The 224,748-nt window shown below is 71.1% G+C and carries 212 protein-coding genes, 1 tRNA gene and 7 pseudogenes (1 of these 220 only partly in view); 102 read left to right on the top strand and 118 right to left on the bottom strand.

What is annotated here, in order from left to right:
* Nucleotides 1–980, top strand: partial view of an ABC transporter permease gene (locus IF78_RS0109890; RefSeq protein ID WP_031482769.1) — the 3' portion only. It extends 637 nt beyond the left edge of the window; only the last 980 of its 1,617 coding nucleotides appear in the window; its start codon lies beyond the left edge, outside the window; it ends in the stop codon at nucleotides 978–980.
* A gap of 6 nt (nucleotides 981–986) precedes the next feature.
* Here the strand turns inward: IF78_RS0109890 and IF78_RS0109885 are convergent, their stop codons facing one another.
* The 10 genes from IF78_RS0109885 to IF78_RS0109840 all read right to left on the bottom strand — a co-directional run bounded on the left by IF78_RS0109885 (nucleotide 987) and on the right by IF78_RS0109840 (nucleotide 11,099).
* Nucleotides 987–1,589, bottom strand: coding sequence for a Uma2 family endonuclease (locus tag IF78_RS0109885; RefSeq protein ID WP_031482771.1), 603 nt, complete (start codon nucleotides 1,587–1,589; stop codon nucleotides 987–989).
* A gap of 87 nt (nucleotides 1,590–1,676) precedes the next feature.
* Nucleotides 1,677–2,897 (bottom strand): cytochrome P450, encoded by a 1,221-nt coding sequence (locus IF78_RS0109880; RefSeq protein WP_031482774.1) that lies wholly within the window; start codon nucleotides 2,895–2,897, stop codon nucleotides 1,677–1,679.
* Nucleotides 2,898–2,950: 53 nt separating this feature from the next.
* The gene (locus IF78_RS0109875; protein ID WP_031482776.1) at nucleotides 2,951–3,385 is read right to left on the bottom strand and encodes a VOC family protein; all 435 of its coding nucleotides are present in this window, start codon (nucleotides 3,383–3,385) and stop codon (nucleotides 2,951–2,953) included.
* Nucleotides 3,386–3,412: 27 nt separating this feature from the next.
* The gene (locus tag IF78_RS0109870) at nucleotides 3,413–4,078 is read right to left on the bottom strand and encodes a response regulator (RefSeq protein ID WP_031482778.1); all 666 of its coding nucleotides are present in this window, start codon (nucleotides 4,076–4,078) and stop codon (nucleotides 3,413–3,415) included.
* Entirely contained in the window at nucleotides 4,075–5,412 is a 1,338-nt protein-coding gene (locus IF78_RS0109865) for a sensor histidine kinase (protein ID WP_031482780.1), read from the bottom strand. The genes IF78_RS0109870 and IF78_RS0109865 overlap by 4 nt, the downstream gene beginning before the upstream one ends.
* 138 nt (nucleotides 5,413–5,550) lie before the next feature.
* Nucleotides 5,551–6,225, bottom strand: a complete 675-nt coding sequence (locus IF78_RS0109860) for a response regulator (RefSeq protein ID WP_031482782.1) — start codon at nucleotides 6,223–6,225, stop codon at nucleotides 5,551–5,553.
* Nucleotides 6,226–6,241: 16 nt separating this feature from the next.
* Nucleotides 6,242–7,585, bottom strand: coding sequence for a sensor histidine kinase (locus tag IF78_RS0109855; RefSeq protein WP_051827632.1), 1,344 nt, complete (start codon nucleotides 7,583–7,585; stop codon nucleotides 6,242–6,244).
* A gap of 31 nt (nucleotides 7,586–7,616) precedes the next feature.
* Complete coding sequence (locus tag IF78_RS0109850; RefSeq protein WP_078662368.1) at nucleotides 7,617–8,879, bottom strand: acyltransferase family protein; 1,263 nt, start codon at nucleotides 8,877–8,879, stop codon at nucleotides 7,617–7,619.
* Nucleotides 8,872–9,945: an alpha/beta hydrolase gene (locus IF78_RS0109845; RefSeq protein WP_078662367.1), complete on the bottom strand. Its 1,074-nt coding sequence runs from the start codon at nucleotides 9,943–9,945 to the stop codon at nucleotides 8,872–8,874. Before IF78_RS0109845 ends, IF78_RS0109850 begins: the two co-directional genes overlap by 8 nt.
* A 182-nt stretch (nucleotides 9,946–10,127) precedes the next feature.
* The gene (locus IF78_RS0109840; RefSeq protein ID WP_031482789.1) at nucleotides 10,128–11,099 is read right to left on the bottom strand and encodes an alpha/beta hydrolase; all 972 of its coding nucleotides are present in this window, start codon (nucleotides 11,097–11,099) and stop codon (nucleotides 10,128–10,130) included.
* A 211-nt stretch (nucleotides 11,100–11,310) separates the two neighbouring features.
* Between IF78_RS0109840 and IF78_RS0109835 the strand changes: the two genes are divergently transcribed.
* Nucleotides 11,311–11,913 carry a TetR/AcrR family transcriptional regulator gene (locus tag IF78_RS0109835; RefSeq protein ID WP_031482790.1) on the top strand — a complete coding sequence of 201 codons (603 nt, stop codon included), beginning with the start codon at nucleotides 11,311–11,313 and terminating at the stop codon, nucleotides 11,911–11,913.
* Between the two features lie 15 nt (nucleotides 11,914–11,928).
* On the opposite strand, the gene kynU is transcribed toward IF78_RS0109835, so the two are convergent.
* The 10 genes from kynU to IF78_RS0109785 all read right to left on the bottom strand — a co-directional run bounded on the left by kynU (nucleotide 11,929) and on the right by IF78_RS0109785 (nucleotide 22,311).
* Nucleotides 11,929–13,113 (bottom strand): kynureninase, encoded by a 1,185-nt coding sequence (kynU, locus tag IF78_RS0109830; protein ID WP_031482791.1) that lies wholly within the window; start codon nucleotides 13,111–13,113, stop codon nucleotides 11,929–11,931.
* Nucleotides 13,106–13,966 carry a tryptophan 2,3-dioxygenase family protein gene (locus IF78_RS0109825; RefSeq protein ID WP_031482792.1) on the bottom strand — a complete coding sequence of 287 codons (861 nt, stop codon included), beginning with the start codon at nucleotides 13,964–13,966 and terminating at the stop codon, nucleotides 13,106–13,108. Before IF78_RS0109825 ends, kynU begins: the two co-directional genes overlap by 8 nt.
* A gap of 158 nt (nucleotides 13,967–14,124) precedes the next feature.
* Nucleotides 14,125–14,538, bottom strand: coding sequence for a DUF3151 domain-containing protein (locus IF78_RS0109820; protein WP_031482793.1), 414 nt, complete (start codon nucleotides 14,536–14,538; stop codon nucleotides 14,125–14,127).
* A 242-nt stretch (nucleotides 14,539–14,780) separates the two neighbouring features.
* The gene (locus IF78_RS0109815; protein WP_031482794.1) at nucleotides 14,781–16,244 is read right to left on the bottom strand and encodes an MFS transporter; all 1,464 of its coding nucleotides are present in this window, start codon (nucleotides 16,242–16,244) and stop codon (nucleotides 14,781–14,783) included.
* Between the two features lie 59 nt (nucleotides 16,245–16,303).
* Entirely contained in the window at nucleotides 16,304–17,326 is a 1,023-nt protein-coding gene (gene fbaA / locus IF78_RS0109810; protein ID WP_031482797.1) for a class II fructose-bisphosphate aldolase, read from the bottom strand.
* Between the two features lie 136 nt (nucleotides 17,327–17,462).
* Nucleotides 17,463–18,011 carry an orotate phosphoribosyltransferase gene (gene pyrE / locus IF78_RS0109805; protein ID WP_031482799.1) on the bottom strand — a complete coding sequence of 183 codons (549 nt, stop codon included), beginning with the start codon at nucleotides 18,009–18,011 and terminating at the stop codon, nucleotides 17,463–17,465.
* 22 nt (nucleotides 18,012–18,033) lie between these two features.
* Complete coding sequence (locus tag IF78_RS0109800; RefSeq protein WP_031482801.1) at nucleotides 18,034–18,831, bottom strand: aldose epimerase family protein; 798 nt, start codon at nucleotides 18,829–18,831, stop codon at nucleotides 18,034–18,036.
* 105 nt (nucleotides 18,832–18,936) lie between these two features.
* Nucleotides 18,937–19,902: an SRPBCC domain-containing protein gene (locus tag IF78_RS0109795; RefSeq protein ID WP_031482802.1), complete on the bottom strand. Its 966-nt coding sequence runs from the start codon at nucleotides 19,900–19,902 to the stop codon at nucleotides 18,937–18,939.
* A gap of 135 nt (nucleotides 19,903–20,037) precedes the next feature.
* Complete coding sequence (locus IF78_RS0109790) at nucleotides 20,038–21,681, bottom strand: polyamine aminopropyltransferase (RefSeq protein ID WP_031482804.1); 1,644 nt, start codon at nucleotides 21,679–21,681, stop codon at nucleotides 20,038–20,040.
* Nucleotides 21,682–21,762: 81 nt separating this feature from the next.
* Nucleotides 21,763–22,311, bottom strand: a complete 549-nt coding sequence (locus IF78_RS0109785; RefSeq protein ID WP_031482806.1) for a DUF2617 family protein — start codon at nucleotides 22,309–22,311, stop codon at nucleotides 21,763–21,765.
* 772 nt (nucleotides 22,312–23,083) lie between these two features.
* Here IF78_RS0109785 and IF78_RS0109775 point away from each other — a divergent pair.
* From IF78_RS0109775 to IF78_RS0109765, 3 genes are all read left to right on the top strand, one after another.
* On the top strand, nucleotides 23,084–24,289 hold the full coding sequence (locus IF78_RS0109775) for a pyridoxal phosphate-dependent aminotransferase (RefSeq protein WP_031482810.1): 1,206 nt from the start codon (nucleotides 23,084–23,086) through the stop codon (nucleotides 24,287–24,289).
* A gap of 119 nt (nucleotides 24,290–24,408) precedes the next feature.
* Nucleotides 24,409–25,566: a glycosyltransferase family 39 protein gene (locus IF78_RS0109770; protein WP_234439835.1), complete on the top strand. Its 1,158-nt coding sequence runs from the start codon at nucleotides 24,409–24,411 to the stop codon at nucleotides 25,564–25,566.
* 128 nt (nucleotides 25,567–25,694) lie between these two features.
* On the top strand, nucleotides 25,695–26,843 hold the full coding sequence (locus IF78_RS0109765) for a hypothetical protein (RefSeq protein WP_425314607.1): 1,149 nt from the start codon (nucleotides 25,695–25,697) through the stop codon (nucleotides 26,841–26,843).
* Nucleotides 26,844–26,855: 12 nt separating this feature from the next.
* Here the strand turns inward: IF78_RS0109765 and IF78_RS0109760 are convergent, their stop codons facing one another.
* Nucleotides 26,856–27,383 (bottom strand): YbjN domain-containing protein, encoded by a 528-nt coding sequence (locus tag IF78_RS0109760; protein WP_031482816.1) that lies wholly within the window; start codon nucleotides 27,381–27,383, stop codon nucleotides 26,856–26,858.
* Between the two features lie 138 nt (nucleotides 27,384–27,521).
* On the opposite strand from IF78_RS0109760, the gene IF78_RS0109755 reads away from it, so the two are divergent.
* Nucleotides 27,522–28,019, top strand: coding sequence for a hypothetical protein (locus IF78_RS0109755; protein WP_031482818.1), 498 nt, complete (start codon nucleotides 27,522–27,524; stop codon nucleotides 28,017–28,019).
* Nucleotides 28,020–28,050: 31 nt separating this feature from the next.
* Here IF78_RS0109755 and clpB read toward each other — a convergent pair whose 3' ends face one another.
* Complete coding sequence (gene clpB / locus IF78_RS0109750; protein WP_031482820.1) at nucleotides 28,051–30,648, bottom strand: ATP-dependent chaperone ClpB; 2,598 nt, start codon at nucleotides 30,646–30,648, stop codon at nucleotides 28,051–28,053.
* A 119-nt stretch (nucleotides 30,649–30,767) separates the two neighbouring features.
* On the opposite strand from clpB, the gene IF78_RS0109745 reads away from it, so the two are divergent.
* Nucleotides 30,768–31,181, top strand: coding sequence for a pyridoxamine 5'-phosphate oxidase family protein (locus IF78_RS0109745; protein ID WP_031482822.1), 414 nt, complete (start codon nucleotides 30,768–30,770; stop codon nucleotides 31,179–31,181).
* A gap of 175 nt (nucleotides 31,182–31,356) precedes the next feature.
* Here the strand turns inward: IF78_RS0109745 and IF78_RS0109740 are convergent, their stop codons facing one another.
* Nucleotides 31,357–31,692, bottom strand: a complete 336-nt coding sequence (locus tag IF78_RS0109740) for a Rieske (2Fe-2S) protein (RefSeq protein ID WP_031482824.1) — start codon at nucleotides 31,690–31,692, stop codon at nucleotides 31,357–31,359.
* Between the two features lie 325 nt (nucleotides 31,693–32,017).
* Here IF78_RS0109740 and IF78_RS0109730 point away from each other — a divergent pair, with 325 nt between their 5' ends.
* Together IF78_RS0109730 and IF78_RS43465 are read left to right on the top strand one after the other, a co-directional pair.
* Nucleotides 32,018–33,025 (top strand): helix-turn-helix domain-containing protein, encoded by a 1,008-nt coding sequence (locus IF78_RS0109730; protein ID WP_078662365.1) that lies wholly within the window; start codon nucleotides 32,018–32,020, stop codon nucleotides 33,023–33,025.
* Nucleotides 33,022–34,064: pseudogene (locus tag IF78_RS43465) on the top strand (helix-turn-helix transcriptional regulator). Before IF78_RS0109730 ends, IF78_RS43465 begins: the two are co-directional and overlap by 4 nt.
* Here IF78_RS43465 and IF78_RS0109720 read toward each other — a convergent pair.
* Nucleotides 33,964–35,070, bottom strand: a complete 1,107-nt coding sequence (locus tag IF78_RS0109720; protein WP_031482830.1) for a helix-turn-helix transcriptional regulator — start codon at nucleotides 35,068–35,070, stop codon at nucleotides 33,964–33,966. The pseudogene IF78_RS43465 and the gene IF78_RS0109720 sit on opposite strands and share 101 nt — an antisense overlap.
* A 435-nt stretch (nucleotides 35,071–35,505) precedes the next feature.
* Between IF78_RS0109720 and IF78_RS0109715 the strand changes: the two genes are divergently transcribed.
* From IF78_RS0109715 to IF78_RS0109705, 3 genes are read left to right on the top strand one after another with little or no spacing between them, the layout of a single operon-like run.
* Complete coding sequence (locus tag IF78_RS0109715; protein WP_031482832.1) at nucleotides 35,506–37,050, top strand: circularly permuted type 2 ATP-grasp protein; 1,545 nt, start codon at nucleotides 35,506–35,508, stop codon at nucleotides 37,048–37,050.
* Nucleotides 37,047–37,979 (top strand): alpha-E domain-containing protein, encoded by a 933-nt coding sequence (locus IF78_RS0109710; RefSeq protein WP_031482834.1) that lies wholly within the window; start codon nucleotides 37,047–37,049, stop codon nucleotides 37,977–37,979. Before IF78_RS0109715 ends, IF78_RS0109710 begins: the two co-directional genes overlap by 4 nt.
* 1 nt (nucleotide 37,980) lies before the next feature.
* The gene (locus IF78_RS0109705) at nucleotides 37,981–38,835 is read left to right on the top strand and encodes a transglutaminase family protein (protein WP_031482836.1); all 855 of its coding nucleotides are present in this window, start codon (nucleotides 37,981–37,983) and stop codon (nucleotides 38,833–38,835) included.
* Nucleotides 38,836–38,926: 91 nt separating this feature from the next.
* On the opposite strand, the gene IF78_RS0109700 is transcribed toward IF78_RS0109705, so the two are convergent.
* Entirely contained in the window at nucleotides 38,927–40,054 is a 1,128-nt protein-coding gene (locus IF78_RS0109700) for a sugar ABC transporter substrate-binding protein (protein WP_199921409.1), read from the bottom strand.
* Nucleotides 40,055–40,349: 295 nt separating this feature from the next.
* Between IF78_RS0109700 and IF78_RS0109695 the strand changes: the two genes are divergently transcribed.
* Nucleotides 40,350–42,017 (top strand): fibronectin type III domain-containing protein, encoded by a 1,668-nt coding sequence (locus tag IF78_RS0109695; RefSeq protein WP_051827629.1) that lies wholly within the window; start codon nucleotides 40,350–40,352, stop codon nucleotides 42,015–42,017.
* Between the two features lie 129 nt (nucleotides 42,018–42,146).
* Entirely contained in the window at nucleotides 42,147–44,138 is a 1,992-nt protein-coding gene (locus tag IF78_RS47565) for a fibronectin type III domain-containing protein (protein WP_031498140.1), read from the top strand.
* A gap of 67 nt (nucleotides 44,139–44,205) precedes the next feature.
* On the opposite strand, the gene IF78_RS0109685 is transcribed toward IF78_RS47565, so the two are convergent.
* From IF78_RS0109685 to IF78_RS0109665, 5 genes are all read right to left on the bottom strand, one after another.
* Nucleotides 44,206–44,649 (bottom strand): heat shock protein transcriptional repressor HspR, encoded by a 444-nt coding sequence (locus IF78_RS0109685; protein WP_031482845.1) that lies wholly within the window; start codon nucleotides 44,647–44,649, stop codon nucleotides 44,206–44,208.
* Nucleotides 44,650–44,654: 5 nt separating this feature from the next.
* The gene (dnaJ, locus tag IF78_RS0109680; protein WP_031482847.1) at nucleotides 44,655–45,833 is read right to left on the bottom strand and encodes a molecular chaperone DnaJ; all 1,179 of its coding nucleotides are present in this window, start codon (nucleotides 45,831–45,833) and stop codon (nucleotides 44,655–44,657) included.
* Nucleotides 45,834–45,869: 36 nt separating this feature from the next.
* Nucleotides 45,870–46,520 carry a nucleotide exchange factor GrpE gene (grpE, locus tag IF78_RS0109675; protein ID WP_031482849.1) on the bottom strand — a complete coding sequence of 217 codons (651 nt, stop codon included), beginning with the start codon at nucleotides 46,518–46,520 and terminating at the stop codon, nucleotides 45,870–45,872.
* A complete protein-coding gene (gene dnaK / locus IF78_RS0109670) occupies nucleotides 46,517–48,364 on the bottom strand; it encodes a molecular chaperone DnaK (RefSeq protein WP_031482851.1) in 1,848 nt (615 codons plus the stop codon). The genes grpE and dnaK overlap by 4 nt, the downstream gene beginning before the upstream one ends.
* A 94-nt stretch (nucleotides 48,365–48,458) precedes the next feature.
* Nucleotides 48,459–49,523 (bottom strand): MraY family glycosyltransferase, encoded by a 1,065-nt coding sequence (locus IF78_RS0109665; protein WP_031482853.1) that lies wholly within the window; start codon nucleotides 49,521–49,523, stop codon nucleotides 48,459–48,461.
* Nucleotides 49,524–49,740: 217 nt separating this feature from the next.
* Here IF78_RS0109665 and IF78_RS0109660 point away from each other — a divergent pair, with 217 nt between their 5' ends.
* A complete protein-coding gene (locus IF78_RS0109660) occupies nucleotides 49,741–52,023 on the top strand; it encodes a (Fe-S)-binding protein (RefSeq protein ID WP_031482855.1) in 2,283 nt (760 codons plus the stop codon).
* A gap of 57 nt (nucleotides 52,024–52,080) precedes the next feature.
* On the opposite strand, the gene IF78_RS48330 is transcribed toward IF78_RS0109660, so the two are convergent.
* Nucleotides 52,081–52,233 carry a hypothetical protein gene (locus IF78_RS48330; protein ID WP_158751323.1) on the bottom strand — a complete coding sequence of 51 codons (153 nt, stop codon included), beginning with the start codon at nucleotides 52,231–52,233 and terminating at the stop codon, nucleotides 52,081–52,083.
* A gap of 837 nt (nucleotides 52,234–53,070) precedes the next feature.
* Between IF78_RS48330 and IF78_RS0109645 the strand changes: the two genes are divergently transcribed.
* The gene (locus tag IF78_RS0109645) at nucleotides 53,071–53,361 is read left to right on the top strand and encodes a zinc-ribbon domain-containing protein (RefSeq protein ID WP_031482857.1); all 291 of its coding nucleotides are present in this window, start codon (nucleotides 53,071–53,073) and stop codon (nucleotides 53,359–53,361) included.
* Nucleotides 53,362–53,377: 16 nt separating this feature from the next.
* Here IF78_RS0109645 and IF78_RS0109640 read toward each other — a convergent pair whose 3' ends face one another.
* On the bottom strand, nucleotides 53,378–54,142 hold the full coding sequence (locus IF78_RS0109640) for a DUF2637 domain-containing protein (protein WP_031482859.1): 765 nt from the start codon (nucleotides 54,140–54,142) through the stop codon (nucleotides 53,378–53,380).
* 380 nt (nucleotides 54,143–54,522) lie between these two features.
* Between IF78_RS0109640 and IF78_RS0109635 the strand changes: the two genes are divergently transcribed.
* On the top strand, nucleotides 54,523–54,966 hold the full coding sequence (locus IF78_RS0109635) for a GNAT family N-acetyltransferase (protein WP_031482861.1): 444 nt from the start codon (nucleotides 54,523–54,525) through the stop codon (nucleotides 54,964–54,966).
* A gap of 13 nt (nucleotides 54,967–54,979) precedes the next feature.
* Here the strand turns inward: IF78_RS0109635 and IF78_RS0109630 are convergent, their stop codons facing one another.
* Entirely contained in the window at nucleotides 54,980–55,774 is a 795-nt protein-coding gene (locus IF78_RS0109630; protein ID WP_031482863.1) for an SAM-dependent methyltransferase, read from the bottom strand.
* 173 nt (nucleotides 55,775–55,947) lie between these two features.
* Here IF78_RS0109630 and IF78_RS0109625 point away from each other — a divergent pair, with 173 nt between their 5' ends.
* From IF78_RS0109625 to IF78_RS0109610, 3 genes are all read left to right on the top strand, one after another.
* Nucleotides 55,948–57,219 (top strand): FG-GAP repeat domain-containing protein, encoded by a 1,272-nt coding sequence (locus tag IF78_RS0109625; protein ID WP_051827627.1) that lies wholly within the window; start codon nucleotides 55,948–55,950, stop codon nucleotides 57,217–57,219.
* A gap of 128 nt (nucleotides 57,220–57,347) precedes the next feature.
* Complete coding sequence (locus tag IF78_RS48840) at nucleotides 57,348–58,418, top strand: hypothetical protein (protein ID WP_031482866.1); 1,071 nt, start codon at nucleotides 57,348–57,350, stop codon at nucleotides 58,416–58,418.
* A 551-nt stretch (nucleotides 58,419–58,969) separates the two neighbouring features.
* Nucleotides 58,970–60,319 (top strand): FG-GAP and VCBS repeat-containing protein, encoded by a 1,350-nt coding sequence (locus IF78_RS0109610; RefSeq protein ID WP_031482869.1) that lies wholly within the window; start codon nucleotides 58,970–58,972, stop codon nucleotides 60,317–60,319.
* On the opposite strand, the gene IF78_RS0109605 is transcribed toward IF78_RS0109610, so the two are convergent.
* Both IF78_RS0109605 and IF78_RS0109600 read right to left on the bottom strand, forming a co-directional pair.
* Complete coding sequence (locus IF78_RS0109605; RefSeq protein WP_031482870.1) at nucleotides 60,309–60,488, bottom strand: DUF397 domain-containing protein; 180 nt, start codon at nucleotides 60,486–60,488, stop codon at nucleotides 60,309–60,311. The two genes, IF78_RS0109610 and IF78_RS0109605, sit on opposite strands and share 11 nt — an antisense overlap.
* Before the next feature lie 9 nt (nucleotides 60,489–60,497).
* Complete coding sequence (locus IF78_RS0109600) at nucleotides 60,498–61,340, bottom strand: helix-turn-helix domain-containing protein (RefSeq protein ID WP_031482872.1); 843 nt, start codon at nucleotides 61,338–61,340, stop codon at nucleotides 60,498–60,500.
* 197 nt (nucleotides 61,341–61,537) lie between these two features.
* Here IF78_RS0109600 and IF78_RS0109595 point away from each other — a divergent pair, with 197 nt between their 5' ends.
* From IF78_RS0109595 to IF78_RS0109580, 4 genes are all read left to right on the top strand, one after another.
* Nucleotides 61,538–61,942: an ATP-binding protein gene (locus tag IF78_RS0109595; RefSeq protein ID WP_031482875.1), complete on the top strand. Its 405-nt coding sequence runs from the start codon at nucleotides 61,538–61,540 to the stop codon at nucleotides 61,940–61,942.
* A 179-nt stretch (nucleotides 61,943–62,121) separates the two neighbouring features.
* Complete coding sequence (locus IF78_RS0109590) at nucleotides 62,122–63,606, top strand: FG-GAP and VCBS repeat-containing protein (protein ID WP_031482877.1); 1,485 nt, start codon at nucleotides 62,122–62,124, stop codon at nucleotides 63,604–63,606.
* Nucleotides 63,607–63,749: 143 nt separating this feature from the next.
* Nucleotides 63,750–65,183 (top strand): FG-GAP-like repeat-containing protein, encoded by a 1,434-nt coding sequence (locus tag IF78_RS50400; RefSeq protein WP_031482879.1) that lies wholly within the window; start codon nucleotides 63,750–63,752, stop codon nucleotides 65,181–65,183.
* A 48-nt stretch (nucleotides 65,184–65,231) separates the two neighbouring features.
* On the top strand, nucleotides 65,232–66,269 hold the full coding sequence (locus IF78_RS0109580; RefSeq protein ID WP_078662364.1) for a Yip1 family protein: 1,038 nt from the start codon (nucleotides 65,232–65,234) through the stop codon (nucleotides 66,267–66,269).
* A 75-nt stretch (nucleotides 66,270–66,344) separates the two neighbouring features.
* Here the strand turns inward: IF78_RS0109580 and IF78_RS0109575 are convergent, their stop codons facing one another.
* The 3 genes from IF78_RS0109575 to dcd all read right to left on the bottom strand — a co-directional run bounded on the left by IF78_RS0109575 (nucleotide 66,345) and on the right by dcd (nucleotide 68,068).
* Nucleotides 66,345–66,860: a hypothetical protein gene (locus tag IF78_RS0109575; RefSeq protein WP_037640065.1), complete on the bottom strand. Its 516-nt coding sequence runs from the start codon at nucleotides 66,858–66,860 to the stop codon at nucleotides 66,345–66,347.
* Between the two features lie 102 nt (nucleotides 66,861–66,962).
* Complete coding sequence (locus IF78_RS0109570) at nucleotides 66,963–67,484, bottom strand: phosphoribosyltransferase (RefSeq protein ID WP_031482885.1); 522 nt, start codon at nucleotides 67,482–67,484, stop codon at nucleotides 66,963–66,965.
* Nucleotides 67,485–67,492: 8 nt separating this feature from the next.
* On the bottom strand, nucleotides 67,493–68,068 hold the full coding sequence (gene dcd, locus IF78_RS0109565) for a dCTP deaminase (RefSeq protein WP_031482888.1): 576 nt from the start codon (nucleotides 68,066–68,068) through the stop codon (nucleotides 67,493–67,495).
* Nucleotides 68,069–68,597: 529 nt separating this feature from the next.
* Here dcd and IF78_RS0109555 point away from each other — a divergent pair.
* Nucleotides 68,598–68,671, top strand: a tRNA-Gly gene (locus IF78_RS0109555).
* A 15-nt stretch (nucleotides 68,672–68,686) separates the two neighbouring features.
* Here the strand turns inward: IF78_RS0109555 and IF78_RS0109550 are convergent.
* The 6 genes from IF78_RS0109550 to IF78_RS0109530 all read right to left on the bottom strand — a co-directional run bounded on the left by IF78_RS0109550 (nucleotide 68,687) and on the right by IF78_RS0109530 (nucleotide 74,608).
* A complete protein-coding gene (locus IF78_RS0109550; RefSeq protein WP_031482890.1) occupies nucleotides 68,687–69,556 on the bottom strand; it encodes an alpha/beta hydrolase in 870 nt (289 codons plus the stop codon).
* Nucleotides 69,557–69,609: 53 nt separating this feature from the next.
* Nucleotides 69,610–70,320 (bottom strand): ABC transporter ATP-binding protein, encoded by a 711-nt coding sequence (locus tag IF78_RS0109545; RefSeq protein ID WP_031482892.1) that lies wholly within the window; start codon nucleotides 70,318–70,320, stop codon nucleotides 69,610–69,612.
* The gene (locus IF78_RS0109540; protein WP_031482894.1) at nucleotides 70,317–71,153 is read right to left on the bottom strand and encodes an ABC transporter ATP-binding protein; all 837 of its coding nucleotides are present in this window, start codon (nucleotides 71,151–71,153) and stop codon (nucleotides 70,317–70,319) included. The genes IF78_RS0109545 and IF78_RS0109540 overlap by 4 nt, the downstream gene beginning before the upstream one ends.
* Nucleotides 71,150–72,829 carry an ABC transporter permease subunit gene (locus tag IF78_RS43460; protein WP_234439836.1) on the bottom strand — a complete coding sequence of 560 codons (1,680 nt, stop codon included), beginning with the start codon at nucleotides 72,827–72,829 and terminating at the stop codon, nucleotides 71,150–71,152. Before IF78_RS43460 ends, IF78_RS0109540 begins: the two co-directional genes overlap by 4 nt.
* Complete coding sequence (locus IF78_RS49550; RefSeq protein WP_234439837.1) at nucleotides 72,724–73,164, bottom strand: hypothetical protein; 441 nt, start codon at nucleotides 73,162–73,164, stop codon at nucleotides 72,724–72,726. Before IF78_RS49550 ends, IF78_RS43460 begins: the two co-directional genes overlap by 106 nt.
* 130 nt (nucleotides 73,165–73,294) lie before the next feature.
* On the bottom strand, nucleotides 73,295–74,608 hold the full coding sequence (locus IF78_RS0109530) for an ABC transporter substrate-binding protein (protein WP_031482896.1): 1,314 nt from the start codon (nucleotides 74,606–74,608) through the stop codon (nucleotides 73,295–73,297).
* Between the two features lie 342 nt (nucleotides 74,609–74,950).
* Between IF78_RS0109530 and IF78_RS0109525 the strand changes: the two genes are divergently transcribed.
* Nucleotides 74,951–75,655, top strand: a complete 705-nt coding sequence (locus IF78_RS0109525) for a hypothetical protein (RefSeq protein ID WP_031482898.1) — start codon at nucleotides 74,951–74,953, stop codon at nucleotides 75,653–75,655.
* 162 nt (nucleotides 75,656–75,817) lie between these two features.
* On the opposite strand, the pseudogene IF78_RS49545 reads toward IF78_RS0109525, so the two are convergent.
* Nucleotides 75,818–75,996 (bottom strand): annotated as a pseudogene (locus IF78_RS49545) (flavoprotein); the annotation flags it as partial.
* A 360-nt stretch (nucleotides 75,997–76,356) separates the two neighbouring features.
* Here IF78_RS49545 and IF78_RS0109520 point away from each other — a divergent pair.
* A complete protein-coding gene (locus IF78_RS0109520) occupies nucleotides 76,357–78,054 on the top strand; it encodes an RICIN domain-containing protein (RefSeq protein ID WP_031482900.1) in 1,698 nt (565 codons plus the stop codon).
* Between the two features lie 67 nt (nucleotides 78,055–78,121).
* Here the strand turns inward: IF78_RS0109520 and IF78_RS0109515 are convergent, their stop codons facing one another.
* The 5 genes from IF78_RS0109515 to IF78_RS0109495 form a co-directional block, all read right to left on the bottom strand.
* The gene (locus tag IF78_RS0109515; protein ID WP_244889795.1) at nucleotides 78,122–80,470 is read right to left on the bottom strand and encodes a non-reducing end alpha-L-arabinofuranosidase family hydrolase; all 2,349 of its coding nucleotides are present in this window, start codon (nucleotides 80,468–80,470) and stop codon (nucleotides 78,122–78,124) included.
* Between the two features lie 170 nt (nucleotides 80,471–80,640).
* Nucleotides 80,641–81,426, bottom strand: coding sequence for a superantigen-like protein SSL4 (locus tag IF78_RS0109510; RefSeq protein ID WP_031482905.1), 786 nt, complete (start codon nucleotides 81,424–81,426; stop codon nucleotides 80,641–80,643).
* Nucleotides 81,423–81,956: a SigE family RNA polymerase sigma factor gene (locus tag IF78_RS0109505; RefSeq protein ID WP_031482907.1), complete on the bottom strand. Its 534-nt coding sequence runs from the start codon at nucleotides 81,954–81,956 to the stop codon at nucleotides 81,423–81,425. Before IF78_RS0109505 ends, IF78_RS0109510 begins: the two co-directional genes overlap by 4 nt.
* 146 nt (nucleotides 81,957–82,102) lie before the next feature.
* Nucleotides 82,103–82,387 carry a hypothetical protein gene (locus IF78_RS48325; protein WP_158751320.1) on the bottom strand — a complete coding sequence of 95 codons (285 nt, stop codon included), beginning with the start codon at nucleotides 82,385–82,387 and terminating at the stop codon, nucleotides 82,103–82,105.
* 407 nt (nucleotides 82,388–82,794) lie between these two features.
* The gene (locus IF78_RS0109495) at nucleotides 82,795–83,712 is read right to left on the bottom strand and encodes a helix-turn-helix transcriptional regulator (RefSeq protein WP_031482909.1); all 918 of its coding nucleotides are present in this window, start codon (nucleotides 83,710–83,712) and stop codon (nucleotides 82,795–82,797) included.
* 135 nt (nucleotides 83,713–83,847) lie between these two features.
* Between IF78_RS0109495 and IF78_RS43455 the strand changes: the two genes are divergently transcribed.
* The 8 genes from IF78_RS43455 (at nucleotide 83,848) to IF78_RS0109460 (ending at nucleotide 91,851) form a co-directional block, all read left to right on the top strand.
* Nucleotides 83,848–85,023, top strand: coding sequence for an MFS transporter (locus IF78_RS43455; protein WP_234439838.1), 1,176 nt, complete (start codon nucleotides 83,848–83,850; stop codon nucleotides 85,021–85,023).
* Nucleotides 84,996–85,127: a hypothetical protein gene (locus tag IF78_RS50395; protein ID WP_267882957.1), complete on the top strand. Its 132-nt coding sequence runs from the start codon at nucleotides 84,996–84,998 to the stop codon at nucleotides 85,125–85,127. The genes IF78_RS43455 and IF78_RS50395 overlap by 28 nt, the downstream gene beginning before the upstream one ends.
* Before the next feature lie 73 nt (nucleotides 85,128–85,200).
* Nucleotides 85,201–86,244 (top strand): zinc-dependent alcohol dehydrogenase family protein, encoded by a 1,044-nt coding sequence (locus IF78_RS0109485; protein WP_031482911.1) that lies wholly within the window; start codon nucleotides 85,201–85,203, stop codon nucleotides 86,242–86,244.
* Nucleotides 86,245–86,343: 99 nt separating this feature from the next.
* The gene (locus tag IF78_RS49540; protein ID WP_107049915.1) at nucleotides 86,344–86,751 is read left to right on the top strand and encodes a dienelactone hydrolase family protein; all 408 of its coding nucleotides are present in this window, start codon (nucleotides 86,344–86,346) and stop codon (nucleotides 86,749–86,751) included.
* A 200-nt stretch (nucleotides 86,752–86,951) separates the two neighbouring features.
* The gene (locus tag IF78_RS0109475) at nucleotides 86,952–88,079 is read left to right on the top strand and encodes an alpha/beta hydrolase (RefSeq protein ID WP_107049914.1); all 1,128 of its coding nucleotides are present in this window, start codon (nucleotides 86,952–86,954) and stop codon (nucleotides 88,077–88,079) included.
* Between the two features lie 667 nt (nucleotides 88,080–88,746).
* Complete coding sequence (locus tag IF78_RS0109470) at nucleotides 88,747–88,950, top strand: cold-shock protein (RefSeq protein WP_028799214.1); 204 nt, start codon at nucleotides 88,747–88,749, stop codon at nucleotides 88,948–88,950.
* 178 nt (nucleotides 88,951–89,128) lie between these two features.
* Complete coding sequence (locus tag IF78_RS0109465) at nucleotides 89,129–90,628, top strand: DEAD/DEAH box helicase (protein WP_031482920.1); 1,500 nt, start codon at nucleotides 89,129–89,131, stop codon at nucleotides 90,626–90,628.
* A gap of 872 nt (nucleotides 90,629–91,500) precedes the next feature.
* The gene (locus IF78_RS0109460; RefSeq protein WP_031482922.1) at nucleotides 91,501–91,851 is read left to right on the top strand and encodes a helix-turn-helix domain-containing protein; all 351 of its coding nucleotides are present in this window, start codon (nucleotides 91,501–91,503) and stop codon (nucleotides 91,849–91,851) included.
* Nucleotides 91,852–91,909: 58 nt separating this feature from the next.
* On the opposite strand, the gene IF78_RS0109455 is transcribed toward IF78_RS0109460, so the two are convergent.
* The 6 genes from IF78_RS0109455 to IF78_RS0109430 all read right to left on the bottom strand — a co-directional run bounded on the left by IF78_RS0109455 (nucleotide 91,910) and on the right by IF78_RS0109430 (nucleotide 96,534).
* Nucleotides 91,910–92,038, bottom strand: a complete 129-nt coding sequence (locus IF78_RS0109455; protein WP_425314606.1) for a PIN domain-containing protein — start codon at nucleotides 92,036–92,038, stop codon at nucleotides 91,910–91,912.
* 220 nt (nucleotides 92,039–92,258) lie between these two features.
* Nucleotides 92,259–92,495: a helix-turn-helix domain-containing protein gene (locus IF78_RS0109450; protein ID WP_031482926.1), complete on the bottom strand. Its 237-nt coding sequence runs from the start codon at nucleotides 92,493–92,495 to the stop codon at nucleotides 92,259–92,261.
* Nucleotides 92,495–93,079 carry a DUF2975 domain-containing protein gene (locus tag IF78_RS0109445; RefSeq protein WP_031482928.1) on the bottom strand — a complete coding sequence of 195 codons (585 nt, stop codon included), beginning with the start codon at nucleotides 93,077–93,079 and terminating at the stop codon, nucleotides 92,495–92,497. Before IF78_RS0109445 ends, IF78_RS0109450 begins: the two co-directional genes overlap by 1 nt.
* A 109-nt stretch (nucleotides 93,080–93,188) precedes the next feature.
* Nucleotides 93,189–94,514 carry a M1 family metallopeptidase gene (locus IF78_RS0109440; RefSeq protein ID WP_425314605.1) on the bottom strand — a complete coding sequence of 442 codons (1,326 nt, stop codon included), beginning with the start codon at nucleotides 94,512–94,514 and terminating at the stop codon, nucleotides 93,189–93,191.
* Between the two features lie 161 nt (nucleotides 94,515–94,675).
* A complete protein-coding gene (locus IF78_RS0109435) occupies nucleotides 94,676–95,323 on the bottom strand; it encodes a response regulator (RefSeq protein WP_031482933.1) in 648 nt (215 codons plus the stop codon).
* On the bottom strand, nucleotides 95,314–96,534 hold the full coding sequence (locus IF78_RS0109430; protein WP_031482934.1) for a sensor histidine kinase: 1,221 nt from the start codon (nucleotides 96,532–96,534) through the stop codon (nucleotides 95,314–95,316). The genes IF78_RS0109435 and IF78_RS0109430 overlap by 10 nt, the downstream gene beginning before the upstream one ends.
* A gap of 109 nt (nucleotides 96,535–96,643) precedes the next feature.
* On the opposite strand from IF78_RS0109430, the gene IF78_RS0109425 reads away from it, so the two are divergent.
* On the top strand, nucleotides 96,644–98,227 hold the full coding sequence (locus tag IF78_RS0109425; protein WP_078662363.1) for a serine hydrolase domain-containing protein: 1,584 nt from the start codon (nucleotides 96,644–96,646) through the stop codon (nucleotides 98,225–98,227).
* A gap of 256 nt (nucleotides 98,228–98,483) precedes the next feature.
* Here IF78_RS0109425 and IF78_RS45885 read toward each other — a convergent pair whose 3' ends face one another.
* Complete coding sequence (locus IF78_RS45885) at nucleotides 98,484–98,996, bottom strand: hypothetical protein (protein ID WP_078662362.1); 513 nt, start codon at nucleotides 98,994–98,996, stop codon at nucleotides 98,484–98,486.
* A 381-nt stretch (nucleotides 98,997–99,377) separates the two neighbouring features.
* Nucleotides 99,378–99,974: a TetR/AcrR family transcriptional regulator gene (locus IF78_RS0109420; protein ID WP_031482938.1), complete on the bottom strand. Its 597-nt coding sequence runs from the start codon at nucleotides 99,972–99,974 to the stop codon at nucleotides 99,378–99,380.
* A 113-nt stretch (nucleotides 99,975–100,087) separates the two neighbouring features.
* On the opposite strand from IF78_RS0109420, the gene IF78_RS0109415 reads away from it, so the two are divergent.
* Nucleotides 100,088–100,945, top strand: a complete 858-nt coding sequence (locus tag IF78_RS0109415; protein ID WP_031482940.1) for an alpha/beta fold hydrolase — start codon at nucleotides 100,088–100,090, stop codon at nucleotides 100,943–100,945.
* 74 nt (nucleotides 100,946–101,019) lie between these two features.
* On the opposite strand, the pseudogene IF78_RS0109410 reads toward IF78_RS0109415, so the two are convergent.
* Together IF78_RS0109410 and IF78_RS0109405 are read right to left on the bottom strand one after the other, a co-directional pair.
* Nucleotides 101,020–101,172 (bottom strand): annotated as a pseudogene (locus tag IF78_RS0109410) (helix-turn-helix domain-containing protein); the annotation flags it as partial.
* A 153-nt stretch (nucleotides 101,173–101,325) separates the two neighbouring features.
* The gene (locus IF78_RS0109405) at nucleotides 101,326–102,606 is read right to left on the bottom strand and encodes a hypothetical protein (protein ID WP_031482944.1); all 1,281 of its coding nucleotides are present in this window, start codon (nucleotides 102,604–102,606) and stop codon (nucleotides 101,326–101,328) included.
* A gap of 364 nt (nucleotides 102,607–102,970) precedes the next feature.
* On the opposite strand from IF78_RS0109405, the gene IF78_RS0109400 reads away from it, so the two are divergent.
* From IF78_RS0109400 to IF78_RS0109370, 7 genes are all read left to right on the top strand, one after another.
* A complete protein-coding gene (locus IF78_RS0109400) occupies nucleotides 102,971–104,443 on the top strand; it encodes an alkaline phosphatase PhoX (protein ID WP_031482946.1) in 1,473 nt (490 codons plus the stop codon).
* Nucleotides 104,444–104,583: 140 nt separating this feature from the next.
* Nucleotides 104,584–105,162: a carbonic anhydrase gene (locus tag IF78_RS0109395; RefSeq protein WP_031482948.1), complete on the top strand. Its 579-nt coding sequence runs from the start codon at nucleotides 104,584–104,586 to the stop codon at nucleotides 105,160–105,162.
* Between the two features lie 8 nt (nucleotides 105,163–105,170).
* Nucleotides 105,171–106,625: a SulP family inorganic anion transporter gene (locus tag IF78_RS0109390; RefSeq protein WP_031482950.1), complete on the top strand. Its 1,455-nt coding sequence runs from the start codon at nucleotides 105,171–105,173 to the stop codon at nucleotides 106,623–106,625.
* A 203-nt stretch (nucleotides 106,626–106,828) separates the two neighbouring features.
* Complete coding sequence (locus IF78_RS0109385; protein WP_031482952.1) at nucleotides 106,829–107,302, top strand: hypothetical protein; 474 nt, start codon at nucleotides 106,829–106,831, stop codon at nucleotides 107,300–107,302.
* On the top strand, nucleotides 107,289–108,776 hold the full coding sequence (locus IF78_RS0109380; RefSeq protein ID WP_158751318.1) for a sensor histidine kinase: 1,488 nt from the start codon (nucleotides 107,289–107,291) through the stop codon (nucleotides 108,774–108,776). The genes IF78_RS0109385 and IF78_RS0109380 overlap by 14 nt, the downstream gene beginning before the upstream one ends.
* Entirely contained in the window at nucleotides 108,773–109,462 is a 690-nt protein-coding gene (locus tag IF78_RS0109375; RefSeq protein ID WP_031482956.1) for a response regulator transcription factor, read from the top strand. Before IF78_RS0109380 ends, IF78_RS0109375 begins: the two co-directional genes overlap by 4 nt.
* Nucleotides 109,463–109,671: 209 nt before the next feature.
* Nucleotides 109,672–109,893, top strand: coding sequence for a hypothetical protein (locus IF78_RS0109370; protein ID WP_031482958.1), 222 nt, complete (start codon nucleotides 109,672–109,674; stop codon nucleotides 109,891–109,893).
* 294 nt (nucleotides 109,894–110,187) lie between these two features.
* On the opposite strand, the gene IF78_RS0109365 is transcribed toward IF78_RS0109370, so the two are convergent.
* The gene (locus tag IF78_RS0109365) at nucleotides 110,188–110,844 is read right to left on the bottom strand and encodes a hypothetical protein (protein ID WP_051827622.1); all 657 of its coding nucleotides are present in this window, start codon (nucleotides 110,842–110,844) and stop codon (nucleotides 110,188–110,190) included.
* A gap of 190 nt (nucleotides 110,845–111,034) precedes the next feature.
* Between IF78_RS0109365 and IF78_RS0109360 the strand changes: the two genes are divergently transcribed.
* The 12 genes from IF78_RS0109360 (at nucleotide 111,035) to IF78_RS44915 (ending at nucleotide 120,565) form a co-directional block, all read left to right on the top strand.
* Entirely contained in the window at nucleotides 111,035–111,355 is a 321-nt protein-coding gene (locus IF78_RS0109360) for a hypothetical protein (protein WP_031482963.1), read from the top strand.
* A gap of 108 nt (nucleotides 111,356–111,463) precedes the next feature.
* The gene (locus tag IF78_RS0109355; protein ID WP_031498129.1) at nucleotides 111,464–111,973 is read left to right on the top strand and encodes a DUF5994 family protein; all 510 of its coding nucleotides are present in this window, start codon (nucleotides 111,464–111,466) and stop codon (nucleotides 111,971–111,973) included.
* Entirely contained in the window at nucleotides 111,970–112,326 is a 357-nt protein-coding gene (locus IF78_RS0109350; RefSeq protein ID WP_031482967.1) for a PRC-barrel domain-containing protein, read from the top strand. Before IF78_RS0109355 ends, IF78_RS0109350 begins: the two co-directional genes overlap by 4 nt.
* A gap of 21 nt (nucleotides 112,327–112,347) precedes the next feature.
* Nucleotides 112,348–112,518, top strand: a complete 171-nt coding sequence (locus tag IF78_RS48835) for a hypothetical protein (protein WP_167348308.1) — start codon at nucleotides 112,348–112,350, stop codon at nucleotides 112,516–112,518.
* 168 nt (nucleotides 112,519–112,686) lie between these two features.
* Entirely contained in the window at nucleotides 112,687–113,025 is a 339-nt protein-coding gene (locus IF78_RS0109340; protein ID WP_031482969.1) for a MerR family transcriptional regulator, read from the top strand.
* Between the two features lie 232 nt (nucleotides 113,026–113,257).
* Complete coding sequence (locus IF78_RS0109335; protein ID WP_031482971.1) at nucleotides 113,258–113,461, top strand: cold-shock protein; 204 nt, start codon at nucleotides 113,258–113,260, stop codon at nucleotides 113,459–113,461.
* Between the two features lie 149 nt (nucleotides 113,462–113,610).
* Nucleotides 113,611–115,077: a DEAD/DEAH box helicase gene (locus tag IF78_RS0109330; protein ID WP_031482973.1), complete on the top strand. Its 1,467-nt coding sequence runs from the start codon at nucleotides 113,611–113,613 to the stop codon at nucleotides 115,075–115,077.
* Between the two features lie 86 nt (nucleotides 115,078–115,163).
* Entirely contained in the window at nucleotides 115,164–115,571 is a 408-nt protein-coding gene (locus IF78_RS0109325) for a CBS domain-containing protein (protein WP_031482975.1), read from the top strand.
* A 65-nt stretch (nucleotides 115,572–115,636) separates the two neighbouring features.
* The gene (locus tag IF78_RS0109320) at nucleotides 115,637–115,924 is read left to right on the top strand and encodes an SCO5918 family protein (RefSeq protein ID WP_031482977.1); all 288 of its coding nucleotides are present in this window, start codon (nucleotides 115,637–115,639) and stop codon (nucleotides 115,922–115,924) included.
* A 54-nt stretch (nucleotides 115,925–115,978) separates the two neighbouring features.
* Nucleotides 115,979–116,359 carry a hypothetical protein gene (locus IF78_RS0109315; RefSeq protein ID WP_031482979.1) on the top strand — a complete coding sequence of 127 codons (381 nt, stop codon included), beginning with the start codon at nucleotides 115,979–115,981 and terminating at the stop codon, nucleotides 116,357–116,359.
* A gap of 135 nt (nucleotides 116,360–116,494) precedes the next feature.
* Nucleotides 116,495–116,971: a DUF5994 family protein gene (locus tag IF78_RS0109310; protein WP_324617275.1), complete on the top strand. Its 477-nt coding sequence runs from the start codon at nucleotides 116,495–116,497 to the stop codon at nucleotides 116,969–116,971.
* A gap of 435 nt (nucleotides 116,972–117,406) precedes the next feature.
* Nucleotides 117,407–120,565: an FG-GAP-like repeat-containing protein gene (locus tag IF78_RS44915; protein ID WP_051827620.1), complete on the top strand. Its 3,159-nt coding sequence runs from the start codon at nucleotides 117,407–117,409 to the stop codon at nucleotides 120,563–120,565.
* Nucleotides 120,566–120,621: 56 nt separating this feature from the next.
* Here the strand turns inward: IF78_RS44915 and IF78_RS0109300 are convergent, their stop codons facing one another.
* The 5 genes from IF78_RS0109300 to IF78_RS0109280 are packed head-to-tail and all read right to left on the bottom strand — an operon-like array spanning nucleotide 120,622 to nucleotide 126,257.
* Complete coding sequence (locus IF78_RS0109300) at nucleotides 120,622–121,257, bottom strand: hypothetical protein (RefSeq protein WP_051827618.1); 636 nt, start codon at nucleotides 121,255–121,257, stop codon at nucleotides 120,622–120,624.
* On the bottom strand, nucleotides 121,254–122,750 hold the full coding sequence (locus IF78_RS0109295) for a sensor histidine kinase (RefSeq protein WP_031498127.1): 1,497 nt from the start codon (nucleotides 122,748–122,750) through the stop codon (nucleotides 121,254–121,256). The genes IF78_RS0109300 and IF78_RS0109295 overlap by 4 nt, the downstream gene beginning before the upstream one ends.
* Nucleotides 122,747–123,430, bottom strand: coding sequence for a response regulator transcription factor (locus IF78_RS0109290; protein ID WP_031482989.1), 684 nt, complete (start codon nucleotides 123,428–123,430; stop codon nucleotides 122,747–122,749). The genes IF78_RS0109295 and IF78_RS0109290 overlap by 4 nt, the downstream gene beginning before the upstream one ends.
* 23 nt (nucleotides 123,431–123,453) lie before the next feature.
* On the bottom strand, nucleotides 123,454–125,064 hold the full coding sequence (gene murJ / locus IF78_RS0109285; RefSeq protein ID WP_031482990.1) for a murein biosynthesis integral membrane protein MurJ: 1,611 nt from the start codon (nucleotides 125,062–125,064) through the stop codon (nucleotides 123,454–123,456).
* A gap of 5 nt (nucleotides 125,065–125,069) precedes the next feature.
* Nucleotides 125,070–126,257 carry a lipid II:glycine glycyltransferase FemX gene (locus IF78_RS0109280; RefSeq protein ID WP_031482992.1) on the bottom strand — a complete coding sequence of 396 codons (1,188 nt, stop codon included), beginning with the start codon at nucleotides 126,255–126,257 and terminating at the stop codon, nucleotides 125,070–125,072.
* A 207-nt stretch (nucleotides 126,258–126,464) separates the two neighbouring features.
* On the opposite strand from IF78_RS0109280, the gene IF78_RS0109275 reads away from it, so the two are divergent.
* A complete protein-coding gene (locus IF78_RS0109275) occupies nucleotides 126,465–127,664 on the top strand; it encodes a L,D-transpeptidase (protein ID WP_031482994.1) in 1,200 nt (399 codons plus the stop codon).
* Between the two features lie 96 nt (nucleotides 127,665–127,760).
* Here IF78_RS0109275 and IF78_RS0109270 read toward each other — a convergent pair whose 3' ends face one another.
* Entirely contained in the window at nucleotides 127,761–128,513 is a 753-nt protein-coding gene (locus IF78_RS0109270) for a hypothetical protein (RefSeq protein WP_158751316.1), read from the bottom strand.
* Between the two features lie 148 nt (nucleotides 128,514–128,661).
* On the opposite strand from IF78_RS0109270, the gene IF78_RS0109265 reads away from it, so the two are divergent.
* Nucleotides 128,662–129,411, top strand: a complete 750-nt coding sequence (locus IF78_RS0109265) for a hypothetical protein (RefSeq protein ID WP_031482998.1) — start codon at nucleotides 128,662–128,664, stop codon at nucleotides 129,409–129,411.
* 3 nt (nucleotides 129,412–129,414) lie between these two features.
* Here IF78_RS0109265 and IF78_RS0109260 read toward each other — a convergent pair whose 3' ends face one another.
* A complete protein-coding gene (locus IF78_RS0109260; RefSeq protein ID WP_031483000.1) occupies nucleotides 129,415–130,167 on the bottom strand; it encodes a DUF4232 domain-containing protein in 753 nt (250 codons plus the stop codon).
* A gap of 226 nt (nucleotides 130,168–130,393) precedes the next feature.
* Here IF78_RS0109260 and IF78_RS0109255 point away from each other — a divergent pair, with 226 nt between their 5' ends.
* Nucleotides 130,394–131,716: a helix-turn-helix domain-containing protein gene (locus tag IF78_RS0109255; RefSeq protein WP_037640056.1), complete on the top strand. Its 1,323-nt coding sequence runs from the start codon at nucleotides 130,394–130,396 to the stop codon at nucleotides 131,714–131,716.
* Between the two features lie 44 nt (nucleotides 131,717–131,760).
* Here IF78_RS0109255 and IF78_RS0109250 read toward each other — a convergent pair whose 3' ends face one another.
* From IF78_RS0109250 to IF78_RS0109235, 4 genes are all read right to left on the bottom strand, one after another.
* The gene (locus tag IF78_RS0109250; protein ID WP_031483004.1) at nucleotides 131,761–134,256 is read right to left on the bottom strand and encodes an Hsp70 family protein; all 2,496 of its coding nucleotides are present in this window, start codon (nucleotides 134,254–134,256) and stop codon (nucleotides 131,761–131,763) included.
* Entirely contained in the window at nucleotides 134,253–134,681 is a 429-nt protein-coding gene (locus IF78_RS0109245; RefSeq protein ID WP_031483005.1) for a hypothetical protein, read from the bottom strand. Before IF78_RS0109245 ends, IF78_RS0109250 begins: the two co-directional genes overlap by 4 nt.
* A gap of 4 nt (nucleotides 134,682–134,685) precedes the next feature.
* Nucleotides 134,686–136,659, bottom strand: coding sequence for a hypothetical protein (locus IF78_RS0109240; protein WP_031483007.1), 1,974 nt, complete (start codon nucleotides 136,657–136,659; stop codon nucleotides 134,686–134,688).
* 94 nt (nucleotides 136,660–136,753) lie between these two features.
* Nucleotides 136,754–137,539 carry an endonuclease/exonuclease/phosphatase family protein gene (locus tag IF78_RS0109235; RefSeq protein WP_051827651.1) on the bottom strand — a complete coding sequence of 262 codons (786 nt, stop codon included), beginning with the start codon at nucleotides 137,537–137,539 and terminating at the stop codon, nucleotides 136,754–136,756.
* Between the two features lie 245 nt (nucleotides 137,540–137,784).
* Here IF78_RS0109235 and IF78_RS0109230 point away from each other — a divergent pair, with 245 nt between their 5' ends.
* The 5 genes from IF78_RS0109230 to IF78_RS0109210 all read left to right on the top strand — a co-directional run bounded on the left by IF78_RS0109230 (nucleotide 137,785) and on the right by IF78_RS0109210 (nucleotide 147,491).
* Nucleotides 137,785–140,025, top strand: coding sequence for a YncE family protein (locus IF78_RS0109230; RefSeq protein WP_031483011.1), 2,241 nt, complete (start codon nucleotides 137,785–137,787; stop codon nucleotides 140,023–140,025).
* The gene (locus tag IF78_RS0109225; RefSeq protein ID WP_234439839.1) at nucleotides 140,022–140,966 is read left to right on the top strand and encodes an AAA family ATPase; all 945 of its coding nucleotides are present in this window, start codon (nucleotides 140,022–140,024) and stop codon (nucleotides 140,964–140,966) included. Before IF78_RS0109230 ends, IF78_RS0109225 begins: the two co-directional genes overlap by 4 nt.
* The gene (locus tag IF78_RS0109220; protein ID WP_031498117.1) at nucleotides 140,966–142,123 is read left to right on the top strand and encodes a DUF58 domain-containing protein; all 1,158 of its coding nucleotides are present in this window, start codon (nucleotides 140,966–140,968) and stop codon (nucleotides 142,121–142,123) included. The genes IF78_RS0109225 and IF78_RS0109220 overlap by 1 nt, the downstream gene beginning before the upstream one ends.
* Complete coding sequence (locus IF78_RS0109215; RefSeq protein WP_051827615.1) at nucleotides 142,120–144,351, top strand: transglutaminase TgpA family protein; 2,232 nt, start codon at nucleotides 142,120–142,122, stop codon at nucleotides 144,349–144,351. The genes IF78_RS0109220 and IF78_RS0109215 overlap by 4 nt, the downstream gene beginning before the upstream one ends.
* Before the next feature lie 119 nt (nucleotides 144,352–144,470).
* Nucleotides 144,471–147,491 (top strand): AfsR/SARP family transcriptional regulator, encoded by a 3,021-nt coding sequence (locus IF78_RS0109210; RefSeq protein ID WP_031498115.1) that lies wholly within the window; start codon nucleotides 144,471–144,473, stop codon nucleotides 147,489–147,491.
* Between the two features lie 71 nt (nucleotides 147,492–147,562).
* Here the strand turns inward: IF78_RS0109210 and IF78_RS0109205 are convergent, their stop codons facing one another.
* The gene (locus tag IF78_RS0109205; RefSeq protein WP_031483021.1) at nucleotides 147,563–148,366 is read right to left on the bottom strand and encodes a cutinase family protein; all 804 of its coding nucleotides are present in this window, start codon (nucleotides 148,364–148,366) and stop codon (nucleotides 147,563–147,565) included.
* 132 nt (nucleotides 148,367–148,498) lie between these two features.
* Nucleotides 148,499–149,275 (bottom strand): Fpg/Nei family DNA glycosylase, encoded by a 777-nt coding sequence (locus IF78_RS0109200; protein ID WP_031483023.1) that lies wholly within the window; start codon nucleotides 149,273–149,275, stop codon nucleotides 148,499–148,501.
* A 201-nt stretch (nucleotides 149,276–149,476) separates the two neighbouring features.
* Here IF78_RS0109200 and IF78_RS0109195 point away from each other — a divergent pair, with 201 nt between their 5' ends.
* Together IF78_RS0109195 and IF78_RS0109185 are read left to right on the top strand one after the other, a co-directional pair.
* Entirely contained in the window at nucleotides 149,477–149,887 is a 411-nt protein-coding gene (locus tag IF78_RS0109195; protein ID WP_031483025.1) for a hypothetical protein, read from the top strand.
* An 83-nt stretch (nucleotides 149,888–149,970) separates the two neighbouring features.
* The gene (locus IF78_RS0109185) at nucleotides 149,971–150,690 is read left to right on the top strand and encodes a DUF6766 family protein (RefSeq protein ID WP_051827607.1); all 720 of its coding nucleotides are present in this window, start codon (nucleotides 149,971–149,973) and stop codon (nucleotides 150,688–150,690) included.
* 149 nt (nucleotides 150,691–150,839) lie between these two features.
* Here IF78_RS0109185 and IF78_RS0109180 read toward each other — a convergent pair whose 3' ends face one another.
* The 3 genes from IF78_RS0109180 to IF78_RS0109165 form a co-directional block, all read right to left on the bottom strand.
* Nucleotides 150,840–152,036 carry an NAD(P)/FAD-dependent oxidoreductase gene (locus IF78_RS0109180; RefSeq protein WP_031483029.1) on the bottom strand — a complete coding sequence of 399 codons (1,197 nt, stop codon included), beginning with the start codon at nucleotides 152,034–152,036 and terminating at the stop codon, nucleotides 150,840–150,842.
* A 115-nt stretch (nucleotides 152,037–152,151) separates the two neighbouring features.
* Nucleotides 152,152–153,099 carry an RNA polymerase sigma-70 factor gene (locus tag IF78_RS0109175; RefSeq protein ID WP_031483031.1) on the bottom strand — a complete coding sequence of 316 codons (948 nt, stop codon included), beginning with the start codon at nucleotides 153,097–153,099 and terminating at the stop codon, nucleotides 152,152–152,154.
* A 230-nt stretch (nucleotides 153,100–153,329) separates the two neighbouring features.
* A complete protein-coding gene (locus tag IF78_RS0109165; RefSeq protein WP_031483033.1) occupies nucleotides 153,330–153,806 on the bottom strand; it encodes an SRPBCC family protein in 477 nt (158 codons plus the stop codon).
* Nucleotides 153,807–153,963: 157 nt separating this feature from the next.
* Between IF78_RS0109165 and IF78_RS0109160 the strand changes: the two genes are divergently transcribed.
* From IF78_RS0109160 to IF78_RS0109100, 13 genes are all read left to right on the top strand, one after another.
* Complete coding sequence (locus IF78_RS0109160; protein WP_031483035.1) at nucleotides 153,964–155,490, top strand: FAD-dependent oxidoreductase; 1,527 nt, start codon at nucleotides 153,964–153,966, stop codon at nucleotides 155,488–155,490.
* A 157-nt stretch (nucleotides 155,491–155,647) separates the two neighbouring features.
* Complete coding sequence (locus tag IF78_RS0109155; RefSeq protein ID WP_031483037.1) at nucleotides 155,648–155,827, top strand: hypothetical protein; 180 nt, start codon at nucleotides 155,648–155,650, stop codon at nucleotides 155,825–155,827.
* A 50-nt stretch (nucleotides 155,828–155,877) separates the two neighbouring features.
* On the top strand, nucleotides 155,878–156,555 hold the full coding sequence (locus IF78_RS0109150; protein WP_031483039.1) for a HemK2/MTQ2 family protein methyltransferase: 678 nt from the start codon (nucleotides 155,878–155,880) through the stop codon (nucleotides 156,553–156,555).
* Nucleotides 156,539–156,760, top strand: coding sequence for a CDGSH iron-sulfur domain-containing protein (locus tag IF78_RS0109145; RefSeq protein WP_031483041.1), 222 nt, complete (start codon nucleotides 156,539–156,541; stop codon nucleotides 156,758–156,760). The genes IF78_RS0109150 and IF78_RS0109145 overlap by 17 nt, the downstream gene beginning before the upstream one ends.
* Entirely contained in the window at nucleotides 156,757–157,818 is a 1,062-nt protein-coding gene (locus IF78_RS0109140) for an iron-containing redox enzyme family protein (protein WP_031483044.1), read from the top strand. The genes IF78_RS0109145 and IF78_RS0109140 overlap by 4 nt, the downstream gene beginning before the upstream one ends.
* Entirely contained in the window at nucleotides 157,815–158,843 is a 1,029-nt protein-coding gene (locus IF78_RS0109135) for a Ppx/GppA family phosphatase (protein ID WP_031483045.1), read from the top strand. The genes IF78_RS0109140 and IF78_RS0109135 overlap by 4 nt, the downstream gene beginning before the upstream one ends.
* Nucleotides 158,844–159,104: 261 nt before the next feature.
* A complete protein-coding gene (locus IF78_RS0109130) occupies nucleotides 159,105–160,577 on the top strand; it encodes an aminotransferase class I/II-fold pyridoxal phosphate-dependent enzyme (protein WP_031483047.1) in 1,473 nt (490 codons plus the stop codon).
* A 187-nt stretch (nucleotides 160,578–160,764) separates the two neighbouring features.
* Nucleotides 160,765–161,721 carry a TIGR03557 family F420-dependent LLM class oxidoreductase gene (locus IF78_RS0109125; protein ID WP_031483049.1) on the top strand — a complete coding sequence of 319 codons (957 nt, stop codon included), beginning with the start codon at nucleotides 160,765–160,767 and terminating at the stop codon, nucleotides 161,719–161,721.
* 25 nt (nucleotides 161,722–161,746) lie between these two features.
* Nucleotides 161,747–162,340 carry a cysteine hydrolase family protein gene (locus IF78_RS0109120; RefSeq protein ID WP_031483051.1) on the top strand — a complete coding sequence of 198 codons (594 nt, stop codon included), beginning with the start codon at nucleotides 161,747–161,749 and terminating at the stop codon, nucleotides 162,338–162,340.
* A 260-nt stretch (nucleotides 162,341–162,600) separates the two neighbouring features.
* Complete coding sequence (locus IF78_RS0109115) at nucleotides 162,601–163,170, top strand: DinB family protein (RefSeq protein ID WP_031483054.1); 570 nt, start codon at nucleotides 162,601–162,603, stop codon at nucleotides 163,168–163,170.
* Nucleotides 163,171–163,305: 135 nt separating this feature from the next.
* Nucleotides 163,306–163,626, top strand: coding sequence for a GYD domain-containing protein (locus tag IF78_RS0109110; RefSeq protein WP_031483055.1), 321 nt, complete (start codon nucleotides 163,306–163,308; stop codon nucleotides 163,624–163,626).
* Nucleotides 163,627–163,848: 222 nt separating this feature from the next.
* Complete coding sequence (locus IF78_RS0109105; RefSeq protein ID WP_324617276.1) at nucleotides 163,849–164,325, top strand: signal peptide protein; 477 nt, start codon at nucleotides 163,849–163,851, stop codon at nucleotides 164,323–164,325.
* Between the two features lie 111 nt (nucleotides 164,326–164,436).
* Nucleotides 164,437–165,003: a tellurite resistance TerB family protein gene (locus IF78_RS0109100; RefSeq protein WP_031483059.1), complete on the top strand. Its 567-nt coding sequence runs from the start codon at nucleotides 164,437–164,439 to the stop codon at nucleotides 165,001–165,003.
* Between the two features lie 10 nt (nucleotides 165,004–165,013).
* On the opposite strand, the gene IF78_RS0109095 is transcribed toward IF78_RS0109100, so the two are convergent.
* The 7 genes from IF78_RS0109095 to IF78_RS50660 form a co-directional block, all read right to left on the bottom strand.
* A complete protein-coding gene (locus IF78_RS0109095; protein ID WP_031483061.1) occupies nucleotides 165,014–166,249 on the bottom strand; it encodes a sensor histidine kinase in 1,236 nt (411 codons plus the stop codon).
* A 115-nt stretch (nucleotides 166,250–166,364) separates the two neighbouring features.
* Complete coding sequence (locus IF78_RS0109090; RefSeq protein WP_037640047.1) at nucleotides 166,365–168,584, bottom strand: MMPL family transporter; 2,220 nt, start codon at nucleotides 168,582–168,584, stop codon at nucleotides 166,365–166,367.
* 177 nt (nucleotides 168,585–168,761) lie between these two features.
* Nucleotides 168,762–170,045 carry a vWA domain-containing protein gene (locus IF78_RS0109085; protein WP_031483065.1) on the bottom strand — a complete coding sequence of 428 codons (1,284 nt, stop codon included), beginning with the start codon at nucleotides 170,043–170,045 and terminating at the stop codon, nucleotides 168,762–168,764.
* Complete coding sequence (locus IF78_RS0109080) at nucleotides 170,042–171,286, bottom strand: AAA family ATPase (RefSeq protein ID WP_031483068.1); 1,245 nt, start codon at nucleotides 171,284–171,286, stop codon at nucleotides 170,042–170,044. Before IF78_RS0109080 ends, IF78_RS0109085 begins: the two co-directional genes overlap by 4 nt.
* A gap of 165 nt (nucleotides 171,287–171,451) precedes the next feature.
* Complete coding sequence (locus IF78_RS0109075) at nucleotides 171,452–172,951, bottom strand: hypothetical protein (RefSeq protein WP_051827605.1); 1,500 nt, start codon at nucleotides 172,949–172,951, stop codon at nucleotides 171,452–171,454.
* 123 nt (nucleotides 172,952–173,074) lie between these two features.
* A complete protein-coding gene (locus IF78_RS0109070; protein ID WP_031483072.1) occupies nucleotides 173,075–174,643 on the bottom strand; it encodes a glycosyl hydrolase family 28 protein in 1,569 nt (522 codons plus the stop codon).
* A 564-nt stretch (nucleotides 174,644–175,207) separates the two neighbouring features.
* Complete coding sequence (locus IF78_RS50660) at nucleotides 175,208–175,330, bottom strand: hypothetical protein (protein ID WP_324617277.1); 123 nt, start codon at nucleotides 175,328–175,330, stop codon at nucleotides 175,208–175,210.
* A gap of 85 nt (nucleotides 175,331–175,415) precedes the next feature.
* Between IF78_RS50660 and IF78_RS50655 the strand changes: the two genes are divergently transcribed.
* On the top strand, nucleotides 175,416–176,033 hold the full coding sequence (locus IF78_RS50655) for an expansin EXLX1 family cellulose-binding protein (protein WP_324617278.1): 618 nt from the start codon (nucleotides 175,416–175,418) through the stop codon (nucleotides 176,031–176,033).
* Nucleotides 176,034–176,203: 170 nt separating this feature from the next.
* Here the strand turns inward: IF78_RS50655 and IF78_RS0109055 are convergent, their stop codons facing one another.
* The gene (locus tag IF78_RS0109055) at nucleotides 176,204–176,455 is read right to left on the bottom strand and encodes a hypothetical protein (protein ID WP_031483075.1); all 252 of its coding nucleotides are present in this window, start codon (nucleotides 176,453–176,455) and stop codon (nucleotides 176,204–176,206) included.
* Between the two features lie 720 nt (nucleotides 176,456–177,175).
* Here IF78_RS0109055 and IF78_RS0109050 point away from each other — a divergent pair.
* From IF78_RS0109050 to IF78_RS45875, 4 genes and pseudogenes are all read left to right on the top strand, one after another.
* Nucleotides 177,176–177,895 (top strand): annotated as a pseudogene (locus IF78_RS0109050) (GntR family transcriptional regulator); the annotation flags it as partial.
* A 426-nt stretch (nucleotides 177,896–178,321) separates the two neighbouring features.
* Complete coding sequence (locus tag IF78_RS0109040) at nucleotides 178,322–178,582, top strand: hypothetical protein (RefSeq protein ID WP_158751314.1); 261 nt, start codon at nucleotides 178,322–178,324, stop codon at nucleotides 178,580–178,582.
* 35 nt (nucleotides 178,583–178,617) lie between these two features.
* A complete protein-coding gene (locus IF78_RS0109035; RefSeq protein ID WP_031483080.1) occupies nucleotides 178,618–178,989 on the top strand; it encodes a hypothetical protein in 372 nt (123 codons plus the stop codon).
* Nucleotides 178,990–179,341: 352 nt separating this feature from the next.
* Nucleotides 179,342–179,650: a hypothetical protein gene (locus IF78_RS45875; RefSeq protein ID WP_234439841.1), complete on the top strand. Its 309-nt coding sequence runs from the start codon at nucleotides 179,342–179,344 to the stop codon at nucleotides 179,648–179,650.
* A 39-nt stretch (nucleotides 179,651–179,689) separates the two neighbouring features.
* On the opposite strand, the gene IF78_RS0109030 is transcribed toward IF78_RS45875, so the two are convergent.
* Both IF78_RS0109030 and IF78_RS45870 read right to left on the bottom strand, forming a co-directional pair.
* On the bottom strand, nucleotides 179,690–179,902 hold the full coding sequence (locus IF78_RS0109030; protein ID WP_031483083.1) for a DUF4287 domain-containing protein: 213 nt from the start codon (nucleotides 179,900–179,902) through the stop codon (nucleotides 179,690–179,692).
* Between the two features lie 71 nt (nucleotides 179,903–179,973).
* Complete coding sequence (locus IF78_RS45870; protein WP_078662358.1) at nucleotides 179,974–180,237, bottom strand: ribosomal protein L7/L12; 264 nt, start codon at nucleotides 180,235–180,237, stop codon at nucleotides 179,974–179,976.
* A gap of 274 nt (nucleotides 180,238–180,511) precedes the next feature.
* Here IF78_RS45870 and IF78_RS44910 point away from each other — a divergent pair, with 274 nt between their 5' ends.
* Complete coding sequence (locus tag IF78_RS44910; RefSeq protein WP_051827603.1) at nucleotides 180,512–181,324, top strand: hypothetical protein; 813 nt, start codon at nucleotides 180,512–180,514, stop codon at nucleotides 181,322–181,324.
* Between the two features lie 191 nt (nucleotides 181,325–181,515).
* Here IF78_RS44910 and IF78_RS0109015 read toward each other — a convergent pair whose 3' ends face one another.
* Nucleotides 181,516–182,973: an FG-GAP-like repeat-containing protein gene (locus IF78_RS0109015; protein WP_037640044.1), complete on the bottom strand. Its 1,458-nt coding sequence runs from the start codon at nucleotides 182,971–182,973 to the stop codon at nucleotides 181,516–181,518.
* 181 nt (nucleotides 182,974–183,154) lie between these two features.
* Here IF78_RS0109015 and IF78_RS50820 point away from each other — a divergent pair.
* Nucleotides 183,155–183,238, top strand: a pseudogene (locus IF78_RS50820) (DUF6461 domain-containing protein); the annotation flags it as partial.
* A 51-nt stretch (nucleotides 183,239–183,289) separates the two neighbouring features.
* Here the strand turns inward: IF78_RS50820 and IF78_RS45865 are convergent.
* The 4 genes from IF78_RS45865 to IF78_RS0109000 all read right to left on the bottom strand — a co-directional run bounded on the left by IF78_RS45865 (nucleotide 183,290) and on the right by IF78_RS0109000 (nucleotide 185,458).
* Nucleotides 183,290–183,784: a hypothetical protein gene (locus tag IF78_RS45865; protein WP_078662357.1), complete on the bottom strand. Its 495-nt coding sequence runs from the start codon at nucleotides 183,782–183,784 to the stop codon at nucleotides 183,290–183,292.
* The gene (locus IF78_RS0109010) at nucleotides 183,768–184,265 is read right to left on the bottom strand and encodes an RNA polymerase sigma factor (RefSeq protein ID WP_031483090.1); all 498 of its coding nucleotides are present in this window, start codon (nucleotides 184,263–184,265) and stop codon (nucleotides 183,768–183,770) included. The genes IF78_RS45865 and IF78_RS0109010 overlap by 17 nt, the downstream gene beginning before the upstream one ends.
* A 141-nt stretch (nucleotides 184,266–184,406) precedes the next feature.
* Nucleotides 184,407–185,063 (bottom strand): class F sortase, encoded by a 657-nt coding sequence (locus IF78_RS0109005; protein ID WP_031483092.1) that lies wholly within the window; start codon nucleotides 185,061–185,063, stop codon nucleotides 184,407–184,409.
* The gene (locus IF78_RS0109000) at nucleotides 185,060–185,458 is read right to left on the bottom strand and encodes a hypothetical protein (RefSeq protein WP_031483094.1); all 399 of its coding nucleotides are present in this window, start codon (nucleotides 185,456–185,458) and stop codon (nucleotides 185,060–185,062) included. The genes IF78_RS0109005 and IF78_RS0109000 overlap by 4 nt, the downstream gene beginning before the upstream one ends.
* Before the next feature lie 325 nt (nucleotides 185,459–185,783).
* On the opposite strand from IF78_RS0109000, the gene IF78_RS0108995 reads away from it, so the two are divergent.
* The 3 genes from IF78_RS0108995 (at nucleotide 185,784) to IF78_RS0108985 (ending at nucleotide 190,428) form a co-directional block, all read left to right on the top strand.
* Nucleotides 185,784–189,086 carry an FG-GAP-like repeat-containing protein gene (locus IF78_RS0108995; protein ID WP_031483097.1) on the top strand — a complete coding sequence of 1,101 codons (3,303 nt, stop codon included), beginning with the start codon at nucleotides 185,784–185,786 and terminating at the stop codon, nucleotides 189,084–189,086.
* Nucleotides 189,087–189,240: 154 nt separating this feature from the next.
* Nucleotides 189,241–189,669, top strand: a complete 429-nt coding sequence (locus IF78_RS0108990) for a DUF6153 family protein (protein ID WP_031483099.1) — start codon at nucleotides 189,241–189,243, stop codon at nucleotides 189,667–189,669.
* 117 nt (nucleotides 189,670–189,786) lie between these two features.
* Nucleotides 189,787–190,428: a DUF305 domain-containing protein gene (locus IF78_RS0108985; protein ID WP_031483101.1), complete on the top strand. Its 642-nt coding sequence runs from the start codon at nucleotides 189,787–189,789 to the stop codon at nucleotides 190,426–190,428.
* An 87-nt stretch (nucleotides 190,429–190,515) separates the two neighbouring features.
* Here IF78_RS0108985 and IF78_RS0108980 read toward each other — a convergent pair whose 3' ends face one another.
* The 5 genes from IF78_RS0108980 to IF78_RS49535 form a co-directional block, all read right to left on the bottom strand.
* Complete coding sequence (locus IF78_RS0108980; RefSeq protein WP_031483103.1) at nucleotides 190,516–191,625, bottom strand: hypothetical protein; 1,110 nt, start codon at nucleotides 191,623–191,625, stop codon at nucleotides 190,516–190,518.
* A gap of 110 nt (nucleotides 191,626–191,735) precedes the next feature.
* Nucleotides 191,736–192,539: an alpha/beta fold hydrolase gene (locus IF78_RS0108975; RefSeq protein WP_031483105.1), complete on the bottom strand. Its 804-nt coding sequence runs from the start codon at nucleotides 192,537–192,539 to the stop codon at nucleotides 191,736–191,738.
* 79 nt (nucleotides 192,540–192,618) lie between these two features.
* Entirely contained in the window at nucleotides 192,619–192,789 is a 171-nt protein-coding gene (locus IF78_RS50650) for a winged helix-turn-helix domain-containing protein (protein WP_324617279.1), read from the bottom strand.
* A 403-nt stretch (nucleotides 192,790–193,192) separates the two neighbouring features.
* Complete coding sequence (locus IF78_RS50645; protein WP_324617280.1) at nucleotides 193,193–193,324, bottom strand: hypothetical protein; 132 nt, start codon at nucleotides 193,322–193,324, stop codon at nucleotides 193,193–193,195.
* Between the two features lie 68 nt (nucleotides 193,325–193,392).
* Nucleotides 193,393–193,518, bottom strand: coding sequence for a hypothetical protein (locus IF78_RS49535; RefSeq protein WP_324617281.1), 126 nt, complete (start codon nucleotides 193,516–193,518; stop codon nucleotides 193,393–193,395).
* Between the two features lie 202 nt (nucleotides 193,519–193,720).
* On the opposite strand from IF78_RS49535, the gene IF78_RS0108960 reads away from it, so the two are divergent.
* Together IF78_RS0108960 and IF78_RS45860 are read left to right on the top strand one after the other, a co-directional pair.
* A complete protein-coding gene (locus IF78_RS0108960; protein ID WP_031483107.1) occupies nucleotides 193,721–194,083 on the top strand; it encodes a DUF6479 family protein in 363 nt (120 codons plus the stop codon).
* 147 nt (nucleotides 194,084–194,230) lie between these two features.
* On the top strand, nucleotides 194,231–194,419 hold the full coding sequence (locus IF78_RS45860) for a hypothetical protein (RefSeq protein ID WP_078662356.1): 189 nt from the start codon (nucleotides 194,231–194,233) through the stop codon (nucleotides 194,417–194,419).
* Here the strand turns inward: IF78_RS45860 and IF78_RS0108955 are convergent.
* Nucleotides 194,379–194,957 carry a DUF7144 family membrane protein gene (locus tag IF78_RS0108955; RefSeq protein WP_051827601.1) on the bottom strand — a complete coding sequence of 193 codons (579 nt, stop codon included), beginning with the start codon at nucleotides 194,955–194,957 and terminating at the stop codon, nucleotides 194,379–194,381. The two genes, IF78_RS45860 and IF78_RS0108955, sit on opposite strands and share 41 nt — an antisense overlap.
* Before the next feature lie 168 nt (nucleotides 194,958–195,125).
* On the opposite strand from IF78_RS0108955, the gene IF78_RS0108950 reads away from it, so the two are divergent.
* Complete coding sequence (locus tag IF78_RS0108950; protein ID WP_031483111.1) at nucleotides 195,126–195,584, top strand: FxLYD domain-containing protein; 459 nt, start codon at nucleotides 195,126–195,128, stop codon at nucleotides 195,582–195,584.
* 91 nt (nucleotides 195,585–195,675) lie between these two features.
* Here IF78_RS0108950 and IF78_RS0108945 read toward each other — a convergent pair whose 3' ends face one another.
* Nucleotides 195,676–196,482 carry an Ig-like domain-containing protein gene (locus IF78_RS0108945; protein ID WP_031483113.1) on the bottom strand — a complete coding sequence of 269 codons (807 nt, stop codon included), beginning with the start codon at nucleotides 196,480–196,482 and terminating at the stop codon, nucleotides 195,676–195,678.
* A gap of 175 nt (nucleotides 196,483–196,657) precedes the next feature.
* Here IF78_RS0108945 and IF78_RS48320 point away from each other — a divergent pair, with 175 nt between their 5' ends.
* A complete protein-coding gene (locus IF78_RS48320; RefSeq protein WP_158751312.1) occupies nucleotides 196,658–196,804 on the top strand; it encodes a hypothetical protein in 147 nt (48 codons plus the stop codon).
* 178 nt (nucleotides 196,805–196,982) lie between these two features.
* Here IF78_RS48320 and IF78_RS0108935 read toward each other — a convergent pair whose 3' ends face one another.
* Together IF78_RS0108935 and IF78_RS0108930 are read right to left on the bottom strand one after the other, a co-directional pair.
* Entirely contained in the window at nucleotides 196,983–197,261 is a 279-nt protein-coding gene (locus IF78_RS0108935; RefSeq protein WP_031498105.1) for a hypothetical protein, read from the bottom strand.
* A gap of 68 nt (nucleotides 197,262–197,329) precedes the next feature.
* Nucleotides 197,330–198,028: a TetR/AcrR family transcriptional regulator C-terminal domain-containing protein gene (locus IF78_RS0108930; protein ID WP_031483116.1), complete on the bottom strand. Its 699-nt coding sequence runs from the start codon at nucleotides 198,026–198,028 to the stop codon at nucleotides 197,330–197,332.
* A gap of 142 nt (nucleotides 198,029–198,170) precedes the next feature.
* Between IF78_RS0108930 and IF78_RS0108925 the strand changes: the two genes are divergently transcribed.
* Together IF78_RS0108925 and IF78_RS0108920 are read left to right on the top strand one after the other, a co-directional pair.
* Entirely contained in the window at nucleotides 198,171–199,109 is a 939-nt protein-coding gene (locus IF78_RS0108925) for a daunorubicin resistance protein DrrA family ABC transporter ATP-binding protein (RefSeq protein WP_037640041.1), read from the top strand.
* A 26-nt stretch (nucleotides 199,110–199,135) separates the two neighbouring features.
* Nucleotides 199,136–199,954, top strand: a complete 819-nt coding sequence (locus IF78_RS0108920; RefSeq protein WP_037640038.1) for an ABC transporter permease — start codon at nucleotides 199,136–199,138, stop codon at nucleotides 199,952–199,954.
* Nucleotides 199,955–200,030: 76 nt separating this feature from the next.
* Here the strand turns inward: IF78_RS0108920 and IF78_RS0108915 are convergent, their stop codons facing one another.
* Nucleotides 200,031–201,707: a glycoside hydrolase family 13 protein gene (locus tag IF78_RS0108915; RefSeq protein WP_031483122.1), complete on the bottom strand. Its 1,677-nt coding sequence runs from the start codon at nucleotides 201,705–201,707 to the stop codon at nucleotides 200,031–200,033.
* A gap of 278 nt (nucleotides 201,708–201,985) precedes the next feature.
* On the opposite strand from IF78_RS0108915, the gene IF78_RS0108910 reads away from it, so the two are divergent.
* The gene (locus tag IF78_RS0108910) at nucleotides 201,986–202,924 is read left to right on the top strand and encodes an LAETG motif-containing sortase-dependent surface protein (protein WP_031483124.1); all 939 of its coding nucleotides are present in this window, start codon (nucleotides 201,986–201,988) and stop codon (nucleotides 202,922–202,924) included.
* A 96-nt stretch (nucleotides 202,925–203,020) separates the two neighbouring features.
* Here IF78_RS0108910 and IF78_RS0108905 read toward each other — a convergent pair whose 3' ends face one another.
* From IF78_RS0108905 to thrS, 6 genes are all read right to left on the bottom strand, one after another.
* A complete protein-coding gene (locus IF78_RS0108905; protein ID WP_031483126.1) occupies nucleotides 203,021–203,887 on the bottom strand; it encodes an ABC transporter permease in 867 nt (288 codons plus the stop codon).
* Nucleotides 203,884–204,798 carry an ABC transporter ATP-binding protein gene (locus IF78_RS0108900; protein ID WP_158751310.1) on the bottom strand — a complete coding sequence of 305 codons (915 nt, stop codon included), beginning with the start codon at nucleotides 204,796–204,798 and terminating at the stop codon, nucleotides 203,884–203,886. The genes IF78_RS0108905 and IF78_RS0108900 overlap by 4 nt, the downstream gene beginning before the upstream one ends.
* A 51-nt stretch (nucleotides 204,799–204,849) precedes the next feature.
* Entirely contained in the window at nucleotides 204,850–205,122 is a 273-nt protein-coding gene (locus IF78_RS0108895; protein WP_031483131.1) for a hypothetical protein, read from the bottom strand.
* Between the two features lie 75 nt (nucleotides 205,123–205,197).
* A complete protein-coding gene (locus tag IF78_RS0108890) occupies nucleotides 205,198–205,668 on the bottom strand; it encodes a hypothetical protein (RefSeq protein WP_158751308.1) in 471 nt (156 codons plus the stop codon).
* 311 nt (nucleotides 205,669–205,979) lie between these two features.
* Nucleotides 205,980–206,957 carry a nucleoside hydrolase gene (locus IF78_RS0108885; RefSeq protein WP_031483135.1) on the bottom strand — a complete coding sequence of 326 codons (978 nt, stop codon included), beginning with the start codon at nucleotides 206,955–206,957 and terminating at the stop codon, nucleotides 205,980–205,982.
* A gap of 157 nt (nucleotides 206,958–207,114) precedes the next feature.
* Entirely contained in the window at nucleotides 207,115–208,338 is a 1,224-nt protein-coding gene (thrS, locus tag IF78_RS0108880) for a threonine--tRNA ligase (RefSeq protein WP_031483136.1), read from the bottom strand.
* A gap of 400 nt (nucleotides 208,339–208,738) precedes the next feature.
* Between thrS and IF78_RS0108875 the strand changes: the two genes are divergently transcribed.
* A complete protein-coding gene (locus IF78_RS0108875; RefSeq protein WP_031483138.1) occupies nucleotides 208,739–209,518 on the top strand; it encodes a hypothetical protein in 780 nt (259 codons plus the stop codon).
* A 32-nt stretch (nucleotides 209,519–209,550) separates the two neighbouring features.
* Here IF78_RS0108875 and IF78_RS48315 read toward each other — a convergent pair whose 3' ends face one another.
* From IF78_RS48315 to IF78_RS0108855, 5 genes and pseudogenes are all read right to left on the bottom strand, one after another.
* Nucleotides 209,551–209,715, bottom strand: coding sequence for a hypothetical protein (locus IF78_RS48315; protein WP_158751306.1), 165 nt, complete (start codon nucleotides 209,713–209,715; stop codon nucleotides 209,551–209,553).
* 35 nt (nucleotides 209,716–209,750) lie between these two features.
* On the bottom strand, nucleotides 209,751–210,494 hold the full coding sequence (locus IF78_RS0108865) for a GAF and ANTAR domain-containing protein (protein WP_031483140.1): 744 nt from the start codon (nucleotides 210,492–210,494) through the stop codon (nucleotides 209,751–209,753).
* A gap of 130 nt (nucleotides 210,495–210,624) precedes the next feature.
* Nucleotides 210,625–211,146: a hypothetical protein gene (locus IF78_RS50815; protein ID WP_425314604.1), complete on the bottom strand. Its 522-nt coding sequence runs from the start codon at nucleotides 211,144–211,146 to the stop codon at nucleotides 210,625–210,627.
* Nucleotides 211,134–211,529, bottom strand: a pseudogene (locus IF78_RS0108860) (permease); the annotation flags it as partial. The pseudogene IF78_RS0108860 and the gene IF78_RS50815, both read right to left, overlap by 13 nt.
* Before the next feature lie 274 nt (nucleotides 211,530–211,803).
* Nucleotides 211,804–213,153: a helix-turn-helix transcriptional regulator gene (locus IF78_RS0108855; RefSeq protein WP_031483144.1), complete on the bottom strand. Its 1,350-nt coding sequence runs from the start codon at nucleotides 213,151–213,153 to the stop codon at nucleotides 211,804–211,806.
* 107 nt (nucleotides 213,154–213,260) lie between these two features.
* On the opposite strand from IF78_RS0108855, the gene IF78_RS0108850 reads away from it, so the two are divergent.
* Nucleotides 213,261–213,440 carry a hypothetical protein gene (locus tag IF78_RS0108850; RefSeq protein ID WP_031483146.1) on the top strand — a complete coding sequence of 60 codons (180 nt, stop codon included), beginning with the start codon at nucleotides 213,261–213,263 and terminating at the stop codon, nucleotides 213,438–213,440.
* Nucleotides 213,441–213,453: 13 nt separating this feature from the next.
* Here IF78_RS0108850 and IF78_RS44905 read toward each other — a convergent pair whose 3' ends face one another.
* Together IF78_RS44905 and IF78_RS0108840 are read right to left on the bottom strand one after the other, a co-directional pair.
* Nucleotides 213,454–214,113 carry a hypothetical protein gene (locus IF78_RS44905; RefSeq protein ID WP_051827600.1) on the bottom strand — a complete coding sequence of 220 codons (660 nt, stop codon included), beginning with the start codon at nucleotides 214,111–214,113 and terminating at the stop codon, nucleotides 213,454–213,456.
* Nucleotides 214,114–214,323: 210 nt separating this feature from the next.
* Nucleotides 214,324–218,133 carry an nSTAND1 domain-containing NTPase gene (locus IF78_RS0108840; protein WP_031483150.1) on the bottom strand — a complete coding sequence of 1,270 codons (3,810 nt, stop codon included), beginning with the start codon at nucleotides 218,131–218,133 and terminating at the stop codon, nucleotides 214,324–214,326.
* Nucleotides 218,134–218,375: 242 nt separating this feature from the next.
* Here IF78_RS0108840 and IF78_RS0108835 point away from each other — a divergent pair, with 242 nt between their 5' ends.
* A complete protein-coding gene (locus tag IF78_RS0108835) occupies nucleotides 218,376–219,389 on the top strand; it encodes a ribosome-inactivating family protein (RefSeq protein ID WP_031483152.1) in 1,014 nt (337 codons plus the stop codon).
* A 137-nt stretch (nucleotides 219,390–219,526) separates the two neighbouring features.
* On the opposite strand, the gene IF78_RS45850 is transcribed toward IF78_RS0108835, so the two are convergent.
* Complete coding sequence (locus tag IF78_RS45850; protein ID WP_031483154.1) at nucleotides 219,527–219,727, bottom strand: DUF397 domain-containing protein; 201 nt, start codon at nucleotides 219,725–219,727, stop codon at nucleotides 219,527–219,529.
* Complete coding sequence (locus tag IF78_RS0108830; protein WP_031483156.1) at nucleotides 219,687–220,535, bottom strand: helix-turn-helix domain-containing protein; 849 nt, start codon at nucleotides 220,533–220,535, stop codon at nucleotides 219,687–219,689. The genes IF78_RS45850 and IF78_RS0108830 overlap by 41 nt, the downstream gene beginning before the upstream one ends.
* An 85-nt stretch (nucleotides 220,536–220,620) precedes the next feature.
* Here IF78_RS0108830 and IF78_RS0108825 point away from each other — a divergent pair, with 85 nt between their 5' ends.
* From IF78_RS0108825 to IF78_RS0108815, 3 genes are all read left to right on the top strand, one after another.
* The gene (locus IF78_RS0108825) at nucleotides 220,621–221,103 is read left to right on the top strand and encodes an ATP-binding protein (protein ID WP_051827599.1); all 483 of its coding nucleotides are present in this window, start codon (nucleotides 220,621–220,623) and stop codon (nucleotides 221,101–221,103) included.
* Between the two features lie 149 nt (nucleotides 221,104–221,252).
* The gene (locus IF78_RS0108820; protein WP_031483159.1) at nucleotides 221,253–222,032 is read left to right on the top strand and encodes an NPP1 family protein; all 780 of its coding nucleotides are present in this window, start codon (nucleotides 221,253–221,255) and stop codon (nucleotides 222,030–222,032) included.
* Between the two features lie 216 nt (nucleotides 222,033–222,248).
* Entirely contained in the window at nucleotides 222,249–224,249 is a 2,001-nt protein-coding gene (locus IF78_RS0108815) for an Ig-like domain-containing protein (RefSeq protein ID WP_031483161.1), read from the top strand.
* A gap of 16 nt (nucleotides 224,250–224,265) precedes the next feature.
* Here the strand turns inward: IF78_RS0108815 and IF78_RS0108810 are convergent.
* Nucleotides 224,266–224,748 (bottom strand): annotated as a pseudogene (locus IF78_RS0108810) (hypothetical protein); the annotation flags it as partial.

The raw sequence follows: 224,748 nt of genomic DNA, 5'->3' as shown, positions 1-224,748 counted from the left end.
CCGCGTTCGTGCTGCGGGCGGCGGGCGACTCGGCGAGCGACGACGGCTCTTCGGCGCTGACGTGGGTGTCGCCGCTGGGCTGGCTGTCGAACCTGCGGGCCTTCGCGGACGAGCGGTGGTGGGTGCTGCTGCTGTTCGCGGCGGCGGCTCTGGTGCAGGGCGTGGTGGCCTACGAACTCGCCGGACGCCGGGATGTGGGAATGAGCTTCCTGCCCGCCCGGCCGGGCCCCGCCTTCGGCCGCCTCGGCACGGCGGGCGCGCTGGCCTGGCGGCTGCAGCGCGGCAGCGTGCTCGGCTGGAGCATCGGCTTCTTCCTCGCCGGGGTCGTCTACGGCGGGCTGACCGACGGGGTGGCCGACCTGGTCGGCGACAACGAGAACGCCCGCGAGGTCTTCCAGCGGATGGGCGGGCAGTCGGGTCTGACGGACGCGTTCCTGGCGTCGATGGTCGGGATGATGGGCCTGATCGCCGCGCTGTATGTGGTGGGGTCGGTCCTGCGGCTGCACGGCGAGGAGACCTCGATGCGGGCGGAGCCCGTACTGGCCAACGCGGTCGGCCGACTGCGCTGGGCCGCGGGCCATCTGGTGATCGCCTTCGCCGGGGCCGGGCTGATCATGCTGCTCGCGGGGCTTGGCTTCGCGGCCGGTTACGGCAAGCAGGTGGGCCCGATCCTGGGCGCCTGCCTGGTGCAGCTTCCGGCGGTGTGGGTCGTCGGCGGGCTGGCGGTGCTGCTGTACGGGGTGCTGCCGCGGGCGGCGATGGCGGCGTGGGGCGTGGCCGGGGCGGTGCTGCTGATCGGGTGGGTGGGGCCCGCGCTCGATGTTCCGCAGGCGGTGCTGGATCTGTCGCCGTTCGGGCATCTGCCGAAGCTGCCGGGTGGGGGAATGGAGTGGGGAACGGTGGTGGTGTTGCTGGGGCTGGCGGTGGTGCTCACCGCCGCGGGCCTGGCAGGGCTGCGGCGGCGGGACATGACCACATGAGGGGGCTCAGTCGACGTACTGCTTGAGCTTCTCGGTGTCGAGTTCGATGCCGAGGGGCTCGGGCAACAGAAGCGTGTCACCGAAAGGGACCTTACGGAACTCGCGGTAGCCGACCTCCGGGTCCGGCGCGCTGTACAACTTGACCGTACAGGCGTCGCGGTCGATCAGCAGGTAGAAGGGGATCCCCGCGGCACCGTATGCCACTGGCTTCTCCTGCCGGTCGCGCTGATCGGTGTCGGAGTCGTACGACGTGACTTCGAGGACCAGAAGCACTCCACTCGGATCCGCCCACTCGCCATGCCCGGCGAAGTGTCCCTCAGGTACGAGCACCGCGTCGGGACGGGCCCGGCCCTCGCGGTACTTCTCCACCCTGAGGCCCTGAGTCTGGTAGAGGTCCAGATCCGGCCTCATCTGCATACATCGCCGCGCCAGCCACAGCACGATGGTGTTGTGGTCGCCGTCCGCCACCTTCTTGACCCCGATCCGCCCGTTGATGAACTCGAACCTGACGGCGTCGTCGGTCTCCTTGGCCGCGAACGCGGCGATCCTCTCGAACTCTTCCACCGACATCTGGGGCGACTGCAACGCGCGCTCTGCCATAACCGTCATGGTGCCTCCCTTCGCAGGCACGCACCAGCTTCGCGAGTCGCTTTCGAACACCGACCGGATTCGCTCGGCGATCATCCGAACGAGTGATCACCCCACCTCGACGCTGAGCCCCTCCAACCCCCGGATCACAAAGTTCGGCTTCCGCTCCGGCTCCGCCGCCAACCGCAGCATCGGCGCCTGCTCCAGCAGAGCCGTCATCGACGCCGCCAGCTCGATCCGGGCCAGCGGAGCACCGATGCAGTAGTGGATGCCGGCGCTGAAGGAGATGTGCGGGTTCTCCTTGCGGGTGAGGTCCAGGCGGTCGGGGTCCGCGAAGACCTCGGGGTCGTGGTTGGCGGAACCGAACAGCATGGCGATCTCCGCGCCCCTCGGGATCACCGTTCCGTCGATCTCGATCTCGTCCAGCACCCAGCGTTCGAACAGCTGGAGCGGGGTGTCGTAGCGCATCAGCTCCTCGATCGCGGACGGGATCAGGGAGTGGTCGGCGCGCAGGGCGGCCAGCTGGCCGGGGTTGCGGAACAGGGCCCACCAGCCGTTGACCGTGGCGTTCACCGTGGCCTCGTGGCCGGCGTTGAGGAGGAGGACGGCCGTCGAGATCATCTCTTGCTCGGTGAGCCGGTCACCCTCGTCGTACGCCGCGATCAGGCCGGACATCAGGTCGTCCCCCGGCTGCTTGCGCCGGGCCGCGATCAGCTCGGTGAGGTAGTCCGAGAACTCCACCGACGCGCGCACCGCCTTCGCCGCCGTCTCCTGCGACGGGTTCAGCTCGTACATCCCGCAGATGTCCGCCGACCAGGGCCGCAACTGCGCCCGGTCCGCCTCCGGGATGCCCAGCATCTCGGCGATCACCGCGACGGGGAGCGGCTCCGCCACGTCCGTCAGCAGGTCACCGCCGCCCTTCTCGACCAGCGCCGCCACCAGGCTCCCGGCCAGATCGCGCACATACGGCTTCAGCTGCTCCACCGTGCGCGGCGTGAACGCCTTCGACACCAGCCGGCGGATCCGGGTGTGGTCCGGCGGCTCCAGGTCGAGCATCCCGTGGTCGTTGAGGACGTGGAACGGCTCGTGCTCCGGCGGGGGCGCGGTCCGCCCGAAGTCCTCGTGGGTGAAACGGTGCTGGTACGTCCGGCCCAGCCGGCGGTCGCGCAGCAGCGCCGAGACGTCCGCGTGGTGCGGCACCAGCCACTGGTTCGTGGGCTCGAACCAGTGCACCCGGCCCCGGGCACGCAGTTCGGCGTACGCGGGGTAGGGGTCGGCCAGGAACGCCTGGTCCCACGGGTCGAAAGCGAGGTCGGAAGGAGCTGCCATGCACGGACGTTAGACCGCCGTCCCCCTTCCTGACCAGGGGCCCAGGCCCCGTCCTAGGCCGCGCCGAAGTCGGGAAGCGTGACCGAGCCGTCCTCGGCGAGCGGGAACCCGGGATTGTGGGCGACCTCCCAGGCGTGGCCGTCGGGGTCGGTGAAGGCACTGGAGTAGAAGCCGATCTCGTTCACGGCCGCCGGCTTGGTGACGGTTCCGCCGGCCCGTTCCACCGCCGCCAGCAGCGCGTCGACCTCCGCCTCGGACCGCACGTTGTGCGCGAGGACGATCCCCCCGAAACCGCCCGCCTGCCCGGGCTCCAGACCGCAGTCCCGCGCCAGCTTGTCCCGACCCCACAGCACCAGCCCCAGGCCGCCCGCCTGGAAGAAGACGGTCTCCTGGACCTCCTGGCCCCGCCAGCCCAGGGCTTCGTAGAAGGCCTTGGAGCGGGCCAGATCGGAGACTCCCAGCGTGATCAGAGTGATGCGCTGTTCCATTCCCCCACCGTACGACTCGTAGGGCCCTCAGCCCGGCGTGACCAGCCGCGCCTCGTACGCGAACACCGCCGCCTGCGTCCGGTCCCGCAGCCCCAGTTTCACCAGGATCCGGCTGACGTGGGTCTTGATCGTCGACTCGGCGACCACCAGCCGCTCGGCGATCTCCGCGTTCGACAGGCCCTGCGCGATCAGGACCAGCACCTCCGTCTCCCGCTCGGTCAGCTCCCCGTACGCCGCGTGCGCGGAGGACATCAGCCGCGGGGAGTCGGACAGCTTCGAGAACTCCGTGATCAGCCGCCGGGTGACGGAGGGGGCGAGGAGGGCCTCACCGGCCGCCACCACCCTCACCCCGTCGGCGAGCTGGCGTGCCGAGGCGTCCTTCAGCAGGAAGCCGGAGGCTCCCGCGCGCAGCGCCTGGTACACGTACTCGTCGAGGTCGAACGTGGTGAGCACCAGCACCTTCGCGGAGCCGTCGGCCGCCACGATCTCCCGGGTCGCCTCGATGCCGTTCAGCTCGGGCATGCGGATGTCCATCAGCACGACGTCCGGGGCGAGTTCACGGACCCGCTCCACCGCCTCGCGGCCGTTGACCGCCTCGCCGACGACCTCGATGTCCGGCATCGCGTTCAGCAGGACCGAGAAGCCCTCGCGCACCATCATCTGGTCGTCCGCGATCAGCACGCGGATGGTCATGAGCCGTCCTCAGTGGTCGTGGTGACCGGCAGGAACACCGCCACCTCATAGCCGCCGTCGTCGGTGCGGGCCGCCGTCATCTCGCCGTTCAGCATGGTGACCCGCTCCCGCATGCCCGTGATGCCGTGCCCGGCGCCCGGCGAGGGCTTCACCAGGGCCGGCGCGGGCGGCGGGCCGTTGACTATGCGCAGGCCGAGGCCGCCGAGGACGTACCCGATCTCGACGCGGGCGCTCGCGCCGGGCGCGTGCCGCAGGGTGTTGCTCAGGGCCTCCTGCACGATGCGGTACGCCGACAGCTCCACGCCGGGCGGCAGTTCACGCACCGCCCCGGTCACCGCCTTCTCGACGGTCAGGCCCGCGTCCCGCACGTTCGCCAGCAGTGCGTCCAGGTCGGCGAGGGTGGGCTGCGGGGCGTCCGGGGCCTCGTAGTCCTCGGCGCGGACGACGCCCAGGACGCGGCGCAGTTCGGTGAGGGCCGCCACCGCGTTCTCCCGGATGGTGGCGAAGGCCCGCTCCAGCTCGGGCGGCGGGCTCTCCACCCGGTAGGGCGCGGCCTCGGCTTGGATGGCGACCACGGACATGTGGTGGGCCACCACGTCGTGCAGCTCGCGGGCGATGTTCGTGCGCTCCTCCAGCAGGGTGCGCCGGGAGCGCTCGTGCTCGGTCACCGTCTGCTGCGCGGTCACCTCCTGCCGGGCCTGCCTGCGGGTGTGCCAGATGGCGACGACGAGCAGGATCAGCGCCGAGAAGACCAGAAACGGGGCGGTGTCGTCGCCGTAGTAGTAACTCGGGCCGAGTATCACGTCCGCCACGAAGCCGTACGCCGCGGTGACGGCCCACATGTAGCCGGCCGTGCGCGGCCTGGTGCGTATGGCCACGACCGTCAGCACGGTCAGATGGCAGGCGAAGTTGGCGGGCTGCCAGGGGTAGCCGTCCACGGAGTTGGCGAAGAGCTGGCTGAGCGGGGTGGCCGCCATGGACAGCCAGAACGCTCCGACCGGCCGGATCATGGTCAGCAGGATCGGAAGCGCGGCGAGCGGACCGAGCACCACGGCCGCACCCTCGTTGTCGACGGAGGCCATGAGCAGGGCGAGCAGGGCGACCGCGGAGATCAGGGTGTGCGGTGTCCAGGCAATGTACTCCCGCAGGCGGTCCGGCAGCCGGCGGGTCAGCGGGCCGTCGACACTCATCCGCGGCAGCGGGCGGTAGGCGAAGGCGTCGTGGAACAGGTCCTGCCGCAGCCCCTGCAGGGCGTCCGCGGCCAGCCGGAACTCGGGGCTGCGCTGCTTGGCCGCGTCCCCCGGCGGGGTCGGCGTCTGAGTCGTCTCGGTCACGTACAGAAAGGTAGGCGCACAGCCGTGTCGCGGTCGTCCCCAGTGAGAGGGGTTCCCGCGGATCCGTCTCAGGTACTACGGGTATCCCCGCTGGTCGTGCCGGTCGCACCGCCGCGCGGGGACGTGTCCGTCGGCCGTTCAGTACCCGGAGGGCCGCACCAGCCCCGACTCGTACGCGAACACCGCCGCCTGCGTCCGGTCCCGCAGCCCCAGCTTCACCAGGATCCGGCCCACATGCGTCTTCACGGTCTGCTCGGCCACGACCAGCCGCTCGGCGATCTCCGCGTTCGACAGGCCCTGCGCGATCAGGGCGAGGACCTCCGTCTCACGCTCGGTCAGACCGCCGATCCGGTCCTTGAGCGGGGTGCGGGGCCGTTTGTCCAGGCGGGAGAACTGGGTGATCAGGCGGCGTGTGATGCCGGGCGCGAGGAGCGCGTCCCCGGCGGCCACGATCCTTACCGCCTCGGCCAGTTGGTCGGCGGAGGCGTCCTTGAGGAGGAAGCCCGAGGCACCGGCGCGCAGTGCCTCGTACACGTACTCGTCGAGGTCGAAGGTGGTCAGCACCAACACCTTGATGTGCGGTGTCGCGTCGGTGATCCGGCGGGTGGCCTCGATACCGCCGAGCTCGGGCATGCGGATGTCCATCAGCACGACGTCGGGGGCGAGTTCGGCGACCTTCGCCACCGCGTCCAGGCCGTCGACCGCCTGCCCGATCACGTCGATGTCGGGCTTGGTGTTGAGCAGCACGGAGAAACCCTGCCGGACCATCTGCTGGTCGTCGGCGATGAGTACACGGATGGGGCTGCTCGTCATGGGGGCGGTTCTCCTGTCAGGGGTGGGGAGCGGACGGGGCGTCGCCCCGGGGGAGGAAGGCCGAGACCGCGAAGCCGCCGTGCTGCGTCGGGGCCGCGGTGAGGTGGCCGCCGAGCATCGCCGCCCGCTCGCGCATGCCGAGCAGGCCGTGCCCCGCGCCCGCCGACGGCGGAACCGAGCGCTGCGGGCGGGAGTTGACGACACCGAGATGCAGTCCGTGGAAGTCGTGGGAGATCTCGACGCGCACCTCGGAGCCCGGCGCGTACCGCAGGGCGTTGCTGAGCGCCTCCTGGATGATCCGGTACGCGGACAGCTCCACGCCCGTGGGGTACGAGTGGGCCTCGCCTCTTATGTCGGTGACGACGTCCAGCCCGGCGGCACGGGTGTTCTCGATGAGGGCGTCGAGCCGGTCGAGCCCGGGCTGAGGCGCGTCGGGGGCGGCTCCGGTGCCCGGCCCGCCGAGGCCGTACGGGTCCTCCGGGTTGTCGGGATCCTCGGAGCGCAGGACCCCGAGAACCCGGCGCAGTTCGGCGAGCGCGTCCAGGGCGTTCTGCCGGATGCCCGCGAGGTTCGCCCGCAGTTCCTCGGAGGGGTTCTCCGCCAGGTGCGGGGCCACCTGGGCCTGGATGGAGATCACCGACATGTGGTGGGCGACCACGTCGTGCAGTTCGCGGGCGATACGGCTGCGCTCCTCCAGCAGGGTGCGCCGGGCCCGCTCCTCAGCGGTGATGGTGGTCTGCCGGCCGAGTTCGGCACGGGCTTCCCGGCGGCCGCGCAGCGCCATGCCGAGCACCACGGCGATCGCGAACAGCGAGACGGCGAGCACCCCGGTGCTCAGGTAGCCCGGCGCGCCCATCAGGCCCTGAAGGACGTAGGTGACCAGCGCGGACAGGGCCAGTGCCTCGACGGACACCCGGGTGGGCACCCGAAGGGCGAGCAGCAGCAGCACGAGCAGGTGCGCGATGAGCCCGGCCGACGTCCACGGCCAGGTGAAATCGTGCGCGTCACCGGACAGCAGCCGTTGACGCACCACGAGGGCCCCGATCACGGCGGCCGCCATCGACAGCCACCACGCCGGGATCGGCCGCCACAGGGCGAGCACCAGCGCGCCACCCTGCGCGATCGCGACCGGGAAGGCGATCCCGAAGGCCAGCGCTCCGTTGTCCTGGAGCTGTGCCATGCCGCCGAGCGTGATCCCGAGCGTCGCCACCAGGCACAGCACCCCGTGCGGCAGCCAGCGCAACCACACCGACGGGGGCAGCGGGTCCACCCTGACGGTCCACAGGTCGTCGCGCAGCACCCGCAGCCAGCGCCGCGATCGGCTCGCGAACGCGCGCTGGGTCCCGGGTTCCGTCCCCATCCCCGCCCCCGTCTCCGACACATCGCCAACCCTAGGCATGGTGGCGTACCTCCGTTTCACTGCCGAGGGAGACCCGCTGTGCCCGGACGACTCTGGAACGGCGGCCGGTCGGCCGGCGCGGACCCTGTTCGGAGCCGCGGAATGCCGTCCAGCAGAGCGCCAGCGCCAGGGCGAACAAGGGGAGCCAGGCCAGGCGGGCCGCCACCCATCCGAGGTCGTCGGGGAGGGTGTGCAGGCCGGGGAGGTGGCCGGTCGGCAGGAGCGTGGCCGTGGTCGCCATCAGGGCCGTCTGATGCCAGAGGAAGATCGTCATCGCGGAGAGGTTGACGAGGGCCACCCCCGCCCAGGCCACAGGGCGGCGCATCGCGCGGCGCAGCGGCTCGCGCAGGAGCAGGGCCAGGCCGCACTGGGCCAGGCCGAAGGTGACCGCGGCCAGCGTCGGCGGGTTGAGGTTGGAGATCCCGGCACCCGGGACGCCGACCATCGACGCCGGGTAGCCGGCCCAGGCGACCAGCGCGGCCGTCCCGACAGCGCCGGCCGTCAGCAGGATCCACCCCGCGCGGCGGCGCTCCAGCTCGCCCCGGGTCCAGGCCGCGCCCAGGGTGTACGGCACCAGCCAGCCGGCCGCCACGTTCACCCAGCCGAGCCAGGCGGGGGCGCCGAATCCGAAGCGGAGGAGGTCCACATGGAGGACGACGGCCAGCGGCCAGAGCGGGTTGAGGCGCAGGAGGAGAGGTGTCGCCGCCGTCAGTGCCGCGAAGACCAGCAGGAACCACAGCGGGGACAGGGCCAGTTTGAGCAGCGCGTGGATCGTGGCCGTGTCCGTGCCCGAGAAGAGCAGCAGGAACGACGCCACCGTCCACAGGGTGAGGACGGCCGCCACCGGCTTGAACAGGCGGGACAGACGGGACCGCAGCCACTGTCCGTACGTCGTCCCCCGCGCTCGGGCCGATGTGTAGCCGCGCGTTGCCACGTGACCGCCGACCAGGAAGAAAACGGCGAGGGTCTGGAAGACCCAGGAGATCGGGGCCAGCCAGGGCATGTGCCGCAGCGGGCTCGCCGTGTGCAGGCCCTCGCCGTCCGCCACCAGGGCCGTGACCAGCCAGTGGCCGAGGACCACGCCGAGGATGGCGAAGGCCCGCAGGGCGTCGACCGCCCGGTCCCTCTCGGCGGGCGTGGCGGCTTCGACACGGACGGCCCCCCGCCGTATGCCCTTCCACGCGCCCCGCAGCCTCCCCCGCTCTCGGCTTCGCTCGAGCGGGGGGACCCCCGTCACGGTCGGGGAGTCAGCCATGGGACACCTCCGAGGTCTCGCCCAGGACGATGCGGGTCAGGTTGGCCAGGGACGTCGAGCCCGGCCTGAAGTAGTCGCTGTGGCCGCCGCCGCCCGCCGCGAAGACCCGGGCGCCGAAGGACGGGGACACCGGGTCGGTGCCGAAGCCCACGGTGGTGCCGAACAGGTCGACCTTGATGTGCGGGACCTCCGCGACCCAGTCGTCACCACCGCGGGCCGCCCAGACGCGGGCCGGGGTGTGCAGCGCCGCGGCGGTGTCCGCGCCGGTGCCGGGGCTGCCGACCAGCGCGATGTCGTCCACGTCCAGGTGGGAGGCGGCGCGGCCGCAGACCACCGAGCCGTAGGAGTGGCACAGGAGGGAGACGTGGGCCTCCTGGCCGGTGACGGCACGCAGCTGCCGGATGAACTCCCGCAGTTCCGGGGCCGCTTCCTGCGCTCTGCCCGCCGTCGCGACCGTGGTGCTGACCGTGGCCGGTGTCTCGTAGCCGAGCCAGGCCACGACGGCCGTGCGGGTGCCCTGCGGGGATTCCCGGCTGAGCCGCTCGTACAGGGCCCTCGCACCGTCGCGGAACCGGTCGTACGTGTCGATGGACGTGTCGGAACCCGGGACCAGGACCGCGACACGGTCGGCATGGGCCAGGTCGCCGAAGACCTCCGTCGCGAGGCCGGGGCCGCGCCCGTCGAAGGTGAGGAAGTGGCGGGACGGGTCGGCCATCGCGCGGTCCGCGGCGGCCCGTTCCCGGTTGCCGTGGGCCTCGGCCATCCGGGACGCCTCGGCGGCGTTGGCACGGTTGGCCGCGTACGTCGCGTCCAGCGTCGCCGCCGTCACCGGAGCGGCGAGGGCGGCCGGGGCCGGGGCGGGGATCTCGGGGCGCGCGGCGCCGGACAGCGGGACGACGACGGCGCCGGTGATCAGGGAGGCGAGGAGGACTCGGCGCCAACGGGCGGTGCGGTGAGCACCGCGAGCGCGGGCCGGCTCCTTCGGCTCACTCGCACTCCGCGCCGTACGCAGGTCCCATGCCTCGCCCGACGCGCTCGCCTCCGCTGCCCCCGTCGTACGCCCCATGGTCGTCTTCCCTTCCAGTCCGCCCGGCCACCGGGCTTGTCTGGTTGGGAAATTACGGATCGGGACTCGTCGTCCGCGTCACGCCAGGGAGCTCACCTGCGAGGTAGCTCTCAGGTATTACGGGTATGAGAGGGCAGCCCCACAACTACTACGGGTATGAGAGGGCAGCCCCGCAACAGAGCTCACCACGCCAACTGCGCGATCTCCTCCACCACCACCGCACATGCGTCCGCCGCCGGATCGATCAGCGGAAAGTGCCCGACGTCCTCCAGCAGCGTCAGCCCGACGACCTCCCCCGCCTTCGCCGCCGCGTCCGCGTACGACTCGGCGACGGCCTGCGGAACCACGTCGTCCGTGCGGCCCTGGACCAGGGTCGTGGCGATGCCGGTCGGGAGCAGGAGCGCGGGGTCGGCGTACGGCCGACGTTCGGCGAACTCCACCGCGCCGCCCAGGAGTTGCCGCGCCGCTCCCCCGCAGACGTCCAGCTTGTCGGCGACCGTGAAGTCGGCGATCGGGGCCAGGGCGACCACACCCCGCAGGGGCGCGGGCCGGTCGGTGCGCCAGGGGGCGTCCGCGGGCAGGCAATGGCGGGCCGCCGCCCAGAGGGCCAGGTGGCCGCCGGCCGAGTGCCCGGCGAGCACGGTCCGGCGCGGGTCGGCCTGCGGGAGCGCCTCCCGCACCAGCGCGGGCAGCGCGTCCAGGGCGGCGGCGACGTCGTCGAAGGTCTCCGGCCAGCGTCCGGCGACCGGACCACCGCCCGCACCCGAACCCGCCGGGCCCCCCACACCTTGCACGGCCCTCGCCACCCCCGCGGCACTCGCACCCTCCACGCCCCCCGCGGCCCCCGTCGCCCCTACGACCTCCGCCCCACGCCGATACTCCACATTGGCCACGGCGAACCCCCGCCGCGCCAGGAAGTCCGCGAGCGGGGTGACATGCCGCCGGTCGTACGGCGCCCGCCACGCCCCGCCGTGCAGCAGGACGACCAGCGGGGCCTGGCCGCCCGGACCGGCCTCGCCGCGCGGCGCGTAGAAGTCGATCACCTGGTCGGGATGGCCGCCGTACGAGGCGATGGCGTCGGGGTCGACGGGCGGGTGCGAGAAGGCCGACTCCTCCTCTGCGGCGGCCCGGGCTGCTGCGACGTCGTCCGGCATGCTCCAACCTCTCAGCGACATAAAGGATTTGGACGGTGGCGGGGGTGGCGGACCAGGGTGGGGATTCGGCCGTTGGCGGGGACGGTACCAGGCCGGTGACGTGCGTCGACATGGGGATGTCACGCTCGGTGAGGGTTAAACGGTTCTGCTGTTTCGTTACGCTGGCATCGAAGATCTCATCGCGCATCGTATGCGCACCAAGGAGGCCGATATGTCCGCCGAACCCGGCACCGTACGTCCCGGAGGGCGCACCGCGCGTGTCCGTGCGGCCGTGCTGCGGGCGGCCGGGGATGTGCTTGCGGAGCAGGGTTTCGACGGCCTCGACCTCGCCGACGTCGCCCGCCGCGCGGAGGTCGGCAAGACGACCGTGTACCGGCGGTGGGGCTCGGTGACGGGGCTGGTGGCCGACCTGCTCGCCGAGATGGCCGAGCAGTCGCTGCCCCGTGAGGAGACCGGGTCCGTGCTCGGGGATCTGCTGGCCAACGCGGAACTGGTGCGGCGAACGTTGGCCGATCCCCGGCAGGGCGCGCTGTTCCGCGCCGTCATCGCGGCGGCGACCTGCGACGAACGTACGGCGCAGGCGCTGCGGCGGTTCTACGAGGTGCGGGTGACGGAGTGGGCGCCGTGCGTGGAACAGGGCGTGACGAGGGGCGAGTTGCCCGCCGGCACGGACGCGGAGGCGGTCGTACGGGCGGTGTCGGCGCCCCTCTACTACGAGTTGCTGACGACCGGGACGATCCCGGACGCCCCCGCCGCGGAGCGCGCGGCACGGGCCGCGCATGCCGCTGCCGCGGCGGGGGTGTACGTCACCTAGGACCGGCGGCCGTGGTCAGCGCAGCACCTCGGCCAGCACCCGCGCCGCCCGCTCCACATCCGCGAACCCCACATAAAGCGGCGTGAAACCGAACCGCAGCACATCCGGATGCCGGAAGTCGCCGACGACGCCTCGCTCGATGAGCCGCTTCATCACGTCCCCGGCGTCCTCGCACCGCAACGCCACCTGGCTGCCGCGCTCCGCATGCGCCACCGGCGTCAACGACTCCACGCGCCCCTCCCCCGCATACGCCCCGACGCACTCCAGGAAGAAGTCCGTCAGCGCGAGGGACTTCGCCCGCACCGCCTCGATCGACACGCCCTCCCAGACCTCCAGCGCCGCCTCCAGGGCGAGCATGGAGAGGATGTCCGGCGTTCCGACGCGACCGCGCAGCGCGCCCGCCGCCGGTTCGAAGTCGCCGCGCATGCCGAAGGGCTCGGCGTGCGAGTTCCAGCCGGGCAGCGGGGAGTCGAAGCGGTCCTGGAGATCCCGCCGCACATACAGGTACGCCGGTGAGCCGGGGCCGCCGTTCAGGTACTTGTAGGTGCAGCCGACGGCCAGGTCCACGCCGTGCTCGTCCAGCCCGACCGGCAGCGCGCCCGCGCTGTGGCACAGGTCCCAGACGGCGAGCGCGCCCGCCGTGTGCACGGCGGCGGTCAGGGACGGCAGGTCGTGCAGCCGGCCGGTGCGGTAGTCGACGTGGTTGAGCAGGACGGCGGCGGTACGGTCGCTCAGCGCGCCCGGCACCTCGGCGGGCAGCACCGGTCGCAGCGTACGGCCGGTCATCCGGGCCGCCGACCCGGCGATGTACCCGTCGGTGGGGAAGGTGGTCGCGTCGACGAGGATCTCGTCTCGGTCGCCCCCCGCCATCCGTACGGCCGCCACAAGCGCCTTGAAAACATTGACACTTGTCGAGTCACCGACCACGATCTGGCCGGGCGCCGCCCCGACCAGCGGGGCGATCCGGTCGCCGATGCGCTCGGGCGCGGTCCACCAGCCGCTCTCCTCCCAGGAGCGGATCCGCAGCTCGCCCCACTGCCGGCGCACCACGTCCTCGACGCGGCCGGGGACGCCTGCGGGCAGGGCCCCCAGGGAGTTGCCGTCGAGGTACACGACCTCGTCGAGTACGAACTGCTTGCGGGTCCCGGCCAGTTCGTCGGCGGCATCGAGCGCGCCCGCCCTCGTGACCAGCTCAGACATGGGACCTCGCCGTCCACAGCTCAGGGAAGACGTTCTTGCGCGCCCGCTTCTCCAGCCAGGCCACCCCGGCCGAACCGCCCGTACCGGCCTTGGCTCCCATGGCGCGCCGAGTGGCGACCAGGTGGTCGTTGCGCCAGCGCCACACCAGCTCAGCGACATCGGTCAGCGCCTCGCCGAGGCGGGCGAGTTCGGCGTTCTGGTCGCCCGCGTAGATCGCGGTCCAGGCGGCCTCGACCGCGTCCGACGGCTCGTAGCGCTGCGAGACGTCGCGCTTGAGCACGGCCTCGGGGATGTCGCAGCCGCGCCGGGCGAGGAACCGCAGCACCTCGTCGTACAGGCTCGGCTCGTGCAGCGCCTTCTCCAGTTCCGCGTGGACGCGCGGTGCGCCACGGTGCGGGACCAGCATGGACGCGGACTTCTCGGCGAGCAGGAACTCCATCCGTCGGTACATCGCCGACTGGAAGCCGGAACCCTCGCCGAGGGCGCTGCGGTACGCGTTGAACTGGGCCGGCGTGAGCTGGCCGAGGGGCTTCCAGGAGGCGTTCAGGGCCTCCAGTTCCCGTACGGAACGCTTCAGTGCGTCGATCGCCACGCCCGGCCGGTCCTCGCGCAGGGCGCGGGCCGCGGTCTCCCACTCGTGGACGATGACGGTGAACCACAGCTCCATCACCTGGGTCGTGACCAGGAAGACCATCTCTCCGGGATCGTCGGAGAGGGTGTGCTGGAGGTGGGTGAGCACGTCCGCCTTGACGTAGTCCTCGTAGGGCGTCGTGCCGGCGAAGTCGAGATTCGGGGTCTCGGGCTCCGAAGTCTCCGCGGATGCCTCCACGGACCTGTGAGCCTGCTGGGACATTGCTGTCTCCTGGTAACTCCGGGTAGCGGTCCGCCCTGCCGTTATCGGCAAAGGGGCCCCGGTCCCCACCCGGCATCCTCAGCCATCGCCCCGGGACATCGCAAGGCCCGCCCGGTCACACTGCCCGGCGGGCCCTGACAACAGATGGCGCGGTCGGCCTACCCCAGGGTCTGGGCCGCCGTCGGTGAGGAGTCCTTCAGGAACTGCGTGCAGCGCTCGTACTCCTCCTGCTCGCCGATCTCTCCGGCGGCGCGGGCGAGGGCGTGCAGGGCGCGCAGGAAGCCGCGGTTCGGCTCGTGCTCCCACGGGACCGGGCCGTGGCCCTTCCAGCCGTTGCGGCGCAGGGCGTCCAGGCCGCGGTGGTAGCCCGTACGGGCATAGGCGTACGACTCCACGACGCTGCCCCGCTCGAACGCGTCGTCGGCCAGCTGGGCCCAGGCCAGCGAGGAGGTCGGGTACTTCGCGGCGACGTCCGCGGGGGCGGTGCCGCCGGCGAGCAGCTCACGCGGCCCGGGGTCGTCGGGGAGGTGGGTCGGGGGCGGGCCCCCGAGGAGGTTTTCGTGAATGGCCATGGGTTCAGTCTGGCCCATGGCGCGGGTACGGCAGGCCGGGGTGCCGTTCGGTGCCCGCCGGGTTCTCGCCCCCGCCGCCCTTACCCGTCCCGTACCCCAGGGGCGCTGCCCTTCGACCCCGGCCCGTCCTGGGGGCTGCCGCCCCCAGACCCCCGCTTCGGCCCCGAAAGGGCCTCGTCCTCAGACTCCCCCAGAGGGGGCACCCCCAGACGGGCTGAACGGGGCGCTCCGCCACCGTCCGCCTACAGCCGCCGCCTGCTGCGGGCCCCCTCCAGCGGCGGCGCCACCACCCCGCCATGCGTACGGCACTCGGGGCGGGTGCAGTCGGGGGGCAGGCGTCGTACGGTCGCGAAGGCGAGGACCGCGCCCGCCACGAGTACGGCCGCGCACAGGGCCATCGCCTGGTCGAAGGCCTCGTCGAAGGCGCCCGGGGAGCGGTACGCCTCCTGGCCCATCCCGGTCAGCACCGGCAGCGCGGCCACCGCGACCAGCCCGGCCGCGCGGGCCGCCGCGTTGTTGATGCCGCTGGCCAGGCCCGCCCGCGAGACGTCCACCGACGCGAGGACGGTGGCGGTCAGTGGGGCCACCAGGGTGACCAGGCCGAGGCCGAGGACGAGGACGGCGGGCAGTACGTCGGCGAAGTAGGAGGCGTCCGGCCCGACCCGCAGCATCAGCAGCATGCCGGCCGCGCACAGCAGGGGCCCGACGGTGAGCGGGATGCGCGGGCCGATGCGGTCGGCCAGGGCGCCGGAGCGGGCGGAGAGCAGCAGCATCAGGAGGGTCGTCGGCAGCAGCGCCGTACCGGCGCCGAGGGCCGAGTAGCCGGAGACGACCTGGAGCTGGATCACGGCGAGGAAGAAGAAGCCACCGAGGGCCGCGTACACGCACACGGTGACGAGATTGACCGCCGTGAACTGGCGGGACGCGAAGATGTCGAGCGGCATCATCGGGTCAGGCCGCCGCTTCTCGACCACCACGAAGGCGACCCCCGCCGCCACGCCCGCGACCGCCGTGAGCGCCACGACCGGCGAGGCCTCCCCGGCCTCGATCAGCGCGTACGTCACCAGCGCCAGGGACAGGGCTCCGAGGGCCGCGCCGAGCACGTCGAAGCGGCCGTGCTTGGTCCCGTCCCCCGACTCGGGGACATGCCGTACGGCGATCGGGGCGCACAGCAGCGCCAGCGGGACGTTGAGGAGGAACACCCAGCGCCAGCCCGGCCCGTCCACCAGCCAGCCGCCCAGGAACGGTCCGACCGCCGCGCCGATGCCCCCGAACCCCGACCACAGGCCGACCGCGCGCCCCCGGTCGTCGGGATGGAAGGACGCCTGGATGAGGGCGAGCGAGCCCGGCGTGAGCAGCGCCCCGCCGATGCCCTGCAGGGCCCGGGCGGCGATGAGCACCCCGGCGTTCGGGGCGAGCCCGCACAGCAGTGAGGCGACGGCGAACCACACGACCCCGATGACGAAGATCCGGCGCCGCCCGTACCGGTCCCCCAGCGAACCGCCCAGCAGGATCAGCCCGGCCAGCGTGAGCATGTACGCGTTGACCGTCCACTGGAGTGCGGCGAGGTCGGTGTCGAGGTCCTCGCCGATGCGCGGGAGGGCGACGTTGACGACGGTCGAGTCCAGCATCGCCATGCTGGAACCGAGGATGGTGGTGAGCAGGATCCACTTGCCCTGCGGTGAGGCCAGCCGGACGTCGGGCATGCTCCCAGGTATACAACGAGCCCGGTGCCGTAGCACCGGGCTCGTCGCGGAACGCGGGGTTACTTGATCTTCGTACCCGCCGAACGCAGGTGGGAGCAGGCCTCGATCACACGCTTGGCCATCGACGCCTCGGCGAGCTTGCCCCAGGTGCGGGGGTCGTAGGTCTTCTTCGACCCGACCTCACCGTCGACCTTGAGCACACCGTCGTAGTTCTTGAACATGTGGTCGGCGACCGGACGCGTGAAGGCGTACTGCGTGTCGGTGTCGATGTTCATCTTGACGACGCCGTTGTCCAGCGCGGTCGCGATCTCGTCCTCGGTGGAGCCGGAACCGCCGTGGAAGACGAAGTCGAACGGCGAGGGCTTGCCGAACTTGGCGGCGACGCCTTCGTTCAGCTCCTTCAGCAGCTCGGGGCGCAGCACGACGTTGCCCGGCTTGTACACACCGTGGACGTTGCCGAAGGAGGCGGCGAGCAGGTAGCGCCCCTTCTCACCCAGGCCGAGGGCCTCAGCGGTACGAATCGCGTCGTCGACGGTCGTGTACAGCGAGTCGTTGATCTCGTGCGAGACGCCGTCCTCCTCGCCGCCGGTCGGGGTGATCTCGACCTCGAGGATGATCTTGGCGGCGCGGGCGCGCTCCAGCAGCTCCTGCGCGATGGACAGGTTGTCGGCGAGCGTCTCGGCCGACCCGTCCCACATGTGGGACTGGAACAGCGGGTTCTCACCGCGCGCGACGCGCTCCTCGGAGACGGCGAGCAGCGGACGTACGTACCCGTCGAGCTTGTCCTTCGGGCAGTGGTCCGTGTGCAGGGCGACGGTGATGTCGTACTTCTTGGCGACGATGTGCGCGAACTCGGCCAGGGCGACCGCGCCGGTGACCATGTCCTTGCTGTGCTGACCGCCCAGGAACTCGGCGCCACCCGTGGAGATCTGGATGATGCCGTCGCTCTCCGCCTCCGCGAAACCGCGCAGGGCCGCGTGCAGGGTCTGGGAGGAGGTCACGTTGATGGCCGGGTAGGCGAACTTGCCTGCCTTCGCCCGGTCGAGCATCTCGTTGTAGACCTCGGGGGTTGCGATGGGCATCTGTCCGCTCCTTGGAGTGTGCGGGTTGACGTACTGCGTACGGCGTTCTTCTTACGGCCCTGACCTAGACCTTGGGGGGTGTGACGTCGTCGTCGGCCCCATCTTTCCAGACGAACCGGGATGCTCCGAGCGCCTGTCAGTCCAGACCGAGCTCGTCCTTGGAGTACGCGAACAGGTACGGCACGCCCGCACCCTCCTGGATCTTCTCGGCGGCGCCGGTGGCGCGGTCGACGATGGTCGCGACGGCGACGACCTCGGCTCCCGCCTCACGCACGGCCTCGACGGCGGTGAGCGGCGAGCCGCCGGTGGTGGAGGTGTCCTCGACGACGAGCACGCGCCGCCCCTTGATGTCCGGCCCCTCGACCCGCCGCTGCAGGCCGTGCGCCTTGGCGGCCTTCCGTACGACGAAGGCGTCCAGCCGCTTCCCGCGCGCGGCGGCGGCGTGCAGCATGGCGGCGGCGACGGGGTCGGCGCCCATGGTCAGCCCGCCCACCGCGTCGAACTCCAGCTCCGCGGTCAGGTCGAGCAGCACCTGCCCGACCAGCGGGGCGGCCTCCCCGTCGAGGGTGATCCGCCGAAGGTCGACGTAGTAGTCCGCCTCGAGACCCGACGACAGGGTCACCTTGCCGTGCACCACGGCCTTGTCCTTGATCTGCTGCAGCAGCTCGCCACGTACGTCAGTCATGCGGCCAGCTTAAGGGCCCCGCTCACAGCCGCCGCCAGCTCCAGACGGTGGTCGCCTCCAGCGGCTCCAGCGGCGTGACCAGCCGGGGCAGGGTGTTCAGCCCGTTGGGCGGCCCGGTCTGCGGCTCGACGCACACGGCGGCCTCCTGCTCGTCGTACACGACGACCCATTCCTCCCGGCTGCTCACCTTCAGCTCCAGCTGCCCCGGCCAGGTGAGGGTGACGTCGACGCCACCGGGCATGCCGAAGCAGTCGTCCCAGGGCCCGGGCTTCGGCTCGACACGGTTGCCGGTGGGAAGGTGATCGTCCCCGCGCTCCTCCTGCCAGGCGGGGCTGAAGTCGAGCCGGACGTCCTGGGCGCCCTCGCCGCCGAGGTTGCGGTTGAACCAGGGGTGCCAGCCGATCTGGGCCGGGAAGGAAGCCTCGTACGTCTCGACGGACATGGTGAGGCTGAGGCTGTCCGGGGTGAGCGCGACGACCTGGGTGACGCGACCGGGGTAGGGCCACGGCTCGACCAGGTCGTACGTGATGACGGCCTCGCCGTCGGCGACGCGGGCGACGCGCCAGGCGCCGTCCCGTGCGGTGCCGTGGATGGCGTTCGGCGGGGCGTTGAGCGGCATCTGCCGCACGACGGCCCCGTCGAGGAACCGGCCGTCCCGGATCCGCCCGCACCAGGGAACCATCGGGAAACACCCGAACCGCTCCCCCTGCCGCAACAACTCCGTCCCCCCGACGCGCAGCCCCCCGACCCGCCCGCCGTTCCCCGGCAGCACGTCCACCTCCGCGTCACCCGCGGTCAGCGTGATGTCATCGTTACTCACGGGACGACCCTACTGGGGTGATCAAGGGGCCTGAAGTGGTCCACACCAACGCCTCTCAGCCCGTCTGGGGGTGCCCCTCTGGGGGAGTTTGAGGACGAGGCCCACTCACCGACGCCGCCGCAGCATCCGCCCCACCACGATCGCCGACGCCAACACCACCGCCGCCGCCGGAGCCGCCCACCGCAACGTGGAGTTCGGCGCGACCGTCTGCGGCGCAGGAACCGGCGCATACCGCCCCCGCGGCGGCGCATGATCCACTTCCTCCGCACTACGCCCGATCATCGTCCGCCGAGCATGCGCCGCCTCGGCAACGGGCGGCGTGCCCCCACCATCACCCTCACGCCGACTCTCGCCCTCGCCCGTGCCCCCGCCCCGGCTCTCACCCTCGTCGGCGACAGGCTCCTGCGAAGACGGCGGCACCTCGGCATCAAAACCGTCCCCGGGCCCCGGCGCAGGCGCAGGCGCGTCGTCGGCATCCGGCGTCGTCTCGAACTCACTGGTCACCCGCGGCTCGAACTCCCCGGGCGCAAGGGCCTCCTCCACGGCATCCACCGCGACGTCACCCTCGCCGACGTCACCGTCCCCGCCCCGCCCCGAATCCCGCGCCGCCTCCGACGACGGCTCCGGCTCCGGCTCCGACCGCTCCTCCCCCGCCGCACTCCCCAGGTTCTCCGCGAACCGGCTCAGCAGCCTCGTCACCGCCGCCCCGACCGCGTCCGCCGGCAATTCCGAGACCCGCCCGTCCGCCGAGGCCGTCCCCTCGAACCGCACGGCGGAGCCGCCCTCCGCATCCACCAGCCGCAGCGTGAGCGCGAGCTTCACCGAACCGGTCCCGCGCGCCTCGGTCGCGTCGCCCTCGGCGGCGTACGAGCCGTCCTCGCGCTCGGAGAGCCGTACGAATCCCCGGTACGTGATGGTGTGCCCGCCGATCCGCACCTTCAGCCGACCGGTCACGGGCTCGGCACCGGCGTCCTGCTGGAGCCCGGGAACCGCCCGGGCGACCCGCGCCGGGTCGGCCAGGACCTCCCTGAGCCGCTCGGCCACAACCGGAACGAACACCTCATGCTCCATGGTCACCGAGCCTACCCAGCAAGGCGCGAAACGCACCCCTGCATCCCAGGATTCGCCCCACCCACCCGCTCACCGGGCGTATCCTCACCGCCCCCTCCACGACTCTCCCCCGACCCCTCGCCCCTCCTCACCCCGTCAATACCGCGGGTGCACCAACGTCGAAGCCCCCGCTCCCCAGACCCGCGTCCTTTCCGCCGCCCGCTCAGCCGCCAGCAGCCCCTCCCGCGTCAACGTCTCCAGCCGCGGCGCCCCCTGCCCCTCCCCCAGCCGCAGCATCGGCCGGTTGCTCTGGCTCGCCAGGATGTAGCCCCAGTCGTGCGGTGCCCGGGTCGGGCCCGCTGTGCGGTCCGGGCCCGAGGCGAAGCCGGAGTCGTGGCCGGGGACGCGGTACGGGGCGGTGCGCAGGCCCGCGGCGCGCAGGGTCGTGTCGACCGTCCAGAAGACACGGGGGCGGGAGGCGACCGGCCCGGCGTGCACCGCGAGGCGGCCGCGCGGGGTCAGGACGCGGCGGGCGAGGCCGTAGAACTCCTGCGAGTACAGCTTCGTGCTGGCCGTGATGCCGGGGTCGGGCAGGTCCGAGATCACTACGTCGTACGTCGCCGGCGGCGCCGCCCGCAGCCAGCGGAAGGCGTCGCCGGTCATGACGTGGACGCGCGTGTCGTCGTACGCGTGCCCGTTGAGCCGGGAGAGGGGCGGGTCGTGCCGCGCCAACCGCACCACCCCCGCGTCGACTTCGACGACGTCGACCCGGTGCACCCCGGGATGGCGCAGCACTTCGCGCGCCGCCAGCCCGTCCCCGCCGCCGAGGATCAGCACACGCGAGTGCTCGCCGTTCATCGCGGGGTGGACCAGCGCCTCGTGGTAGCGGCGCGCGTCGTGGCCGCTGACCCGGAGGCGGCCGTCGAGGAAGAGGCCGAGCGGGCGGCCGTGCGTGCCGCCGGTGATGACGACCTCCTGGACGTCCGTCTGCAGCGCCACCCGTACGTCCCTCCCGTACACCGCGTGCCGTGCCGCCCGTTCGAAGTCGTCGACGAGTACGGCGGCGGCGGCGAGCACGCCGAGCACGGTGACGTTGGCGATCAGCAGGAGCCAGCGGGCACGGCGGGTGAGGTCGCCCCCGAACAGCCCGAGGACCAGCGCACCGCCCGCCACCGCGTTGACCGCGCCGGTGATCAGGGCCGCGGTCAACTGGCCCAGCAGGGGGAGGAGGAGAAAGGGGAAGGCTAGGCCGCCGACGAGTGCGCCGACGTAGTCCGCCGCGAACAGGTCGGCCACCGCGCCGCCCGCGTCCTGGCGGCGGATGCGCTGGATCAGCTCCATCAGCAGCGGCACCTCGGCGCCGATGAGCAGGCCGATGGTGAGGGAGAAGGCGACGAGGAGGTAGCGGGGGCCGTCGGCCCACATGCCGCCCCAGTCGCCGGTCCAGGCGAAGACGGCGTACAGGGCGAGCGCGCTGCAGCCGCCGACCAGGGCGAGGACGGCCTCGATGGCACCGAAGCCGGCGGCGGCGAGCGGGCGTAGGCGCTTGGCGACGAGGGAGCCGATACCCATCGCGAAGACCATGACGGAGAGGACGACGGAGGCCTGGGTGACCGAGTCGCCGATCAAGTACGAAGCGAGGGCGACGAGTTCGAGTTCGTACACGAGTCCGCACGCGGCGCAGACGAACACGCAGGCGAGAACCAGGAACCGTCCGGTGCCCGGCCGCACCGGCAGCCGCGCGCTGCCGCCCCAGGGCGGCGTCGTGCCGGGTGGGGCGGGGGCGTGCGGCTCGATCACGCTGCCGACGGTACGTTACGCCTGGGGCACGCAGCGTCACCCACACGTGTGTTGTTGAGGCAGGGGACGTTTGTGTCGCCGTCAGTGGGGACTGCCACCCCCGGACGGGCCTGTCCGTGCCGCCGGCACCCGGACGCCGACCCGCGTCCGCGTGGCCACCAACTGCCCGTCCTGCGGGTACGCGTGCCATGTCCGCCAGTGCACCTGCCCCTCGTGGTGCTGGGCGAGCATCGCGGTGAACGCGTGCGGGCTGCCGGGGAACACGCCTGCGAGGCCGTGCGGGTGGTCGGCGACCAGGGCCAGCAACTCCTGGGCACGGCCCGCGAACTGACCCGGCGACAGGATCTCCACCCGGGCCGCGAACTCGTACTCCCAGTCACCGGCCCGCTTGGCGACCCCGAGCGGAAGCGGAGTGCTGCTGCCGGGCATACAGGCCACGGTCTCCGAACAGACGCCCCGCTCCTCCTCCACAAGCACCTGGTGGGACGCGCCGAGCAGGCGCAACTGAAGCTTCGTACCGGTCAGTTCGAGGTCCAGCGTGGCCAGCGCGGGCAGCGGCTCCCGCCCCAGGGCCCAGGCGAGGTCGGCCGCGCGCGTGTCGGTGTAGGCGGTGTTCAGGGTCGTGAGCATGGGTCGGCTCCGCAAGCACGCAAGAAAGGGAGGTGTCGGTCTCCGGCGCACCCCGGCCGACACCGGGAAGCCGGCCCGGTCAGTCCAGTCGGCCGGTCAGAAGGGGTGCCCGGGGGACGTCCGAGGGGCTGCGTTGGTGAAAGTTACTGAATCATGAACTGTGGCGCCGCCACAGCGTTTTTACCCAAGTTCGTGGGCTTTCCATCCCTCAGAGGGCTTATCAGCTCAACTGTTCAACCCCGGCGTACGCCGGGGTGCGGCCGCCCGGGCCGCGAGCCGTACGGAGAACGCGAGAGCGGGGCCGGTCCCAGTACCGGCCCCGCTCCTGTACGGATGCGGTTCCCCCTTCTCGGGGAGCTCAGCTGCCCCGTGTCAGCTGCCTCCGCCACCGCATCCGCCCCCGCCCCCTCCTCCGCAGGACGACCCGCCTCCGCATGACGAGCCGCCCCCGCAGGACGAACCCCCTGATCCGCTGTCGCCCCCGCCGACCCACCAGCTGCCGCTTCCGCTGTCGTGCGAGTGCCCCCTGCGCGCGGACGTGCGGTGGGTGGAACGTCCGCCGGCCCGTGCGATGGACACGACGATCACCACGAACAACACTGCGACCAGCGCCCCGATAAAGATCGTGACCATGGCGTCAGCTCCTTCCGTTCCCCCGAAGCGGGCCCCGGCGTCCCCCCGTGGGCGCCTCCCGCTCGGTGCGTGCGAGTGAGATGCCCGGCCGTCTCACGGCCCAAAGCAGAGTTGAGGAACTCCAGAGCTTGAGCGCAGGATGACCGGCATGACCTCCAACTCCCGCCCCCTGCTCAACCGTCGGCTCGCTGAGTTCGGGACGACGATCTTCGCCGAGATGTCCGCGCTGGCCCTGCGGACCGGAGCCATCAACCTGGGCCAGGGCTTCCCCGACACCGACGGACCCGAGGCGGTCCGGGAGGCGGCGGTACGGGCGCTGCGCGACGGGCGCGGCAACCAGTACCCGCCGGGCCCCGGCATCCCCGAGCTGCGCACCGCCGTCGCCGCGCACCAGGAGCGGCGCTACGGGCTGTCGTACGACCCGGACACGGAGGTGCTGGTCACCGCCGGCGCCACGGAGGCCATCGCCGCCACCCTGCTCGCCCTCCTGGAGCCCGGCGACGAGGTCATCGCCTTCGAGCCGTACTACGACTCGTACGCGGCCTGCATCGCGATGGCGGGCGGGACGCGGGTGCCGGTCACCCTGCGGCCGCACGAGGGAAGCTTCCGGCTCGACCTCGACGAGCTGCGGTCCGCCGTCACCGACCGCACCCGGCTGCTGCTGATCAACACGCCGCACAACCCCACCGGCACGGTCCTGACCCGCGAGGAGCTGACCGCGATCGCCGAGTTGGCCGTCGAGCGGGACCTGCTCGTCGTGACCGACGAGGTGTACGAGCACCTGGTCTTCGACGACGCCGAGCACCTGCCGCTCGCCACGTTCCCGGGTATGCGCGAGCGGACGGTGACCATCGGGTCGGCGGGCAAGACCTTCTCCTTCACCGGCTGGAAGGTCGGCTGGGTGACCTCGACGCCCGGCCTGGTCACGGCCGTACGCTCGGCGAAGCAGTTCCTGACGTACGTCTCGTCGGGGCCGTTCCAGTACGCGGTCGCCGAAGCGCTCGCGCTGCCCGACGGCTACTTCGCCGCCTTCCGCGAGGACATGCTCGCCAAGCGGGACCTGCTGGCGGCGGGGCTGACCGAGGCGGGGTTCGAGGTGTTCACGCCCGCGGGCACGTACTTCATCACCACCGACATCCGTCCCCTCGGCGCCGCACTGTCCAAGGAGGGGGACGGCTTCGCGTTCTGCCGCGCCCTGCCGGAACGGGCCGGCGTGGTGGCCATCCCCAACGCGGTCTTCTACGACCACCGGGAGGCGGGGGCACCGTTCGTGCGGTTCGCGTTCTGCAAGCGGACCGAGGTGCTGGAGGAGGCGGTGCAGCGGCTGAAGTCGCTGGTGGGCTGAGCGGCCGAATCGGCACGGGGCACGGCCACGCCATCACCGATCGGGCGCGTTTCATCCATAAAGATGCCCGCGTGAACCATGTCAGCACCACCGTAACTCCGTCCCCATCGCCCCCTACGGTGCCGAAGCCGCGCGCTGACGACGGATCGCGCTTCCGGCTGCCGGCCGCGGCCTTGGCCATCGGTCTGTTCCTGGCGGCGCGGATCGCCGGCTCGGCCGCGGTCGCCGTGGCCGGCTGGGCCGTGGGCAAACAGCCGCTCACGTTGCTCGGCCACTCCTGGGACTCGTCCTGGTACCTGGGGATCGCCACCCACGGCTACGGCGCCACCTATCACCGGCCCGGCCACGTTCTCAGCGACCTGGCGTTCTTCCCGCTCTACCCGTCCCTGATCCGGGCCGTCACCGAGGTGACCCCGCTGAGCGCGGAAACGGCGGGACTCGTCGTGTCGTGGCTCGCGGCGGCAGTGGCCGCCTGGGGGATCTACGCGATCGGCGCCCGGCTGCATGGGCGGGCCGTCGCGACCGCCCTGGTCGTGCTGTGGGGGCTGCTGCCGCAGTCGGTCGTGCTGTCCATGGCGTACACCGAGCCGGTCTTCATCGCCCTCGCCGCCTGGTCGCTGTACGCGGTGCTGGCAAGGCACTGGGTGTGGGCGGGAACATGGGCCGCGCTCGCGGGGCTGTCCCGGCCCAACGGGTTCGCGGTGGCGGCGGCGGTGCTCGCGGCCGCAGCGGTGGAGATCTGGCGCTCCCGCGGCCGGGTTTCCCCCAGGCTGTGGGCGGGCGCCGCACTGGCACCGCTGGGCTGGACCGGTTACGTGCTGTGGGTGGGGCAGCACAAGGGTGACCTGCTCGGCGGGTACTTCGAGGTTCAGCGGGGGTGGGGGAACCGCTTCGACTTCGGGATCGGGACACTTCGCTTCGCCTACCACCTGCTGGTGGTCCGTGACGTGTTCCAGTCGTTGGCGTTCCACGGGGCGTTTCTGATCACCGCGGTGGCCGTCCTGCTGTACGCGCTGCTCATCATCAAGCGCGCCCCGCTCCCCCTGGTCGTCTACAGCGGCGTACTCGTCGTCGTGGCCCTCGGCGGCTCGGCCATCTTCGAGGCCCGGCCCCGGTTGCTGCTGCCCGCCTTCCCGCTGCTGCTGCCGGTGGCGCAAGCCCTGGTGCGTGCGGCGAGAGCCCGTCCCTGGCGCGCGACCGTGGTGATCGGCGCCCTGGCCGGGCTCTCCTTCGCGTACGGCGCCTACCTGGTCGTCTTCGCCGACACACCGCCGTAGCGGGCCGTCCACGACCGACTCGACACAGGGAACGGGACGAAATGATCATTTAGATCAATGTCATCCCGCAAGATGCCAACGTGAACCATGTCAGCACTCCCGTAATCCCCCCTGCCCCCTCCCCTGCCGTGCCGAGGCCGAAGGCCGACGGCAGATTCCGGCTCCGGCCGCAGTACCGGGTCGCGGCCCAGGCCGTCGGTCTGTTCCTGATGGTCCGGCTCATCGAGGTCGCGGTGGTCGCCGCGACCGCCCTGGCCGTGGGCAAGCGGCCGATCGGCCTGCTCAGCCGGTCCTGGGACTCGGTCTGGTACATGGGGATCGCCGCCCACGGCTACGGCCACACCAAGCACGAGTACGGCCTGGTCTTCAGCGACCTGGCGTTCTTCCCGCTCTACCCGGCCCTGATCCGGGCAGCAACGACCGTGACCCCACTGGACGGAGGGCAAGCGGGACTCGTGGTGTCGTGGTTCGCGGCCGCCGTCGCCGCCTGGGGGATCTACGCGATCGGCGCACGGCTGCACGGGCGGGCCGTCGCCACCGCTCTGGTCGTGCTGTGGGGGCTGCTGCCGCAGTCGGTCGTGCTGTCCATGGCATACACCGAGCCGGTCTTCACCGCCCTCGCCGCCTGGTCGCTGTACGCGGTACTGACCGGCCGCTGGGTGTGGGCGGGAACGCTGGCCCTGCTCGCGGGGCTGTCCCGGCCCAACGGCTTCGCGGTGGCGGCGGCGGTGCTCGCGGCCGCAGCGGTGGAGATCTGGCGCTCCCGCGGCCGGGTTTCCCCCAGGCTGTGGACGGGCGCCGCACTGGCACCGCTGGGCTGGACCGGTTACGTGCTGTGGGTGGGGCAGCACAAGGGTGACCTGCTCGGGGGGTACTTCGAGGTGCAACGGGGGTGGGGCTCGCGCTTCGGCCTGGGCTCGCTGCATTTCGCCGAGCACCTGCTGCTGCACGCCGAGCAGTTGATGTTCACCATGTCCCTGGTGATCACGGCGGCAGGCGTGCTGCTGTACGCGCTGCTCCTGCTGGACCGTGCGCCTCTGCCCCTGATCGTCTACAGCAGCGTCCTGGTCCTGATCGCCCTGGGCAGCTCGGGGTACTTCCAGTGCAAGCCCCGCTTCCTGTTGCCCGCCTTCCCGCTGCTGTTGCCGCTGGCGCAGGCCCTGGTGCGCACGGCGAGAGCCCGGCCCCGGCACGCGGCCGTGGTGACCTGTGCCCTGGCCGGGTTCTCGGCCGCCTACGGGGCGTACCTGGTCGTACTGGCCCCGCTTGCCATGTAGGCCGGCGGAGGACTACTCCTCGTCGTCCTCGGGCTTCTCCGCGTCGTTGATCTCCTGCTCCAGGCCGAGCTGCTCCACGAGCCACTTGTCGAACTCGATGGCGGCCCGCACCCAGCTGACCGTCGACGAGACGAAGTGCTCCAGGCTCACGCCGGTGCCGATCAGCATCTGCGCTTCGCCGATCAGGCGGACGGTGCCGTCGTCGTGCGTGTGGCTGTAGACCTTGGGCCACAGCGTCCGGCGGTTCCAGTCGTCGATCGACTCCAGAAGCAGGGGCTTCTCGTCGATCTTGTGGGGCCGGTCGTAGAACGTCCGCACCGAGAAGACCTGCTGGTCACCCTCGCCGCGGAACATGAAGTACGTACGGAACTGCTCCCACGGCGCCGCGAGGTCACCCTCGTCGTCGACGACGTACTTCAGCTCCATCTGGTCGAGGAGCTGCTTCACGAGGTCCTGATCCGGGACAACGGGGCCGGGCGGCGGCCCGGGCTGCGGCTGCTGGCCCCCGAAGTTCGGAATCGAGGACGGGTCGATGCTCACCGTGATTTTCCCTTCGTACGGATTCCGCCATCCTCCCTCATGCGGGGAGGGGGGTGGCAAGCCCTGACGGGGCCAGTCGGCCGTCGGCTGACATGATCTGGCCGGTCGGGACGGGCAGGGGTACGGAGGGTGGGTGCCATGTCGGGGACACAGGGTGGGGCGGAGAGGCGTCGGGGCCGGACCCGGTGGTGGGTTCTGGCCGCCGTGCTGGCGCTGCCGGGGCTGGCCGTGGCGGGCTTCGTCGCCATGGTGGTGCACTGGGCGGCGTCCGACGACCTGTTCGGCCCTACCGGTCCCGAGCCGGTCGCCTGTGCCGACGCCCTGCACTTCGGCGGGGCGGAGCTGCCGGACGGCGCCGAGCCCGTCGGGGTCTGCGAGGTACAGGGCTTCCAGGACATCCACTACAGCGCGACCTTCCGGATGCCGCGCGCGGACGTCGGCGACTGGCTCACGCGGACCTATCCGGACGCTCCGGCGCCCGAGACGGGGTCCTGCGGCCTCTCGGACGCGGATCTCTGTCTCGAAGTGGCCCACCCGGACGGCCACCCCGCCGCGGGCGCCCACGCCGTGCAGGTCAGCGTGGAGTACGAGAGTGCCGACACCGCGCTGGTGCGCTTCTCCGCCTTCACCATGTGAGCACGGGCCGTGTGACCCGCGCTCACGACGGCTACAGCGTCTTGCCCGTCGACGGTCCCACGATCAGGCCGTCCCCGAAGGCGTCCACCCGGACCGTGTCGCCGTCCTTGACCTCGCCGGAGAGGATCTCCTTGGCCAGGCGGTCGCCGATGGCGGTCTGGACGAGGCGGCGCAGGGGGCGGGCGCCGTAGGCCGGGTCGTTGCCCTCGTCGGCGAGCCAGGCCAGGGCCTCGTCGCTGATCTCCAGGGTGAGGCGGCGTTCGGCCAGGCGCTTGGCGAGGCGGTCGATCTGGAGCCGGGCGATGCGGGCCAGCTCGCCTTTCGTCAGGGCCGAGAAGACGACCAGGTCGTCCAGGCGGTTGAGGAACTCCGGCTTGAAGGAGGACCGGACCAGCTCCAGCACCTGTTCCTTCTTCTCCGCCTCACTCGTGATCGGGTCGACCAGGAACTGACTGCCCAGGTTCGACGTCAGCACCAGGATCGCGTTGCGGAAGTCGACCGTACGGCCCTGCCCGTCCGTCAGCCGCCCGTCGTCCAGCACCTGGAGCAGGATGTCGAAGACCTCGGGATGCGCCTTCTCCACCTCGTCGAGCAGGACGACGCTGTACGGCCGCCTGCGCACCGCCTCGGTCAGCTGGCCGCCCTCCTCGTAGCCGACGTACCCGGGGGGCGCGCCGACCAGCCGGGCCACGCTGTGCTTCTCGCCGTACTCCGACATGTCGATGCGGACCATCGCCCGCTCGTCGTCGAAGAGGAAGTCCGCGAGGGCTTTCGCCAGTTCGGTCTTGCCCACGCCGGTCGGGCCGAGGAAGAGGAAGGAGCCGGTCGGGCGGTCCGGGTCGGCGATACCGGCGCGGGTGCGGCGTACGGCGTCCGACACCGCACGCACGGCCTCGGTCTGGCCGATGAGTCGCTTGCCCAGCTCGTCCTCCATGCGCAGGAGTTTCTGGGTCTCGCCCTCCAGAAGGCGGCCGGCCGGAATGCCGGTCCAGGCGGCGACGGTGTCGGCGATGTCGTCCGAGCCGACCTCCTCCTTGACCATCGTGTCCTTGGCGGCCTCCTCCTCGGCCTGCGAGGCGGCCTCCAGGTCCCGCTCCAGGGCCGGGATCTCGCCGTAGAGCAGCTTGCTGGCGGTGTCGAAGTCGCCGTCGCGCTGGGCGCGTTCGGCCTGCCCGCGCGCCTCGTCGAGCCGTTCCTTCAGCTCACCGACGCGGTTGAGGGACTGCTTCTCCTTCTCCCAGCGGGCGGTCAGGCCCCTCAGCTCCTCCTCCTTGTCGGCGAGGTCGCGGCGCAGCCGCTCCAGGCGCTCGCGCGAGGCCGGGTCGGTCTCCTTCTCCAGCGCGAGCTCCTCCATCTTCAACCGGTCGACGGCGCGCTGGAGTTCGTCGATCTCGACCGGCGACGAGTCGATCTCCATGCGCAGCCGGGAGGCGGCCTCGTCGACGAGGTCGATGGCCTTGTCGGGCAGGAACCGGGAGGTGATGTACCGGTCGGAGAGGGTGGCCGCGGCCACCAGCGCGCTGTCCGCGATCTGCACCTTGTGGTGGGCCTCGTAGCGCCCCTTGAGCCCGCGCAGGATCGCGATGGTGTCCTCGACGGTCGGCTCGGCGACCAGCACCTGCTGGAACCGCCGCTCCAGGGCGGGGTCCTTCTCGATCCGCTCGCGGTACTCGTCGAGGGTGGTGGCACCCACCATGCGCAGCTCACCGCGCGCGAGCATGGGCTTGAGCATGTTCCCGGCGTCCATGGCGGAATCACCGCCGGCCCCGGCGCCCACGACGGTGTGCAACTCGTCGATGAAGGTGATGATCTGCCCGTCGGAGTCCTTGATCTCCGCGAGCACGGTCTTCAGCCGCTCCTCGAACTCACCGCGGTACTTGGCCCCGGCGACCATGGCACTGATGTCGAGCGCGACGAGCCGCTTGTCCTTGAGGGACTCCGGCACGTCCCCCTTGACGATCCGCTGGGCGAGCCCCTCCACGACGGCGGTCTTGCCGACACCGGGCTCACCGATGAGGACGGGGTTGTTCTTCGTACGGCGGGACAGGACCTGCACCACTCGCCGGATCTCCTGGTCCCGCCCGATGACGGGGTCGAGCTTGCCCTCGCGGGCGGCGGCCGTGAAGTCGGTGCCGAACTTCTCCAGCGCCTTGTACTGCCCCTCGGGGTCGGCGGTGGTCACACGGCGCCCGCCGCGCGCCTTCTGGAAGGCCTCCAGCAGCTTCTTGGCGGTGGCTCCCTGCTGGGCGAGCACCTCACCGGCCTGGCCGCCCTTGGCCGCGATGCCAATAAGGAGGTGCTCGGTGGAGAGGTACTCGTCCCCCAGCTCCTTTGCCCGTGCCTGGGCGTCCGCGATCACAGCGAGGAGCTCACGGTTGGGCTGCGGGGGCGCCACGGTGGACCCGGTCACGCTGGGCAGCGCGGCGAGCGCCTTCTCGGCGCCGGACCGCACGGAGGCCTGGTCGGCGTCGACGGCCGCAAGCAGGTCGATGATGTTCTCGTTGTCCTGCCCCTGGAGCAGAGCGAGGAGCAGGTGGGCAGGGGTGAGGTCCGCGTGCCCCTCGGTGAGGGCCCGGTTGCTGGCCGCGTTGATCGCGTCCCGGCTCCTGTTGGTCAGCTCGGCGTCCACGTGTCCGTTCTCCTCCTGGCGTCAGCGTCTCCCAGTACTGACTGAGTCAGCGTACACAAAGTTGAGTCTATTCCGCTCAAGGTAGTCGCGGGAGGGTTGCTGCGACTAGGTTCCGGGCCATGGCGGCATACACCCAGAACCCGGGCGCGCCGGACGCGCCGTACCTCACCTTCTGGCAGGAGAGGCACCTGTGCACCCTGACGACCCTGCGCCCGGACGGCTCCCCGCACGTCGTGGCCGTCGGGGTGACATACGAGCCGGAGGCCCGGCTGGCTCGGGTGATCACGCTCAAGTCGAGCGTGAAGGTACGCCATGTGCTGGCCGCCGGCCCGGACGGGGCACGCGTCGCGGTCTGCCAGGTGGACGGCGGGCGGTGGGCGACGCTGGAGGGGCGGGCGTACGTCCGGACGGAGCCGGAGCGGGTCAGGGACGCCGAGCGGCGGTACGCGGTGCGGTACGGGCGGACGCCGACGCCCAATCCCGACCGGGTGGTGATCGAGATCGAGCTGACCCGGGCGATGGGGCGCGGGTGACCGAACGGGTCGCTGCGGGTGGCTGAATACCGGGTGCCCGGTTTCGGCCACCGCCCGAACCGGCGGATACGGGGAAATGTCCCGGAAAACTGCAGCGGCGTCACCGTGTTCAGGTCACGGTGACGCCGCTGCGGGGGGAAGCACCTGAGCGATCTGTTACGACGGGGGAATCGCGTCAGGCACTGCGGGGGGTGGCTGAGATGGTCCTTGGGGCCGGGGCCTCCGGCTCCACCAGCCGGTGGTCGCGCTGATCGAGGTTGACGAAGATCATTCCGTACCGGATGGCACACCGCACAGGCTGCGGCGCCCCCCGAGGCCGCCGCAGACACCGGTAAGCCCGTACGTCCTCCTCGTCGTCCCGCGTGACGACGACCGGCTCACCGAAGACGGTCACCATCAACGAGTCACCGGGGTGGGGGATCGCGGTGACGAGGTCGATGAAGTGCCAGCCGGAGCGGTAGGCGGTGGCCATTTCGCGGCGGAAGGAGCGGTCGTCGGGTGGGGTGGTCACATCCGCTCCCCCGAGTCACCGTCCGCAGAGGTCACCGACACGTCCGCGCTGTCGGCAGTCACGGCGGTGGTCGGCCAGTGACTGTCAGCACTGACGTCGCTCCTCGCACCGGACGGCCCGCCCAGCACTCCGAAGGTCACAACGACGGAGAAGGCGGCGACAAGTACCGAGCGAAGCATTCTCTTGCGCATAGTCGGCTTCGTCCTCACTTGAAAGTCTCCTCTTCCCCCGTCGGATAAGACGATGGCTCATTCAGGCACGTGCTCGCCACACAATCGATGCATCATGTTCCTGCATGTTCAGGACCCTGGGGGGTGGAGATTTCATGGCAAATCCGACTAAGGCGACGCATCCCCATGCGGTGACCGAACTGTGTGACGAAGGTGGCCGACTATATGCGCACGCCTTGCGCACCGGACGTATCGCTCGCGCGGACGTGGAGTCGGCTCCATGCCTGATGGAGTTCGCCCTCCTCCACGCCGACCCCGACGACGCGAACTGGCTGCGCCCGGTTCCCCCGTCCGTCGCCCTGGCCGAGCGGCTCCATCCCATAGAGCGCGACATCGCCGATCGCCGACGGTTGTCCATCAAACTCGCTGACACTTTCGAGCCGTTCTTGGCGCTCGCGCAGTCCGGCACGACCGATCACTCGATCACCGTGCTGGAGGGCAGCGCCCGGATCAACGCGGCGCTCAACATGGCCACGGCCCAGTGCCAGACCGAGATGCTCACGGTCCAGCCCAGCGACGACCGTTACTCGGAGCAAAGCCTGCTCCAAGGACTGGAGCGGGACAGGCCACTGATCGAACGCGGCGTGCGGATCCGCACGCTCTACCAGCACACCGCCCGCTACAGCCCCGAGAAGCTGGCGTACGTTGCCCAGCTCTCGAAGGGAAAGGCGGAGTACCGGACGATCGACGAGCTGGTGGAGCGCCTCATAGTCTGCGACGAGTCCGTCGCGTTCATCCCCACCCGCGACGACCAGCAGGTCGCTCTGGAGCTTCGTCATCCGGGCCTGGTCCGGTACCTGATCAAGGTCTTCGAGTTCATGTGGGTGCGCTCGGTCCCGCTGAACGCCGGCGCCCCGTACGAGGCGGCCGCGGGCGGCATCACCGACATTCAGCACTCCATCGCCAAGCTCCTCGTCGAGGGACACGTCGACGAGGCCATCGCCCGCCGCCTCGGGATGAACGTCCGCACGTGCCGCGCCCACATAGCCAAGCTCGCCGCGACCCTGGGCAGCGGCAGCCGCGCCCAACTCGGCTACCTCATAGCCCAGTCGGGCATCCTGCAGCAGGACCACTCGACGCCGGCCGAGGGCCATCACCAGTGACCGAGGCGCACACGCACGGTCCGCAGGAGCTGTGCCCGGCGGGCAGGAAGCTGTACGAGCAGGCCCTGCGCGAGGGCCGGGTGTCCGCCGAGCACATCGCGGCCGCCCCCTGCCTCGTCGACCTCGGCCTGCTGCACCCCGCCCTCGACGACCTCGACTGGCTGGAGCCGGTCGCGCCCGCCGTCGTCCTGCACCGGATGCTACGCGCGTCCGGACACCGCATCGCCGAGGAGCGACGGCGCGAGGAACTGCTGGCCGAGGCGTTCGCGCCGCTGATGCGGATCGACGGGCGGCGCCCCACGACCGCCGAGTCCTCGGCGTTCAACGTGCTCAGCGGCACCGAGCGGATCAACCGGGCCATCACCGAGGCCATGGCCGAAGCGGGTCGGGAGCTGCTGTCCGTCCAGCCCAGCACCGTCAAGGGACGCAAGGCGCAGTCGGCCCAGGCCACGTCCCTGAGCCGCGACCAGGCCCTGCTGGACCGCGGCGGCCGTATCCGCGCGCTCTACCAGCACACACAGCGCCATGTGCCGTTCATCGCCGCCCGCTACGAACAGCTTCGGGGTGACGCGGAGGCCCGCACCCTCGACGAGGTCACCGACCGGCTCATCGTCGTCGACCGCGAAGTCGCCTTCATCCCGCGAACGCCGACCGCACGATGGCGCTGGAAGTGCGCCACCCGGCCCTGGTCACCTACCTGGCCACCACCTTCGACCGCCTCTGGCGCCTGGCCACCCCCATGTACCCCGAGGCCGTCCGGCAGCCCACCCTCAACGGCATCACCCCCCGCCAGCGCGCCATCGCAAGCCTCCTGGTGGAGGGCCACACCGACGCCGTCATAGCCGACCGCCTCGGCATGAACATCCGCACCGCCCGCGTCCACATCGCCAAGCTCGCGGCGACGCTGGGCAGCGAGAGCCGGGCCCAACTCGGCTATCTCATAGGCCGGTCGGGGATCCTTGACCAGGAACTCCAGGCCCCCCGGGAACCGCAGGACCCCCCGACGCTCCCGGCATCCCCGGCACCCCGGCGACGCTGATCACCGCGGCCTCCGACGACGACGCCCGCGGACGGTCCAGGCCCACCTGCGCTATACGCACCCCGAGCTGCGTCCGGCTCGCCGCCCCCAGCGTCTCCGACAGCCGTGCGATGTGCGCCCGGCAGGTACGCACGCTTATCCCCAGCCGTTCCGCGATCACCGCGTCCTGATGGCCCTCGGCGAGCAGCGCGGCGATGGACTGTTCGCGGTGGGAGATGCCCTCGATGCCGGTGTCGGGGAGGGGCGCGGTCAGGGGGATCGCCAGCCGCCACAGCCGCTCGAACACCGTCACCAGGTAGTTCACCAGCGCGGGGTGGCGCAGTTCCAGGGCCATCGTGCGGTCGGCGTTCGCGGGGATGAAGGCCACCGTGCGGTCGAAGAGGATCAGCCGGTCGATGACCTCGTCGAGCGTGCGGGCCTCGACCGAATCGCCCATCAGCTCGAGGTAGTTGAGCAGGCCCTGACCGTGCCGGGCGACATGCGTGTACAGGTCGCGCATCCGCACGCCCCGCCCGCGCAGCGCGAGGGCCCGGTGCAGGCCCTCCGTCAGTTCGTGTTCGGGACGGATGCCGCCGGGCTGCACTGTCAGCACCTCCGACGCGCACGCCTCCGTCGCCGCGTCCAGGGCCCCCTGGATACGGGATGCGCCGTCCAGCACCCGGATCGCCGTGCCCTCCGCGCCGGACGCCTGCGACGGCTGGGGGCCGAGTCCGGCGTACCACTCGAAGGCGGCCACCGCCGAGCCCACCCGCCGCTGGCTCGCGCTGACCTCGTCGTACACCCCGCGCAGCAGCCGCGTCATGACCTCCTGCGGGGAGGTCGGCACCAGCCAGTCCATGTCGTCGGGGTCGGGATGCAGCAGCGCCAGTTCCAGCAGGCAGGGCACCGGCTCCGCGTCCCGGCGCGGCACACGGCCGCGCCGTACGGCCCGGGAGTACACACGGTCCCCGGCCTCGCACAGTCGGTCGGCACCGTGTGGATGCTCCTCCGCCCCATGCCCGGCCATCGCCATCCACCCCCGGTTCTTGCCTCTTTCGCCGGCTCACCCGCTTCAGGAGCACGGTGCCGCCCTGTCGGGGCACCCCGGCAGAGCGTGGCCCTGGTCGAGGGGCCCACCGTGCACAGCCCGTCGGGCCTACGGTTCGCTCGCGCTTCCGCAGCGCAACTATGCGCGGACGGGCCGTGCTCCGCAACACGGCTCCCGCCGCAACGGGCGCCGTAAACCACCGTTTCGACCCACTATCTCCGGGCCTCCGCCTGCCGAGTTGCAACAAGCTGATGGTCTCTTCCGGCCTTTGCCGTGTGCGGAGCAAAGCCGCCGCCCGTCGGCTCCCGGGGCGCGGTCCGGCCGACCCGGCCGGCCGGACGCCACCGCTCCGCGATCACCTCCCGGAAATCCCCCGGAGATCACCGTGTTACACCCCCCACTTAACGTCAGGCCATGGCGGACATATTTGACGCGTACGCGTTGGCCGACGCGTGGGACGAGATGTTCGAGCGGCCGGGTGAAGTCAGGACCGCCTATGAGCCGGTGCTGGCGGCGCTGCAGCCGATCGAGCCGAGTGAACTCCGGTTCCGGGCCGACCAGATGGCCCGGGCGTTCACCGACAGGGGCGTGACGTACGCCTTCGCGGGCGAGGAACGGCCCTGGCCGCTGGACCTCGTGCCCAGGATCCTCGACGCCCTGGAGTGGGATCTCATACAACGCGGGGTGAGCCAGCGGGTCAGGGCCCTGGAGGCCTACCTCGCCGACGCCTACGGGCACGCCCGTGCCTTCGAGGACGGCGTCGTGCCCTGGCGGCTGCTGCTCAACTCGCCGCACTTCCACAGGGCGGCCCACGGGGTCGAACCACCGGGCGGGGTACGGATCCACATCGCCGGGATCGACCTCGTACGGGACGAGGCCGGGGACTTCCGGGTGCTGGAGGACAACGTGCGGGTGCCCAGCGGGGTTTCGTACGTCATCGAGAACCGGCGTGCCATGACCCGGATCTTCCCGTCCCTCTTCGCCGAACAGCACGTCCTGCCCGTCGACGGTTACGCGCAGAAGCTGCTCACCGCCCTGCGCGCCGCCGCGCCCGACGGGACCGATGACCCACGGGTCGTCGTCCTGACCCCCGGGCCCAGCAACGCCGCCTACTTCGAACACGCCCTGCTGGCCCGGCTGATGGGCGTGCAGCTCGTCGAGGGGCACGACCTGGTCTGCCGCAACAACCGGGTGTGGATGCGCACGACGCGCGGCGAGGTGCCCGTGCATGTCGTATACCGGCGGCTGGACGACGACTTCCTCGACCCGCTCCACTTCCGCCCCGACTCGGTGATCGGCTGCCCCGGCATCATGAGCGCCGCAATGGCCGGCACGGTCACACTCGCGAACGCCGTGGGGAACGGGATCGCCGACGACAAGCTCCTCTACACCTACGTCCCGGACCTCATCCGGTACTACCTCGGCGAGGAGCCGGTCCTCCCCAACGTCGAGTCGTACCGGCCTGACGAGCCCGGCCAGTTGGACGCCGTCCTCGACCAGATCGAGCAGCTCGTCATCAAGCCCGTCGACGGCGCCGGCGGGCAGGGCATCGTCATCGGTCCGAAGGCCGACCGCGAGACGATCGAACGCACTCGCAAAGCCGTCATCGCCGATCCGCGCGGCTTCATCGCTCAGCGGCCGGTCGCCCTGTCCACCTCCCCCACCCTCGCGGGCGAGCGCATGGCACCGCGCCACATCGATCTGCGGCCCTTCGCCGTCAACGACGGCAACGATGTCTGGGTGCTGCCCGGCGGCCTCACCCGCGTCGCCCTCCAGGAGGGCAACCTGATCGTCAACTCCAGCCAGGGCGGCGGCTCCAAGGACACCTGGGTGCTGGCGGAGGGCCCGGCGGAGTCGCCCTCGCCGGTGACCGCGAGCGATCCGCTGGACGTCGCGCCGCGGCAGCTCGGACCCGACGGCACCCCCACCGTCGTACAGGAAGGGGCACAGCAGCAGTGAACGACGTGATCCTCTCCCGGATAGCCGAGGCGCTGACCTGGACCGGACGGTATGTCGAGCGGGCCGACGCCACGGGCCGGATCCTCGACGCCTACCTCCACCGCATGCTGGAGGACCCGTGGCGCGACGAGGACGTGGCCTGCCGGTCGCTGTACGCGATCCTCGGGATGGACGCCGGCGGTGAGCCGGTGGACATGCAGCAGGTGCTGGACCAGCTGGCCTTCGACGCCCGTTCGACGGGGTCGATCGAGGGGGCGCTGGGTGCGGCCCGGCTGAACGCGCGCAGTGCCCGTGAGGCCGTCTCGTCCGAGATGTGGGAGTGCCTGAACTCGACCTGGCACGCGCTCGCCGACCAGCGGCTGGCGGCTCGGCGGACCGGCCCGTACGCGTACCTGGAGCTGGTGCGCCGCCGTGCCGCGCTGTTCTTCGGGCTCGCCGACTCGACGATGAGCCGGGACGACAGCTGGCGTTTCGTCGTGCTGGGCCGGAGCCTGGAGCGGGTGGACATGACCGTACGGCTGCTGTCGGTGCGGGTGCTGGACGCCGCGCACGCGCCCGACTGGCCGACCCTGCTCAGCGCGTCCGGCGCCGACGAGGCGTACGCGCGTGTGTACAGCGGCTTCGGCGACACGCCAAGGGTGGCCGAATTCCTTCTGCTGGACCGCGACTTCCCGCGCTCGGCGCTGCACGCGCTGACCACAGCGGAGGAGTGCCTCACTGCGCTGGGCCGCCCCCGCCAGGACCCCGCGCGGCGCCCGATCGGCCGGATGCGCACCCGGCTCGAGTACCTGGACACACACGCCCTGGAGGAGCAACTGCCCCTGCTGCTGAAGGACTTGCAGCAGGCCTGCATGGCCTCGGCGGACGCGGTGGCCGACCGGTTCTTCCCGTACCAGGGGCCCGTCGAGTGGGCCCAGGAAGGAGCGTGAGATGACCACCCAGGGAACTCGCCGGCTCCGTATCAAGCACATCACCCGCGTCTCGTACGCCCAGCCCGCCGCGTCCTCGCACAACGAGGTCCGCATGACCCCGCTGACGCTGCCCGGCCAGACCACCCTGGACGCCCGGGTCACCATCAGCCCGGCCGCGACCACCTGGGCGTACTGGGACTACTGGGGCACCCAGGTCACCGGCTTCGACCTGATGGACCCGCACGCCGACCTCACCATCACGGCGTCCAGCCTGGTGGAGACCCACCCGCCGGGCCCGCTCCCCGAGGCGCCCACATGGAAGGAACTCGCTGAGGAGGTGGCGTCCTCCCGGCTGCTGGAGTTCGCGGGCCCGACCTCCCGTACGACCGTGCCCGCCGCGCTCGTCGAGAAGGCGCGGGAAGCGGCGGCCGGTCTCGATCCGCACGAGACAGCGCTCGCGGTGTCGATGCTGGTCGCCGACCGGGTGGCGTACCTCCCCGGCACCACGAGCGTGAACACGTCCGCCGCCGAGGCCTGGGAACAGTGCGCGGGCGTCTGCCAGGACATCACCCACCTCACGATCGCGCTGCTGCGGGGCGTGGGCCTGCCCGCCCGTTACGTCTCCGGCTACCTGCACCCCGAGCGGGAGGCGGAACTGCATCGTCCGGTCGCCGGGCAGAGCCACGCCTGGATCGAGTACTGGGCGGGCGACTGGTGCGGCTACGACCCCACCAACCGGACGCGGGCCGACGAGTCCCACGTCGTGGTCGGACGCGGGCGCGACTACGACGACGTCACCCCGCACAAGGGGATCTACCGGGGGGTGCCGGGTGGGCCGCCCGAGGTGACGGTGGAGTTCACGCGGGTGGCGTGAAGGCGCGTGGCGTGAAGGCGCGTGGTGTGAAAGGGCGTGGCGTGAAAGCCGCGGGCCCGTCGCGAGACCGACGGGCCCTGCCTGCCGATCCCTACTTGGTGAGCCCGAGCCGCGTGCAGTCCGCCTTGTACTCGGCCGTGCAGATCTCGGAGAGTTCGTAGATCCCGTCGGCGAGGACCGTCTCCTTGATGTTGCCCTTCTTCAGGGCGACCACGGGAACCAGCAGGGCCGGGATGTCCTTGTCGGTCGGGCTGTCGACCTGGTCCTGGGCGAGCGAGTCGAACTGGATGTCCTTGCCCTGGACCTTGGCCACCGCCATCTGCGCGGCGCTCTCGGCCTCCTGCGGGTACGACTTGTACACGCTCATGTACTGCTCGCCGGTCATGATCCGGTGCACGGCGTCCAGTTCGGAGTCCTGCCCGGTGATCGGCGGCAGTTGGGTCACGCCCACCGCCTCCAGGGCCTTGATGACGCCGCCGGCCATGCCGTCGTTGGCGGCGTAGACGCCCTTGATGTTGTTCACGCCGATCGCCTTGATCGCCTCGGCCATGTTGGCCTGGGCGTTCTCCGGCTTCCAGTCCTTGGTGTCGTACGACTTGGCGATGTCCACCGTGCCGTTGAGCTCGGAGAGGGCGCCCGCCTTGAACTGCTTGGCGTTCGGGTCGGTGGGCGAGCCGTTCATCATGACGATCTTGTCGGAGGAGTCGACGTCGCCCATGGCCTCCAGGAGGCTGCGGCCCTGAACCTCGCCGACCAGCTCGTTGTCGAAGGAGACGTACGCGTCGATCGGGCCCTCGGCCAGGCGGTCGTAGGCGATGACCGGGATACCGGCGTCCTTGGCCTTCTGCACGCCGTCGGCGATGGCGTGCGCGTCGACGGCGTCCAGCAGGATCACGTCGACCTGGTTGTCGATCATCTGCTGCAGTTGGTCGGCCTGCTTCTCCGCGTCCGCGTCGGCGTTCAGGTACTCGACCTTGCCCCGCTTGTTGGTGAGCTCGAGAACCTTGTTCCTGATGATGGGGTAGTCGAACTTGTCGTAGCGCGTGTTCGCCGTCTCCGGCAGCAGCAGCCCCACGGTGACGTCGTTGCCCTTGGTCGGGCTCGCCTCGCTGCTGTCCCCGGTGACGCCCAGTGCCCCGCACGCGGCCAGCGAGAGGGTCATCGTGGACGCGGCGGCCACGGCGGTGGCAGTACGGCGCAGGGGGCGCAAGGGACGCATAGAGGAGCTCACTTCTGGTGCCTTCGGGACACGGGCGCACGATGGCGCCCGGATGTCTGAAAAGACAACGCGGCGTCCGCCCCCAGCGTCAAGCGAAACTACTTAACGAGTGCGCAACACCACGCTCCGCTGAGCATGTGAAGACATGACGGAGTACCTCCAAACGCCCATTACACCCCATCCATCGAACCTTGGCCGAAGAGTCGACCAACATCAGTACAACCAGCTTCATTCCTCGCGAGTCGTGATCACGACGGCCTTCGCCTCGCCGTCCCGTACTCGACCAGAGGATCGAATGAACCCAGCCAGACGCACCGCCGCCGCGACCGCCGCGACGGTCGCGCTCGCCACCGCGGGCACCCTGCTCACGACGGCCTCCGCGTCCGCCGCCGTGACCTGCACCTCGCCGGTGTTCAAGCGGCAGTTCTTCGCGAACACCACCTTTTCGGGCACTCCGAAGAAGACGGACTGTGACACCGCCATCGACCAGAACTGGGGCGCGGGCGCACCCGCCTCCGGACTGCCGTCGAACAACTTCGCCGTCCGCTGGACCGTGACACGCGACTTCGGCTCCGGTGGGCCCTTCTCCTTCGCGGCCTCCGGCCTGGACGGCATCCGGGTGTACCTGGACCCCGGCAAGCCCGACGCGCGCAAGATCGACCTGTGGAAGAACGTCTCGACGACCGTGTCGAAGACCGTCAACGTGACGATCCCGTCCGGCAAGCACACCCTGCGCGTCGACTACGTCAACTGGACCGGCAGCGCCAGGGTCAAGTTCGGCTACACGCCCCGCACCGCCGCCACCGTCGACAAGGTCAAGCCCCTTGCGCCGACCGGCACTTCCGTCACCTACGACCAGGCGACCGGCAAGGCCAGGCTCACCTGGACCAGGAACAAGGAGATGGACCTCGCGGGCTACCGGGTGTACCGGCGGCTGAAGAGCGACACCTCCTACCCCGCCACCCCGCTGGCGACCACGACCTCCACCACGTTCACCGACAGCACCCTGCCGTTGAACGGCGCTCAGTACTTCTACTCGGTGCGCGCCTACGACAGGGCCGGCAACGCGTCGGCGGGGTCGGCCGGGGTGCCCGTCACCACCGCCGACCGCACGGCCCCGGAGCAGGTCACCGGCCTGGCGGCGAAGGGCACCACGGCGGGCAACACGGTCAGCTGGGAGCCGTCCGCGTCGGCGGACGTCCAGCACTACGAGGTGTGGGGCGCACCGGAGGGGCAGCAGGATCCGGACGGGCCCGACATCGTGCTCGGCACGTCCTACACGGACGTCCGCGCCGAGACGGGCGCGGCCTACACGTACAAGGTGCACGCGGTCGACGCCGCCATGAACGTCTCCCAGGTCTCCGCCCCGGTGACGGCCACGCGCCCCGCGCCCTCCGCCACGCCCGCCCCGACCGGGCTCACCAGCGCCGTCCACGACGACAAGACCGTGATCGGCTGGGACCTGCCCGAGGACTCGGGCCAGTTCCGCATCTACCGCCGCACCGACGGCGGCTGGAGGGCCATCGGCGACCTGGGACAGGGCAACCGGTGGGACGACATCATCGCTCCGGCGGGCAAGGCGTCCTACTACGTCGTCGCCGTGGAGAGCGGTACGGGTGCCGAGTCGGCGCCCTCCGCCGAGATCACCGTCGACCGGCTCACCCGGGCCACTCAGTTGGGCCCGGCCGCGCCGCGGCTGACGCTGGTCTCCGCGGGCGGCACGCGCTTCCCGATCCAGATCACGGCCAAGCCCGGAGCGGGCGACGAGGGACGCCTGCTGAAGGGGTACTCCTGGGAGATCTCCGGCGCCTGCGGCGACAGCGGCACCCACCTGTCCACGACGGGCACCATCGAGTGGACGCCGCCGTACAACGGCCCCTGCATGGCGACGGTGTTCGCGGTGGACCCCTACGGGCGCACGAGTGAGCAGAGCTCGTCACTGGAGTTCATGGTCAACCGCTGACGGCGCGCCACGGACGCCGCCCGATCCGCCAGAACTCACAGGCGAATCCGTACAACCCAAAGGCCGCTCCACGAGTCGTGATCGTCGCCACCCCTTTCCCCGGCCAACGACGATCACGACCGAGGATCCATGAACCCAGCCAGACGCACGACCACCGCGGCCGCCGCCGCTGTCGTGCTCGCCACCGCGGCCGGTCTGCTCACCGCGGTCATCACCCCCGCCTCCGCCGAGACGACCTGCACCTCACCGGTCTTCAAGCGCCAGTTCTTCGCGAACACGAGCTTCTCGGGCACCCCGAAGAAGACCGACTGCGACGGCGTCATCGACCAGAACTGGGGCACGGGCGCCCCGGCGTCCGGCCTGCCGAAGGACAACTTCGGCGTCCGCTGGACCGTCACCCGCGACTTCGGCTCCGGCGGGCCCTTCTCCCTCGCCGCCTCCGGCCTGGACGGCATCCGCGTCTACCTGGACCCGGGCACGGCCAACGCCCGCAAGATCGACCTGTGGAAGAACACCTCCACGACCGTGTCGAAGACCGTCAACGTGACGATCCCGTCCGGCAAGCACACCCTGCGCGTCGACTACGTCAACTGGACCGGCTCCGCCAGGGTCAAGTTCACCTACGCGCCCCGCACCTCCGCCACCGTCGACAAGGTCCAGCCGCTCGCCCCGGCCGGCTTCACCGCCGCCTACTCCAACGCCACCCAGCAGACCAGGCTGAGCTGGCGGAAGAACGCCGAGATGGACCTGGCCGGATACCGGGTGTACCGGCGCGTGGCAGGCACCACCAGCTGGCAGATCCTGCGCCAGCTGGCCGCCACCGCCACCTCGTACACCGACACTCCGCCCGCCACCGGGGAGACGTACGAGTACCTGGTCCGGGCGTACGACAAGGCCGGCAACTCCTCGGCCGCCACCTCGCTCGCCTCCGTGACCAGCCTCGCCGTCACCACGCCGGCCGGCTTCACCGCCACCGGCACCGACACCGGGATCGCCCTGAGCTGGGACGCGGTGCCCGGGGCGGTCAAGTACCGAGTGCTCCGCTCGTCGAACTACATCGACGGGGGCGCCACCTTCGAGCCCACCGGCACCTCGTTCACCGACACCCGCGTGAGCCGCTCCGCCCGGCACGAGTACCGGGTCGCGGCGATCGACGCCAGCGGCCGGGTCACCGCCTACAGCACGGCCAAGGCCGCCCGCCGCCTGGTGGCCGCGCCCACCATCGGCCAGGCGTTCCCGCACTCCAGCGCGGTCACCGTGACCTGGGACGCCGACTGGGATTCCGGCGGCTCCTACATGGGCTTCCGGGTCTACCGCGCCACCGGCACGAGCACCGACTGGGTCGAGGTGACCGATCGCTGCCGCTGGCGCGAGCGCGAACTCGCCGACGGCAGCGACCAGTTGCTGTGCACCGACTGGTCGGCGGGCACCAACACCGCCTACCGGTACGTGGTCAGCGGCTACGACAGCAACGACAAGGAGGGCCTGCGCAGCGGCGAGGTGGCGGCCACCACCGGCACCGACCGGCAGGCGCCCGCGGCTCCGGCGTCCGTCACCGCGACCGGCGAGGACTGGGGCACGACCCTGACCTGGTCGCAGGTGGCCGACGCCGATCTCCACCGGTACACCGTGTGGCGGGGCACGACCGTCGACGGCGTCTGCACGAACACCGAGAAGCTCGACCACACCGGCGTCACCGAGACGTCGTGGCGGGACGTCAATGTCGCCGACGGCGAGAACCTCTGCTACGTCGTCCGGCCCGAGGACTTCGCCGGGAACCTCAGCGCGGGCACCACGGTCCACGTCACCGAGCACGATCTGCGGCCCACGGTGGAGACGCCGGCCGGGGCCACGCACTTGGCCTACGCGTCGCTCTCCGCCGCCGGCAAGGTGCAGGTGCACGGCTGGTCGCCCGCGGGCACCGAGGAGTACGCGAGCTTCCGCGCCGCCCGCTGGAACCCGCAGACCGCCACCTTCGACGCGCTGCCGGACTCCGACCCGCTCTACGACGCGAACGTCCCGACCGGAACGTCCCTGTGGTACCAGGTCGTCGGCGTCCGTGAGGACGGCACCACCTCACAGCCGTTCCTGGTGAGCGTCGCCGTACCGCCGGCTTCCTGACGGCACGGCAAGGGGCCCGGAGGTTCTCACCGATCCTCCGGGCCCCTTCGCGTGTCTGCGTGCCTGCCTAGTCCTTGGACTTCGGCCGCCACACCACCAGCGCGCTGGTCTGCTGCACTTCCTGGTACGGGACCAGATCCCGGCGGTACGACGCGTGCACCGCCGCCTCGCGCTGCTGCATCGCCGCCGCCGCTCCGTCCAGGGCCGCCTGCATCTCCGCGATCCGGGACTGGAGCGCCGCGACCTGGTTCTCCAGTTCGATGATGCGCTTGATACCGGCCAGGTTGATGCCCTCGTCCTGCGACAACTGCTGCACCTGGCGGAGCAGTTCGATGTCGCGGGCCGAGTAGCGGCGGCCCCGGCCGGCGGTGCGGTCCGGGGACACCAGGCCCAGGCGGTCGTACTGGCGCAGTGTCTGCGGGTGCAGGCCGGAGAGCTGGGCCGCCACCGAGATGACGTAGACCGGGGTTTCCTCGGTCAGTTCATACGGGTTGCGTCGACGGCCGTCCATCTCGATCAAGCTCCCTTCGCGGCCTGGAACAGCTCCGCCCGCGGATCCTCGTCCGCGGTCGCCTCGCGATACGCCTCGAGTGCGTCACGAGCCTTCCCCGTCAGGTCCTTCGGGACACTCACCTCGACGGTGACCAGCAGGTCCCCGCGGGTGCCGTCCTTGCGGACCGCGCCCTTGCCCCGCGCCCGCATGGTGCGACCGTTGGGCGTGCCGGGCGGCAGTTTCAGGGTGACCGGCGGTCCGCCCAGGGTGGGGACCCTGACCTCGCCGCCGAGGGCCGCCTCCGTGAAGGTCACGGGGACGGTCACCGTGAGGTTGTCGTCCTTGCGGCCGAACACCGGGTGGGCGTCGACGTGCACGGTGACGTACAGATCGCCCGCCGGGCCACCGCGCTCACCGGGCGCTCCCTTGCCGCGCAGCCGGATGCGCTGGCCGTCCGACACCCCGGCCGGGATGCGGACCTGCATGGTCCTGGACGACTTCGCGCGCCCGCTGCCCTTGCACTCCAGGCAGGGGTGCTCGGCCATCAGGCCGCGCCCCTTGCAGTCCGGGCAGGGGTCGGTGAGGGAGAAGCCCCCGCCCGAACCCCGGGCCACCTGGCCGGTGCCGACGCAGGTCGGGCACACCCTGGGCGTGCCGTTCTTGTCGCCGGTGCCGGCGCAGGCCTTGCACGGTGACTGCGAGGACATCCGCAGCGGGACCGTCGCGCCCTCGATCGCCTCGGTGAAGCTGAGGGTGACCTCGGTGTCGATGTCCTGGCCGCGCCGGGGCTGGGTACGGGTGGCGCCCGTACCGCCGCGGTTGAACAGGCCCCCGAAGACGTCACCGAGTCCGCCGCCGAAGCCGCCGGCTCCCCCCTGGCCCTGGGCGCCGCCTCCGAAGAGGTCGCCCAGGTCGAAGTTGAAGGAGCCGCCCGCGCCGCCCGGCCCCGGGCGGAAGCCGCCGTTGCCGAAGAGGGCGCGTGCCTCGTCGTACTCCTTGCGCTTCTTGGGGTCGCCGAGGACGTCGTTCGCCTCGGAGATCTCCTTGAAGCGCTCCTCCGCCTTGGCGTTGCCCTTGTTGGCGTCCGGGTGGTACTCGCGGGCGAGCTTCCGGTACGCCTTCTTGATCTCGGCCTCGGTGGCGTCCTTGGGGACGCCGAGGACCTTGTAGAAGTCCTTCTCGATGAAGTCCTTGGTGCTCATCCTCGACGTCCCTCCTCTCTCGTCGTCAGTTCAACGTCAGCCCTCGTCCGGGCCACCGCTCTCCTTGTCGTCGGCCGCCTCGGCAGACTCCTCGGCCTTGACGGTCTGCGCGCCCGGCTGGGGCTCGGCGACGGCCACCCGCGCGGGGCGGATGGTGCGCTCGCCGATGCGATACCCCGGCTGGAGGATCGCGACGCAGGTCGTCTCGGTGACGTCCGGCGCGTAGCTGTGCATCAGCGCCTCGTGGATCGTCGGGTCGAAGGGCTCGCCCTCCTTGCCGAACTGCTGCAGACCCATCTTCGCCGCGACGGTCTCCAGCGACTCCGCGACGGACTTGAATCCGCCGACGAGTTCGCCGTGTTCCCGCGCGCGGCCGATGTCGTCGAGCACGGGCAGGAGCTCGGTCAGGAGGTTCGCGATGGCGATCTCCTTGACCGTGATCCGGTCCCGCTCCACGCGGCGGCGGTAGTTCTGGTACTCGGCCTGGAGCCGCTGGAGGTCCGCCGTGCGCTCACCGAGCGCCGTACGCACCTGGTCCAGCTGGGCCACCAGACCGGCGTCCGCTGCTGATACGTCCCCGGCCGGGGCCGCCCCCTCCTGGGGAGCGGCCTTCGACTCGGCGTCGTCGGGGGTCGCGCCGGAGGGGACGTCGGGCTTCTCCTCGAAGCCCGGGGTCTCCTCCGTCACGCGGCACCGTCCTTGCGCTCGTCGTCCACGATCTCGGCGTCCACGACGTCGTCGTCAGCGGCCTTGCCACCCGGGGCGGCGCCCTCGGGGCCGCCCGCGGCCTGCGCGCCCTGGGCGTCGGCGTACATGGCCTGGCCGACCTTCTGGGAGACCGCGGCGACCTTCTCGGTGGCGGTGCGGATCTCGGCGGTGTCCTCGCCCTTGAGCGCGGTCTTCAGCTCCTCGACGGCGGCCTCGACCTCGGTCTTGACCTCGCCGGGGACCTTGTCCTCGTTGTCCTTGAGGAACTTCTCCGTCTGGTAGACGAGCTGCTCGCCCTGGTTGCGGGTCTCGGCGGCCTCGCGGCGGCGGTGGTCCTCCTCCGCGTACTGCTCGGCCTCCTGGCGCATCCGGTCGACCTCGTCCTTCGGCAGCGAGGAGCCGCCGGTGACGGTCATCTTCTGCTCCTTGCCCGTGCCCAGGTCCTTGGCGGTCACGTGCATGATGCCGTTGGCGTCGATGTCGAAGGACACCTCGATCTGCGGGACGCCACGCGGCGCCGGCGGCAGACCGGTCAGCTCGAACATGCCGAGCTTCTTGTTGTACGCCGCGATCTCGCGCTCGCCCTGGTAGACCTGGATCTGCACGGACGGCTGGTTGTCCTCGGCCGTGGTGAAGATCTCGGACCGCTTGGTCGGGATCGTGGTGTTGCGCTCGATGAGCTTGGTCATGATGCCGCCCTTGGTCTCGATGCCGAGGGACAGCGGGGTCACGTCGAGGAGCAGGACGTCCTTGACCTCACCCTTGAGGACACCGGCCTGGAGCGAGGCGCCGATGGCGACGACCTCGTCCGGGTTCACGCCCTTGTTGGCCTCCTTGCCGCCGGTCAGCTCCTTGACGAGCTCGGCGACGGCGGGCATACGGGTGGAGCCACCGACGAGGACGACGTGGTCGATCTCGTTGATGGAGACGCCGGCGTCCTTCATGACGTTGAAGAACGGGGTCTTGCAGCGCTCCAGCAGGTCCGCGGTCAGCTGCTGGAACTGAGCCCGGGTGAGCTTCTCGTCCAGGTGCAGCGGGCCCTCGGCGGAGGCGGTGATGTAGGGCAGGTTGATCGAGGTCTCGGTGGACGAGGACAGCTCGATCTTCGCCTTCTCGGCGGCCTCGCGCAGACGCTGCAGAGCCATCTTGTCCTTGCCCAGGTCCACGCCGTGGCCGGACTGGAACTGCTGGACCAGGTAGTCGACGATGCGCTGGTCCCAGTCGTCACCACCGAGGTGGTTGTCACCGTTGGTGGCCTTCACCTCGACGACGCCGTCGCCGATCTCCAGGAGGGACACGTCGAAGGTGCCACCACCGAGGTCGAAGACGAGGATCGTCTGGTCGTCCTTGTCGAGGCCGTACGCGAGCGCGGCCGCGGTGGGCTCGTTGACGATGCGCAGGACGTTCAGACCGGCGATCTCGCCGGCCTCCTTCGTCGCCTGGCGCTCGGAGTCGTTGAAGTACGCCGGGACGGTGATGACCGCGTCGGTCACCTTCTCGCCCAGGTAGGACTCGGCGTCCCGCTTCAGCTTCTGGAGGATGAACGCGGAGATCTGCTGCGGGTTGAAGGGCTTCCCGTCGAGCTCGATCTTCCAGTCCGTGCCCATGTGGCGCTTCACGGAGCGGATGGTCCGGTCCACGTTGGTGACCGCCTGGCGCTTGGCCACCTCGCCGACCAGCACCTCGCCGTTCTTGGCGAAGGCGACGACGGACGGCGTGGTCCTGGCGCCCTCGGCGTTGGTGATGACGGTGGGCTCGCCGCCCTCCAGAACGCTGACGACGGAGTTAGTCGTGCCCAGGTCGATGCCGACCGCACGTGCCATGGTTGATTCCTCCAGCTGACTTGAGTGGAACGGACTCAAGTGTGCATGACGCCTGCCACCCGGTCAACAGAGCTGAGTCGACCCCGCTCAACTCTTATCCGTTCCTTACACGCAACGGGGCCCTGACCTGCGTAGATGTGGCATGGCTGGACGTTCGGAAGGGTTCCCCCACCGTCAAATAGGGTTGACGCCGAGCCCCGTAGACCTTGATCCGCAGAAATCCGAGTACGGCGATGAGGGCGGTCGCCCCCACCCAGTACAACCCGGACACCGCCATCCACCCCATGTGCACGAGGACGCCGACGAGTACCCCGGCGAAGGCCGCGACCCCCAGCAGGATCGTCACGCCCTGCGGGGTGAGGCCGAGGCGGCGCAGGCGGTGGGCGAGATGGTCGGGTGCGCCGCGCAGCAGCGGGCGCCCGGCCAGCCGGCGGGACAGCGCCACGAGGAGCACGTCGGCGGTGGCGAGCGCGGTGAGCGCATAGAGGACGCCCAGGCTCGACACCGGATCCCGACCGGCCCGGGTCATCACGGCCGACGCCGCCAGCACGAACCCGGTGAACAGGGACCCGCACGCCCCGAACCCGATCCGCGCGGGAGGCCAGTTGTGCATCAGGAACCCGGTCAGCGCAGCCGCCAGCACGCTCAGCAGCACGGCGAGCGCGTCCATCACCTCGGCCGCCGCGAGCACACCGACCCCGAAGGCGGTGACGACCCCGACGGTCCCGGCCAGCCCGTCCGCATGGTCGAGCGCCTTGAAACCGACGGCGACGAGGACGATCAGACCGACGGCCGGCACCCCCAGCAGGAAGCCCGTCTCGCCGTACGGCACCACGAAGGCCGCCGCCACCGCCGTACCGCCGACCAGGAACCGTGCCTTCACCCGGCGCACGTCGGCGACCAGCCCGAGCAGGGCGACGGCGCCCGCGGCGATCAGCAGCCGTCTGATCTCGGGACCCAGCGGGGCGACCCCCGCCCACTCCCAGCCGGCCACGACCAGGCAGGTCGTGAGGACGACGCCCATACCGCCGAGCAACGGCAGGGGCCGCTGCCGCCGACGGTCGATGATGCCGAGGCGCAGCGCGGGCAGCCGGAACAGCGCCGAGAGGAAGGCGGCGAGGAGGAGGGCGGTGGTGGCGGCGGCGATCCCGTACAGCACGCAGCTAGGTTAGTGCCGTATAACCCATTTTGAGACGAATAACACGATCGGATCTTAAGGCAACCCTCAGCGACTCAGATCACCCCGCACCTGGCTACAGTGCGACGGAAGATGGGGGTAGTCTCAGACGGACTGCATAAGTTACCGCTTAGTAATGTCGAGGGATCGCGGTACGGATCCCCTCGAAGAACCCCTCGCAGGCCCGAGGAGCCCCGAAATGCAACTCGCCGCGATCATCGTGTCGCTGGTCCTGACCGTGGTCGGCGTTGCGCTGCTCGCACGCGCCATCGGCCAGTTCGTCCGGTACTTCAAGCTCGGCCAGCCGGTGCCTGCCGGCAGCCGTACCGACAACCCCTACGCGCGCAGCGTCACGCTGGTGCGGGAGTTCCTCGGTCACACCCGGATGAACCGGTGGGGCATCGTCGGCATCGCCCACTGGTTCGTGGCGGTCGGCTTCCTGACGCTGCCGCCGACCATCATCACGGCGTACGGCCAGCTCTTCGAGGCCGACTGGACGCTGCCGGTCATCGGCGGCTTCCTGCCGTACGAGCTGTACATCGAGTTCATCGCCGCGATGACCACCCTCGGCATCGTCACGCTGATGGTCATCCGCCTGCTGAGCCTGCCCTCGCGGGCGGGCCGCAAGTCGCGGTTCGCGGGCTCGAAGATGGGCCAGGCGTACTTCGTCGAGTACGTCATCTTCACCATCGGTCTCGCGATCTACGTCCTGCGCGGTCTGGAAGGCGCACTGCACCACGTGGACCACTTCGAGGCCGCGTACTTCGCCTCGTACCCGCTGGTCCTCGCCTTCAAGGGCCTGAGCGTCGCCACGCTCCAGAACCTCGTCTACCTGTTCGCGATGATCAAGCTGAGCACGACCATGATCTGGATGATCACGGTCTCGCTCAACACCAACATGGGCGTCGCCTGGCACCGCTTCCTGGGCTTCCCGAACATCTGGTTCAAGCGCAACGCGACGGGCGAGACGGCCCTCGGCGCGCTCCAGCCGATGACCTCGGGCGGCAAGCCGATCGACTTCACCGACCCCGGTGACGACGACGTCTTCGGTGTCTCCCAGGTCGAGCAGTTCTCCTGGAAGGGCCTGCTGGACTTCTCCACCTGCACCGAGTGCGGCCGCTGCCAGTCGCAGTGCCCCGCCTGGAACACCGGCAAGCCCCTCTCCCCCAAGCTCCTGATCATGTCGCTGCGCGACCACGCGCACGCCAAGGCCCCGTACCTGCTGGCCGGCGGCGGCAAGACGATGGAGGGCGAGGAGAAGGCCTCCGAGGAGCAGCTCAAGGACGTCCCCGCCGCCGCCCTCGCGGAAGCCGAGCGCCCGCTTATCGGCACCGTCGAAGAGAACGGCGTCATCGACCCGGACGTGCTGTGGTCCTGCACCACCTGCGGCGCCTGTGTCGAGCAGTGCCCGGTGGACATCGAGCACATCGACCACATCCTCGACATGCGCCGCTACCAGGTGATGATCGAGTCCGCGTTCCCGTCCGAGGCGGGCACGATGCTCAAGAACCTGGAGAAGAAGGGCAACCCCTGGGGCCTGGCCAAGAAGCAGCGCCTGGAGTGGCTCAAGGAGGTCGACTTCGAGGTCCCGGTCGTCGGCAAGGACATCGAGGACCTCACCGAGGTCGAGTACCTGTACTGGGTCGGCTGCGCCGGCGCCCTGGAGGACCGGGCCAAGAAGACCACCAAGGCCTTCGCCGAGCTGCTGCACATCGCGGGCGTCAAGTTCGCGATCATGGGCGGCGACGAGAAGTGCACCGGTGACTCCGCCCGCCGCCTCGGCAACGAGCCCCTGTTCCAGGAGCTCGGTATGGAGAACGTCATGGCTCTGAACATGGCGTTCGGCGAGGAGATGGACGACGAGGGCAAGGTGACGGAGGAGTCCCGCAAGCCGAAGTCGGCCAAGAAGATCGTCGCCACCTGCCCGCACTGCCTCAACACGCTCGGCAACGAGTACCCGCAGATCGGCGGCGACTACGAGGTCATCCACCACACCCAGCTGCTGCAGCACCTGGTCGACGAGGGCAAGCTGATCCCGGTGACCCCGGTCGAGGGCATCATCACCTACCACGACCCGTGCTACCTGGGCCGCCACAACAAGATCTACACGCCCCCGCGCGAGATCATCGCGGGCGTCCCGGGCCTGCGTAACGAGGAGATGCACCGCCACAAGGAGCGCGGCTTCTGCTGTGGCGCCGGTGGTGCGCGGATGTGGATGGAGGAGCGGATCGGCAAGCGCATCAACAACGAGCGCGTCGACGAGGCCCTCTCGACGAACCCCGACATCATCTCGACCGCCTGCCCGTTCTGCCTGGTCATGCTCACGGACTCCGTGAACGGCAAGAAGAACGACGGCAAGGCCAAGGAGTCCATCCAGGTCGTCGACGTCGCCCAGCTGCTGCTGGAGTCGGTCAAGACGCCGGTGGACCCCGAGGACACGGCGGAGGCGGAGAGCGAGCCGGAGCCCGAGCCGGTGAAGTAGCCGCTACGGCCGTCTTGGCGCCCCCTGTCCTCACCGGGCAGGGGGCGCCGTCGTACGTCAGCCCAGGCTGCGGACCGAGGTGAAGACCTGGCCCAGCAGGACGAGCAGGAACGCGCCGAGGACCCAGAGCATCTGCGGGACGCTCGGGGTGTGCCCCAGCAGCAGGGGGCTCCAGCCCCACAGCAGTGCCCCGGCGAGCACGGCGCGCACGGTCTGGAGCGGGGCGGACCAGGCCAGTTCCTGGAGGTGTCGGCATCGGGTACGAGGGTGAACACCAGGCCCAGGACGGCGCCGATGAGCCCGATGACGACGAAGGCGATCACCGACGCGACGCCGAGTTCGTCGTCCTGGAAGGCACTCCAGCGATTGCCCGCGAGCGCGTGCAGGTCCCTGCCCTCGTTGGCGTAACCGCCGAGTTCCGGCGCGGACCGGGCCCACAGGACGTCGATCTCGGTCCCCTCGCGCGGCTCCTCGTGGGTGTACGCACCGCGCACGATGAGCCGTTCGGCACCGCCCGGCACGGAGACCATCAGCCGTGACGCGTACCCCTTCACGCCACCTTCGCCGTCGGACTCCTCACGGGTCGACTGCCGATCCACAACGGTCGCCGTACTGACCTCGACACCCGCCGAACGCAGGCGGTCGAGCCTCTCGCTCGCGCCGGCCGAGGTCAGCAGGGCGACGAAGAACACGGCGGAGCAGAACGTCACGAGGAGCCAGACGGCACCCGTGCGGAGCCTGACCCAGAGGTCGCCCGTGAACGCGTCGTCGCCGGGCTCGTCACGGAGCACCCACAGCCCCACCACCCGCACCACCGCACACCCCACGGCGACCGCGCCCCATACGAGCGGCCCGTGCCACGGCCGCACCATGGCGGTGGCCCCCAGCAGCCACACACAAGCGACCGCTGTCGCGATCCACCCCACCAGCGCGCACAGCCGTACGATCCACATCAGCGCAGAGCGCATGTGCCCTCCCCGAACGGGCGTCCCCAACGCCCACCCGGGGGAACTGTATGGCAGGAACTGATCGGAAAGGAGCTACGGCGTGATCATTTTCGGCACCAAGGGCTACCTCTACCAGCTCGCGATACTCACGCTGGTGTGCGGCCAGTGCGGCAACCCGTCCGCGCACACCCTCAGGAAGCGCGTCACGAAGTTCACGCTGTTCTTCGTGCCGCTGTTCCCGTTCTCCACGAAGTACGCGACGCAGTGCACCTTCTGCGGCGCCGAGCAGAAGGTCACCACGGAGCAGGCGGAGCAGTTGCAGGCGCAGGCCGCCGGCGGTCAGGGCGGACAGCAGTCCTACGGGCAGCCGCAGCAGCCGTACCGGTCCTGACCGGCTGCCCGGTCCGTCAGGACTTCGACTGCTTCGAACCGTTCACCGGGTCGGCGGCGTGCTTGGGGCCGGGCCGCGACGAGAACTGGCCGACAAGCTCGCGAAAGCAGATCAGGGCGGTGATCGGCGGAATTCCCACGACCACCATCGCGAGCAGGGAATGCGGTGACTGGCCGATGCAGAGGGCCACCGCCACACCGGAGGAGACCAGCATGACCGCCCAGGACCGCCGGGCGGTTCTGCGCTGAACCGATGCCCGCAGGATGGACAGTCCCGCTAACAGCCACGGCCCGTACACCGTCAGCGGCCACCATTCCGCCAGTTTCGGCGACACGACGAGCAGCGCGATGCTGCGAAGCTGATCGTACGAATACGAAATGGACCAGGTCAGCATCGTCACGGCGCACACCGTGATGGCCGCGACCAGAACCGCGACGGTGATGATCCTCGGATTTCCGCCGAGGATGTGAGCGCCTGCCTGGGGCCGCCGCCGATTGACCGGGCGGCGCGGGCGGGTGTCCCTCCCCCTGTCCCTGTCCAGCCGGGTGTCCCGGTCGAGCGGGCGGGCGTCTCTGTCCAGCAGACGTGTGCCGTCGTCCAGCAGGGGCGCAACCGGATCCAGATGCATACCGTGCGTCGTGTTCAGCATCTGGGCCAGCTCGGCGTCCGGATCCCATGCCTCCGACGTGATCGTCGGATCGGGAACCTGCCAGAATTGCTGCGTGTCGACCTGCTGCGTGTAATGAGGGTGATCGTCTAGCGCGTCATAGTCGGTCCTCATTTCTAGAACCTTTCCCCTTCCATCGACGCCCGGAGATATTCACTCTCCATCCGACCGATGGTTCTCAGGAAGTCCTCGAGCAGATCCGAGCAGTGCGTGACGCTTTCCCCAGTGGTCTGATCAGCTGCCTGCCGCGAGCGGAACGGACCACCCTCAACTGCATGTCTTTCCTGCCAAGTCACGCCCACCTAACGAGCGCCGGACAGCACAGGACATCTGGCATTCGGGGGAATATCCGTCAACGGTGATTATCTGGAATGACAATGACAATGCCCGTCCGGTGCAATTCTGAAGACATCGCGGATGTATTACTAGATCTTGTCGGGTGCGGTGCGTGCCCGGGCCGCGAGGGCGAGCGCGGGGCCGCTAGCGTACCGATCATGGCGGACTGGGAGATACGGCCCGCCTCGGCGTCGGACGTCGAGGCGGTGGCCGAGCTGCGCGCGGTCGTGCTGCGGGCGGACCTGGAACGGCTCGGGCGGTACGACGCCCAGCGGGTGCGGCAGCGGCTGCGGGACGGATTCGAGCCGGCGCACACCTGGCTGATCGAGGTGGGCGGCGCGTTCGCCGGCTGTGTGGCGCTGCGGCCGGACGGGGACGCGCACTGGCTGGAGCACTTCTACCTGGACCCGCGGCTGCAGGGCGGCGGTATCGGTTCGGGCGTGCTGCGCGGGCTGCTGGAGCGGTGTGACCGCGCCGGTGTCGTCGTCCGGTTGAACGTGCTGCAGGGCAGCCAGGCCCGACGGCTGTACGAGCGGCACGGGTTCACCGTCGAGACCGAGGACCGGGTGGACGTGTTCATGGTGCGTGTCCCTCGCGGCTGAGCCGCACAGCCGCTTACGGCTTGCGCGCCACGCCTCCGAAGTCGTCGACCTCCGCCGGCGCCTCGTCACCCGGCTCGCTGGGGCGCCACCGCGTGACGGACACGACACCGGGCTCCAGCAGCTCCAGCCCTTCGAAGAACCGGGCGAGTTCCTCCGGGCTGCGGTTGATCCGCGGGTTGTCGCTCGCCTCGTTCCACTGCTCGATCATCTCCCGCATCTGCCGCGGGTTGAGCACCTCGGTGTCGTCGCAGAGGACGAGGTGGCTGCCGGAGGGCAGGGCGTCCATCAGGCGGCCGACGATGTCGTAGACGGTGTCGTCGGTGATGTGGGCGGTGATCCCCAGCAGGATCAGCGCGACCGGCTGGGTGAAGTCCAGGGTCTTGGCGGCCTGTTCGAGGATGGCCTCGGGCTCGCGCAGGTCGGCGTCGATGTAGTCGGTGGCGCCCTCGGGCGAGCTGGTGAGCAGCGCCTCGGCGTGGGCCAGGACGACCGGGTCGTGGTCGACGTAGACGATCCGGGTCTCGGGGACGAGCCGCTGGGCGACCTCGTGGGTGTTGTTCGCGGTCGGCAGCCCGGTGCCGACGTCCAGGAACTGACGGATGCCGGCCTCGCGGACGAGGTACTCCACCGTCCGCACGAGGAACGCCCGCTGGGCCAGGGCGATGTCGAGGATCGCCGGGTTGCCGGCCGCGATCTGGTCGCCGACCTGCCGGTCTATCTCGTAGCAGTCCTTGCCGCCGAGCCAGTAGTTCCAGATCCGGGCGGAATGCGGCACGTTGCTGTTGATCAGCGGGCGTTCAACTGGCATGGGAGCTCCCCGAGTTGGCCGGATGTCACCGCATAACCTAGACCCGCGCCCACGCGATGCGTGCACGGGTCTGTCACCCCCTCTCGAACGCGTGCATGATTACCCGGTTGTTGCCCCTGGTGCTGACGAGGTGATCGGTGCGCACGCGAAGAGCCGGGACGTGTACGGCGGTCATGAGCGCGGCCCTCCTGCTGGCCGCGTCGGCCTGCGGCCCCACCCCGCACGACGGCGACACCGAGTCGGCCCGGCACACCCCGGTCCAGGCGGCCGACGCCCCCGCGCGGCTCCCCGTCCCCCGCGGCGAGGGCAGCGGGACCCCCGACGACTTCAACGGCGACGGCCAGCGCGACCTCGTCCTCAACGACCTGGTCAAGGCCCAGGCCCACGCCGACGACGCGGGCATCGGCGTCGTCTACGGCAGCGACCGCGGACTGACGCCCGGCGCACGGCAGTTGCTCAGCCCGCGGCGGCAGGCGGCTCCGACGAAGGGGCAGCTCCCTGCCGTCTTCGACGCGGAGGAGACCTGCGACCTGGACGGCGACGGCTTCACGGACCTGGTCGTCTCCACCGACCCGCCCTACGACGGCCAGGGCCGGCCCCCGGTCCCCCTCCAGCTCCTCTTCGGCTCCCCGAACGGCCTCACCGGCAAGGCGGTCAAGCTCACCTTCCCCGCCGCCGCCCGCGTCGGCAACGACTGGCCCGACCAGCCGGTGTGCGGCGACTTCGACGGCGACGACGCCCAGGACCTGGTCGTCCACGCGTCGGGCGGCCGACTGAGCTTCCTGCGGGGCCCGTTCACCCGTGAGGGCACCCCGCGCACCGCGGGCGCGCCGGTCCCGGCTCCCGGCAACGTCCCCACGGGCCCGTCCGCCGACGTCAACGGCGACGGATACGACGACCTGGTGATCCGTACGACGGAAGGCGCCGGCCCCTCGTCCCTCGTCCTCGGCGGCCCCACCGGCCCCACCCGCACGGGCGCCACCCTCCCCTCCGGCATCGACGTCGCCCTCGGCGCCTTCGGCAAGGGCAGGGCCGCCCTGGACGCGGCGATCGGCACCCTCGACGGAACGTCCCTGCGCTACGACCTCCCGACCACCGCCACCCGCGCCACCCTCGACGTCCCCGGCTCCATGCTCGACGCCGCCGACTTCGACGGCGACGGCCTCGCCGAACTCGTCTCCAGCGGCTCGCGGTTGCGCGTCTTCCCAGGCCGTAAGGCAGGCCTCGCGACGAGGGGCGTGGTGACGGTCGAGCCGCCGGCACAGGGCACCACGCGCGTCGTGACCGTCGGCGACTTCGACGGGGACGGGCGGGCGGATCTGGTGGTGCGAGCGTACGTCGGCGAGACGAAGGACACGGTGGCCGTGTATCCGGGGGTGGAGGAGGGGCTGGTGGCGGCGGAGCCGTCGGTGACGTTCTCCACCTCGGCGTTCCTGGCGCCGTAGGGGATCAGTTCGGGATCTGTTCGGGACCTGTTCGGGATCCGCCTGCGATCCGCTTGGGACGCGTCACGTGGAACCGCGAAGGGGCCGGGCACGCTCTGCCTTGTAGGCCCAAAAATGCGGGGGGTGTCGTGAGGCAGGTGCTGTACAGCGAGCAGTCGAGGAATCCGCTGGCCCGGACCGTGGAGTTGACCGCGGACTGGCTGCGCAACGGCGGCAGGACCATGCCGTTGAGTGAGCTGAACCTCGGCGCCATGGCGGAGGCGTTCCAGCGCGGGTGCTGGCTCGGAGGCGGCGGGGCGGAGCGCCCGCTGCACCGGCTGGCGCACGGGACCGGGGTCGTTCCCCTGACCCGCATCACCGGCACCACCACACTGGTACGGGTGCGGCGGGCGGCTGAGTTCGCCCACCGGCTGGGGGAATTGGCCGTATGGCGGTGTGGTGGGCCCGACCAGGTGGCGGCCCTGGCAGCCCGAGCCTGGGCCGAGGGCGTACCGCTGTGGATCGCCCGGCGGTTCGCGCCGGGACCCGCCGGGCCGATCGCTGTTGCGGTGGACCGGCGCCTGGTACGCGTGGACGTCTGGGGGCCGCACGCTCCCGTCGTACGGATCCGAGCGCCGTACGGCTTCCGCCGCGACGCCCCCGACCCTTCCAAGGGCCTGTGTCTGACGATCGGCGACGTCACGGCGGAGCTCGCACTCTGGAAGAAGGTGCGCAGGTCGAAGAGTTACGTCGAGGTACGGCTCCCCGGGCAGCACTGGGTGCTGCGGCGGGAGAACGCGGTGAGCTCGCGGCTGCTGCGCAACGGATACCCCGTCGCCCTGCTGGGACGGCCCCCGCGCCGACCGGCGCTCGAGCCGGGCGCGGTACTGCTGCCGCTGTCCCCTGTGCGGTACGAGAGCCCCGACCCGCTGGATGCCGTCATGGCGCAGACCTTCGCAGTCGCCTTCGCGCTCGGGGACACGACGGGCTGGGCACGGTTCCGGTCGGAGCGGCGCCCGTTCAACGGGGGTGAGCCGTTCGCCCTCGACGACGGCTGGGACCGCCCCTGGTACAGCAACCTCGGCAACAGCGGCGCCGACAACGAGCCCGGTGGCGGCAGCGACGGCTGGGGCGGGGGCGACAGCGGTGGGGGCGGCGGCGACAGCGGGGGTGGGGGCGGAGACGGTGGTGGCGGTGGAGGTGGTGGCGGCGGCGACTGAGCGGCCGCGCCGCTAGGCGGCCCTTGTTCACCGTCGGCCCAGCGACAGCGCCTCCACGCCGAAGAAGACGGCCCGCCTCAGCCGCCTCAACATTGTCCCGAACTGACGTACAACCCTTACGCCCCTCCGAGCGTCTCCTGATCGCCGAACCACCGGTGAAGCCGTGGACAACTCCCAGCGAACACCGGTGGAGCGGCACCCACCGACTGCGGTTGCCCCGCCAGGCATCCCCGCATGCAGCAGGAGACCCCGCATGCACACGCACCACCCTCTGCGCCTCGCCCTCGCGACGGCGACCACCGCCGCGCTGACGGGCGGTCTGCTCACCTTCACGGCGGCCACGCCCGCGACGGCCGCGACCGGGCAGTACGCGGCCGACTTCAACGGGGACGGCTACAAGGACGCCGTCGCCGCGGCCACCCCAGGCCCGGGTCGGCGGGATGTGGTGGGCGGGTGCCGTCGGCATCGCGTACGGCTCGTCGAGCGGCGTCGGCGACGACCCCCGACTCGGCATGATCACGGCCGGCTAGACCCAAGGAGCCCACTCCCCCATGCACAGACACACCTCGGCGGCCCTGGCCGCCGCCCTCCTCACCGCGGGCCTGACCCCGCTCGCCCTGAGCACGCCGGCGTCCGCCGCGGTCGCCAAGCACTACGACGACTTCAACGGTGACGGCTACCGGGACGTGGCGTACCGCGGTTACAACCGGGTGAACCACGACGGTGGCGCCGTCACCGTCGTCTACGGCAAGTCCGGCGGCCTCGACACCTCCCGCACCCAGGTCATCGACCAGGACAGTGCCGACGTCCCCGGGTCCGGCGAAGAGGACGACAACTTCGGCGAGAGCATCGCCAGTGCCGACCTCAACAAGGACGGCTACGCGGACCTGATCGTCGGCAACCCCACGGAACACGTGGGCAGCGACGAGTACCGCGGCACGGTCACCATCCTGTGGGGCTCGTCGAGCGGCCTCAAGGGCGGCACCACCCTCGCCCCGAGGGGCAGCGCGACCGGGGCGAACTCGCACTTCGGCCGCGACCTCGCCACCGGCGACTTCAACGGTGACGGCTCGCCCGACCTCGCGGTCATCGGCGGCCTGGAGGCCTGGCTGTACCGCGGCGGCTTCACCAGGTCGGGCACCACCGGCAGCGTCAGCAAGATCGACAAGGAGGGCCAGGGCTGGTACTCGAACGGCCTCGCCGCCGGCAGGGTCAACGGCGACGGCAAGACCGACCTGGTGGTGCTCGGCACGCAGTTCATCGACAACACGCCGACCCCCCGCATCTGGTTCCTCAAGGGTGCCTCGGGCGGCCTGACGTCGGGCGCCTCCAAGACGTACATCAGCGATCCCTGGACCGCGGCGATCGGCGACTTCAACAAGGACGGCTACGGCGACATCGCCGTCGGCCTGCCCGACAACAACAGCGGCAAGGGCATCGTCAGCGTCTGGCGCGGCGCGTCCTCGGGCCCGAGCGGCTCGATGACGTACAACCAGGCCAGCTCCGGCGTCTCCGGCAGCCCCGAGACGGACGACAACTTCGGCTACGCCGTCTCGGCCGGCGACACCAACGGCGACGGCTACGCGGACCTGGTGGTCGGCGTGCCGCACGAGGACGTGAACGGCCTGGAAGACCAGGGCGGCGTCCACGTGTTCCGCGGCGGCTCCGGCGGCCTGGACGGTGCGCGGTCCTCATGGATCCCGCAGACGGTTCAGGGCCCGGCCGACTCGAACGTGGGCTTCGGCTACACCCTCCGCCTGCGCGACGTGACGGGCGACGGCAAGGCGGACCTGGGCATCGGCGCGGCGAACGTCAGCGTGTTGCTGCGCGGCTCGAGCGAGGGGCCGACGGCGAGTGGGCTGACGGAACTGCCGGAGATGGGCGGGGCGTTCAGCGACTGAGATGGCGTATGAGGGCGGCGAGTCCGGTGGCGGTGGTGGTGATCATCGTGCCGGGCTCGTCGCTTTCGCGGAGGAGGAGGGTTTCCTGAGTGGCGGCGACCTCCACACAGTTCGCTGCGTCGCCGCCACTGGAGAACGACGACTTCTGCCAGTCGATGCCGTGTGACATGTCGGTACCTCACATGCTCTGTGCGATTCGGTGGATCAACTCCCGTGACTCTACGACCCCCATCGCGGCCCCCTCCATCTTGCGAAGTACCTCGCGATAACGGGCCAGCTGAGCCTCTGCATCCAAGAAAGCACTGCCGTGCTGGCTGTCCAGCACCACGGTGTCCAACTGCGCCACCGGGCCGCCCGCGTAGGCGGCAGGGTCGACCACACCGCCGAAGCCGTCAGCGTCGAAGGGCACCACGCGGATGCCGACCTGGGGAAGCTCGGACCGCTCCAGGAGCTGCAACAACTGTTCCCGAGCCACCTTCCTGTCAGCCACCCTGATCCGCAGCGCCGCCTCATGGATCAGCGCCTCGTAGCGCAGTCCCGTCAGGACCCCCTGTCGGCGAAGCCGGAACCGGACGCGCGTCTCCAACTCCTCGCCCGAGAGCCTCGGAACCGACCCGGCGAAGATCGCTCGCACCTGGTCCTCGGTCTGAAGCAGGCCCGGGATGTGCACGCTCTCGAAGTTCCTCAAATACCGGGCGTGATACTCCAGTTCAGCCAGGTCCAGGTAGCCGGACGGCACACGGCCCCGATACTCCTCCCACCATCCGCGCACCCGCTCGGTCGCCATGGCCACCAGCGCGTCGACAAGAGCGTCGTCATCACAGGCGTACTGACTGGCCAAATGCCGTACGCGCTCCGCACTCACGCCGACCCGGCCGGCCTCCGTGCTGGACAACTTGCTCTCGGCGATGCCCGCGGCCTTCGCAGCCACCCGAAGGGTCAGACCAGCCCGTTCCCGCAGCTTGCGCAGTTCGGCACCGAGCCGTTCCTGACGTGCCGTGATCACAGCCCTGGATGCCATAAGCCCCTTCTTCCCCGGGAGTTGAGGGCGTCAGTATCCCAGTTCCGATTGACGGAGGGAAAGCTTTACCTCTACCGTCAGTGACGCACCGACCACTCACCGGAGCGGAAGAGCATCACCGCGCCCTGCCCACAGCCCACCGCGCGGTCGACGGAGCCACCGCCCCCAACCCCACACCCCACAAACCGGGAGCCCCCATGCCCTCTTCCTGGGAGTACACCCTCTACATCCCCCACGACCCCCGAGCCGTAGCCATCTCCCGCCGCACCCTCTCCGACATCCTCACCACCCACCACCTCCCCACCCTCGTCGAACCCGCCCGACTCCTCGCCTCCGAACTCCTCACCAACGCCCTCCGCCACACCACCGGCCCCGCCGCCCTGAAGCTCCGCCACTCCGGCCCCTCCTTCCGCCTCGGCGCCTGGGACACGGACCCCACACCACCCACCGAAACCCTGTCGGCATCGGACGACGACGAGACCGGCCGCGGCCTCCACCTCGTCCACGCCTACGCCGACGACTGGGGCTGGTTCCAGGTCAACGGCCCCAGCGGCGGCCACGGCAAGTACGTATGGTGCGAAATCGGCGCCACCCCCGAATAGCCCCTGGCGCCTCAAGAATTCCCCGAACTCACGTACAACCCTGACGCCCCACCGCGAGTCTCCTGATCGCCAACCGCACGTGAACCCGAGGACAACTCCCGGCCAACACGGACGGACAACGGCACCCCCAACGACTGCGATGCCCCGCAGGGCATCCCGCATGCAGCAGGAGAACCCGCATGCACAAGCACCACCTGCGACTCGCCCTCGCGACGGCCACCGCGGCCGCGCTGACGGGCGGGCTGCTCACGCTCACCGCGTCCACCGCGACCGCCGCCGACTCCGCCCACGTCCCGGTCGCCGACTTCAACGGCGACGGCATCGGTGACGTCGTCGCCTCGGCGCACGGCGCCTACGTGAGCGGACGCGAAGCCGCCGGTCAGGTCGTCGTGCTGTACGGCACCGCCACCGGCGTGTCGTCCGCCAAGCGCAAGACGATCAGCCAGAACACCACCGGCACCCCGGGCACCGCCGAGACGGGCGACGGCTTCGGCGGCGAGACGGCGTACGCCGACTTCAACGGCGACGGATACGACGACCTCGCCGTCTCCTCCCCCTGGGAGAAGGTCGGCACCGACACCAACGGCGGCGGCGTCGCCATCCTGTGGGGCTCGGCGAGCGGCCTCACCGGCACCGGCGTCACCGTCGCGGACCCCGCCCCCTCCTCGCACGACTACTGGGGCAAGGACCTCGCCGCCGGCGACTTCGACGGCGACGGCAAGGCGGATCTGGCCGTCGGCAACTCCTCCAGCACCATCCACGTCTTCAAGGGCGGCTTCAACGCCTCCGGCACCGCCGGCGGCCGCTACACCATCAAGCCGCCCATCGTGAACGGCTCCAACGACTTCCCGTACGGCCCGCTGAGCCTCACCGCCGGCGACGTCAACGGCGACAACCGCACCGACCTGATCGTCGACGGGTACGAGAACCAGACCGACTACGGCTGGAACACCAACTACTACGTGCCCGGCACCGCGAGCGGCCTCAGCGCCTCCTCCGCCCAGGCCCTCAAGCCCGGCATCATCACCGCCGTCGGCGACATCAACGGCGACGGCTACGGCGACATCGTCAGCGGCGCCGGCTGGGACGGCACCACCACCGACGGCACGCCCATCCCGGACGCGGCCAACGGCGGCAAGGTGAACATCACCTACGGCTCCGCCTCGGGCCCCGCCGCCACCACCGGCATCACCCAGAACACCGGCAACGTCCCCGGCAGCTCGGAGAAGGGCGACGGCTTCGGCTGGGAGCTGGACCTCGGCGACATCAACGCCGACGGCTACCAGGACCTGGTCGTCGCGTCCCCGAACGAGGACATCGGCGGCGTCAGCAACACCGGCCAGGTCACCGTCCTGTACGGCTCCGCGAACGGCATCGACACCGCGTCCGGCATCCAGGGCCTCGCCCAGAGCACCTCGGGCGTCCCCGGCAACGACGAGACCAACGACCTCTTCGGCGCCGACGTCAAGCTCGACGACGTCACCGGCGACGGCAAGGCCGACCTCGTCATCGGCTCGTACGAGAACGCCGGCAACGGCGGCCTGACCTACCTGCCCTCCAACGGCACGAAGATCACCACGTCCGGCTCCCGCTCCGTCGCCCCGAGCGACTCGGGCGTCTCGACGACCGGATCCCCGCAGTTCGGCGCGGTCTTCGCGGACTGAGCGAACCGAACAGCCAGGCAGACCGCACAGTCGGCCGTACGGCGCTGACGTCGTCGTACGGCCGACTGCCCGACCGCCCCACCCCGCCGCCGGGCCCGCCCGTCCCCACGGGCCCGGCCCCCGCCTCCCAGGAGAGACCGACCTTGCGCAAGCGCACCCTCCTCCTCGCCGCCACCCTCACCACGGGCCTGCTGTCCGCCCTGCCCGCCACCACCGCCTCCGCCGCGCCCTCGGGCCTGGCCGGCGACTTCAACGGCGACGGCTACCGCGACGTCGCCATCGCCGCACCCCTCGCCAAGATCGCCGGGAAGAGCAACGCCGGCTACGTCGCCGTCGTCTACGGCACCGCGAGCGGCCTGGACACCGGCAAGCGGCAGATCATCAGCCAGGACACCAGCGGCATCCCCGGCGTCCCGGAGTCGTCCGACAACTTCGGTGAGCGCCTGACCACCGGCGACCTGGACGGCGACGGCTACTCGGACCTGGTCGTGGGCGTGCCCGGCGAGCAGATCGGCTCGACCGACGACTCCGGCGCGCTGACGGTGATCTGGGGCGGCTCGACCGGCCTGAAGACCGCCACCGACATCTCCTCGCCGCTGCCCGAGAACCGCAACGCGCTCGGCTGGTCCGTCGCCACCGGCGACTTCGACGGCGACGGCGACACCGACCTGGCCGCGACGAACCTCGCCTTCCCCGAACTGAACGTCTTCAAGGGCCCGTTCACCCGCACCGGCGCCGCGACGGAGCTCGTCGGCATCGACACGATGGAGCAGACCGGCATCAACGCCGACAAGCTCGTCGCCGGCGACGTCACCGGTGACGGCAAGAGCGACCTGCTGGTCATGGGCCAGGAAGAGATCACCGACGGCTACCGCACCCGCAGCGTCCTCTACAAGGGCTCGGCCTCCGGCCTGACGGCCGGCAGCAAGGTCGCGGGCGGCTACGACGCGGTCATCGCCGACGTCGACAAGGACGGCTACGGCGACATCGTCACCGGCAACTTCATGGAGAAGTCCACGGACGAGCCGAACGGTGGCCTCGGCGGCGCGGTCACGGTGACCTACGGCGCCGCGGGCGGGCTGAGCACCCGCACCCCGGTCCGGATCACCCAGGACACGGCGGGCGTCCCGGGCGCGTCGGAGAAGAACGACGCCTTCGGCTGGAGCCTCTCGGCCGGCGACACCAACGGCGACGGCTACACCGACATCGCGGTCGGCGTCGCGAACGAGGACCTGAGCGGGAAGGCGGACGCCGGTTCGGTCGTGGTCCTGCGCGGCTCGGCCTCGGGTCTGACCGGCAGCGGCTCCAAGTCGTTCTCCCAGGACACCAGCGGCGTGCCGGGCACCGCCGAGTCGTACGACTACTACGGCCACTCCGTCTTCCTGACCGACGCGAACAAGGACGGCCGCGCGGAGCTGATCTCCGGCGCCCGGGGCGAGAACGCCGGCGCGGGCTCCGTCTGGGTCCTGCGCGGCACCTCCACCGGCATCACGGCCACCGGCGCGAAGTCCTTCAGCAGCACGACGCTGGGCGGCCCGTCGGGCCTCGCGTACTTCGGCGACGTACTGACCGGCTGACACCGGCGGCGTACGGCCCTAAGGGGTCAGGGCCTCTCCCCCTAAGGGATGTCACAGCTCGGCAGCAAAGCCGGGCCCGAACCGCTGGGCCCGGCACGCGGATCTCCGGGACCAGGTACGTTCGAAGACGTGGCTGGATTCAGGATCGGACGGGGCAGCCGGAACAACGGCACCCCGCAGACGCGCCCCCAACAACCTCCGTACGGGCAGCAGGCGCCCCAGGGACCGTCGGGCGGCTATCCCCCGCCGCCGCAGCCGCCGTACGGCGGCTCGGGCGGCGGCGGTGGCGGCTGGCCGCAGGCCAACGGCGGAGGCGGCTACGGCGGTTACGGCGCCGGAAGCCACGGCCGTCACGGGGGCCACGGCGGTCATGGCGAGCCGGAGTACTTCGGCGACGGCGACTACCCGCACGGCCCGGGCGGCGCCGCCCCGGACCCGTACGCGGCGAACAACCCGGGCCACACCCAGGCGTTCTCGGTCGACGAGGACCCCTACAGCCAGGGCCAGACCTACCAGGCCGGTGCCGCGCCGGCCGGCCCGGTCGGCCCCCGCCTGCACTGGAAGGCCCTGCTGCGGGGCATCGTGACCTCCCCCTCCCAGACCTTCCTCCAGATGCGGGACTACACGATGTGGGGCCCCGCCCTGATCGTGACGTTCCTCTACGGCCTCCTGGCCGTCTTCGGCTTCGACACCGCCCGGGAGGACGCGATAAACGCGACCCTCTCCAACGCGGTCCCGATCGTCCTGACCACCGCCGTGGCCATCGTCCTGTCGTCCTTCGTGCTGGGCGTGGTCACCCACACCCTCGCCCGCCAGCTGGGCGGCGACGGCGCCTGGCAGCCCACGGTCGGCCTCTCCATGCTGATCATGTCCCTCACGGACGCCCCCCGCCTGATCTTCGCGATGTTCGCCGGCGGCGACGCGACGTTCGTCCAGGCGCTGGGCTGGGCGACCTGGGTGGCGGCAGGCGCCCTGTTCACCCTGATGGTCTCGAAGTCCCACGACCTGCCGTGGCCGAAGGCACTGGGCGCGAGCGCGATCCAACTGATCGCGCTGCTGTCGATCGTGAAGCTGGGCACGTTCTAGAGCACATGGGTACGTGAGAGGGCCCCCGGCGTTGCACGCCGGGGGCCCTGTTCATGGCGCCGCCGGGCCCACGCGTCACGGTGTGGCCGGATACCGGTACTGGCCGACCTCAGGATCCGGCGGACCGTCCATACCCAGATCCCTGCGCATGGCCTCCCGGAGATGAGCGTTCTCCCGCCAGAGGTCGGCCCGGATCCGGGCGTAGGAGTCGCCTCTGACGTCGGGTTCTTCGATGAGCCCGTCTCTCATCCGCGTCAGCGCGTCGCACGCTCCGACCGCCAGCCGAATGATCTCGGCCGAAGCGGTGAGTGACAGGCTCTGCCTCAGCCGCCAGATGCCCGAGCCGTCCAGAGCCTGATGAAGGTCGGCGTAGAGTCGATCACCGGTCGAGCCGCCAGGCTGGAGGACAACCGTCCGCATGTCCGAGTGCCCTCGGCTCAGCGCCATCAGGAAGTCGGAGTACACGGCCCTGCGCGTCTGAGCCGCTTCCCTCTGCTGGTCACGACGCCAGCGGATGCGCTCGGCGATCAGAGCGGAACTCACACCGACCACGGCACCGGCCAGGGTGCTCACCGGGGATATCCAGTCCACCGGGATGTGCTACCCAGGCGACCGATATCCGCTAACACCCGCAGGCTGCGCGCCCGGGAACGCTTGCCGGAATACCTGCCAGAACGTCTTCCAGAACGCCTGCTAGAGCGCTTCCCTGTTCGGCTTGGCCACTTCCCCGGACCGGTGTACCGGAGGCAACACACTCCACGGGAAGTTGATCCAGTCATCGGTGCGCTTCCACACGTACTCGCACTTCACGAGCGAGTGGGACTTCTCGTAGATCACGGCGGACCGCACCTCGGCGACATGATCGAGGCAGAAGTCATGGACGAGCTTGAGCGTCTTGCCGGTGTCGGCGACGTCGTCGGCGATCAGCACCTTCTTGTTGGTGAAGTCGATCGCGTTGGGGACGGGGGCGAGCATGACGGGCATCTCAAGCGTCGTCCCCACACCCGTGTAGAACTCGACGTTCACCAGATGAAGGTTCTTGCAGTCGAGGGCGTAGGCGAGCCCACCGGCGACGAAGACCCCGCCGCGGGCGATGCTGAGCACGATGTCCGGCTGGTACCCGTCGTCCGCGATGGTCTGCGCGAGCTCGCGGACGGCGGCGCCGAACTGCTCGTAGGTGAGGTTCTCGCGTACTTGCCCGTCCTTGTCGGTCATCCCGCCACTCACACCTGGGTCCGATGGAAGTTCTGGAAGGACCGGGAGGCGGTGGGTCCGCGCTGCCCCTGGTACCGGGATCCGTACCGCTCGCTGCCGTACGGGAACTCGGCGGGCGAGGAGAGCCGGAACAGGCACAGCTGGCCGATCTTCATGCCGGGCCAGAGCTTGATGGGGAGGGTCGCGAGGTTGGACAGCTCAAGGGTGACGTGCCCGCTGAACCCCGGGTCGATGAACCCGGCGGTGGAGTGGGTGACGAGCCCGAGCCGGCCGAGGGAGGACTTCCCCTCGAGCCGGGACGCGAGATCATCGGGAAGCGTGATGACCTCGTAGGTAGAGGCGAGCACGAACTCCCCGGGATGCAGGATGAACGGCTCATCGCCCTCGGGCTCGACGAGCCGCGTGAGGTCCGCCTGCTCGATGGCGGGGTCGATGTGCGGGTACCGGTGGTTCTCGAACACCCGGAAGTACCGGTCCAGCCGCACATCGACGCTCGACGGCTGCACCATGGATTCGTCAAAGGGATCGATCCGTACCCGCCCGGCGTCGATCTCGGCCCGGATGTCCTTGTCTGAGAGAAGCACGCCCCGAGGATACGCAAGGCGCGCGGAACGACCACAATCGTGACCGCCCGCGCGCCCGGCGCTGCCCTGCTGTCGCTACTTCCGCTAGCGCTTCTCCAGCTGCACCGGCACCACACTGCGGAGCCGGGCACACCGGGGACACCGGACGAGCCGGCCGGGGCCGAGGCGCTCGGCCTGCTGCATCGGGAACGAAGCGGTGCTGAACACGTGCCCATCGGCACAACGGACGACGGTGCGCTCCATCAAGTCCTTTGAGTCCCTTCCCCAAGAGCCGCGTCTGGCTGCTGCCTGCCTGACGACGAGAGGCCACATTACGGGATCAAAGGGACGGCCCTCCAGGCGGCACTCCGACCCCGCCCGGCCCCTCTCCCACCCCTCCACCGTACGCCCCAACTCCGGCCCCCCGCACGCGTATCCCACCCCTGAAACGCACTCAGGCCCAGGGCTTCAGCGCCCGGGGCCGGAGATGAGGTACAGTGACGAAGCGATCGGACACCGCCTCCGGATCTTCCCGAAGCGAGCGTCTTACGCGGGTGTAGTTTAATGGTAGAACATCAGCTTCCCAAGCTGAGAGCGCGAGTTCGATTCTCGTCACCCGCTCCATGATGAAACCCCAGGTCAGCGGCCTGGGGTTTGTTTGATGTGCGCGAGTATCCGCTCCAGCCAGGCCAGCAGGTCGCCCTCGACTTCGGTGCGGTTGGTCTCGTTGAACAGCTCGTGCCGCGCTTCGGGGTAGACGCGGTAGGTGATGTCGGTGAGGCCGGCCTGCCGGTAGCGGTCGACGAGCAGGTCACTCAGCGTGAGCCCGGCGTTGAGCGGGTCCCGGTCGCCGACCAGGACGTGGACAGGCAGCTGTGCCGGGATGCCCCGGGGCTGCGCGAGTGCTGTCGAGGCGGCGGCGACCTGCCGCATTCCCTCGGCGTCGAGGCTGGAGCCGCAGAGCGGGTCCGCGAGGTAGGCGTCGACGGCTTCGGGATCACGGCTGAGCCAGTCGAACGGCGTCCGAGCAGGCTCGAAGCCTTTGTTGAGGGCGATGAGCGGGTCCCCGGTGTCGGCCGCCTGGTTGGCGAGCATCGCGTCGACCGCGGTGGTACCGGCCAGAGCCAGGGCGTCGATCAGGTGGGAGTGGTGCAGTGCGTACTGCTGCGCGGCGAAGGAGCCGAGGCTGTGACCGAGCAGCACCAGGGGCAGACCGGGGTGCCGCTCCCGGATGGTCTCGGAGAGTGTCACCAGATCGCCGACGAGGCTGTTCCAGCCGTCCTCGCCGAGATGGCCGGGTGCGGCGTGCCTGCTAAGCCCGTGTCCCCGGTGGTCGCCTGCGTACACGGCGAAGCCCCGGGCCGTCAGCGCCTCGGCGAGCGCGGCGTATCGGCCGGCGTGTTCGCCCATGCCGTGCGCGATCTGCACCACGCCGCGCGGCGGTCCGGCGGGCTGCCACTCGTGCACGTGGATGCGTACGCCGTCCTTGCCGCTGTCGAAAGTGAACATGATTCTCCTGGGAAAGGGTGAGTGGAGAGGCGTGGTCCGTGCCGGTAAGGCGGTCAGGAACTTGCGCCCAGGTAACCGGCCACGATCCGGGACCGGTCCGCTCTCAGTTCCCGGGCCGTGGCCTGCACGGTGAGTTCGCCGTGGGAGAGGACGCAGCCTCGGTCGGCGACTTCCAGGGCGAGGCCGACGTGCTGCTCGACGAGCAGCACCCCGCAGCCGGAATCGTCGGCGAAGCGCCGGACGACGGGCAGCAGTTCCTCGACGATGACCGGGGCGAGGCCGAGACTGAGTTCGTCGAGCAGCAGCAGTTTGGGACGGCGGGCCAGGGCGCGTCCGAGAGCGAGCATCTGCTGTTCTCCGCCGGACAGGAGTCCGGCCTTGCGGTCCCGCAGGCGGGTCAGGACCGGGAAGTAGGCGTACGCCGCCTCCTCGTCGAGCCGTTCCCCCCGGTGTCGCAGCCGCAGGTGTTCCGCCACGGTCAGTGAGGAGAAGATGCCCCTGCCTTCCGGGACGTGGGCGATGCCCCGTCGCGCGCGGGCCGCCGCCGGCACCTGGTCCAGGGGTGTTCCGGTGAAGGTGATGGTGCCGGTGGAGGGACGCAGCAGCCCGGAGACGGCCTTGAGGGTGGTGGTCTTGCCCGCCCCGTTGGCGCCCAGCAGGGCGACCACCTCGCCTGCGCCGACGGTGATGTCGAGGTCGCGGACTACGGGGGCTCCGTCGTAGCCGGCCGTGAGTCCGGCCACTTCCAGTACGGGTGTGCTCATGCTGTCTCCGGTGCGCTGCTGGGGACCCCGGGCCGGCCGGTGGTGAGGGAGGAAGGAGTGCCGCCGTCGGGTACGGGTGCGTCGGCGGGTTGGACGGCGGACGCGCCGAGATAGGCGGTGATGACGGCGAGGTCGTCGCGGACCCGGCTCGGGGGTCCCAACGCGATCACCTTGCCGAACTCCAGGACGACCAGGTGGTCGCAGATGCCCATCACCAGGCCCATGTCGTGGTCGATGAGGAGCAGTGCCGTACCGGCGTCGGCGACGGCGCGCAGGCGGCGGCCGAGTTCGGCGCTCTCCGTGGTGTCCAGGCCGGCGGCGGGCTCGTCGAGGCAGATGATGCGGGGGCGGGCGGCCAGCGCCCTGGCCACGCCGACGAGTTTGCGCTGTCCTTGGGACAGCTCGGCCGGGGATGCGTCGGCGAAATCCTGCAGGCCCAGAGTGGTGAGGGCGTCGGCGACGGCCGAGGGCGGCGGTGTGCGGCGGCCGAAGGTCTCGCCGAACGCCCTGACCCAGGTCGGTTGTTCCGCCGTCACGCGCAGGTTCTCCGTCACCGTGAGGTCTTCGAAGAGCTCGCTGCTCTGGAAGGTGCGGGCGAGCCCTCGGCGGGCCCGGGCATGCGCCGGCATGCCGGTCAGGTCCTCGCCGTCCAGTTCCACCCGGCCCCGGGCGCCGACCAGTCCGCTGACCGCGTCCACGAAGGTGGTCTTGCCCGCGCCGTTGGGGCCGATCAGTCCCACCAGTTGGCCTTCGGCGACATCCAGGTTGACGTCGCTGAGTGCGTGGACGCCGCCGTAACTGACGCCCAGCGAACGGACCTTGAACATGCTCATCGTGCGACCTCCGCGGGGGTGGGCGCCGTTTCGGCTCCGGCGGTGTCCGGCGTGGCGTTTTCGGCGCGGGTCTGGGCGGCCTTCGCCGCGCGGGCGGCTTGCTTGGCCTTCTTGCGACGGTGGTTGGCGCCCGCGATGCCGTCCGGGTTCGCGATCAGCGTCACGATCAGGGAGACGCCGGCGAAGAGCAGAGCCCAGCTCCCCTTGATGCCGAACCACTTGTCCAGGGCGTGCGGGATGAGTGCCTCGGTGGACATCAGGCCGGCGATGACGGCTCCGGAGACCATCGTGATGCCGCCGATGTAGGCGAAGCCGATGAGGCCGAGTGCGGCCAGCGCGGTGAACCGGACCGCGCTGACGGAGCCGAAGTTGTAGCCGTACAGGGTCCCCGCGGCGCTGGCGATGAAGGAACTGATGGCGAACGCCGCGATCTTCACTCCCCGCACGTTGACGCCTGCCGCCGCGGCCGCGCGCTCGTTGGAGCGGACGGCGAGCATGCGCCGCCCCAGCCCGGTGCGCCTGAGGTTGGCCACGTACAGCCCCAGGGCGGCGGCGACGGACAGGACGAGGAAGCCGAAGAGAGGGCTGGGTTCGTTGCCGTCCAGGCCGCGGAAGGCCGCCCCCGGACCGAGGTTCACCCCGAACAGGCGGGGAGGGGGCACGGTCACTCCGGCGGTGCCGCCGAAGGAGGTGTTGGTGAACAGGGCCTGTTCCATCGCGAGCGCGGCGGCCAGCGTGACGACGGCCAGGCTCACGCCGTGGACCCGCAGCGCGGAGATGCCGGCCGCCACGCCGAGCAAGGTGGCCAGGAGGGTCGCGCCGAGGACGTTGAAGGGAAAGGGGATGTGCAGTCCGGTCGCCAGGTGGGACAGGACGAAACCGGCGGTGCCGGAGAGCGCGAGCTGCATCACGGAGATCTGTCCCACGTAGCCGGTGATGACGACGTACGAGAGGACGATGATCGCGCCGATCAGCGAGTTCGTCAGCGCCTGGCGGAAGTCGAACGGCAGCACGATCAGGGCGAGGGCGGCGGCGGCCGTGGCCAGGACGGCCGGTCGGAGCAGTCGGTCCGGCAGCGGTACGGCGGGCAGCCGCTGCTCGACGACTTCGCCGCGGCGCGGCAGGCCCGCTCCCTTCACGTAGAGCGCGATGATCATCAGGATGAAGATCAGCAGCTGCTGGAGTCCGGGCATGGCGTTGCCGTTGTCGGTCGGGAACCAGCTCTGGGTGGACAGGTAGTAGACGACCGACTGCATGACGCCGATGAGGATGCCGGCGGAGCAGGCGATCCACAGTGAGGTGAATCCGGCGAAGAGAGCCGCCGCCAGGGCCGGGACCACCTGCAGCGGGAGCGTGACGGAGTCGACCTGGACGATGGGTGCGGCCAGAACCCCGAGCAGCCCCGCGATCAGCGCGGACAGCAGGGTGTTGGCGAGGGAGACGCTGTTGGGCGACAGGCCGGCCAGCAGGGCCGCCTGTTCGTTCTCCGAGGCGGCGCGGGTGGCGAGCCCGAACCGGGTCCACCGGTACAGGGCACCGAGGGCGAGCGCGACGGCGATCACCAGCCCGGTCAGGATGAAACGGTCGACGGGCGTGGTGACGCCCAGGACGGTGACGGCGTTCGAGGGCAGGATGCTGGGGGCCTGCTGGGGCTGGGTTCCGAACACCAGCAGCACGTGGCCTGCAGGGTGAGCAGAATGCCGAGTGACGCCGCGAGCTTGGCCAGGGGTGAGACCGCACGCAGGGGCTTGAACACCGCTGCTTCGGTGAGCACACCGACCGCGAGCGCCGCCATCAGCGCCCCCGCCATGGCGGCGGCGGTCGGCAGTGAGAAGCCGAAGAAGCCGGTGCTCAGGGCCCAGAAGACGTAACCGGCGACCATCGCGACAGCGCCGGTCGACAGGTTGATGATGCCCGAGCCCCGGTAGGTCGCCACGACGCCGAGTGCGATGCCGGCGATCAGTGCCCCCTGGCCCAGGCCGAGCACGGCGAAGAGCAGGATCTGTTCCATTTCTTACTCCTGGAGCGCCGTGTTCCTGAGGCCATAGGAAGGCCGTAGGGGAGCCGTCGGGCCTCGGGAACACGGCACGGGAAGGTCTGTCGCGGGCCGGACGCGACCCGGGCGGACGGTGGGACGGGGGTCACCGGGGCGGGCGGAGCCAGTCGGTCAGCGGCTGGAAGGCGCCCTTGCCCTTGTACTGGTAGAACCGCGCCTGGTCGTTGCAGACCGCGGGGGCGTCCGGGTACTTGGCGCACTTGACCTCGGCGGCGCCCATGACGACCGGCCCGGTGAACTTCTTCAGCTGCGCGGCGACGGCCGCCGGGGTGATCTTGTCGGCTCCCACGGCGTTGAGCGCCTTGGCGTACGTCAGGATCGTGCTCCAGCCCAGTGGTGCGAAGACCTGGGACGCGGTGGCCTTGTCGAGCCCCGCCTGGCCGGATGCCGTCAGGAACGCCTTGGAGTCGGCGGCCGAGGTGTCGGTCGGCAGCGTCTGGGCGACGCCGTACGTCCACGTGGGCAGGTCACCGCCCAGGCCCTTGGCCACGTCCGGTGACATGCACAGGGGCGTGGACACCACGGGCTTGTCGATGCCGAGTTGCTTGAGTGCCTTGGCGACTCCGACACACCCGGAGCCGACCGTGATGGGCACGATGACGTCGGCGGAGTTGGCGCCGGCCGCGGTGACCGGGCCGATCAGGTCCGTGGCCTGCGCGTCGAAGCCGACCGACTTGACGGTGAGGCCGGCGGCCTTGAGTCCCTTGACCGCCGCGCTTGAAGCGATCTTGTCGCCGGGGGTGTTCGTGTGGATGACCGCCGCCGTCTTCGCCTTGAGGACGTCACGCGAGTACGTGCCCCAGGTGCCGAAGATGTGCGGCAGGTCGCCGAAGGTGCTGTAGGTGTTCTTCGCCGTGGGCAGGGTGGGACCCGTCGCCACGCCGACCAGAACCGGCTTCCTGCCCGCCACCACGGAGTTGAAGGAGGCGTCGCCCAGGTACAGATTGCCGAGGCCGATGGCGGAGACGGCCTTGTCGCCGAGCAGTTGCTGGCCGCACTTCTGCCCCTCCTCCTCGGCGGAGACCACCGTGCAGACGTTCAGCGCGAGCGGGTGGCCGCCGATTCCGCCGAGCTTCTCGTTGACGTACCGAACGGCTGCCTTGGCGCCCAGGGTCGCCTCCGGGCTGCCGCCGGGGCCGCCCTCGACGTTCACCCAGCCGAGAGTGACCGGGGACAAGCCGGAGTCGGCCTTGCCCGCCTTGCCTCCCACGTAACTCTGATAGTCGGTCACCACGGCGGCCGACGGGCGGGTGTCCGCGGCGGCCGATGAGTCGGCTGCGGCAGCGCCGGCCGAGGCAGAGCCTGGGCTCTGCGCGCCACTGCAGGCGGTGAGGCCCAGGACGGGCGCCATGAGGGAGGCGATCAGGCCCAGTCCTCGGACACGCGGATGGGTAGGCATACGAAACCTCCGTGAGCGGAGCGAAGGGAAGTCATGCCGAGGGCATGCGCAACAGGGGGTTGAACGGCCGGCCGGGGACCTGGAGCGCACGGGGTGGCCAGCGCGAAGGGCGGCTCGGAGCACCCGGAAAGGCCTGGTCAAACGGCCTTCCCGAGGTTTCGTAACTTTCTTACGAACCGGGAATCTAGGTGTAGGCTTACCCCCTGTCAACGCCTTGGTTCACTTTGATTTAACGATCAAGCAGTTCGATTTAACGATCAGACAGGGGAGGGGGAGGGTGTGACGACGCAGGCCGGAAGGCGCAGGCTGCCTCGGCGATCGCTCGAGGAGACCCGGGCCCTCATGCTCGAAGCGGCGACCAAACTCGTCTGTGCGGGAACCGCCGACACCAGCGAGGCCGCGGTCTCCGCCGCCCTGGCCCACGTGCGGGTCAAGCAGGTGACGGAAGAGGCCACCCGCATCATCCGGGACCGGCTGGGCGACGAGGCGGCACCGGCGGTCACCACGGGATCGATCTACCAGATCTGGCCGGCTCAGGCCGACTTCCAGGCCGAGCTGTTGTTCCACCTCACCTCCCGGCAGGCGGAACTGGTACCGGGTCTGCCCGACAGCATCCGGCGCTTCGAGGAAGCCGTCGAGAAGGGCATCACCTGGCAGGAAGCCCTCAACGACGTACTGACCGACAACCACGAAAACCACCGGGTGGACCCGATCTACCGGGTGATGCTCGGTTTCTACGCCAGCGCCGCGAACCCCCGCGTGCGTGAGGCCCTCGGGCACTACGGCGAATCGTTCACGAAGGTGGCCTGCGAGGCGTACCAGGCCCTGCTCGACACCTACGGACTGCGCATGCGCGCGCCCTACCAGGTTGATCACCTCGCCACCAGCATCGCTTCCCTGCTGGACGGCTTCCACATGCGGTGGATCGCCGGCTACGGGGACCTGGCGGACCCGCACGGCGACGAGAACTGGTCCCTTGTCACAAGGGTTGCCGTCATGCTGTTCGACCAGTTCACCGAACCCGTACCCGCGGACGGCACTTCCTGAGGACCTGCACCGCGACCGCGACTTGGAGTGCATCGCCGCCGTCACCGGCCAGGCGCTCCCCGAGCCGGGCATGCGAGCCGGCCGAGCCGAGAGCGGAGCCCGTTCACTCCGGCGCCCGGCCCGCCGCGCTTCAGAGCCGTGCCCACGGCAGCGGTCTACAAAGACCAGTGCCTCCCAGCGGTATCGATCAGCACCACCGCCGGCCTTGGGCCGGTGAGTGAGGCTCGTACGAGCCGACCAGCACGCCCATCTCGCGCAGCTCGCCCAGACTCCGGCGGTACGCGGGGGTGGGCGACCTGGGCCGAGTTCAGCTACGGCAGGGCGGCGGTGGGAATGCCCATGCCGTTCTTCCCCGACCAGCCATCAGGCGTTCGCCACCGTCGGCGTTAGGCGTGCCGTGCTCCGCCGCGAACGGGAAGCGGTCAAGGCGAAGAAATCTGTGGATCTTCGCGGCAACCTTTTCGGCCTCTCGGACCACTCAGTGTTGTCCGGCCAAGTGGTCCGGTCAGATGCAACGGCTGAGAGAGAGCACAGGCATGTCCCTGGAACGAGAGCACAGGCATGTCCCCGGCCCACCCACGTCATCGGTGGCGTCCCGTGGCGGCGGCCACCGTGCCGACGACGGCGGCGCGCGCGGTGGTCGTCCGAAGCATCGTGGTCGTCGGTTGCTCGCGCATCGGGGTCTCTGGGGAGGTCTCGCCATGGTGGTCGTGGCCGGCTCGGCTGTCGTGGTCAGCCAGGCTTCGGCGGACCAGAAAACCCTGGATCTGAAGAAGTGGTACGTGCTGGTCAACCGCAACAGCGGCAAGGTGCTGGACGACCGCGGCTCCGCCAAGAACGACGGCGCGGCGGTGGTGCAGTGGGCGCGCCACGGCGGGGCCAACCAGCAGTGGCGGTTCATCGACGCGGGTGACGGGTACTACCGGCTGCAGAACCGGACCTCCGGCAAGGTGCTGGACGACCTCGGCTGGTCGAAGACCGCCGGCACCGCCATCGTGCAGTGGAAAGACCTGAACGCCACCAACCAGCAGTTCAAACTGGCCAAGTCGTCGAAGGGCTACGTGCGTTTGGTCAATCGCTTCAGTGGCATGGCTGTCGGTGTCCGCAAGGCCGCCAAGGCCAACGGGGGCAACGTCGTCCAGAACCGCGACCGGGGCGGCGCCGATCAGCAGTGGCAACTCGTCCCGGTCGGGAGTGTCGGCGGCGGTACGTCCCCCGCGCCGAGCAGCAGCGTTCCCGCAAGCCAGACTCCGAGCGACACGCGACCCTCGTCTTCGCCTTCGTCTTCCCCTTCGTCGCCCGCGGCCGGTGGCAGCAGCTCGGCGAAGCGCTTCATGGGCAGTGACAAGGTGCTCATCGGCGGCTCGATGTCCGACACCTCCGCGACCGCCGCGCCGTTCGACATGCGCTACGCCTATGTGCACAGCCAGCCCGCGCCCTCGTCGGATTACTACACGGCAGCGCGCTGCAAGGACGAGTGGTCGAGCTGGTGGGGCTGCTGGAACGGCAGCACCACGGCGCCCGGCACTTACGTGACCTGGCGGGACGACGTGGTGGCCGACGCGACGTACAAGGGCAAGCCGCGCCCGCAGAAGATGCTCTGGACCTGGTACTCGTTGCGCGACCTCGGGGATGCGGCAGGTGAGGGCGACGGCCCGGGCGAGGTCAAGGCCATCAACAGGCGTGACCTGCTCACCCGGTACCTGAACGACTACCGTTTCTTCCTCCAGAAGATCGGCACGTCGCACGACGCGATCGATCTTGAGCCCGACTTCTGGGGCTTCGCCCGGACGCTAGGCAATCTGCACCAGGTTCCCGCGCAGGTCTCGGCCGCCAATCCGACGGATTGCGGATCGCAGGAGAACAGCGCGTCCGGACTCGCCCAGTGCCTGATTCACATGGCGCACAAGTACGCGCCGAACGCCGCCGTGGGGCTGCACCTCTCCTGCTTCGACTGGGAGAGCAACGTCCAGAAGTGCGTCAAGGACTACGCGGACCTCGGGGCACGGAACGCCGACTTCCTGGTCAGCGATGTGTCGGACCGCGACGCGGGCTGGTACGCACAGCCGGCCCACGGCAGCCGTGACAGCTTCTGGACCGACCAGAAGGCCGCCGCCGCGCTGAAGTTCTACAAGACGATGGCCGAGTCCGCGGGCAAGCCGGTGGTCCTGTGGCAGATCCCGGTGGGCAACATGGCGCAGAACAACACCCGCAACCACTACAAGGACGACAAGGTGGACTGGTTCTTCGCCCACATGGACCAGGTCGCGAACGCCCACGTCGCCGGCCTGTTCTTCGGTCCGGGGCAGGAGGAACAGACCACGGTCGAGTCCGACGGCGGAAACCTGATCAACAAGACGATCGCCTATCACAACTCGGGCGGTACAGCGCTCAAGTAGCCGTACAGCACGCAAGTAGGTCAAGCTTACGAATGCGCCCCCATCTCTTCGATGGGGGCGCATTTCGTCAGCTTCGTCGGGCTGGGGACTTCTCCGGGAGGCAGGTCAGGATGTCGTTGGTCCAGGTGGCGCCGCTGTTGGCCTTGCCGGCGAAGGGGTTGGACTCGGTGGCGGCCTGCGGGGTCCACGGACCGTTCAGGCTGGTGGCGGTGAAGGAGCGGAAGTAGCGCTGCTCGCTCACGCCGCGAGCCTCGACGATCATGAGGTACTGGTTCTGGCCCTGGACCTTGTAGACCTGCGGTGCCTCGAACAGGTTCTTCGTCGTGTCGCTCATGACCGTCGTATACGAGGAGCCGAAGCTGGCCGGGAAGTTGCCGATCGGCATGGTCGCCTTGTAGATCTTGCCGTTGTCACCGGCGAAGAACAGGTACATGTTCTTGTCGTCGGCGATCAGGGTCTGGTCGATCGGGCCGGTGGCGGAGTCGGTGCGGGGGATGCTGCCGGTGAACAGCGGCTGCGGCGCGGACCAGCCATTGGGGTCGGTCGGGTCGCTGGAGGTGCGGTAGCTGAAGGGCCACGGACCCCACTGGTACGCCAGCACCCAGATCTTCTTGGGCGCGAAGTAGAACAGCGTGGGCGCCACCGCCTTCTCGCTCATGCCGGTCTGGCGGGCCGAGGCCATGTCCGACCAGTTCGTGAAGGGGCTGAGCGCCATCGAGCCGTAGGCCGTTCCCGAGTAGTTCGACCCGTAGACCAGGTGCTTGCCGTTGTAGGTCACGGTGGTGAAGTCCTTCAGCGAGGCCCACCCGTTCGCCGGCTGCGCCAGCGCGTCCGTCGAGGTCCACCGGTAGGTCGACGGAAGAGCACACGTGTCGCTCTTCGGCGCCACGGTCGGCTGGAGGTTCCAGCGTTGGTTGGCGCCGCCGTTGGTGTCCCAGATCTGGACGGGAGTGCCGTTGGCGGTCCGACCGCCGGGGAGCTCCAGCGCCCGGCCGCTGGCGACGTTGGTCAGCGTGTAGGAGCCGTCGCTGTTCTGGCGGGCCTTCCAGCGCTGGTGGGCGCCGCCGTTGGCGTCCCAGACCGTCATCCTCGTCCCGTTGCCCGTCCGGTTGGCCGGCTCGTCCAGTACCCGGCCGCTGGCGATGTTGGTCAGGGTGTAGGAGCCGTCGCTGTTCCGGTTGGCTCGCCACTGCTGGTTGGAGGCGCCGCTGGCGTCCCACACCTGGAGCGGGGTGCCGTTGTCGTTCTGTCCCGCGGGCTCGTCGAGAACGCGTCCGGCGGCCGCCGCGTTGGAGAGCGTGTAGACGGAGCCGGAGGTGATGCCCCCGGCCTGTGTGCCGCCGCTGCCGCCGCTGCCGGTGCTGCCGGTGCTGCCCAGGGCGGTGAGTACGGCGCTGTAGGCGGGCTTCTTGTTGCCGCCCGCGTCGAACAGCAGCGCGTTCTCACCGGTGCGCCAGGAGTCGCTGTCGCGGATGCCCCAGACCGTGATGCCCGTGCAGCGAGCGACGTTCATGCACGCCTGGACGGCGTTGGTGTACGCGGTAGAGGACGCCTGGGCGATGTCGAGCTCGGTGATCTGCACGTCCACGCCGAGCGCGGCGAAGTTGGACAGGGTGGTCTGGAAGCTCGCCGGCGGGCCGCTGCTTGCGAAGTGGCTCTGGAAGCCGACGCAGTCGATGGGCACACCGCGGGACTTGAAGTCCTTGACCATTTTGTAGACGCCCTGGGTCTTGGCGTCGGACCAGTTCTCGATGTTGTAGTCGTTGTAGCAGAGCTTGGCGGAGGGGTCGGCGGTCCGGGCGGTGCGGAAGGCCTCCTCGATGAAGCCGTCTCCCAGCACGTCCTGGAACACGGAGCTGCGGTGCCGGCCGCTGCCGCCGTCGGCGAAGGCCTCGTTGACCACGTCCCAGGCATAGATCTTGCCCTTGTAGTGGGTCATCTCGGTGGTGATGTGGTTCTTCATCACCGTGCGCAGGGTGCCGGCGTCGGTGATGGACTTGACCCAGTTGGGCAGTTGGGAGTGCCAGACCAGGGTGTGGCCGCGCAGGCGCTGGCCGTGCGCGGAGGCGTGGCTGACGATCGAGTCGGCGGCGGCGAAGGTGAACGACCCGCGGGAGGGTTCGATGGCGTCCCACTTCATCTCGTTCTCCGGGGTGATCATCTTGAATTCCCGGTCGAGAACGGCGGAGTACGTGGAGTCGCCGAGCTTGCCCGCGGCCACTGCCGTGCCGAAGTAACGGCCGCTGCCGGCCGCCGCGTCGGCGGCCGTGGCCGGTGCGGCGGCCTCCGGCGTGCGTGCGGCCAGGGCGACCAGTGGTACGGCGGCGCCTGCGGCGGCGAGGACCACGGCGGCGGCGATCACGCGGCGGGTCGCCGGACGGCGACGATGAGAGCGGTTCTGATCTGACAACGGCATGTCCTTCTGGCACGGCGGGACTTGATCCGGTCCCGGTCACCCGCCAGTTGCCGCCACGCACACAAAGGTTGCCGCGATCAAGGGCAGCATTCTCACGGCCGCCGTCATCGCCCTGCCGCACAGAAGAGTCTTCACGGCCGCCGTCATCGCCCCTTGCCGCACAGCGGCGTTCACCGGGTCGGGACGAACCCTCCCCGGACCGACGCGGAGCCGCCCGAACCCTGTGCGTCGACGCGGTAGCCGTCGCCCGCGGCACTGCGCTCGCCGGCGCCGTTGTTGAACTGCGCGGCGAACTCATGGTTCCCGGCCGGCACGGTCAGGCCCGGCTTGAGGACCCAGCGGTAGACCAGCGCGCCGCCGGCCTCCTGGACGGTGACGGTGAAGTCACCACCCGGCAGGGTCTGCCAGGTGCCGGTGCTCTTCGCCCCGCCGGTCTGCACGATCCGGATCTCGACCGTGAGCGAGGTGAGCGGCTGCGTCGCCTTGAGGACGAGATTGCTCTGCGTCCAGTAGACGGTGCTCTTCGGATCAAGCGAGCCGGCCGACCACAACGGCCCGTACTGGCTCTCGTCGGCGGTCGGCGAGGGACTGGTGGCCGACGGAGTCGGGCGCGAGCTGCCCGGGGTGGTGCCCGGGGGCGGCGCGACAGGGGTGGGGCGGGCCGATATCGGGTGCGGGGAGCTGACGGTCGGGGACGGGGTGGCAGGCGTGGTCACGGTGGGCGACGGCGACGGGGTCGCGACGATGGCGGCGACGGCGAGGCCGCCGGTCGTCAGGATGCCGCCGGCGGCGAGCCCGGCGAGGGCGACCCTGGTGCCGGACCTCGCGAACGGTCGCGCGCGGTGACGGACGGCGGGGCCGGCCATGCCGCGTTCCACCCGGGCCAGCATCCGCGCGCGGTCGGGCCGGTGGGCCTCGGCGGCTTCGCGCAGCCGACGGTCGATTTCCTCGTTCACCGGTTCCTCCTCCTCCCTGGCACCAGGTCCCCGGCCGCGTGTGCGCCCAGTAGCTTTTCCAGCTCGGCCATTCCCTTCGAGGTCTGGCTCTTCACCGTTCCGACCGATATGCCCAGCGCTGCCGCCGTGTCCTTCTCCGACAGGTCGAGGGCGTGTCGCAGCACCACGCAGGCGCGCTTGCGGAACGGCAGCCGGGCGAGCGCCGCGCGGACGTCCAGCACGGCCGCCATGTCCGGCCCCTCCACCTTCTCGGGGCTGCGGGACCAGAACAGCGTGATCCGGCGTCGCTCCCGGACCGTGCTGCGGATCCGTCCCCGCGCCAGGTTGGCCACCACACCACGGGCGTAGGCGAGCGGGTGGTCGGCCTGCCGCAACCGGTCCCAGCGCTGCCACAGGGCGACCAGGGCATCCGCCGCGAGGTCGTCCGCCGCGTCGGTCTCGCCGGTCAGGAGGTGTGCCAGACGGGCGAGCTCGGCATAGTGGCGTTCGAAGAATTCGTGGAACTCCGCGGACGCGTCATCGAGGACCATCCCCCGGTCGCCCTCTCCTTGCCATGACGTGCGCGTTAGTTGCGCGTTTAACGAAAACGGGGGGCGCAGCCTAACAGTGCCCATCCCGGGATTCGAACGGCGGTCGTGCATGGTTGCGGGGCGGTGAAGGCTGACCGGCGGACTGGTCAATACCGGGCGAACCGGACGGCGTTCGGCCGCGCGACGTCCGGCTGCACGGCGGTGCCGTGACCGGTCCGCGCCTGCGCCACGGTTGCGGCGCGGTGTGCTGCGTTGCCCTCATGCCCGTCCATCCGGTTGTTCGACTCGGCCTTCCGGCTCCCAGTTGCCGCAGAGGACGAGAAGGTTGCCGCCCCGACGCAGTTTTCTCGGCGACCGGTGCACGGCACGAAAGGCTGCTTGATCACATGCTTCCTCGGCACGCAGACCGGCACGCAGGTCTGCGGCTTCACGGCGCTGTGGTCCACGCCGTCGACCAGCTCTGTGCACGCGCGAAGGCGTTCCCGACTGGACGTCCGGCCGAGCCCAACTCAACACCGCGCCCGTCCTGGCAGGCACTCTGCCCACCGGTCTCCGCACCCCGTGCCCATAGCGTGCCCGTAAGGACGGACAACCACGGTCAACAGCGGTGCGATCCGACCCGCACGACCGCCCAAGCGAAAGCCATCTGTGATCTCTGCCGTTGGTCGGGCAGAGTGTCGCCGGTCGGGCACCTGTCCTGAGCGAGGAGAAACGGCAGAGGCGGCTCACCGACGCCGACCGGCGGGCCCTGTCCCCGCTGTTCTGGACGCACGTGAACCTCTACGGCCGGTTCGAGCCGGTGCTTGGCCGGTGGGCCGGGGCGTGCGAAACGAGTCGCTCAGCTGAGTCGGTCGGTGGGTTCTGCTACCCGGGAGGGGCCGGCTGCCAGGCTGGTGAGGATCTTGAGACGGTCTTCGGAGGTGGTGCCCGGTTCGGCGGTGTAGAGGGTCAGGTCGTGCATGGCGCGGTGGGACAGGGGCAGGTCCAGGGACTGGTAGGTCAGTTCCAGCTCTCCGACGTCGGGGTGCTGGAGGCGTTTGATGCCGTCGTGGCGGATGCGGACGTCGTGCGCGGCCCATTGGCTGCGGAAGTCGGGGCTGAGGGTGGACAGTTCGCCGATGAGTTCGCGCAGGGCCCGGTCGTGGGGCTCGCGTCCGGCTTCCGCGCGCAACAGCGCGGCGGTGACGGCGGCGGCGGCCTCCCAGTCGACGAAGAACTGCCGGGCGCCCGGGTCGAGGAAGATGTAGCGGGCGATGTTGGGCCGGCCGCGTTTGTCGGTGGTCTCGCTTTCGAAGACCGGCGCGTGCAGGGCCCGGGCCAGCGGGTTGCTGGCGACGACGTCCTGGCGGCCGTTGCGCACGAACGCGGAGGACATCGTCATGGAGTCGAGCAGCCACTGGACGCGGGGCGGGACCGCGACGTCCCTGCGGCGTGACGGCGCCCGGCGGGCGGGCCGGGCCGCGCGGGCCAGGTCGAACAGGTAGGTGCGCTCGTCCTCGTCCAGCTGCAGGGACTGGGCGACCGCGGCGAGCACGTCCTCGGAGACGCCACTGATGTGGCCCTTCTCGAGCCGGGTGTACCACTCGGTGCTCACGCCGGCCAGCACGGCGACCTCCTCGCGCCGCAGCCCGGGCACCCGGCGCCGGCCGCTGGTGGGCAGCCCGGCCTGCTCCGGGGTGATCTTCGCGCGGCGGCTGGCGAGGAAGTCGCGGATCTCGGTGCGGTGGTCGGTGCGGTCGTCGGGGAGCGGTTCCATGCCTTTCACGGTAGCCATCGGCTCGCGGAGAGGGAGGTTGAGTTTGTCCCCCCGATAAACGCGACCTTCCTCAAGGGTGGGGCGGCTTGTTCCCTGGGTGACGTACCCCGATCACCACCCCCACGGAGATGAACCTTGAGTACGCGAGGAGGAGTCCTCCACGCTCCTGCCGAGACCGTACGGGCTGAAAACCCCCAGCCTCCGTCCGCCCGGCTTCCGCTCGTCGTCCATGTGCTCGCGCTGGGCACGTTCCTGATGGGCACCACCGAGTTCGTCGTGGCCGGCCTGCTGCCCGAGATCGCGGGAGACCTACAGGTCAGCGTCGCCCGGACCGGACTTTTGATCACCGTCTTCGCGGTCGGGATGATCGTCGGGGCGCCGCTGATGGCGATGCTCACGCTGCGGCTGCCCACACGACTGACCCTGATGCTCGCCCTGGGCGTCTTCGCCCTCGGGCACGTCGTCGTCGCCGTCGGCTCGAACTTCGTCCTGCTGCTCGCGGCCAGGTTCCTGACCGCGATCGCCACCGGGGCGTTCTGGGCCGTGGCCAACGTGGCCGCCACCCGCGCCGCGGGCCCGGCCGCCGGCGCCCGCGCCCTCGGTCTCGTCGGGGCCGGTGCCATGCTCGCCAACGTCGTCGGCGTACCGCTGGGCGCGTTCGCCGGACAGCTCATGGGCTGGCGCGGACCGTTCTGGGCCCTCGCCGCCCTCGCCGCCGCGGCCGTCCCGCTGATCGCCCGCACCGTCCCGCAGGGGGGCCCGGCCCAGCAGGCGGGAACGATCCGCGCGGAGCTGACCGCGCTGCGCTCCGGTCGCCTGTGGCTCGTGCTGGCCGCCTGTGCCACCACCACGGGCGGCGTCCTGGCCGCGTACTCCTACATCGCACCGCTGCTGACCGACCGGGCCGGCCTCGCCGCCGGACTGGTGCCGCTGGTCCTCGTCGGCTTCGGCCTCGGCGCCCTTGTGGGCTCGCTCGTCGGGGGTCGGCTGGGCGACCGCCGCCCGCACACGGTCACCGTCGTCGCCGCCGCGGGCGCCATGCTCCTGCTCCTGGCGATCGTCCTGTCGGCCGACTCCGCCCCCGCCACCATCGTCCTGGTCACCCTGCTGGGCTTCTTCGGCCTCGGCGCCAACCCGGTTCTGATGGCCCTGGCCGTCCGCTACGCCGGCCAGGCACCCACCCTGGCCTCGGCCCTGACCGTCTCGGCGTTCAACCTCGGCACCGCCATCGGCTCTGGATCGCCGGCCTCGCCCTGGAGAGCACCGGCGCCACCGGCCCCACCGTGGTCGGCACCGCCATCGCCGCCCTGACCCTGATTCCCACCATCGCCCTCGCCCTGCGACGCCACGACCGCGCCAGTGCGCCCGGCACCGTCGTCCGGCATGCGGCCCCCGCCCGTGCCGACCAGGCTTGAACCGTCACGCCCTCCTCTGTGACCAGCACCTTCCCGAAACAGCACCTTCCCGAAACAGCACTTGGAGAACATCATGCGCGCGACACTCCTGTACGGCGCCGGCGACGTCCGCGTCGAGAACGTCCCGGACTCCGTCATCAAGCTGCCCACCGACGCGCTGGTCCGGATCACCGCGTCCTGCGTCTGCGGCAGCGACCTGTGGCCGTACGCCTCGGCGAAGCCCGAGGACGGCCCCGCCCGGATGGGCCACGAGTTCATCGGCGTCGTCGAGGACACCGGCTCGGAGGTGACCACCGTCAAGCGCGGTGACCTGGTCGTCGCCCCGTTCGCCATCTCCGACAACACCTGCGAGTTCTGCCGCGAGGGCCTGCACACCTCCTGCGCCCACGCCCAGGCGAACTTCTGGGACGGCGAGCCGGAGGAGGGCGGCCAGGCCGAGGCGGTCCGTGTCCCGCTCGCCGACGGCACCCTCGTCAAGCTCCCCGTCGCCGCGGACTCCGCCCTCATCCCTTCCCTGCTGACCCTCTCGGACGTCCTCGGTACCGGCCACCACGCCGCCGTGGCGGGCGGCGTGAACGAGCGCACCCGCGTCACCGTGATCGGTGACGGCGCGGTCGGCCTGCTGGCGGTCCTGTCGGCCAGGCGCCTGGGCGCCGAGCAGATCATCCTGATGGGCCGTCATGAGGCGCGCACCGGCCTGGGCCGGGAGTTCGGCGCCACCGACGTGGTCTCCGCCCGCGGCGAGGAAGGCATCGCCCAGGTGCGGGAGCTGACCGGCGGGCATGGCACGCACGTGGTCCTGGAGTGCGTCGGCAACATGCCCGCCTACGAGCAGGCCGTCGGCGTAGTCCGCCCGGGCGGCGTGATCAGCCGCGTCGGCGTCCCGCAGTACGAGGAGGCGCCCATCGGCTTCGGCAGCCTGTTCCGCCACAACATCCGCCTCGCCGGAGGCCCCGCCCCCGTGCGCGCCTACATCGAGGAACTGATGCCCGACATCCTCGACGGCACCATCGAGCCGGGCAAGGTCTTCGACGTCACCACCGATCTCGACGGCGTCCCGGCCGGCTATCAGGACATGGCCGACCGCAAGAGCCTCAAGGTCCTCATCAACCCCTGATCCCCCCAGAACGCAGCACAGCACCGCAAGGAAGCAGGACGACGCCCCGCGCTCCTCAACGGCTCTCCCTACGGCGGCGTCAAGGAACAGGGCGCGGGCATCTACGCCCAGAACCTCGCGGGGCGCGGCTTCGTCACCCTCGCCTTCGAACCGTCCTTCAACGGCGACAGCAGTGGCAGCCCGCGCCACCTCTCCTCCCCGGACCTGTTCGTCGAGGACTTCCACGCCGCCGTCGACTACCTCGGCACCCGGCCCTTCGTGGACCGCGAGCGCATCGGCGGAATCGGCATGTGCGGCAGCGGAGGCTTCCTCCTCAGCGCCGCCGGCGTCGACCGGCGCATCAAGGCCGTCGCCACGATCGTCATGTACGACATCACCCGGGCCCAGTCCAAGGGCTGGAAGGACACCCAGACCGAGGACAAGCGCAACGCCATCCTCGACGCCATCGCCGAGCAGCGGTACGCGAAGTTCGAGGGCGGCCAGCCCACGCTGACCCCGCGCGGATAACGGGTGTCCGGGAGGTGCCGGTGTGCCATGCCTTCCACGCTACGACGCACACCCCCCGCGGGCTGGGGGGTTGAGCTTGTACCCCCCATAAACCCGACCTGCCACGCCTGGCGCGGAAGCGGTCTCCTGGAATCGCGCCTGGTCACGACAGCACCGACCGTCGCGCCTTTTCCCCACCGATCGAATATGAGGTCCACTGCATGGAACGTCGCAAAGCGCTCGGACTGATCGCCGCCACCGGCGCCGCCACCGCCGCCTCCTTCACGGCTCTGCCCGCCTTCGGCGAGGAGACCGGCGGCGCCGCGGGCGCCACAGGACAGAGCAAGTCCACGGCCAACGGCGGCTACACCTTCGCGCTGGACAAGAACGTCAAGCGGACCTCGGTGCGATTCAAGAACCGCTACGGCATCACGGTCGCCGCGGACCTCTACGTACCGAAGAACGCCAGGGGCAAGCTGCCCGCCCTGGCGCTCAGCGGCCCGTTCGGCGCGGTCAAGGAACAGTCCTCGGGGCTCTACGCCAACGAGTTCGCCCGCCGCGGCTACGTCGCCCTCGCCTTCGACCCCTCCTTCACCGGCCAGAGCGGCGGCACGGTGCGCGACGTGGGCTCGCCCGACATCTACACCGAGGACTTCAGCGCCGCCGTCGACTTCCTCGGCCTGCAGAGGATCGTCGACCGCGAGCGGATCGGCGTGCAGGCCATCTGCGGCCTGAGCGGTATGGCGCTGACCGCGGCGGCTGCGGACAGCCGTATCAAGGCGGTTGCCACGTCCGCGATGTACGACATGTCGCGCAGCATGTCCCGCGGCCACCAGGACTCCTACACCCGTGAGCAGCGCCAGAAGGTCATCGACTACCTCAGCCGGCAGCGCTGGACCGACGCCGAGAACGGCACCTTCGCGCGGGGATCCCACGAGGTCCCCTTCGACGAGAACGGCAACGTCGCCCCCTCGAACCGCGTCCTGCCCAAGACCCTCCCGGCGGACGCCGACCCGATCACGAAGATCTTCTTCGACTACTACCGCACCGAGCGCGGCTACCACCCGCGCTCGATCAACTCCACCACCGCGTGGACCGCGACCACGCCGATGTCGTTCTTCGCCTTCGAGCAGATGACGGACATCGACATGCTGGCGCCCCGCAAGGCCCTCCTGGTGGCCGGCGCCGAAGCGCACTCCCTCTACTACTCCGAGGACGTCCAGAAGACGGCCCCCGACAGCATCGACCTCGTCGTCGTCCCGGGCGCGGACCATGTCGACCTGTACGACCGCAAGGACCTCATCCCCTTCGACAAGCTCGACGAGTTCTTCACCAAGAACCTCGCCTGACCGCGAAGCGCCCCCGACGAACCGAACGAGGACGAAGCGTCCGGGCTGCCGTTCTCCACCCGCCGGCTACGAGAGTGCCACGAGTGCCACACCGTGGGGGCGCGAGGGTGACTGGCTGATCGGCATCGGCGTAGCCGTCGGTGTGCGCAATCCGGGCAACGCGCTCCCTGTCCCACACGCTCAAACGGGTGCGAGGCGGACACACCACGGACGACGCGACGCTGCTCATGGTGGAGTGGCGCGGCTGACCTCATCGCTCCCGGCCACTGGCCGTCCTGCTCTTCTCGGGGGATGTGACCTTCCTCGCGATGGAAGCGTCTCGGCTCGTTCGACGGCGCGCCGTCCGCCGGCGAAGGCGGCAGCGGCACATCTCCCGTCGGCAGAGGTCACGGGGCCGTGGGCGGAAGTGCACGGCGGGAAGATCGTTCCCGTGGAGAGCAATATCTGTGTCCGTGAAATGAGAAATAGGTGCGGGGCACGGCAAGTATTCCCCCGACCATCGGCCGGAGTGGAATTGTCGACCGCGCATGGCCGATCGCACCGTGCTACTGTCGATCTCAGTTGCAGGTGTGGTTGCCAGAAGGTTCATTTCCGACGGGGTAATCATCACGGCGACACGGAATTCACACAGGGTGAATTCCTGACACCGCCTCCGAAGGAGAATGAAATGGCTACTGGCACCGTGAAGTGGTTCAACGCGGAAAAGGGCTTCGGCTTCATCGAGCAGGACGGCGGCGGCGCCGACGTCTTCGCCCACTACTCGAACATCGCCACCCAGGGCTTCCGCGAGCTGCTGGAAGGCCAGAAGGTGTCGTTCGACATCGCGCAGGGCCAGAAGGGCCCGACGGCCGAGAACATCGTTCCCGCCTGACACCGGCGCTGACGCATACTTCGCAGCTGGGGCCCGCACCTCTGGGGTGCGGGCCCCAGCTCGCTGCATTTCAGGGCAGCCCCACATCATATTCGGCTCGTCTCGAGATTCTCTGCGCCGCTCATCTGCTGCGGGAATTCCTTGCTGCGTGCCCCGTCAAGGAAGGCTCCGCATGAGCATGAAGCGCGCCCGCACATCTCGCACATATGACCGCTTCGGGGGAGGCGCCGGCGCCGGCCGCTCCGATGGTCCGCGCCGTTCGAAGGGTTACGGAAATCGACCGGCCGGACGGGCCGTACAAGGCGAGTTCGCCCCGCCGAAGACGATCACGCCCGCGCTGCCCGCCGCCGGGTCGTTCGCCGAACTCGCCATGCCTTCGCGGCTGTTGGTCACGCTCGGCCGCGAAGGCGTGACCGCACCGTTCCCGATCCAGGCGGCGACCCTGCCGAACTCACTGGCCGGTCGTGACGTACTCGGCCGTGGCCGCACCGGCTCGGGCAAGACCCTCGCCTTCGGCCTCGCCCTACTGGCTCGTACAGCGGGGCGGCGTGCCGAGCCACGGCAGCCGCTCGCCCTCGTCCTCGTCCCCACCCGCGAACTCGCCCAGCAGGTCACCGACGCGCTCACTCCCTACGCCCGCTCCGTGAGCCTGCGGCTGGCCACCGTCGTCGGCGGAATGTCCATCGGCAGGCAGGCCGGTGCGCTGCGCGCCGGGGCCGAGGTGGTCGTCGCGACGCCCGGGCGGCTCAAGGACCTCATCGACCGGGGCGACTGCCGGCTGGACGATGTCGGCATCACGGTCCTCGACGAGGCCGACCAGATGGCCGACATGGGCTTCATGCCCCAGGTCACCGCCCTGCTCGACCAGGTGCGTCCCGACGGGCAGCGGATGCTCTTCTCGGCCACCCTGGACCGCAACGTCGACCGGCTGGTGCGGAACTACCTGCACGACCCCGTCGTCCACTCGGTCGACCCCTCCGCCGGCGCGGTCACCACGATGGAGCACCACGTACTCCATGTGCACGACGCGGACAAGCACCGGACGACCACCGAGATCGCGGCGCGAGACGGTCGAGTGATCATGTTCCTCGACACCAAGCACGCGGTGGACCGGCTGACCAAGCACCTGCTGAGCAGCGGTGTCCGCGCCGCAGCCCTGCACGGTGGCAAGTCCCAGCCCCAGCGCACCCGGACCCTGGCCCAGTTCAAGAGCGGCCATGTGACGGTATTGGTGGCGACCAACGTCGCGGCGCGCGGGATCCACGTCGACAACCTCGACCTGGTCGTCAATGTGGATCCGCCCAGCGACCACAAGGACTACCTGCACCGCGGCGGCCGTACGGCCCGCGCCGGCGAGTCCGGCAGCGTCGTCACCCTGGTGACCCGTGACCAGCGTCGCGAGGTGAGCCGGCTGATGGCTTCGGCGGGCATCACCCCCCGGATCGCCCAGGTGCGGTCGGGCGAGGCGGAGTTGAGCCGCATCACAGGCGCCCAGGCCCCTTCCGGTGTGCCGGTCGTCATCACCGCGCCGGACGTGGAGCGTCCCCGCGGCGCGTCTTCTTCCTCCCCGTCCCGGGGCCGTCGGGGGCGCCGGGGCCGTGCCGGCCAGGGCAGGCCCGTCGGCGAAGCGGCACGCCGCAGGGGAGAACAGCGGTCCGGCTTCGGCTCGGCTGCCTAGGGCCGCTGCGATCACAAGCCCACTCCTCTCCCGGTAGGAGGCACCTATGACGCAGGCTCAGAGCACGGGCCTGATCACCCTGGCCCGGCACTCGGCCCGGCGCCGTCGGGGAGCGCGGCCGGAGCCCGGGCGTCCCCACCCTCGCCCGCTGATCCATGAAGGGTGTCCCGCCTGAGATGTGAGGACGGGCGGGAAACTGCCACCAGAGACCCGGTGAGGGCCCTGCCGACGCGCGTCGGCAGGGCCCTCACCGTTTCGCTGCCCGCAGTGGCCGAGACGGACGCAGTCCTTCAGGACCGCCACGCCACGCCACGCAGGCCACAGGATGCCTGTGACCACCGAACGCCAAAATCTACTTTTGCCGGAGTAGACATTGCTCCCTGGCACGGTTAGTCTCTTTCTCGTTGACACGGTCAAGCGAGACCCGGCAGACACGAACTGGCGGGAAGTAGTACCTGAAGTTCGCAGGTCAGTGCGGCTCTGGAGCTCCGAAGCCAAGGTGTTCGCAGAACGGTGACGGGGCTGAGAGCCGCACTGGGCAGCCCGCAGGTCGAGGGGCTGCCGAGAGCATCACCGAGCAGTACCGCAGTACCCGTTCACCGAGTGATTGGTTCTGAGAAAGGACGGAGGAGCAGACGCCATCAGGATCGCCCGGCCCGAGAAGCTCTCGGCCCGGGTACCGCAAGACCCCGGATTGGATGGTGGTCCCCGGTCACGCAGCCGCGATCCCCGCACCCCCTCCCCTCGCGGGCCGGGTAGCGGAAACAGAAGGTCGGCAGAGCATTAGGGCCGACAGATGGTGTTCAATTTCCTTCGGGGCCCTGGTGCCGTACGGCATCAGGGCCCCTCGACGCGTTGCACTACGAGGTGACATGGCAGCAGATACTCCACTCAACGATCGTCTGGACGACGACGACTACCCCGCATACACCATGGGCCGGGCCGCCGAAATGCTCGGCACCACCCCTGGCTTCCTCCGAGCCATCGGTGAGGCCCGTCTGATCACTCCGCTGCGCTCGGAGGGGGGACATCGCCGGTACTCCCGCTACCAACTGCGGATTGCCGCTCGCGCCCGCGAACTCGTCGACAGGGGAACCCCGATCGAGGCTGCCTGCCGCATCGTCATCCTCGAGGACCAGCTTGAGGAAGCTCAGCGCATCAACGCCGAGTACCGCCGTGCCGCCAACGAAGCGGCCGGCAGTTCCAGTCCCGGTTCGAACTGATCAGGTGGGCGCCGGCGGGTCGTAGCTGATCCCAGCAGCGCGTGCCAGAGGAACCCCCTCAGGCGATGTCGTGGACGTTGTGCTCGAGCAGGTCGGACGCGTGCAGGGCAATGGCACGGTGGTCGGCATCGTCGTGGAGGACAGCGAGGCCGTGGTGGGCTGCGGTGGCGGCGATGACGAGGCCCACCGCCGAGCCCCTGCGATGCTCCCCGGCCTGGGCACCCGCACCCTGATCGCGGGATCAGTTCGAACCTCGTCACCCACTCCAGGACCTCCGGATAGCCGAAGGAGTCGGCGAAGTCGAGGTGCGGTCTCGCCGCCGCTCGGAGAGTGCTCCTAGTGGAGTTGGATGTAACGCTCCATGTACCAGGGGGAGGTGTTCTCGTGGTCAGGGCCACGGTGGTCGGCTATGGCCGCGGCTTGGCGGGGTCGTGGGTGATCAGGTCTCCCGGCTGGCATCGGAGGACCTCGCAGATCCTCGACAGGGTCGAGAAGCGGATGGCCTTGGCCCGTCCGTTTTTCAGGATGGACAGGTTGACGACGGTGATACCCACTTGCGCGGCCAGTTCGGTAAGGGTCATGCCGCGCTCGGCGAGAAGGCGGTCGAGGTGGATCCGGATCGCGTGAGGTTCCTCGTCGGACATCAGATGGTCCCTTCGAGGTCCTCTCGCATGCGCACACCCTCGCGCATGATCTTCCCCATGATCACTGCCGTGAGGCCGGCGAGGACGAGGACCAGCGGCCCGGAGACCGTCGGCCCGGAACCGACGATCGGCGCCATGCTCCCGACGAGCCAGGATCGTGACCAGCCGACGGTGAGGCCGGCCAGCGGCGTTCCCACGGCGACGAACCAGCCGAGTACGGAGAGCCGTTGCGCCACCGCATCGGTGAACGGCCCCTGCAGCAGGACGGCCTTCAGCAGTCGGGAGAAGAGGAACAGCGCGAGCGCACCGAACAGCAGCCAGGGCAGTTCACCGCCGAGATCGGCGGCGCGCTGCCCCACGGAGGGACTGTCCTGGCACAGGCGCGCGGCACTGCTGGATGCCTCCACGCCCGCGACCACCGGCAGTGAGTCCGCCAGTGAGGCGTTGCGCCAGAAGTCCGTCTGCACACAGACCGCCCCGTCGTCGAGCATGTGCGTGACCCCCGTGCCGACGAAGGCGAGCCCGCAGAGCACCGCCAGCGCCCAGGTCACCGAGGCCAGGGTCCTCGTGAGTCGCGTGTTCATCTCATGTCCCCCTATCGATTTTCGATAAGCCCAAGGTAGCGGAGCATATCGATATTCGACAAGTGGCATCCGCGGGGGGAGCCGACGAGGGTCGTGCGCGCGGGCGGTTTCACCGGATGCGGTGCTTCGTCCAGAAGGGGCCCAGGTCGTTGTCCGTCACGGACTGTGCGGCCTTCTTGAAGTCGGCGGTGGTCGAGACGCCGTACCAGTGGTCGCGGGCGTACCGCTTGAGGAGTCGGGCCATCGTGTCGGCTCCGATGGTGCGCTCCAGGCGGGCCAGGGCGCAGGGGCCGGCCATGTAGATGAGGTGGTACTCGCCCGGGTGCTTGCTCCAGTAGGCCATCGAGTTGGTGAGCGCGGTGTGCTCGCTCGGCCAGTCGGCGTCCGACCAGCAGTCGCGTGTGTCCCAGCCGTAGAAGCGTGCGGTGGCGTATTGGGCGAAGCTCTCGTCCAGCCAGGGTGCGCCGTATTCGTCGTTGCCCACGATGCCGTACCACCACTGGTGGGCCACCTCGTGGACGACGGCGCCGCCCTCCTCGGTGGTGCCGAGGATGACCAGGCCGGGGTACTCCATGCCGCCGCCGAAGTCCTTGGTCATCACGAGGTCGATCTCGCCGTACGGATAGCGGCCGAACTCCTTGCCGAACCGGTCGACGGCGGCGACGCCGTCCTTGCGGTTGAGGCGTACGCCCGCCGCGGGCGTGTTCGGCGCCCAGTACGACTTCACGCGCACACCACCGGGCGAGGTCTCGACCGCTGTGCGGAACGGGCCCGCCGCCCATGCGAAGTCCCGCACCCGCTGCGCGACGCTGTGCGTGACCGTGCGCCCGGGCTTGCCGTGGCTGGTCCAAGTGCGGCCGGTTGCGGGGACCTTGAGGGCCGCCGGGTGGTCGATACGCACACGGAAGTCGCTCGCCAGGGCGTAGAAGCTCTCGCCGGTCGACACATACGGATCGAGGTGCCATCCCTTCGCATCGTGCACGGCGAGCACCGGCAGCGCATTGCCCAGGAAGCGGAACGCGCCCTCGCGGCCGAAGCGGTCGTTGCGCTGGGGCACGGTTATGGACACGTCGAAGGAGACGGCCGTCCGCTCGCCGCGCGCGAGCGGCTTCGGCAGAGTAATGCGCAGCGCGGTGCAGTTCACGGTGAGGCGGCCAGCGGTGCCACCGCGCACCTTGGACACCTTGACCGGGGGCGGCTTGCCCGGCGTGCCGCACTTGTCGTCGCCGTTGCCCCACAGACGTACGTACACCTCACGCAGCGGCCGGTCGGAGGCATTGCGGAACGACACCCGCTGCCGGCCCGTCCAGTGGGAGCCGTCGGCGTCGCCGCGCAGGGAGACGTCGTAGCGAAGCCGATCGGGCGCCGCGGCCTCGGCCTCGGCCTTGGATGCCGGTGCCGTCACGGCACCAGCACTGGTGGCGCCCGCCGCCATGAGCAAGGCGAGCGGGACAACAAGCAGACGACGAGCGGCACTTGACCACCATGCGGGTGCGCGTAACGACGACATGGCAGCGGATCCTGCCACACCGGTCTGACAATTGGCGGTTGCCGGTTTTCCAGCTGTAGGCCGTGATCGCCCTCGTGCCGTCCCGGTCATGCGCGGAGGTAGGTGAGGACGGCGAGGACGCGGCGGTGTCCGTGGCCGTCGAGGTGGAGATCGAGTTTCTGGAGGATGTTGCTGACGTGCTTGTTGACCGCTGCCTCGGTGACGTACAGCTCGCGGGCGATGGCGGCGTTGGTGCGCCCCTCGGCCATCAGGGCGAGAACCTCGCGCTCTCGGGGGGTGAGGCGTTGCAGGGGGTCGCGGCTGCGGTTGAGGAGTTGGCGGACGACCTCGGGGTCGATGACCGTCGCGCTCGCGGCGACCTGGGCGACCGCGTCGACGAACTCGCTGACGGCGCTGACGCGGTCCTTGAGGAGGTAGCCGACCCCGCTGTCGCTGCCCAGGTCGAGCAGATGGGCGGCGTAGGACTGCTCGATGTACTGGCTGAGCACCAGGACCGGCAGGCTGGGGCACTCCTGGCGCAGGGCGACGGCGGCGCGCAGGCCGTCGTCGGTGTTGTCCGGTGGCATGCGGACGTCGGTGACGACGATGTCGGGACGGTGTTCCCGAACGGCGGTGATCAGGGCGTCCGCGTCACCGACGGCGGCGAGCACCTGGTGGTCGAAGCGGGTGAGCACGCCGATCAGGCCGTCCCGCATCAGCGGGGAGTCCTCGGCGAGTACGACGGTCAGTGGCATGGCAGCTCCACATGCATCAGGGTGGGCCCGCCCTGAGGGCTGGATATGCGGAGTCTGCCGTCCGCCACGGCGACGCGGTCGGCCAGGCCGACGAGGCCGGTGCCCGCCTGAGGTGCGGCGCCGCCGATGCCGTCGTCGCTGACCGACAGAGCCAGCACGTCGGTGTGCAGGCGGGCGTGCACCACGACTCGGGTTGCCTTGCTGTGCTTGACGGCGTTGGTCAGAGCCTCGGCGATGACGAAGTAGGCCGCGGTCTCGACGGGGAGGGGGAGACGGCGAGGCAGGCGGATGTCGACGGTGACGGGCAGTGCGGAACGTCCCGCCAGGTTCTCGACCGCGGCGGCCAGACCGTGGTCGGTGAGAGCCTTCGGATGGACGCCGCGGCTGAGCTCACGCAGCTCGTCGACGGCGAGCGCGACCTGTTCCTGTGCCTTGGCCAGCCGGCCGGCCAGCGGTGAGTCCGGCTCGGTGTCGAGAGCGGCCAGGCCGAGCATCACATTGAGGGAGACCAGCCGCTGCTGCGCCCCGTCGTGAAGGTCCCGCTCGATCCGGCGCCGCTCCGCGTCGAAGGCATTGACCAGCCGCACCCTGGAAGCCCGTACGTCGGTGAGCTCGCGGCCCAGTTCGCTGTCGCGCGGCGCCAGCATGAGACGGGTGACGGCCGCCCTGGTGCCGGCCCAGGCGGTGATGGTGTACGGCGCGGCGGCGAGCAGGGCGAGACCGACGATCACCAGCGGCCAGGCCCCGGGGTCGTCGAGGGGCGACATGATCACCAGTACCGGGACGACCAGGGCGAAGCCCAGGACGAGGGCGTCCATCCACCACAGAGCGGTCGCCGACACCGCGGTGAATCCCAGTTCACGCCAGGTCGCGGGCTCTCGCAGCCGGGTTCGTACCCATCCGACGAATCCCTCGCGTTCGGGGGCCCGGTGCGGGTCCGGCACGGGGTCGAGGTCCACCAGGCGCAGGCGCCACCGTTCGAAGCGGGTGACGGCGACACCGGACAGTGCCACCGCGAGCAGGACCGGCACCCCCACCAACACCACCAGCGAGACGACTCCCGCGACGAGCGCGACGACGAGGACAGCGCCGGCGACGGCGCCGAAGACGACGCCGGACAGCAGGTAGGCGAACGAGCGCCACGGCCAGCTGGAGCCGAGCACCTTCAGCGGGTTCTGGCCCAGCGCCTGCCAGGCGGTCCGATGTCGCATCCCTCGAACCTACCGAGCCGGGGATCTCGGGGCAGTAGTGCGTGCACTACCTCTGGACTAGCGTGCGCGCCAGTGCGCCGACAGGGCAGGGACCGGTGCACTGGGCTCCATGAAGCTGATCACCGTCCCTGCCGGCACCCGTCGCAGACTCGGCACCGTGCTGGCCGCGCTCGGCATCGCGGTCGCGGCCACCGTCGTACCGGCCTCCTCGGCCCCACGGTCCACCGCTGCCCTGGATGCGGCCTCGATCGACCGATTCGTACGCGACTACGTGGAGCAGACCCGTCTGCCGGGCGCGGTGGTCGCCGTGACCAAGGGCGACCGGGTCGTCCACACCGCGGGGTACGGGCACACCGCGTCCGGGCGGGCCATGACGGAGCGGACGCGCCTGCCCGTGGCGTCCCTGTCGAAGTCCATGACCGCACTCGCCGTCATGCAACTGGTCGAGGCGGGCAAAGTCGACCTGGACCAGCCCGTGCACCACTACCTGCCCGAGTTCACCCTGGCCGACCGGCGTTCCCGGGACATCACCGTCCGGCAGGTCCTGACCCAGACCTCCGGTATGGCCGACTCCGCCTACCCCGACCTGACCCGCGCCCAGCCGCACACCCTCGAAGAGGCCGTCGCCGCGATGCGCGAGTCGCCCCTCGCCACGGTGCCGGGCACCCGGCACCGCTATCACAACCCCAACTACTTCGTCGCGGCACGCCTGGTCGAGGTGGTCAGCGGACAGCCCTTCGCCGACTACCTGTCCGCCAAGCTCTTCGCTCCGCTGCGCATGACGCACACCGCATCCGTCGACTCGACCACCGAGATGCCCGACCGGGCCCGCGGCTACGTCCGCGCCTACGGCACGACGTTCCTCCGTAAGCACCCGCGCTGGTTCGCCGCGGGCGGCCACGGTGTCGTCACCACAGCCGACGACCTCTCCCAGTGGCTCATCGCCCAGAACAACCAGGGCGTGTCCGCCGAGGGGCGCCGTATCGCCACCGCACGCACCATCGAGCTCACGCACACCCCACCGAAGGATCCGAAGGACACGGACTACGCGATGGGCTGGGCGCGGTACCGGCACGGTGACGGGACCGAGGAGATCCAGCACAACGGCCAACTCCTCACCCACAACGCCACGGCCACCCTGCTGCCCGAGAGCAGGATCGGCATCGCGGTCGTCACCAATACCGGCCTGATCGCCGGAGACGACGCCGCCCAGATCTCGATGGGCCTCGTCAACCTCGCGCGCGGCAAGAATCCCGAGGTGGCCAAGCCCTTCTCGATGACGGCCGACTGGGTCCTGGCGGCACTGACCCTACTGGCGGCGGGCCTCGGCATCCGCGGTGTCCTGCGTGCACCGCGATGGGCGCGGCACACCGCACGGCGCCCATGGTGGCGAACGGCCATGAGGTTGCTGCCGCAGGCACTCCCGATCCTCTTCCTCACCCAACTCGCCTCACTGCTCGGCCTGCTGATGAACCGCTCCGGAACCCTGGAACAGACCACCTACGCGTGGCCGGCCCTCGTCGTCTGCGCGGCAGCCGGGGGCCTCGCCTCCACCGCGGTCATCACCGCTCGGGCTCTCGCACTGGTCCGTCACCGCCGACGGGCCCGGCATGGATCCGGGGGCGACGGGGGCGGCGGGGTTGACGAACCACTCGGCACGCGAGACGGGCATCAGGTCCTCCGCCCTGCCTGAGGCAGGGAGCAACCGCGGCTGTGCCCTCGGGTGGGCGCCGGGGACAGAACAGGTGAGGGCAGCCACGCGGGCGGCGAGGCGGTGAAGCAGCCCGGTGGTGAAGGCCGGCGAAGGGCGCGCTCACCGCGTTGGACGGGGTCTTTGGGTCGTATCCACGCCGGCCACGGGTCGATGGCACTTGGACCCGGCCCTGCCGCGGGGGCCGGGTCCAAGTGCCACACAGGCAGACTTTCGCTGCCCTTGGTCGACGTGGGGGTCAGTGATGACGCTTGTGGTCTTCTTCGATTGCTCGGAAGCTACCGACAAGCGCGAATGGCACCGTCGCCCCGTCGAGGACCGGCGTGCCGGGAATTGCGCTGCTGGAGTTTCCGGGCCCAATCGTCGCAATTGCAGCGCCGTTGTCGCAGGTAATCCCTCTGAAGAATTCGATGGCCTTCTCGCTGTCGTTTCGGACGTTGAAACTGGTCGCCGGGCTACTGATCACAGCGGTGCACACACCCTCCTCGGGTGAGAACGTTCGTTCGTTGACGTGGATCCGTCCGCGATCGTCATCGTCTCCCCGCTGGCCGCGTCCGCGATCGCGATCGCCCTGCTGGTAGTCGAAGTTTGTCTGGCCGTCGCCTCCCAGGGGCGCAGCGGCATCGGCATCCTGCACCGACGGGGCGGACTTCGGGGCGGAACTCGAAGCCGAGGCGTAGTTCACACTGGTTGCAGCAAGGACGGTGACGCCCACCGACAATGCGATCGCGACAACGGTGCGCGTGCGCATTTCGATTCTCTTTCTCACAGGAACTCTTCTCCATCCTTCCGGGGTGTCAGCCGAGCCAGCCGACTATGAATGAACATACTGATGGCTAATTCTGTCGCCACTTCAGAAATGTTCGAGGGACGACGACAAGGGGCCGATCGGGCGTCTGGAAGCCCGATGTCGAGCATGTGATGCTCCGTCAGAAAGTCACAGGACAGGGTGACTTGCCGACGCGGTTGAGCCGCACGGGGGGCTGGCTGACACGCCATCACCCCTATGCGCGCGTGTCGCCTATTGACAACGCTCCGCGCAATGGTTGCCCGCCACCTCAGCTGCTGGATTTATCCTGCTCAGGGCCTTGCGTGGCGTACCGGAAGCCGTCCGGGAGGCCCGCCGTGGAGATCAGCTCTCGTCGTTCTGCTCGATAGCGGTGCGCAGCATCTCGGCCACCGATCGGCCGGCCACCCGCAGCGGCTCCGGATCCCGGGCGGCTCGGGAGAGTACGAACGCCCCCTCCAGCATCATGATCAACGAGTAGGCGAGTGACCGGGCCCGGTTCCGGTCGGACACCCAGCGTTCGAACCACTGTTCACCGGCGCGGACCCACTCGGCGAACACGTCCGCCGTGGCAACCCGTAGAACCTCGTTGGTACTGGCGACCTCCAACGCCACTGTCGCAATCGGGCAGGCGTCGGCATAGTCGGTCGCGGCAAGGTCGTCCGCGGCCGCCTCGAAGGCGTGCGTGATGGACTCGACCGGGTCCGGAACACTGTCCAGCAGGGCCAGCACCAGTTGGCCGTACGCGGCTCCGGACGTGCGGATCGTCTCCTCGGCCAGCTGCTGCTTGCCACCGGGGAAGAAGTGGTAGATCGAGCCGAAAGGCGCCTCGGCCTCCGTCGCGATCCGCTTCAGCCCGGTGCCCGAGTATCCGTTGCGGCGGAACAGGGCCGTGGCCGCATCCTGGATCCGGGTCCGCGTGTCCGGCTGCCCCTGTCCCATGGCCCTTCACTCCTTCCGCATCGGATGCCGCACCGGATGCCGCAACGAGGTCTTGGCATGTCCCGTCAACCATCCCTAGATTACAGTAGAACGATCTATCAAATGGGGGTGCGATGCCGGAGATCGAGCTGTCGTCCGGAACGATCGACTATCAGGACACCGGCGGTGAAGGGCCGGTGCTGGTGTTCGGCCATGGCCTGCCGATGAACGAGACGCAGTGGCGCAAGGTCGTACCGCTGTTGGAGGGCTACCGCTGCATCCTGCCCACGCTGCCCCTCGGCGGTCACCGCCGGCCGATGCACCCGGATGCCGACCTGTCCCACCGTGGTGTCGCACGACTTCTGGGTGAGTTCATCGAACGGCTGGGCCTGGACGACGTGACGCTCGTCCTCAACGACTGGGGCGGTGGCCAGTTCCTGGTGTCGGAGGAGCGGGGCCGGAGGATCGCGCGGCTGGTGCTGGTCGCCTGCGAGGCGTTCGACAACTTTCCCCCAGGACCGGCCAAGGCGCTGGCCACCATATGCCGGGTTCCCGGCGGCGTCTGGCTGCTGACCTGGCTGATGCGCATCCCCGCGTTCCGGAACAACCGCAACGGATACGGCGGGATGAGTCTGCGCGGGATCCCGGACGAGATCGTGGCCGACTGGTTCGCTCCCGCGACCCGGAGCAGGGCCATTCGCCGGGACTTCGCCAAGTTCGCCACCTCGGCGCCCAGGCGTGAGACCTTGCTGGCCTGGAGCGAGCGGCTACGTGACTTCGACCGCCCTGTACTGGTCGTCTGGGCGAGAGAGGACAGATTGATGCCGCGCGAGCACGGCCCCCGGCTGGCGGAGCTGTACCCGAAGGGCCGACTGATCGAGATCGCCGACTCATCCACCCTCGTCCCCGAGGACCAGCCCGAACTACTCGCCGAAGAGCTCACCGGCTTCCTGATCGAGACGGGAGCGGAGCCCGTCCGGCACACCATCTGAGCACATGCCGTACTCGCCCGGCACTAGCGCCCGTCCTGGCCAAGCCAGGCCTTGACCTTGTCCGGGTTCGCCGCGACCCGGTGAAAGAGCCTTCCGCCGAATTCGCGTTCCAGGGAGCGGATCGCATGCGACAGCGAAGGCTGCGCGACATGGAGCGCGGTGGCCGCGGCGGTGAATCCACCGTGCTCGACCACGGCGAGGAAATACTCCAGCTGACGTCGTTCCATCGAGTCTCCGTCGGGCCTGTCCTGGCCGGGGCATGTGCAACGCCGAGGATCGCGACCCCACGGTCGGAGCAGAGGACAAGCACTCGGGCCGGGAGACGGGCCGGGCCCGACTCCCCTCAGGGGAACGGGCCCGGTCGTGGCTCACCCTGCCGGTCAGGCGTTGGCGCTCGCGTTGCGGCGACGGACGACGACCACCGCGCCGGCGCCGAGCACGAGCGCCGCGCCGCCCGCGAGGGCGACCTTCGGCAGAACGTCGCTGGAGCCGGTCTCGGCGAGCGAGCCGCTGTCGCCGGTTCCGTTCACCGGAGTGGTGGAGGAGCCGCCCTGCTCGGTGGTGTTGTCGCTCGTGCCGGGCTCGCCCTCGGTGTCCCCGGCCCCGCCCGCGTCGTCGGCCTTGGCCAGGATCTGGAACTCGTGGTGGTCGAGGTCCGGGTAACCGCCGCAGGACCCGTCCGCGTTGGCGTAGTCGGCCGACACGAAGAGGGCGCCCTGCCCGGCCGGGATGTCCGCGTCGACCTTCAGCCGCAGATTGACGTCGAGCGAGGCCTTCGCCTTGAGAGGGCCGACGGACGATCCGTTCAGCAGGTCGACGTCGCGCCAGTTCGGGTTCCCGGCGATGGACCACTCCAGGTCGAGGTAGGAGTCGAGTTCCTTGAGGCCCTTGTCGTCGAAGGCGTGGACGGCCGCGTACGGGTACAGCTCGTCCATCGTCTTGTCGGTGCCGTTGGTGACGCGCAGCGTGAAGTTCTCGGTGGTTCCGCCGACGACCTTGTCCGGCAGCCCGCTGACGACAGCGGAGAGCTTGGGCTCGGGGACGCACTCGCCGCCCGGCTCCTCCCCCTCCGCGGCCTCGGCGTCGGCGAGCGCCTTCTTCGCGTCGTCCAGCTTCTTCTTGGCCTCGTCCCGCGCCTTCTGAAGAAGGTTGATCTTCCGGGCCTGGGCGACGCGGGCGTCGTCGTGGGCGGTCCTCGCCTCGGCGGCTTCGGTGTCGGCGGCGGTCTTGGCCGCCGCGGCCTCCTGGGCGGTCTTCACGGCCTCGTCCAGCGCCGTCTGCGCCGCGGCCTTCTCCTCGTCGGTGGTGGCGGCGTCCAGCTTGGCCTGTGCGTCCACCACGGCCTGGTCGGCCTCGGTCTTGGCCTGGGCGGCGGCCTCAGCGGCCTGCTTGGTCGCGATGACCGCGGCCTTGGTCGGGTAGGTCTCCGCCTCCAGTCCCTCCTCGAGGAACTTGATGGCGTCGTTCACCGCGATGACGGCGGCGTCGTACTCCTTCTGCGCGAGGTCGACGGCCTGCTGGAGCTCCTCGATCGTCGGCTTCGCCTGCTGCGTCTGCGCGGCCGGCTTCTCGTCGGCGAGGGCGGGTACGGCCGAGAGCAGGACGACCGGGGCGGTCACGGCGGCGGCGACGGCGGTCGCGAGAACACGGCGAATCTTCACAATGGACCCCTGGTCGGGTGGCGAAAAGGTGCGCTGGCGTCACGCTTGCGGAGTCCTCACGCGGTGCGACGCCCCGGCGATCGTATGACCTGCCTGATCGGGGCCACAGGTGGTTTCTCGCGCCTCCGCCGGAAAAGCATCCACAGCGTCCGTACAAATGGCACCAACGGTGACAGTTGCCTGCGTAGGCCGTACTTTTTCTGTGATCCATCGCTCAGCGCCCGAGAGGCGGATGAGAAACATGAGAACAGGACATTCATGACTTCTCCTTGACTTCCGCTGAGGTTCGTCCCGGCTGCCCAGCATGGCGAGCACCGGCCTCCACCGGTCGGAATTCCGCTCACCACTCCGCTCGGGAGACGAGATGCCGCTGAACCGCAGGGAATTGCTGAGCCGATCGGCGCTGGCCGGCGCCGGGGTCATGCTCATCGGCAGTGTGGAGGCGCTGCTCACGGCGCCCGGCGCCGTCGCCGACACGGCCGTGACGGGCGGCGCTGCCGGCTACGGCCCGCTGGTCCCGGACCCCAAGGGCGTCCTCGCCCTGCCCGAGGGCTTCTCCTACCGGATCCTGACCCGCACCGGTGTCACCACGCTGGAGTCCGGCCAGACCACGCCGAGCAACCACGACGGCACGGGCGCGTTCTCGGCGGGCGGCGACGACGATGACGACGACGCCGTGACCCTGCTGGTGAACAACCATGAGATCGACGACCCGCTGACCGACGCCGACCACCCCGTGCCGCACCTGGACGGCCTGGTCTACGACCCGGCCGCGGCCGGCGGCTGCACCGTCGTCGAGGTCTCCGACGACTCCGTGCGCGAGTGGGTCGGCATCGCCGGCACCTCCACCAACTGCGCCGGCGGCGTCACCCCGTGGGGCACCTGGCTCACCTGCGAGGAGACCGAGGACAAGGCCGGCATGGGCGGCATGACCAAGGACCACGGCTACGTCTTCGAGGTCGACCCGAAGCACGGCAGCACGGCCAACCTCGACCCCAAGCCGATCAAGTGCCTCGGCCGCTACGCCCACGAAGCGGTCGTGGTCGACTCCTACCGCGGCCACCTCTACCTCACCGAGGACGCCTCCAAGCCCAACGGCCTGCTCTACCGCTGGACCCCGCCGGTCGGCTTCACCCACGGCCCCGGCGAGCTGCGGGCCCTGGCCGACAACGCGGGCGTGCTGGACGCGATGAAGTGCTTCGACTCCGCCGGCCAGTACGTCGACGACCTCTCGCGCGCCACGAAGGTCGGCACCGTATACCGGGTGGACTGGGTGAAGGTCCCCGACCGGGACGCCGTCACCACCTCCGTGCGCAAGCAGTTCCTGGCCGGTGAGATCACCCGCTCCCGCAAGCTCGAGGGCATGTGGTGGGGCGACGGCGGCGCCTACTTCGTCTCCAGCTACGCCCGCACCGAGAGCCCCGGCACTCCGCACGACGGCCAGGTGTGGTTCTACGACCCGCGCAGCGGCACCATCACCCTCAAGGTGCTGCTGGCGGTCAACACCGACCCGACGCGGGACGGCGCCTACGACGGCCCGGACAACATCACCGTCTCCCCGTTCGGCGGCCTGGTGATCGCCGAGGACGGCGAGGGCGTGTCCCACCTCTTCGGTGCCACCGCCGACGGCCAGACGTACCCCATCGCCCGCAACGAGCTGGCGATTACATCAGCCGCTACCGCGGCGGGCGGCACCGCGGAGGCCCCGGAGTACAGCGAGTTCGCCGGCGTCACCTTCTCCGCGGACGGCAGGACGCTGTTCGCCAACATCCAGGACCCCGGCATCCTCCTCGCCATCACCGGCCCGTGGTCCGGCGACGACGGCGACGACGACTAGTTCCGCCGGTTCCCCCTTCCCCCGCGAGTCCACCCCCTTGATTCCGCCCCCCACGGTTCCACCAGTTCGACGGCGATGGCTCAACGGCGAGCCGCTGCCGACCCCTTGCCAGTGACACCTCTCCTCACGAGGAAGCTGACATGAAAACCCTCATCGCACACGCACGCACCTTCGCCCACTCCCAGGGCGCCGAACTGGGCGAACTTGCCGCAGGGCAGTCGCCGTACGCCCTCTTCATCACCTGCTCCGACTCACGCGTCATCCCCTCCCTCATCACCGGTGCCCGCCCCGGTGAGCTCTTCGAACTGCGTACGGCGGGGAACATCGTCCCGCCGTACGACGCGGGTCCCACCTCCGAGGCCGCGACGATCGAGTACGCCGTCAAGGTGCTCGGGGTCTCCGACATCGTGGTCTGCGGGCACTCCCACTGCGGCGCGGTCGGCGCGCTGGTGCGCGGCGACGATCTGTCGGCCGTCCCCGCGGTGCGCGAGTGGCTCTCTCACGCCGCCGTACTGCCCTCCGGCGCGGCGGACGACCCGCAGGTCGCCGAGGCGGTCCAGCACCACGTGCTGGGGCAGGTGCTCCGGCTGATGTCGTACCCGTGCGTCGAGACCCGCCTGCGGGACGAGCGGCTGCGGGTGCACGCCTGGTTCTACGAGGTCCACACCGGCGGCGTGCTGGCGTACCGGGCCGAATCCGACTCCTTCGAAGCGCTGTGAGGCAACCGATGAACACCGCTTACTTCAAGCAGGACTTCGCGGCCTCCGTCGTCGTCTTCCTGGTCGCCCTGCCGCTGTGCGTCGGCGTGGCGGTCGCCTCCGGGGTACCGGCCGAACTCGGCATCGTCACCGGCATCGTCGGCGGCCTCGTCACGGGCATGCTGCCGGGCAGCAGCCTTCAGGTGTCGGGACCGGCCGCCGGTCTGACCGTGCTGGTCTTCGAGGCCGTGCACGAGCACGGGCTCGCCACGCTCGGCGTGATCGTGCTGGCCACGGGCCTGCTCCAGCTCGGCATGGGGGCCCTGCGCTGGGGGCGCTGGTTCCGGGCCATCTCCGTCGCCGTGGTCGAGGGCATGCTCGCCGGGATCGGCCTGGTGCTGATCGCCGGTCAGCTGTACGCGATGACGCACAGCAAGGCTCCGTCGTCCGGCATCGGCAAGATCGCCGGACTGCCGAAGATGCTCGCCGAATCGCTGGGCTCCGGGCCGGCCGTGGCGTCGCTGCTGCTGGGCGCGGGCACCATCGCCGTGCTGGTGCTGTGGCCGAGGCTGCCGAAGAAGGTGCGCCTCGTGCCCGGTCCGCTCGCGGCCGTCGCGCTCGCCACCGTCGCCTCGCTGGCCTTCGCGCTCCCCGTCACCAAGGTGACGGTGGAAGGCCTGGCCTCGGTGATCCAGCCGCCCGCGCCGTCCGCCTTCGCGGGCCTGGCGGAGACCGGCGTGGTGAGCACGATCCTGGCGTTCACGCTGATCGCCTCGGCGGAGAGCCTGTTCAGCGCGGCGGCCGTGGACCGGCTGCACGACGGGCCGCGCACGGACTACGACAAGGAGCTGATGGCCCAGGGCGTCGGCAACACGGTCTGCGGTCTGCTCGGCGCCCTGCCGATGACCGCGGTGATCGTGCGCAGCGCGGCCAACGTCCAGGCGGGGGCGCGGACCAGGGCCTCCCGCATCATGCACGGCGCCTGGCTGCTGCTGTTCGCCGCGCTGCTGCCGGCCGCGCTGGGCGTCATCCCCATCCCGGCGCTCGCGGCGGTCCTGGTGTACTCGGGCTTCAAGCTGATCCCGGTGAAGGGGCTGGTCGCCCTGTGGCGCGGGCACCGCGGCGAGGCCGTGATCCTCGTGGTCACCGCGGTGTCGATCGTCGCGATCAGCATGTTCGAGGGCGTGCTGATCGGCCTCGCACTCGCCGTGGTCAAGACTGCCTGGGAGGCGTCCCACATCAAGCTGGAGATCGTCGACAAGGGCGCGGGCCCCGTGCAGGCCCACTTGAGCGGCAACGCGACCTTCCTGAGGCTGCCGAAGATCCTCGACGCCCTGGAGGCGATCCCGCAGGACCGCACCGTCGAGCTGGACCTGTCCCGGGTGCACCACCTCGACCACGCCTGCCGTACGGCCCTGGAGAACTGGGCGGAGCGGCACGGAGTGGCCGACACCGCGTCGGCCAAGGTCATCACGGCCGTCTGAGCGGAACGCGGGGGCGGCGCCGCACGCGGACACCGAAAGGTCCGTACGCGGCGCTGCCCCCGCACACAGTCGGCGCATCGCCCACACACGAAGTTCAAGATCAGGTCATGCGTCCAGCAGGCCGCCGCCGGACTCCGCTGGTAGCTCTTCGGACCAGGTCCGATGTCGGAAGGGCCGAAGGGCACCGAGGAGGTCGTACCAGCGTGACCCGCAGCCAGCGTCTCGCCGCTCTCGCGGTCGGAGCGATCCTGCTCGTCGGGATCCCCGTCGCCGGTGCCCACCGGGCGCCGCCTCCGGACCTCGGCGAGCCCGTCGTCGTCGGCCGTACGGAACCCGGCCCCACGAGCGGTTCCCCCTCCGTACCCCCTGCGGACAGCCGGGCGACGGAGCCGAGCCCGACCCGGCCGCCGTCCCCCGGCGCGACGACACGAACGCCCTTCGAGTACGACGGCGAGGACGCCGTCGCCGCCACCACGTCGGCGAAGCAGCCCGAGGACACGGATCCCGAGCGGACGGACACGGCCCAGCCCGTGCCACCGAAGGCCCCCATGCCCGCGGGGCGAGCGGCCGATGACGACATGACGCCCGAGGCGACGGCCTCGGCCACCCCGAGTGCCACCGCATCCGCAACCGCGTCCGACGACGGAGACGACGATGACACCGGTGAGGACGGCTGAGCCCGCACCGCCGAAGCAGGCCGTGGGCATGCCCGGGCGCCATCCGCTCCGGTCGATCCGCGTGCGACTGCTGGGGCGGATGCTGATGCTCGTCGGGCTGACGCTGGCGAGCCTCACCGGCGCGGAATCGTTCATCCTCACCGCTCGCCTGAACGAACGCGTCGACCGCGAACTCGCCCACGACATCGAGGCGTTCCGCTCCTTCGCGACCACGACCGGGGCCTCGGGCGGTGCGGGACCGGCTCCCGGCGGACTCCGTGCACTCTTCGTCTCCTACCTGGAGGGCTACATCCCGGAACACGGCCAGACCCTGATCACCCTGGTCGACTCAGAGCCGTACCGCCGCTCCGCCGAGGAACCGCCGGCTCGCCTGGACACCGACAGCGCGCTCATGGACCGGGCCGCCGCGGTCCGCTCACCCTCCTACGGGGACGCGAAGAGCGCCGCGGGCTCCGTGCGGTTCGTGGCCGTGCCCGTCACGGTGGCCGGCGACGCCCCGCGGGGCGTGCTCGTCATCGCCACCTTCACCCAGCAGGAACGCGACCACATCAGCGAGTCGATCCGCATCCAGATCTGTCTCGGCCTCGGCGCCATGCTGCTGTCCGCCTGCGTCGGCTGGATCTTCGCCAGCCGTATCGTCGCGCCGCTGCGGCTCCTGCGGGACACCGCCCGCTCGATCCACGAGTCGGACATCACCCGCCGAATACCCGTCCAGGACAGGGACGAGATCGGCCAACTGGCAGGCACCTTCAACGACATGCTCGACCGCCTGGACGACGCCTTCTCCACCAAGCGGCAGTTCATGAACGACGTCGGCCACGAACTGCGCACCCCCATCACCATCGTGCTCAGCCGGCTGGAGACACTCCCCGACGAACCGGCGGACCGCGCCCGGACGGTCGCGGTGGTCACCGACGAACTGCACCGCATGCACCGCATGGCGGAGGAACTCCTCATGCTGGCCAAGGCCCGCCGACCGGACGCCCTGCGCCCCGAGGACCTCAGCCTCTCCGAACTGATCGAGGAGGTGTACGTCAAGGCGGCCGCGCTGGCCGAACGCCGCTGGCTCCTCGACTTCGCGGAGAACCCGCACCGCGACACCCTCCACGCCGACCGCCAGCTCCTCACCCAGGCCATGATCCAACTCGCCCAGAACGCCGCTCAGCACACCGAGGAGCACGGCCGTATCTGGATCGGCGGCCGGGCCGGACACGACAGGGTCGAACTGTGGGTCAGGGACACCGGCCCCGGCATCCGGCCCGCTGACCAGCAACGCGTCTTCGAGCGGTTCACGAGGGCGCAGGAGAGCCGAGGCAGAACCGGGGCCGGGCTCGGGCTCGCGATCGTCAAGGCCATAGCGGAGGCGCACCACGGCGAGGTCCGGCTGGACAGCAGCCCGGGCCGAGGCGCGACCTTCACCCTGCTCATCCCCTACGTCACCCACGCCCTGAACGGCGGCCCCCACAGACCATGAGCCACACCGGACGGCCCCGCCGCCACCTCCTCATCGCCGAGGACGAGGCCCACATAGCCTCCTACCTCGCGGAACGCTTCACCGCCCAGGGCTTTCGCACCACCGTCGTCACCGACGGCGAGGCAGCCCGGCGCGCGGCCATGTCGGGCAACTACGACCTGATGGTCCTGGACGTCGGCCTGCCCGGCGAGAACGGCTTCACCGTCATCGCCCGCCTCCGCGCGGCGTCCAGCGCCCTCCCGGTCATCATCCTCACCGCCCGGGACACCGTCGCCGACACGGTGCACGGCCTGGAGGGCGGCGCCGACGACTACATGACCAAACCGTTCAGCTTCGAGGAACTCCTCGCCCGGGTCCGCCTGCGCCTGCGGCTGCGCGAGAGTGACAGCTCCGTCCTGCGCCGCGCCGGAATCGCCCTGGAGACCCGCACCCGCCAGGCCTACGTCGACGGCCGGATCATCCAGCTCAGCGCCCGGGAGACGGCCCTGCTGGAACACCTCATGCGCAACGCCGGCGACGTGCTCAGCCGGGAGGACCTGCTCTGCGACGTCTGGGGGTACGAGGCGTCGGAGGGCTCCAACGTCGTCGACGTGTACGTCCGTTACCTCCGCCGCAAGCTGGGCGCGCACAGGATCACCACGGTGCGCGGACAGGGCTACCGCCTGGGAGGCGACGAACTCGCCTGAGGGGACGAGGCGGGCCGTGATCGGCACATCCGGGACGAGCCCGCCTCTGCGCATGGCCCGCGCGCCTCCCCCGCGAAGGAGATCTGCGGTCGAGTTTCGCCGCCTCACCGGTCTCGAAACACCAGGTCAGTGGCGTGGCGCGGTTGTTCCCGTCCGGATCTGTGCCGACGGCCACAGCGAGCGGGATGCCCGTAGGCTCATACTGAGGCATGACTAAGCCTGCGGCACCTAAGCGTCACTTGCCCACCAGCCCCTTCAAGGCCCCGGTCACACCGGTTCCCAAGCACTTTTCCGTTGGCGACCAGGTCACGCACGACGTGTACGGCCTCGGCCGGGTGATCGGCATCGAGGACGGGATCGCGGCGCTCGTGGATTTCGGCTCGGCGCAGATGCGGATCTTGAGCCCGTACGCCAAGATGACCAAGCTGTAGAACCGCTGTGCCCGGTCATGGCACGCCAGGCCCCATCAGGGGCCTGTAACGAAAGGCAGACCTCTCATCGAACCCACATCGCTGTTCTCCGCCGTGGAAGGGCAACCCCGCCGTTCCACCGCGGTATCGCCGCCTCCGACGACTCAGCCCTTCCAGGCCCCGGACTTCGGAGAGGACGAGACCTCCTGGTCCGAGGATGCACAGGACCCCACCCCGAGCACGCGCGCGACTGGGCCCAAGGCCGCCTAGCGGTGGAGGCCACCGCCGGCCTCCTCCCGATACGTCCGGACGCCGTCACGGCCCCACGACAAGGGCGCGGCACGGCGTCGAAGGGCGCCCGTCCCTGGAGTCCGCCGTGACGGAGCGCCATCCCCAGGAGCGCAGTGCTCGAAGGGTCACGGTGTCGCGGCGGTCCACCAGCATGACGCCGAGCACGGCGGGACGGTCGGTGAGTCCGGCGGAGTGGTCGGCGAGCAGTCGGCGCTGCAGGCGCCGGGCGAGGTTCCAGTCACGGCCCTGGTTCTGGGTGCGCACCCGGTCATGAACCACGAGCCCCGAGATCGCGAAGAGCCTCTCGGAGGCGGCGAGCCGGAGCAGCTCCCGTGGGAGGTACCCGTCCAGGCCTCGCCACCAGGGCCCGTTCGCTCGCACCGGAAAGCCATAGGCGCATCCCGTCAGGACGACGCCCACCCCGGCCGGTTCCCGTAGCTCGCCCCGCTCCGCCACCAGCAGGGCGAAGCCCGGCCGTTGCACCTCGACGGCCAGTCGCCGCAGAAACAGCTCGCGGTCCTGGTTCCATGCCCGCGGATCGCCTCCGGCGGTCTGCGCGTACAGATCGCCGAGTCCCTCCAGCCGGTCCTCGATCTGCCATCGGGACAGGGGGCGGATGCGCTCCCCTTCCAGGGGCGACGGCCCCTGTCGACCTCGCTGGTCGGACCCGTTGACGGTCATGAGGCGAATCCTGCCCCCGGTCCGGACGGGACCGGCCCGGCGTCGTCGTTCGCCGAGAACGGTGCCGTGCGGGAGCCGGCGCGCGAAGAACCCTCGGCTCTTTCACCGTACTCCCGCCCACGTCCGGCCAGGACGGCTCGGGCGTACGGTTGACCCTACGAACCGTCGGCAGCGAAGGGCGGTGAGGTCCATGCGGTCCAGGTCCGAGCGCTCCGACGACGTCGACAGCACTCCCGAGGTCCGGTGGACCCCGCCCGCGGGCGAGGGACTCGCCGAGGTACGCGTCGTCGCGGCGGACCCCGCCACGGCCCAGCGGGTCGCCGACGTTCTGCGCCAGGTGTTCCCCTCCGACGAACCCCGCAGCTATCCCACCGGCCCGGACGGGCGCGGCACCCTGCTCCACCTGACGGTCGACACCCGCCCCGCCGCCGATGCCCCGTCCGCGCCCTCGCCCTGGCTGGACAGCAGCCGTTCCCAGGGCCGGCGCACGCACACGGACGAGCCCGGCTGACGGACGGCCGCAGGAGTAGCGTGGGACGTGAGTCCGGGACGTACGCTCCCGGCCTCGTCGGCCCATGGTCGTGAGCCGCTGCCGGAACCGCACAGGCAGGAGAGCACAGTGCCCGGTACCGATCCCCCGCCCGTGTCGGGACTCCTTCCGGACGGCGTCCACGAGTCCCTACGCCCCGGCGCGGCTCTGCTGCGGCTGGAGACGACACATGAGCGCCGAGGGGTCCTCGACGGTGCGTGGTGGCCGCGCTCCCGTGACATCGCCGCCGAACTGCCCGGTCTGGTCAGCGCGCTGACCGAACACCTCGGGCCCGTCGCCCGGGTCGGGCTGGACTGCGCCGCCTGGGACGGACTGCCGACGCGCCTGGTCGTCGACGGCCGGGTCGTGCACATCGACGCGTCGTCCGAGGGCGACGACACCGTCCTGGTCACCCGAGGCGGTCAGGACCTCTTCTCCCTGCTCGTCGTACCGCCGGACACACCGCCCGGCGCGGCGCGGGCCGCGATGGACCAGGCGGTGAGTGCCGACAACCTAAAAGCGGCCGGGCAGATCCTCGTCGACGCCGCCGGCGAGCCCCGCTCACCCCTCTTCGGCAGCGGACACGGGGGGCGGACATGATCCGCCCGGCCGATGTCCGGGAGTGGCGCGAACACGACGTGGTCGACCCCAAGGGGCGGAAGATCGGCATACTCGAGGCCATTTACGTGGACACGGCCACGGACGAACCGGCCATGGCCACGGTCCGTACGGGGCTGCCCACCCGTCATCGTCTGGTCTTCGTGCCGCTCGACGAGGTCGTGCTGGGGCCTGACTACGTCAGGGTCTCGCATGCCAGGGGGACGGTGCGCAAGGCGCCTTCCATCGGGACGGACGACGTACTGCCCGCCGAGCAGGAGGAGTCGATCTTCCGCTACTACGACATGGCGTACCGGCCGGGCGTCCACGGCGAACGTCAACTCGCGCGCCGCTGATCGCCAGGAGGTGATCGGTCGATGGTGACCTTTCTGCTGCTCCTGCTGGTGGCCGTCGTCCTCGGAATCATCGGCGTGGCTGCGGACGGCCTGGGCTACCTGCTGGCCATCGCCGTCGTGCTCTTCCTGGCCGATGTGGCGTTCCTCGCGGTGGTGGTGTCCCGGCGGGTTCGCCGGCGTCCCCTGCGCTGACCGTCCGGCCCGGCCTGTACGGCCGGGGGAAGTCTGTCACGGCGAGGACACGTTTCCCTGCCCGTCGGAGATAGGGTTCTCGCACGAGCCAGACGGTGCCGGACCCTTCGGAGCACGGGTGCCGCGCACGACTGGGCCCCCTCGCCGCGTCCCCGGAACGAAGGTGCCATGCCCGCTGAGAACGCCCCTGTCGCCGGGAACCTCGACGACGACGACTACCCCGCCTACACCATGGGGCGGGCCGCCGACGTCCTCGGCATCACCCCGGCCTTCCTGCGCGCCCTGGGCGAAGCCGAGCTGATCACTCCCCTGCGTTCGGAGGGCGGCCACCGCCGGTACTCCCGCCAGCAGTTGCGCAGGGCCGCCCGCGCCCGCGAACTCGTCGACCAGGGCACCCCCATCGAGGCCGCGTGCCGCATCATCTCCCTCGAGGACCAGCTCGACGACGCCCTGCGCCTGAACCGGCAGATGCGCCGGAAGCTGGACGCGGACGGCGCGAATACCTAGTCCCGCGGTTACAGAATTGAGGGCCGCGACGGAATGAGAATTTCTGATCGATCCCGAAAATCCTTGACCACCACCACCCGACCCTGTGTTAACGTGATAGCAGTTGCAGTTTTGGTTGCCGGAGATTTGATTCTTTGCATAGCTTTCCGGATCTTTCCGGAGGGGTGATGATCGCGGCGACTCGGATCCGTAAAGTGCGGAATTCGACACTGCCCCCAAAGGGAGATTACATATGGCATCTGGCACCGTGAAGTGGTTCAACGCGGAAAAGGGCTTCGGCTTCATCGAGCAGGAGGGTGGCGGCCCCGACGTCTTCGCCCACTACTCGAACATCGCCACCCAGGGCTTCCGCGAGCTTCAGGAAGGCCAGAAGGTTACCTTCGACGTCACGCAGGGCCAGAAGGGCCCGCAGGCCGAGAACATCGTTCCTGCCTGACGCCGACGCGAACTGTTCGACCGAGGCCCGCACTCTTGGGGTGCGGGCCTTTCGCATTTCCCTTCGGCTCATGCTTGTGAATCCTCGTGGGGCTTCCCGCCATTCGACGGAATTCCTCGACACGCCGCCGCATCGAAGAAGGTTCCTCCATGAGCCGCACCCGTCGTACCGGCGGCAGCTCCGGCCGATTCCGTACCGATGGAAGTTCCCTGCGCTCGGCCGGCCGCACTCATGTCCCGGCACCACGCTCCACGGCACGCCCCCAGGAGTTCACCCCGCCGGTCACCCGCACGGTGCCGCTGCCGGCGGTCGGCACGTTCGCCGAACTGGACATGCCCGAACGTCTGCTGGCCGCGCTCGGCGCCGAGGGGGTGACCGTGCCCTTCCCGATCCAGGCGGCCACGCTGCCGAACGCACTGGCCGGACGGGACGTGCTGGGCCGGGGGCGCACGGGCTCGGGCAAGACGCTCGCCTTCGGCCTGCCCGTGCTGGCACGGCTGGACGGGCAACGCGCTCAGCCTCACCGGCCGCTCGCCCTCGTCCTCGTACCCACCCGGGAACTCGCCCAGCAGGTCACCGACGCGCTCGCCCCCTACGCGCGCGCCCTGCGGCTGCGGCTCGCCACCGTGGTGGGCGGCGTGTCCATCGGCCGCCAGGCGAGTGCGCTGCGCGGCGGAGCCGAGGTCGTCATCGCGACGCCGGGGCGCCTCAATGACCTCATCGAACGGGGCGACTGCCGGCTGGACCAGGTCGCCGTCACCGTCCTGGACGAAGCCGACCAGATGGCCGACATGGGCTTCATGCCCCAGGTGACCGCGCTGCTCGACCAAGTAGGCCCCGACGGCCAGCGGTTGCTGTTCTCGGCCACCCTCGACCGCAACATCGACCTCCTCGTACGCCGCTATCTCCACGACCCGGTGGTCCACTCGGTCGATCCGTCCGCGGGCTCCGTCAGCACCATGGAGCACCATCTGCTGCATGTGCACGACGCCGACAAGCACGCCACCGCGACCGAGATCGCGGCGCGTGACGGGCGAGTGATCATGTTCCTGGACACCAAGCACGCGGCCAACCGGCTGGCCAAGCACCTGCTGTCCGTCGGCGTGCGGGCCTCGGCCCTGCACGGCGGCAAGTCCCAGCCGCAGCGCACCCGGACGCTCGCGCAGTTCAAGGACGGCCACGTCACGGTCCTGGTGGCCACCAACGTCGCCGCCCGCGGGATCCATGTCGACGACCTCGACCTCGTCGTGAACGTCGACCCGCCCGGCGATCACAAGGACTACCTGCACCGCGGCGGCCGTACGGCCCGCGCCGGCGAGTCCGGCACCGTCGTCACCCTCGTCCTGCCGCACCAGCGCCGCGCGGTGGACCGTCTGATGGCCGACGCCGGCATCACGCCGCGTTCGGTCCGGATCCGCCCCGGCGAGGCCGAACTGCGGCGCATCACCGGCGCCCGGACGCCCTCCGGCGTGCCCGTCACCCTGACCGCACCGGCCACCGAGCAGAGCGAGCACACGGGCTCCGCCGGCCGGAGCCGGAGGAAACGGGGCAACGGGCGCGGCAGAAGCGGACGCACCACCGCACCTCGCCGCTCCATGCCGAGGAACAACCCCTAGCCAGGCACCGGGACTCGCTCCCAGCGGTCGGGCGAGCCTTCGCCCGACCGGCCCGCCCGAGCCCGCCCGACGAAGAGGAGAAGCCCTTGACGCCGATTCCGGTACGCACCCGGCAGACCGAGAGCGCCCACGGCACCGGTCTGACCGCCAGTGACGCCATGTACGCCCCCGGGCCTCAGGTGGACGACCACATGACCGTCGACGTGGCGCTGTCCGTGCTCATCAGTGCCCGCGTCCCGCATCTGCTCCTCCAGGACGCGGACGGGCGGTGCGCGGGACTGGTCACCCGGGCCGAGCTGTCCGCGCACCGCGGCGGCTCGTGGTACAGCGACCGGACACGGCTGCGGGACATCCCGCTCGACCGCGGACCGTTCACCTCGTCCCTGGCCGTACTCAGCGAGGCGGAAGCCGCCATGCGGACCCGCACCCTGGACGTGTCCCCCGTGATCGACGAGCACGGCTACGCCCTGGGCGTCCTCGCCCTCCCCTGCTGACCGCCGGCGAGCGGCCGGCCCCTTCCGGTGCCCGGTGATTCTCCCCCAACTCTGTGGAGGCATCCATGCGTTGTGTCATCGCCCGTTTCCCCTTCGACCTGACCAAGAGCGAGGTCGAGCAGTCCATGAACGGCGTCGCGCCCGAACCCGTCACCGGCGCTTCCGCGACCATCAACCACCGCGTCTACCCCGTGATGCAGGTCGGGGAAGTGATCACCAGGCAGAACCGCCGCGACTTCACCGTGGGAGAGATGGTCCGGGCACTGACCCGGCTCGGCTTCACCTGCCACACCGCGCGTCCGGTCACGCCGCCCCCGGTAGCGCGAGCCGACCATGGTGTGCTGGGCTGGTGAGGCGCCGGTGTCCGCTCGGCACCGACACCCGTCGCCGGACAGGGCTCCCGAGGCATGAAGCAATCCGATGACCTCCTCGTCGCGCTTGCCGCGATGGTGGAGGAGCAGCGCAGCAGCCGGATGTCGTTGACCGTGGTGATCCCGGGTGCCGTCATCACGGGACGGCTGGCCCCGGAAGCCCTGTGGAAGGAGCGGGTGGCCGAAGTCCTGCGGGACTCCGCACACCTGGGGTCGTTCGCCGCCGCGTTCGCCACGCCCGCGGGCGGCGGCGATCACGAGCCGGAGCACGGTCACGGGCCCACGCACCTCCACTTCCACGTCGCCCGCATCCTCCAAGGCAGCTTCGGCATCCCCGACACGGGTGGCATGTACCGGGTCGCGCTGAAGGACGTGAGCGCCTGGACCATCGGGGACATCGGCTACGCGGACCAGTGAGGACGGGTCGCCGGTGCCGCGTCCTCCTCGTCCGCGCCGGCCCGTTTCGGGACCGGGGCTTCGAAGGGCGCTGTCGGGTGGCCCGGACGTACCGACGGAAACGGACGGCCCACGAGCCGCCCGGGACGGGATCGCATGATGGACGTCACCGGACCGTCGGCCGAGGGTTCCTCCCCGGACGACGTGCGCACCTACCGCATGCCCGTCGCCCGGCTGGCACTCACTCCGGGGGTCAGCCGCGGTCCCCTGGACGGGGCCTGGTGGCCGCGCTGCGACCTGCTCGAACTGGAGTTGCCGGCTCTGGTCGACTCGCTCGGCTCCGGCCTCGGCACCATCACCCGCGTCACCGTGGACGCCGTCGCCTGGCCCGACGTCCCGCATACGGTCACGGCACCCGGCCGGGTGATCGAAGTGGCCCTGTCGGCCGTGGACGTCGAAGCGCATGCCATCGCCCTGGACTGCGGCTCCGGAGGCCGCCGGGAGCTGCTGGTCATCCCGCCCGGTCAGTCGACCGCGGCGGCGAGCTGGCTGCTGATCACGGCCGCCGATCCGTGGAACACCCTCACGGCCGCGCACATGCTGGCGCTCGCCGAGACCGGTTTCGAGGGTTGACGGCAGGTGATGCCCGGCTTCCCGTGTGGAACGCCGAAGGGTGTGGAACCCGGTCTGCGTGCGGGCCGGACGGGGCGAACCGCGTCCGCGGAGGTAACCGGTTCGGCAGTGAGCCGCGATCCGCACGCGGCCGGTACGGCCCGCGTCACCCGGTTGCCGCCGCGAGTCGGACTGCGGCGACAATCGGAGTGGGCTTGGCGGGGCCACACGCACACGTGCGGCACGGCCCACGGCCCGAGACGGGCTCGGAACTCCGTTTTGGCCGCCGATGGGCCATTCGTGACCGCACTCGAATCCTATGTGCGTCCTGTGTTACCTTCCGGCGCCTTCTGGGGGACTGCTCCGCATCGCGCCACGTCGACGCGCACCTCTTGCGCGCGCCCGTGTGTGTCCGCGTCGAGCTGCCTCCTCATAGCCAGCCAGTTGGAGGAATGCGTGGCAGGACGACACTCTCCTGACCGTAGACGCACGCTCATACGTACGGGCATCGCCACCGCCGCCGCACTCGCGGTCGCCGGCGGTGCCGTCCCGCTTCTCCTGCAGGGAGCGCAGGCCGAGCCCGTCTCCCTGACCATCCCGGTCCCCGATCGGTTCGCACCACTGAAGAACACCGTGCATGACGCGGGCAGCTCGGGCTTCCTCACCAGGGAGGAACAGGAGGGCGATGCGTTCGGCACCGGCTTCGGTCCCATGAGCGGCTACCGGTGGATCCCGCAGAGCGGCGACCCGCAGGCCGTGGGCCCCGACCCCGCCGACTCCGGTGTGCGGGTCGACGGCTCGGCCTCGGACGTCGTCGCCCTGTACACCAGGGCGAGCCGCACGGTCGAGCTGAAGGACCTGACGGCGGGTACGTCGACGACGTTCACGCTGCCCGACGGGCACGCCTATCTCGGTGCCACGGGCGGTGCCGTCCTCACGGCCACCTCGAAGGACACCGGCGGCATCGAGGCCCTGCACGTGCTGCGCAAGCCGGCCGGCGGCGAGCTCACGGACACCGTGGTGACCGGTGCGGTGCCCGCGTCCGCGTGGGCGGTCGGCGCCGACGGGCACACCATCGCCCTGCGCACCCCCTCCGGCGGCGCGCAGATCCTCACGCTCGTCGACCTGGAGACCGGGCGGGCCGAGGTCGCCTTCTCCGACGCGTTCGGCGGCAACAACATCCAGGTCGTGCTGTCCGGCACCCATGTCGGCTGGTACGACAGCGAGTACGGCGACGACAAGGTGCACCTGCGCCGCCGGGACGCCCTCGACGCCGCCGAAACCACGGTCGCCGTCGCGGGCAGCGGCGAGTACCCGGCCAATGTGGCGCTGCTAGGCGACCACGTCCTCGCCACGACCGGCCATGTGCCCCAGCAGCCCGGCGACGAGTACCAGCTGCGCCGGGGCGGCGAGCTGCGGGCGCTGCCGATCGGCGGCGGCGCCGCGCAGACCCTGCTGCCCCACGCGGCCCTGTCCATGGCGGCGGCGCCCGACGGCGGTGTCCTGGTGACGGGCGGCGCGGACGCGAGCCACTGGGCGGTGCGCAAGGCCACGGTCGGCGCCGACGGCACGATCACCCTCAGCACGCTGCGCGAGCTGCCGGCGCGCGCCGGAAAGCTGCGCGAACTCGCCCTGTCCGCCAACCTGCTGGCGACGACCGAGACGGACACCAACTCCTTCCCGTCGATCTTCAAGCGCACCCTCGACCTCGGCGACAGCCCCTCCGCGGGCGACCGTTCGGTGCTCCAGGAGCCCGCGGCGACGGACGACCCGAGCGATGTGCGCCGGTACACGGGCACCCTCCCGGTGGGCACCGGCGACGGCCGTTTCGCCTACGTGGACCTCTACGCGTACAACACCGCGAAGAACCACCTGGAGGTGCGGTCGTCGGCGCAGGACTCGCTGTCGCTGCCGCTGCCCCGGCAGAACGCCGACGGCACCCCGACGACGTACGGCGGCACGGTGCTCTCCGCCTCCGGCCGCTATGTCGTCTTCGGACAGGGCACCGGCCCCGACCACCACCAGTACGTCGCGGACATGGCGGCGACCGGCGGGCCGAAATTCATCTCCGAGCGGGTGGGCGGCGGCAGCGCCGTGTGGGGCACCACGCTGTGGACCGCGGGCGACACCGATGGCACCATCAAGGCCGTCGACCTCAAGTCGCAGGCGACCACCGACACCGTCGAGCTCGGCTGCACGCCCAACCGGCTGCAGGCCGTGGGCCGCTGGGTCGCCTGGGACTGCTCGACCGGCTCCGGGCTCTACGACCGTACGACCAAGCAGAAGGCCGCGCTGCCCGCCGCCGGCGAGCTCGGCGACGGATATCTGCTGAGCCTCGACAAGGACGCCGGCACGGTCCGGCTGACCGACTTCCACACCGGCACCGTCGGTGACACCCGTGACCTGGGCGCCCTGCCCGGCGCCACCGGGAAGATCGCGGCGGACCGGTTCGGCGGCGGTGTCGCCTGGCTGGACACGGCCACGGGCGTGGTGCGTGCCGAGTCCACCGGTGTTCCCACGTCCCCGCTCGCCAAGATCGAGTCGCACCCCGACACGTCGGTGAACCTGAAGTCCACGACGGACGCCCGCTGGGACGGCTCCTGGCAGCTGTCCAAGCCGGCCGCGTCCGGCGCGCAGGTCGTGATCAAGGACAGGGCGGGGCGTACCGTGCGGACGCTCGCGGCCACCGCACACGGCGCAGCCCTGACCGCCGCCTGGGACGGCAAGGTCTCCGCGACGGCGTACGCGACGGACGGGACGTACACCTGGACGCTGACCGCCGCGCCCGCGGACGGCCAGGGCGCGGCACTGCAGCTCACCGGAAGCATCACGCTGACCGGCGGCGCCCGCGGCCACCACGACCTCAACGGCGGCGCGGGCGACCTGATGACGCTCAGCTCCTCCGGCTACCTCACCACTCACCACGGCGACGGCAAGGGCGCCTTCGGCACCAAGGCGTCCGGCACCGGCTGGCCCGCGGGCACCTACGCCGTGCCCTTCGGGGACCTGACCAAGGACCGCTGCAACGACCTTCTGGTCCGGATGCCCGACGGCGCCCTGCGCCGCTACACGGGCAAGTGCGCGGGCGGCGGCTACAGCCCCACTGGCGGCTACACGGCACTGGGCACCGGCTGGCAGCAGTACAACGTGCTGACCGCGCCCGGCGATCTGACCGGCGACGGCCGTACGGACCTGATCGCGCGGCAGGCCTCCACGGGTGACATCTATCTGTACGCCGACAACGGCGCGGGCGGCCTCAAGGGCCGGGTCAAGATCCGTTCAGCCTGGACCGGGTACACCCACATCACCGGCACGGGCGACCTCACCGGCGACGGCTTCGGCGATCTGCTCGCCCGCCGCAGCGACGGCACGCTCTTCCGCTACGACGGCACGGGCGCGGGCCAGTTCAAGGACCGGGTCACCGTCTTCACCTCCTGGGGCAGGGGGTACAACGCGATGCTGGGCGTCGGCGACATCACCGGTGACGGCAGGGCTGACCTGGTCGTCCGCGACACCTCCGGGAACCTCTACCGCAACAACGGCAAGGGGAACGGATCATTCACCTCCCGCACGCTGATCAGCACGGGCTGGCAGGGCTACAAGGGCCTGTTCTAGAAAACCGCTGAGAGTCCCGGAGGCCGGCCCCGACTCGCTCGAGTCGGGGCCGGCCGCTACGTCGCGCCGCCGCTCGTCGCGGTGCCGGGTACGTTCCCGGTGGTGCCGGGGGCGAGTCCGCAGGTGCCGGACGTCGATGCCCCGTCCTGTCCCGTGAGCTCCACGACTACTTGGCCGTCGGCGTCCTGGCTGTAGGCGATCGTGCAGGTCAGCTGGCGTACGGCAGTGCTGTCGAGGCCCTCCAGGGCGAGGGGCAGGCGGGTTGTGACCCTGCCGCCCGGCAGGAGCTCGACCTCGACGGTCCCGCCGGGGCGGGCGGCGGGCAGGGAGGTGGTCAGGCCGGCGGCTCGGTCTTCCTTCCGCGGACCGGCGAGCAACGCCACGACGACCTTCTCCGTCGGGACCGGTCCATCCGTGTCGCCGGGGTTCTGGGCTGCGGAGCCCGACTCGGCGTATCCGTCGCCAAAGACGGTCGAGGACCCGGTCGTCCGGATCACCGGGCTCAGCCCTCCGTCGGGGGAACGGAAGAAGAGCAGCATCTCGGAGTCGCGGTTGAAGAAGGCATCGACGGAGGCGGGGCCGCCCGCCTCGATGACGTCGGTCTCCTGGATACCGCAGCCACCGAGCAGCGGTACGGCCACCGCGACGGCGGCCACGGCCGCCGCACGTCGGCGCGTCCGCGCACGCCTCATCCCCCGGCCCCCTCCGCGCGAAGCGGTATCTCCAGGGTGAAGACGGCTCCGGCCCCGGGCAGGTTCCCCGCACGGATCGTTCCGCCGTGCAGCTTCACGTTCTCCAGCGTGATCGCCAGCCCCAGGCCGCTGCCCGCCGAGCGGATGCGGGCCGCGTCGGCCTTGTAGAAGCGGTCGAAGATGTGCGGGAGCGAGTCGGTGCGGATGCCCGGGCCGCTGTCCATGACCTCGGTGATCAGCACGGGCGTGCCCGCGGAGCGTGCCTCGGTGCGCAGCCGTACCGTGACGGGCGCGCCGCCGTGCCGCAGGGCGTTGCCGACGAGGTTGGCGATCACGATGTCGAAGCGGCGCGGGTCGAGGCGGGCGCGGATGCCGTCGGGGAGTTGGGTGCGGACCCGGTCGTCGTCGGTCCAGTGCCGGTTCGACAGGGTCTTGCGGATGGCCTCGGCCACGTCGATCTCGTCGGTGTTCAGCTCGGCCGCGCGCGCGTCGAAGCGGGAGATCTCCATCAGGTCCTCGACGAGCACGGCGAGCTTCCCGGTCTCGGCACTGACCAGCCGGACCGCCCGGGCGGTGTCGGCGTCCAGGTGATCGGCGTCCTCGTCGAGGACCTCGGTGACGGCGAGCATTCCGGCGAGGGGGGTGCGCAGTTCGTGCGAGACGTCGGAGGCGAAGCGGCGGGCGCGTTCCTCGGCCTCGCGCAGTTCCCGCACGGTGCGTTCGAGTTGGCCCGCGGACTCGTTGAAGGTGCGTGCCAGGTCGGCCAGTTCGTCGCTCCCCCGCACCGGAATACGGGTGTCGAGTCTGCCGCTGCCCATGTTCCGGGCCGCCCGGCGCAGTTCCCGCACCGGGCGCAGCACGCTGCGCGCGGCGATCAGGCCGGGTATCAGCGCGACGGCGAGTCCGGGCAGGGCGCCGTCCCGGGCGGCCATGAGGAGGGCGTCGACGTTGACCTGCTCGTCGGTCATCGGCATGACGGCGTACAGGACGAGTCCGCTGGGCAGCAAGCTGTACGGGCCTGTCTTGAAGACGGTGGGCATGGCGATGGTCAGGTAGGGGACGCCGTCCTTGACGACCCGCTCGAAGCTGCCGTGGGGGTTGGCCCGAGCGGCGCGGCGCAGTTCGGGTGTGATGACCGTGGAGACCGGGTTCTCGCCCGAGGAGGCGCGCACCGAACCGTATTCGGCGAACACCACCCAGGGGTGCGGCTTGCCTCTGCGGGCGATGCCGCGCAGGAGCTCCTCCAGGTCCTCCCCGCCCTGCACGGGCAGCCCGACGCCTATCTGCTGGACCTGCTCACGGAACGACGTGACCGCCGTGTCCTGCGCGGTCTCCAGCAGCGCGTTGCGGGCCTCGCGGTAGGTCAGCGCGGCCGTCGTGCCGGCGCTGACGGCGGCGACCAGCAGGAAAGCGAGCAGCAGACGGGTGCGCAGCCCGAAGGCTCTGACCCGCGCCCGGCCGAGGACGGGGCCGGATTCGGGGCCGGTGCTCACAGCGGCCCGAAGCGGTAGCCGAAGCCCCGCAGGGTCTGGACGTAGCGGGGGCTGCCGGCCTCGTCCTCGATCTTGCCGCGCAGACGTGCGACGCACGCGTCGACCAGCCGGGCGTCGGCGTGGTAGCTGTGCTCCCAGACGTGCTCCAGCAGTTGCTGCCTGCTGAACACCTGCTCGGGGGCGGCGGCCAGGTGCAGCAGGAGCTTCAGCTCCGAGGGGGCGAGCGCGAGCGGCCGGCCGGCTTTGGTGACGGTCAGTCCGACCCGGTCGATGGCGAGTTCGCCGTAGAACTCGATGGCCGGGCGGCCCGCGCCGCCGTCGTCCAGGCGGCGCAGTACGGCACGGATCCGGGCCTCGATCACCTCGGTGCGGGCGGGCTTGACGATGTAGTCGTCGGCGCCGGCCTCCAGGCCGATGACCACGTCGAAGTCGTCGCCGCGCGCGGTGAGCATGATGATCGGCAGCTGGCTGCGCTCGCGGACCTGCCGGCAGACCTGGACGCCGTTCATCCCGGGCAGCATCAGGTCCAACAGCAGCAGATCGGGGCGGAATTCGGCCATCGCGGCGAGGCCGGCCTCGCCGGTGGCGGCCGCCCGTACTTCGTGGCCGCGGCGGCGCAGACCGAGTTCGACCCCCTCGCGTACGGAAGGGTCGTCCTCGATGAGGAGCACGCGGGGCATCGGCGGTTCTCCCTCGGTGATGGTCAGGTCCGGGCCACTTTCCGGCGTACGCCGGAGAGCAGCGCGTCGAGTTCGGCGAGTCGCAGCGGACGGGCGAGCAGGGCGAAGGTGAGGACGATGACGACCGCACCGGCAATCGTGGAGACCACCGCCCCCGCCGGTGCGGTTCCCACGGCCGCGAAGTGGCCAAGCGCGGTGGCGGGTACGGCGGCGAGCAGCAGCCGCGCGTGCGCGCCGACGGCGGACGAGCGCAGGGGGCGGACGACGGCGAGCCGGCGGCTCAGCACCCGGCCGGTCACCGCCCAACCGACGCACAGCGCCAGCGAGTACGCCGCCGCCATGCCCGTCACGGCCCAGCGGGCCGGCAGCAGGTGCGTGGCGACCACGGACAGTCCCGCGTTGAGGGCGACGATCACGAGGTTGAGCAGGAACGGCGCACGGGTGTCGGAGAGCGCGTAGAAGGCGCGGGAGAGGACGTACTGGCCGGACAGGGCGATCAGTCCCGGCGCGAAGGCCATCAGGATCCCGGCCATGGCGGCCGTGTCGGCGGCGCTGGTCCTGCCGTACCCGAAGACGAGGGCCATCACCGGCGGGGCGAGGGCGAACAGCGCGCAGGCGGCGGGTACGACGGCCGAGGCGCAGACGCGCAGGGCGTGCGAGACGTCGCGGCGCACGGCGGCGGTGTCCCCGTCGGCGGCGGCCGCGCTCATCCGGGGCAGCAGCGCGGTCACCACGGAGACCGTGATGATGCCGTGCGGTACGACCCACAGGGCATAGGCGTTGTTGTACGCGCCGTATCCGGGGCCGCCGTCGAGACCCGCGGTCGTGGCCAGCCGGGTGGTGACCCAGTAGGCGGCCTGGTTGGCCAGAACCAGCAGCACCAGCCAGCCGGCCGAGCGCAGGGGGCGGGTCAGTCCGCTGCCGCGCCAGTCGAAGCGGGGCCGCCAGCGGAAGCGGGCCGCGCGCAGGGCGGGGACGAGGGCGAGGGCCTGGGCGGCGATGCCGGCGGTCGTGCCCCAGCCGAGTACGGCGGTCTCGGTCGCGGTGAGCGTGTCCCCGCCGCCCATGACCATCGCCAGGTACAGGCCGAAGACGGTCATGACGACGAGGTTGTTGAGGACGGGCGCCCACATCATCGCGCCGAACCGGCCGCGCGCGTTGAGTACCTGCCCGAGCAGCGTGAACAGGCCGAGGAAGAAGATCTGGGGCAGGCAGTAGCGGGCGAACGCGGTGGTCATGGCCGCCTGTTCGCCGGTGTAGTCGGTGTACGCGTCGACGATCGCGGGCGCCGCCCACGCCGCGGTCGCGGTGATCGCCAGCAGGGCGAGGACGCAGACGGTGACGAGCCGGTCGGTGTACGCGGCGCCGCCGTCGTCGTGCTCCTTGGCGGCCTTGACCAGCTCGGGCACGAAGACGGCGTTCAGCGCGCCGCCGAGGAGCAGCATGTAGACGATGGTGGGAAGGGCGTTGCCGACCGCGTAGCCGTCGGCGACCGGCCCGATGGTGCCCAGCGCCGCCGCGACCACGGCGGAGCGGGCGAAGCCGGTGGCCCGGGCGACGATGGATCCGGCGGCCATGACGGCGCTGCCGCGTGCTGCGGAGGAGGCCGGAGAGGCCGCCTTCGTGATCTGCATCTGCTTCATCGGCGGTTCAGGTACGCCTGGAAGGCGCGGTAAAGCGTGTGGTTGGCGCTGCCGCCCAAGGGTCTCTCCCATTCCCCCAACGTCTCGACGACCTGCCCTCCGGTGCCGAGCTTCCACCGCAGCAGTCCGTACGCACGTTCCCCAGGATCGAGAGTGGAGGGTACCCCGCGCATGTCGTAGACGTCGGCGCCGAGGGCGTGGGCGTCCTGCAGCATCCGCCACTGCAGGGCGTTGGAGGGCCGGACCTCGCGACGGTGGTCGGCCGAGGCGCCGGTCTGGTACCAGGCCCGGCGGCCCACCGTGATCATCGTGTGGGCGGCCAGGATCTCTCCTCGGTGCCGGGCGACGTACAGCTTCATCCGGCCCGGTTCCTCGGCGTTGAGCGCCGCGTACTGACGCTCGTAGTAGGCGAGCGAGCGGCCGAGCCGGAAGCCGTCGCGCCGCTCGGTGATGCCGAGCAGCCGGTAGAACTCCGGGAGTTCGGCCGCGCTGCCCACCACCACCTCCACGCCCTCCTTCTGGGCTCGGCGGACATTGCGTCGCCACTCCTGGTTGAGCCCGGACCACAGGTCCTCGGTGGTGCGTCCGGCGAGCGGCACATGGAAGACGTGGCGCGGTTGGGCATCGCCGTCCTTGTCATCTCCGCAGCGGCGCCAGCCACGGGCCCGCAGCCGCTCGGCGACGGCGGTGCCGAGCGGGTCGACCTCACTGGCGAGGACGTCGCCGAGGCGTCGGCCCGGGCCGGTGAGCGGCTTGAGCAGGGCGGCGTCCCAGCGGCGGTAGGCGGGCGAGGGGCCGATGCGCACGGCGAACGCGCCCGAGTGGCGCAGGTGGTCCAGCAGCGGGCCGAGCCAGCCGTCGATGTCGGGGTCGGTCCAGTCGGCGACGGGACCTTCGGGGAGGTAGGCGAAGTACTTGCGGGTGCCCGGGAGTTGCCGTAGCAGCACCAGGGCCACGCCCGTCAGCGCGCCTGCCTCCGGGTCCGGCCCCCAGCCGAGCAGTTGGGCGCGCCAGCCCTCCTTGACGTCGGCCCAGGACGGGCACTGCAGGAAACCGGCGCCGAGCGCGGCGCCGTCGGGGGTCGCGAGGAAGGCGCGGTATGTCTCCGCGGTGATGGTGCGCAGGGCGAAGCCCCGGTTCCGTGGTCGGCACACGCGGCTGGGCGGCACGAGCAGCGCTGACACAGTCTGAGCCTCTCCTTCTCCCCGGGCCTGTCGCGGGGACATACAGGAGGCTCACAGCGGTCCATGACCGCTCCGTCCGGCAAATGTGACCGGACCATGACCGTTCCGCACCAGCCGCCGTCATGTTGCTCCGCAGCGGCTGACCTCGGGTTTTCCGGCTCTACAGTCACAACATCCACCATCTTGTCGCCCCTTGCGGAGGCCCTGTTGTCACGCATCCGTGTACTCGCCCATGCCCGGGCCGCCGTTGTGGCCGCCCTGCTGGCACCGCTCGCCGCCTGTTCGTCGGGCGGCTCCCCGAACGCCCCGGACAGCAAAGGAAGTTCAGGTGCCGCCGCCGACCGCCCGGTCACGGTGACCGTCACGCCCAAGGGAGAACGGGTCCCGGCGGGCGAGCCCGTGCGGGTCACGGCCTCGGGCGGCACACTCACCTCGGTGACCGTCACCGACGCCGAGGGCCACCGGCTCGCCGGCAAGGTCGCCGCCGACGGCCGGACTTGGGTGTCCGACCGCAAGGCCGTGCCCGGCGCCGCGTACAAGGTGACGGCGGCGACCCGGACCGAGGGCGGGACCGCCAAGACCACCAAGGCGGCCTTCACCACGGCTCCGGCGGAGAGGGTCAACAAGGTCGACTGGCGTCCCGGCACCGGTACCACCGTCGGCGTCGCCCAGCCGATCTCCCTGGTCTTCGACAACCCGGTCAAGAACCGGGCCGAGGTGGAGAAGCAGCTCAAGATCACCACCTCGAACGGCACCGAGGGCTCCTGGGGCTGGATACGCGACTGGTCGGGCCGGGACCGGGTGGACTGGCGGCCCAAGGCGTACTGGAAGCCCGGAACCAAGGTCACGCTGAACGCCGAGTTGAACGGCACCGACTCGGGCCCGGCCGGCGGCTGGTTCGTACGCGACTACTCGACCACCTTCACGATCGGCGCCCGGCAGATCGTCGAGGTCGACCTCGACCGCCACCGGCTCACGCTCGTACGCGACGGCGAGACGGTCCGGCGCATACCGGTCTCCGGCGGCACGCCCGGCGGTGACAAGCGCTCCTGGCGTGGAACCGCCGTGCTCATGGCCAAGGAGGGCACGATCAACATGAACTCCGAGACGGTGGGTCTCGCCGACGCCTACAACAAGATGGTCGACTTCTCGATGCGACTGACGTGGTCGGGCATGTACGCGCACGCCGCCCCGTGGAACGCCCGCTACTTCGGCAACTCCAACCAGAGTTCCGGATGCATAGGAATGAGCGACGCGGACGCGTCCTGGTTCTACCGGCAGGTGCGGCCGGGCGACCCGTTCGAGATCACCGGCAAGGACACCAAGGGCGAGGTCGCGCCGGGGAACGGCTTCGGGGCGTGGAACCTCTCCTGGAGCGAGTGGCAGGAGAAGAGCGCGCTGCGCTGAAGGGGTCCGGGCACCTCCGTGCCGTATCGCGAAGCCCATGGTGGCTCCGCGATACACAGATCCGGCTCCTGAGGCCGGCCCGGCAGCGGGGGTCTGTCAGGATCCTCGCGTGGCGTCTTCAGGGGACGGGGACTTCGCCTCGTGCCGACCCGTGAACGGCACCAGGACGGGCGTCTCCCGGCGCCGGCCCCGGGCGGCGGGCCTCCCGGGCCCTGTCATAGCGGGCGTGGACAGGGACGGTGAGGGCCTGCGGATGTACCGCTCGCCCAGGCTGTCGTCGATGCGCACGATGAACCCGGTGGTCTTCCCCGCCGGCTCGGCCGGGTCCGTCATGTCGGCCACCGCCGAGATCCTCTCGTACAGAGCCCTGCCTCGCGCACCGCGGGCGGCATCCTCCGCCCTGGCGACGTTGCGGAGCACATCGAGGATCCGGACCAGGTTGTGGCCCGAGACGACCACGTCCTGCATCCCGTCGGCGCCCTTGGTGATGCGTCCCCGAGGCAGATTCGGATCGACACTGAGCATGCTCAGACGCCTGCCGTCGGGGCCGACCCGGTTCCCGGCGTCGTACGTGCTCTGGGACCAGGCCGGTTCCCACGCCCCGAAAGCGGCTCGCGCCATGAACGTCCACGTGTCCTCGTGGCAGTGCAGCGTGACGTAGGAGATGCCCGCCAGCCGCCGCATCACCTCGCCGTGCCGAACGGCCGAGACCTCGTTCGCCGCGCGCGCCGCGCGGGCGACTGCCCGGTCCTCCTCACGCCAGCGCTCTTCCTGCTCCCAACGGCGGTTCGCCAGCTCCCTCTTGAGCCGCTGCTTCTCGGCATACTGCGCGATGAACGTCCTCAGCACGAACACCCCTTGCGGGACGCCTCAGCGACGAGGTCTTCAAGAATCAAAGCCGAACTCATACTGTCTGAAACGCGCCGAACACCTTCAAGACACGCACGTCGTCCCCCTCCGGGCGAACGAGGCGGGCGGCGCTGAGGAGATCCACACCATGACTGCTCAGCAGCCGCTCACCTACGACGCGTTCGTCGAGCTCGCCGCCGCTGATTCAGCCGTCGTCGGCCTCGTCCTCAAGGGTTCCCGAGCCCACGACGGCATGGTCACCCGGCACTCCGACCACGACCTGTATGTGATCGTCGCCGATGACGCCAGAACCGATCTCACCCGTTTCGCGGGCCACCGCACCGCCCGGCTCGACCTAGTCATCGTCTCGCTCACCGAGTTCCGTGCGGCCGGGATGCCCGGTTTCGAGCGCTACGCCCTCGCCCGTGCCCAGGTCGTGCTCGACCGGCTCGACGGAGGCATCGCCCGGATCCTCGCCGACAAGGCCCGGCTGAACGCCGGCGAGGCGTTCCGGGACGCCAGTGGCCTGCTCGACGCCTATGCCAACTCCCTCTACCGCTCCGTCAAGAACCACCGGGACGGCCATGCGCTCGCCGCTCGCCTCGACGCCGCCGACAGCATCCGGTTCCTGCTCGAGCTGCTCTTCGCTCTCGACCGTCGCCCCCGCCCCTACAACAGGTACCTGGAGTGGGAGCTTGCCCGGCATCCGCTACCGGGCTGGGAGACCGACACACTGCTCCATGCCGTGGACCGCATCTCGGCAACCGGCGACGTAGCGCTGCAGCAGCAGTTGTTCACCCTGGTCGAGGCCGCTGCCCGAGCGGCGGGACACGGCGAGGTGCTGGACGCATGGGGCGAGGACCTCGACCTCATGCGTCCAGCACCCAGGGAGACGTGACGCTCACCAGGTCAGGGCGTCGGCCATGGTCGACTGCCAGTACGAGACGCGGATCGAGTCGTCGACGTACACGCCCTTCGCGGGCAGTGACGGCCGGGCGGCGTCGCTCGCGGCCGTGTCGAAGTAGACCGCGAGGGACTTGGCCGTGTAGCCGCCCGAGCCGCTGCCGTCGGCGGCCGAGAGAAGGACGCTCGCGTAACCCGACTCACCGGGGGCCAGCGTGACGACCGCCTGCGGCTTGGAGTCCTCGATGGCCGGCGGGACGGACTGGGCCTCGCCGAACCGGACCGCCGGGTAGCCGGTGAGGTTGCAGTTCTTTGAGCCGGTGTTGGTGACGGTGAGGAGGAGGTGGTTCAGGGGGCGGGAGACCTCCGTGGCGGTCGTGCGGGTGGAGGCGGGGGTGCAGGGGGTCACGGTGGGCTCCGAGTCGTTGGAGCCGGTGGAACCCGAGGAGCCCGTAGAGTCCGACGCGCCTGTGGAACCCGTAGAGCCCGACGCGCCCGTTGTGCCGCTCGAACCGGCCGCGCCGCCCGTCGAGCCGTCGGAGGTCAGGCCCGCCGAGCCGGTCTGGCTCGTCCCGGTCGAGGTGCCCGCGTTCGCCTTGGGCGAGGGCGTGGTGGAGGCCGTGGCCGCCGATCCTGCCGATGCCCCCTCGTCCTTGACGCCCTCTCCACTGTTGCAGGCCGTCAGCGTCAGCGTGGCCGCCGTGAGCGCCGCGGCCACGAGCATGCGGGTGCGGTGGGTGCGTGTGGACATGTGATCCCCCTTGTGCGGTACGGGTGTTGCATGACCGCTCGACCGGGTGCCGGAAGCGGCGTGCCGGGAGCGGCGTGCTTGGATGGCCCAAGCTTGTGAGGGGATCCGTCCCGCCCGCCACGACTGCCGGGGCATCCGGGACGCTGGAACGCTTGCGACGCCTCTGACCTGGGGGAACGACCGCCCCCTGGAACGTGGGTCCGGGACGTGGGGAGAGGGAGGAACGGTGGCGGGGGACGAGTTCTCGGAGCTGCTGGGCCAGTTGAAGGAGCGGTCCGGGCTCAGTTACGGGGTGCTCGGGAAGCGGCTGCACACGAGTGCGTCCACGCTTCACCGGTACGTCAACGGGGACGCCGTACCGACGGACTACGCGCCCGTGGAGCGGTTCGCGCGGGTGTGCAAGGCGACGCCCGATGAACTGGTGGAACTGCACCGGCGGTGGGTGCTCGCGGATGCCCGGCGCAGGCAGAAAGCGGGTGGCGGGGGCCCTGCGGAGGAGGAACCGCGGGCGCGGACGGCGGCGGAGGCCGGGGCGGCGGACGCCGCGGCCGAGACGTCGGGGAGCGAGGCGGCCGAGGCCGAGGCCGTGGCCGGTTCCAAGGGTGAGCGGCGGCCCCTGGCGGGGGTTCCCTGGGCGCGGCGGCGTACCGTCGTGCTCGCCGGGGCGGCCGTGGCCGCCGTCCTCGTGTCGGCGGCGCTCGTGGTGAATCTCCTGCCCGGCGATGACGGTGGCGATGGCGACGAGGGCGGGAAGCTGTCCGTGGGGGCGGGCGCCTCCCGGTCCGTCGAGGAGAGTCCCGGCGCCTCCAAGTCGGCCGACGCGAAGGGGGAGTCGGCGTCGCCGTCCTCCACCCCCTCGGGCAGCGGGAGTCCCACGGCCTCCGTCTCCGCCTCCCGGAGCGGCGCGGCCGAGGGCGGCGGTTCCACGGACGGGGCCACCGCGCCCTACGTCGCGGTCAATCCGTACAAGTGGGAAGACCCGTGCAGCCAGCACTACCTGGTCGACCGGCAGCCCGAGCAGGTGCCGCCGCCGCCGAATGAGCCGACCGCGCGCGGGTGGGTCACCGCGCTCGGCGGGGTCGCCGCCGGGCAGCAGATGCTCGCACTGACCGTGCAGGGCACCGGGAAGGCCACCGTCGTCCTGGAGGACCTGCATGTGCAGGTGGTGGAGAAGAGCGCACCGCTCGCCTGGAACGACTTCCAGATGGGGGTCGGGTGCGGTGGCAACGTGGAGACGACGTCATTCGGGGTGGACCTCGATGCCGGACAGCCCGCGCTCTCCCCCAGGGCCGGTCAGCGCGACTTCCCGTACCAGGTGAGCGAGTCCGATCCCGAGGTCTTCTACGTCTTCGCGGACGCGCGGGCGCACAACGTGAGCTGGTATCTGGAGCTGGAGTGGTCCAGCGGGGGCCGGAAAGGCACCGTACGCATCGACGACAAGGGCAAACCGTTCCGCACGAGCGGGAACGTGGGCCGGCCGACGTACAACTACCCGCTCGGTTCCTCCGAGTGGGGGCGGGACGAGTACACCCCTGACATCCCCGGCTGAGCGCCCGGCGGGCACGCGTACGCCGGACCGCTCAGCCGGCTCGCTCAGCCGACCCGCACCGTGCTCGCCAGGTCCGGCGGCGGCGGGGGCTCGGGCAGCAGGGACTGCAGCTCGATGTTGATGGAGCGCAGTCGTTCCTGCTCGCCCGCGTCCCGGGCGCGTTCGCCGTCGCGGATCAGGCGGTCGGCCCTGGCCGGGTGGCGCATCCGGTCGCGGTAGCGGGCGAGGTTGTCGAAGATCAGCGGCTGCAGCACCCCGGCGCGGTCCAGGACGCGCGAGGCGTGCTCGCGCAGTCGCTCGGTGCGGCGGCGCAGCAGGTCGGCGTCGCGGGACTCCACGGCGTCGGCGATGTCGCGCTCGAGGATCGGCAGGTCCTCCCGGTCGGAGGGGCTGCCGTGCGCGGCGACCAGGTCGCGGACCTCGGTCAGCAACGACTCGGCCTGGCGGACCAGTTCGGGCCAGGTCAGTTCGTCCTCCACGGCGTCCAGGGCGAGCCGCAGGTCGAGCAGGCACTTGGCGGCGCGGGCCGCCTCGTCGGGGGCGTGCCGGGCCGCCTCCACCGCCCGGTCCAGCTCGCCGAGCAGGTCCTCGTCGGCCACGCGCTGCAGGAGCAGGTCGGCGACCGGGCTGCCCAAGCTGCCGCAGCGGGTGCGCAGTTCGGCGAGCCTGGCCCGCTCCGCGTCCACGTCCAGGAGCAGTTCGGCGTGGTCGACGGCGGGTTCGCCCACCAGGTCGACGGTGGTCTCGAACGCCTCGTCCAGCAGCGGCACGAAGGCGCTGACCTTCACCAGCCGGGAGGCGTCGATCTCCACGGTGAGCCGTACCTCGCTGCCGGCCGGCACGGTCCGGCTCACCCGGTCGGCGCCGACCTCGATGCGGCCGATGGTGCGGTTGCGGTCGGCGCGGGCGCGTTCGCCCTCCAGGACGGGGATGCGGATCAGCCCGCCGCTCGCACCCCGCTCGACGGTGACGGTGGTGCGCAGCGGTGCGGTGCGCCGTACCGGCAGCCGTGCGCCGCGTTCGACGAGCGGGCGCACCTGGTTGTCGCTGAGGCCGACGCCGAGGGCGTGGGTGAGCATGGGCTCGGTCTCCACGGCGCCGACGGTGTAGGTGAGCAGGTCGGGGGTGAGGCGCTGCCGGGTCCCGGTGGCGTCCGTCAGGACGACGGTGAACGTGTTGCGCCGGCCTGGTTCCGCGCGCAGGGAGGCGGTGAACTCGCCGCGCGCGGACAGGGCGATGCGGCCGCTGCGCCAGGGCGGATCCGAGGCCTCGTTGAGCAGTTCCACGGACATTCCCGAGGCGGCCGTACCGTCGGCGGCGGTCACCCGGCCGACCACGACCGGGTCCAGGTCGGGGCTGACCCGCGGGTACTCGCAGCGCAGCGTGAAGGCACCCGGCTCCGGGGCGGGCGCGGTCCAGTCGTCGGGCAGCGGCTGGGCACCGGCGAAGATCGCGGCGCCGCGGGCCACGACGGTCATCGGGTCGTGCCCGAAGTCCAGCGGGATGCCGAGGCCGTGGCGCGGGTCGGCCAGGCACTCACGCAGGAAGGGCATGGCGGTCTGGCCGCCGACCATGATCACCTTTTCGATGTCGCCGGGCTGCGCGCCGAGTTCGCCGAGCGCCTGGCGGCACAGGTTGACGGACCGGGTGACGAAGGGCTCGGCGAGCCGTTCCACGTCGGAGCGGCGCAGCTCGTGGAAGAACTCGTACCGGCTGCCGCTGTCGTCGACGAGTTCGACGTCGACATCGGCGGTGTGCGAGCGGGACAGCCGGATCTTCGCGGTCTCGGCGGCGTGCTTCAGCGCGGCCACGGCCGCCCGCCACCGCGGGTTGCCGCGGGCGAGGCCGGCCAGCTGCGGCACCTGGCGGACGGCGGCCGGGATCAGCAGCTCCTCCACGATCCGCCAGTCGACGAGCTTTCCGCCGAGGAAGTTGTCGCCGCAGTGGCCGACGACGGAGAACTCCCCGTCCCGCAGCCGGATCACGGCCGCGTCGAACGTGCCGCCGCCGAAGTCGTAGACCAGCCACATCGCGTTCTCGTCGGTGGCCTGGAAGCCGTACGCGTGGGCGGCCGCCGTGGGCTCCTGCAGCAGCCGGGTGAACTCCAGTCCCGCGAGGCCCGCCGCGCGCCGGGTGGCGTCGCAGGCGTTCAGGTCGAACGCGGCCGGTACGGTGATCACCGCCGCGCGGATCTCCTCCTCCAGCCGGGCCGCGACGTCGGCCCGCAGCGCGGAGAGCACCTCGGCGGACATCTGCTCGGGTGTCATGGTGCGGCCGGCTGCGGGGAAGTGCTTGTCCTGGCCGGCCGTGCCCATGCGCAGTTTGAACTCGGCGCAGGTGTTGTCCGGGTCGCGCTCGTACCGGTCCCGGGCCGGCCGGCCGACGAAGAGCCGGTCGCGGCGGTCGATCCAGAGCGCCGACGGGGTGGTCTCGTCGCCGTCGTTGTTCTTGATCACCTCGGTGTGGACGCCGCGCAGTACGGCGACGGCGCTGTTGGTGGTGCCGAGGTCGATCCCGATGTCGATGGTGCTCCTGCTCACTGTGCGGCTCCCCCGGTCGCGTCGGACTCCTCCTGCTGCGTGCCCACGATGACCTCGCCGAGCGCGAGGGGCGTGCCGCGCAGGTACACGGCAGGCCGGACGGTCTCCACGACCTCGTCGCGTTCCAGGCCGGGCATGGGCTGGTAGGCCAGGACCCGCATCCGCAGCCCGGGGTCGAAGACGGTGCCCTCGTACGAGCGGGTCTGCACGCCGCTCTCCACCAGGGCGTCGACGACGGCCTCCAGGTGGCGGCGCACTCCGGCGGTGGTGCCGTCGGCCGCCTCGACCTTGTTGCACAGCCGCCACACGGCCGTGGCGAGCTCGACGACGGCGCCGGCCTCCAGGGCGACGGGGGCGGTGAGGGGCGGGGGCGCGTTGGTGGGAGCGGGGGTAGGGGTCCCGGCGCCGGGTGGGGTGGACGACATCGGATCACTTCTCCCTGTGCCATAGGTCGATGAGGCCGGACACCATGACGAACCCGCCCATCACGACGGAGCCGATGGCGAGCCATGTCCCGGCGGTGGTCTCGCGGCCGCCCGCGATCACAGAGGCGACGAACAAGGCCACCGTTGTCAGCGCGAGAACGATCCCGGGGCGCCTGCCGAGCCATCCCTCGTCCCCGCCCGACCGTGCGGACGGCCCGCGGTGTGTGACGGGCCGGCGGTACGCGGCGCGCGACCCGTACCCGGTCGTTGCCGGCGGGTACGGGTCCGGTGAGAACCCGGCCCGGGTCAGCAGCGCCCGGGCGTCGGGCCGGCAAGAGGCGCAGCAGGGGATCCCGATGCTGCCCGGGCCCGAGAGGCGGTCCGGTGCGACGGTCACCACCTCGGACGGACCCACGGACCGGCCGCAGCGGAAGCACTGGCCCGGGGTGCCGGCGACCGTCGGTGCCGTGTCGTACGGGGATCGGGCCGCCGCCGCCCGGGTGAGCGTGTCGATGTTCTGCCGGATCACCGACCGGGCCTCCTCGGCCACCGCGTGCGGCAGCACCCTGCGGTAGCCCGCGAGGGCCTTGTCGATGTCGCGGGTGGTGTTGACGTACTCGGTGTACAGCCGGCAGGCCGCCATGGCGACCGCGTCGCGGACCTGGTCGGTCTCGGGGGCGTGCGGGCGCAGCTCCCGCAGCTCGCGCAGGCGTGGCTCGACGGTGTCCAGCAGCCGGGACGCCCGCTCCGCCCCGCCCCGCGGTGACCGCTCACCGCGCTCCACGGCCTCCTTGCAGTCCAGGAGGATGTCGTTGCTCAGCAGCACGGCGAGGTTCTGCTCGACCAGGTTGCGCACCTGCCCGCTCGTGGCGAGCACGCGCGCCGACCGCAGGTGCGCGGCGGCCCTGCTGACGCGGGGGTCGCGGGCCGTGGAAGGGTCCTTGGACAACGCGTTCGCGCAGGCCACCGCGCAGGCGTTGACCGCGGTCGCCACCTCGTCGGCCGCGTCGGCCGGCACGGGATGCTCCATGCCCAGTACGGTCCGCAGCACCCGGACGTCGGCGCGCGTGTCCGCCAGCAGGGAGTCGGCGGCCCGGTCCAGCGTCGCCGGATCCGCGCCGGCGCCGGGTATGGCCTCCGTCCGCTGCCGGACGGCGGCGGCGAGGGGCGCGGTGACGCGGCGGAGGGCGGCGTCCACCGTGGCGTCGTTCACGACCCTGGTGTCCGCCAGGCCGTCGTTCACCGTGAAGCCCCACATCAGCGACACGTGCTGCAGGGCGACGTCCTCGCCGTCCTTGCGCCGGGCCGCGTCCACCGCGAGCTGCGCGTGCAGGTCCAGCAGCACCGCGGGCAGGGCCTCCCGCAGGACGGTGCCGTCCACCACGCGCAGCCGGGGGTCGTCGAGTACGCGGATGCGCTCGTCCAGCCAATGCCAGCAGCCGTCGTCGTCCAGCACCAGCCGCCAGTACCGGTAGGCCCGCTCCCACAGCGTCCGGCGCGTGCCGGCTCCGTAGAACGCCTTCGCCTCCAGCGCCTCGGCGTGGTGGAGGACGGCGAGATTGTGTACGGCGATGCTGCGGGCGCCCGGGGCGCCGGCGTCCGCGTCACGGGAACCGGCCAGCCGCGCCCACGCCTCCCGAGCCTGCGCCAAGTCCGTCCCGTCGCTCTCCGGCAGCGGCCAGAACCAGAAGAACTCGTCCACCACCCGCCGTACCGGATCCTCCAGCCGCCGCAGTGCCTCCCGTACGGCGATGTGGTCGGGCACCGGGTCCGGCGGCAACCACCGCGACTCGCCCGCCGCCGGGCCCCCGGTCCGCTCGGCCCCCAGCGCCTCGGCCGCGCGGGCCTCGGAGATCCGGCGCCGCACCTCGCGCGGCGTCGCCGTGACCGTCAGCCCGCTGATCCTGAACGCGTTGTGCCGGTACAGCTCCCGGTCCAGGGCGTCCGTGAGCCACGTCGGCACGTCCGACCGAGCCATGGGTTCCTCCGACCGCTGTCCACCCGCCAACGGCGCCCAGCATGGGGGCGGCCCCACGGGACCGGTCCCGAGCCGGCCGGGCTGCCCTCTCAGGTCAGGTCAGGTCCAGGTCGGTGCGGAGCAGGTGGTGGTCGGAGTACGGGCTCGGATGCACACGGTGCTCGAGGGGGGCCATGCCGCGCAGGAAGACATAGTCGAACTTGCTCTGCCAGTCGGTGGTCACCTCGCAGGTGCCGGTGGACGAGGGACGGCACTGGGGGTCCGTGTCCGCGGCCAGTGTCCACATCCCGCTAAGTTCGGGGGAGTCCGGCACGGCGTTGAAGTCGCCGAGGACCATCGCGCGGTCGTGCCGGGCGACCTGCGCGGCGAGCACGCCGATCTGGTGCGCCCGGACCGCTTCTTGACGTCGGTGGGCGAGGTGCGTGTTGAAGACCCGGACGGACTGGCCGCCCACGAGGGTGGTGACCGCCATGTACCCACGGTCCTCGGATCCTCCGTCTGGGTACTCCGCGGTGACGCGGTCCGTCATCGGCGCCGCCGAGAGGATCGCCTGACCGAAGGCCCCCGGACTCCACGGCACTCCTCCGCAGCGGCCCCAACTCCTCAGCACCGTCCCGTACTCGACGTGGTAGACCAGCCCGTGCAGGTTCTCCAGGTAGTCCCGGATCCTCTCGACGTCACGCACGCACGCTTCTTGCAGACCGATGACCTGCGGCGCATAGGTGGCGATCTCCGCTGCCCGGTCGACGTTGCTCGTCTCGCAGGGGTTGCAGATGTTCCATGTCATGACCCGGTTCGGTACGACGTCCCTGACGGCCTCGACGGGCACGGACCTGGCGAAGAGCCCACCGCTCGGTGCACTGGGGCCGACGAGCACCATGAAGGCCACGACCACGGCGCTCGCGAGTAGCCGCGTGCCCCTTCCGAGCACCGTTGCCTCCTCTGAGTGGACACCTGGAATCCGACGTCTCCCGCACGAGGTTATGAGACGGGGTGGGCGGCTGTCGGAGGTCGGGTCCGCGGCGCCCGCCTTCCCACTGACGGCCATTTTCCTCATTCCTCTCGACAATCGCCTCAACTACCCTGACTTTCGGGAGCAGTTGTGCGTCTCGAGGGGGGCGAGTGATGCCGGGGGAGCACGGGACGACCGCGACGGTGGCCGCCAAGCGGCCGGATCTCCGATTACGTTGTGCGGCACTGGCCACGGCCGCCTGGGCACGGCTGCGGCCGACCGGCAACCGCGTCACCGGCTACATCGCCGTCGGCGCGGTCGGCGCGCTCATCGGCACCTCGCTCGCCGTCGGAGCCGGCGCGTCCGGCACCCGGCCCAGGCTCGCCGACATCGGTGCCTGGCTGGTGAGCAGCGAGAAGGGCGAGGTCGCCCACGCCCACGGTCTGACCGGTGCTGTGGACGGCAAGGTGGTTCTGCCGGCCGGGATGGCGGGCCACCCGGTCTCCGTCGCGCGGGACGGCGACACCACTCTGGTGCTGGATGAGCGGACGGGCCGCGTGGTGCGGATCGACGCCGCCCAGCTGACCGCCGAGCAGTCGGCCGACTACGGCGCGGCGGGACTGCAACTCGTCTCCGGCGGCGCGTATGCGTATGTCGTGGACCCCGCGCAGGGCACCGTCCAGCGGATCGATCCGGCGCTGACGACGCCCGAGGGACCGCCCGTGGAACTGGGCGGCAGGCCGGGAGCCGCAGTGGTGGACGGGGACGGCACGCTGTGGGTGCCGCTGCCGGACGAGGGAACCGTGGTGCCGTTCGTCGAGGGGCGCAAGAGCACTGCGGTGAAAGTCGCCGAAGCGGGCCACGACCTGACGCTGACCCTGGCCGGCGGCCGCCCCGTGGTGACCGACAGGACCGCCGCCGCGATGAAGGTGCTGACGGTCGGGGGCGTGCAGGGCACGTTCGACCTCGGCGAGGCGATCGCCGGGGCCGACCCGGCCGACGTCCTGGTGCCGGCGGGCACGGACGGCTCCGCGGTGCCGGTGCTGGCCGCCGGCAGCGGGGATCTGGTGGTCGTGGACGTCCGCAGCAGGGGCACCACACACGCCCGCATGCCGGTGGAAGGCCACGATCTGGGAGCACCCCAACCGCTCGGCAAGCGGGTCCACATACCCGACGAGTCCACCGGCAGGCTGCTGGTGTACGACACCTCCCTCTCCGCTCCCGCCGAACCGGTGCCGGTCACCGACGGGGCGGGTGAGCTCGAACTCTTCGTGCGCGACGGCCTGTTGTGGGTGAACGACCAGGACGGTGCCGCAGCCGCGGTGATCGACGCCGACGGCGAGGTCAGGCACATCGGCAAGTACGGGGCGGATGCGCCCTCCGCGCGCGGGCCCGGGGACGGGCCGGTCGAGGACAGCGTGCCGACGGGCGCCCCCGCCACCTGGGTTCAGCAGCAGGGGGCATCCCCGGGTGGGACGGCTCCAGGGCCGGGTGCCCCCTCCGGCGGTGCTTCCGGCGACCCGTCCGACGGTGCTTCCGGAGAGACGTCCGGGCCCAGGCCGACGCAGCCGGAACCCGAACCCGGGGCCCCGGGATCACCGCAGGCCGAGTCGCGGTCGGGCGCCATCCGCATCACCTTCGCCGAGGCGTTGGGGGCGACTCCGCGACGCTATGTCCTCAAGGGGGCGGCGCCGGACCAGACCGTCACCCCGGAGGAGATCGGCTCCGACGGCCCGTTCACCTTCGAGGTCAGGGGCGGGTCGTGCGAGGAGCAGTACAGCTTCACCGTGGTCGCGGAGTACGGCGTGGGGAAGCCGAGCAAGGAGTCCGCGCCCTCGGCGTTCGCGCGCCCGTGCGTCGCACCGGGGGCACCACGGGAGCTCACCTTCACTCCCGCCCAGGGCGGGCACGGCGGCACGGTGACCTGGCAGCCGCCACAGGGCGCCGACGGCTCGGTGACGTACACGATCAACGGGCCCGGCGGGACGGCGGAGGCCACGGGGCTCAGTCACAGTTACGCGAACCTGCCGAACGGCAGGATCAGCAGTGTGGCGGTGATGGCGGGCAACGCCGCCGGAGCGGGTGCGGCGGCGTCCGGGTGGATCGACCTGCGCCCGCCCGCTCAGCGGATGAACATCGTGCACAACAGGCCCGACGGGCGCGATCTCGGGATCCGTACGCTGCCCCACAGCACGCAGGGCGCCCGGGCAGGGGCCATCCCCAGCGGGCAGAACCCCGAGGTCACGGTCCACTGCAACACGAAGGGCCAGGAGATCACGTACGAGTCGAAGACGACTGACGTCTGGGCCCGCCTCACCTACTACGACCCCGCCCTCGGCAAGGACATCACCGGGTACGTCACCGACCACTTCGTGGAGTCCCGCCTCAACCCCGACGTCTGGGAATGCGAATGACCTTCGCCGAAACCTTCCACACCCTCGCCGACAACGTCGAGCGCGTCGTCAAAGGAAAGCGCGACACCATCGAACTGGCCCTGACCTGCCTGTTCGCCGAAGGGCACCTCCTCATCGAGGACGTCCCCGGCACCGGCAAGACCACTCTCGCCCGCTGTCTGGCCGCCTCCATCGAGGCGGACTTCGCGCGGGTGCAGTTCACCCCGGACCTGCTGCCCTCCGACATCACGGGCGTCACCGTCTACCGGCAGAACACCGGCGTGTTCGAGTTCCTCCCCGGCCCGGTCTTCGCCAACATCGTGCTCGGCGACGAGATCAACCGTGCCTCTCCCAAGACCCAGTCCGCGCTGCTGGAGGTGATGGAGGAGCGCCGCGTCACCGCCGACGGCACCACGCACCCGGTGCCGCGCCCGTTCATGGTGCTCGCCACGCAGAACTCGGTGGACATGGGCGGCACTTACCCACTGCCGGAAGCCCAACTCGACCGCTTCCTGATGCGGATCACCGTCGGCTACCCGGATCTCGCCTCCGAGGTCGCGGTCCTCAAAGGGGCGGGCGCCGACACCACCCCCGAGTCGCTGACCCCGGTCGCCACGGCGCGGGAGATCGCGGAGCTGGTGAAGGCCGCGGCCGAGGTACAGGTGGCCGACGCGCTGTACGACTACCTGGTGCGGGTGGTGGCGGCGACCCGTTCCCTTCCCGGCGTACGCCTCGGTGCCTCGCCGCGCGGCTCCGTCGCCCTGCTGCGCGCGGTCCGGGTGCGTGCGGCCTCGCAGTCCCGGCCGTACGCGTTCCCCGAGGACGTCAAGGCGCTGGCCGGGCCCGTCCTCGCACACCGGCTGATCCTCACCCCGGAGGCCGAGCTGAGCGGCCGCACCGGCACGGACGTGATCGACGAGGTGCTGGCCACGGTGGAGCTGGACCGCGGGGCACGCGTCTGATGCTGTCGGCCACCGGGTGGGGCGCGCTGACCGGCGGCGCGGCGCTGACCGCCGTCGGCTACGGGTTCGGGTACGGCGAGGCCGCCGCGCTCGGCGTGACCTGTCTGCTGGCCGTCGCCGTCGCCGCCCTGGGGGCGCTGCCCGCACCCGTGCTGGGCGCCGAGCGGCGGATCGCGCCGAGCCGGGTGGGCCGGGGCGATCCCGCCGAGGGCGTTGTCGTCCTCACCAACACCGGGGGCCGCACCCGGCGGGGCCTGCGTGCCGTCGACCGGTGCGGGGAACGGGACATCACCGTCGACGTGCCGCCGCTGCGGCCGGGTACGTCCCACGAGCTGCGGTACGCGCTGCCCACCGCCCGCCGCGGCCGGGTCCCGGTGGGGCCGCTGCGGCTGGAGCGCACCGACCCCCTCGGACTCGTCCGCCGTATGCGCCCGTACGGCGACCCGGACACGCTGCTCGTACGGCCCCGGGTGTGCCCGCTGCCCGTGCTGCCGTCCGGGCAGGCGCACCATGTGGAGGGCCCGTCCTCCGACACCGCCGACGGCGGCTCGCTGACCTTCCACGCGCTGCGCGAGTACGTGCTCGGCGACGACCTGCGGCGGGTCCACTGGCCGTCGACGGCCCGCACCGGCACGTTGATGGTCCGTCAGATGGTCGATGTCCCGCTCCCGCACACCACGCTCGCGCTCGACACCCGGCGGCGCGCCTACGCCGCGGAGGACGACTTCGAACTGGCCGTGGACTGCGCGGCCTCCATCGCGTACGCCGCCGCCCGCCACCACTTCCCCGTGCACCTGGTCAGCGAGGCGGGACCGCTCCTGCACACCGACGGCTCGGGCAGCGACGGCGAGGCGCTCCTGGACGGGCTGGCCGTCGTGCGCCGTTCGGACCTGGCGTTCCTGGCCGCCGCCTTCGACGGCCTGGAGAACCATCGCGGGGGCGGGGCGCTGGTCGTCGTCACGGGCACCGGTGACACGCCGGGGCTCAGCGCCGTCGAGCGGGTACGGCGCCGCTTCGACCGCGTGACCGTGCTGCGCGTCGGCGCCGAGGCCGCGGCCACCCGCGATGTGTCCGGACCCGGTTCCGACGTACCGCAGTTGCGTGTCGCGTCGCTGGACGAACTGCCGGCCGGCTGGCGCCGGGAGGCCGTGCGATGAGCACCACCGCGGGGGAGCCCGACCGGGCCCGGCGGCTGTGGTCGCTGCTGCCCGTGGCCGCGCTGTCCTGCTCCGCGGGGTACGGGTTCGTCCGGGTCTTCCCGCCGTCCGAGCTGCTTGCGGTGCTGGCGGTGGCCGTGGTCGCCCCGATCGTCCTGTCGTCGGTGCTGTCCGGTCTGCTCGGCCGCCGGGCCCGCTCGCCGGCGACCACGCCGCTGTGGCCCTCCGTGCTGCTGACGGTCGCCGCATGGGCCGTCGTCGTCAGTGCGACGCTGTTCCACGAGGTGAGCGACGGCCTGCCGGGCGGGCCCGCGCTGCGCGCCGCGTGGTCCGCGCTGCTCGACGCCCCGCACGCGCTGCTCTCCACCATCCTGCCCGCGCCCGGCGAGCCCGAGTTGCTGGTGCTGCCGCACGCCGTCGTATGGACGGCCACCGCCGTCTCCGCGGAACTCGCCCTGCGCACCCGCGCCCCGCTGCTCCCAGCCCTCCCGGCGGTCCTCGCCTTCGGCTTCCCGCTGGTCCTCGGGGCGGACGGCCCGGGATCGGCGTACCCGGCCGCGGGCGCGCTCGCCGGGGCCGCCGCACTGCTGGTGCTGGTGCGTTCACGGGCCCGGCTGCCACTGCACGCCATGGCTCTCCGGCTGCCGGCCGTGGTCGCGCCCGGCCTCCTCGCGGGACTGCTCGGCCCGCACCTGCCCGGTCTCGGCGCCCCCTACGACCTGCGCGAGGCGGTCACGCCGCCGACCGTACGGCCGCAGTCCACCAGCCCGCTGGACCAGGTCGCCGCCTGGATGCGCAACGGCGACGAGAGGGTCTTCGCCGTACGGACGTCGGGCGCGGACCCCGGGAACTACCGGCTGGCGGTCCTCGACCGCTACGACGGGACGACCTGGTCCAGCGGCGCCGGGATGACCCGTACCGGTGGCCGGGTCCCGGTGGAGAAGGGCGCCGCACCGGGCCGTACCAGAACGCTCGAACAGCGTTTCACCGTGCAGTCGTTGCCCGGCATCTGGCTCCCCGCCGCCGACCGGCCCTCGTCCGTGCGCACGCCCGAGGGCACGGTCCTGTCCGTCGACCGGGACAGCGGAACGCTCTCCACCGGAGAGGCGGTCCCACGCGGCTTCACCTACACCGCGATCTCCCACCTCCCCGTGTACGACGCCGAGCGGCTGCGGTACGCGAGGGCCGCCGACGACCCGGCACGGGTGAAGCTCCCCGGCGTCGACGCGGCCGGGCAGCCGATCCCCTCCGTGCGGTCCCTCAGGAAGATCGCCGAAGCGGTGACCCGGGGCAGCACCCACCCGTACGAGCGGGCCGTGCGGCTGGCCGACTGGCTGCGCGCGACCTACCGGCTCGACCCCGAGGCGCTGCCCGGCCACACCTACCGGAGCCTGGAGTTCTTCCTGGCGGACGGCGGGCGCGGCACGTCCGAGCAGTTCGCCGCCTCGTTCGCGGTACTGGCGCGCGCCCTGGGCCTTCCCACCCGGGTGGCCGTGGGGTTCCGCCCGGGCACGCGGACCGGCCCCGACACCTGGCAGGTGCGGGGGCGGGACGTGCTGGCCTGGCCGGAGGTGGAGTTCGCCGGTGTCGGCTGGGTGCCGTTCCACCCGACGCCCGGCGAGACCGCACCGGGAGGTTCCGCCGCCGTGTCGGTGGAGGAGCCCGGGGAACGCCGGCCGGCGGACGGGAAGGCCACCGAACCGGCGCGGCCGTCGACGCCGCCGCGCACACCGGACGAGGCGGCCCCGGCCGCCGGGGGTGCGGCCGGCTCGGGTCCGCCCGTATGGCTCGCAGCCCCTGTCGCCCTGCTCCTGCTCGCCACCGCCTATGTGCTGTACGCGCTGTGGCTGCCGTACGACACGCGCCGGAGACGGCGCAACGCCCCGGACGCGCGGCGCAGGGTCCTCGGCGCCTGGCAGCAGATCACCGAACGGCTCACGGAGATCGGTCTTCCCGCCACGGGCGCGCATACGGCGCAGGAGGTCGCCGCCTTCGGTGCGGAGCGCGTGGGCGGCGCGGTGGGCCGGCGCCTGCCGGACCTGGCCACACTGGTCAACGAGGTCGAGTACGCGGGCCGCAGACCTGACACCGCGGCCGCCGACGCCGCCTGGGCGGACTGCGCCGCAGTCGAGGAGACCGTACGGCGTCACACCCCGCACCGCACCCGTCTGCTCCGCCTTCTGCGCTCGGCGGTTGCGGGCCGCCGGCCTCGTGGTGGCCGTCACTGACGGGGCGCGGAGACCGCCATGTGGTGCCGTCGTACGCGAGAGGCGCAGGTCTTGTGGTGGTCGCCGCAGGTGGACGGGCGGACGGACGCAATCCCTCGTAGGCTCCCCGGGTGCCGATCATGCGCGAGTTATGCACGGAAGCGAATGAGCGATTTCGGTTCGCTCTGCTCGGGCCGCTGCAGGCCTGGCACGGGGACACGAGTCTGGAGCCGGGGCCGGTTCGTGAACAGGCTCTCCTGGCCGCCTTGCTGCTTCGGCCGGGCAGGACGGTCAGCCGACGGCAACTGCTCGACGGGGTGTGGGGTTCGGAGCCCCCGGGGACGGGCGACAAAGTGGTTCCGGTCTATGTGCACCGATTACGCCGGCGCCTGGACGCACCCGTGAAGGGCTCGGCGGCTTCCGTGATCGAAACCGTTCCCGGCGGCTATCGCTTCGCCCCGGGAAGCGCGTGGGTGGACCTGGACCGATGCGAGGAGTTCGCCGCCGAGGGGCGGTCGGCCAGGGATTCCGGGGACCTGGACGCCGCGGTGGACGCGTGGTCCGCGGCCCTGGAACTGTTCCGCGGCGAGCCACTGGCCGGGATCCCCGGGCCCTTCGCGGAAGGCGAGCGGCTGCGGCTGACGGAGCGCCGGCTCGTACTGGTGCAGGAGAAGCTGGACTGCCGGCTCCGGTCGGGGCGGCACGCCGACGCCGTGGGCGAACTGTTCTCCCTGACGACCGCCCACCCCTACAACGAGGCGCTGGCCGCCCTGCTGATGCGCGCCCTGCACGCCGGCAACCGGCAGGCCGACGCGCTGGAGGTCTACGCCGCGTTCCGGCGCCGTCTGGTGGACGAGCAAGGGGTGGAGCCCGGCGCCGAACTGCGCCGGGCGCACGAGGCGGTACTGCGGGGCGACGCCACGTTCCCGCCCGGGGCCGACGTACGGCATCGGGACGGGACGGCACGACGACACCCAAACCCGAACCCGAACCCGAACCCGCACGCGAACGCGCCCTCGCATCCGCCGGCTCCCCGCAAGCACTGCATACGCCATGAACTGCCCGTGGAAATCGGCGACTTCATGGGCCGCGACCGCGAGCTCGGACTGCTCGTCGCGCCCGCCGACGCGCGCGTGGTCACCGTACGGGCGGTGGACGGCATGGCAGGGGTCGGGAAGACGGCCCTGGTGGTGCGCGCGGCGCGGGTGCTGCGGGAGCGGTACCCCGACGGCTGCCTGTTCGTGGAACTGCACGGGCACCGCGAGGACCGGGAGACGGTGGGGCGGCAACGCGTACTGCGCAGACTGCTGCGGGCGGTGGGTGCCGGCGAGGGGGAGGACTCCGAGGACCTGGACGAACTGGCCGCGTCGTGGCGGGCGGCGACCGCCTCCGTTCGCCTGCTGCTCGTACTCGACGACCCCCCGCGCGCCGAGCAGGTCCGGCCGCTGCTGCCCGCCGGCGCCGGCAGCATGGTGCTGGTGACCAGCCGCCGGCGCCTGACCGGGTTGGACGCGCACCGCAGGGTCTCGCTCGCCCCCCTCGACATCGACGAGGCGGCCGGCCTGCTGACCCGTATCGTCGGCGACGAGGGAGGCCGCGAGGGATCCGGCCGTGAGCGTGCGGCCGTACGCGAACTGGCGACGCTGTGCGACCGGCTTCCGCTGGCGTTGCGCATCGTCGGGGCGCGGATACAGGACCGGCCGCCGTGGGCGGTGGAAGCCCTGGTGGCGCGACTGACCGACGACGAGCGCCGACTCGACGAGCTCTCGGTGGAGGACCGCAGCGTCGAGGCCGCGTTCCGCGTCTCCTACGAGCAGCTCCCGGCCGCCGAGCAGCGTGCCTTCCGCGCCCTGGGCCTGTCGCCCACCGTGCGGCTGGACAGGCTCACGCTGGCCGCCCTGCTCGACCGGACGCCCCCCGAAGCCGAGCGCTCCCTGGAGAGTCTGGCCGACGCGAGTCTGGTGCAGCGTGTGACCGCCGACCGCTACCGGTTGCACGACCTGGTGGCGGCCTACGCCCGCCGCGTCGCCGCCGCCTCGCCCGACGAGGTCGCGGCGGCCCGCAGCGGTGTGTTCCGGCTGTACGTGGCCGCCGCCCGCAGTGCCGGCGAGTGGGGCATGTCGGCCTCCCCGGCCGACCCACGGGACAGCGGACCCTTCGTGGACTGGGAGGAGGCCACGACCTGGCTGGACGCGGCGGGCGGTGAACTGATCGACGTGATCGGCCAGGCCGTGGCCGTGGGCCATCTGGACGACGCCTGCCGGCTCGCCGAGGGCCTGGTCGACTACCTCACCCGGCAGGGCCGGTTCCACGAGTGCCGTACGGCGCTGGAGATGCTGCTGCCGATGGTCGGCGAGGCCACCGACCGGCGCATGGACTCCGCGCTGCGCACGGGCATGGGCATCATGTACGGGCTGCAGGGCCGCTACCGGCAGGCCCGCACGTGGTTCACGCAGGCGCTGGACATCAGTCGCCGGGCCGGCGACCCGCATGAGCAGGCCATGGCGGCGGCCGGTCTCGGGACGTTCGCCAATCTGGAGGGGCGGATAGCCGAGTCCATGACGCATTTCGCGGAAGTCGCCCGCCTGGCAGGCGAGTTGACGCACGACGACTGGCTCACGGGCTCGATCGCGACCCGCGTCGGCGACATCCACCACCAACTCGGCGAGTACGACAAGGCGTACGACCGCTACCTGGAGGCGATCGCCCTCGCCGAGCGGACGGGCAGCCCCAGGCTCCTCGGCAAGACCCTGCTCCGCCTCGGCGGTCTCCAACTCGACCTCGACCGGCCCGCCGAGGCGGTCGGCACCCTCCGCAAGGCGGAGAACCTGGCCGGGCGCCTCGGCGATGTCCCCCTGTACTCGGCGGTCCTCGGCAGGATGTCCACGGCCGAGGCGAGGCTGGGCAACCCGGAGGCGGCGGCCGAACTCCACCGCCGTGCGCACTCGGTGCTGGAGGAGCAGACCGGTACCGAGTCGGAGATCGCGACACGCCACCGGCTGCTCTGGAACGGGGCCGTGGCGGAAGACCTGGCGGGGGCGCGGGACTTCTTCGAGCGGGGCACCGTGCTGCCGGATGCCGACGCCAACCGGGCGAGGATCTCCCGGGTGCTGGACGAACTCGGGCGCCGACGGGGGCAGGCGGTGGCCGACGACGCGTAGTCCTCGGCCACCGGTCCCCACCCCCGTCCGACCCCCGTCCCCCGTCCTGTGTCCCCCGTCCGTCAGGAGCCCTACGCAGGGCTCCCGTCGGCGTTCCTCCACCGGATCCCGTCGCCGCCGGCGTCGCCCAGGGTCTGGGCGATGACGTTGCCCGCCTCCGGGTACTTCGGGTGCAGGGTGAAGTAGCCGGGCGCGTTCACGAGGGACGCGTCGCACACCGGGTCGCCCTTGATGCAGTACCGGGTGACCGGAATGCCGTTGAACTCGGTCGGACCGGCGCCGGGCGAGGTGAACCCGGGCACGCCCCAGCCCCTCGGGATCTGGGCCGTGAATCCGGTGCCGGGCTGCATGGGGTCGGCGTAGAGCACGCCGTTGACCTGCGAGCGCGGGATGTCGGTGCCGCCGTTGGCGATCGTCTGGAGGACCTCGTCGGCGACCTGTGCGCCCTGGGAGTAGCCGGTGATCGTGAGGGTCGCGTCCGGGTGGGCGCGGTGGGTCTCCTGTGCCACCCGCAACGCCTCTCGGTAGCCCTGCTGCACGCTGGAGTCGTAGTTCGGCGCGGTGAGGGCCTCCGGGTGGAGCTGCAGCTTGTCGTCGACGATCGAGCCGGTGGGGCCGATGAACGGGCCGGCGCTCGCCGGGTAGCACACCTTGATGGCGCGGTCGCCGAGTTGGAGGGCCGCGTTCGCGGCGTCGTAGGAGTAGGTGCAGTGGGGCGCGGGCGGTGTGGCGCCGGTGCCGCCGATCTGGATGTAGTAGTGGTCCGGCTCGGCCGCGTGCGCGGCGGACGGGGACGCGACGACGGCCCCCGCCGTCAGCGCCACCGCCACCGCCGCACCGCGAACCGCCCGTGCCATCCTGCTCGTCTTCGACATGTGCCTGATCCCCCTGGGGTTGTGGACGTGCCCGACAAGGACGGATCAGACGCTAGGTACGGCTGATCAAATATCGATGACATGCCGATGACTGCGCAGGTGGCAGGGCTGTTGGTGGGGCTGTCGGTGGGGCTACTGGCACCGCGGGCACCACACCGTGCCACGGCCTGCCACCCGGGACCGGCGCAGGGAGTTTCCGCAGCGCGGGCAGGTGGGGACGGGGTCGTCGCGGTGACCGGTGAGCCAGGAGTCCCGCGGCGGGACGCAGCCGGCGGTGACCGCGGAGCGCAGGGTGCGGCGCATGTGCGTGTACAGGCGGCGGCAGTCGGCGTCGGTGAGATCGCTCGACCGGCTCGTGGGGCGCAGCCCCGCCCGCCACAGGATCTCGTCGGCCAGGAGGTTGCCGAGCCCGGCCAGCACCGACTGGTCGATGAGGGCCGCTTTGACGCTGCCGCGGCGGACGGAGAGCACGGCCTGGAACTCCGCCCGGTCCACCGCCATGGCGTCGGGTCCCTGCCGGCCCAGCAGCCGTGCCACCTCCGACTCGTCGTCGGCCAGCCAGAGTCCCTGCAGCTTGCGCTGGTCGCGGAAGCGGAGCTGACGGTCACGGGCCAGGGTGAACAGGACGCGGTCGTGCGCCTCGACCTCGTCGCCGGGACGGCCGCAGACCAGTTGGCCGGTCATGCCGAAGTGCAGCATGAGGGTGGGGCCGCCGGTGCGGGCGAGCAGCCACTTCCCGTGCCGCTCCGGCTGGGTGAAACGCCGGCCCTCCAGCGCGTCCCGCAGCCGCCTTGTGCTCACCTCGCGCAGTACGCCGGTGTCGCGCACGTCGACGCGCTGGATGACTCTGCCCTTCGCGCAGGACTCGAGCACTCTCCGGAACCCCTCGACGTCCGGCAGCTCAGGCATGGGGTACGTCCTCTCACGCGAAGATCCACGCGCTCGGCGAGTCGGCCGCAGCCCCCTCAGAACATGGTGCCTCCGGGACGGGTCACGGCGCAGCGCGCGTCCGGTCAGTCCGCCGGTCAGTCGGCCGGGTGAGGGAATGCTGGGGCGCGGTAGCCGCTCGCTCGGGGCTCGTCGCGGTGTACTTCGATCGGAGGTGGATCGATGGCCGGGCGAGCGTGCGGTGTGGCGGTGTGCCTCCTGCTGGCCGTCGGCGGCGTCGGCGGGTGCGCCACCCCGGCGGAGCGGCGGGACGACGTGCGCGACGCCGCGGCCGCGTTCCAGGCCGCGCTGGGCGCGGAGGCGTACGACCGGGTGTGCGCCGTACTCGCGCCGGGCACCGTGGAGGAGCTGGAGGGTTCCGCCGGCAGCCCCTGCGAGGAGGCACTGCGTGCGCAGTCGCCGGTGCCGGGCGGCGCGGTGCGGCGGACGGACGTGTACGGGAACCAGGCGCGGGCGGTGCTCTCCACCGACACCCTGTTCCTCTCCCGCTTCGCCTCCGGCTGGAAGGTCGTGGCCGCCGACTGCGAGCCGCGGCCGCAGGAGCCGTACGAGTGCCGGATCAAGGGCGGGTGACGCGTGAGGATCATGTTCACCGTCATCATCGCGATCATCGCGGTCGGTCTCGCCTATCTGGCGGCCCTGGGGCTGATGCACCGATGACCGAGCACTCGTCCCGGACCACCCCGCCCAGCCACCGTGGCCTGCGGGGTTTCCTGCGGGACAACGGACTCGGGCTGTTCTTCACCGTCAGCTTCCTGCTGGCCCTGTTCGGGCAGGCGATCGCGGGCCACGCGGACTTCAACAACCAGCTGGCCACGGACGGGCTCCAGCAGATCTCGTTCGGCGAATACCTCACCACGTCCGACTTCGCCGTCGACGTGTCCGAGAACTGGCAGTCGGAGTATCTGCAGTTCTTCCTGTACGTCGGCGTGACCGTCTGGCTGCTGCAGCGCGGCTCCCCGGAGTCGAAGGAGATGCACAAGGGCGGCACCGAGTCCGACGAGGAGCAGATGGTCGGCCCGTACGCCAAGGACAGCTCGCCCAAGTGGGCCAAGGCCGGGGGATGGCGGCGGGCGGTGTACTCGAACTCGCTGCTGCTGTTCATGGGGACGGTCTTCCTGCTGTCCTGGCTCGTCCAGTCGATCACCGGCGTGGCCGCCCACAACGAACAGCGGCTACGGCAGTTGCAGGCCCCGCTGAGCTGGGCCGACTACCTCGGCTCGGCGGATTTCTGGAACCGCACCCTGCAGAACTGGCAGTCCGAGCTGCTCGCCGTGGCCTCGATGGCCGTGTTGTCGATCTACCTGCGGCAGCGGGGCTCCCCGGAGTCGAAACCGGTGGGGGCGGCGCACGGCGCCACGGGCGTGGAGGGCTGAGGGAGGGCGAGGCCGGGAACCGGCATCCTCCGCACCACCTCCGACCTCGCCTGCTGCGGACAGCAGGGGAGGAAGAGCGGGGGCGGCCGACCGGTCACCCGCCACCGACGCCCTCGCCCACCCGGCGAGGGCGCCCGTTCCGGTGTGGTTCAGGCCGGTGCCTTGACCGCCGAGGCCACCTGGCCCGGCTCCCGTACGACGCGGCGGCGTCGAGTGGGCATCCCGAATGTGGGGTTGGCGACGCCCCAGGCGGCGCCCTTGCAGACCAGTTCCTTGTAGACGGCGGCGAGCCGTCCCGTCAGGGCCGCCCGGACGGCGCGGTCGTCGGCGGTGACGTACTGGATCAGGCCTTCCTTGCGGCCCAGCGAGATGCACTGGTTGAAGTAGCGCAGCGGCACGTTCGGGAGCTTTCCGCCGGTCAGACGTGCCGTGATGGCCTCGGCGGCCTGCCACGCGGTGAAGCCGCCGGAGGCGCAGGACATCCGCAGCGGCTTGTCGCCGGCGCCCATGGCCATGGCCGCGTCGCCGATGGCGTACACGTCCGGGTGGGAGACCGAGCGCATGGTCGCGTCGACCACGATCTGGCCGGTGTCGGTGACCTCCAGGGCGGTGGCCCGCGCGATCGGATGGACGGCGAAGCCGGTGGTCCAGACGGTGACCGCGGCCGGGATCGTCGTGCCGTCGGCGGTGGTGACGTGGTCGGCCGCCACCTCGGTGACCGCGGCGTGCTCGTGCACGGTGATGCCGAGCCCGGCGAAGACCTTCCGCAGGTGCCGGGTGCCCTTGGGCGAGAGCCAGTCGCCGAGGGCGCCGCGGGCGGCGAGGGCGACGTCGAGGTCCGGGCGGGCCTCGGCGATCTCGGTGGCGGCCTCCAGACCGGTGAGACCGCCGCCGACCACGACCACGGCCTGTCCGGCGTCCAGCCGGGCCAGCCGCTCACGCAGCCGGAGGGCTCCGGGGCGGGAGGCGATCTCGTGGGCGTGCTCGGCGGTGCCGGGGACGCCGTGGTCGTTCCAGCCGCTGCCGAGGGCGTAGACGAGCGTGTCGTACGTGAGCTCCTCGGCGCCCTTGCCGTCGAGGACGGCGACGGTCTTGCGGTCGACGTCCACGCCGGTGACCTTCGCGAGCTTCAACTCGACGCCCGTGCCCGCGAACATCTCGCCGAAGGGCCGGGGCCTGAGGTCCTGGCCGACCGCGAGCTGGTGCATCCGTACGCGCTCGACGAAGTCGGGTTCGGCGTTGACGAGGGTGATGGTGACGTCCGCGCGGTGCAGCCGCCTGGCGAGGCGGCCGGCGGCGGTGACCCCGGTGTAGCCGGCTCCGAGGACGACGATGCGGTGCTGCATGTCCGTACTCCTGTCTTGGGCGGATCTTGAGCGGATTCGCCACCTGAACCGGGCAGCCCGCCGTTTCCTGACAGGAATGGAATGTGAAGCACGTCACATGCGCGGAAGGCGGTGCTCAGAAGGCGTTGAGCAGCAGCGGTTCCCCGTGGTCCATGGCCGCCCACCGCTCGGTCGCGCGGTCGAGCTTGTCGGGGTTGACCTGGTTGCGGAACCCGGCGATGCCCTCGGCGGTCACCTCCAGGCACATGACGCCGATGACCCGGCCGTCGAGGACCGCCACGATGGCCGGTTCGCCGTTGGCGGTCGTGGCGTAGACCGCGGGCGAGCCGCCGGCCAGGGCGCGCTTGGCCTCGCTCGGCTTGAACAGGCCCCGCATGAACTTCGCCACCGCGAGGGCGCCTTCGAACGCCTTGGCGCGGGCCGGGACCTTGCCGCCGCCGTCGCCGATCGAGACGGCGTCCTGGGTCAGCAGCCGTACGAGGGGCTCGGTACGGCCGCTGGTGGCGGCCGCGAGGAACTCCTCGACGATCCGCCGGGCGGCGGCCTCGTCGACCTCGGTGCGGGCCTTGCCGGCGGCGACGTGCTTCTTGGCGCGGTGAAAGATCTGCTGGCTGGCGGCCTCGGTGAGGTCGAGGATCTCGGCGATCTCCCGGTGCGGGTAGTCGAAGGCCTCCCGCAGCACGTACACCGCCCGCTCGTTCGGGGAGAGCCGCTCCAGTACGGCGAGGACCGCGTACGAGACCGACTCGCGCTGTTCGGCGGTGTCGGCCGGGCCGAGCATCGGGTCCCCGGCGAGCAGCGGTTCGGGGAGCCACTGGCCCACGTAGGTCTCGCGCCGCGCGCGGGCCGAAGTGAGCTGGTTGAGGCACAGGTTGGTGAGCACCTTCGTCAGCCAGGCCTCGGGCACCTCGACGCGGTCGACGTCGGCGGCCTGCCAGCGCAGGAACGTCTCCTGCACAACGTCCTCGGCCTCGCTCGCGGAACCGAGCAGGCGGTAGGCGATGGCCGCCAGGCGGGGCCTCGATGCCTCGAACCGGTCCACGTCGCTCAGGGTGAGGGCCATGGTCCGGATCCTAGCGTCCGACCGTCCATGGCCGAGGGCCACGGTTGCCCCGGAAGGGCAGCCGACGGACTTTCAGCCGGCCTGCCTCCTCGACGAAGACGACGACTGAGCGCCCCTTTCCGGGGCCGGCCCGCTCCACCCCAAGGCGCGCTTCCCGGCCGGGCCCGCTCCAGGGCGTGGGCCCGGCCGGGGTGTCCGCTCACGTCGGTGTGAGGGCGCGGGTGGAGCCGTCAGAGGGTGGTGCCGGGGTCCTCCGGCCGGATACGTCCGCGCCAGCCGCCGCTCTGGCCGCCGCCGCTCTCGACGTAGTCCTTGAAGCGCCGCAGGTCCCCCTTCACCCGCCGGTCGATCACGTTCAGCGCGTCCGCGCCCTTCTCGGCGACACCGGTCGGCTCCACATCCATCGTGAGCTCCACCCGCGTGTGGGTCTCGTCCAGCTCCTCGAACCGGACCGAGCCGCGCTGCTGGGTGTCTCCACCGATGGTCCGCCAGGTGATCCGGTCGTCCGCCAGCTGGTCGACGATCTCCGTGTCGAACTCGCGCCGCACCCCACCGATGCTGGTGGTCCAGTGGTTGTGCCGGTCGTCGAGCTGCCTGACCTCGTCGACGCCTTCCATGAAGGACGGGAAGTCCTCGAACTGGGTCCACTGGTCGTACGCCCTGCGGAGCGGGACCTCCACGTCGACCGATTCCTTGACCGTGCTCATCGTTCCTCCCTGGTCAGCTCTTGGCCGGGGCCGGCCGCGGTGGGCGGCTCGGCCTCCCGCGCTTGTGCGTGGCATCGGGTACCCGGGAAATCCGACGTGAAAGACCCGGGCCCGCTCGGTCCGCGTGGCATGTCACCGTGGGGGGCACTCGGCGGCCATGAACGCCACGACACAGCTGCGAGGGTCCTACTGGCTCGACACCGCGCCGCCCGGCGAACCCATGCCCCCACCGCCCGGTGACCTCACCGTCGACGTCGCCGTGGTCGGCGGCGGCATCGCGGGACTCAGCACAGCCTGGGAACTGGTACGGCGGGGCCGCGAGGTGGCCGTCCTGGAGGCGGGACGCCTCGCCGCCGGCGTCACCGGGCACACGACGGCCAAGCTCACCGCCCAGCACACCCTGGTCTACGACCACCTGCGCCGCACCCGCGGAGCGGCGGGCGCCCGGCTGTACGCCCGCTCGCAGAACGCCGCGATCCGGCACGCCGCCGGGATCGTGGAGGAGCTGGACATCGACTGCGACTGGGAGGAGGCGGCGGCCTTCACCTACGCGGAGAACCCACGGCGCGAAGGAGAGTTGCTAGCGGAGGCCGAGGCGGCACGTGAGGCCGGCCTGCCGGCCGAGTTCGTCACGGAGACGGAGCTGCCCTTCCCGGTCGCCGGGGCGGTGCGGGTGAGCGGGCAGGCCCAGTTCCATCCCCGCAAGTACCTGCTGGCGCTCGCGGACGACCTGCGCCGGCGCGGCGGCTCGGTGTACGAGGGCACCCGGGTCGTCGGCCTCGCCGAGAGCGAGCCCTGTGTGCTGACGACCGACGCGGGGGTGTCGGTGCGCGCCGGGCACGTGGTGATCGCCACGCACTATCCCGTCTTCGACCGGGCCCTGCTCTTCACCCGGCTGTCCCCGCGCCGTGAGCTGGTCGTGGCCGGGGTCGTCGACGCCGAGGGCGCGCCTCGCGACATGTACATCACCCCCGAGCGGTCCACCCGCTCCGTCCGCACGGCGCCCCTGGGCGAGGGCAAGCGTCTGCTGATCGTCACCGGGGAGCACTTCACCCCCGGCACCGCCGACGTCGAGGAACGGTTCGGCCGGCTGTCCGCCTGGGCCACGGCCCAGTTCCCGCAAGTCACCTTCACCCACCGCTGGGCCACCCAGGACAACGACTCCACCGACTCCGTCCCGCTGGTCGGCCCGCTCCACCCCGGCAGCCGACACACGTACGTGGCGACCGGGTTCGGCGGCTGGGGCATGAGCGGCGGCATCATGGCGGGCCGTCTGCTCTGCGACCTCGTCACCGGGCGCCCGGTCGAGTGGAGCGGCCTCTACGATCCCCGGCGACTGGCCTCCGTGGTCCGCGAGGGAGGGACCTTCCTGAAGCATCAGGCGCAGGTGGCCCGGCACTTCGTCGGCGACCGGATACCGCCGCTGACCGGGCCCGCGCCGGAGGACATCGCCCCCGGCGACGGCGCCGTGGTGCGGGTGGGCACCGGGCAGTACGCCGTGCACCGCGACGAGAACGGGGAGCTCCGGGCGGTCTCGGCCCGCTGTACCCATCTCGGCTGCATCGTGGCCTTCAACCGCGCCGAACAGGCGTGGGAGTGCCCGTGCCACGGCTCCCGGTTCGCCCCGGACGGCCGCATCCTGCAGGGTCCCGCGCTACGGCCGTTGAAGAAGCGCGAGCTGTGAGCGAGCCGTCGTTTCATGACCGCGGACGACGGGAACCCGGTGGGCGGCGTCAACGGGATCGCGGTCCGGCTCCCCGCCCGGATCCGGTCCCTTGGACGTGATGCCCACCAGCCCCGGCGGGCTGAGTGTTTCCGATGCAGAGAGAAGTTGAAGCGCCGTGATCGCGCGGACTGCCAAGAGGGAAGCCCTGAAGGTACCGGAGACCGGCTGGACGAAGGCCCGTCACCTGCGTGGCAAGCCCATCCGTACGTGTCTCGCCGCCGTGGAGGAAAGCGGCGGTGCCGCACGCCCGGCCCGCACGGGCGCCGAGTCGAACATCGTCCGGGGCGAGGACTGAGTACACGCCGGCCCAGGCCGCCGCAGGTACCCGGACGGGAGAACGCATCCATGAACGCCGACGCCCTCACCGCCACCCCGCGGCTGCGCTGCTGGGTGCCCCGCGGCGTGTATCCCCCGCAGACCGACACCCGGCTCCTGGGCCGGGCGATGCGCCGCGAGGGGGTCACGTCTCAGACGGACGTACTGGACCTGGGAACCGGCAGCGGCATTCTCGCGGTGGAGGCGGCCAGCCTCGGCGGACGGGTCACCGCGGTCGACATCTCCTGGCGGGCCATCGCCGCCGCCCGGCTGAACGCCCTCCTCAACGGCCAGAGCCTGCGCGTGCGCCACGGCGACCTGGCGACGGCCGTGCCCGGTCGGCGCTTCGACCTGGTGATCGCCAACCCGCCCTACGTGCCCGCCCCGGGTCCCGGGCCGCCCAGGGGCCGGGCCAGGTCCTGGGACGCCGGAACCGACGGGCGCCTGCTGATCGACCGCATCTGCGACACCGCGCCCGCGTTCCTGCGGCCGACGGGAACGCTCCTGATCGTGCACTCGCATCTGTGCGGCATCGGCGCCACGCTGAACCGACTGGCGCGGGCCGGTCTGCACGCCGAGGTCGTCGACCGGACCCTGCTGCCCTTCGGCCACGTACTGCGCTCACGGCTCGCCTGGCTGCGCGAGCAGGGGCTGCCGGCCGACGGGACGACGGAGGAGCTGGTGGTGATCCGTGCCGAACGCATCTGAACGCCCCCGCCGGATCCGCGTCCAGCGCGACGGGCCCCTGCTCATCGAGGGACCGGTCGAAGTGGTCGGCGAGGACGGCGAAGTGACGGTCTCCCGGCGCTTCACCGTGGCCGTCTGCACCTGCCGCCGAAGCCGCATCTTCCCCTGGTGCGACACCAGCCACCGGCGCCGCGACAGGCGGCGCTGCGAAGGCGAGGCCGGATGAACGGCACCCGCCTGCCGTCGCGGCGCCGCCCACCGCCGCTGCCCGAGCCCCGCGGTCCGCTCTCCGCCGCCGTGACGGCCCTGCTGCGGGGCTCGGACCCCGGCAACCCCCCGCCCCCGGCGCGCTGTTCGCCGTACGGCGACGATCTGCACCTCTGCCTTTACGTCCTCTACGAGCTGCACTACCAGGGCTTCCAGGGCGTACCCGACGAACTCGAGTGGGACGCCGGGCTGCTGGCACTGCGCGGGGCGATCGAGGACCGCTTCCTGGGCGCGCTGCGCGAGGACGTGCCGGTCGCCGGCACCGACACGGCCCGGCGGGCGCTGGACAAGCTCCAGGTCGAGCCGGTGGACGGCTCCGGCGGCGTCTCGCACTTCCTGCGCGACGAGGGCGACCTCGACCAGCTGCGTGAGTACGTCGCGCTGCGTTCCCTCTACCACCTCAAGGAGGCGGACCCGCACGCCTGGGTCCTGCCCCGACTGCACGGGCGGGCCAAGGCGGCCATGGTCGCCGTGGAGTTCGACGAGTTCGGCGCCGGCCGCGCCGACGAGATCCACGCCCAGCTGTTCGCCGACCTCATGGCGGACCTCGGGCTGAACACGGCGTACGGGCACTATGTCGACGCGGCGCACGCCGAGGCGCTGGCAACCGTCAACCTGATGTCCCTGTTCGGGCTGCACCGAGCGCTGCGCGGGGCGCTCGTCGGGCACTTCGCCGCCGTAGAGGTGACCTCGTCGCCGGCTTCGCGTCGTCTCGCCGAGGCCCTGAGCCGCGTGGGCGCGGGCCCGGCGGCCGTACGGTTCTACGCCGAGCACGTGGCGGCGGACGCCGTGCACGAGCAGGTCGTACGGCACGATGTCGTCGGCGGGCTGCTGGAGAGCGAACCGCGCCTGGAGGCCGACGTGGTGTTCGGGATCCGCGCCACCACCCGTCTCGAGGACCGCTTGGCGGACCGGCTGCTCGGCGCCTGGCACAAGGGCGGCACGGCGCTGCGCGGGGGGCGCCCGGGAGCGGGCGAGGCTTCAAACGCGTCGCCCCGGGTACTCCGGACTCCGTGAGAATCAGCGTGCTCGACACCGGTTCCAACACAGTCCGGCTTGCCGTGTGCGACGTGGGGGACGGGGTTCCGCTTCCGGTGCACACCGCGAAGTGGAAGCTGCGCCTGTCCGAACAGGTCGGCAGCGACGGCTGCCTCGGGGAAACGGCCACCGACCGTCTGGTCAAGGCACTGAACGCGGCGGCCGAGATGGCAAGGGAATGGGACGCGCCGGAACCGCTCGCGTTCGCGACGTCCGTGGTGCGCGACGCGCCCGACCGGGCGGACGTCCTGAGCGCGGTGCACAGCCGGACCGGCCTGCGGCTGCGCGTGCTGCCGGGCGAGGCGGAGGCCCGGCTGACGTTCCTGGGTGCCCGGCGCTGGATGGGCTGGCGCGCGGGCCCGCTGGCCCTGTTCGACATCGGCGGCGGCTCCCTCGAAGTGGCCTTCGGCCGTGGCAGGACACCGGAGTTCGCGGCCTCCCTCCCGCTCGGCGCCAACCGGCTCACCAACGAGTTCTTCGGCTCGACCGACCCTCCGGCGCCCGCCGAGATGGCCGCGCTGCGCCGCAAGGTCCGCCATCAACTGCGGGACGTCTCCGCCCGCATCCGCTGGGAGCATCCGCACACCGCCGTCGCCACCTCCCGCACGCTGCAGCAGCTGGGGCGGTTGTGCGGCGCCGCTCCGGGGCGGCACGGCCCGTTCGTCGACCGGGTCCTGCGCCGACGCGACCTGCGCCGGGCGATCGACCGGCTGGCCGCCCTGTCCGTCGCCGAGCGAGCCGAGTTGCCCGGCATCTCCGCCCCGCGGGCCCGGCAGAGCCTGGCGGGAGCGATCGTCGGGCACTCCGCGATGAAACTCAGCGGCGTGAAATCCCTCATGGTCTGCCCCTGGGCCCTCCGCGAGGGCATCCTCCTGCGCTACCTGGAGGACGGGGCCGACTGGTGGGCCGACCTGGAGAGCCACGTCGACGTGCGGCGGGGCGTGGACGGAACGGCGCTTCCTGCACGGCCACTTCGCGTGGCCACGCCCTCGTCCGCGCCCTGAGGGCCGCGCGACCGCCGGACGCGGGACACCGGGGCGCAGGGGACGCCCGCCCACGGCGCTCGCGGGGCGGCTGCGGGGTCGAGCGCCCCTGAGTGCCGCCGAGTGCCGAGCTCGGAACAGCGGTCGCGGCACGACCACTTCGCGTGGCCACGCCCTCGTCCGCGCCCGGCCCCAAGCCGCGCCCCAAGCCCCTTCCCCATCCCCGTCCCCGCCCCCGAGACCGGCCCGCATGCCGGCCCCGCTCCGGGGAACCCGCCCCGCATGGGAGCGAACCACGCCGAGGCGCCGGTCCTGGAGGCGCTCGCCCGGTATCAGAGCTTGGAGGAGCTGGGGTTCACGCCGCCGGGTCACAAACAGGCGCGCGGCGCGGACCCGCGCGCCCGCGCGGTCCTGGGCGACGCCGTCTTCCTCGGCGACGTACTGGCGAACGGCGGCCTGGACGACCGGCTCGCGAGGAGCCGGGTCCTGACGAGGGCCGAGGACCTCATGGCCGACGCCGTGCACGCGGACCACACCTTCTTCTCGACGTGCGGCAGTTCCCTGTCCGTGAAGGCCGCCATGCTGGCGGTGACCCGCCCCGGCCACCGGCTCCTCGTCGGGCGCGACGCGCACAAGTCGGTCGTCGCCGGGCTCATCCTGTCCGGTGTCGACCCGGTGTGGGTGGAGCCCCAGTGGGACGCCGCCCGGCACCTCGCGCATCCCCCCTCCACAGCCGCCTACGAGAGGGCGTTCAGGGAGCATCCGGACGCCGACGGGGCCCTCGTCACCAGCCCCACGCCGTACGGGGCCACGGCCGACCTCGCCGGCCTCGCCGAGGTCTGTCACCGGCGCGGCAAACCGCTCGTCGTGGACGAGGCATGGGGGGCGCACCTGCCCTTCCACGAGGACCTTCCGACGTGGGCCATGGACGCCGGCGCCGACCTGTGCGTCACCAGCATCCACAAGATGGGCAGCGGCCTGGAGCAGGGCTCGGTCTTCCACCTCCAGGGCGACCTCGTCGACCCCGCCGAACTCGCCTCACGGGCCGACCTCCTGGGCACGACCAGCCCCAACGTACTGATCTACGCGGGCATCGACGCCTGGCGCCGGCAGATGGTCGAGCAGGGGACCGAACTCATCGGCCGCACCCTGGAGTTGGCGGCCCGTACCCGCTCGGCCATCGAGGCGATCGACGGCTTCCACGTCAACGACGCCGAGGACTTCTGCGGCCCGGGCCTCGCCGCCGGCCTCGACCCGCTCCCGGTCGTCATGGACGTCGGCGGCCTCGGCACCAGCGGCTACCGGGCGGGCGACTGGCTGCGGGCCCACCATCACATCGACGCCCACCTGTTCGACCACCGGCGCATCAGCACCCAGCTCACCCACGCCGACGACGAGCGGACCACGGCCCGGCTGCTCACGGCCCTGCGCGAGCTGTCCGCCCACGCCGCCGAACTGCGCGACGCCCCCGAAGTCGCCGTCCCTTCCCCGGCCGACCTGCGGACGGACCAGGTCGTCCTTCCCCGGGACGCCTATTTCGCGCGGCACGCGAAGGTCCCCGCCGCCGAAGCCGCCGGCCGGATCGCCGCCGAGATGATCACCCCCTACCCGCCCGGCATCCCCGTGGTCCTGCCCGGCGAACGGCTGACCGAGCCGGTACTGAAGTACCTGGTCACAGGGGTCGAGGCCGGAATGTTCCTGCCGGACGCGGCAGACCGGCGCCTGACCACCGTACGGGTCGTCGCGGAGAGCTGAGCGGGGCTGCTACCGGCCCCCCACCAGGGCCGAACGGTGACACCCTGGTGGCGACCGGTTCCCCGCCGAGGCCGAACGCCGAACCGCCCCGGCGCGACACCCGCCCCTTGTTAGGCCGCCCGGACCCATGGGTACTCGGCGGCGCGTCCCCGGAACCCTCACCACGCGCCGCACCTGGGAGAACGCGATGCCCGACTTCGGATACTTCCTGTCGTCCGAGGAACACGGCCCGGCAGAACTCGTCGATCAGGCCCGCATGGCCGAGCAGGCGGGCTTCGACTCACTCTGGATCTCGGACCACTACCACCCGTGGAACGACGACCAGGGCCAGAGTCCGTTCGTGTGGACGGTGATCGGCGCCCTGTCCCAGGCCGTCTCGCTGCCCGTGGAGACGGCCGTGACCTGCCCCATCCTGCGTACCCACCCCGCGGTGATCGCCCAGGCGGCCGCCACCGCCGCCGTGCAGCTGGGCGGCCGGTTCCGGCTGGGCGTCGGCACCGGCGAGGCCCTCAACGAGCACATCCTGGGCACCCACTGGCCCGAGGCGTCCGTACGCCTGGAAATGCTGGAGGAGGCGCTCCAGGTCATGCGGAAGCTGTTCACCGGCGAACAGATCAGCCACCACGGCAAGCACTACACCGTGGAGAACGCCCGCCTCTACACCCTGCCCGACGAGCCGGTGCACATCGATGTCTCCGCCTTCGGCCCGCAGGCCGCCGAGGTCGCGGCACGCATCGGCGACGGACTGATCACGACGATGCCCGACACCACCCTGGTCGAGCGCTTCCGTCGCGCCGGCGGCACCACCAAGCCGGTCTACGGAGGACCCAAGGTGTGCTGGGGCAGCGACCGGCAGGAGGCCCGGCGCACCGCGCACCGCCTGTGGGCGAACGAGCAACTGCCCGGGGAACTGGCCCAGATCCTGCCCACCCCCGCCCACTTCGAGCAGGCGTCCGGGCTGGTCACGGAGGACCAGGTGGCGTCCGCGGTGCCGTGCGGTGACGATCCGGACGAGCACATCGAGGCCCTGTCCGCGTTCGTCGACGCGGGGTTCGACACGGTGTACGTCAGCCAGATCGGCAAGGACCAGCAGGGCTTCTTCGACTTCTACCGCACGAAGATCCTGCCGCGACTGCGTGCCTGAGAGCCCTGGAGGGACGGCGAGGGCCATGAACCGGCGGAGCGGACCGAGGGGGCCGGCTCTCGTCGTGATCGACATGATCAACACCTACGACCACGAGGACGCCGACCTGCTCCTGCCGTCCGCCCGACGCGTCGTCCCGGTCCTGGCGGAACTGATCGACCGGGCCCGCGGGGCGGACGTACCGGTGATCTACGCGAACGACAACTTCGGTGTCTGGCGCTCCCATCACGGAGAACTCGTGGACACCGCGCTGGCCCGCCCGCACGCCGACCTGATCGAGCCGATACGCCCCGACGACGAGTCGCTCTTCGTGGTGAAGGCCCGCCATTCCGTCTTCTACGAGACCCCGCTGTCCTACCTCCTGTGGCGCCTCGGCGTCGGACACGTGGTGCTGACCGGCCAGGTCACCGAGCAGTGCGTCCTCTACTCCGCCCTGGACGCGCACATCCGCCACCTGGAGGTGACGGTGCCCGAGGACGCGGTCGCCTGCATCCATCCCCATCTGGCGTCCGCCGCCCTGGAGATGATGCGGCGCAACATGGGCGCCCGGATCGTCACGGCGAAGGAGATCGACTTCACCCGCCCCTTCCCCGGCCCGCCCGTCGGTGCGGCTCACTGATCCGCTGCTCCCCGTCCGCTCAGCCCAGTGGGCCGAGCTGGGCGGGGACGCGCGGGACGGCGCCGTAGCGGCGGCTGCGGTGGGCGTACCGCTCGATCACGCCCGGCCCAAAGATCACCCCGGACCGAAGTACCGCCTACCCCACCATCGGCTGATACGACCCGGCGGCCGGTTGCCGACGGCGTACGAACACGGCGTCACCGCCTGGCCGTTCGTCCGGCCGCAAACCCACTGGCGGGCCCGGGCTGTCAAGGACCAGCATGGAGCGCATGACCGACCGACCCGCACGATGGAGCCAGGCGACCGTCTACCCCGACATGTGGGTCGACCCGGACGACGACCCCCGCAACAGCGACGGAGTCAGTCCGGACGGCGAACTGGGCACACTGCAGGACTTCCTGACCAACTACCGCATGACCCTGCGGATGAAGTGCGAGGGCCTGGACGCCGAGCAGCTGGCCCGGCGGTCGGTCCCGCCGTCGACGATGTCGTTGCTCGGCCTGATCCGGCACCTCGCCGAGGTGGAACGGGACTGGCACAACTGGATCACCGACGGCGAGCCGCTGCCACAGCTGTACGGCGGACCCGACGGGGACTTCGACGGAGCCGTCGCCCAGCAGGCCGTGGTCGACGCCGCGTACGCCGATCTGGAGCGCGAGCAGGCGGCGACCGACGCCGCGCTGGCCGAGCACCCGGACCTGGACGAGCGGCTGGGCAAGGACGGCTTCGCGGTGCGCGAGCTGTGGGTGCACAGGATCGAGGAGTACGCCCGTCACTGCGGGCACGCCGACCTGCTGCGCGAGTGCGTCGACGGACGGGTGGGCCAGTGACGGATTCCGGAGCCCACGGCTGACAGCCTCTTCGGGCTGCCAACGGGTGAATCCGGCCATGCGGTGGGTGGCGGCCGGCGGAACAGCGGGAAGGGCATCTCGCGTACCGGACCAGCGAGGGGCAGGGAGCTCCCGATGCCGAAGTTCCTCATCCAGGCGAGCTACACGCCCGAGGGCACCAAGGGGCTGCTCGAGGAGGGCGCGAGTGGGCGTCGCGCTGCCGTCGACCAGGTCGTCGCCGACCTCGGCGGCGAGGTCGAGGCGATGTACTTCGCCTTCGGCGAGGACGACCTCGTGTGCATCATCGACTTCCCCGACGCCGTCTCCATGGCCGCCATCAGCCTCAGGGTCAAGGCCGGCGGCGCCCTCCGCACCCGGGCCACCCCGCTCCTCACCCTCGCCGAGATCGACGAGGCCACCCGCCGACAGGTCGCCTTCCGGGCCCCCGGCATGTAGAGGTGCGACGCCGGGGGCGCCCCGGTCGGTGAGCCATCGCAACGGCTGCTTGACGGCTGCGACGGCTGCAACTGCTGCGGTACGTCCGCCTCGGCCGTTCGGCCGATCCGCCCGCCCCCGTCCGGCACTTAGGCTGCCTGCGAAGCCCAGTTCACCCGAGCGAACTCTCCAGAGGGAACAGCGAACGTGTCGTTGAAGAACAGTCGTCTCAGGATCGCCTCCGTGGCACTCGTCGTGGCGCTCTGCGGCCTGGCCACGGCGGGCCCCGCCATGGCGGCCACGCAGCAGCCCGTCGCGGCGGCGTCCACGGGCGCGCAGGAGCTGGCCCCCGCGATCCCGACCGGCTTCGTGGACCTGCCCACGAGCGCCCTCCCGGCCGACGACGAGCCGCACGAGTTCACGGTGATCTACCGCAACGACTCCCGCGCCGACCGCACGGTCGCCCCACAGCTCCTCGTGACGTCGCCGGACGCGGGCCCGTTCCAGGACCCGGCGGACGTCAAGCTCGAGCGGCGCACCGCGCACGGCTGCTGGAAGCCCGTGCAGCTCGGCACCCAGTCGGGCGCGCTGTTCACCGACCTCACGACCGCCCGGCGCCCGCTGCACTCGGGTGAGACCCTCACGCAGGTGTACCGGCTGACCGTCGTCGATCCGGAGGCCGAGGGCACGGTGGCTCCGCGGGTCGCCCTGTACGGCTGAGGCGCCCGTGATCGGCCGGGAACTTCGTGGGGTAGGGGGGAGTTGTCAGAGGGACGCGCGGAACACGCGCCGGTGACCGGAACGACGTGGGCTGAAGCCGAGGTGGCACGGATGGCGATGTGGGATCGGATCAAGGACCAGGCCAAGGGTCTGCAGCAGCAGGCACAGGGCATGCGCGGCGCGGGCGGACACGGCGCCGGCGGGCACGGCCGGCCGGGTGCGGGATCCTCCGGGGGCTCGAAGGCGCAGCTGGTGAGCGCGCTCAAGTCCCAGCTCACCTCCCTCAAGACGGAGCTGAAGAGCGGTGCCTACCGCGACGCCAGCATGGCCATGTGCGCCCTGGTCGCCGCCGCCGACGGGCATGTCGACCCGGCCGAGCGGCAGCACGTGGAGTCGCTGATCCTGAACAACGACGTCCTGCAGAACTTCCCGTCCGAACAGCTGCGCCAGCGCTTCAACAAGCACGTCGACCAGCTGTCGTACAACTTCCAGCAGGGCAAGACGGAGGCCCTCCAGGAGATCGCCAAGGCGGCGAAGAAGCCGACGGAGGCCAGGGCGGTCGTCCAGACCGGCTTCGTCGTCGCGGGCGCGGACGGCTACATCGCCCCGGCCGAGGAGCAGGTCCTGCGCGAGGCCTGCTCGACGCTGGGCCTGTCGCCCCAGGAGTTCGGTCTCTGAGGCCGGCTGCTCACGGCGTCGCCTCCCCCTCGCCGTACGGCTGGAGCGGCAGTGCGGTGGTGACCTCGAAGCCACCCTCGGGGCGGTGACCGGCGCACAGCTCGCCGCCGACGGAGCGGGCGCGTTCGCGCATGCCCATGACGCCGAAGCCCTGGCTCCGGCCGGCCTCGACCGGCACCGGGACCACGGCGCCGTCGTTGCTGACCGTGATCACCAGACGTGAACCTGCGTACTCGAACCGGACATGCGCGGCCTGGGTCGCGGCGTGCTTGGTGACGTTGGTGAGCGCCTCCTGGACGATCCGGAACGCGGTGAGGTCGACCCCGGGGGAGAGGGGCTGCGGCCCCCCCTCGGTGGTGACCGTGACCTTGAGTCCGGCGGACGCGCACGCCGAGACCAGCTCCGGCAGCCGGGCGAGCCCGGGCGACGGCTCCAGCGGGGCGGAGTCCGGGTCACCGTTCTGCCGCAGCAGCCCCAGCGTGGCCTTCAGCTCGCGCAGCGCGGAGGACGTGGTGCCGGTCAGGTCGGTGAGGATCGTCTTGGTCTGCTCCGGGCTGGTCAGCGCCAGGTGGGCGGCCGTACCGGCCTGGGCGTTGGCCAGGGCGAGGTGGTGGGCGACGACGTCGTGCAGCTCGCGGGCGATCCGCATCCGCTCCTCGGTGACGCGCAGCCGCGCCTCCTCCTCCCGGGTGCGCTCGGCGTGCTCGGCGCGGGCCTGCACCGCCGTCAGATAGGCGCGCCGCAACCGGGTCATGTTGCCGGCGGCCAGCGGCAGCAGCAGCCAGAAGAACGGGCCGATCGTCCTGAGCAGCACCGACACCTGTTCCATGGAGTCGGAGATCGCCGCCGCGACGGTCACCGCCAGCATCGTGGCGAGGCCGTAGACACGGGTGGTCCTGCGCTCGGTCTGGGTGGCCAGCCAGTAGAGGGCCGCCATGACGGGGGCCAGCAGCAGCGGCGTGAGCAGGTAGCCCAGCGCGATCACGGCCACGGTGCAGGCGGCGTTCACGATGAGGGCGGCGCGTGGGTGGCTGCGGTGCTTCAGCAGGGCGAGGCAGGCCACGCCCATGAGGACGGAGGCGGTCTTGTCCTGGTCCGGCGGGGTGGCACCGGGCAGCGTGAGCTCGCTGCCGAGGGTCGCGCAGCCCATCAGCGCCGCGGCCAGTACCAGGTCGACGGCGAAGGGGCGGCGGTGCGAGAACTCCTCGAGGCGGTCCGCGTAGCGCCGCTCCGGGCTGGTGGTCATCGTGCTCTCCGGTGGGTGGGCCGGTTCCATGGTGGACGCCTCCGGGTGCGAACGGCGGACGGGACCGCCCGTGTCCTTCGTCACGGGCGGTCCCTGTGGGGGGTGGGCGGTCGGATCAGGTACGCGCCACTTCCAGTCCCGCCGCCGTATCGGCCGCGTCCGTCTCCGGCGCCGCCTCCGCCCGCCGGCTGAGCGCCTCGCCCTCCACGTCGACCCGGGGCAGGATCCGGTCCAGCCACTTCGGCAGCCACCAGGCCCTGTCGCCGAGCAGGGCGAGCACTGCGGGCACGATCGCCATCCGTACGACGAAGGCGTCGAGGAGTACGGCCGTCGCGAGCCCGAACCCGATCATCTTGATCATGGAGTCGCTCTCCCCGATGAACCCGGCGAACACCGCGATCATGATCAGCGCGGCGGCGACGACGACCCGGGCGCTGTGCCGGAAGCCGGACGTGACCGCCTGCCGGGGCGACTCCCCGTGGACGTACGCCTCCCGCATCCGCGAGACGAGGAAGACCTCGTAGTCCATTGCGAGCCCGAAGACGATGCCCACCAGGAAGATCGGCATCAGGCTCATGATCGGCCCGGTCTGCTCCACGCCCAGCAGCTCCGCGCCGTGCCCCTGCTGGAAGACCACGACGACCGCGCCGAGGGAGGCCAGGACCGACAGCAGGAACCCGAGGGCGGCCTTGAGCGGCACGAGCAGCGACCGGAAGACGACCAGCAGCAGCACGACCGCCAGCCCGACCACCACGATCAGATACGGGACCAGCGCGGCCTGCACCTTGTCGGAGATGTCGATGTTCAGCGCGGTGGTGCCGGTGACCTCGAAGGTCGCCCCGCTCTCGGCCTCCACCCCCGGACGCTCGTCCCGGATGGTGGTCACCAGCTCCTTGGTCTTCTCGTCGGTCGGCGCGGTGGACGGCACCACGGAGAAGACGGCGGTGTCACCGGCGTCGTTGAACCGGGCCGGGGACACGGACACGATCCCCTCGGTCTTCCCTATCTCCTCGGAGACGGTCGTGACGGCGCCCTTCGGATCCGCGTCCCCCTTGACGTCCACGACGACGGTCAACGGCCCGTTGAAGCCGGGCCCGAACGCCTCGCCGAGCGCGTCGTAGGCCCGCCGCTCGGTGGTGGACGTCGACTTGGCCTCGTCGCCGGGCATGCCCAGCTGCAGCTCGGTCATCGGCACGGCGAGCGCCCCGAGACCGACGACGCCGAGGAGCAGCACGGGCAGGGGCCGGCGCAGCACGAACCGCGCCCAGCGGGTGCCGCCGTTGTCCCCGGTGCTTCCCTCGATACGACCGCTCTTGCGCGCCTTCCTCGACAGCACCGCATTCGGCCAGAAGCCGAGGGCCGCGGGCACCAGCGTCAGCGCGATGAGCACGGCGACGACGACAGCGCCCGCCGCCGCCAGGCCCATCTTGGTGAGCATCGGAATGCCGACCACCGAGAGCCCGGCGAGCGCGATGACGACGGTGAGCCCGGCGAAGACGACGGCCGACCCGGCGGTACCGACGGCCATCCCGGCCGCCTCCTGCGGCGTACGGCCCTTGCCGCGCTCCTCGCGATACCGCGAGACGACGAACAGGGCGTAGTCGATGCCGACGGCGAGGCCCAGCATCATGGCGAGGGTGCCGGTGGTGGTGGACAGGCCGAGGGCGTCGGACAGCGCCAGGATGGCCGCCATGCTGACGCCGACACCGATGATCGCGGTCAACAGCGGCAGCCCGGCGGCGGCGAGTGAACCGAAGGTCACGAGCAGCACGACCGCGGCGATCGCGACGCCGATCACCTCGGCCGTCCCGCCCGCGCCGGCGCCGTCGTCCATCGCGGTGCCGCCCGCCTCGACGGTCAGCCCGGAGTCCCGGGCGTCGCCGAGGGTCTCCTCCAGGTGGGTCTTGCCGGCGTCGGTGAGGTCGTTGGCCGCGACCTTGTAGGTGACGGTCGCGTACGCCGTCGTACCGTCCCTGCTGACCGCTTTCGCCTGGAACGGATCCACGACGGACGCCACCTGCGAGCCGTCGCCCAGCTCGGCCACGGCCTCCTCGACGGCCTTCTTGTTCTCGACGGCGGTCACCTTCTCACCGCCCGGCGCGACGAACACGACCCGCGCGGTCGCGCCGTCGGCCGTCGCCCCCGGGAAGCGCTCCTCCATCAGGTCGAACGCCTTCTGCGACTCGATGCCCGGCATGGAGAACTCCTCGTCGGAGGCTCCCGGAGCCTTCAGGGCACCCAGGCCGACGGCGGCCAGCACGGCCGCCCAGACCAGGGCGACGTACCAACGCCGCCGGAAAGCCAGACGGCCCACGCGATAAAGGAAAGTAGCCACGGCAGGGGGTCTCCACATCTGGGACTCGAACGTGATCCCAGGCTGTCGGGAGCGGGGGTGCCGCGTCGTCGTGCGGGTGCCGACAATCCGCCGTACTGAGAACGCAGTACGGGGTGGTGGGGGTGTCAGTCGGGGGGACTACGGGTGGGGGTGCGTGAACGGTCGGCCGGTGCGGTCTCACCGTCCCGTGCCGCCGCCCGCCCCGATCTCGACCACACGGGCCCACGCCGGCGGCGAGTCCGGCACGTACTCCGGATCGTTCTCGTCCCACGACCCGGTCGCCCACTGCCGGGGGAACAGCCCCACGACCGTCCGGCACGGTGGTTGCGTGCTCGGCCACGGTGTCTGGCCGTCCGTCAGGGCGACGACGACATCGGGCTTGGGCCGCGTCCGCAGCGCCCTGGCGAAGCCCGCGCGCAGATCCGTGCCCCCGCCTCCCACCAGCGGTATCCCCTCGGCACGGCACAGCCGGTGCACGCCCCCGGCCGCCGCGTCGCACGGCACGACGCTGACCAGATCGCGCCGCCCGCCCACGGCACGGGAGATCGCGGCGACCTCCAGCAGCGCGCTGCCCAGCTCGGCGTCGCTGACCGAGCCGGAGGTGTCGACGACGACGCTGACGCGCGGCGGTCTGCGCCGCAGGCTCGGCAGGACGGCGCCCGGCACCGAGGCCGAGCGGCGCGAGGGACGGCCGTACGTGTAGTCCTCACCGGCACCCGGCCCCGAGGCCGCCGAGCGGACCGCCGCCCCCAGCAACTCCCGCCAGGGCTGCGGCGGATGGAAGACCTCCTCCGCCCACCGCCGCCACCCGGCCGAGGCGCTGCCCGGCCGCCCGGTGATGCCCTGCGCCACCCGGAACCGGACGGCGTCCCGTTCCTGCGCGCTGAGCCCGTGCGCGCCGTCCGCCCCCAGGTCCCACTCCCGCTCCAGCCCGTCGGCACCGCTGCCGCAGTCCAGCCAGGCCAGGTCCTGGGTGCGCGGCCCGAGCCGGAACTGCCGCAGGTAGTCCTCCATCAGCTCGCCGTCGCGCAGCATCAGGGTCTGTGGCTCGACGGCGCCCTCGGGCCGGGCGAGCCCCTCCCCGTACACGTCGTCGTTGATCTCGCAGTCCGCGGCGATGTTCATCCGCAGCCGCTCCCCCGGACCCGTCAGCCCGCGCTCGCGCGCCACGCGATCACTGCGCCCGTGATGGTCCCGCAGCAGATGCGACACCTCGTGCACCCACACGCCTGCCAGCTCCTCCACCGGCATACGGTCCACGAAGGCGGGCGAGACGTAGCACCGCCAGTACCGGTCGACGGCCATCGTCGGCACGTGCCGGGACTCCACGACGTGCAGGGCGAAAAGGGCGGTGGCCAGGTACGGGCGGACGCGGGCGGCGTGGAGGCGGGCGGCGAAGAGTTTGTCGCGGTCGAGGGGGCGGGGCGTCCTTCCCGGAGCCTCGGGAGTGTCGGTGCTCATCGCCCCACCTTCCCCGCGGCCGCCGCCGTCCGGTCCGCCACCCGATCCGCTCGCCGGGACAGGGACACGACCCCGGCGAGCCGCTCGATGGACGCGGGCACGTCCCAGTCCTCCCGGCGCAGCGACGCGAGGGTGGACGCGGGAACGACGACGAGGTCCGGAGCCCCGCCCTCCAGGGCCCGTACCAGCAGCGCCCACGCCGCGTCCCAACGCGCCTTCTCCGGACGCGCCCGTACCGCCTCCACCACCCCGTCGAGCACGGCCTGGCGCAGATCCCCCCGCTCCGGCAGCACGGCACCCGCCGGATCGGCGAGCAGCAGCTCGGGATCCGGCAGATCCATCCGGTCCACACTCGCCAGCAGCTCCAGCCCCGGCCCGTCTCCCACGGTGCCCCTGACCAGCAGCGAGAGCACATCCCGCGAGGACCCGGCGGCGGTGGCGAACGCGATGAGCCGCTGCGTCATCTCCCAACTCCGGGGCGAGGGCCACGGTCCACCGCGCCGCGTCTCACTGCTGGGCAGCCGGTGCACGAGCCCCGGCCGCCCGGAGAGCAGCCCGCAGACCGCACGCCGGGCGAACTCCACGGCCTGCGCCAGCTTCTCCGGGTCGAGCCGCGGCAGGGTGGCCCGTGGCCAGGTCCCGCCGAGTCCTCGTACGACGACCTCGTGGTCGTGGGCCCACTGCAGATGCACGAACCGGTTGGCGAGCGGCGCGCTCAGCTCCCAGCCGTCGGCCGCCGAGGACCGCGGGTTGGCGGCGGCCACGATCCGTACGCCCGGCGGCAGCCGCAACGCCCCGACCCTCCGCTCCAGCACGAGCCGCAACAGCGCGGCCTGCACGGCCGGCGGCGCGGTGGACAACTCGTCCAGGAACAGCAGCCCCCGCCCGGCCTTCACCAGCCGTACGGCCCAGTCCGGCGGAGCCATCGGAACGCCCTGCTCCGCGGGGTCGTCCCCGACGACGGGCAGCCCCGAGAAGTCGGACGGCTCATGGACGCTGGCGATCACCGTGGTCAGGGGGAGATCCAGGGCGGCGGCGAGCTGAGTGAGGGCAGCGGTCTTGCCGATCCCCGGCTCACCCCAGAGGAGAACGGGCAGATCGGCGGCGACGGCCAGGGTGAGGGCTTCCAGTTGGGTGTCGGGGCGGGGTTCGGTGGCGGTGTCGTGGAGGAGGGCCAACAGGTCGGCGGCGATGTCGAGTTGGGAGGGGGCGGGGTGGTGGTTCCGGGCGCTTGTGGGCATATGGGTCACCTGTGGGGTGCGGGGGGACGGCAGGTCCCCGGGGCCGTGGGAAGTCGTATGAAGCGGGTTGGCGGGAAGTCGCACGAAGCGGGTGGCGGGAAGTCGTACGAAGCGGGTGGCGGGAAGTCGTATGAAGCGGGTCGGGCCAGTGCCGTGCGGCGCAGGTCAGAAGAAGGCCCTGTCGCGTCGTGCGGCGTGGGCGGCGTGGGCGGCATGGCGAGGTTCGGGCAGGAGCGCGTTACGCGGATGCGCCCGGTACTGGGGTGGCCGGCCGGCCCGCTCGTCGTAACGAACCCGAACCGGCCCCGGCCCGATCAACCCGGCCCTGAACAGCCCGTACGTGATCCGCCGCCGAGCCACAGCCTCCAGCTCGTCCCGCAACGCACCGTCCCGCAGCACCGCGTCGGGCCCCAGCAGCCCCTCGACGACGGCCAGCGCACCGGCGATGTCACCGTGGTCGAGGCGTTCGCGAACGTCGGGCAGACAGTCCGGTCGGCGGTGCGCCTCGTCGATGGCCTGCAGGCAGGGCAGCGGCGTACCGGTCAGCGCGGCCAGCAGATCCTCCCGCCGCACCTCTTCCGGATCGTGGTCCAACGGAGCCAGTACGCCGTCGACGAGCCCGATCCGATGCCGCGCTCCACGACAATCGACGAGCCGGGGCCGCACTGCCGGGTCCGAGGCCGGGGACGGCCCAGGCGGAGGCGAATGATCCGGTACGAGGGCGGAGGCGACCAACGGATGCAGCCGACCGGCGTCGATGAGCCCCGTGCGGAGCAACTCCAGGTCGGGAAGGACCCAGGTGGCGGCGTCGGGGAGGACGGGCAGAGCGGAGGCACGGCCCCCGGAGGACGCCGCGATCCGCAGCGCGGGCGAGCCGTCACTGCGTTCCGCCCCCTCCCCCACCTCCAGAACCAGCCGATGCCGTCCCCGCAACCGCACGAGCACAGCACCGCCACCGGACAGCCCCTCGGCACGCAAGAGCATCCGCGCCTCGTCGGCCCACCGGTCAACGGCACAGCTGCGCCAGTACGACAGGCTCCTCACCGGCCCCGGAACCAGCGCAGGCTGCTCATCGCCGGAGCTCTCGAACCCCCCGGCCCGCAGCCGTAGCTCATCGGTCCGACCCGCATCCCACAGATGCCGGTGCAGATCGACCCGGAACCGCCGATTGGGCCGGGGATGAGGATGGGGATGCGGATGGGGATGCCGACAGCCCCCGCCCCCGTCCCACAGGGCGAGGCTGATCCGCTGACCGGCATCGGCCCAAGCGGGCGGAGTCCGCACCACGAGATGCAGCGGCTGTCGGCCCTCCCGCGCCCCGGTGCCGTACGTGGCCAGCGTGAGAGTCAGCCCCGGCCGCAGCAGCCCGTCGGGAGCGATCCGCGGCATGTGCCAACGCAACAGGTCAGGTGCGAGACTCCGCAGATCCCCCCGGATCCGCCCGGCGATTTCCCGCCCGTAGTCACGCCCCACGGAACGCAGATTGAGATCGACATCGAAACCGGCGGCGGCACACGCCCCAGCCCAGTCACCCGCCATCCGACGGGCGGTAGCGGTCTCGATCACGGAGGCCGGCACGGCGAACGCACGCACACGCGGCCAGAAGGAAGGCAACGAAGAACGTTGCGAGAGCCGGGATTCCCCGTTCGCGATCTGAGTGCCCATCAGCACTCACCTTGCGCGGACGGGACCCCCAATCTGTGAACAGAATGAGTCGTCATCGCGGGCGAGCGTAACGCCACTCGCCCGCGATGCGCCAGGAATTTTCAGCCGGGCACCGGGCGGTGGCTACATAGCCGCAGCCTCCTCGGTGGTCAGGAAGCGAAGGTTCCGCACGTACTCGTTGACGAACATGGGCACGCCGTCGGAGGCCAGGTACCACCTCGGCTTGCCGGTGCTGTCGGCGATGACCCTGCCGTTGACGCGGAGGTTCTCGAAGGTGACGTCCTTGATGAGGCGGTCCTCGCCGAGGCCGGCGATGACCGAGAGGCCGGCGTTCTTGCCGTTGTAGGTCAGGTCCTTGATGTAGACGTTCTCGATGCCGCGACCGGCCGCCAGGTTCCACTTCGGGTTGTTGGTCAGCCGCATGTGGACGAGCTGGCCCCAACGGAAGTCCTCGACACGGATGTTGTCGAACTTCACGTCCCGCACGAGGTTGTTGTCGCCGACCATGAAGGCGATGGCGCCCTGGTAGAGGACCTGCGGCTCACGGTGGTCGAGGATGTCGATGTTCTCGAAGCGCAGGTTCTCCAGCATCTCGGGGGCGTTCGGGTCGGCGTTGCCGTGGATGCCGATGTTGATCGGGTGGGCGACGTCGGCCCACAGGGAGCAGTTCCTGACGGTGATGTTGCGGGTGTCGCCGTAGAAGTCCCAGCGGTGGGTGTAGAGGGCGATGCAGTCGTCGGACGTACGCAGGAAGCAGCCGTCGACCGTGACGTTCTCGGAGCAGTAGAGCTGGATGCCGTCACCCCAGCCCTGGTGGCTGAAGGCGCGCACGTTCTTGATCTTCAGGTTCTCGGACTCGGCGACCCGGATGTTCTCGTACCGGGGGTTGAGGATCGTGATCCCGTCGAACGTGACGTTCTGGCACTGGCGGACGAAGACCGCGCCGACGGCGGAGTTGTAGAGCACGCCGCGCCCGACCAGCCGGGAGTTCTCCACGTTCTCGAAGACGACCTGGGAGGTGAGGACGGCCCCGGCGGCGAGGTGGACGGTGGTGTTGCTCGGCACGCGCAGCGTCCGGTCGGGGTGGGTGTGCAGACCGGGCCCGAAGTACATGACGTTCTTGTCGCCCTCGGCGGGCGCGTTCCGCTCGACCGGGTTCGCGAGCAGATGCAGGCAGTCGAAGACCTTGTCGTCGACCTGGACGACGACATTGCGGGGCCGGTCCAGGGTGAAGCGCGCGGTGCTGCCGAGCACCTCGGGCGTGATCCCGTACGAGTCCGGCCGAACCCGGAACTTCCCCACGCCGCCCGGGTTGTAGGTGACCTCGACCTCGACGGTGCCGGAGAAGTCGAAGGCGGCGAAGGAGGAGTTCTGCGCCCGGTTGCTGCCGGTGACGGGATCGATCAGGGGCAGCTTGGCCAGGTAGGCGCCGACTCTCTGCCAACTCCCGCCGGGGGTCCGAACCTTGACGGTGAAGGAGTTGTTGACCGGGACGGAGGGGAGCGCGGGGTGGATGACAACGATGTCCCCCGCGTTTCCCGCGTCCCCGGTGGCCTCTTCCGTGGAGGCGGTACCGGTGGCCACGCTGCCGGTGGCGGCGTTGGCCGTACCGGCGACGCTGCTCACCAGACCGGTGGCCGCGAGGACGCCGGCGGCCTGGAGGGTGGATCGGCGGGAGAGGGGTGAGGTCATGAGGGCTCCTCGTGGCGTTGCCGCGTTGGCAACCGGTTGTTGGCGGGTGGGGGAGGCGGCGGGCAGGCAGATGGAACGGATACAAGCGGGCCGATCCTGTGACTTCGCGGAAGTCCGGGTCAAGAGGAATGACCAGTTTTCGAAACTATGGGGAGGCCGGCCCAGCCGCTAGTGGCAACCGGTTGCCACCAATCCTCGGGGAAGAGCCACGAGTTCGGACCCCATGGACTGAACGACCGTCGGGGCCGCTTTCGAAACCGACGCCACCGCAGAAGTACGCCCGCCGAAGGCCGCCCGCAGCGCACCCGGGTGACCGACGCGAACCCCGGCAACCTTTTCGGCTCCGGCGACCACCGATACGTGTGCGGCCCCTGCCGGGACCCACCGGAGCCCGCGCTCTGCGTCCGCCGAACCACGTAAGGACTCACCCGTGGCATCCCCTTCCCACCGCCGACACCCCCGCAAGTGGCGCGCAGCCCTCGTCCCCGCCGTGGTCGTGGCGGCCGTGGCATTGGCGGCATCCCTGCTCATGGCCCTACGCCCGGAAGGAAAGCCCACCGCGGCTCACGCCACGCCCACCCCCGCGGCCGACACACAGTCACCGTCCCCACGGAACCCGTCGAGCCCGAACCCGACGCGTAAGCCGAAGCCGCCCAGGCCCTCCACACCCACCACAACGCCTGCCACGCCCACTCCCCAGCCTCGGACGACCCCCACCGAGGCAGGCTCATCAGCGAGGACGACTCCCCAACCCGCCTCAGGAGCCGCCCCCTTGGCAGGCCGCATTCGCCCCAACGTCACCTACGACGGAGTCGCCACCTTCTACGACACCGGAAACGGCGACGGCGCCTGCCTGTACGGCCCGACCGACGACGTCATGACCGCGGCGATGAACCACACCGACTACGAGACCTCCCAGGCGTGCGGGGCGTACATACGCGTCAAGGCCGCAACCGGCGCCTCGATAACGGTCCGCGTCACCAACGAATGCCCCCTCCCCTGCGCCCCCGGCCAACTCGACCTGAGCGCCGCGGCGTTCGCCAAGCTGGCCACCCCGTCGGCCGGCCAGGTCCCCATCACCTGGACCCTGCTGAGCCCGACCACCTCGGACACCATCTCGATCCGCTACAAGACAGGCTCCAGCCGCTACTGGTGCGGCATCCAGGCAGTGGGCCACCGCAATCCCCTGGCCCGCCTGGAGGTCCACGACGGCAACACCTGGCGCCGGTTGCCGCGCACCGAGTACAACTACTTCCTCTCCGAGCAGGGGAGCGGGTGCGGGGGTGACATCCGGCTCACCGACATTTACGGGGAGACACTGACGGTTGATGGGGTGGCGGTGCGGCCGGATGTGTTGCAGGGGACGGGGACGCAGTTCAAGGTGCGCTGAGAAGGACCGACCCCGGTCAGGCCCTCGATACGCGCGGCGCGGATCGTCGGAAGGGCTGCCTCGGTGTGTGGCCGCGCAGGTTGGCGGCGCGCAGCAGGCCGGCGGCGGACTGTACGACCGCCTGCGTGACCACCCTCGACGTCGGCGTCCTGGTGCTCGGCATCGCGGGCTCATGAACCGGAGCGCTCACGAGGCTGGCCGATCAGCGAGCGCAGCACCGGCACCGTAGAGCCGGCCGCGGTCAGCCCAGCCAGCACAGCGCCCGCGGGAGGGATATCCGTCAACGCGGTGAGGCCGCCGACGACCAGCCCGAGCACGAGCGCGGTGAGCAGAACGACGGTGGTGTGCAGGGACAGAAACGGCGGCTCCGTTTCAGAGCCGCTCCGGCCGGGCTGCGCCGACGGCGGTGTCATCTGAGTCATGCCAGCACCATCACCCCAAACATGGCGCTGACCTGCATCAATCGAACAAGCTGAGACCTAGGCCGACCAGGACCGCCCACAACCGAACACATCACCGTCCCGTTCCGGGTCGGTTCGCTATGTTCAGTGCCGTTCCGGTCAGGTGGGTCTACTCTGCTGCCCATAAGCACGCACCGGGGGGACGACGTGGCAGCCAACGGCCGGAACGGTGGGGACAGTTACGCGGCAACGCTGCAGGAGCTGGCTGCGGCGTTCACCGAGCTGAAGCGGGATCGTGGAGCCCCCTCCTACGACCGCATCCTCGTGCGCGGAAAGAAGGTGTGCGGCGAACGCCATGCGATGTCGAAGGCCTCGGTGAGCGAGGTGTTCGCCGGACGGCGGGGCCCGGCCTCCCTGGACCGACTGCTGTGGCTGGTGCGCGTCCTGCTCTCCTATGACGACGGCGAAGAGGTGGAACCGCCCGAACGGCGTGACCCCCAACTCCAGGTCTGGAGGGACCGTTGGCACACTCTGGAACGCGCCCGAGCCGCCGCCCGCCGTGCATCCTCGACGGATGACGCGGAAAGAGTGCTCGCAGCCGGCCGGGACTCGGTTGCGGCCACCTCCCTGGTGGAGGGCATTGAGCCCGACGACACATTCTTGCGGTCCGGAAGGCATCAGCGCCGCAGCCCCTTTGAGCTCCAGAGCGATCTCCCCGCACCCGCCACGCGACCCGCGGGAGATGACAGCGCAGCCCCAGCCGGACGGGGGGCGCCGCCGCCACCGGATACCTCGCTCGCCACACCGTCGCCCCTGCGCCCTGCGGACGAGCCGCGGCCGACGATGGTCGGGCTGCCACCGAGGCTGACGGAGGCGTTCGCGGCGCCGGAAGTCCGCGTGGACGCGGTCTGTCTGACTGCGGAGACGCTGCTGCTGGCGCTGGGTGAACCGGTGCGGCTGATCCACGAGGGCCGCATCCGCCCCCGGTCGATCGACGTGCGGATCCTGCTGCCCTCCCGAGAGATCAACCTGGCGTTTCCGATCTCTGTGAAGAGCCCCGGGGACACATCTGTGAAGATCCTCGACGACGACCCGGTCCACCAGCGCTGGCTCGAGCTGCGCAACGTCCAAGGGCACGTCCTGCGTCACAATCTGCTGGCGTTGCGCTCGAGGCACGGAATCGACGTCCAGGTGACCTTCCGCGCGCTGCCCTTCACCCCTCCCATGAAGCTGTACCTCCTCAACGGGACGGAGGCCCTGATGGCGTACTACATGGTCACCAGGCTGGAGGAGGAGGTGGAGAGCCAGACCCTGGAGATTTACGACGCCATCGGCGCCGCGTCCCTCCTCTTCTCCTACGAGCGTCGGGCAGGCATGCGGGAAGCGGCTTTCGTCGAACAATCGCAGATGTGGTTCGACGCCCTCTGGGAAACCATTACGACGGACCTGACACTCTCCTAGTGACTTCTGACATGACGCAGCTCCCCGATCCACCTGGCACGGATCTGGCACGGCTCTGAGTGGAGAGGAAGCCGACCCTTGTCGCACTCCGGGCCGCGTCCTTTGCCGTGCGGACGACTCACGGGGAACAGCGGGTACTGAACCGCCGACGTTGAAGCAGATCCGCACGGTCGGCAGCAGGTCAGGCGCCCAGCAGGACCAAAACACCTCAGCTTCCCAAGCTGAGAGCGCGTCCCCGTGCCCCCGCACTCCGTGAAGCTCTGAAGATCCTCAACCCTCTTGGATCCCCTACGCACCAAGGGTCAGGATCAGACCGAGACCCGGCGCCACAACGCCCCTGACCAAGGCGAAGTCCCACCGGCGCGGGCCCATCGCGATGCGATGAAACGAGGGGAACGCACATGTGGATATCGAGATCTGCCCTGCATGCCACAGCGGTCGGCGTCGTCGCCGTCGCCGCTCCCGGATGCGGCCGGGCCAGTGGCCTCCGCGACCGGGGCGAAGCCCGCCCGTAACGCAGCACTGGCCAAGCAGCTCGATCCGCAGGGACGCCACCAAGACCGGCGGTGTGCTCAGGGCGCCAAGCTCATCTCGCAGGCTAGCGACAAGGAGGAGCGGATCAAGCTGCTCATCGGCATCTTCGGCGAGTTCACCGGCATCTCAACAGTCGCCACGTCGTGCAGCTGAGCTGCAAGGGCATTGTGCGAGAGGGACATTGACCCATGGAAATCGCGTTCAAAGCATCGTTCATGCTCGCCACGGCGGCCGAAGTCGTCCTCGTCGCCATGCTGGTCTTCCAGATCTGGCGCCAGTACCGCCTCGGGAGCACTCAGCCCCCGGTGTTCACCGGGGGTGACGCGCTGACCGCTGCCGCGCTGTTCGGTGGCACGATGACGGTCACAGCGTTGCTCGCCGACGGGTGGAGCAGCGCGTCGACGTCGGACACTCTGCTGTACGCGGCGACCTTCGGCATCGTCACGGCCGGACTCGCGACCTACCTGCGCCGCGGAGACGGGGTGCGCCCCGCACAGGTGCGGATCGCCTTCGTGATTCCGATCGGGTTCGGTGTGCTGGCAGGGCTGGCCGGCGTCTGATCCAAGGTCCGGCATTCAGGGGGTGGGCGGTGCGCCTCCCACCGAGGTCGAAGCCAGTACGTCTACGTCAACTGCACCAAGGGTGTTGGCACTACCCTCCGCTCTGCACTCCCCGCCGCGTTTGGCTGGGCCTTCCAGGAGTAGTGATATGTCTCGCCGAATCTTGGCCGCCGTAAGCCTTCTGTCCGCTGCTGTGCTTCTTCCGGTGGCCGCTTGCTCGCCGGAGAGTCCCGGGGCGACCAAGCCTGCAAAGTCATCGGAGGCGACGCCTGAGCAAGAGTCCGAATCTCCATCCGTCGACTCCGCAGCCTCCGTGGCTCAGCCTCCGGAACTTGATGACACCGAGACCGTAGTGGCTGAACAGAGCGGGTCAAGCGGCAGTCGGAGCCTTGGGTTCGGCAAAGGCGACGAGGGAGACGCGCTCATCGTCGCAGTGCGCTGCCAGGGCAAAGGGACGATCAAAGTCACCGTGCGCCCTGCTGACGTCAACTTTCCGCTGGAGTGCCTTGAAGGCGAAGTGAGCGCCATCCACAACCAGTTCACCGTCTCTGGAGTGGAGGACAAGGGGACAGTCTCTGTCGAGGCGCCCACCACTGTGCGTTGGTCGATGACCGTTGGACGTGGTGAGCCGATTCCTGGGGATACGCCCGAGCCGGCATAGGCGTAGCACAACGACGGCGGCCACTCCAACCGAAACCGTTCAGTTGCCGGCCCCCTCTGCGAGGGTGTGCGCGACGAGGGCATTGGCGTGACCGTGGCCCAGCCCGTGCTCGGCCTTGAGCCAGTTCACGAGCTCCATGTGCTTGGTCAGAGGCGAGGAGCGGATGAGGTCCTTCCACTCCGCGATCGGGCGACCGTACTTCTTCTCGATGGAAGGGAAGTAGCTGGCAGGGCCCTTCACGGTGGCAGTCATGTCGATCATCCTGTCTGTCCGTTGCGTTGCTTCGGTGTTGTCGCTGGTATGACCGAGGGGAGCGAACGGAGTCATCGGTCGATGAAGGTGTGCTGCGTCACACGTTCTGTTCGCCGATGCGCGGGGGCTTCAACGGCTGCCGCAGCGTCGTCCTGGGGCACGCCATCGAGAAGCACGGCGGGAACCTGCGTTGCCAGGACCTTGCTGTGCCAGAGGCTCAGCCCCGTCAGTCTCCTCACGACATGAGCGACGTCCAGCACACGAGCGCCGGGGTCAGTGAGCACCACGTCATGGGGGATGTCGTCGCACACCAGTGAGAAATACTCGTCTGCCATCGCCCTCCCCACCTCGCGGCCGGTTCGGAGCGTATAGCGCTCAACCGTCTTGGTGTGTCCATTTGTTGGCATCGGATTGATGTCTTCACAGACGGCGGTCAATGCTCCCGCCAGTAAGTAAGTTGACCAGCCCCCGATAATTCCACGAACTCACGGAGAAGCCAGGGTTAAGTGATGGGTCAGGTCAGCAATAGTGCACAACCCCCCACACACCTCCCCTGTCGATGCAGGTGAAGTCACCACCCAATTCATCAAGCGTGGGGGAAACCACACCATGCGCATACGCGCCACTGTCTCCGCCCTGGCCACCGCCACCGCCGCTGCGCTCAGCGCCGCCGCCCTGGCCGTCACCGCTCTCGCCGTCCCGGCCGTCGGGGCCGAGCAGGATGACTCGCCCACGACGTTCAGGGACATCGAAGTCAACGAGAACCGCGACTACACCGTCGTCGTCCCGGCCGCACGGAAGGTCGCGTTCCTGGTCTCCGCGATCGTCAGTGACCCGGACGGCGTCGAGAGCGTGACGTTCGAGCTGTGGCACGGAGCGAGCCGGGAGGAAGCCGACGGGCGGATGGCGCAGGTCGGGTCCGACCGTTGCGTGAAGATCAACGAGGCCGAGTCCAAGTGTGAAGCCGTCATGGTCGCCGACCCGTACCACAACCTCCGTAGCAACGCCCTCGCCGGTGTCTGGACCGTGGGCGCCGTGGCCGTCGACGGCGCGGGCAACGTCACCCGCGAGTACGACGAGCCATGGCTGGCACGCATCAAACGCCAGACCCACCTGTCCCAGGCCGACGCCACCCCGGAGCCGGTGAAGAAGGGCCAGGACCTCACGGTCAAGGCCCGGATGATCGTCGGCAGTTGGGAGAAGCACAAGGACGTGCCTCTCATCGGGCACCAGGTGCTGCTCCAGTTCCGCAAGGGCACGAGCGGCGCCTTCACCACGCTGAAGAAGGTCAAGACCGACCGCAACGGCTGGGCCACGGCCACCGTGCAGGCGACGGTGGACGGCCAGTACCGCTACGACTTCGCGGGCACGTCCCTCACCGAGGCCAGGTCCGGCCGGGCCGACTTCGTCGACGTGAAGTGAGCCCCGGCGACCGCTGAGGCGACCGTGAAGTGACGTGAATATCCCTCGGCCGGACGCAGATCGAGGGGTGTCGACCCACGCTGAAGGGGCGGCGCCGGAATACTCCGGCGCCGCCCCTGTCGGTTGCCTGCTACGTCCGGTTGCCTGCTACGTCCGGTTGCCAGGCTTCGTTCGGTTGCCAGGCTCCGCGCTCAGGAGCCCGACAAAACGTCCCCGAACATGGGGTCGTCCCCCGATTTCCCGATGCCCACGGACGCCGCACCGAAGCTCACCGCGCCGGTGGTCGTGATGCCTCGGGTGGAACCGCGCAGGACCCATACGGCACCGTCGTCGCTGTTCTCGCCGCCCGCGCCCACCGACAGATCGGCGCGGCCGTCCTTGTTGTGGTCGGCGAGGTGGATGGCGTCGCCGAACATGTCCGACGACTCGTTGGCGCCCGGGATACCGGAGGTGCCCTGGTTGAAGGACTGGGCGCCGGTCGCCGTCAGGCCGGAGGCGCCGCCGCGCACCACCCAGACACTGCCTGCGTGGCTGACAGAACCGATGGTCTCGAAGGGCGCGCCGACGGCGAGGTCCGGGTAGCCGTCGCTGTTGACGTCGCCCGCGGCGAGGGCGCTGCCGAACAGGTCCCAGGACTCGTCCGCTCCCGGCACACCCGCGGTGTCCTGGCTGAAGACGGCGCTGCGCGTGGTGTCGACGCCCGCCGCACCGCCGTAGAACACCGTGACGTAGCCGCCCTCCGCCGTCTGGTCCGTGACAGAGGGGGAGTCGATGCCGACGACCAGGTCGTCGTGTCCGTCGCGGTCGAAGTCGGCCACGGTGAGCGCGCTCGCGTATCCCTGTCCCGCCTCGGTCTGCAGCGTGGGCCCGGTGGAGGCGCCCCGGTAGACGAAGTTGCCCGCGGCGGACCCGACCACCACGTCGTCCGCCCCGTCGTTGTCGAAGTCCCCGGCGGTCAGCTGGACGGCGCCATCGGGGTACGCGCCGGCCTCGATCTGCGCGTCGAAGCGCAGCTTGCCGGCCGCGCCGCCGGACTTGGTGAAGCCGCCCTTGAAGATCCAGATGTCCTTGCCGGTGGAACCGACCGCCAGATCGGCCTTGCCGTCACCGGTGAAGTCACCGACCGCGAGGGACTGGCCGAACCGGTCGTGGCCCGACGCGTTCGGGTCGCTGATCGTCGTGCCGCCCGACAGGCCGGACGAGCCGCCCCACAGGATCGTGACCGAACCGCCGTCGGCATCGCTGCCGACGTCCTCCAGCGGTGTGCCCACGACGAGATCGCCGTAGCCGTCTCGGTTGAGGTCGCCGTGCGCGAGTTCGGTGCCGAAGCGGTCGGAGGTCTCCGAGTCGCCCGGTACGCCGGAGGAGTTCTGCGATGTGGTCTTGTGGCGCGCGGCGCTGATACCGCTCGACGAGCCGTAGTTGACGACCACGGCACCCGCCTTCGCCTTCCCGCCCGCGACAGCGCCCGGGGCTCCGGTCGCCAGATCGCGGTAGCCGTCGCCGTTGAAGTCGTCGGCGAGGCCCGACGCGGCGGCACTCGCGCCACCGGGCAGGGTGATGAGCAGGCCACCGGCCAGGGCGGCCGCGACGGCGGTAGCGCCCAGGACGAGGGGACGCCGGGAGCGCTTGTGGTGGGGCCGGGGCATGGGTTCCTCTCCAGGACATACGTACGGGTTTAGAGATGACCTCTGGTGAGCCTGAAGGGTTGTACGGGAAAGGAGAGTTGTACGGGAAAGGAGAGTTGTACGGGAAGGAGAGGGGAGGCAGCCGTACGGCTGGCGAAGACGACGCACGGCTTGCCCGCGCCGCCGTGCCGGTCGACACCAGGAGCTCCTGGACGAGTCCGACGACTGGCCTGAGTCCTTCCTCGCCGGTGCGTTCAGCGTTGAGGGCGAGGGAGGGAGCTGGACCCTCGCCCTGGCGAGCGCACCCACATGCAGGTTCGACGAGACCAGCTCTGACTCAGCGGGAATTCACGCCGCTGTCCGCCGACGTCTCCACCCGCCCCGGCGTCGGTACCGCCGTCGGCGTCGACGACGGCTCGGCCGTAGCGGCCGAAGGACCCACCGTCCCCGGTGGCACCGTCGGAGTCGGTGACACCGATTCGGTGGGCCGTGCCGACGGCGTGGGCGGTGCCGAGGGGGTGGGGGTCGGTGACTGCTCGGGTGGGCTCGTGCGGGTGGTTGCCGGTGGGGGTGCCAGCGGGGGTGTGCGGGTTGTGGGGTCGTTGAGGCCGGCGAAGTGGAGCGGTACGGCGATCAGGGCCGCGACCGCGACCGTCGCGCCGACCCCCGCCGCCGTACGCAGGAGGCGGCGTCGCGAGGCCCTGCGGCGGATCGCGTCGTAGTGGCCAGGGGGTGGGGCGAGGTAGTCCGAGGGCGGGCGCAGGATCACCGCGAGGGGGTCGTCGGGGGAGAGTTCCGGGACGTCCGGGTCCTCGTCAAAGCGTGTGGTCAAGGCTTCTCCTCAGGTGGACGCGGAGCAGTTCGCGGGCCGCGTGGAGGTCGGCCTTGACGGTTCCTTCCTTTCGTCCGGTCAGCACGGACACCTCCCGGATCGGCATGTCAGCGTAGTAGTGCAGGAGGATCGGGGTGCGGAGGCGTTCGGGCAGCGACTGGACGAGCAGGCGTACGGACGGGTCCGCCTGTTCCGTACGGGAGTTGGCCTCGGCCTCGGCCGTCACCCGGTGCATCGCCTTGCGCTCGCGCTCCAGTTTGCGCCAGTGGTCCCGGACCAGGTTGGCCGCCGTCACGTAGAGGAAGCCGCGCGGTTCCTCCACCCGGCTCCAGCGAGCCCAGAGCCGGGTGAAGGCCTCGGAGGCGATCTCGTGGGCCGTCTCGTCGTCGTCGACGAGCCGGCGGCACCAGCCGGCCAGACGGGGGTACAGGGCGGCGAACAGCTCGGACGCCGCCTTGTCTCGGGATCGGGACCGTTTCAACGCTCTCCAGGGTCGTGAGGAACTCGCACCGCACGCGTGGGGGAAGATGCCGGGCGGGCGGAAGGCGTTCCGAACGGATGCTTACGCCCGGATCCGTAGGTGGATGGGTGGGCGGGCGGATGCCGTGACTGCGGGCGGGAGTCAGTGGGTCGGAGTCGTAGACGCCGACGTCGCGAAGACGATCACGTTGTCCCGGTACTCGTCCCCGTCCCGCGGCCCCCCGCACGTGATCAGCCGCAGCTCCGGACGGTCCACGTCCCCGTACACGTCGTCCGCCGGAAAGTCCGCCTTGGCGACCGTCCGTACGGCACTCACCGTGAAGTCCGCCGAGCTGCCGTCCTCCCTGCGCGCCACGATCCGGTCGCCCCGGCGCAGCCTCGCGAGGTGCCGGAACACCCCGTCCCCGTAGGCGCCCACCGTGACATGGCCGAGGATGACCGACGGGCCGACCTGACCCGGCGTCGGCGAGTGCCGGTACCAGCCCGCGCGGTCGTCCGCCGTGACGGGCGGAACCTGCACCGTGCCGTCCGGCGCCAAGTCGAGCCGTATGACGGGGGTGTCGACGTCGATCGCCGGGATCTGGAGGCGGACCGGGGCCGAACGCCCGAGCGGCCGGGACGAGTTCGCCGATGCCGACGGAGACAGAGACGGAGCTTCGTCGGCGCCCTTCGTGCCCCGCGCTCTGCGGGAGTCCCCGCTCGCGGCCTGCCCCGACTCCTCGCCACCGCAGCTCACCAGCAGCGAGGCCATCGCCGCCGTGGCCGTGGTGGCGAACGCGCGCCGGGAGAGCGGCGTCATGCCCCGTGCGCCCGCCGACGCCGTACGACGAAGACCGTCGCGCCCCCGGCGAGGAGCACCGCGGCGGCACCGCCTCCGATCAGCCCGCCCTCGGTGCCGGACGACGAGGAGCCCGCACCGACTCCGGTGTCCGGCGCGCCCGACGGTACGACGGAGACCTGCCCGCCCTCCGGTGCCTGGGTCGGCTGGGCCTCGGACGGCGCCGAGGGGACGGGCGATGCGGGGCGGGTCGGCTCGGCACTCGGTCCCGTGGTCGGCTCGGCGCTGGGCGTCGGGGTGGTGGCCGTCTCGGCGGGGGCCGGCGTCGGGGACCCTCCGTCGGCGAAGGCGGACGTGGTGCTCGCCAGCAGGGCGGTGCACGTAAGTGCCATGGCGCTGAGGACGGTTCGGCGCATTGTGTCGCTCTCTTTCGTCTGCCCGCCCGGTACTCGGTACCCGGCGGGCTGGGTGACGGGTCGAGCGGAGAGACGACGGGGCCGCGGAGCGGGTTGTAAAGAGATGGCAAAGTCGCCGGGAGCAGCGCGGCCGATCCGTCGTCCGAGGTTCATTCGTCTGCCGTGGTCTGCCGTCGTCGTGCCCCGGCAGGCGGCGGTAGCAGTCATGGACATGCTGTTACGCTCCCTGCACGCGCGTGGGGGGTACGGCCGGGGGGCCGAGCGAGAAGTCGGAGCGCTGCCGAGTGTCCCGCCATGCCTTCTTCTTGCCTTCCCAGGAGGAACGGTGGCCCGACTCGGCCGACGCCGGCGCAGACCGGCCCTTGGTTCACGTCCAGTACGTCTCAGATCCACGGCGGCACACACGGTCGTCCTCGCGGCGGCGCTGAGCCTCAGCCTGCCGCTCACCGCGACCCCCGCCACCGCGGCGCCCTCACCGCTCCCGGCGGCCGCGGCCGGGGAACTCGTCCTGCCCGCCGCCCCGCGTGCCGTTCCGCGGGCCACCCAGATCCTCAACGCGGGCACCACCGGGTTCCTCTGGGCCCAGGAGGGCGACGACCGGCTGCTGTGGACGGAGTACGCGACCGGCACCACGACCGCACTGGAGCAGCGGCTGGACGTCCCGGTCCAATACGACATCAACAACGGCTATTTCCAGAGTGCCGCGTCCTTCCAGACCGGCTACTACGGGGACGGTTCCGACACCGTCGCCCTGTACTCGGAGGAGGACCACCAGGTCACGCTCTTCCAGGGCGCGGGCGCCTCGGGCGGCACGAGCGTGGTGCCGGTGTCCGAATACCACACCTATCAGGGAACGTTCGGCGACACCGTCCTCACCAGTCACAACAGCGGGGGCCCGAACGCCTACCACCTGTGGCGCGTCCACGAGGGCGGCGGGGTCGCCGAGACGCCCGTGACCGGGCTGCCGGACGGCGCGTACGACATCAGGGTCGAGGACGGCGACCCGCGGTCCGTCATCCTTCGCTACAGCATGGACGGGGACGGCTGGGGCCACTGGGGCATCGTCGACCTCGCCACCGGCGTTTTCAGCGCACTGCCCGACCGGCCGAGCCCCGAGGACGGCTGGGAGGTGACCGGCTTCCGGCTGGGCGCCGACTCGGTGCTGCGGCTGCGCTCGGGGCGCACCAAGGCGGACGTGTTCGACCGGGACGACCTGTCGGCACCGGCCCGTACCTTCGACACCGGCTCCTTCAGCTACCAGGCCGATCACCGCGTCGTCGGCTCCGCCCTGCTCGCCGTCGAGCCCGTGTGGCCGGGCAACAACCTCTACCGGGGCCAGCCCCTGGTGGCCATGACGACCGACGGCACGGACCAGACACACACCACGGTCATGGACCCGGCCGCCCATCAGCTCGTGCAGGCACCGGACGGCTCCGTCCTGGTGGCCGGCGCCGCCCAGTACGTCGAGCGGGGCGACCTCGACTGGGGCGTGTACCGGGTCTCCCAGGCCGCCGACGGCACGGTCACCCGCAGTCGGCTGACCGACGTCCAGCCGATGCCCGCGCAGGTGCACGGCCTCTCCCTCGGCAGCGGCATCCTCAGCACCGCCGACAACAGCACCCTGTACGAGCCGAGCACCATCATCGGCGCCTACCGCAGCACGTGGCTCACGACCCCGGCCGCGGGCGGCACCCCGGCCGTGCAGAAGGCCACCGTGGACGGCCTGGTCAGTGGGCGGGACGGCGACTGCGACGAGTACACGCCCCGCTGCATCCGGATGTTCGCCGACGGCACCGGCCACCACGGCCGCGAGGACGCCACCGAGTCCGGCCTGACCATGCTGCGCGCCAACGGCGCCACCGACTGGGGCCCGACCCTGGACACGGGCGACGACAGTCCGGAGCTCAAGGACCTCTCCGGCCGGTACGCGGTCGTCGACAGCGCCTCCTCCGGCAGGCAGTACGTCGGCGAGTTCACCGCCGGTGCGCCGGGCAAGGTGCTCCAGAAGCGGGACCGGGTCGCCGCGGCCGTCTGGGGCTCGACCCTGTGGAGCGGCGCGGCCACCGGAGGCAAGGTCACGGCCACGCGGCTGCCCTCCGGCACCACCGAGGTGGAGTCCTTCACGACCCGCAACGGCTGCACCCCGTCCGAGCTCCAGGCCGTGGGCCGCTGGGTGTACTGGGCCTGCGTCGACTACTGGGGCGACGTCCAGGGCTCGGGCGTGTACGACCGTACGACCAAGCGCACCGCCACCGCCCCGGCCGGCCGGGTCCTCCTCGGCGACGGGTACCTCGTGCAGCACGTCCCCGGCGTCCAGTCGGACAGCGGGCTGAAGCTGACCGACCTGCACGGCGGGCTGCCCACCAGCGGGAACCACACCGACCTGCCGAGCCGCACGCTCGTCCCGTGGACCGAGCTCCCCCGGTACTCCACCGGGGAGAGCGGGATGCGCACCAACTGGACCGTGGACCGATTCGGCGGCGGTGTCGCCTACGCCGACGACGAGCAGCGCGTCCACCTGGTGCCGACCGGCGTCCCCGCCTCCGCGCCGACCGCGATCGACTCCGCGGTAACCGCCGGAACCGCCGGCTTCTCCGGCACCTGGTGGCTGTCGAAGCCCGTCGCCGCCTGGACGGTCACCGTCCGCGACAAGGCGTCCGGCGCATCCGTCCGCACCCTCTCCGGCTCCTCCGCCCGCGGTCTGCTGAAGGCCGCCTGGGACGGCAAGGACTCCGCGGGCCGCCTCGTCGCCAACGGCACCTACACCTGGACGCTCTCCGCCCAGCCCGCCGACGGCCAGGGCGCCGCCCTCTCCCTCACCGGCACCGTGAAGGTGACGGCCGGGTCGGCGGCACCGCGCGACCACGCCGGCAACGACGGCGTGGGTGACGTCCTGACGCTCAACTCCTCGGGCACGCTCACCATCCAGCGCGGCACCGGCACGGGCACCCTGGGCAGCAAGGTCTCCGGCTCCGGCTGGTCCACGACCGCGAGGTTCGTTCCGTTCGGCGACCTCGACGGCGACCGCTGCAACGACGTCCTGGTCCGGCTGAGCAGCGGCGCTCTGCGCGCCTACCGCCCGGCCTGCGGCAAGGCGCCGACGCCCACGACGCCGTACACCTCCCTCGGCACCTCCGGCTGGAACGCGTACGACGTCCTGACCTCGCCCGGCGACGTCAACGGCGACCGGCGGCCCGACCTGATCGCCCGTCAGGCGTCCACCGGGGACGTCTACCTCTTCAAGGGCACCAGCACCGGGACGCTGTCCGCCCGCGTCAAGATCGGCTCCGGCTGGACCGGCTACAAGAAGATCATCGGCGCCGGCGACCTGAACGGCGACGGCCGCGGCGACCTCCTCGCCCAGGACAAGTCCAACGAGCTCTGGCGCTACGACGCGAACACCACGAGCACGGGCGGCTTCAAGGCGCGCGTCAAGGTCCTCGACAACTGGGGTGCCTCCTACAACACCGTGGTCGGCGTCGGCGACTTCACCGGGGACGGCCACGCGGACATCGTCTCCCGGGACACCTCCGGCAACGTCTGGCGCAACAACGGCAACGGCAAGGGGTCGTTCGGCAGCCGTACCCGGATCGCCACGGGCTGGCAGGGCTACAAGGCCGTCATGTAGGACGACCAGGCCGTGTAGGACAACCAGCAGGACGACAACAACCAGTCAGCAGGCCCGGCTCCAGGAGCCGGGCCTGTCTGCCGCTCCGGCAGGTTCCGCAGTCTTCGCCTTCACCGGATGAGTCGGCCGCGAACGGCATACGTACGATGAGGGCGTGACGGCCCGCGCACAGCACCACCGTGCGCCGCGGCTCCCGGTGACGGGACCGTGGCGCATGCTTCTGCTGCTCGGGCTGCTCGCCGGGCTGTTCGGGATGCACGCGCTCGGGCCCGGCGACGCGGTGGCGGTCTCCGCCGCCTCGTCCCATCACGGCGAAGCGCGCGCCATGACCGCCGCCCACCCGTCGGCCACGACCGACGAGACCGTGTGCCACGGCGGCGCCACCGGCGGTGGACACGCCCAGCACGGCGATCCCACCTGCGCCTCCGGCGCCGTGGGCGCGGGACCCGTGCTGCCGGCCCTGCTGCCCGACCCGGCCGGCAGCGCCGTACCCGGCGACCTCGACGGCCGTTCCGTGGCCGCCGCACCGGAGGGCGGGCGCGCGCCTCCCTCACTGGCCGAACTGCAGATCCTGCGGACCTAGGACAAGGCCGAGCCGTCCCCGCCGCCGCCTGTGCGGGCGTACGGCACTCAGCCATGCCCGTGCCACGCCCTTGAGGGGCGCGGCAGCTCTCGTACGTACACCGCAGGAGTTCTCAGCATGACCAGCACGCGTACCCTCGTCCGCCGCGCCTCCTTGGCCGCGACGGCCGTCACCGCCGCCCTCGTCCTCGCCGCGTGCGGCGGTGACGACGGCTCGGACACCGCCGCGGATGCGCGGACGTCGCCTTCGGCGAGCGCCGACGCCAGCGCCGACGCGCACAACGACCAGGACGTCTCCTTCGCGCAGGGCATGATCCCGCACCACCAGCAGGCCGTGCAGATGGCGGAGATGGCCGCCGACCGCGCCTCCTCCGCCGAGGTCAAGGACCTCGCCTCGCGCATCCGGAAGGCCCAGGACCCGGAGATCCGGGCGATGTCGGGCTGGCTGAAGGCCTGGGGCGAGGATGTCCCGTCGGCCGCGCCCGGCATGGACCACTCCGGTCACTCCGGGGGGTCCGGCATGGCCGGGATGATGGACCAGGAGGACATGGACAAGCTGTCGAAGGCGTCCGGCGAGGACTTCGACACCATGTTCCTGACCATGATGGTCGAGCACCACGAAGGCGCCGTGGAGATGGCCGAGGCCGAGAAGACGAAGGGCCGCTACGGCCCGGCGACCGAACTGGCCGACGCCGTCATCACCGCCCAGACCGCCGAGATCGAGGAGATGAACAAGCTGCTCGGCAAGAACGGCGGCTGACGCTCCGGCGGGCGGCGGGGCGTGCCTCACACCCCGCCGCCCGCGATGGACGCCGCACGCGCCTGAGTCGGCGCCCCCGGCGGTCGGCTAGAAGAGGCTTACGGTCGTGGGCCGGTTGAGTTTCTCGAGGATCTCGCGCATCCACGGGCTGCGCACGACCGGCAGCCGGACCAGGGCGTGCTTGAAAGCTCTCAGGTCCGCTCGGAAGAAGTCATGGGGGTGCGGCGCGGGCGACTCGTCGCGCAGGACGCCGTCGGGCATGCGGCCCGACGCGGGCACGGGCAGGCCCCGCTCGGGAAAGGCCAGCCACCACCACACCCCGAAGGGCAGCGGCACCGGGCAGGCCGAGGCGGCCGGCTCGGCCGGTGTCCAGGGCTCCCCGGTCTGCGGATGGGCCGGGACGAGGAGGATGTCGGCGTCCGGGTCGGGGGCGGGCAGTCCCGGTCCGGCCAGGATTGCCCGCCGCGCCGGCGGGCCCACGGGCAGCAGGGCGTCGAGGGCGCGCTGGAACACCTCGTTGACCAGGCCGTCCGGGACGGTCACCGGCCGGCCCTCCGAGGCCGCCAGCAGGTGGGCGAGCGCCCGGCCGGCCGCCGCCTCCCACCGCGGGCTCCATGCCCACCAGTGGTTCAGCCCCAGCCGTGATCCCCACATGGCGGTGATCGGCTCGAACGCGGGCGTGCCCTTCCCCTCCGCCATCAACTCCCCCCAGGACAGCGGCTCCGCGTCGGTGTCGTCGACGGGGAGGCGGCGCACGGCGTTCGGAGCGAGCCACACCGCCTGCCAGAGCGAGCAGTCGTCGATGCGGGTCGCCACGGCCAGGCCGCACGCCTCGCAGGCCATGTTGGGACCGTCGCCCCCGGCGAGGCCGCAGCAGTAGCCGCCGGCCTTCTCCGGGATCAGCAGCGTGCCGCGGGCGTCTCCGGGTGAGATGACGATCGCGCCGGGCGCGCTGTCGGAGAGGGCGTAGACCGGCGCGTAGATGCCGCGGGCCGTCGCCTCGTCCGGGTCGATCTCCTCCCACCTGCGCCACGGCGGCCCCCAGGGCTCGGGGTCCACGGCGAACGTGCCCGACTGCATGAGCACCGGGAGCTGAAGCCCGTTCCCGTACTGCTGATGTGCGTGGGCCGGCAGAACGACCTGGGACAGCGGGGCGGTCAGCGTGGCGCCGCACCCCGCACAAACGAAAACGAACAAATGCCCTCCGCTGGGTAACAGAGGCATCGTCGCAGCCGGACGCCGGCCGGCCAACGCGTTTTCGCCGGCCCCGGGACGGCACGGCACCGCAACGCGACGGACCGTCCGGCCTACGTACCGCCGCTCCCGGACCTCTCCCCCGCCCGCCGGATCGGCAGCACCGTCGTCACCGGCTCGTTGGCCAGGAAGTCGAGGATGATCCGGTTGACCTGGGCGGGCTTCTCCAGGGGCAGGACGTGTGAGGTGCCGGGGACGACGGCCAGTTCGGAGCCGGGGATCGCGCGGTACAGGGCGATGGTGTGCTCCAGGGTCACCAGGTCGTCGTCGCCGACGAGGACGAGCGTGGGCGCGGTGATGCGGGCCAGGTCGTCGGTGGTGAGGGTCGGCTGCGTGTTGATCATCTCGGCCAACTTGCCCACGACGACCGGCCAGTGGTCCCGGCCGTCGGGCGACACGGCCGCGTAGATCTCACGGAACGACGCCATTTCGGGACCGTCGGGGTCCACGTTCTCGAACATCGCCGGAACCGCCAGACTCTCCGGCGCCGGCCGGTAGTTGGCCCCCATGGCCACGACCTTGCGGACCAGGTCGGGCCGGGCGAGAGCGACCAGCAGGGCGACGATCCCGCCGTCGCTCCACCCGACGAGATGGGCGGGCCCGTCGACGACCGTCTCGATGAAGGCGACGGTGTCGTCGGCCATGTCCTGGTAGGACAGCGGTCCTTCGACGTCGGGCGTACGGCCGTGCCCACGGCGCTCGGGCAGGAGGACGCGGTACCTCTCGGCGAGGTCCGCGCGCTGCGCCTGCCAGGTCTCGTTGGTGCAGAACGCGCCGTGCAGAAGGAGCAGCGGATCACCGGCGCCCTCGGCCTCGTACCACGTCCGCACCCCGGGCAACTGTACGTACTCGCCCATCACACCGGCCTCTCGGAACGCCAACGGTCACCGCCAGTCTCCGCCGCCGATCACCCGCCCCGCAACGCGGCGCGACATGTCAGCCGGCACCACCGAGCCAGTACCCGAACCCTCGCCGCGTGTGGATCAGCGCCGGCTCCCCCGGATCGCTGTCCACCTTGCGACGCAGCCGCGAGACCAGCTTCTCGATCGCCTCGTTGGCCCGGAAGTCGCCCCAGACATGACGGCTGATCTGCTCCTTCGACAGCACGCACTCGGCGTTGACGAGCAGATGCCGCAGCAGCCCGTACTCGGCGGGGGTGAGGTCGAGGAAGCGTGCACCGCGCCGGGCCCGGCAGGTGGCGTCGTCCAGGACGAGGTCGCCGTAGCGGGGCAGGCCTGGGTGGCGTTCCGGGCACCGGTGGCGCAGCAGGACGTCGACCCGGGCGAGGACCTCGGCGATCCGGAGCGGCTTGGTGACGTAGTCCTGTTCGCCCGGGCCGAGTTCGGGGACGAGACGGTGCAGCGAGTCGCAGGTGGTGAGGAGGAGCAGGGGGGGCGCAGGGCAGCCGGGGGAGGTGAGGGAGGAGTACGGCGTCCCAGACCGCCAGGTCGAAGCAGTGCTCGGTCAGCCGGGTCACACCCTCGGCGCCGGTACCCGCCGTGCCGACCCGCTACCCGGCCAACTCCAGCGTGGTGCTGAGCAGTTCGCTGTCTCCCGGATCGTCGGCGACGACCAGGACGCGCTGTCCGTCCCCGCGTGGGGGCGAGGGTTTCTCCAGGAGGGTCGAGTGGTTCGCGTTCATGGCGACACCCTTCGTGTGGGGGAATGCGCTGCGCGCCGGGGCGGGTCTCCAGGGGTGGGCGGCTCTCGTCAGGCTGTGGGCCCGAGATCGGCCGGTACTTCGGCGTGGATGACGAAGTCGTCGACCAGGCGGTGGAAGAGCTCGGCCAGTGTGCGCAGGCCGTCGACGGACCAGTGGGCCAGTGCCATGCCCATGCCGACGCAGCCGGCGTCCCGTAGAGCTACTTGCCTAATTTAAGCAAAGTCCCCGTCAGCACCGACGGCTCGATGCACTCCCTCCCCCTCGGCCATGAGCCCGCCGGCCGCTCCGAGGCTCGTCCGGCAGCGGCTGGAGACCGCGCTGGCCGTCGGCGCTCCCGCAGGGAGCTTATTCGTCCGTTTCGGTGATAATTGGGGCATGAGTACGGCGACGTTTGTACTAGCGGCCACGTCGAGTGAAGTACTCAACGTGATCGCCGCCTTTGCGGGTGGCCTGTTCATCGCCGGCGCCCTGGTCTGGGCCGTGTCGTTCGGCATGCGGGTCCGTGATCGAGAACTGCCCCGGCCCACACCCGACGAGCAGCCGCATCTTCCCGACACCGGCCCGGTCCACGAGGAGCGGGAGATACGGGAGCCGGACGAAGTCCCGCACGCGCACGGCAAGGAACGTCTCCTGCCGCACGAGCTGCACCACGCGAGCAGCAGGCGCAGCGAGGACCAGCACCGCAAGCGGTGGCTGCCGGGCAAGAGCGGAGCCTTCGGCGGCGGCGGGCCGGGGTAAGGCCGAGCCACCCGGGGAGGCCGAGGAGCACCGGGGAGCGCCCGGGGAAATACGGGCGACGGCCCCGCTGTGCGATGTCACCCTGTCCGAGCGGCGTGGACACGTGCACGGTCGTCGTGTGCGGTCGTGCCCGGACAGGGGGGCGGATTGAGCAGACGACGTTATGTTGCCAGGGGTGTCCCCGGCGGCTACCGCATCTGGGACAACCACGGCCGCCGCTTCTGGGGCGACCTCTACGAACTCTGCCCCGACGACCTGCTGACCGAGCTGAACGGCCGCAAGGACCCGGCCAGGATCAGCGACCTGTTGAGGCGTTCTCGCGCGTCGAAGCGCTAGTCGAAGCGCTGGAGGAACCGCGCACACGCGAGGTGTCCGCGATGTCCTGCGCCGTCGCGAGGGCCAGGATCACGAAGAAGTCGACCCCGACCATGATCACCGACCAGACCGGCGCGTAGGGCAGGAACAGGAAGTGGAGCACCATGCTCAGTGACGCCACGAAGATGCCGGTGATCCGCGCCCACCAGGCGCCCTTGAGGATGCCGTAGCCGACCGCCGCGACGAGGACGCCGAGGACGAGCAGGGTCCAGCCCCATCCCGTCAGGTTCATCTCGAAGACGTAGTCGCCGACGCGGCCGTAGACGTCGTCCTCGGCGATCGCGGAGATGCCCTGGAGGACGGCCAGCAGCCCGTTCACCAGCATCAGCACACCGGCGAAGACGAGCCCGCCGGTGACCCAGCCGGGCGTGGCGGGTACGGGCCGCCGTCCGCCGGTGGCGCCGGGTGCGGGGGTGGGGCCGGGGGCTCCAGGGTGGCTGTGGGCCGCGTCGGTTGCCTGGGACCGCGGCTGCGACGGCTGGGACTGGTGCTGGCTCATGGCTACGACGATGGGTTCGGCCGGGGGAGGCCACCACGGGGGAAGGCCGGACGGGTGACGGGCGAACGGGTGACGGCCGGGGTGCGGGCGCGGGCGTACGGATCTTCACTGGAGGAACCCGGACCGACAGGTTCCGACGCCAACCGGAACGCACCAGCTGGAGGAGCCATGCCCGGTCACCGAGCGCGGTGGACGACCACCACGATCCTCACGACGACCGCCGCGCTGACCGCCGCCGTTCTGACCGCGTGCGGCGACGACGACACTCCCACCTCGGTGGCCAGCCGAGCGGCATCCGCCTTCGCCTCGGCGACCGCGGAGGCGGGCCGCCAACTGGACGACATCAAGGGCGGCATCGACGCCAAGGACGCCGTGCGGCTGGGCGAGCCGAAGACCGACTCGGACGGCCGTACGACCGTGGAGGTCACGGCGGAGAACACGACCGACTCGACGCGGTCCTTCGCCGTGCAGGTGAACTTCCGCGACGAGGACGGCAATCTGCTGGACGCTGCCGTGACGACCGTTTCCGACGTGGCGGCGGGCGGGACGGGGAACGGCACCGCCCGCAGCACCCGCGACCTGGGCGGCGGCGTACGGGCGGAGGTGGCCAGGGCGGTGCGGTACTGAATCCGACCGCGGGACCCAGCGAACACAGGACCCAGCGACCACGCGGCACAACGACCGCACGGGGCCCAACGGCCACGGGGCCCAACGGGGCCTAGAGGCGACCGCCCTCGCTGCCCGACACCGTGTTCCGCCGGGACTCGGGCGTGCCCGTCACGGTGACGTGGATCTGTTCGCTCGTCGCGCTGACCCCGTTCATCGTCGCCGTCGCCTGGAGTCGGCCCGGGCCGGGAGTGAGGGCGAGGGCGGGGACGCAGGTCCAGATGCCGTTGGGGGCGGTGGTGGTCGCGCAGACCTCGTTCTCGGCCGCGTCGCGGACCGTGACCTGGGCGCCGGGGTGGGCGGAGCCGGACATCCGGGGCGTTCCGCTCAGCGGGACGCCCGGCTGGGGGTGGGACAGGGTCGGCGTGGGCAGCCCGACCGTCACGGTGCAGGTGCCCCGCGCCCGTACGGTGCCGTTCGCGTCCCGCAGGACCAGGGTGCAGTCGGGAAGCCGGGTGCCGGGCTCGGCGGCCGGGGCGACCGACAGGACGAAGGGCAACGTACGGCTCGTCCAGGCCGCGGACGCCGACGCCCCCGTGAACGTGTACGTCCCGGCGGCCCCACCCTGCGCCACCGACCCCCGGTACCCGAGCGCGGCGACCGGCACAGCCGTCACCTTCGCCAGCGTCGGTGCCGTGAGTGTCAGCGCGGATCCCGCACCCAGCTCAGCCCCCTCGTGGCCGCCGACCTCGACGATCCCCTCCCGCCCGGGTTCGATGGTCGCCGCCGCCCACAGACCCCGGCGGACCGAGCCGTCCGATTCAGTCGCTCCTTGAGCGCCGTACGTCACCCCCGCCCCGCACACAACGCCCGCGACCGCGAGCGATCCGAGAACCGTCGTCTTCCAGGATCTGCTCATCGTCGGCGGAGCTCCTTACGCACGTGTCGGTGGCCCCCCGTCTGCGATTGTCAGGGCGCGCGTCCCCGGTGACGCGGGGTGTTCGGCCGTTCGGAGCAGGAGCGGCGTGTCCCGGCCGGCGGAGGCGCCCCGGTGGGCGCACGGTGAGCGGAGCTGTCGTCGTTGAGGAGGAACCGTGGTGCGTCGTGTCATCGCCGCCCTGGCCGCTGTCGCCGTCACCGGCCTGACGCTGTTCGCGGTACCGGCCGCGGCTCAGGACGGCCACGGCAACATCGAGCGGAACGAATGGAACATCCCGCTCGTCGGCCTCCGGGTGCTGTAGAGCGGTTGCCGGAGCCGGTTCGAGCGTGGGGGAGCGTGCAGCTGCAAGGCGGAGGAGGGAGTCGACGCGGAGCGTCGGCGACCGACGACAACGCCGCTGGGGGTCCCCCCACGCCCTTAAGGCAGTGGGGGAGTGCGTGCCAGGGCCCGCGACGCCGGGATGATCCAAACGACAGGGCCTAGCCCGCCCCCTCCCCATGCCGCACCGCCCGCTTCACATCCGCCTCGACCTCGTTGCGCGCGGTGCCCTGCTCCTTCGCGTACTCGGTCATCGCGCTCTGGACGTCGCGGGCGAGGTCGCGCCAGGCCCGCCAGGCCGTCTCGTACGTGTCCGTCTGGAGCTCTGTCCACGGGGTGTGGGCGGGCGGCCCGTACTGGTCCCGGAGCTCTTCCACCCTGGTGTGCGCCTGGTCCGCCGCCCGCTGCATGGCGACCAGTTCGTCGAAGGTACGTGCCACGCGTCCGGATCCTCGGCCAGCGGGGCCACTGCGACCGGTTCGCCACGCACGCGACCGGCGCCTCTCACTCAGACGGAGTCGGCGCGTGCCGCCAGCCGGGCCGCCAGCCCGTCGAGGATCGTCTCCACGCCGAACGCGAAGACCTCGTCGACCTGCTCCCCGAAGCTCTCCCCCCGCCGCTCCTGCGCCTGAATGCTGGCGCTCAGCCGTGGGTACTTCGCCGCGATGGCAGCGGCCTGCGCGACGGCCGCGGCCTCGTCCTCGGGCTGATCGGCCGCGTCCTGCATCGCCCGCTCCTTGACCTCGGCGGCGTCGGTCGAGGTCATGAACGCCAGCCCCGTCACGAACATGAACGGGGTGCTCACGGCCCAGTCGAGGTCCGCGTCCCGGAACCCGGCGGCCTCGAAGGTCTCGTACGCGCACTCCTGGAAGCGGGCCATGCCCTCGCTGTAGCCGACGTAGGTGGTGATCACGCGCACCAGCCAGCGGTGCCGGTCGCACAGCTCTCGTGCGGCGTACATCAGCTCGCGCGCGGCAGGCCGCCACCCCACTGCCGGGACGTCCGGCAGCCGTACCTCGCTCCACACCTCGTCTGCCGCGAGCAGCAGCAGGTTCTCCTTGTTGCCGACGTGCCAGTACATCGCCGTCGCCGCCGAGCCCAGCTTCTGGCCGAGCTTGCGCATGCTCAGGCCGTCGATGCCCTCGGCGTCCAGCAGCTCGATCGCCGCACGGACGATCTGTTCACGGTTCAGGGTCTCTCGCGCCATGGGACCAGCGTAACCGCCACTTGCACACCGTAAAAGTTCCTCGACCAAAGGACTTGCACACTGTGCAAGTCTGGTTTTACGGTGTTCAAGTCATCGAGTTGCACACCGTTCAAGCTGCCGTTCCAGAAGACCGGGGAGAGTCATGACCGCCATCCACGCAGAGGGCCTGCGCAAGTCGTACGGGGAGAAGCTGGTGCTCGACGGCATCGATCTGCGCATCCCCGAGGCGTCGGTCTTCGCCCTGCTCGGCCCCAACGGCGCGGGCAAGACCACGACCGTCCAGATCCTGTCCACGCTGATCCGCGCCGACAGCGGCGAGGCCCGCGTAGGCGGCTACGACGTCACCCGCCAGGCCGACGACGTACGTCGGTCGATCGGCGTCACCGGCCAGTTCGCCGCGGTCGACGGACTGCTGACCGCCGAGGAGAACCTGCTGCTGATGGCGGACCTGCACCACCTCAGCCGCGGCGAGGGCCGCCGCCGGGCCGCCGACCTGCTGGAGCGCTTCGATCTGACGGCGGAGGCGAAGAAGACCGCCGCCACCTTCTCCGGGGGTATGCGCCGCAAGCTCGACCTGGCGATGACGCTGGTCGGGGACCCGCGGATCATCTTCCTCGACGAGCCGACCACCGGCCTCGACCCGCGCAGCCGCCGCATGCTGTGGGCGCTGATCCGCGGCCTGGTCGAGGACCGGGGCATCACGATCTTCCTCACTACGCAGTACCTGGAGGAGGCCGACCAACTCGCCGGCCGCATCGCCGTGCTGAACGGCGGCCGGCTGGTCGCCGAGGGCACCGCCGAGGAGCTCAAGCGCCGCATCCCCGGCAGCCACATCCGCGTCCGGTTCACCGACGAGCGCCAACTGGACGCCGCCGCCGCGGTGTTCGAGGTCGCCCAGCGCGACCCCGAGAACCTCGCCCTGCAGGTTCCGGGCGACGGCACCCCCGCCACGGTCCGCGCGGTCCTCGACCTGCTGGACGCGGCAGACGTCCAGGCCGAGTCGCTCACCGTGCACACGCCCGACCTGGACGACGTGTTCCTGGCCCTGACGGAGCAGTCGCAGCCGATCCCGTCCCTCTGAGCCCGACACCTGATCAGGAGACCCCGATGACCACCGCCCCCGCCCCCGCCCCCGCCGCCACCCCCACCCGCTCCTACGCCTTCCGCGACTCGATGACGATGCTGCGCCGCAGCCTCAAGCACATGCAGCGCTATCCGTCCATGACGGTCCAGATCGTCATGCTGCCCGTCCTGATGCTGCTGCTGTTCGTGTACGTCTTCGGCGGCGCGATCGGCGAGGGAATCGGCGTCGGTGACCGCGACGCCTACATCAACTACCTCGTCCCCGGCATCATCGTGATGGCGGTGACCTCCGGCACGATCACGGTCGCGGTGACCGTGTGCACCGACATGACCGAGGGCATCATCAACCGCTTCCGCACGATGGCGATCTCGCGCAGTTCGGTGCTCACCGGGCATGTGCTGGGCAACATGGTCCAGATCCTGTGCATCCTCGCCCTGGTGACCGGGGTGGCCTACGCGATCGGCTTCCGCCCCGACGCCACGGCCGTCGAGTGGGCCGCCGCCCTCGGCCTGCTGCTCTTCCTGGCCTTCGGCCTGAGCTGGCTGTCCGCCGCGATGGGCCTGCGCTCCAAGACCGTCGAGTCCGCGAGCAACGCCCCGATGCCGCTGATCTACCTGCCCTTCCTCAGCAGCGCCTTCGTCACCCCCGATTCGATGCCGACGGGCCTGCGCTGGTTCGCCGAGTACCAGCCCTTCTCGCCGATCAACGAGACCCTGCGCGGCCTGCTGCTGGGCACGCAGATCGGTGACGACGCCTGGATCGCCCTCGCCTGGTGCGCCGGCCTCGGCCTGGTCGGCTTCCTGTGGGCCCGCTCGACCTTCCGCAAGGGCGCGGAGGGCTGAGCCGCCGTACGACGCCCCGGCCCGTCCCCTCCCCAGGGGGCGGGCCCTCGGCGTACCGGATGGCCGTGCACCTGCCCTACGCCAGCCAGACCGTCGTGTCCGGCCCCAACCGACCTCCCTCCAGCGGCGCGCTCGCGATCAGCACCACGCCCTCCGGCAACTCCACCGCCGTACCGGAGAGATTGGCCAGGCACCGCCAGCCGTCGTGCCGGGTGAAGTCCAGCACCCCGGCCGGGGCGCCGTCCGCCCACTGCAGTTCCTCTCCCTCCAGCAGCTTGCGGCGCAGGCGAAGGGCCCTGCGGTAGAGCTCCAGGGTCGAGCCCTCCACACCGTCCTGGGCCTCGACGGCGTACTCCGCGAAGCGCTCCGGCTGCGGCAGCCAGGACCCGCCCGCGCCGAAGCCGTACGACGGCCCCGTCGTCGTCCACGGCAGCGGCACCCGGCAGCCGTCGCGGCCCTTGCGGACGCGTCCCGTCTGTTCCCAGATGGGGTCCTGGAGGACCTCGAAGGGCAGGTCGGCGACCTCGGGCAGGCCGAGTTCCTCGCCCTGGTAGACGTACGACGAACCGGGCAGCGCCAGCATGAGGAGGGTCGCGGCGCGGGCGCGGCGCAGGCCTACCGCCTCGTCGACGGCCGGTGCGTGGCCGCCGGACAGCAGCCAGGCGTTGTCGTCGGTGCCGGGCGGGAGCATCAGGCGGGAGGTGTGGCGTACGACGTCGTGGTTGGACAGGACCCAGGTGGCGGAGGCGCCCGCCGCGCGGGCCGTGGCGAGGGAGTCCGTGATGATCTGCCTCAGCCCCTCGGCGCCCCAACCGCCTTGCAGGTACTCGAAGTTGAAGGCCTGGCCCAGTTCGTCCGGGCGGGCGTACAGGGCCCGGCGGGCGCTCGGGTTCACCCAGGCCTCGGCGACCGCCATGCGGGGCGGACGGTAGGCGTCGAAGATCTTGCGCCAGTCGCGGTAGATCTCGTGGACCTCGTCGCGGTCGTAGAAGGGATGGGTGCCGGGCGCGAACCGGACGAGCGCCTCCTCGTGGCTGAGCTCCGGCGCGCCGAGGTCGCGCAGCGGCTCGCTCAGGTCCTTGGCGAGCGCGTGGGCCACGTCGACGCGGAAGCCGTCGACGCCGCGGTCGGACCAGAACCGCAGGGTGGTGCGGAAGTCGGCGCGGACCTCCTCGTTCTCCCAGTTCAGGTCCGGTTGTTGGGGGGTGAAGAGGTGCAGGTACCACTGGCCGTCGGGGACCCGGCGCCAGGCGCTGCCGCCGAAGACGGACTGCCAGTCGGTGGGCGGGAGTTCGCCGTGCGGGCCGCGGCCGTCGCGGAAGACGTAGCGGTCACGGGCCGGTGAGCCGGGGGCGGCCCGCAGCGCCTCCTGGAACCAGACGTGCTGGTGGGAGGTGTGGTTGGGGACCAGGTCGACGATCACCTTCAGGCCGAGGCGGTGGGCCTCGGCGGCCAGGACGTCGAAGTCGTCGAGGGTGCCGAGGCGGGGGTCGACGTCGCGGTAGTCGGCGACGTCGTAGCCGCCGTCGGCCAGTTCGGAGGGGTAGAAGGGGCTGAGCCACAGGGCGTCGACGCCGAGGCCGACGAGGTGGTTCAGCCGCTGTGTGACGCCTTTGAGATCACCCAGCCCGTCGCCGTCACCGTCGGCGAAGCTGCGGGGGTAGACCTGGTAGATGACTGCCTGGCGCCACCAGTCGGGGTTGCTGGAGGAGAGGTCGGGGGCCGGGTCGGGCGTGGTGGTACGGACGGACACGCGGTCTCCTCGTGGGTGCGTACGGGCGACAGTGAGAACTCTGTCCACTTGGCCGGGAAAGCGAACACCGCGAAGAGCGGATCGGATCATTCCCCGCGTGACGGAATCGTGATTGCGATTTGAACTACCCTTGCGTTCCCGCAGGTTGACAGCGTTCTGCGGTCGCCCCGACGATGTGCTCACGCTGTGGCGCAGGTGACCGATGGGCCCAGCGTTTCTTCGACCATCGGGGGTGTCTTCCTCCCCCCACCCATGCACACGCCAAGAACGGGATACGCATGTCCATACCGAGACGTGTCATCGCGCGACGCCTGCTGGGGTCGGGCGCCGCGTCGCTCGCGCTCTGCGCGGCCACCGTCGCCTCCGCCTCCGGCGCCTGGGCCCACGGCACGCCCGGCGGTGACGGCTGGAAGAGCGGCGGCACCTACAAGCCCGGCACGGGCGCCGGCACGGAAACCGCCACCGACCGCTGCCAGTTCTCGCTCGACGGCACGAACTTCTACGACTCGGTCAAGGTCGACGACCAGAGCCTGAAGGTCACCGGCGACGGCAAGGTCCACGTCTCGGTCCGCGCCGCCGCCGACGCCACCACCTGCACCGCCTCGCTCGCCTCCTACCTCGCCCACGGGCCGACGTTCGCCACCTCCGGCGAGCAGGTCTTCGTGGACTTCGACACGGTCACGGTCAAGCCCGGCCAGACCGACACGCTCGACATCGCCGTCCCGGACGCGGGCTGCTTCGCGCAGATCGACCTGTACCGGGGCGCGGTGAAGTTCGACGGCAAGTTCGAGGCGAACGACGGCTTCGAGCACGGCGACCTGCCCAAGGGCCCGGACCGCCCGGTCATCAAGGACAAGCTGATCGCGGCCTGGAACGGCGGCACGAAGGACTGCACGACCGAGCCGCCGGCCACCGAGGAGCCGCCGGCCACGCCGCCGGCCGAGCCCTCGCAGCCCGCGTCCGAGGAACCGTCGACCCCGGCGGAGGAGACGACGCCGCCGGCCTCCGAGACGCCGTCCACCGAGACCCCGACCCCGGAGCCCTCCGACTCGACGTCGGCCCCGGCGCCCTCCCCCAACGGCGGTGACGGCGACCTCGCCCAGACCGGCGGCAGCAGCGCGACCGGCCCGATCGCCGTCGGCGCGGTGGTGCTGGTGGCGGGCGGCGCGGCGTTCTTGGTGGCGTCGAAGCGGCGGCGCGCTGCGACGCGTTCCTGATCGACGGGACGTCCTGATCGACCGCATGTGAAAGGGCCCGGGGTGTATCCCCGGGCCCTTTCCGCTCCCCGTAATCGCCCCCAGCCGGTCAGGACCTCAACCGGTCGGGGCCTCCCGGCGCACGTACGCCCAGTAGCCCGCCGCCGTCAGCGCCGCCGTGTAGAGCAGGTAGACCAACAGGGCCACCGGGGTCGACAGATCCGACCCGACCATCGCCTCTACGAACGTTCGCTCGTCGCCCGCGAACGCCGACACGTCGGTGAGCATCGCGCGGCCGACCGAGAACGGCAGCCAGTCGCCCACCCCGTCCAGCCCGGGGACGTACCCCAGCAGCAGTCCGGCCAGCCGCTCGCCCAGAACGGGCCACAGGCACAGCACCACCACCGGCACGGTCCTGCTCCGCATCAGCGCCACGAGCGCCATGCACACCAGCGCCCAGCAGCCCATCCAGAGCACGAACCGCAGCATCGGCACCCCAACCGCACCCCACGCCGGCTGCGGTGCGCCCGACACGGCGAGGACGACGGCCGCCGACACCCCGCCGACCAGCGCACTCGTCGCCGCCACCCCGGCACCCACCAGGAACCCGACCACGCTCTTCGCCGCGTACGCGGTCCGCGGGCCGTTGACGGCGAGCCATGTCGTGCGGGCCGCGCCCCGCACCAGGTCGGTGGAGACCGGTCCCGTGCCGAGGATCAGCACGAGGAAGCACAGCATGGGGACCTGGGTCGTCATCGGCGCCCAGGCCAGCAGGTCGCCCATCGCCGCCGCGCTCATGGGCCGGTCCCTGTCCAGGTCGAACAGCATCCCCGGGCCGGTGAGCAGGCTCAGCACGGCCACCACGGAGAGCAGCACCCAGGTGGAACGCAGCGCGGTGAGATGCCGCCACTCGTACCGGCACGCGTTGCGCAACGCCTCACCTGCCGGAACCGTCCGCGGGGTGTGTGTCACGTCAGCGGTCACGAGATCCTGAACTCCTCTTCCGCGATGGACAGATAGAAGTCCTCGAGCGACGGCATGTCCTCGGACAGCCAGTGCAGCGGCACGCCGCCGTCGGCCGCGAGGGTGGCGACCCGGATCCGGTCCAGCCCGGTGACGTGCGCGCTCGGCCCGCCCGCCGGGCTCAGCCGCCCGCCGTGCTCCTCCACCAGACGCGTGAGCTTCGGCAGGTCCGGCGACTGCACGGTCACCACGCTCCGGCTGCCCGCCCGGGACAGCAGCTCCGCGATCGGCGAGGCGGCCACGACACGGCCACGCGACAGCACGACCACACGGTCCGCGAGCTGTTCCATCTCGCCCAGCAGGTGGCTGGAGACCATGACGGCCCTGCCCTGCGCGGCCTGCTCCCGCAGGAAGTCCCGCAGCCAGCGGATCGCGTGCGGGTCGAGGCCGTTCGCGGGCTCGTCGAGGATGAGCACCGGCGGATCGCCGAGCAGTGCCTGCGCGATGCCCACGCGCTGGGCCATGCCCAGGGAGAGCTGGGACAGTCGCAGCTGAGCGGCCTGTGTGAGGCCCACCAGTTCCAGCATGTCCTCGACGCGCCGGTCCGACGCTCCGCACCCGGCGGCCACCATCCGCAGATGGGCTCGCACCCGGTGCTTGGGGTGGCCGGCGATGCCGCCGAGGACGGCGCCCACGACCGTGGCCGGGGAGCCCCAGGCGGGCAGCGGACGGCCGAGGAAGTGGGTGGTGCCCTCGCCGTGGGCGAGGCCCAGCATCAGGCGGATGGTGGTGGTCTTGCCCGCGCCGTTGGCGCCCACGAAGCCCGTGACCTCGCCGGAGCGCAGTGTCAGCGACACGTCGTCGAGGACCGTTCTGCTGCCGAACGAGCGTCTCAGGTCGCGTGCTTCGGCCAGTACGTCGCCTTTCGGCACTGCGCATTCCTCCGTGCGTGGACCTTGCCTGAACCTGACCATGACGGCACGTCAGGACCAGGGGAAGCCTTTGTTGATGGCGAAGAGCACGGTGAACAGCACCATTGCTCCCATCGGAACGATCACGAACGAGTCGGGCCGCTCGCGCCGGGCCGCGCCCCAGACGAGGGCGACAAGCGGCCCGATGAGCCCGGCGGCCATCAGAGCCCAGCCCGCGTCCTTGTTCCCGACCACGTGGAACGCGATGAACGCCGCCGTGATGAAGCAGAAGGGCGAGGCCCACAGGTTCTTCAGGGCGGAGGACATTTCGGTGGTGGAGGCCATGGGTTATTCCTCGCTATTGGACGGGTGTCCGGGACTCGGCCGTTTCCGGCAGAGGCCCGGACACCACCTCAACTTCTAGAACAGGCTGTTGATGTAGCTCCACAGCGCGTACTGCACTTCACCGCCGGCGGCGATCCAGGCGATCCGGACGGGGTGGTACCAGGGCAGGCCGTTCATGTACCCACGGAACTTGCCCCAGCCCGCCTTGGCGGCCTTGACCGCGTCGTCGTAGAGCTTGCCTCCGTGCCGCTTCAGCAGGTTGTACAGCGCCTTGACAGCGCTGCTGGCGGCGCCACGGGTCTGGGCCTTGGTCGCCTTGCCGTCGGCCACGGCACGCACCGACTGCACATCCTGCGTGCTCAGTTCGGCCTTGACGGTCGGGTTGGCGAGAAACGTACGGGCCTGAGCCGCGGACAGGCTCACCTCGGCGGTCGACGCCGTACGGACGTGGTTGGCCTCCACGGCCTGTGCCAGAGCGGCACCGGAGCCGAGCGTCACCGCGGCCATGGCGGAAACCGCCGCCATACGCAATGTATTGCGGGTCATGTAGAATCTCCCTTGCGTTCAATCGCAAGGGGAGGAAGCCCGTGCGGGCGACCTGAACAGGCGTGGAAACCGAAAAGGGTCCCCCCGGACTTCTTCCCCCGATTACTTCTCTGCGGACACACCGAAAAAAGCCCCCCAGGCGGCCGATAAAGGCCAAACCCACGGGTGCCGGATTACGGGGTCCTTACGCCTCAACGCCACTGGTCAGAGCGGGTGTTCGACGCGAGGAGAACGTAACACAGCCTTAGGCCAGTTGGCCAGAAATCGCGTTTGCACGCCCGGGGTGCGGGAAATTCGTTCGCCAATTCAATTTAATTGGCAACTTTTTCCACCGTCGTCAGATACAGCTTCACGAAACGCTCCACGTCCACGTCCAAAGCCACGTCCACCAATCGCAGGTCGCGGGTGCCGGTGTGCAGCTCGGACTCGCCGAAGCGGGGCCGCCGGTCAACGATCGTCTGGCCGCGCGTCGGGCCCGGGGCGAGGGAGACCTCCACCGGGAGGAGGCGGGTGGTGATGCCCGCCGGGTCCACGACCGTGCAGACCGCGCCCGCGTCACCGATGCCGCCGGCCTCGGAGTCGGCGCCGACATCCGGCGTGGCCGGGCGGTGGGACAGCAGGTCGCCGGCGAGACGGGCGCCGGGATCCGCGCTCGCGCGCAGGCGCCGTACGTCCGCGCCAGGCACCACGACCCGCTGGAACACGTCCAGGCCGTACATGGTGATCGGCACCCCGGCAGTGAGCAGGATCGCGGCCGCCTCCGGGTCGTGCCACACGTTGAACTCCGCGACCGGCGTGGCGTTCCCGCAGGCCACCGCGCCGCCCATGAAGACGATCCGCTCGATGTTGCGGGTCACCTCGGGGTGCGTACGCAGCAGCAGGGCGATGTTGGTGAGGGGCGCGGTCGGGATCAGGGTCACCGGGCGCGGGGACGCCAGGATCTCCCGGCGCAGCAGCGTCACCGCGTCCACGTCGGCGGGGGCGCGGGTCGGGGCGGGCAGGCCGATGTCGCCCATGCCGTCGTCGCCGTGCACGTGCCGCGCCGAGCGCGCGGGTTCGATCAGCGGGAGTGCGGCGCCCCGGGCGACGGGGATGTCGGGGGCGCCGGCCTGCTCCAGCACGGTCAGGGTGTTGCGTACGACGCCGTCCACGTCCGTGTTCCCGGCCACGCAGGTCACCGCGCGCAGGTCCAGCCCCGGGTGACGTACGGCGAACAGCAGCGCGAGGGCGTCGTCGACGCCGGTGTCGCAGTCGACGATCACCGGGATGGGCTGGCCGGCGTTCGGCACGGTGGGGCTCCTCTTCGAGGGCGGGTTCTACCGCTTCGACCTTACGGCGTTGTGCGTCGCCGTAGGTCGGGGAGCGGGGCGCCGTGGGGGTTGGGGTCCATAGCCGTCTGACGGTCGTGTGTGGCTGGTCGCGCAGTTCCCCGCGCCCCTGGGCATCTCACAGCTCGGCGCCTCGTGCCGCCACGCGGGCTGCGATACGGTTCACAAGCTCCCCGCCGGACAGCACCCCAAGCCTGCGACGATCCCTCAGTCGTACGGCCGCGAGGTCGCCGTCCGCCCTCGCTTCCCGCTCCCCGATCACCGCCTTGTACGGCACGAGCCGTGCGGCGCGGATCCGGGCGCCGAGGGTGCCGTGCTGCGGCCCTGCGAGTTCGGCCCGCAGGCCCTGGTCGAGAGCCCGGCGCAGCAGCTTCGCGGCCTGCTCGGTCTGCTCCTCGGCGACCGGGAGGATCACCAGCTGCACGGGGGCCAGCCATGCCGGGAACGCGCCGCCGTGCTGCTCGATCAGGTGGGCGACCGCGCGCTCCACGCTGCCGATGATGCTGCGGTGGACCATGACCGGGCGGTGTTTGGCGCCGTCGGGGCCGATGTAGTGCAGGTCGAAGCGTTCGGGCTGGTGGAAGTCGATCTGGATGGTGGAGAGGGTGGCTTCTCGGCCGGCGCGGTCGGTGATCTGGACGTCGATCTTGGGGCCGTAGAAGGCGGCCTCGCCCTCGACGGCGTCGTACTCGACCCCGTCCAGGACGTCCTTGAGCAACGCGGTGGCCCGGCGCCACAGCTGCGGGTCAGCGACGTACTTGCCACCGCCCCCCGGCAAGGACAGGCGGTACCGGGCCGCTCGGATGCCGAGGTCGGCGTAGGCGCGGGCGATGAGGCCGAGGGCGGCGCGGGCCTCTTCCACTGCCTGGTCGAGGGTGCAGAAGATGTGGGCGTCGTTGAGGTGGATGGCCCGGACCCGGGTGAGACCGCCGAGGACGCCGGACAGCTCCGAGCGGTACATGCCGCCCAACTCGGCCATACGGAACGGTAGTTCGCGGTAGCTGTGGGATCGGGAGCGGTAGATGAGGGCGTGGTGCGGGCAGAGGCTGGGGCGCAGGACGACCTGTTCGGCGCCCAGCTCCATCGGCGGGAACATGTCGTCGCTGTAGTGGGACCAGTGCCCGGAGATCTCGTACAACTCCCGTTTGCCGAGCACGGGTGAGTACACGTGCCGGTACCCGGCCTCGCGTTCCACCTCGCGGATGTACTCCTCCAGTACGTGCCGGACGACGGCCCCGTCGGGCAGCCAGTACGGCAGGCCCGCGCCCATCAGGGGGTCGGTGTCGAAGAGGTCGAGTTCGCGGCCGAGGCGGCGGTGGTCGTGGACGGGGGATTCCTGCACGGTGGGCTCCTTGTGTAGAGCCGGAAGCGAACGCCCACACGCCGAAGCCCCGGGGCACTCGCCCCGGGGCTTCGGATTCGCTCAGCTTTCAGGGCGCCGGGACGGGGTCCGGCGTCGTCGTGAGAGACGGGTTGGCGCGCTGCATGGGGCGACGGTAGCGGTGGGCCGGCGGCGGCGCGATCGATTTTCACGAACCACATCGCCACGACGCGCATCGAGCCGACCGAGCCGACGGACGACGACTGACGACGACGGACGACGACGGCACCCGATCGGCCGCGTGGGATTCCGTCGTCACCCGGACGGACCGGCGCACTGGTGGTCGTACCGCCGTGGTGGTGCCTTAAGAACACGTACCCGATCTTGGGCGCACCCCCGACCCCGGCACAGGAGGCTTGCGATGCCCCGTCCCCCGGCCCGCACCGTCATCGCCTCGACCCTCTCGGCGGCCACGCTGCTGTCCGCGTCCGCGTGCTCCCTCGGCGGGCTGGACAAGGCGATCAAGGGCCTTCCCGACGCGGTGACCTCCGCGGCCACCACCAGCGCGCCGCCCACCCCCGCCGCCGCCCCCACGCTCACCGAGGCCCAGGCCCGTGCCGCCCTCATCGGTGAGGCGGACCTCGGCGAACCCTGGGTGCCCACCGAGGGCTTCGCCACCTGGCGGGAGTCCATGCTCAAGGCGAGCTCCGAGTCGGCGGACTGCGGGCGGCTGCTCGATGCGCTGTACGCGGAGGAACTCTTCGGCCCGGACGCCCGTACGCGCGCGTCGGTCGGTCTGGACGACACGTGGGGCGGGGCCCAGCTGCGCTACCAGGTCGTGGCCCATCGGCCCGACGACCTGGACCGGACGCTGGCGTGGCTCGGGAGCCTGCCGGGCAAGTGCGGGGAGTTCACGGCGACGGCGGCCGGCGGGCAGATGGCCGTCGAGGTGAGTGAGGCCGAGATGCCGGAGGTCGGGGACGCGCGCGTGGGGCTGCGGATCGTCCTCACCGCCGTGTCCGAATACGACGACGCTCCCACGCTCACGCTGCACGTCGCAGCCGTGCGCGTCGGCGACGACGCGATCACCCTCACCAACGGCGGCCTCGGCGACGTACCGTCCGACGCCACGTGGACGGCCGTCGAACTGGGCGCCCGCCGGCTGACGGAGGTCAGGAAGCGGGGGAGGGTGGACATCTGACCGAGCCGGAGCCTCTAACCGACCCGGAGCCTCTATGCCATGCGATCGATCGCGTCCGAGGCGTCCTGGAAGTTCGCCCCGGTGATCTGCCGGTAGAGCTTGATCGCCCGGATCTTCTTCCCCGCCCGGACAAGCGCCACGACCTCCGCCAGCCGAGGATCGTCGTCACGCAAGGAGCTGTTGTCCACCTTTTCCATGGGCAAGGATCCTAGGCGGGCCCGGTGCGCGGGGCCTAGTCCCGGTCGAACCGCAACCGATGGGCCACGACGTCCCCGGCCACGTCCAGTGCCGTACGCCCGTGTGCGAAGGCGTGGCCGCGCAGGCGGGCCAGGGCCTCGTCCGTGCCGATGCCCAGCTGGGCCATGATCATGCCGGCGGCCTGGTAGATCTGGTCGTGGTCGGTGGTGAGGCCGCTCAGCCAGCGTTCGTCCTCCGGGCCGCCCGCCCCTTCCGCGCGTGGCAGCGCCATCAGCGCCAGGGTCACCATCCCGGCCATCACTCGCGCCGTCCGCAGTTCGCGGTCGGTGAGGTCGCCGGGGCTGTCGCAGTAGAGGTCGAGCGTTCCCACGCACACGGTCTCGTTGCCGAGCGGCATCGAGTACACCGCCCGCACCCCGGCGGCCGTGGCCTGCTGGGCGAAGACCGGCCAGCGCAGCACGTCCCGCCCTTCCGTCAGATCGCAGGCCAGCACCGGCGCTCCGCTCTCCGCGGCGGACTGGCAGGGACCGTCACCCAGAGTGGCCTGGATCTCGGTCACGTACGCGGCCTGCGCACTGCTCGCCCCGATCTGGACCGGCATGCCGTCAGTGTGCAGCGACACGCTCGCGCCGGTCACGGGCAGCAGCTGTACGGCGACGTCGCACAGCCGCGCCGGGATATCACCGGGCCCCACGCCGCGTACACCCTCGGCGATCGCGTCCGCGGCACCCGCGCGCTCCCAGCCTCGCTCTCCACGATGCTCGTCCTTGGGGCGCACGGCAGCCTCCTCATTTCGAGCGCGGCCTGCTTGGTCCAAGGGGCTCGGCGCCCACCTCCACCGCTCACCCCGGACGACGCCCGACTACCCGTAGCCCGCGCCACAAAACCCCGCGGACTACCGCGCCCAGTCAGGGGCGCGCGGGGCTGTGTCCATATGCGGCTCCGACGCGAGCAACGAGCGTCACCGCGTCTCGTACGGGTTCGTCGGCTGCGCGATCCGCCGTACCGACGCGGCGTCCAGGACGGGCGGCCAGGCCTCGTCCGTGCCGAGCTTGCCCTCGGGGTGCCAGGTGCCGGTGACGGTGACCCAGGCGTCGACGGGTGGCGCGTCCGTGTCCCGGATCTCGACCTTGCCGGTGGTGGCGTCGGCGGCGCAGCAGGAGGCCAGGAGGCGGGTGGCCGTCGCCGTCGCTGGTGACGAAGCCGGTCAGCCGGAGCGTGCGGCCCGCGAGCGAACGTCGGGTGAGGAGCCAGGCGATCTTGGGGCTGTGGCTGTGGCTGTGGCTGTTGCCGTGGCTGTGGTCGTGGTCGTGGTCGTGATCACGCTGCACATACCGCAGGTACAGCTCGCTGAACAGGGAGATCCGCAGGACCGCCGCGCCCGTCAGGAGCAGCAGCACCGCCGGCCCGTACCGCCTCACAGCAGCCACCACCCCACCAGCACGCTGCTCGCCACGGCCACGACCCAGGTCACGGACGAGAAGCGCAGGGCGAAGGAACGTCCGAAGGTGCCCGCCTGGAGGGCGATCAGCTTCAGGTCCACCATCGGGCCGACCACCATGAACGCCAGCCGCGCGGTCGGCGAGAAGCCGCTCAGTGAGGCGGCCACGAACGCGTCCGCCTCACTGCACACGCACAGGACGACCGCCAGCAGCGCCAGGAGCGGCACCGACGGCCAGGGCGAGCCGGTGAAGAGGTCCAGGACCGAGCGCGGCACCACGATGCTGAAGGTCGCCGCGGCCGCCGCACCGAGGACAAGGAAGCCGCCCGCGTGCAGGAAGTCGTGCTGGAGGCCGGCGGTGAAGGCGCGGAGGCCGCCCCTCGCCGCCTGGTGGACCGTCTTCACGGCGATCGTGGAGTGTCGGGCCGAGGATCGAGGCGACCGTGGCGATGGCGACGATCGCGGCGCCACCGAGCACGGCGTACACGAGCGCGCGTACGCCGAACCGCAGCCCGTCGACCACGGTCCGCTGGTTCTCCACCGTGCCTGTCCCCAACCGTTCGGGAACGCTCCTGTTCGAAAGCGCTCCCGTTCGAAAGCGCTCCGCGAAGCCAACCGGTGGGGCCTGTGCACAGGCTTGGCTTCCTTACAGAGGTGGCTGTGCGGGGGCCGGGCCCAGGGTCGTGGTGCCAGGGGCCGTGCGGTGGCCGAGGCCCGTGCGGTACGCGTCCAGGGCGGCCTCCACTCTGCCCGTGCGGCGGAGCAGGTCACCCAGCAGGCGGCACAGGTCGGCGAGGTCGCCCGCCGCGCCCGCCCGTTCCAGGAGGCTCAGGGCACGGACGTAGTGCTCCTCGGCGGTCTCGGTGTCGTGGGCGTCCTCGGCGATGATGCCGAGGAGGCGGTGGGCGGCGGCGGAGTGCAGGGCGCCGCGCTCGGGGCTGAGGTCGCTGAGGACCTCGTGGAGGAGGGCGGCGGCCTCGTCGGATCGGCCGCGCCGGTGCAGTACGTCGGCGAGTTCGACGGCGACCTGGCTGGTGTAGAGGGCGGCGCGCCTGGCGGTGAGCATGGTGCGGGCCTCGCGCAGTTCGGCCTCGGCGCGCTCCAGGTCGCCGTTCTGGGCGTGGACGTAGCCGCGCATCCAGTGGCAGTTGGCGAGTTCGGTACGGATCTGGAGCTGCCGGTACAGCTCGGCGGCCTTGGCGAGCGAGGCGTCGGCCTCGGCGACGCGGCCCTCGGCGAGGAGGGTGCGGGCGACGGAGCGGTGCATACGGGCGACCAGGGCCGGGTCCGCGGCCTTCGGCGCGAGGGCGAGGGCGTACTCGGCGGCCTGGGCGGCGCGGGCGTGGGCGCCCATGTCCATGTAGGGGCCGATGACGCCGGCGTAGAGCAGGAGCAGGGCGTCGGGGTCGTGCAGGCCGCCGCGGTTCAGCTCGTCGAGCGTGGACTCCAACAGGTAGACGGCGTAACGGAGTTCGCCCGCGAGGTAGTGGGAGACGGCGCGGCCGCGCAGGGCCGGGACCCGGGCGGGCAGCGGGGCGTCGGCCTCGGCGAGCACCCGTTCGGCCCGCTCGAAGTGGCGCCGGGCCTCGGTCAGTTCGCCGGTGTCGAGGCCGCACTCGCCGAGCCCGAGCAGCGCGACGGCCTGCTCCTCGACGAACCCGTGGGCCTCGGCCTCCGCGAGCAGCGCGGCGTACTGCTCGGCCGCGGTGTCGGCGTCGCCGGTGGCGAGGGTGCGCTGGGCCTCGGTCAGTCTCAGCCGCAGGTCCGTGACGAGGTGCGCGGGGCGTCCGGTGGCGAGCTCCTCGAAGGCGATGCCGAGCCGCTCGGCGATGTACCGTAACGCGTCGTCGGAGGCGCGTACGCGGCCTGCCTCGAGGGTGGAGATGTACGCGGGGGTGTACGTCGGCTCCGCCAACTGCCGCTGCGTCATCCCTCGGTCGGCGCGCAGCTGCTGCACTCTTCGCCCGATGGTCCCCGGGTCGTCACGGTCCGACATCGCTCAATGCCCCCAACTCGCCCTGTGCCTCTTGCCGTTGGGGTCCGGCGACCCTAGGTTAAACGGCGTATTAAACGCGCTTAACCTACAGCTGTTGCGAGGTCGCCGTGCAGGAACGCACCAGCACCACTGAGCGATACACCCGAGGCTTCGCGGCCGCCGTGGTCGCCGTGCTGACGCTGATCCTGGCAGCGAACGCCGGACCGGCGAGGGCGGCGGAACCGGGGTCCGCGTACCAGGTCAGGGGTGCCGTACAGATGGAACACGCGGTGCCGACCGCGCCCTAGAACCCCGCAGGGGTCAGCAGTTCCAGGTCGCCCAGTAGAAGTTGCCCTTCAGCTCGCCGGTCGGGAGGAAGACCGGGGTTTTGATGTCGATGCCCGGAAGGCCGCCGTTGCCGGGGTAGTACCAGATGTAGTGGCCGTGCTTGCGCTCGCCGTAGTGGACCTCCAGGTAGCCCTGGGAGTGGCGGACGTACGGCGCGAACCACCAGGCGCCCCGCTGGCCGGCCGGGACGGTCGTGGTGTGGGTCTCGGTCTTGGTGTGGGCCTCGCCCACCTTCCAGGTCTCCGACTGCGTATCGCTGGCCTTCATCCCGGCCTCGAACGTGTTGCTGAAGCCGGAGGACACCTCCACGGACGTCTCCTGCTGGAAGGCGTACTCGGTGCTCGTGGTGTTGGTGTCGGTACGGGTGAGGGTCAGGTCCCGGTTGCTGGCGCAGTTGCTGATCACGTTGGAGACCTGACGCCGCTTGCCGAGTTCGGTCTCCGCGCTCTGCTCGTGGTACTGGCACGAATCGGCGTTGCCGTTGTTGCAGTCCCAGATCACGTCGGGCATGTCGTCGCCCCAGCCGGGGGTGGTGTTGGCGCTGGCCGTGCCTGCGGAGAAGGGGATCAGCACGAGGGCGAGCGCCGACGTCAGCATCGCCGTCCGGCGACGGCCGTTCTTCAGGATCTTCATGTGGGGGGATCTCCTGTCCGATACCTCGACCCGCTCGTCGGGTCGGGCCGCCGCCCCGGCCGAGGGGGGGAGTTCGGAACCGGGGCAGCGACAGGTCGATCGTCGAGGGCCCGGGAGTTGTTCGGCCAGCAGTTCCATCAGGTCAATCAATTGCGTCTGCCCAGGCTCCCGCGGCGGAGCCGCATATCGAGCACGGCAATGCCGGACGCATCAGTCGCCGCACACCTTGCGGTACGGCACGTCACGCACGTACGTCCGCCACTGCGCCCGGGTCAGCTCGCGCCCTCCCGCCCGCGCACACACCGATCGGACCGCCTGGTCCGGGTCGATCGTGTAGCGCTGGAGAGGCACGTGCGCGCTGCCCGCGAACACCGTGCCGCTGTCCGCGTCGAACGCCACCGTGTCGATCGCCTCGCCCGGCGTGGTCAGCGGGCCGCCGAGCGGCTGCTGGGTGGCGATGTCCCACAGCTGCAGGCTTCCGGCCTCGCCGCCCACCGCCAGCGTGCGGCCGTCGGGGCTGATGGCGAGGGCGCTGACGGCCTCGGAGGTGTCGTCGCTGACCGGGTCGGGGCCACTGTCCGGGGCGTCGGTCACTGCCGCCGGGAGCGGGGGGAAGACGTTCGGCATGGTGCCCTCCCGCTGCCGGACCGCTGCGTCCCACAGCGCCACCCGGCCCGTCTGGTCCCCCGCCGCGAGCCGCGAACCGTCCGGGGCGAAGGCGACGGCGCCGATCTCGTCGCCCTGGACCAGGTCGCGTCCGGTGGCCTTGCCGCCCGGCAGGCTCACCGTCCGGTTGTCGCCGGCCAGGAGCCCGCCGTCGGGGCGGACGGCCAGGTGACTGCTGGACAGGCCGGTGAGGACGGCCGTCCGGCGGTGGCGGGCGATGTCCCAGGTCTCGTTGGTCAGCTCGCCGGTATCCGTTGTGCGGGTGAGGTGGAGCGTGCGGGCGTCCGGGCCGAGGGCGATCGTGATCACCGCCCCGGCCGAGTTCTTCTCCGCCAGGTCCAGTGTCGTGCGGGCCCGGCCCTTGGTGACGTCCCAGATCGTGAGGCGCTGCGGGGACGCCTCGTGACCGGGCGCCGTGACGCCGTACGCGAGCGCCTTGCCGTCGGGGGTGAAGGCCAGCTGGGGGAGGGTGTACTCCGGGAGTACCGGCCGGGAGGGATCGCGCGACACGCTGGGCGGCGTGAGCGGCAGTGTCCTGAGCAGTCGTCCGATGGGGGTCCCCCCGCTCGAGCGAAGTCGAGAGTGGGGGAGCGTGTCGCGCAGCTCGAAGCGGTAGGTGTCGCCGGTGCGTCGCGCGGTGGCGAGAGTGCGGCCGTCCGGGCTGATCAGCACCTTGTCCGCCGGCCGGTCCTGCCAGGCGGACGTCACGGCCGTCGCGACGTCCAGGGTGTGGACCGTGCCGGCCTCCAGATAGCGCAGTACCGGGCGGGTGGGGTCCCAGGCCAGACCGCCGAGGTGCTGGTTGTTGAGGGAGTGCCGGAACACCGTGGAGCCGTCGCCCAGCCGCCACAGCCTGATTTCCTCCCCGTCGGCGATCGCCAGGAACCTCCCCTCCTCGCTGAAGGCGGCGTACCTCACTCCGGTGTCGGGGAGGTCGGGCAGCCGTTCCCCCGACCGGACGTCCCAGACCCGCACGCCGCTCGGCAGCACCGCGGCGAGCCACCGTCCACCACCGCCGAGCACCAGTTGCAGGCGCTCCTGGCCGCAGATGTCGCCCGCGCGTTCCCAGCGCCCGTGCACGGTGCGCCGGTCCGTGAGGTCCCGCACCTGCGGCGCGCCACCTTCCCCGAGGGGGCAGACCGCGATCAGCCGGCCGTCCTCGCTCGGCGCCGTGGTGTCCTCCGCCTCGAACAACAGCTTGCCGTCGGCGGCCGAGTGCACCCCCGCCCGGAACTCGTCCACACCGCGCACGGCGTACGTGCTCCTGCCGAAGTCCACGACGGACGACGCCGGCAGCCGGTCACCGACCCATCGCCCGGCGGCCGTGTCCCACAGCCGCACCCCGTCGCCCCGGCCGCGCCCGTAGATCGCCAGCAGCCGCCCGTCCGGGCTCGCCCCGACCGCGGTGCCGGCCTCCGGCAGCCGCCCCTCGGAGATCTTCCGGTGCCGTGCCACGTCCCAGGTCCGCCAGCTGCGCCCCTCGACGCTGAGCAGGGTGCGACCGGAGTCCGTCAGACGGCGGAAGGGACCGTCGCCCGGTGACCGGTCGCTGAAGGCGTCCAGTTCCTGCTGGCCGAGCGAGCCCAGCAGCGCCCGCCGGGTCTCCGGCAGCTCGGACACCCGCCAGGCGGCGACGCCCAGCAACTGCGCGGTGCGCGGGTCGGTCGTGCGCAGGCCCTCCGCGACGGCGGCGATACGGCGGGCCGCGTCGTCGATGCGGCGGCGCTCGTTGTCCCGGCCCTGCGTCCACGCGGCGAGACCGGCGACCAGCGCCACCACGAGGACCGCCGCCAGTACGCCCACCCCCGCCCGTGCCCGGCGAGTGGAGCGGGCGGCGGCCCGGCGTTCCGCCTCGCGGGCGGCCAGCGCGGCGGTGAGGAACTCGCGTTCCGGCACGGTCAGGGAGCGGTCGACCTCGTGATCGGGGAACAGCTCCGCCACCCGGTCCAGGCGGGTGCCCCGGTACAGAGCGCCGGGGTCGCGGTCGTGCTCCAGCCAGACGCGGGCGGCCTCGGTCAGCCGCCGGTGGTGGCGCAGCCGCTCCCGGTCCTCCTCGATCCAGCCGCGCAGCCGCGGCCAGCTGGTGATCAGCGCCTCGTGGGCGAGCTGGACGGAGTCCTCGTCGACGGTCAGCAGCCGGGCGCGGGCCAGCCGCTCCACCACCACGGGCACGTGGGGGCACGCCCACTCCTCGCGCTCGGCCCGGGTCAGCGGGCGGCGGGTGTCGGGGGTGCCCTGGCCGGGCTCGACCATCCGCAGCAGCAGCCGCCGGGCGGCGTCCGCCTGCTCCCCGGTCAGCTGCCCGCACGCCTCCTCGGCGCTCGCCGCGATGGCGCCGCGCACCCCGCCGGCCGCCTCGTACGCGGCCAGGGTGAGCACCCGGCCCTTGCGTCGCCGCCAGGTCTCCAGCAGGGCGTGCGAGAGCATCGGCAGCCCGCCGGGCTCGTCGAGGACCTCCTCCACGATCCGCGCGGTCAGCTCCCGCTCCACCAGGAGCCCGACCTCCTGCGCCGGCTTGACGACCGCCTCGCGCAGCTCGTCCGCGGTCATCGGACCGACCAGCAGTCCGGCGCCGCACAGCGTGTCCGCCAGGCCGCGGTGCTCGCCGCAGCGGGGGTAGAAGTCGGCTCGTACGGCGATGAGCACCCGCAGCCGGCTGTCCGGGTCCCGGGCGGTGAGCAGCAGGTCGATGAACCGGGCCCGCTCGGCCCGGTCCCGGCACAGGGTGAAGACCTCCTCGAACTGGTCCACCACCACCCAGCTCTCCGGCTCGTCCTCCGCCGGGGTCAGCAGATGGCCGTACCTGGTGGCGGGCCGGTCGCCGGGCGTGAGCACCCGCAGCACCGCCGGACGCCCCCGGTCCGCGATCTCCTCCTGGAGCCGGGGTATCAGTCCGGCCCGCAGCAGCGAGGACTTTCCGCTGCCGGAAGCGCCGAACACCGCGGCGAACCGGTGCTCGCACACCAACTGCAGCAGGTCCTCCGTCAGGCGGTCCCGGCCGAAGAACAGCCCCTGGTCGGCCGGCTCGAACCGGGCGAGGCCCCGGTAGGGCGGCGCCGCGTCCTCGTCATCCTCGCGGACCTCCCCCGCCACCTCCGCCTCGGCGTCCTTCCACCGCGGCTCCCACTCGTCCGGGTCGCCGCCACAGGCCCGTACATAGCCCTGGACGACGGCGAGGGACGGCAGCCGTTCGCCCGCGGCGGCCTGGGACAGCGTTGTCGCGGAGAAGCCCGCCGTCTCGGCCATCTTCCGGTACGAGGGGCTCCCCGCGGTCCTGCGCAGCTCCCGCAGCTCATGCGCGAGCCGCGGCACGGGACCGGCCGTCGGGTCCAGCGGTCTTTCCGGGCGCCCCATGCGCATACCTCCGTACGGCTGGCGAAAGGGACATCGAGCGCGACGAACGTACAAGCCGGCGGGTGACGCCCAGGTTGCCCACAGGTGACGTGCGGGCGATGCGGCATGTGACGTCCGTCAATCCCCTTTCGGCGGCGGAATTGATTGTCCTGACAAAAGGGACGTGGCAATCAACGTTCCGGTTGCGAGCGTCGGTGGGGCAAGGCCGGATCCCGGCACTTCGAACACCCGGAGGACAGCGCATGCCCCCCACCGACGAGATGACGCTCCCCGAACGGGAAGCACACGAGCAGGCCGAGGCCGCGCCGACGCGCGGATCCGGACTCCCCCGCTTCGGCAAGCGCACGATCGCCTCGATCGTGACCACTTTCGTGCTGGCGGTCGTCGCCACCCTGGTCGGCCCGCTCGGCGGGCTCTCGACCGCCTCGGCCCAGGACCGCGTCCCCCGCTTCAAGATCGGGGAAATGAAGAGCTCGCAGTACACGGACTTCATCAACCAGATCCACCGCCAGATCAACGCCGCCGACAACGGGGTCCCGGGCAGCTACAACACGGTCGATCACACCTCGGACACCACGGAGTTCTTCGACGTGGACGTGCAGATGTGGGGGAGCGAGGACTTCGTCCGTATCCGTCTGCGCCGTTCGGACCTCTACCTGGTGGGCTGGTGGTCGAGCGACGCCGTCTACAACCGGGTGGACAGCGAGGCGGCGTCGGGGGCGCCGGAGGGGAGCCGGCCCACGAACTTCAGGGCGGACTACCCCAGTCTGGAACGCGTGGCCGGCGCCTCACGCTATGAGATCGGCTTCAGCCGGGACGCTTTGAACACCGCGGCCTGGAACCTCTACAACGCCCGGCAGCCCACGGACCATGACGGCGGCAACCAGGCGCAGACCGAGATACGGAACCAGGCCCGCGCGGTCCTGATGATGACCCAGTTCATCTCGGAAGCGGCCCGCTTCAGGGGTGTCGCCACCAGGCTGAGCTTTGCGAACGAGGAGCGCGCCGACCACGACCCGGTGTACATCCCGTGGCAGGTCGCCGGACAGGAGAACGACTGGGGCACCCTCAGCGAGCGCTTCAACAGGTGGCTGGGCGCGGCGAGGGCGGCGGGCAACCCGCAGATCGCCGACCCGAACACCAACGAGCCGACGCGCGTCTGGACGATCGACCAGTGGAACAACCTCGTGGGCTTCACGCTCGCCACCCTGGCGGACTACGCCCGCGTCCTGTACACGGTCAAGGGCCGCCCGTGATTGATTGCCCTGATCGAACGGGCTGCCGATCAACTCTCCGGCTGCCAGTCTTGGATCCGTGACCCTCATCCCCCCGAGGGGCACACAGCCGCCGGTGGACACCCCCCGTCCGCCGGCGGCTTCCGGCGTCGCGCAGGTCAGCGCCCCGCGCGGACGTGGCCCACGAAGGCGACGTACGCCTCCAGCGAGAGGGTGAGGGTGCCGGCCTCGGGGTTCTTGGAGTCGCGGACGGCGATGTGGGGGGTGAGGGGGGCGACCTCGACGCAGTCGCCGCCACTGCTGCCGCTGTAGCTGGACTTACGCCACGTCGCGCTCCTCAGCTGCTGGCTGGTCTCCATAGCGCTCCTCCATCACGTGGGCGATCAGCTCTGCCGAGTCCCGTACCGAGAGCGCGGCAGCTCGCAGTTGATCGTAATGGAGCCAGCCCTCGCTGACACTGTCCGGATTGGCCGTCATGTGTCCCTGGATGAAGTCCTCGGTGTAGACGACGTCCGGGTCGTCGTCGAAGCGCAGGAGGTTGAAGGTGCCCGTCAGGCCCGGGTGTTCCCCCGCCGAGAACGGCAGCACCTGGATCTTCAGGCGCCGTTGGTCCCGGAAGCTCAACAGGTGCGCGAGTTGGTTTCGCATCACCTCCCGGCCGCCCATGGGCCGGTACAGCACCGCCTCGTCCAGCACCACCCACACCAGCGGCGGCTTCTCCTTCCGTACGATGCGCTGCCGTTCCATGCGAGCCGCGACCAGCTCGTCGAGGTTCTGCGGTTGGGGCGCGCCCAGCACCGCCCGCGCGTACTCCTGCGTCTGCAGAAGCCCATACACCACCTGTGACTGATACGTGGAGATGTACGTCGCTTTCGCTTCCATCTCCGCGTACGGCTGAAACCACGTCGGCAGTTGGCTCCGCAACACCAGCCCGACGAGTCGCGAAAAACACCCGTCCGTCATCAGCGCCGCATCCGCCCGTTCCGCGAACTCCCTGGTCGGCACCTTGTGGGCGGTCTCGATCTGGCCCACCAGGGAACCGGTGCAGAAGATGCAGTCGCCCAGCTCCTGCTGGGACATCCCCGCAGCTTCCCGGTACCGGCGGAGCTCGCTGCCGAAGTAGTCCAGCGGCGAGGCGGTGGGGTCGAGTGTGCGGATTCGGGCCATGGGCGGTCACCCCCAAATCAGAACGCGGCGCGGCGTTCATTCCAGTCTGTAGCCGAGCGTAATCACATGACTCCACGCTGATGGCATGAATCGCGTAACTGCCTCTCACGAGGAAGGACTTGGCGCCCGGTACGGCACCGCCTTCACCCTCGGTGAGCACTCCGCCCGGCACCTGCGCCGCATCCTCCGCCTCTACCTCACCGCCTGGGACTTGGACGACCTCTACGACTCGGCGTCCCTCGCGCTCACCGAGTTGATCGCCAACGTCGTACGGCACTGTCCCGACCGGCGTGCCACGGTGCTGATCCTCCGACGGACGGAGGGGCGGGCGCTGCGTGTCGAGGTCACCGACGCGAGACCGTGCCCGCCGTTGTCCACAGCTGTGGACGGACTCTCCGAACTCTCCGAGGACGGGCGCGGAGTGGCGATCGTCGAGGCCGTCACGGATCGGTGGGGGTGGGTTCCCCTGACCGGCCGGCCCGGCAAGACCGTCTGGTTCGAGTGTGACGCCAAGGTCGCAGAAAAACGCAAGGTTAACGGCAAACAGCGCGAAAGGGACGGGCGTTGACGCCGCGAGGAACATCCCCCCGAAACGCCGAGGACGATTGATCGCCCTGTTCAGAACATGCCGCCAATCAACTCCCCGCGCTCCAGTCTCGGTCTCGTCCCGCCGGAATCCCGGCAGGACGAACCAAGCGAACCACTGGAGCACCCCACATGTCTCAGACTGCCAAGCCCCGCCGACGGTCCCGCCTCGCCAGGGCCGCCCTCGTCCTGGGCAGCGCCGCCGCCCTGACCGTCGGTCTGACGGCCAGCGCCAACGCCGCCGTCCTGGACCCGCTGCCGTGGAACGCGAGCACCTTCCAGAACAAGTACATGCCGCTGTTCGACTACGACGGGGACGGCTGCTTCCCCGCGGCGGCGGTGGACGCGGGCGGACACCTCAACGGCGGCCTCAACAACAGCGGCTCGATCACCGGCCAGTGCCGGGACGGCCACCTCGGCAGAGCCAACACGTACTCGCAGTCCCTGTGCAGAAACGGCTGGTGCGCCTACGTCTACGCGCTCTACTTCGAGAAGGACCAGACGCTCAACGGCGCCGACGCCTTCGGGCACCGCCACGACTGGGAGTGCGTCGTGGTCTTCCAGAAGCAGGGCGAGGAGCGCCCCCGTTACCTGGCCGCCTCCCGGCACGGCGGCTTCAGCACCCACCCGATCAACGAGGTGCCGATGGACGGCAACCACGTCAAGATCGTCTACCACAAGGACGGCGCGAGCACACACGCCTTCCGCTTCGCCAAGTGGGGCGAGGACACGGAGGCCTGGGGCCCGGGCAACAAGTGGGACACCCCGGCCCTGGTCACCATGGAGCAGATGCCCCAGGCGCCGCGCGACGCCCTGTGGAACTCCCAGTGGGGCAGGGCCAACTTCCCGCTGACCAACAACCTGGTCAGCAACATCAACAAGGCCCGGCCCGGCGAGGTCCCCGCGTTCTGACGCACGGACCGGCAGAGACCAGCCCCCGGCGGGGACACTCCCCCCTGTCCCGCCGGGGGCTTCCTCTCGTTCTCACCCGTCTCTTACGCCCCGCTTCACCCGGCTGTCGGCGCCATGACCTAGCCTTCGATCACTCACGGCGGTACGCGCGCCCAGCCCATTGCTCCTGGCGCGTCCGCCCTTACGTCTTTTTCGTTCCGGGGGGTTCGAAAAACCGTGCGCAGACGCACTCTTCCGGCCACCGCGACGGCACTCGCGGTCCTCTTCAGCTCGGTCGCCCTGGTCGCGACCGGCGCCGGGTCGGCGGCCGCCGACTCCAGCACGGCCGTGTCCCTCAAGTCGGCCGGCGACATGGTCGTCGACGGCGTCCACCAGCGGGTCTTCATCAGCGACCCGACCGCGGGCCAGGTCGTCGTCACCGACTACGCGGGCAAGCTCGTCGGCACCGTCGGCTCCCTGCCCGGCGTGCGCGGCCTGGAGCTGTCGCCCGACTCGGGCACGCTGTACGCGGCGGTGGCGGACGCCGCCGCGGTCGTCGCCATCGACACGGCCACCGCGACGGAGGCCCACCGCTACCCGACGGGCACGGCCGGTCCCAAGTACGTGGCTCTCACCGGCGGCAAGCTCTGGTTCAGCTACGGCTCCGGCGGCGACGGCAACATCGGCTCGCTCGACCCGGCCGGCACCGACCCGGCGCTCGCCCTGGGCCAGGACACGAACCGCACCTTCTACGACGCCCCGATCCTGGACGCCTCCGCCGGCGCGCCGGGCACGCTGGTCGCGGGCGCGCCGGGCCAGAGCCCGGTCGTCCTTGCCGTGTTCGACGTCTCCTCGGGCAGCGCGAGCCGCTCGGCGTACGCCTTCGACCCGGGCAACACGGGCGGCGGCAACCTCGCCGACCTCGCGGTCACGCCGGACGGCAAGGACGTGATCACCGCCAGCGGCGCCCCGTACTACCAGGCGGTCTACAAGCTCTCCGACCTCTCGGCGGACGGCAAGTACGTCACCAACACCTACCCGAACGCGGTGGACATCGCCCCGAACGGCGACGTCGCGGCGGGCACCAGCTCCTGGTACGACCCGGACGTGCACGTCTTCAAGCAGGGCGGGTCGACGCCGGTGAAGCAGTACGACTTCCCCAACACCGGTACCAGCAGCGGCGCCGACACCCTCGCCGCGCGGGGCCTGGCCTGGGCGCCGGACGAGAGCAAGCTGTTCGCGGTGTCGCTGAACAACAACGACGCCTACTCGCTGCGGATCTTCGACGCCCCGACGAAGGCGGCCACCACCCTCACGGCGACCGCCCCCACCACGGCGACCCGCGCCAAGCCCCTCACGGTCACCGGCACGCTGGCCTCCTCGGCGGCGTTCCCGGCGGGCACCACGGTCTCGGTCTCCCGCACCGACGACGAGTCCCCGAGCGGCAAGGCCCTCGGCACCGCGACCGTCGCCGCGGACGGCTCGTACTCCTTCACCGACACCCCGCCGGCCGGCGGCAAGGTGACGTACACGGTGACCTACGCCGGTGACGCGGACCACGCGCCCGCCACCGCCTCGCACGCGCTGACGGTCACGAAGACGGCGACCACGCTGACGCTGAACAACAACCTCAAGGTCTACGGCTACAACAGCACCGTCGCCTTCACCGCGCACCTCGGCACGACGTACAAGAACCGCACGGTGGAGATCTGGGCCGACCCGTACGGCTCGGACAAGCCCAACACGCTGGTCAAGAAGGGCACGGTCGACTCGGCGGGCAACCTCACGGCGAGCGTCCGGCTGACCCGCGACACCAAGATCAGCGCGAAGTTCACGGGTGACACGCGGTACGCGGCGAAGACGACGACCAACACCGTCTACACGAAGGTGGCGATCTCGACCTCGCTGAGCGGCTACTACAAGACGGCCACGGCCTGGAACGCGAAGTACTACTACTTCCGCCAGTCCACGGACCCGATCCACAACACGACGATGACGATGTACCCGGGCCGCAAGTACCAGTTCCAGATCCAGCAGTTCTCCAGCGGGGCCTGGCACACGACGGCCTCCGAGTACTTCGCGCTGGACCGCTACGGCAAGGACTCCGTCCAGCTGGACGACACCCCGCCCACGGGCGTCCGCTTCCGGATCCGCTCCTCCTACATCGACACGACGTCGGGCGACAACGTCAACGCGACGACGTACGGAGCCTGGAAGTACTTCACCTTCACCAGGTGATGAGAGGCGCGCGGGATCAGCTCTGGGTCTGTAGCTGCTGCAACTGCTGGAGGACGTTCTCCAGAGCGCCCCGCCGCCGTCCGGGCACCCGGCCCCGTAGCTCCGCGAGCACGGGGCCGAGCTCACGTGCCTGGGCGGCGTCCTCGATCTGCGCCCACTGGTGGTGAGCCCGGTCCACCGCGGCCTCCACCGCGGGCGCGTCCGGGGCGTGCCCGGCGGAGAGCCGCGCCGAGGCGACCGTCAGCCAGGTACGGCAACTGCGCACCGGGTCCCCCGCCAGCATCGCCAGATCGGCCCGCACCTCGATCCAGTGCAGCGCCTCCTCGGACGCGGGCCCGTGCGCACGCAGCGCAACCTGCTCATGGTGAGCGGCCAGAGCCTCGGCCTCCCCGTGCCGCCCGCTTTCGACCGCGGCGGCGATGGCGGCGTGGGGGTCGGTGGGGGTGGGGGGCTGGGTGAGGAGATGGGCGGGTGGCTGGGCAGGGGGCCTGATGAGGGT

Source organism: Streptomyces bicolor (genome assembly GCF_000719285.1).
Classification (GTDB): Bacteria; Actinomycetota; Actinomycetes; order Streptomycetales; family Streptomycetaceae; genus Streptomyces; species Streptomyces bicolor.
Note: the sequence above shows the minus strand (reverse complement) of the source record. Positions and strands in the feature narration are given on the sequence as shown.

Excerpts from the sequence above, each read along its gene's own strand:
- IF78_RS0109220 (WP_031498117.1), top strand. The coding sequence starts at position 140,966 with ATGCTGTCGGCCACCGGGTGGGGCGCGCTGACCGGCGGCGCGGCGCTG.
- IF78_RS0109485 (WP_031482911.1), top strand. The coding sequence starts at position 85,201 with ATGCGCGCGACACTCCTGTACGGCGCCGGCGACGTCCGCGTCGAGAAC.
- IF78_RS0109545 (WP_031482892.1), bottom strand. The coding sequence starts at position 70,320 with ATGAGCACACCCGTACTGGAAGTGGCCGGACTCACGGCCGGCTACGAC.
- IF78_RS0109825 (WP_031482792.1), bottom strand. The coding sequence starts at position 13,966 with ATGTCCCAGCAGGCTCACAGGTCCGTGGAGGCATCCGCGGAGACTTCG.
- IF78_RS0108975 (WP_031483105.1), bottom strand. The coding sequence starts at position 192,539 with ATGGGCGAGTACGTACAGTTGCCCGGGGTGCGGACGTGGTACGAGGCC.
- IF78_RS0109260 (WP_031483000.1), bottom strand. The coding sequence starts at position 130,167 with ATGTCCACACGCACCCACCGCACCCGCATGCTCGTGGCCGCGGCGCTC.
- IF78_RS0109495 (WP_031482909.1), bottom strand. The coding sequence starts at position 83,712 with ATGGAACCGCTCCCCGACGACCGCACCGACCACCGCACCGAGATCCGC.
- IF78_RS0109835 (WP_031482790.1), top strand. The coding sequence starts at position 11,311 with ATGTCCGCCGAACCCGGCACCGTACGTCCCGGAGGGCGCACCGCGCGT.
- IF78_RS0108820 (WP_031483159.1), top strand. The coding sequence starts at position 221,253 with ATGTCTCAGACTGCCAAGCCCCGCCGACGGTCCCGCCTCGCCAGGGCC.
- IF78_RS0109210 (WP_031498115.1), top strand. The coding sequence starts at position 144,471 with ATGCGCGAGTTATGCACGGAAGCGAATGAGCGATTTCGGTTCGCTCTG.
- IF78_RS0109070 (WP_031483072.1), bottom strand. The coding sequence starts at position 174,643 with ATGACCTCACCCCTCTCCCGCCGATCCACCCTCCAGGCCGCCGGCGTC.
- IF78_RS0109430 (WP_031482934.1), bottom strand. The coding sequence starts at position 96,534 with ATGCGACATCGGACCGCCTGGCAGGCGCTGGGCCAGAACCCGCTGAAG.
- IF78_RS0109360 (WP_031482963.1), top strand. The coding sequence starts at position 111,035 with ATGCGGTCCAGGTCCGAGCGCTCCGACGACGTCGACAGCACTCCCGAG.
- IF78_RS0109505 (WP_031482907.1), bottom strand. The coding sequence starts at position 81,956 with ATGGTCCTCGATGACGCGTCCGCGGAGTTCCACGAATTCTTCGAACGC.
- IF78_RS0109315 (WP_031482979.1), top strand. The coding sequence starts at position 115,979 with ATGAAGCAATCCGATGACCTCCTCGTCGCGCTTGCCGCGATGGTGGAG.
- IF78_RS0109570 (WP_031482885.1), bottom strand. The coding sequence starts at position 67,484 with ATGACCGACAAGGACGGGCAAGTACGCGAGAACCTCACCTACGAGCAG.
- IF78_RS0109110 (WP_031483055.1), top strand. The coding sequence starts at position 163,306 with ATGCCGAAGTTCCTCATCCAGGCGAGCTACACGCCCGAGGGCACCAAG.
- IF78_RS0109660 (WP_031482855.1), top strand. The coding sequence starts at position 49,741 with ATGCAACTCGCCGCGATCATCGTGTCGCTGGTCCTGACCGTGGTCGGC.
- IF78_RS0108925 (WP_037640041.1), top strand. The coding sequence starts at position 198,171 with ATGACCGCCATCCACGCAGAGGGCCTGCGCAAGTCGTACGGGGAGAAG.
- IF78_RS44910 (WP_051827603.1), top strand. The coding sequence starts at position 180,512 with ATGCGCATACGCGCCACTGTCTCCGCCCTGGCCACCGCCACCGCCGCT.
- IF78_RS0109240 (WP_031483007.1), bottom strand. The coding sequence starts at position 136,659 with ATGGCTCGGTCGGACGTGCCGACGTGGCTCACGGACGCCCTGGACCGG.
- IF78_RS0109630 (WP_031482863.1), bottom strand. The coding sequence starts at position 55,774 with ATGCCAGTTGAACGCCCGCTGATCAACAGCAACGTGCCGCATTCCGCC.
- IF78_RS0109875 (WP_031482776.1), bottom strand. The coding sequence starts at position 3,385 with ATGGAACAGCGCATCACTCTGATCACGCTGGGAGTCTCCGATCTGGCC.
- IF78_RS0109420 (WP_031482938.1), bottom strand. The coding sequence starts at position 99,974 with ATGGGACAGGGGCAGCCGGACACGCGGACCCGGATCCAGGATGCGGCC.
- IF78_RS0108855 (WP_031483144.1), bottom strand. The coding sequence starts at position 213,153 with ATGTCGGACCGTGACGACCCGGGGACCATCGGGCGAAGAGTGCAGCAG.
- IF78_RS0109465 (WP_031482920.1), top strand. The coding sequence starts at position 89,129 with ATGAAGCGCGCCCGCACATCTCGCACATATGACCGCTTCGGGGGAGGC.
- IF78_RS0109115 (WP_031483054.1), top strand. The coding sequence starts at position 162,601 with ATGGAGCGCATGACCGACCGACCCGCACGATGGAGCCAGGCGACCGTC.
- IF78_RS0109165 (WP_031483033.1), bottom strand. The coding sequence starts at position 153,806 with ATGAGCACGGTCAAGGAATCGGTCGACGTGGAGGTCCCGCTCCGCAGG.
- IF78_RS0109390 (WP_031482950.1), top strand. The coding sequence starts at position 105,171 with ATGAACACCGCTTACTTCAAGCAGGACTTCGCGGCCTCCGTCGTCGTC.
- IF78_RS0109075 (WP_051827605.1), bottom strand. The coding sequence starts at position 172,951 with ATGGGCACTCAGATCGCGAACGGGGAATCCCGGCTCTCGCAACGTTCT.
- IF78_RS0109400 (WP_031482946.1), top strand. The coding sequence starts at position 102,971 with ATGCCGCTGAACCGCAGGGAATTGCTGAGCCGATCGGCGCTGGCCGGC.
- IF78_RS0109415 (WP_031482940.1), top strand. The coding sequence starts at position 100,088 with ATGCCGGAGATCGAGCTGTCGTCCGGAACGATCGACTATCAGGACACC.
- IF78_RS0109700 (WP_199921409.1), bottom strand. The coding sequence starts at position 40,054 with ATGCGTCCCTTGCGCCCCCTGCGCCGTACTGCCACCGCCGTGGCCGCC.
- IF78_RS47565 (WP_031498140.1), top strand. The coding sequence starts at position 42,147 with ATGAACCCAGCCAGACGCACGACCACCGCGGCCGCCGCCGCTGTCGTG.
- IF78_RS0109435 (WP_031482933.1), bottom strand. The coding sequence starts at position 95,323 with ATGCCACTGACCGTCGTACTCGCCGAGGACTCCCCGCTGATGCGGGAC.
- IF78_RS0109870 (WP_031482778.1), bottom strand. The coding sequence starts at position 4,078 with ATGACCATCCGCGTGCTGATCGCGGACGACCAGATGATGGTGCGCGAG.
- IF78_RS0108955 (WP_051827601.1), bottom strand. The coding sequence starts at position 194,957 with ATGAGCCAGCACCAGTCCCAGCCGTCGCAGCCGCGGTCCCAGGCAACC.
- IF78_RS0109460 (WP_031482922.1), top strand. The coding sequence starts at position 91,501 with ATGGCAGCAGATACTCCACTCAACGATCGTCTGGACGACGACGACTAC.
- IF78_RS0109035 (WP_031483080.1), top strand. The coding sequence starts at position 178,618 with ATGGAAATCGCGTTCAAAGCATCGTTCATGCTCGCCACGGCGGCCGAA.
- IF78_RS0109100 (WP_031483059.1), top strand. The coding sequence starts at position 164,437 with ATGGCGATGTGGGATCGGATCAAGGACCAGGCCAAGGGTCTGCAGCAG.
- IF78_RS0108895 (WP_031483131.1), bottom strand. The coding sequence starts at position 205,122 with ATGGCCTCCACCACCGAAATGTCCTCCGCCCTGAAGAACCTGTGGGCC.
- IF78_RS0108930 (WP_031483116.1), bottom strand. The coding sequence starts at position 198,028 with ATGGCGCGAGAGACCCTGAACCGTGAACAGATCGTCCGTGCGGCGATC.
- IF78_RS0108875 (WP_031483138.1), top strand. The coding sequence starts at position 208,739 with ATGCCCCGTCCCCCGGCCCGCACCGTCATCGCCTCGACCCTCTCGGCG.
- dnaJ (WP_031482847.1), bottom strand. The coding sequence starts at position 45,833 with ATGAGCACCAAGGACTTCATCGAGAAGGACTTCTACAAGGTCCTCGGC.
- IF78_RS50645 (WP_324617280.1), bottom strand. The coding sequence starts at position 193,324 with ATGAACGCGAACCACTCGACCCTCCTGGAGAAACCCTCGCCCCCACGC.
- IF78_RS0109855 (WP_051827632.1), bottom strand. The coding sequence starts at position 7,585 with ATGGGGACGGAACCCGGGACCCAGCGCGCGTTCGCGAGCCGATCGCGG.
- IF78_RS0108825 (WP_051827599.1), top strand. The coding sequence starts at position 220,621 with ATGAATCGCGTAACTGCCTCTCACGAGGAAGGACTTGGCGCCCGGTAC.
- IF78_RS0109595 (WP_031482875.1), top strand. The coding sequence starts at position 61,538 with ATGCCCTCTTCCTGGGAGTACACCCTCTACATCCCCCACGACCCCCGA.
- IF78_RS0109550 (WP_031482890.1), bottom strand. The coding sequence starts at position 69,556 with ATGTTCACTTTCGACAGCGGCAAGGACGGCGTACGCATCCACGTGCAC.
- kynU (WP_031482791.1), bottom strand. The coding sequence starts at position 13,113 with ATGTCTGAGCTGGTCACGAGGGCGGGCGCGCTCGATGCCGCCGACGAA.
- IF78_RS0108910 (WP_031483124.1), top strand. The coding sequence starts at position 201,986 with ATGTCCATACCGAGACGTGTCATCGCGCGACGCCTGCTGGGGTCGGGC.
- IF78_RS0109640 (WP_031482859.1), bottom strand. The coding sequence starts at position 54,142 with ATGAGGACCGACTATGACGCGCTAGACGATCACCCTCATTACACGCAG.
- IF78_RS0109225 (WP_234439839.1), top strand. The coding sequence starts at position 140,022 with ATGACCTTCGCCGAAACCTTCCACACCCTCGCCGACAACGTCGAGCGC.
- IF78_RS45850 (WP_031483154.1), bottom strand. The coding sequence starts at position 219,727 with ATGGAGACCAGCCAGCAGCTGAGGAGCGCGACGTGGCGTAAGTCCAGC.
- IF78_RS0109450 (WP_031482926.1), bottom strand. The coding sequence starts at position 92,495 with ATGTCCGACGAGGAACCTCACGCGATCCGGATCCACCTCGACCGCCTT.
- IF78_RS0109580 (WP_078662364.1), top strand. The coding sequence starts at position 65,232 with ATGTCACAGCTCGGCAGCAAAGCCGGGCCCGAACCGCTGGGCCCGGCA.
- IF78_RS0109230 (WP_031483011.1), top strand. The coding sequence starts at position 137,785 with ATGCCGGGGGAGCACGGGACGACCGCGACGGTGGCCGCCAAGCGGCCG.
- IF78_RS0109720 (WP_031482830.1), bottom strand. The coding sequence starts at position 35,070 with ATGGCCGGGCATGGGGCGGAGGAGCATCCACACGGTGCCGACCGACTG.
- IF78_RS0109300 (WP_051827618.1), bottom strand. The coding sequence starts at position 121,257 with ATGAGGCGTGCGCGGACGCGCCGACGTGCGGCGGCCGTGGCCGCCGTC.
- IF78_RS0109605 (WP_031482870.1), bottom strand. The coding sequence starts at position 60,488 with ATGTCACACGGCATCGACTGGCAGAAGTCGTCGTTCTCCAGTGGCGGC.
- IF78_RS0109140 (WP_031483044.1), top strand. The coding sequence starts at position 156,757 with ATGAACGGCACCCGCCTGCCGTCGCGGCGCCGCCCACCGCCGCTGCCC.
- IF78_RS0109265 (WP_031482998.1), top strand. The coding sequence starts at position 128,662 with ATGACTGCTCAGCAGCCGCTCACCTACGACGCGTTCGTCGAGCTCGCC.
- IF78_RS0108840 (WP_031483150.1), bottom strand. The coding sequence starts at position 218,133 with ATGGGGCGCCCGGAAAGACCGCTGGACCCGACGGCCGGTCCCGTGCCG.
- IF78_RS48835 (WP_167348308.1), top strand. The coding sequence starts at position 112,348 with ATGGTGACCTTTCTGCTGCTCCTGCTGGTGGCCGTCGTCCTCGGAATC.
- IF78_RS0109470 (WP_028799214.1), top strand. The coding sequence starts at position 88,747 with ATGGCTACTGGCACCGTGAAGTGGTTCAACGCGGAAAAGGGCTTCGGC.
- IF78_RS0109880 (WP_031482774.1), bottom strand. The coding sequence starts at position 2,897 with ATGGCAGCTCCTTCCGACCTCGCTTTCGACCCGTGGGACCAGGCGTTC.
- IF78_RS0108890 (WP_158751308.1), bottom strand. The coding sequence starts at position 205,668 with ATGACCCGCAATACATTGCGTATGGCGGCGGTTTCCGCCATGGCCGCG.
- IF78_RS0109185 (WP_051827607.1), top strand. The coding sequence starts at position 149,971 with ATGACCGAGCACTCGTCCCGGACCACCCCGCCCAGCCACCGTGGCCTG.
- IF78_RS0109715 (WP_031482832.1), top strand. The coding sequence starts at position 35,506 with ATGGCGGACATATTTGACGCGTACGCGTTGGCCGACGCGTGGGACGAG.
- IF78_RS0109195 (WP_031483025.1), top strand. The coding sequence starts at position 149,477 with ATGGCCGGGCGAGCGTGCGGTGTGGCGGTGTGCCTCCTGCTGGCCGTC.
- IF78_RS0108920 (WP_037640038.1), top strand. The coding sequence starts at position 199,136 with ATGACCACCGCCCCCGCCCCCGCCCCCGCCGCCACCCCCACCCGCTCC.
- IF78_RS0109530 (WP_031482896.1), bottom strand. The coding sequence starts at position 74,608 with ATGCCTACCCATCCGCGTGTCCGAGGACTGGGCCTGATCGCCTCCCTC.
- IF78_RS0109635 (WP_031482861.1), top strand. The coding sequence starts at position 54,523 with ATGGCGGACTGGGAGATACGGCCCGCCTCGGCGTCGGACGTCGAGGCG.
- IF78_RS0109030 (WP_031483083.1), bottom strand. The coding sequence starts at position 179,902 with ATGACTGCCACCGTGAAGGGCCCTGCCAGCTACTTCCCTTCCATCGAG.
- IF78_RS0109540 (WP_031482894.1), bottom strand. The coding sequence starts at position 71,153 with ATGAGCATGTTCAAGGTCCGTTCGCTGGGCGTCAGTTACGGCGGCGTC.
- IF78_RS0109055 (WP_031483075.1), bottom strand. The coding sequence starts at position 176,455 with ATGACTCAGATGACACCGCCGTCGGCGCAGCCCGGCCGGAGCGGCTCT.
- IF78_RS0109150 (WP_031483039.1), top strand. The coding sequence starts at position 155,878 with ATGAACGCCGACGCCCTCACCGCCACCCCGCGGCTGCGCTGCTGGGTG.
- IF78_RS0109215 (WP_051827615.1), top strand. The coding sequence starts at position 142,120 with ATGAGCACCACCGCGGGGGAGCCCGACCGGGCCCGGCGGCTGTGGTCG.
- IF78_RS0109080 (WP_031483068.1), bottom strand. The coding sequence starts at position 171,286 with ATGCCCACAAGCGCCCGGAACCACCACCCCGCCCCCTCCCAACTCGAC.
- IF78_RS0109440 (WP_425314605.1), bottom strand. The coding sequence starts at position 94,514 with ATGGCGGCGGGCGCCACCAGTGCTGGTGCCGTGACGGCACCGGCATCC.
- IF78_RS0109120 (WP_031483051.1), top strand. The coding sequence starts at position 161,747 with ATGAACCGGCGGAGCGGACCGAGGGGGCCGGCTCTCGTCGTGATCGAC.
- IF78_RS0109850 (WP_078662368.1), bottom strand. The coding sequence starts at position 8,879 with ATGGCTGACTCCCCGACCGTGACGGGGGTCCCCCCGCTCGAGCGAAGC.
- IF78_RS0109290 (WP_031482989.1), bottom strand. The coding sequence starts at position 123,430 with ATGCCCCGCGTGCTCCTCATCGAGGACGACCCTTCCGTACGCGAGGGG.
- IF78_RS0109005 (WP_031483092.1), bottom strand. The coding sequence starts at position 185,063 with ATGACGCCGCTCTCCCGGCGCGCGTTCGCCACCACGGCCACGGCGGCG.
- IF78_RS0109205 (WP_031483021.1), bottom strand. The coding sequence starts at position 148,366 with ATGTCGAAGACGAGCAGGATGGCACGGGCGGTTCGCGGTGCGGCGGTG.
- IF78_RS0108960 (WP_031483107.1), top strand. The coding sequence starts at position 193,721 with ATGAGTACGGCGACGTTTGTACTAGCGGCCACGTCGAGTGAAGTACTC.
- IF78_RS49550 (WP_234439837.1), bottom strand. The coding sequence starts at position 73,164 with ATGGAACAGATCCTGCTCTTCGCCGTGCTCGGCCTGGGCCAGGGGGCA.
- IF78_RS0109775 (WP_031482810.1), top strand. The coding sequence starts at position 23,084 with ATGACCGGCATGACCTCCAACTCCCGCCCCCTGCTCAACCGTCGGCTC.
- IF78_RS48315 (WP_158751306.1), bottom strand. The coding sequence starts at position 209,715 with ATGGAAAAGGTGGACAACAGCTCCTTGCGTGACGACGATCCTCGGCTG.
- IF78_RS0109445 (WP_031482928.1), bottom strand. The coding sequence starts at position 93,079 with ATGAACACGCGACTCACGAGGACCCTGGCCTCGGTGACCTGGGCGCTG.
- IF78_RS0109695 (WP_051827629.1), top strand. The coding sequence starts at position 40,350 with ATGAACCCAGCCAGACGCACCGCCGCCGCGACCGCCGCGACGGTCGCG.
- IF78_RS0109320 (WP_031482977.1), top strand. The coding sequence starts at position 115,637 with ATGCGTTGTGTCATCGCCCGTTTCCCCTTCGACCTGACCAAGAGCGAG.
- IF78_RS0109785 (WP_031482806.1), bottom strand. The coding sequence starts at position 22,311 with ATGCTCACGACCCTGAACACCGCCTACACCGACACGCGCGCGGCCGAC.
- IF78_RS0109820 (WP_031482793.1), bottom strand. The coding sequence starts at position 14,538 with ATGGCCATTCACGAAAACCTCCTCGGGGGCCCGCCCCCGACCCACCTC.
- IF78_RS0109335 (WP_031482971.1), top strand. The coding sequence starts at position 113,258 with ATGGCATCTGGCACCGTGAAGTGGTTCAACGCGGAAAAGGGCTTCGGC.
- IF78_RS0109340 (WP_031482969.1), top strand. The coding sequence starts at position 112,687 with ATGCCCGCTGAGAACGCCCCTGTCGCCGGGAACCTCGACGACGACGAC.
- IF78_RS0108985 (WP_031483101.1), top strand. The coding sequence starts at position 189,787 with ATGACCAGCACGCGTACCCTCGTCCGCCGCGCCTCCTTGGCCGCGACG.
- IF78_RS0109745 (WP_031482822.1), top strand. The coding sequence starts at position 30,768 with ATGGCGGCATACACCCAGAACCCGGGCGCGCCGGACGCGCCGTACCTC.
- IF78_RS0109175 (WP_031483031.1), bottom strand. The coding sequence starts at position 153,099 with ATGGCCCTCACCCTGAGCGACGTGGACCGGTTCGAGGCATCGAGGCCC.
- IF78_RS0109815 (WP_031482794.1), bottom strand. The coding sequence starts at position 16,244 with ATGCCCGACGTCCGGCTGGCCTCACCGCAGGGCAAGTGGATCCTGCTC.
- IF78_RS0109860 (WP_031482782.1), bottom strand. The coding sequence starts at position 6,225 with ATGACGAGCAGCCCCATCCGTGTACTCATCGCCGACGACCAGCAGATG.
- IF78_RS0109705 (WP_031482836.1), top strand. The coding sequence starts at position 37,981 with ATGACCACCCAGGGAACTCGCCGGCTCCGTATCAAGCACATCACCCGC.
- IF78_RS45870 (WP_078662358.1), bottom strand. The coding sequence starts at position 180,237 with ATGGCAGACGAGTATTTCTCACTGGTGTGCGACGACATCCCCCATGAC.
- IF78_RS0109395 (WP_031482948.1), top strand. The coding sequence starts at position 104,584 with ATGAAAACCCTCATCGCACACGCACGCACCTTCGCCCACTCCCAGGGC.
- IF78_RS0109685 (WP_031482845.1), bottom strand. The coding sequence starts at position 44,649 with ATGGACGGCCGTCGACGCAACCCGTATGAACTGACCGAGGAAACCCCG.
- IF78_RS0109600 (WP_031482872.1), bottom strand. The coding sequence starts at position 61,340 with ATGGCATCCAGGGCTGTGATCACGGCACGTCAGGAACGGCTCGGTGCC.
- murJ (WP_031482990.1), bottom strand. The coding sequence starts at position 125,064 with ATGCAGATCACGAAGGCGGCCTCTCCGGCCTCCTCCGCAGCACGCGGC.
- IF78_RS0109755 (WP_031482818.1), top strand. The coding sequence starts at position 27,522 with ATGTCGGGGACACAGGGTGGGGCGGAGAGGCGTCGGGGCCGGACCCGG.
- pyrE (WP_031482799.1), bottom strand. The coding sequence starts at position 18,011 with ATGACTGACGTACGTGGCGAGCTGCTGCAGCAGATCAAGGACAAGGCC.
- IF78_RS0109235 (WP_051827651.1), bottom strand. The coding sequence starts at position 137,539 with ATGGTGCTCGTCGGCCCCAGTGCACCGAGCGGTGGGCTCTTCGCCAGG.
- IF78_RS0109375 (WP_031482956.1), top strand. The coding sequence starts at position 108,773 with ATGAGCCACACCGGACGGCCCCGCCGCCACCTCCTCATCGCCGAGGAC.
- IF78_RS0109125 (WP_031483049.1), top strand. The coding sequence starts at position 160,765 with ATGCCCGACTTCGGATACTTCCTGTCGTCCGAGGAACACGGCCCGGCA.
- IF78_RS0109160 (WP_031483035.1), top strand. The coding sequence starts at position 153,964 with ATGAACGCCACGACACAGCTGCGAGGGTCCTACTGGCTCGACACCGCG.
- IF78_RS0109370 (WP_031482958.1), top strand. The coding sequence starts at position 109,672 with ATGACTAAGCCTGCGGCACCTAAGCGTCACTTGCCCACCAGCCCCTTC.
- fbaA (WP_031482797.1), bottom strand. The coding sequence starts at position 17,326 with ATGCCCATCGCAACCCCCGAGGTCTACAACGAGATGCTCGACCGGGCG.
- IF78_RS0109180 (WP_031483029.1), bottom strand. The coding sequence starts at position 152,036 with ATGCAGCACCGCATCGTCGTCCTCGGAGCCGGCTACACCGGGGTCACC.
- IF78_RS0109840 (WP_031482789.1), bottom strand. The coding sequence starts at position 11,099 with ATGCCGGACGACGTCGCAGCAGCCCGGGCCGCCGCAGAGGAGGAGTCG.
- IF78_RS0109015 (WP_037640044.1), bottom strand. The coding sequence starts at position 182,973 with ATGCCCCGGCCCCACCACAAGCGCTCCCGGCGTCCCCTCGTCCTGGGC.
- IF78_RS0109350 (WP_031482967.1), top strand. The coding sequence starts at position 111,970 with ATGATCCGCCCGGCCGATGTCCGGGAGTGGCGCGAACACGACGTGGTC.
- IF78_RS0109130 (WP_031483047.1), top strand. The coding sequence starts at position 159,105 with ATGGGAGCGAACCACGCCGAGGCGCCGGTCCTGGAGGCGCTCGCCCGG.
- IF78_RS0109310 (WP_324617275.1), top strand. The coding sequence starts at position 116,495 with ATGATGGACGTCACCGGACCGTCGGCCGAGGGTTCCTCCCCGGACGAC.
- IF78_RS0108950 (WP_031483111.1), top strand. The coding sequence starts at position 195,126 with ATGCCCGGTCACCGAGCGCGGTGGACGACCACCACGATCCTCACGACG.
- IF78_RS0109085 (WP_031483065.1), bottom strand. The coding sequence starts at position 170,045 with ATGAGCACCGACACTCCCGAGGCTCCGGGAAGGACGCCCCGCCCCCTC.
- IF78_RS45885 (WP_078662362.1), bottom strand. The coding sequence starts at position 98,996 with ATGCGCACGCGCACCGTTGTCGCGATCGCATTGTCGGTGGGCGTCACC.
- IF78_RS0109000 (WP_031483094.1), bottom strand. The coding sequence starts at position 185,458 with ATGCGCCGAACCGTCCTCAGCGCCATGGCACTTACGTGCACCGCCCTG.
- IF78_RS0109795 (WP_031482802.1), bottom strand. The coding sequence starts at position 19,902 with ATGGAGCATGAGGTGTTCGTTCCGGTTGTGGCCGAGCGGCTCAGGGAG.
- IF78_RS0109365 (WP_051827622.1), bottom strand. The coding sequence starts at position 110,844 with ATGACCGTCAACGGGTCCGACCAGCGAGGTCGACAGGGGCCGTCGCCC.
- IF78_RS0108835 (WP_031483152.1), top strand. The coding sequence starts at position 218,376 with ATGCCCCCCACCGACGAGATGACGCTCCCCGAACGGGAAGCACACGAG.
- IF78_RS0109425 (WP_078662363.1), top strand. The coding sequence starts at position 96,644 with ATGAAGCTGATCACCGTCCCTGCCGGCACCCGTCGCAGACTCGGCACC.
- IF78_RS49535 (WP_324617281.1), bottom strand. The coding sequence starts at position 193,518 with ATGGGCATGGCACTGGCCCACTGGTCCGTCGACGGCCTGCGCACACTG.
- IF78_RS0109885 (WP_031482771.1), bottom strand. The coding sequence starts at position 1,589 with ATGACGGTTATGGCAGAGCGCGCGTTGCAGTCGCCCCAGATGTCGGTG.
- IF78_RS0109845 (WP_078662367.1), bottom strand. The coding sequence starts at position 9,945 with ATGGGGCGTACGACGGGGGCAGCGGAGGCGAGCGCGTCGGGCGAGGCA.
- IF78_RS0109245 (WP_031483005.1), bottom strand. The coding sequence starts at position 134,681 with ATGTCGTCCACCCCACCCGGCGCCGGGACCCCTACCCCCGCTCCCACC.
- IF78_RS0109730 (WP_078662365.1), top strand. The coding sequence starts at position 32,018 with ATGGCAAATCCGACTAAGGCGACGCATCCCCATGCGGTGACCGAACTG.
- dnaK (WP_031482851.1), bottom strand. The coding sequence starts at position 48,364 with ATGGCACGTGCGGTCGGCATCGACCTGGGCACGACTAACTCCGTCGTC.
- IF78_RS0109525 (WP_031482898.1), top strand. The coding sequence starts at position 74,951 with ATGCTCGAAGCGGCGACCAAACTCGTCTGTGCGGGAACCGCCGACACC.
- IF78_RS0109590 (WP_031482877.1), top strand. The coding sequence starts at position 62,122 with ATGCACAAGCACCACCTGCGACTCGCCCTCGCGACGGCCACCGCGGCC.
- IF78_RS0109330 (WP_031482973.1), top strand. The coding sequence starts at position 113,611 with ATGAGCCGCACCCGTCGTACCGGCGGCAGCTCCGGCCGATTCCGTACC.
- IF78_RS0109625 (WP_051827627.1), top strand. The coding sequence starts at position 55,948 with ATGAGCGCGGCCCTCCTGCTGGCCGCGTCGGCCTGCGGCCCCACCCCG.
- IF78_RS0109520 (WP_031482900.1), top strand. The coding sequence starts at position 76,357 with ATGGTGGTCGTGGCCGGCTCGGCTGTCGTGGTCAGCCAGGCTTCGGCG.
- IF78_RS0109475 (WP_107049914.1), top strand. The coding sequence starts at position 86,952 with ATGGAACGTCGCAAAGCGCTCGGACTGATCGCCGCCACCGGCGCCGCC.
- IF78_RS0109095 (WP_031483061.1), bottom strand. The coding sequence starts at position 166,249 with ATGACCACCAGCCCGGAGCGGCGCTACGCGGACCGCCTCGAGGAGTTC.
- IF78_RS0109200 (WP_031483023.1), bottom strand. The coding sequence starts at position 149,275 with ATGCCTGAGCTGCCGGACGTCGAGGGGTTCCGGAGAGTGCTCGAGTCC.
- IF78_RS0109610 (WP_031482869.1), top strand. The coding sequence starts at position 58,970 with ATGCACAGACACACCTCGGCGGCCCTGGCCGCCGCCCTCCTCACCGCG.
- IF78_RS0109040 (WP_158751314.1), top strand. The coding sequence starts at position 178,322 with ATGCCACAGCGGTCGGCGTCGTCGCCGTCGCCGCTCCCGGATGCGGCC.
- IF78_RS44905 (WP_051827600.1), bottom strand. The coding sequence starts at position 214,113 with ATGAAGATCCTGAAGAACGGCCGTCGCCGGACGGCGATGCTGACGTCG.
- IF78_RS0108830 (WP_031483156.1), bottom strand. The coding sequence starts at position 220,535 with ATGGCCCGAATCCGCACACTCGACCCCACCGCCTCGCCGCTGGACTAC.
- IF78_RS0109515 (WP_244889795.1), bottom strand. The coding sequence starts at position 80,470 with ATGCCGTTGTCAGATCAGAACCGCTCTCATCGTCGCCGTCCGGCGACC.
- IF78_RS0108945 (WP_031483113.1), bottom strand. The coding sequence starts at position 196,482 with ATGAGCAGATCCTGGAAGACGACGGTTCTCGGATCGCTCGCGGTCGCG.